The sequence below is a fragment of the Microbacterium mitrae genome (assembly GCF_008017445.1).
GTDB classification, from domain to species: Bacteria; Actinomycetota; Actinomycetes; order Actinomycetales; family Microbacteriaceae; genus Microbacterium; species Microbacterium mitrae.
Genome location: NZ_VRSW01000001.1, coordinates 1,201,900 through 1,432,585, shown reverse-complemented (window position 1 = coordinate 1,432,585; position 230,686 = coordinate 1,201,900). Strand labels below are relative to the sequence as shown.

Annotated in this window: 191 protein-coding genes, 1 tRNA gene, 1 pseudogene and 1 riboswitch (2 of these 194 running past the window's edge); of the genes and pseudogenes, 127 read left to right on the top strand and 66 right to left on the bottom strand. The window is 64.6% G+C overall.

Features of this window, described 5'->3' with window-relative positions:
* Window positions 1–800 carry the 3' portion of a quinone oxidoreductase family protein gene (locus FVP60_RS06525; protein ID WP_147825398.1) on the top strand. It extends 145 nt beyond the left edge of the window, so 800 of the gene's 945 nt are visible here — the last part of the coding sequence; its start codon lies off the left edge, out of view; its stop codon occupies window positions 798–800.
* A 58-nt stretch (window positions 801–858) separates the two neighbouring features.
* On the top strand, window positions 859–1,596 hold the full coding sequence (locus tag FVP60_RS06520; protein ID WP_147825397.1) for an SDR family oxidoreductase: 738 nt from the start codon (window positions 859–861) through the stop codon (window positions 1,594–1,596).
* 14 nt (window positions 1,597–1,610) lie between these two features.
* On the opposite strand, the gene FVP60_RS06515 is transcribed toward FVP60_RS06520, so the two are convergent.
* Window positions 1,611–3,377 (bottom strand): alpha/beta fold hydrolase, encoded by a 1,767-nt coding sequence (locus tag FVP60_RS06515; protein ID WP_147825396.1) that lies wholly within the window; start codon window positions 3,375–3,377, stop codon window positions 1,611–1,613.
* Window positions 3,378–3,554: 177 nt separating this feature from the next.
* Between FVP60_RS06515 and FVP60_RS06510 the strand changes: the two genes are divergently transcribed.
* The 4 genes from FVP60_RS06510 to ppsA all read left to right on the top strand — a co-directional run bounded on the left by FVP60_RS06510 (window position 3,555) and on the right by ppsA (window position 8,915).
* A complete protein-coding gene (locus FVP60_RS06510) occupies window positions 3,555–4,022 on the top strand; it encodes an Lrp/AsnC family transcriptional regulator (protein ID WP_147825395.1) in 468 nt (155 codons plus the stop codon).
* A 59-nt stretch (window positions 4,023–4,081) separates the two neighbouring features.
* On the top strand, window positions 4,082–5,479 hold the full coding sequence (locus tag FVP60_RS06505) for an NAD(P)/FAD-dependent oxidoreductase (RefSeq protein WP_147825394.1): 1,398 nt from the start codon (window positions 4,082–4,084) through the stop codon (window positions 5,477–5,479).
* Between the two features lie 131 nt (window positions 5,480–5,610).
* On the top strand, window positions 5,611–6,474 hold the full coding sequence (locus FVP60_RS06500) for a pyruvate, water dikinase regulatory protein (RefSeq protein ID WP_147825393.1): 864 nt from the start codon (window positions 5,611–5,613) through the stop codon (window positions 6,472–6,474).
* A gap of 56 nt (window positions 6,475–6,530) precedes the next feature.
* A complete protein-coding gene (gene ppsA / locus FVP60_RS06495) occupies window positions 6,531–8,915 on the top strand; it encodes a phosphoenolpyruvate synthase (protein WP_147825392.1) in 2,385 nt (794 codons plus the stop codon).
* A 57-nt stretch (window positions 8,916–8,972) separates the two neighbouring features.
* Here the strand turns inward: ppsA and FVP60_RS06490 are convergent, their stop codons facing one another.
* Together FVP60_RS06490 and FVP60_RS06485 are read right to left on the bottom strand one after the other, a co-directional pair.
* Window positions 8,973–10,088, bottom strand: coding sequence for a fatty acid desaturase family protein (locus FVP60_RS06490; RefSeq protein ID WP_147825391.1), 1,116 nt, complete (start codon window positions 10,086–10,088; stop codon window positions 8,973–8,975).
* 192 nt (window positions 10,089–10,280) lie between these two features.
* Entirely contained in the window at window positions 10,281–11,747 is a 1,467-nt protein-coding gene (locus FVP60_RS06485; RefSeq protein ID WP_147825390.1) for an alanine/glycine:cation symporter family protein, read from the bottom strand.
* 194 nt (window positions 11,748–11,941) lie between these two features.
* Here FVP60_RS06485 and FVP60_RS06480 point away from each other — a divergent pair, with 194 nt between their 5' ends.
* Entirely contained in the window at window positions 11,942–13,396 is a 1,455-nt protein-coding gene (locus tag FVP60_RS06480) for an alanine/glycine:cation symporter family protein (RefSeq protein ID WP_147825389.1), read from the top strand.
* A 72-nt stretch (window positions 13,397–13,468) separates the two neighbouring features.
* The gene (locus tag FVP60_RS06475) at window positions 13,469–14,008 is read left to right on the top strand and encodes a YaeQ family protein (protein ID WP_147825536.1); all 540 of its coding nucleotides are present in this window, start codon (window positions 13,469–13,471) and stop codon (window positions 14,006–14,008) included.
* 126 nt (window positions 14,009–14,134) lie between these two features.
* Here the strand turns inward: FVP60_RS06475 and FVP60_RS06470 are convergent, their stop codons facing one another.
* Entirely contained in the window at window positions 14,135–14,719 is a 585-nt protein-coding gene (locus FVP60_RS06470; RefSeq protein WP_187240582.1) for a DUF4352 domain-containing protein, read from the bottom strand.
* Between the two features lie 159 nt (window positions 14,720–14,878).
* On the opposite strand from FVP60_RS06470, the gene FVP60_RS06465 reads away from it, so the two are divergent.
* The 7 genes from FVP60_RS06465 (at window position 14,879) to FVP60_RS06435 (ending at window position 23,597) form a co-directional block, all read left to right on the top strand.
* Window positions 14,879–16,141: a sensor histidine kinase gene (locus tag FVP60_RS06465; RefSeq protein WP_147825387.1), complete on the top strand. Its 1,263-nt coding sequence runs from the start codon at window positions 14,879–14,881 to the stop codon at window positions 16,139–16,141.
* Window positions 16,134–16,787 carry a response regulator gene (locus FVP60_RS06460; protein ID WP_147825386.1) on the top strand — a complete coding sequence of 218 codons (654 nt, stop codon included), beginning with the start codon at window positions 16,134–16,136 and terminating at the stop codon, window positions 16,785–16,787. The genes FVP60_RS06465 and FVP60_RS06460 overlap by 8 nt, the downstream gene beginning before the upstream one ends.
* A gap of 161 nt (window positions 16,788–16,948) precedes the next feature.
* A complete protein-coding gene (locus FVP60_RS06455) occupies window positions 16,949–17,563 on the top strand; it encodes a TetR/AcrR family transcriptional regulator (RefSeq protein WP_147825385.1) in 615 nt (204 codons plus the stop codon).
* 92 nt (window positions 17,564–17,655) lie between these two features.
* A complete protein-coding gene (locus FVP60_RS06450) occupies window positions 17,656–18,048 on the top strand; it encodes a CrcB family protein (RefSeq protein ID WP_147825384.1) in 393 nt (130 codons plus the stop codon).
* A 4-nt stretch (window positions 18,049–18,052) separates the two neighbouring features.
* On the top strand, window positions 18,053–18,424 hold the full coding sequence (locus tag FVP60_RS06445; protein WP_147825383.1) for a fluoride efflux transporter FluC: 372 nt from the start codon (window positions 18,053–18,055) through the stop codon (window positions 18,422–18,424).
* Between the two features lie 90 nt (window positions 18,425–18,514).
* A complete protein-coding gene (locus FVP60_RS06440; RefSeq protein WP_147825382.1) occupies window positions 18,515–21,865 on the top strand; it encodes an efflux RND transporter permease subunit in 3,351 nt (1,116 codons plus the stop codon).
* Window positions 21,866–22,031: 166 nt separating this feature from the next.
* On the top strand, window positions 22,032–23,597 hold the full coding sequence (locus tag FVP60_RS06435) for a DUF222 domain-containing protein (protein WP_147825381.1): 1,566 nt from the start codon (window positions 22,032–22,034) through the stop codon (window positions 23,595–23,597).
* Between the two features lie 13 nt (window positions 23,598–23,610).
* Here the strand turns inward: FVP60_RS06435 and FVP60_RS06430 are convergent, their stop codons facing one another.
* Window positions 23,611–24,441: an AraC family transcriptional regulator gene (locus FVP60_RS06430; RefSeq protein ID WP_147825380.1), complete on the bottom strand. Its 831-nt coding sequence runs from the start codon at window positions 24,439–24,441 to the stop codon at window positions 23,611–23,613.
* A gap of 369 nt (window positions 24,442–24,810) precedes the next feature.
* On the opposite strand from FVP60_RS06430, the gene FVP60_RS06425 reads away from it, so the two are divergent.
* The gene (locus FVP60_RS06425) at window positions 24,811–25,302 is read left to right on the top strand and encodes a VOC family protein (protein WP_246132507.1); all 492 of its coding nucleotides are present in this window, start codon (window positions 24,811–24,813) and stop codon (window positions 25,300–25,302) included.
* A gap of 69 nt (window positions 25,303–25,371) precedes the next feature.
* On the opposite strand, the gene FVP60_RS06420 is transcribed toward FVP60_RS06425, so the two are convergent.
* Together FVP60_RS06420 and FVP60_RS06415 are read right to left on the bottom strand one after the other, a co-directional pair.
* On the bottom strand, window positions 25,372–26,295 hold the full coding sequence (locus FVP60_RS06420) for an aldose 1-epimerase family protein (RefSeq protein ID WP_246132473.1): 924 nt from the start codon (window positions 26,293–26,295) through the stop codon (window positions 25,372–25,374).
* Window positions 26,296–26,412: 117 nt separating this feature from the next.
* The gene (locus tag FVP60_RS06415) at window positions 26,413–26,997 is read right to left on the bottom strand and encodes a putative antibiotic biosynthesis monooxygenase (RefSeq protein WP_147825378.1); all 585 of its coding nucleotides are present in this window, start codon (window positions 26,995–26,997) and stop codon (window positions 26,413–26,415) included.
* A gap of 91 nt (window positions 26,998–27,088) precedes the next feature.
* On the opposite strand from FVP60_RS06415, the gene FVP60_RS06410 reads away from it, so the two are divergent.
* Both FVP60_RS06410 and FVP60_RS06405 read left to right on the top strand, forming a co-directional pair.
* Window positions 27,089–27,991, top strand: a complete 903-nt coding sequence (locus FVP60_RS06410) for a hypothetical protein (protein WP_147825377.1) — start codon at window positions 27,089–27,091, stop codon at window positions 27,989–27,991.
* Window positions 27,992–28,439: 448 nt separating this feature from the next.
* On the top strand, window positions 28,440–30,731 hold the full coding sequence (locus FVP60_RS06405) for a DEAD/DEAH box helicase (RefSeq protein WP_147825376.1): 2,292 nt from the start codon (window positions 28,440–28,442) through the stop codon (window positions 30,729–30,731).
* A gap of 236 nt (window positions 30,732–30,967) precedes the next feature.
* On the opposite strand, the gene FVP60_RS06400 is transcribed toward FVP60_RS06405, so the two are convergent.
* Together FVP60_RS06400 and FVP60_RS06395 are read right to left on the bottom strand one after the other, a co-directional pair.
* Window positions 30,968–32,248, bottom strand: a complete 1,281-nt coding sequence (locus FVP60_RS06400; RefSeq protein ID WP_147825375.1) for an Rv2578c family radical SAM protein — start codon at window positions 32,246–32,248, stop codon at window positions 30,968–30,970.
* Window positions 32,249–32,326: 78 nt separating this feature from the next.
* Window positions 32,327–33,256 carry a quinone oxidoreductase family protein gene (locus FVP60_RS06395; RefSeq protein WP_147825374.1) on the bottom strand — a complete coding sequence of 310 codons (930 nt, stop codon included), beginning with the start codon at window positions 33,254–33,256 and terminating at the stop codon, window positions 32,327–32,329.
* A 98-nt stretch (window positions 33,257–33,354) separates the two neighbouring features.
* Here FVP60_RS06395 and FVP60_RS06390 point away from each other — a divergent pair, with 98 nt between their 5' ends.
* The gene (locus FVP60_RS06390) at window positions 33,355–34,293 is read left to right on the top strand and encodes a M15 family metallopeptidase (protein ID WP_147825373.1); all 939 of its coding nucleotides are present in this window, start codon (window positions 33,355–33,357) and stop codon (window positions 34,291–34,293) included.
* Between the two features lie 157 nt (window positions 34,294–34,450).
* Here the strand turns inward: FVP60_RS06390 and FVP60_RS06385 are convergent, their stop codons facing one another.
* From FVP60_RS06385 to FVP60_RS06370, 4 genes are all read right to left on the bottom strand, one after another.
* A complete protein-coding gene (locus FVP60_RS06385; protein WP_147825372.1) occupies window positions 34,451–35,611 on the bottom strand; it encodes an acyl-CoA dehydrogenase family protein in 1,161 nt (386 codons plus the stop codon).
* A gap of 229 nt (window positions 35,612–35,840) precedes the next feature.
* The gene (locus FVP60_RS06380) at window positions 35,841–36,674 is read right to left on the bottom strand and encodes an energy-coupling factor transporter transmembrane component T family protein (RefSeq protein ID WP_147825371.1); all 834 of its coding nucleotides are present in this window, start codon (window positions 36,672–36,674) and stop codon (window positions 35,841–35,843) included.
* Complete coding sequence (locus tag FVP60_RS06375; RefSeq protein WP_342779443.1) at window positions 36,671–38,341, bottom strand: ABC transporter ATP-binding protein; 1,671 nt, start codon at window positions 38,339–38,341, stop codon at window positions 36,671–36,673. The genes FVP60_RS06380 and FVP60_RS06375 overlap by 4 nt, the downstream gene beginning before the upstream one ends.
* Window positions 38,342–38,509: 168 nt before the next feature.
* Complete coding sequence (locus FVP60_RS06370; protein WP_147825369.1) at window positions 38,510–39,058, bottom strand: ECF transporter S component; 549 nt, start codon at window positions 39,056–39,058, stop codon at window positions 38,510–38,512.
* 132 nt (window positions 39,059–39,190) lie between these two features.
* Between FVP60_RS06370 and FVP60_RS06365 the strand changes: the two genes are divergently transcribed.
* Window positions 39,191–42,739: a S8 family serine peptidase gene (locus FVP60_RS06365; protein WP_187240581.1), complete on the top strand. Its 3,549-nt coding sequence runs from the start codon at window positions 39,191–39,193 to the stop codon at window positions 42,737–42,739.
* A 93-nt stretch (window positions 42,740–42,832) separates the two neighbouring features.
* On the opposite strand, the gene FVP60_RS06360 is transcribed toward FVP60_RS06365, so the two are convergent.
* The 11 genes from FVP60_RS06360 to FVP60_RS06310 form a co-directional block, all read right to left on the bottom strand.
* Entirely contained in the window at window positions 42,833–43,837 is a 1,005-nt protein-coding gene (locus FVP60_RS06360) for a pirin family protein (protein WP_147825367.1), read from the bottom strand.
* 14 nt (window positions 43,838–43,851) lie between these two features.
* Entirely contained in the window at window positions 43,852–44,163 is a 312-nt protein-coding gene (locus tag FVP60_RS06355; RefSeq protein WP_147825366.1) for a GNAT family N-acetyltransferase, read from the bottom strand.
* Between the two features lie 104 nt (window positions 44,164–44,267).
* Window positions 44,268–46,328 (bottom strand): acyl-CoA dehydrogenase family protein, encoded by a 2,061-nt coding sequence (locus tag FVP60_RS06350; protein ID WP_147825365.1) that lies wholly within the window; start codon window positions 46,326–46,328, stop codon window positions 44,268–44,270.
* A gap of 228 nt (window positions 46,329–46,556) precedes the next feature.
* Complete coding sequence (gene recQ, locus FVP60_RS06345) at window positions 46,557–48,596, bottom strand: DNA helicase RecQ (RefSeq protein ID WP_222705892.1); 2,040 nt, start codon at window positions 48,594–48,596, stop codon at window positions 46,557–46,559.
* Window positions 48,597–48,606: 10 nt separating this feature from the next.
* Entirely contained in the window at window positions 48,607–50,070 is a 1,464-nt protein-coding gene (locus FVP60_RS06340; protein WP_147825364.1) for a sodium/solute symporter, read from the bottom strand.
* Entirely contained in the window at window positions 50,067–50,414 is a 348-nt protein-coding gene (locus tag FVP60_RS06335; RefSeq protein WP_147825363.1) for a heavy metal transporter, read from the bottom strand. Before FVP60_RS06335 ends, FVP60_RS06340 begins: the two co-directional genes overlap by 4 nt.
* A 1-nt stretch (window position 50,415) precedes the next feature.
* Window positions 50,416–51,126 (bottom strand): LytR/AlgR family response regulator transcription factor, encoded by a 711-nt coding sequence (locus FVP60_RS06330; RefSeq protein WP_147825362.1) that lies wholly within the window; start codon window positions 51,124–51,126, stop codon window positions 50,416–50,418.
* 86 nt (window positions 51,127–51,212) lie between these two features.
* Window positions 51,213–52,292 (bottom strand): DNA glycosylase AlkZ-like family protein, encoded by a 1,080-nt coding sequence (locus FVP60_RS06325; RefSeq protein ID WP_147825361.1) that lies wholly within the window; start codon window positions 52,290–52,292, stop codon window positions 51,213–51,215.
* A 118-nt stretch (window positions 52,293–52,410) separates the two neighbouring features.
* Window positions 52,411–53,583: a sensor histidine kinase gene (locus tag FVP60_RS06320; protein WP_147825360.1), complete on the bottom strand. Its 1,173-nt coding sequence runs from the start codon at window positions 53,581–53,583 to the stop codon at window positions 52,411–52,413.
* 857 nt (window positions 53,584–54,440) lie between these two features.
* Complete coding sequence (locus tag FVP60_RS06315) at window positions 54,441–54,635, bottom strand: YbdD/YjiX family protein (protein WP_147825359.1); 195 nt, start codon at window positions 54,633–54,635, stop codon at window positions 54,441–54,443.
* Window position 54,636: 1 nt separating this feature from the next.
* Window positions 54,637–56,916, bottom strand: a complete 2,280-nt coding sequence (locus tag FVP60_RS06310) for a carbon starvation CstA family protein (RefSeq protein WP_187240580.1) — start codon at window positions 56,914–56,916, stop codon at window positions 54,637–54,639.
* Window positions 56,917–57,141: 225 nt separating this feature from the next.
* Between FVP60_RS06310 and FVP60_RS06305 the strand changes: the two genes are divergently transcribed.
* A complete protein-coding gene (locus FVP60_RS06305) occupies window positions 57,142–57,723 on the top strand; it encodes a DNA-3-methyladenine glycosylase I (RefSeq protein WP_147825358.1) in 582 nt (193 codons plus the stop codon).
* Window positions 57,724–57,822: 99 nt separating this feature from the next.
* On the opposite strand, the gene FVP60_RS06300 is transcribed toward FVP60_RS06305, so the two are convergent.
* Window positions 57,823–58,263 (bottom strand): recombinase family protein, encoded by a 441-nt coding sequence (locus FVP60_RS06300; RefSeq protein WP_147825357.1) that lies wholly within the window; start codon window positions 58,261–58,263, stop codon window positions 57,823–57,825.
* Window positions 58,264–58,374: 111 nt separating this feature from the next.
* Window positions 58,375–60,117: a cation:proton antiporter gene (locus tag FVP60_RS06295; RefSeq protein ID WP_147825356.1), complete on the bottom strand. Its 1,743-nt coding sequence runs from the start codon at window positions 60,115–60,117 to the stop codon at window positions 58,375–58,377.
* 104 nt (window positions 60,118–60,221) lie between these two features.
* Here FVP60_RS06295 and ypfJ point away from each other — a divergent pair, with 104 nt between their 5' ends.
* Entirely contained in the window at window positions 60,222–61,106 is an 885-nt protein-coding gene (gene ypfJ / locus FVP60_RS06290; protein ID WP_147825355.1) for a KPN_02809 family neutral zinc metallopeptidase, read from the top strand.
* Between the two features lie 39 nt (window positions 61,107–61,145).
* Window positions 61,146–62,120 (top strand): prolyl aminopeptidase, encoded by a 975-nt coding sequence (gene pip / locus FVP60_RS06285; RefSeq protein ID WP_147825354.1) that lies wholly within the window; start codon window positions 61,146–61,148, stop codon window positions 62,118–62,120.
* Window positions 62,121–62,182: 62 nt separating this feature from the next.
* Here the strand turns inward: pip and FVP60_RS06280 are convergent, their stop codons facing one another.
* From FVP60_RS06280 to FVP60_RS06270, 3 genes are read right to left on the bottom strand one after another with little or no spacing between them, the layout of a single operon-like run.
* Window positions 62,183–63,976 (bottom strand): aldehyde dehydrogenase family protein, encoded by a 1,794-nt coding sequence (locus FVP60_RS06280; RefSeq protein ID WP_147825353.1) that lies wholly within the window; start codon window positions 63,974–63,976, stop codon window positions 62,183–62,185.
* A gap of 20 nt (window positions 63,977–63,996) precedes the next feature.
* Window positions 63,997–65,379 (bottom strand): MFS transporter, encoded by a 1,383-nt coding sequence (locus FVP60_RS06275; protein WP_147825352.1) that lies wholly within the window; start codon window positions 65,377–65,379, stop codon window positions 63,997–63,999.
* Between the two features lie 35 nt (window positions 65,380–65,414).
* Window positions 65,415–65,678, bottom strand: a complete 264-nt coding sequence (locus FVP60_RS06270) for a glutaredoxin family protein (protein WP_147825351.1) — start codon at window positions 65,676–65,678, stop codon at window positions 65,415–65,417.
* Between the two features lie 251 nt (window positions 65,679–65,929).
* Here FVP60_RS06270 and FVP60_RS13000 point away from each other — a divergent pair, with 251 nt between their 5' ends.
* Window positions 65,930–67,501, top strand: a complete 1,572-nt coding sequence (locus FVP60_RS13000; protein ID WP_187240579.1) for a hypothetical protein — start codon at window positions 65,930–65,932, stop codon at window positions 67,499–67,501.
* A gap of 11 nt (window positions 67,502–67,512) precedes the next feature.
* Window positions 67,513–68,634: a glycosyltransferase gene (locus FVP60_RS06260; RefSeq protein WP_147825350.1), complete on the top strand. Its 1,122-nt coding sequence runs from the start codon at window positions 67,513–67,515 to the stop codon at window positions 68,632–68,634.
* Window positions 68,635–68,645: 11 nt separating this feature from the next.
* Here the strand turns inward: FVP60_RS06260 and ald are convergent, their stop codons facing one another.
* A complete protein-coding gene (gene ald, locus FVP60_RS06255; RefSeq protein ID WP_147825349.1) occupies window positions 68,646–69,731 on the bottom strand; it encodes an alanine dehydrogenase in 1,086 nt (361 codons plus the stop codon).
* Window positions 69,732–69,913: 182 nt separating this feature from the next.
* On the opposite strand from ald, the gene FVP60_RS06250 reads away from it, so the two are divergent.
* The 4 genes from FVP60_RS06250 (at window position 69,914) to FVP60_RS06235 (ending at window position 76,004) form a co-directional block, all read left to right on the top strand.
* A complete protein-coding gene (locus FVP60_RS06250; RefSeq protein ID WP_147825348.1) occupies window positions 69,914–70,390 on the top strand; it encodes an Lrp/AsnC family transcriptional regulator in 477 nt (158 codons plus the stop codon).
* A 139-nt stretch (window positions 70,391–70,529) separates the two neighbouring features.
* Window positions 70,530–72,257, top strand: coding sequence for an ABC transporter ATP-binding protein (locus FVP60_RS06245; RefSeq protein ID WP_147825347.1), 1,728 nt, complete (start codon window positions 70,530–70,532; stop codon window positions 72,255–72,257).
* Complete coding sequence (locus tag FVP60_RS06240; RefSeq protein WP_147825346.1) at window positions 72,254–74,395, top strand: ABC transporter ATP-binding protein; 2,142 nt, start codon at window positions 72,254–72,256, stop codon at window positions 74,393–74,395. The genes FVP60_RS06245 and FVP60_RS06240 overlap by 4 nt, the downstream gene beginning before the upstream one ends.
* Before the next feature lie 181 nt (window positions 74,396–74,576).
* Window positions 74,577–76,004 carry a serine hydrolase domain-containing protein gene (locus FVP60_RS06235; protein ID WP_147825345.1) on the top strand — a complete coding sequence of 476 codons (1,428 nt, stop codon included), beginning with the start codon at window positions 74,577–74,579 and terminating at the stop codon, window positions 76,002–76,004.
* A 223-nt stretch (window positions 76,005–76,227) separates the two neighbouring features.
* On the opposite strand, the gene FVP60_RS06230 is transcribed toward FVP60_RS06235, so the two are convergent.
* Window positions 76,228–77,586 carry a D-alanyl-D-alanine carboxypeptidase family protein gene (locus tag FVP60_RS06230; RefSeq protein WP_147825344.1) on the bottom strand — a complete coding sequence of 453 codons (1,359 nt, stop codon included), beginning with the start codon at window positions 77,584–77,586 and terminating at the stop codon, window positions 76,228–76,230.
* Between the two features lie 51 nt (window positions 77,587–77,637).
* A riboswitch (TPP riboswitch) is annotated at window positions 77,638–77,748 on the top strand.
* Between FVP60_RS06230 and FVP60_RS06225 the strand changes: the two genes are divergently transcribed.
* The 3 genes from FVP60_RS06225 (at window position 77,740) to FVP60_RS06215 (ending at window position 80,599) form a co-directional block, all read left to right on the top strand.
* Window positions 77,740–78,369 carry an ECF transporter S component gene (locus FVP60_RS06225; RefSeq protein WP_147825343.1) on the top strand — a complete coding sequence of 210 codons (630 nt, stop codon included), beginning with the start codon at window positions 77,740–77,742 and terminating at the stop codon, window positions 78,367–78,369. Its footprint overlaps the riboswitch before it by 9 nt.
* Entirely contained in the window at window positions 78,369–79,799 is a 1,431-nt protein-coding gene (locus FVP60_RS06220; protein ID WP_147825342.1) for an ABC transporter ATP-binding protein, read from the top strand. The genes FVP60_RS06225 and FVP60_RS06220 overlap by 1 nt, the downstream gene beginning before the upstream one ends.
* A gap of 8 nt (window positions 79,800–79,807) precedes the next feature.
* Window positions 79,808–80,599 (top strand): energy-coupling factor transporter transmembrane component T family protein, encoded by a 792-nt coding sequence (locus tag FVP60_RS06215; RefSeq protein WP_246132472.1) that lies wholly within the window; start codon window positions 79,808–79,810, stop codon window positions 80,597–80,599.
* Window positions 80,600–80,648: 49 nt separating this feature from the next.
* Here FVP60_RS06215 and FVP60_RS06210 read toward each other — a convergent pair whose 3' ends face one another.
* Window positions 80,649–81,386, bottom strand: a complete 738-nt coding sequence (locus FVP60_RS06210; RefSeq protein ID WP_147825340.1) for an aminoglycoside 3'-phosphotransferase — start codon at window positions 81,384–81,386, stop codon at window positions 80,649–80,651.
* Window positions 81,383–81,736, bottom strand: coding sequence for a DUF488 domain-containing protein (locus FVP60_RS06205; RefSeq protein ID WP_187240578.1), 354 nt, complete (start codon window positions 81,734–81,736; stop codon window positions 81,383–81,385). Before FVP60_RS06205 ends, FVP60_RS06210 begins: the two co-directional genes overlap by 4 nt.
* A 282-nt stretch (window positions 81,737–82,018) precedes the next feature.
* Between FVP60_RS06205 and FVP60_RS06200 the strand changes: the two genes are divergently transcribed.
* The 14 genes from FVP60_RS06200 (at window position 82,019) to FVP60_RS06135 (ending at window position 97,987) form a co-directional block, all read left to right on the top strand.
* Window positions 82,019–82,774: an SDR family NAD(P)-dependent oxidoreductase gene (locus FVP60_RS06200; protein WP_147825339.1), complete on the top strand. Its 756-nt coding sequence runs from the start codon at window positions 82,019–82,021 to the stop codon at window positions 82,772–82,774.
* On the top strand, window positions 82,771–83,547 hold the full coding sequence (locus tag FVP60_RS06195) for an enoyl-CoA hydratase/isomerase family protein (RefSeq protein ID WP_147825338.1): 777 nt from the start codon (window positions 82,771–82,773) through the stop codon (window positions 83,545–83,547). The genes FVP60_RS06200 and FVP60_RS06195 overlap by 4 nt, the downstream gene beginning before the upstream one ends.
* Window positions 83,547–84,377 (top strand): SDR family oxidoreductase, encoded by an 831-nt coding sequence (locus FVP60_RS06190; RefSeq protein ID WP_147825337.1) that lies wholly within the window; start codon window positions 83,547–83,549, stop codon window positions 84,375–84,377. Before FVP60_RS06195 ends, FVP60_RS06190 begins: the two co-directional genes overlap by 1 nt.
* 242 nt (window positions 84,378–84,619) lie before the next feature.
* Window positions 84,620–85,903, top strand: a complete 1,284-nt coding sequence (locus tag FVP60_RS06185) for an HNH endonuclease signature motif containing protein (RefSeq protein ID WP_147825336.1) — start codon at window positions 84,620–84,622, stop codon at window positions 85,901–85,903.
* A gap of 183 nt (window positions 85,904–86,086) precedes the next feature.
* Window positions 86,087–86,905, top strand: coding sequence for an ammonia-dependent NAD(+) synthetase (gene nadE / locus FVP60_RS06180; RefSeq protein ID WP_147825335.1), 819 nt, complete (start codon window positions 86,087–86,089; stop codon window positions 86,903–86,905).
* Window positions 86,906–87,130: 225 nt separating this feature from the next.
* Window positions 87,131–87,664, top strand: coding sequence for a hypothetical protein (locus FVP60_RS06175; RefSeq protein WP_147825334.1), 534 nt, complete (start codon window positions 87,131–87,133; stop codon window positions 87,662–87,664).
* 91 nt (window positions 87,665–87,755) lie between these two features.
* Window positions 87,756–88,979, top strand: coding sequence for a dual-specificity RNA methyltransferase RlmN (gene rlmN, locus FVP60_RS06170; RefSeq protein ID WP_147825333.1), 1,224 nt, complete (start codon window positions 87,756–87,758; stop codon window positions 88,977–88,979).
* A gap of 253 nt (window positions 88,980–89,232) precedes the next feature.
* Window positions 89,233–90,837, top strand: coding sequence for a DUF4407 domain-containing protein (locus FVP60_RS06165; RefSeq protein ID WP_147825332.1), 1,605 nt, complete (start codon window positions 89,233–89,235; stop codon window positions 90,835–90,837).
* A gap of 126 nt (window positions 90,838–90,963) precedes the next feature.
* Entirely contained in the window at window positions 90,964–92,553 is a 1,590-nt protein-coding gene (locus FVP60_RS06160) for an MFS transporter (RefSeq protein ID WP_342779442.1), read from the top strand.
* 46 nt (window positions 92,554–92,599) lie between these two features.
* Window positions 92,600–93,556, top strand: a complete 957-nt coding sequence (locus FVP60_RS06155) for an EamA family transporter (RefSeq protein WP_246132471.1) — start codon at window positions 92,600–92,602, stop codon at window positions 93,554–93,556.
* A gap of 107 nt (window positions 93,557–93,663) precedes the next feature.
* Window positions 93,664–94,341 (top strand): GntR family transcriptional regulator, encoded by a 678-nt coding sequence (locus tag FVP60_RS06150; RefSeq protein WP_147825331.1) that lies wholly within the window; start codon window positions 93,664–93,666, stop codon window positions 94,339–94,341.
* 9 nt (window positions 94,342–94,350) lie between these two features.
* Window positions 94,351–95,874: an MmgE/PrpD family protein gene (locus FVP60_RS06145; RefSeq protein ID WP_147825330.1), complete on the top strand. Its 1,524-nt coding sequence runs from the start codon at window positions 94,351–94,353 to the stop codon at window positions 95,872–95,874.
* A gap of 14 nt (window positions 95,875–95,888) precedes the next feature.
* Window positions 95,889–96,788, top strand: a complete 900-nt coding sequence (prpB, locus tag FVP60_RS06140; protein WP_147825329.1) for a methylisocitrate lyase — start codon at window positions 95,889–95,891, stop codon at window positions 96,786–96,788.
* Window positions 96,789–96,805: 17 nt separating this feature from the next.
* The gene (locus FVP60_RS06135; RefSeq protein WP_147825328.1) at window positions 96,806–97,987 is read left to right on the top strand and encodes a bifunctional 2-methylcitrate synthase/citrate synthase; all 1,182 of its coding nucleotides are present in this window, start codon (window positions 96,806–96,808) and stop codon (window positions 97,985–97,987) included.
* A 67-nt stretch (window positions 97,988–98,054) separates the two neighbouring features.
* Here FVP60_RS06135 and FVP60_RS06130 read toward each other — a convergent pair whose 3' ends face one another.
* The 3 genes from FVP60_RS06130 to FVP60_RS06120 all read right to left on the bottom strand — a co-directional run bounded on the left by FVP60_RS06130 (window position 98,055) and on the right by FVP60_RS06120 (window position 104,787).
* Window positions 98,055–101,510: a choice-of-anchor I family protein gene (locus FVP60_RS06130; RefSeq protein ID WP_147825327.1), complete on the bottom strand. Its 3,456-nt coding sequence runs from the start codon at window positions 101,508–101,510 to the stop codon at window positions 98,055–98,057.
* 183 nt (window positions 101,511–101,693) lie between these two features.
* Window positions 101,694–104,111 (bottom strand): aminopeptidase N, encoded by a 2,418-nt coding sequence (gene pepN, locus FVP60_RS06125; protein ID WP_147825326.1) that lies wholly within the window; start codon window positions 104,109–104,111, stop codon window positions 101,694–101,696.
* Window positions 104,112–104,148: 37 nt separating this feature from the next.
* Window positions 104,149–104,787, bottom strand: coding sequence for a hypothetical protein (locus tag FVP60_RS06120; protein WP_147825325.1), 639 nt, complete (start codon window positions 104,785–104,787; stop codon window positions 104,149–104,151).
* Between the two features lie 154 nt (window positions 104,788–104,941).
* Between FVP60_RS06120 and FVP60_RS06115 the strand changes: the two genes are divergently transcribed.
* From FVP60_RS06115 to FVP60_RS06100, 4 genes are read left to right on the top strand one after another with little or no spacing between them, the layout of a single operon-like run.
* Window positions 104,942–106,441: a CoA-acylating methylmalonate-semialdehyde dehydrogenase gene (locus tag FVP60_RS06115; RefSeq protein WP_147825324.1), complete on the top strand. Its 1,500-nt coding sequence runs from the start codon at window positions 104,942–104,944 to the stop codon at window positions 106,439–106,441.
* 7 nt (window positions 106,442–106,448) lie between these two features.
* Complete coding sequence (locus FVP60_RS06110; RefSeq protein WP_147825323.1) at window positions 106,449–107,600, top strand: acyl-CoA dehydrogenase family protein; 1,152 nt, start codon at window positions 106,449–106,451, stop codon at window positions 107,598–107,600.
* Window positions 107,601–107,628: 28 nt separating this feature from the next.
* Window positions 107,629–108,525 (top strand): 3-hydroxyisobutyrate dehydrogenase, encoded by an 897-nt coding sequence (gene mmsB / locus FVP60_RS06105; RefSeq protein WP_147825322.1) that lies wholly within the window; start codon window positions 107,629–107,631, stop codon window positions 108,523–108,525.
* A gap of 33 nt (window positions 108,526–108,558) precedes the next feature.
* Complete coding sequence (locus FVP60_RS06100; RefSeq protein ID WP_147825321.1) at window positions 108,559–109,335, top strand: enoyl-CoA hydratase-related protein; 777 nt, start codon at window positions 108,559–108,561, stop codon at window positions 109,333–109,335.
* Window positions 109,336–109,350: 15 nt separating this feature from the next.
* Here the strand turns inward: FVP60_RS06100 and FVP60_RS06095 are convergent, their stop codons facing one another.
* Window positions 109,351–109,890, bottom strand: coding sequence for a MarR family winged helix-turn-helix transcriptional regulator (locus FVP60_RS06095; RefSeq protein ID WP_147825320.1), 540 nt, complete (start codon window positions 109,888–109,890; stop codon window positions 109,351–109,353).
* Between the two features lie 194 nt (window positions 109,891–110,084).
* Between FVP60_RS06095 and FVP60_RS06090 the strand changes: the two genes are divergently transcribed.
* Genes FVP60_RS06090 through FVP60_RS06080 form a run of 3 tightly spaced genes read left to right on the top strand, consistent with a single transcriptional unit; the run spans window position 110,085 to window position 113,685 of the window.
* Entirely contained in the window at window positions 110,085–110,861 is a 777-nt protein-coding gene (locus tag FVP60_RS06090) for an electron transfer flavoprotein subunit beta/FixA family protein (protein ID WP_147825319.1), read from the top strand.
* A gap of 11 nt (window positions 110,862–110,872) precedes the next feature.
* Window positions 110,873–111,847: an electron transfer flavoprotein subunit alpha/FixB family protein gene (locus FVP60_RS06085; protein WP_147825318.1), complete on the top strand. Its 975-nt coding sequence runs from the start codon at window positions 110,873–110,875 to the stop codon at window positions 111,845–111,847.
* 2 nt (window positions 111,848–111,849) lie between these two features.
* Window positions 111,850–113,685 carry a cytochrome b/b6 domain-containing protein gene (locus tag FVP60_RS06080; RefSeq protein ID WP_147825317.1) on the top strand — a complete coding sequence of 612 codons (1,836 nt, stop codon included), beginning with the start codon at window positions 111,850–111,852 and terminating at the stop codon, window positions 113,683–113,685.
* Here the strand turns inward: FVP60_RS06080 and cofE are convergent.
* The gene (gene cofE / locus FVP60_RS06075) at window positions 113,682–114,449 is read right to left on the bottom strand and encodes a coenzyme F420-0:L-glutamate ligase (protein ID WP_147825316.1); all 768 of its coding nucleotides are present in this window, start codon (window positions 114,447–114,449) and stop codon (window positions 113,682–113,684) included. The genes FVP60_RS06080 and cofE overlap by 4 nt on opposite strands.
* The gene (locus FVP60_RS06070) at window positions 114,449–114,955 is read right to left on the bottom strand and encodes a GNAT family N-acetyltransferase (RefSeq protein WP_147825315.1); all 507 of its coding nucleotides are present in this window, start codon (window positions 114,953–114,955) and stop codon (window positions 114,449–114,451) included. Before FVP60_RS06070 ends, cofE begins: the two co-directional genes overlap by 1 nt.
* A 99-nt stretch (window positions 114,956–115,054) precedes the next feature.
* Between FVP60_RS06070 and FVP60_RS06065 the strand changes: the two genes are divergently transcribed.
* On the top strand, window positions 115,055–115,618 hold the full coding sequence (locus FVP60_RS06065) for an acyl-CoA thioesterase (protein ID WP_147825314.1): 564 nt from the start codon (window positions 115,055–115,057) through the stop codon (window positions 115,616–115,618).
* Window positions 115,619–115,648: 30 nt separating this feature from the next.
* On the opposite strand, the gene FVP60_RS06060 is transcribed toward FVP60_RS06065, so the two are convergent.
* On the bottom strand, window positions 115,649–118,189 hold the full coding sequence (locus FVP60_RS06060; RefSeq protein ID WP_147825313.1) for a helix-turn-helix transcriptional regulator: 2,541 nt from the start codon (window positions 118,187–118,189) through the stop codon (window positions 115,649–115,651).
* A 158-nt stretch (window positions 118,190–118,347) separates the two neighbouring features.
* On the opposite strand from FVP60_RS06060, the gene FVP60_RS06055 reads away from it, so the two are divergent.
* From FVP60_RS06055 to FVP60_RS06025, 7 genes are all read left to right on the top strand, one after another.
* Window positions 118,348–121,893 (top strand): proline dehydrogenase family protein, encoded by a 3,546-nt coding sequence (locus FVP60_RS06055; protein WP_147825312.1) that lies wholly within the window; start codon window positions 118,348–118,350, stop codon window positions 121,891–121,893.
* A 289-nt stretch (window positions 121,894–122,182) separates the two neighbouring features.
* The gene (locus FVP60_RS06050) at window positions 122,183–122,653 is read left to right on the top strand and encodes a hypothetical protein (RefSeq protein WP_147825311.1); all 471 of its coding nucleotides are present in this window, start codon (window positions 122,183–122,185) and stop codon (window positions 122,651–122,653) included.
* Window positions 122,653–122,862 (top strand): helix-turn-helix transcriptional regulator, encoded by a 210-nt coding sequence (locus FVP60_RS06045; RefSeq protein ID WP_147825310.1) that lies wholly within the window; start codon window positions 122,653–122,655, stop codon window positions 122,860–122,862. The genes FVP60_RS06050 and FVP60_RS06045 overlap by 1 nt, the downstream gene beginning before the upstream one ends.
* 2 nt (window positions 122,863–122,864) lie before the next feature.
* Complete coding sequence (locus FVP60_RS06040) at window positions 122,865–123,905, top strand: NAD(P)-dependent alcohol dehydrogenase (RefSeq protein ID WP_147825309.1); 1,041 nt, start codon at window positions 122,865–122,867, stop codon at window positions 123,903–123,905.
* 126 nt (window positions 123,906–124,031) lie between these two features.
* Entirely contained in the window at window positions 124,032–124,871 is an 840-nt protein-coding gene (gene ddaH, locus FVP60_RS06035) for a dimethylargininase (protein WP_147825308.1), read from the top strand.
* Window positions 124,868–126,070, top strand: a complete 1,203-nt coding sequence (gene rocD, locus FVP60_RS06030) for an ornithine--oxo-acid transaminase (protein WP_147825307.1) — start codon at window positions 124,868–124,870, stop codon at window positions 126,068–126,070. Before ddaH ends, rocD begins: the two co-directional genes overlap by 4 nt.
* Window positions 126,071–126,079: 9 nt before the next feature.
* Window positions 126,080–127,252, top strand: coding sequence for a trans-sulfuration enzyme family protein (locus FVP60_RS06025; protein ID WP_147825306.1), 1,173 nt, complete (start codon window positions 126,080–126,082; stop codon window positions 127,250–127,252).
* Between the two features lie 478 nt (window positions 127,253–127,730).
* Here FVP60_RS06025 and FVP60_RS06020 read toward each other — a convergent pair whose 3' ends face one another.
* A complete protein-coding gene (locus FVP60_RS06020; RefSeq protein ID WP_147825305.1) occupies window positions 127,731–128,225 on the bottom strand; it encodes a GNAT family N-acetyltransferase in 495 nt (164 codons plus the stop codon).
* 83 nt (window positions 128,226–128,308) lie between these two features.
* On the opposite strand from FVP60_RS06020, the gene FVP60_RS06015 reads away from it, so the two are divergent.
* The 4 genes from FVP60_RS06015 (at window position 128,309) to FVP60_RS06000 (ending at window position 132,626) form a co-directional block, all read left to right on the top strand.
* Window positions 128,309–129,964, top strand: a complete 1,656-nt coding sequence (locus FVP60_RS06015; RefSeq protein WP_147825304.1) for a circularly permuted type 2 ATP-grasp protein — start codon at window positions 128,309–128,311, stop codon at window positions 129,962–129,964.
* A complete protein-coding gene (locus FVP60_RS06010) occupies window positions 129,958–130,890 on the top strand; it encodes an alpha-E domain-containing protein (protein WP_147825303.1) in 933 nt (310 codons plus the stop codon). Before FVP60_RS06015 ends, FVP60_RS06010 begins: the two co-directional genes overlap by 7 nt.
* Entirely contained in the window at window positions 130,887–131,732 is an 846-nt protein-coding gene (locus tag FVP60_RS06005; protein WP_147825302.1) for a transglutaminase family protein, read from the top strand. Before FVP60_RS06010 ends, FVP60_RS06005 begins: the two co-directional genes overlap by 4 nt.
* Window positions 131,733–131,801: 69 nt before the next feature.
* Complete coding sequence (locus FVP60_RS06000; RefSeq protein ID WP_147825301.1) at window positions 131,802–132,626, top strand: GDSL-type esterase/lipase family protein; 825 nt, start codon at window positions 131,802–131,804, stop codon at window positions 132,624–132,626.
* A 12-nt stretch (window positions 132,627–132,638) separates the two neighbouring features.
* On the opposite strand, the gene FVP60_RS05995 is transcribed toward FVP60_RS06000, so the two are convergent.
* Together FVP60_RS05995 and FVP60_RS05990 are read right to left on the bottom strand one after the other, a co-directional pair.
* Complete coding sequence (locus tag FVP60_RS05995; RefSeq protein WP_147825300.1) at window positions 132,639–133,964, bottom strand: MFS transporter; 1,326 nt, start codon at window positions 133,962–133,964, stop codon at window positions 132,639–132,641.
* Between the two features lie 5 nt (window positions 133,965–133,969).
* Entirely contained in the window at window positions 133,970–134,416 is a 447-nt protein-coding gene (locus FVP60_RS05990; RefSeq protein WP_246132470.1) for a MarR family winged helix-turn-helix transcriptional regulator, read from the bottom strand.
* Between the two features lie 144 nt (window positions 134,417–134,560).
* On the opposite strand from FVP60_RS05990, the gene FVP60_RS05985 reads away from it, so the two are divergent.
* The 10 genes from FVP60_RS05985 to lplAB all read left to right on the top strand — a co-directional run bounded on the left by FVP60_RS05985 (window position 134,561) and on the right by lplAB (window position 147,146).
* Window positions 134,561–135,748 (top strand): ROK family transcriptional regulator, encoded by a 1,188-nt coding sequence (locus FVP60_RS05985; RefSeq protein ID WP_147825299.1) that lies wholly within the window; start codon window positions 134,561–134,563, stop codon window positions 135,746–135,748.
* Window positions 135,749–135,809: 61 nt separating this feature from the next.
* A complete protein-coding gene (locus tag FVP60_RS05980; protein ID WP_281289109.1) occupies window positions 135,810–137,297 on the top strand; it encodes a M81 family metallopeptidase in 1,488 nt (495 codons plus the stop codon).
* A gap of 260 nt (window positions 137,298–137,557) precedes the next feature.
* Window positions 137,558–139,372, top strand: a complete 1,815-nt coding sequence (locus FVP60_RS05975; RefSeq protein ID WP_246132469.1) for a peptide ABC transporter substrate-binding protein — start codon at window positions 137,558–137,560, stop codon at window positions 139,370–139,372.
* A gap of 26 nt (window positions 139,373–139,398) precedes the next feature.
* Window positions 139,399–140,406 (top strand): ABC transporter permease, encoded by a 1,008-nt coding sequence (locus tag FVP60_RS05970; RefSeq protein WP_147825297.1) that lies wholly within the window; start codon window positions 139,399–139,401, stop codon window positions 140,404–140,406.
* Window positions 140,403–141,284 (top strand): ABC transporter permease, encoded by an 882-nt coding sequence (locus FVP60_RS05965; RefSeq protein ID WP_147825296.1) that lies wholly within the window; start codon window positions 140,403–140,405, stop codon window positions 141,282–141,284. The genes FVP60_RS05970 and FVP60_RS05965 overlap by 4 nt, the downstream gene beginning before the upstream one ends.
* Before the next feature lie 5 nt (window positions 141,285–141,289).
* Window positions 141,290–142,957 (top strand): ABC transporter ATP-binding protein, encoded by a 1,668-nt coding sequence (locus FVP60_RS05960; RefSeq protein WP_147825295.1) that lies wholly within the window; start codon window positions 141,290–141,292, stop codon window positions 142,955–142,957.
* Window positions 142,954–143,694 carry a copper homeostasis protein CutC gene (locus FVP60_RS05955; RefSeq protein ID WP_147825294.1) on the top strand — a complete coding sequence of 247 codons (741 nt, stop codon included), beginning with the start codon at window positions 142,954–142,956 and terminating at the stop codon, window positions 143,692–143,694. Before FVP60_RS05960 ends, FVP60_RS05955 begins: the two co-directional genes overlap by 4 nt.
* Window positions 143,691–144,614: an ROK family protein gene (locus tag FVP60_RS05950; RefSeq protein WP_147825293.1), complete on the top strand. Its 924-nt coding sequence runs from the start codon at window positions 143,691–143,693 to the stop codon at window positions 144,612–144,614. The genes FVP60_RS05955 and FVP60_RS05950 overlap by 4 nt, the downstream gene beginning before the upstream one ends.
* Before the next feature lie 608 nt (window positions 144,615–145,222).
* On the top strand, window positions 145,223–146,074 hold the full coding sequence (locus FVP60_RS05945) for an alpha/beta hydrolase (protein ID WP_147825292.1): 852 nt from the start codon (window positions 145,223–145,225) through the stop codon (window positions 146,072–146,074).
* Window positions 146,075–146,096: 22 nt separating this feature from the next.
* The gene (gene lplAB / locus FVP60_RS05940) at window positions 146,097–147,146 is read left to right on the top strand and encodes a lipoate-protein ligase LplAB (RefSeq protein ID WP_147825291.1); all 1,050 of its coding nucleotides are present in this window, start codon (window positions 146,097–146,099) and stop codon (window positions 147,144–147,146) included.
* 105 nt (window positions 147,147–147,251) lie between these two features.
* Here the strand turns inward: lplAB and pgm are convergent, their stop codons facing one another.
* The gene (gene pgm, locus FVP60_RS05935) at window positions 147,252–148,895 is read right to left on the bottom strand and encodes a phosphoglucomutase (alpha-D-glucose-1,6-bisphosphate-dependent) (RefSeq protein ID WP_147825290.1); all 1,644 of its coding nucleotides are present in this window, start codon (window positions 148,893–148,895) and stop codon (window positions 147,252–147,254) included.
* Window positions 148,896–148,985: 90 nt separating this feature from the next.
* Here pgm and pheA point away from each other — a divergent pair, with 90 nt between their 5' ends.
* Together pheA and FVP60_RS05925 are read left to right on the top strand one after the other, a co-directional pair.
* A complete protein-coding gene (gene pheA / locus FVP60_RS05930; RefSeq protein WP_147825289.1) occupies window positions 148,986–149,942 on the top strand; it encodes a prephenate dehydratase in 957 nt (318 codons plus the stop codon).
* Window positions 149,943–149,954: 12 nt separating this feature from the next.
* Window positions 149,955–151,652 (top strand): helix-turn-helix transcriptional regulator, encoded by a 1,698-nt coding sequence (locus FVP60_RS05925; protein WP_222705891.1) that lies wholly within the window; start codon window positions 149,955–149,957, stop codon window positions 151,650–151,652.
* A gap of 288 nt (window positions 151,653–151,940) precedes the next feature.
* Here FVP60_RS05925 and FVP60_RS05920 read toward each other — a convergent pair whose 3' ends face one another.
* Window positions 151,941–152,978, bottom strand: a complete 1,038-nt coding sequence (locus tag FVP60_RS05920) for an LLM class flavin-dependent oxidoreductase (protein ID WP_147825288.1) — start codon at window positions 152,976–152,978, stop codon at window positions 151,941–151,943.
* Window positions 152,979–153,155: 177 nt separating this feature from the next.
* Here FVP60_RS05920 and FVP60_RS05915 point away from each other — a divergent pair, with 177 nt between their 5' ends.
* The 4 genes from FVP60_RS05915 (at window position 153,156) to FVP60_RS05900 (ending at window position 157,755) form a co-directional block, all read left to right on the top strand.
* Window positions 153,156–155,687 carry an ATP-dependent Clp protease ATP-binding subunit gene (locus tag FVP60_RS05915; protein ID WP_147825287.1) on the top strand — a complete coding sequence of 844 codons (2,532 nt, stop codon included), beginning with the start codon at window positions 153,156–153,158 and terminating at the stop codon, window positions 155,685–155,687.
* A 79-nt stretch (window positions 155,688–155,766) separates the two neighbouring features.
* Window positions 155,767–156,270, top strand: coding sequence for an amino-acid N-acetyltransferase (locus tag FVP60_RS05910; RefSeq protein ID WP_147825286.1), 504 nt, complete (start codon window positions 155,767–155,769; stop codon window positions 156,268–156,270).
* Window positions 156,271–156,397: 127 nt separating this feature from the next.
* Complete coding sequence (locus FVP60_RS05905; RefSeq protein ID WP_187240577.1) at window positions 156,398–157,093, top strand: hypothetical protein; 696 nt, start codon at window positions 156,398–156,400, stop codon at window positions 157,091–157,093.
* A gap of 266 nt (window positions 157,094–157,359) precedes the next feature.
* Entirely contained in the window at window positions 157,360–157,755 is a 396-nt protein-coding gene (locus FVP60_RS05900) for an SseB family protein (protein ID WP_147825285.1), read from the top strand.
* 161 nt (window positions 157,756–157,916) lie between these two features.
* Here the strand turns inward: FVP60_RS05900 and radA are convergent, their stop codons facing one another.
* Window positions 157,917–159,281 carry a DNA repair protein RadA gene (gene radA / locus FVP60_RS05895; protein WP_147825284.1) on the bottom strand — a complete coding sequence of 455 codons (1,365 nt, stop codon included), beginning with the start codon at window positions 159,279–159,281 and terminating at the stop codon, window positions 157,917–157,919.
* A gap of 148 nt (window positions 159,282–159,429) precedes the next feature.
* Here radA and FVP60_RS05890 point away from each other — a divergent pair, with 148 nt between their 5' ends.
* From FVP60_RS05890 to FVP60_RS05860, 7 genes are all read left to right on the top strand, one after another.
* Entirely contained in the window at window positions 159,430–160,500 is a 1,071-nt protein-coding gene (locus FVP60_RS05890) for an alpha/beta hydrolase (protein WP_147825283.1), read from the top strand.
* A 33-nt stretch (window positions 160,501–160,533) separates the two neighbouring features.
* Window positions 160,534–161,598: a hypothetical protein gene (locus tag FVP60_RS05885; protein WP_147825282.1), complete on the top strand. Its 1,065-nt coding sequence runs from the start codon at window positions 160,534–160,536 to the stop codon at window positions 161,596–161,598.
* Between the two features lie 222 nt (window positions 161,599–161,820).
* On the top strand, window positions 161,821–162,816 hold the full coding sequence (locus FVP60_RS05880) for a siderophore ABC transporter substrate-binding protein (RefSeq protein ID WP_246132468.1): 996 nt from the start codon (window positions 161,821–161,823) through the stop codon (window positions 162,814–162,816).
* A 93-nt stretch (window positions 162,817–162,909) separates the two neighbouring features.
* Window positions 162,910–163,854, top strand: coding sequence for an ABC transporter permease (locus FVP60_RS05875; protein ID WP_147825280.1), 945 nt, complete (start codon window positions 162,910–162,912; stop codon window positions 163,852–163,854).
* A complete protein-coding gene (locus FVP60_RS05870) occupies window positions 163,847–164,869 on the top strand; it encodes an iron chelate uptake ABC transporter family permease subunit (RefSeq protein ID WP_246132467.1) in 1,023 nt (340 codons plus the stop codon). Before FVP60_RS05875 ends, FVP60_RS05870 begins: the two co-directional genes overlap by 8 nt.
* A complete protein-coding gene (locus tag FVP60_RS05865) occupies window positions 164,866–165,624 on the top strand; it encodes an iron ABC transporter ATP-binding protein (RefSeq protein WP_147825279.1) in 759 nt (252 codons plus the stop codon). The genes FVP60_RS05870 and FVP60_RS05865 overlap by 4 nt, the downstream gene beginning before the upstream one ends.
* Window positions 165,625–165,734: 110 nt before the next feature.
* A tRNA-Ser gene (locus FVP60_RS05860) sits at window positions 165,735–165,824 on the top strand.
* 65 nt (window positions 165,825–165,889) lie between these two features.
* On the opposite strand, the gene FVP60_RS05855 is transcribed toward FVP60_RS05860, so the two are convergent.
* Both FVP60_RS05855 and FVP60_RS05850 read right to left on the bottom strand, forming a co-directional pair.
* The gene (locus FVP60_RS05855; protein ID WP_147825278.1) at window positions 165,890–167,044 is read right to left on the bottom strand and encodes a tyrosine-type recombinase/integrase; all 1,155 of its coding nucleotides are present in this window, start codon (window positions 167,042–167,044) and stop codon (window positions 165,890–165,892) included.
* Window positions 167,037–167,573, bottom strand: coding sequence for a helix-turn-helix domain-containing protein (locus FVP60_RS05850; RefSeq protein ID WP_147825277.1), 537 nt, complete (start codon window positions 167,571–167,573; stop codon window positions 167,037–167,039). Before FVP60_RS05850 ends, FVP60_RS05855 begins: the two co-directional genes overlap by 8 nt.
* A gap of 82 nt (window positions 167,574–167,655) precedes the next feature.
* Between FVP60_RS05850 and FVP60_RS05845 the strand changes: the two genes are divergently transcribed.
* From FVP60_RS05845 to FVP60_RS05805, 9 genes are all read left to right on the top strand, one after another.
* A complete protein-coding gene (locus FVP60_RS05845) occupies window positions 167,656–167,889 on the top strand; it encodes a helix-turn-helix transcriptional regulator (protein ID WP_246132504.1) in 234 nt (77 codons plus the stop codon).
* Window positions 167,890–167,891: 2 nt separating this feature from the next.
* On the top strand, window positions 167,892–168,974 hold the full coding sequence (locus tag FVP60_RS05840; RefSeq protein WP_147825276.1) for a hypothetical protein: 1,083 nt from the start codon (window positions 167,892–167,894) through the stop codon (window positions 168,972–168,974).
* Between the two features lie 10 nt (window positions 168,975–168,984).
* A complete protein-coding gene (locus FVP60_RS05835) occupies window positions 168,985–169,728 on the top strand; it encodes a hypothetical protein (RefSeq protein ID WP_147825275.1) in 744 nt (247 codons plus the stop codon).
* A gap of 367 nt (window positions 169,729–170,095) precedes the next feature.
* A complete protein-coding gene (locus tag FVP60_RS13340) occupies window positions 170,096–170,284 on the top strand; it encodes a WhiB family transcriptional regulator (protein ID WP_147825274.1) in 189 nt (62 codons plus the stop codon).
* A 7-nt stretch (window positions 170,285–170,291) separates the two neighbouring features.
* A complete protein-coding gene (locus tag FVP60_RS05825) occupies window positions 170,292–171,071 on the top strand; it encodes a hypothetical protein (protein ID WP_147825273.1) in 780 nt (259 codons plus the stop codon).
* Between the two features lie 12 nt (window positions 171,072–171,083).
* On the top strand, window positions 171,084–171,335 hold the full coding sequence (locus FVP60_RS05820) for a hypothetical protein (protein ID WP_147825272.1): 252 nt from the start codon (window positions 171,084–171,086) through the stop codon (window positions 171,333–171,335).
* On the top strand, window positions 171,335–171,664 hold the full coding sequence (locus tag FVP60_RS05815; RefSeq protein ID WP_147825271.1) for a hypothetical protein: 330 nt from the start codon (window positions 171,335–171,337) through the stop codon (window positions 171,662–171,664). The genes FVP60_RS05820 and FVP60_RS05815 overlap by 1 nt, the downstream gene beginning before the upstream one ends.
* A gap of 444 nt (window positions 171,665–172,108) precedes the next feature.
* Entirely contained in the window at window positions 172,109–173,290 is a 1,182-nt protein-coding gene (locus FVP60_RS05810) for a phage major capsid protein (protein WP_147825270.1), read from the top strand.
* Between the two features lie 897 nt (window positions 173,291–174,187).
* Window positions 174,188–174,469 (top strand): hypothetical protein, encoded by a 282-nt coding sequence (locus FVP60_RS05805; RefSeq protein WP_147825269.1) that lies wholly within the window; start codon window positions 174,188–174,190, stop codon window positions 174,467–174,469.
* 43 nt (window positions 174,470–174,512) lie between these two features.
* On the opposite strand, the gene FVP60_RS05800 is transcribed toward FVP60_RS05805, so the two are convergent.
* Together FVP60_RS05800 and FVP60_RS05795 are read right to left on the bottom strand one after the other, a co-directional pair.
* Window positions 174,513–174,887, bottom strand: a complete 375-nt coding sequence (locus FVP60_RS05800; protein ID WP_147825268.1) for a nuclear transport factor 2 family protein — start codon at window positions 174,885–174,887, stop codon at window positions 174,513–174,515.
* A gap of 149 nt (window positions 174,888–175,036) precedes the next feature.
* Window positions 175,037–175,534 (bottom strand): winged helix-turn-helix transcriptional regulator, encoded by a 498-nt coding sequence (locus FVP60_RS05795; protein ID WP_147825267.1) that lies wholly within the window; start codon window positions 175,532–175,534, stop codon window positions 175,037–175,039.
* Window positions 175,535–175,596: 62 nt separating this feature from the next.
* Between FVP60_RS05795 and FVP60_RS05790 the strand changes: the two genes are divergently transcribed.
* The 17 genes from FVP60_RS05790 to FVP60_RS05715 all read left to right on the top strand — a co-directional run bounded on the left by FVP60_RS05790 (window position 175,597) and on the right by FVP60_RS05715 (window position 193,210).
* Window positions 175,597–176,922, top strand: a complete 1,326-nt coding sequence (locus FVP60_RS05790; RefSeq protein ID WP_147825266.1) for an MFS transporter — start codon at window positions 175,597–175,599, stop codon at window positions 176,920–176,922.
* 78 nt (window positions 176,923–177,000) lie between these two features.
* Window positions 177,001–177,345, top strand: a complete 345-nt coding sequence (locus FVP60_RS13335; protein ID WP_425463444.1) for a hypothetical protein — start codon at window positions 177,001–177,003, stop codon at window positions 177,343–177,345.
* 112 nt (window positions 177,346–177,457) lie between these two features.
* Window positions 177,458–177,661 (top strand): dihydrofolate reductase family protein, encoded by a 204-nt coding sequence (locus FVP60_RS13330; protein ID WP_425463443.1) that lies wholly within the window; start codon window positions 177,458–177,460, stop codon window positions 177,659–177,661.
* A 116-nt stretch (window positions 177,662–177,777) separates the two neighbouring features.
* Window positions 177,778–178,443, top strand: a complete 666-nt coding sequence (locus FVP60_RS05780; RefSeq protein WP_147825265.1) for a GntR family transcriptional regulator — start codon at window positions 177,778–177,780, stop codon at window positions 178,441–178,443.
* A gap of 70 nt (window positions 178,444–178,513) precedes the next feature.
* On the top strand, window positions 178,514–179,674 hold the full coding sequence (locus FVP60_RS05775) for an NAD(P)/FAD-dependent oxidoreductase (protein ID WP_147825264.1): 1,161 nt from the start codon (window positions 178,514–178,516) through the stop codon (window positions 179,672–179,674).
* On the top strand, window positions 179,671–179,916 hold the full coding sequence (locus FVP60_RS05770) for a (2Fe-2S)-binding protein (protein WP_147825263.1): 246 nt from the start codon (window positions 179,671–179,673) through the stop codon (window positions 179,914–179,916). Before FVP60_RS05775 ends, FVP60_RS05770 begins: the two co-directional genes overlap by 4 nt.
* On the top strand, window positions 179,913–181,289 hold the full coding sequence (locus FVP60_RS05765; RefSeq protein WP_147825262.1) for an FAD-dependent oxidoreductase: 1,377 nt from the start codon (window positions 179,913–179,915) through the stop codon (window positions 181,287–181,289). Before FVP60_RS05770 ends, FVP60_RS05765 begins: the two co-directional genes overlap by 4 nt.
* Complete coding sequence (locus FVP60_RS05760; RefSeq protein ID WP_147825261.1) at window positions 181,282–182,217, top strand: dihydrodipicolinate synthase family protein; 936 nt, start codon at window positions 181,282–181,284, stop codon at window positions 182,215–182,217. The genes FVP60_RS05765 and FVP60_RS05760 overlap by 8 nt, the downstream gene beginning before the upstream one ends.
* Window positions 182,214–183,215, top strand: coding sequence for a proline racemase family protein (locus FVP60_RS05755; RefSeq protein ID WP_147825260.1), 1,002 nt, complete (start codon window positions 182,214–182,216; stop codon window positions 183,213–183,215). The genes FVP60_RS05760 and FVP60_RS05755 overlap by 4 nt, the downstream gene beginning before the upstream one ends.
* Window positions 183,216–183,244: 29 nt before the next feature.
* Window positions 183,245–184,714: an aldehyde dehydrogenase (NADP(+)) gene (locus FVP60_RS05750; protein ID WP_147825259.1), complete on the top strand. Its 1,470-nt coding sequence runs from the start codon at window positions 183,245–183,247 to the stop codon at window positions 184,712–184,714.
* 147 nt (window positions 184,715–184,861) lie between these two features.
* The gene (locus tag FVP60_RS05745; RefSeq protein ID WP_147825258.1) at window positions 184,862–186,616 is read left to right on the top strand and encodes an ABC transporter substrate-binding protein; all 1,755 of its coding nucleotides are present in this window, start codon (window positions 184,862–184,864) and stop codon (window positions 186,614–186,616) included.
* Window positions 186,617–186,621: 5 nt separating this feature from the next.
* The gene (locus FVP60_RS05740; protein ID WP_147825257.1) at window positions 186,622–187,575 is read left to right on the top strand and encodes an ABC transporter permease; all 954 of its coding nucleotides are present in this window, start codon (window positions 186,622–186,624) and stop codon (window positions 187,573–187,575) included.
* Window positions 187,572–188,573 (top strand): ABC transporter permease, encoded by a 1,002-nt coding sequence (locus FVP60_RS05735; protein WP_246132466.1) that lies wholly within the window; start codon window positions 187,572–187,574, stop codon window positions 188,571–188,573. The genes FVP60_RS05740 and FVP60_RS05735 overlap by 4 nt, the downstream gene beginning before the upstream one ends.
* Complete coding sequence (locus FVP60_RS05730; protein ID WP_147825256.1) at window positions 188,570–189,466, top strand: ABC transporter ATP-binding protein; 897 nt, start codon at window positions 188,570–188,572, stop codon at window positions 189,464–189,466. The genes FVP60_RS05735 and FVP60_RS05730 overlap by 4 nt, the downstream gene beginning before the upstream one ends.
* A complete protein-coding gene (locus FVP60_RS05725) occupies window positions 189,463–190,275 on the top strand; it encodes an ATP-binding cassette domain-containing protein (protein WP_147825255.1) in 813 nt (270 codons plus the stop codon). Before FVP60_RS05730 ends, FVP60_RS05725 begins: the two co-directional genes overlap by 4 nt.
* Entirely contained in the window at window positions 190,272–191,975 is a 1,704-nt protein-coding gene (locus FVP60_RS05720) for a DUF885 domain-containing protein (RefSeq protein ID WP_147825254.1), read from the top strand. The genes FVP60_RS05725 and FVP60_RS05720 overlap by 4 nt, the downstream gene beginning before the upstream one ends.
* Window positions 191,939–193,210 (top strand): metal-dependent hydrolase family protein, encoded by a 1,272-nt coding sequence (locus FVP60_RS05715; protein ID WP_147825253.1) that lies wholly within the window; start codon window positions 191,939–191,941, stop codon window positions 193,208–193,210. Before FVP60_RS05720 ends, FVP60_RS05715 begins: the two co-directional genes overlap by 37 nt.
* 77 nt (window positions 193,211–193,287) lie before the next feature.
* Here the strand turns inward: FVP60_RS05715 and FVP60_RS05710 are convergent, their stop codons facing one another.
* From FVP60_RS05710 to FVP60_RS05700, 3 genes are read right to left on the bottom strand one after another with little or no spacing between them, the layout of a single operon-like run.
* A complete protein-coding gene (locus tag FVP60_RS05710) occupies window positions 193,288–194,469 on the bottom strand; it encodes a metal-dependent hydrolase family protein (RefSeq protein ID WP_147825252.1) in 1,182 nt (393 codons plus the stop codon).
* Window positions 194,470–194,478: 9 nt separating this feature from the next.
* Window positions 194,479–195,462, bottom strand: coding sequence for a proline racemase family protein (locus tag FVP60_RS05705; protein ID WP_147825251.1), 984 nt, complete (start codon window positions 195,460–195,462; stop codon window positions 194,479–194,481).
* 34 nt (window positions 195,463–195,496) lie between these two features.
* Complete coding sequence (locus FVP60_RS05700; protein ID WP_187240575.1) at window positions 195,497–196,426, bottom strand: ornithine cyclodeaminase family protein; 930 nt, start codon at window positions 196,424–196,426, stop codon at window positions 195,497–195,499.
* Window positions 196,427–196,491: 65 nt separating this feature from the next.
* Between FVP60_RS05700 and FVP60_RS05695 the strand changes: the two genes are divergently transcribed.
* From FVP60_RS05695 to FVP60_RS05685, 4 genes and pseudogenes are all read left to right on the top strand, one after another.
* Complete coding sequence (locus FVP60_RS05695; RefSeq protein ID WP_246132465.1) at window positions 196,492–197,934, top strand: aminopeptidase P family protein; 1,443 nt, start codon at window positions 196,492–196,494, stop codon at window positions 197,932–197,934.
* Window positions 197,935–198,060: 126 nt separating this feature from the next.
* Window positions 198,061–198,414, top strand: a pseudogene (locus FVP60_RS13310) (agmatine deiminase family protein); the annotation flags it as partial.
* A 17-nt stretch (window positions 198,415–198,431) separates the two neighbouring features.
* Window positions 198,432–199,205 (top strand): agmatine deiminase family protein, encoded by a 774-nt coding sequence (locus FVP60_RS05690; protein WP_246132503.1) that lies wholly within the window; start codon window positions 198,432–198,434, stop codon window positions 199,203–199,205.
* A 3-nt stretch (window positions 199,206–199,208) separates the two neighbouring features.
* Window positions 199,209–200,057 carry a DUF4436 family protein gene (locus FVP60_RS05685; RefSeq protein WP_147825249.1) on the top strand — a complete coding sequence of 283 codons (849 nt, stop codon included), beginning with the start codon at window positions 199,209–199,211 and terminating at the stop codon, window positions 200,055–200,057.
* Window positions 200,058–200,063: 6 nt separating this feature from the next.
* On the opposite strand, the gene FVP60_RS05680 is transcribed toward FVP60_RS05685, so the two are convergent.
* Window positions 200,064–200,813 carry an SDR family oxidoreductase gene (locus tag FVP60_RS05680; RefSeq protein ID WP_147825248.1) on the bottom strand — a complete coding sequence of 250 codons (750 nt, stop codon included), beginning with the start codon at window positions 200,811–200,813 and terminating at the stop codon, window positions 200,064–200,066.
* 214 nt (window positions 200,814–201,027) lie between these two features.
* Between FVP60_RS05680 and FVP60_RS05675 the strand changes: the two genes are divergently transcribed.
* Together FVP60_RS05675 and FVP60_RS05670 are read left to right on the top strand one after the other, a co-directional pair.
* Entirely contained in the window at window positions 201,028–202,635 is a 1,608-nt protein-coding gene (locus FVP60_RS05675) for a sodium-dependent transporter (protein WP_147825247.1), read from the top strand.
* On the top strand, window positions 202,632–202,766 hold the full coding sequence (locus tag FVP60_RS05670) for a methionine/alanine import family NSS transporter small subunit (protein WP_147825246.1): 135 nt from the start codon (window positions 202,632–202,634) through the stop codon (window positions 202,764–202,766). Before FVP60_RS05675 ends, FVP60_RS05670 begins: the two co-directional genes overlap by 4 nt.
* 571 nt (window positions 202,767–203,337) lie before the next feature.
* Here FVP60_RS05670 and FVP60_RS05665 read toward each other — a convergent pair.
* The gene (locus FVP60_RS05665) at window positions 203,338–204,633 is read right to left on the bottom strand and encodes a malic enzyme-like NAD(P)-binding protein (RefSeq protein WP_147825521.1); all 1,296 of its coding nucleotides are present in this window, start codon (window positions 204,631–204,633) and stop codon (window positions 203,338–203,340) included.
* A gap of 290 nt (window positions 204,634–204,923) precedes the next feature.
* Window positions 204,924–205,832, bottom strand: a complete 909-nt coding sequence (locus FVP60_RS05660) for a LysR family transcriptional regulator (protein WP_147825245.1) — start codon at window positions 205,830–205,832, stop codon at window positions 204,924–204,926.
* A 122-nt stretch (window positions 205,833–205,954) separates the two neighbouring features.
* Here FVP60_RS05660 and FVP60_RS05655 point away from each other — a divergent pair, with 122 nt between their 5' ends.
* A complete protein-coding gene (locus FVP60_RS05655) occupies window positions 205,955–209,410 on the top strand; it encodes a proline dehydrogenase family protein (protein ID WP_147825244.1) in 3,456 nt (1,151 codons plus the stop codon).
* 53 nt (window positions 209,411–209,463) lie between these two features.
* Here FVP60_RS05655 and FVP60_RS05650 read toward each other — a convergent pair whose 3' ends face one another.
* Complete coding sequence (locus FVP60_RS05650) at window positions 209,464–209,847, bottom strand: DUF3054 domain-containing protein (protein ID WP_147825243.1); 384 nt, start codon at window positions 209,845–209,847, stop codon at window positions 209,464–209,466.
* Window positions 209,848–210,090: 243 nt separating this feature from the next.
* On the opposite strand from FVP60_RS05650, the gene FVP60_RS05645 reads away from it, so the two are divergent.
* The 3 genes from FVP60_RS05645 (at window position 210,091) to FVP60_RS05635 (ending at window position 213,966) form a co-directional block, all read left to right on the top strand.
* Complete coding sequence (locus FVP60_RS05645) at window positions 210,091–211,176, top strand: AraC family transcriptional regulator (RefSeq protein ID WP_187240574.1); 1,086 nt, start codon at window positions 210,091–210,093, stop codon at window positions 211,174–211,176.
* Between the two features lie 308 nt (window positions 211,177–211,484).
* Window positions 211,485–212,831 (top strand): NADP-specific glutamate dehydrogenase, encoded by a 1,347-nt coding sequence (gdhA, locus tag FVP60_RS05640; RefSeq protein WP_147825241.1) that lies wholly within the window; start codon window positions 211,485–211,487, stop codon window positions 212,829–212,831.
* A 223-nt stretch (window positions 212,832–213,054) separates the two neighbouring features.
* Window positions 213,055–213,966: an intradiol ring-cleavage dioxygenase gene (locus tag FVP60_RS05635; RefSeq protein ID WP_147825240.1), complete on the top strand. Its 912-nt coding sequence runs from the start codon at window positions 213,055–213,057 to the stop codon at window positions 213,964–213,966.
* Between the two features lie 505 nt (window positions 213,967–214,471).
* Here the strand turns inward: FVP60_RS05635 and purU are convergent.
* Window positions 214,472–215,326: a formyltetrahydrofolate deformylase gene (purU, locus tag FVP60_RS05630; protein WP_246132464.1), complete on the bottom strand. Its 855-nt coding sequence runs from the start codon at window positions 215,324–215,326 to the stop codon at window positions 214,472–214,474.
* An 84-nt stretch (window positions 215,327–215,410) separates the two neighbouring features.
* Between purU and FVP60_RS05625 the strand changes: the two genes are divergently transcribed.
* Window positions 215,411–215,902, top strand: a complete 492-nt coding sequence (locus FVP60_RS05625; RefSeq protein WP_246132463.1) for a glutaminase — start codon at window positions 215,411–215,413, stop codon at window positions 215,900–215,902.
* A 35-nt stretch (window positions 215,903–215,937) separates the two neighbouring features.
* Here the strand turns inward: FVP60_RS05625 and FVP60_RS05620 are convergent, their stop codons facing one another.
* The 6 genes from FVP60_RS05620 to FVP60_RS05595 all read right to left on the bottom strand — a co-directional run bounded on the left by FVP60_RS05620 (window position 215,938) and on the right by FVP60_RS05595 (window position 226,402).
* Window positions 215,938–216,795, bottom strand: coding sequence for a LysR family substrate-binding domain-containing protein (locus tag FVP60_RS05620; protein WP_147825238.1), 858 nt, complete (start codon window positions 216,793–216,795; stop codon window positions 215,938–215,940).
* 450 nt (window positions 216,796–217,245) lie between these two features.
* Entirely contained in the window at window positions 217,246–217,653 is a 408-nt protein-coding gene (locus FVP60_RS05615) for a transferase (protein WP_147825237.1), read from the bottom strand.
* Window positions 217,654–217,761: 108 nt separating this feature from the next.
* Window positions 217,762–218,535 carry a DNA-formamidopyrimidine glycosylase family protein gene (locus tag FVP60_RS05610; RefSeq protein ID WP_147825236.1) on the bottom strand — a complete coding sequence of 258 codons (774 nt, stop codon included), beginning with the start codon at window positions 218,533–218,535 and terminating at the stop codon, window positions 217,762–217,764.
* Window positions 218,528–223,327, bottom strand: a complete 4,800-nt coding sequence (locus FVP60_RS05605) for an Lhr family ATP-dependent helicase (RefSeq protein ID WP_147825235.1) — start codon at window positions 223,325–223,327, stop codon at window positions 218,528–218,530. The genes FVP60_RS05610 and FVP60_RS05605 overlap by 8 nt, the downstream gene beginning before the upstream one ends.
* Before the next feature lie 281 nt (window positions 223,328–223,608).
* Window positions 223,609–225,210: an ABC-F family ATP-binding cassette domain-containing protein gene (locus tag FVP60_RS05600; protein ID WP_147825234.1), complete on the bottom strand. Its 1,602-nt coding sequence runs from the start codon at window positions 225,208–225,210 to the stop codon at window positions 223,609–223,611.
* A 415-nt stretch (window positions 225,211–225,625) separates the two neighbouring features.
* Window positions 225,626–226,402 (bottom strand): alpha/beta hydrolase, encoded by a 777-nt coding sequence (locus FVP60_RS05595; protein WP_147825233.1) that lies wholly within the window; start codon window positions 226,400–226,402, stop codon window positions 225,626–225,628.
* A 622-nt stretch (window positions 226,403–227,024) separates the two neighbouring features.
* Between FVP60_RS05595 and FVP60_RS05590 the strand changes: the two genes are divergently transcribed.
* Window positions 227,025–228,038, top strand: a complete 1,014-nt coding sequence (locus FVP60_RS05590; protein WP_147825232.1) for an NAD-dependent epimerase/dehydratase family protein — start codon at window positions 227,025–227,027, stop codon at window positions 228,036–228,038.
* Between the two features lie 129 nt (window positions 228,039–228,167).
* Window positions 228,168–228,791 (top strand): NUDIX hydrolase family protein, encoded by a 624-nt coding sequence (locus FVP60_RS05585; protein ID WP_147825231.1) that lies wholly within the window; start codon window positions 228,168–228,170, stop codon window positions 228,789–228,791.
* A gap of 833 nt (window positions 228,792–229,624) precedes the next feature.
* Here the strand turns inward: FVP60_RS05585 and FVP60_RS05580 are convergent.
* Together FVP60_RS05580 and FVP60_RS05575 are read right to left on the bottom strand one after the other, a co-directional pair.
* Complete coding sequence (locus FVP60_RS05580; protein WP_147825230.1) at window positions 229,625–230,578, bottom strand: ATP-binding cassette domain-containing protein; 954 nt, start codon at window positions 230,576–230,578, stop codon at window positions 229,625–229,627.
* On the bottom strand, window positions 230,571–230,686 hold the 3' end of the coding sequence (locus FVP60_RS05575) for an ABC transporter ATP-binding protein (RefSeq protein ID WP_147825229.1). Its footprint extends 751 nt past the window's final position; 116 of the gene's 867 nt are visible here — the last part of the coding sequence; its start codon lies off the right edge, out of view; the stop codon is at window positions 230,571–230,573. The genes FVP60_RS05580 and FVP60_RS05575 overlap by 8 nt, the downstream gene beginning before the upstream one ends.

The following is a 230,686-nucleotide window of genomic DNA, read 5'->3' as shown; positions in this document are numbered from 1 at the left end:
CCCAACGTGCGACCGACTTTCCGGTGGACATTGGCTACGAGATCGCCGGAACCATCACAGCCATTGGCCCGGAGACGGAGATCGCCTCAGGGGGTGGCGTCGTTGGTGATGCCGTGCTCGCCTTTCGGGTCTCCGGCGGCTACGCCTCGGTTGTGACGGTTCCCGCCGAAACTGTGTTTGCGCGGCCAGAAGCGCTCGGAGTGCTTGAGGCGGCCAATCTTCTTCTGGTTGGCGCGACCGCTGCCGACATGTTGCGGGTGGCGAGCGTGCAGGCGGGCGAGACCGTGGTCTTCTTCGGTGCCTCTGGCGCCGTCGGTGCGCTGTTCTTGCAGATTGCACGCTCGCGTTCCATTCGCGTGATCGGCGTGTGCGGCGTGGGCCGCGGCTCAGAAGTCACCCGATTCGGCGGGGTCGCCGTCGAGCGCGGCGAAGGTCTGGCCGAGCGCATTGCGCTCGCGGCGGGCGAGCCGATCGCCGCGGTGTTTGACGCGTCGGGGCGCGACGACGATCTCGCCGTCACCAACGCAATCGCCGGAGACCACTCACGCCTGGTGACGATCGTAGGCACCGCCGCGGCACGCGACGCCGGTTTTCAAGCGATTGGCGGCAATCAGGCAGAAAGCGCCGCCTGTCGCGACAGCGTGCGCGGCGAGCTCGTCGACCTGGCGGGCGCTGGCGACTTGGTGGTTCCGGTGTCGGAGACGTTCTTGCTGCGCCAAGCGGTCGAGGCGCTCGAACTGGTGATGGCCGGCCGCGCCGGAGGCAAGGTCGCGCTCGTGCCAGACTCCAACGACGTGTGATCGCCAGCGACCCGCGGCGCCCGGTAGCGTCGAAGGGAACAATGGAGGCACCGTGAGCATGACCAGCTTGAGTCCAGAAACGCGCACCGCAATCGCGGCATCGACGGAACCCGTCGTGCTGGTGACCGGGGCATCCAGCGGCATTGGCGCGGCGACGGTTATCGACCTCGCCGCCGATCACCTGGTGATCGCAGTCGCTCGCAATGCCGAGCGGCTGGAACAGGTGGTCGCGGCCTCGCGCCCAGGAGCGGTGATCGCGGTCGCCGTTGATCTCACCGACTTCGCCGCCGTGGCCGAAGCCGTGGCCGACCTGCCGCGCTTGGACGCGCTGGTCAACAACGCCGCTGTGATGTTCCGCACCTCGGGCGCCACCCTCACCCCCGAGCAGTTTCGCGACATGCTTGACCTCAACGTGGTCGCGCCGGCCAATCTCACTCGATTGCTGTTGCCCCTGCTCACAACAGCGCGCGGAACCATCGTTTTTACGGGTTCCGGCGCCTCCCGCAACCCCGTGCCACACCACATCGCCTACGCGTCATCGAAGTATGCGCTGCAGGGCTACACCGACAGCCTGCGGCTGGAACTTGCCGGCGACGGCGTGCGCGTCACCACCGTAGCCCCGGGCCCAACGGCCACGGTCGGCGCCTATCGGATGGACGGACTCCCCGACGACAGCGCGGCTGGCGACCGCCTTGACCCTGCGACCGTTGCGCGCTCCATTCGTCACGCCATCGATGCGCCCGCCGACACGCAACTCACCGAGTTGTGGGTACGCCCGCGCGTTGAGCGCCGCTAACAGGTGGAGCGCCGCTAACAGGTGGTCTTTGCCGGCAGCTGCAAGAAGCGATTGCCCGTCCATGACAGCAACGAGGGCAAGAATTCGCTGTTGCCGTAGAGCATGCTGATGTGGTCGGCGTCGGGGATGGTGCGATAGGCGAGGGGTGTCTTTGTGGCGCACAGCGAGGCAACATAGCCGCTTTGCACGCTGGGTTTGATGAGCGGATCGGCGCTGCCCGCCACGATCAGCAACGGAATCTCCTGGCTCGGCTGCGGAATGTTTTCGCGCAGCCGCTCGCCGAGTGGCCCGGTTCGGGGGTCGATTCGAAACAGCGACGGATCGGCCAGCCGCGTCGCAACGACCAGCGCACTGCGCCAGCTACCGGGCCCATCCAAACAACGCGAGGGAATGTCGCGGGCGGCGCTGATGGTTCCGGGTCGCAAATAGTCGGCCATTTGAATGTCGTCATAGTGCTGCTCGTAGGCGTGCAACACAAATGACGCGAACACCATGCCCCCGGTCACCGAGTCCATCGTGCTGACCAGCGACGTGAGATCGCTCACCGGGCTGATCGCCGCCACGCCGCGAACATCGAGTTGCGGCGCATACTCCGCGGCAATCGACGAGGCCCACAGCGCGGCATGCCCGCCCTGCGAGTGCCCCCACAGCACCGTGGTGCGGCTGATGCGCAGTTCGATGATGGAGTAGGCGGCGCGCGTGGCGTCAAGCACGGCGCGGCCGCTGTCTTCGCCGATCAGGTAGGGGTGCTCGCCCGCGGTGCCGAGGCCCACATAGTCCGGCGCGATGAGCGCCCAGCCGTTCTTGATGATGTGGCGCGCCGCGAACATTCCGCCCGAACGAAACGGATCAGGCTGCAGCGACGGTGCGCACGGGCGCGTGATGCCGGTGGTGGAGTGCGCCCACGTGACAGACGGATGCGTTTCATCATCGTCCGGCGAAATGGCAATCGCACTCGCGACGTCAATGGTTCCGTCGCTCGCCTGCGTCGTATAGAGAAAGCGGAACCCCACGGCGCCGCCGGGGATCCCCTCGGTTATCGGCTCGTACTGAATGAGGCGGCCCGGCTCGTCGGGCACATTACGAGGCGCCGCGTAGAAGGTATCGGTCACGGTGACGGGGCCCGTTTGTACGACGGTGATACCGACGGCAAGCACGGCCGCCGACACCGTGACGAGCGCAACGATCGAGCGGCCAAAGCGGCGCCAACCGGTGCGGCGCTTTCGCTCCTTTTCGCGGCGATTGCGCGGAAGGGCGCGCCACCCGGCATCGATGCCGGTGATGACGAGCCACGCTCCGAAAACGACGGAGAGCACGACCAGGGAGATGTCGCGCCAAAAGAACGCGACAACGCCAAACAGAATGGTCGCCACCGCGATGGTGATCGAGGCGATCTTCTCGTCAAGCGCTTCGTCAGAGCGCACGGCGCGATAGATGCGATACGCGCCAACCGCGACGAGTCCGATACCGACGAGCACCGTCAACGCCAGCACCGTCAGCCACTGCGCTTGCAGCACGATGATGCCAACGGTGATCCACGCCGTTGCGGTGATGAGTCGCCACCGCACGCTTGCGGGGGTATGCCACAGCGCCAGCACGCCCTCGGTGATGGCGCCAACGCCAATCACCATGGCGAGCACGTCGAGCGACAGGGTTGGGCGACCAATGATCAGCACGCCCGCAACGATGGCGACGGCGGCGATCGCGACGCGAACCTGCCATGGCAGTTTCGCGAGCGCTTGCGCGATAAGCGCCTCTCGCAGTGCAATCTTCTCCGGCATAGTTTTCCCTCCCCCATTCCACACCACATCTCGCCGCCGTGCGCCGAGGTTTACGGCGCGGATTGGTCAACGAAATTTGGCGCGCCATGCTTGGTGATGCTCGTTTTTCGTTGTGAGGTGCACAAAGAGCAACGAATATCGTTGCGGATTGACGGAACCATGTGCTGAAATAGTGGAATGACAGATTCGCCGCGCCCCCCACTGCTCGATGACGTGTCGAAACGCATCATCGAGTTGTTGCAGGAAGACGGCCGTCGCGCCTACGCCGACATCGGCCGCGCCGTCGGGTTGAGCGAGGCCGCAACGCGCCAGCGGGTGCAGCGCCTGCAGGAGACCGGCGTGCTGCAGATTGTCGCGGTGACCGACCCGACCCAGCTCGGCTTTCATCGCATGGCGATGATCGGTATTCGCGTCACCGGTGACCCGCGCCTCATCGCCGAGCAACTCAGTGCCCTCGATGCGCTGGCGTATGTCGTGGTGACGCTCGGAACGTTCGACATCATCGCCGAGGCCGTGTGTGAGGGTGATGCCGATTTGGTTGACCTCATCGCCACACGTATTCGCGCGATTGATGGGGTCGTTCACACCGAATGCCTGACCTACGCCGGCCTATACAAAGACAAATACAACTGGGGAACGCGCTAACGCGCGCCTCACCCACCCCACCCACCAACGAAACTCGCCATAACGCAACGGAGCACGACATGGTCGCCACAGTTTTTGAACGCAACCCCACCGCAGAAAGCGTCGTACGGCACTCGCTCGCCACCACGAAGCAGAGCGTCTTTTGGCTCGACGATGTTCAGCGCCCCCAGTACGAGACGTTGCGCGGAAACCACACCACCGACCTCGTGATTGTCGGCGGCGGCTACGCCGGGCTATGGAGCGCCGTGCGCGCAAAGGAGCGCGAGCCCCAGCGCCGCGTCATTGTGCTGGAAGCCTCGCGCATCGGATGGGCAGCCTCCGGCCGCAACGGCGGGTTCTGCGAGGCCAGCCTCACGCACGGCTACGACAACGGCATGAGCCGCTGGCCAGACGAAATGCCGGAACTCGTGCGGCTGGGTGTGCAAAACCTCGATGAGATGCAAAACACCGTGGCGCGATACGACATGGCGGTCGACTGGGAGCGCACCGGCTCTCTCAATGTCGCCATTGAGCCACACCAGGTGGAGTGGCTCGCCGAAGAGGAGGGGTTCTTAGACCGTGACGCCGTACAGGCGCAGGTTGCCTCACCCACCTACCTCGCCGGAGCGTGGGATCGCGACGGGGTCGCCATGATTCACCCCGCCAAGATGGCGGTGGAGCTCGCGCGCGTCGCCACGGACCTCGGCGTTCAGATCTTCGAGCACAGCCTGGTGAAGTCCATCTCCGGAACCGGCACGCAAACGGTCACCACAGCCGATGGTTCCGTCGAGGCGCAGCAGGTCATTCTGGCGACCAACGCCTTTCCGTCGCTCCTCAAGCGCAACCGGCTGATGACGGTTCCGGTTTACGACTACGTGTTGATGACCGAGCCGCTGACCACCGAGCAGCTCGCGGCGATCGGCTGGTCAAACCGCCAGGGGTTGAGCGATCTGGCGAACCAGTTTCACTACTACCGGCTGAGCGCCGATAACCGTATTCTGTTTGGCGGCTACGACGCGATTTATCACTTCGGTGGCAAGATTCGCGCCGAGTATGAGAACCGCCCCGAGACGTTCGCGAAGCTGGCCTCGCACTTTTTCACCACCTTTCCGCAGCTCGAGGGCCTGCAGTTCACCCACAAATGGGCGGGTGCGATCGACTCGTCGAGTCGATTCTGCGCCTTCTTCGGCACGGCGCGTCAGGGGCGCATCGCCTACGCCACGGGCTTCACGGGGCTCGGTGTTGGCGCGACGCGCTTTGCTGCCGATGTCATGCTCGACAAGCTCGCCGGAGACAAGACCGAGCGCACCGAGAACGCCATGGTTCGCACCAAGCCGGTGCCGTTTCCGCCGGAGCCGGCCGCGGCGATGGGCGTCAACCTGGTGCGCGCGGCCATGAATCAGGCCGATCACAACCAGGGCAAGCGCAACCTCTTTCTCAAGGCGCTGGACGCGGTGGGCATGGGGTTTGATTCCTGACGCCCATCGAGCGGAACCACGCACTTGCGGTTTCAGTAAATAGTGCGGTTTTTGAGGCGCGATTTGGTCAGATGAACGTTTGATCCTTCCTTACGGTGGAACTAAAGCTCCACGCACGAGGGATATTGCGCATGACGGCAGAGCTGCCGAAGACACCACCCACAGCCACACTGGCGAGCGGTGATGCCGCGACGCGGTCGGTGTACTTCGTCTCTGACAGCACCGGAATCACGGCCGAAACGCTCGGCAACGCGCTGCTTGCAAACTTTCCCGGTACCCGCTTTCGGCGTCAAACGGTTCCGTTCGTCAGCACCGTTTCGGGCGCGAAAAAGATTCTCACCTCGCTCACCCGCAGTCGTGAGGCGGGGGAGAACCCACTGATCTTCACCACGGTGAAGTCGGCCGATGTGCTCGCGGTGCTGCACGCGTCAGACTTTGAAACCATCGACCTGCTGGGCGGTCACCTGCGCGAGCTGGAGCTGGCGCTCGGAACCACGGCCTCCGTGCAGCCGGGCTCCTTCCACGGCCTCGGTGATGCCGAACGCTACTTCGCGCGCATGCGGGCCGTTGAATACGCGATCGAGCACGACGATGCGCAGAGCTTTCGCGCGCTCGATCAAGCCGACGTCATCATCATCGCGCCATCGCGGTGCGGCAAAACCCCCACCACGATGTACCTCGCCCTGCAGTACGGGCTGTTGGTGGCAAACTACCCGCTCACCGACGACGACTTTCCCACCGAGGCGCTGCCGCCGACCGTCGCGCCGTACGCGAAGAAGTGCTTTGGCCTGACCACCACGCCGCTGCGGTTGAGCCAGGTGCGCCACGAGCGCCGACCCGACTCGGTCTACGCCTCGCTCGCCCAGTGCACGCTGGAGCTGCGTCGTGCCGAAGATTTGTACCGCCGCAACCGGGTTCCGTTCTTGAACTCTTCAACGAAATCGGTTGAAGAGATGTCCGCCGTCATCATGCAATCCATGCGATTGCGGGCCTAGTGCGCCACAAGCGCACGGCTGCATCGCATCAACCCGCTCAACAGGGAGTATCTCCAATGACCAACGTCTTGTGGTTCAACGAACTCGGAATGAACGACGTCGCCCAGGTAGGCGGCAAGAATGCCTCCCTCGGTGAGATGGTGTCGAACCTGGCTGGCGCTGGCGTGAGCGTGCCGCGCGGTTTCGCGACAACGGCCGACGCCTATCGGTCGTTCTTGGTACACGACGGGCTTGTCGACCGCATTCGCGCCGCCGTTGAAGCACTTGATGTTGCCGACGTTGCTGAGCTTGCCCGCGTTGGTGCCACCGTGCGCGAGTGGATCGAGACGCAGGAGTTGCCCGCCGACCTTGAAGCCGACATTCGCGCGGCCTACCAGGAGCTCGTTGAGACCGATCCGCAGCCGGAGGCGGTCTCGTGGGCGGTGCGCTCCAGCGCGACCGCGGAAGACCTGCCCGACGCGTCGTTTGCCGGACAGCAAGAGACGTTCTTGAACATCAGCGGCATCGACAACATCTTGGCCGCCGTTCGTAGCGTCTTCGCCTCGCTCTACAACGACCGCGCGATCGCCTACCGCGTGCACCACGGCTTTGACCACCACGAGGTTGCCCTCTCGGTGGGCGTGCAGCGCATGGTGCGCTCTGACATTGGCGCCTCCGGTGTGATGTTCACCGTCGACACCGAGTCTGGCTTTGACGACGCCGTGTTCGTCACCAGCTCTTACGGCCTCGGTGAGGCCGTGGTGCAGGGTGCCGTCAACCCCGACGAGTTCTACGTTTACAAGCCGGCCCTGCGGGCAGGACGCCCCGCCATACTCAAGCGCTCCGTGGGTGAAAAGGCCATCAAGATGGTCTACACCGACGCGAAGCAGGCTGGCGCGAGCACGGTGTTCACCGATGTTGAAGCCGACGAGCGGCCGCTGCTTTCTATCACCGACGCTGAGGTTTTGGACCTTGCCCGTCAGGCCCTCATCATTCAAGACCACTACGGCCGCCCGATGGATATCGAGTGGGGTCGCGACGGGCTCGACGGCAAGCTCTACATTTTGCAGGCCCGCCCCGAAACCGTCGTCTCTCGTGAAGACGGCAATGTCACCCGACGCTTCGTGCTTGAGGGCCAGAGCGAGGTGCTCTCCACCGGGCGTGCGATCGGGCAGAAGATTGGCGCCGGTGAGGTGAGCGTGCTCACCTCAATCGATCAGATGGCGTCGTTCCGTGCCGGCGACGTTCTGGTTGCCGACATGACCGACCCCGACTGGGAGCCGATCATGAAGCTTGCCGCCGCGATCATCACCAACCGCGGCGGTCGCACCTGCCACGCCGCGATCATCGCGCGCGAACTGGGCATTCCGGCCGTCGTCGGCACGGGCGATGCCACCGCGCAGTTGGCTGCGGGCCAGCCCGTGACGGTTTCATGTGCCGAGGGCGACACGGGCTTTGTCTACGACGGCATCTTGCCGTTCGAGGAGATTGTCACCCGTCTCGATGACATGCCGGAGGCGCCGACCAAGATCATGATGAACGTCGGAACCCCGGATCAGGCGTTCTCGTTCTCTAAGATCCCCAACCGCGGCGTCGGCCTCGCGCGACTCGAATTCATCATCAACCGCCAGATCGGAATTCACCCGCGAGCGCTGCTCGAACTCGACACGCTTGATGACGAGTTGCAGGAAGAGATCAACGAGCGCATCGCGGCCTACGCCTCGCCGCGCGACTACTTCGTGCAGCGCGTCGCCGAGGGCGTCTCGATGATTGCGGCAGCGTTCGCGCCGGAGAAGGTGATCGTACGTCTCAGCGACTTCAAGTCAAACGAATACGCCAACCTGCTCGGCGGCGACCGGTACGAGCCCCACGAGGAAAACCCGATGCTCGGCTACCGTGGCGCCTCGCGATACATTTCCGAAGACTTCCGTGCGTGCTTTGACATGGAGTGCGAAGCCATCCGCTACGTACGAAACGAAATGGGTCTCACCAACGTTGAGATCATGGTTCCGTTCGTGCGGACCCTCGGCGAAGCGCAGGCGGTCACCGAGTTGCTCGCCGCGAATGGCCTGAGCCGTGGCGAGAACGGACTGCGCGTCATCATGATGTGCGAACTGCCCTCCAACGCCGTGCTCGCCGACGAGTTCTTGGAGTACTTCGACGGCTTCTCCATTGGTTCCAACGACATGACCCAGCTCACCCTCGGCCTTGACCGCGACTCGGGGCTCGTTGCCGCCACGTTTGATGAGCGCGATCCGGCTGTGCTCAAGATGCTGACCATGGCTATTGAGGCCTGCCGCCGCGCGGGCAAGTACGTCGGCATCTGCGGGCAGGGCCCGAGCGATCACCCTGACCTCGCCGATTGGCTGGTGGAGCAGGGCATTGAGTCAATGTCGCTGAACCCCGACACGGTCGTTGAGACCTGGTTGCGTCTCGCGCAGCTCGCGCCCGCTGTTCGATAACGCGCCGCTAAGAGCCGGCACCCGCAGCAATGCTGGTGCCGGCTCTTGCAATACCCGCTAGCGGTATCGTGCCGCGACGGGGCAGTCGAAGGGGTCGCGTGCGGCCAAGCCCACATCGTTGAGGTAGGCGATCACGCGGGCGTATGACTGCAGCAGCGTGGTCTCGGTATACGGAACGCCCTCGGTGCGGCAGAACGCCTTCACAATCGTGCGCGTCTGCGACAGGTAGGGGCGCGCCATCGACGGAAAGAGGTGGTGCTCGATCTGGTAGTTGAGTCCACCCATGAGCCACGTCGCCCACCATCCGCCTCGAATATTGCGTGAGGTGCGCACCTGCTTCGAGAAGAAGTCCAGGCGTGCGTCGGGCGCGATGATCGGCATGCCCTTGTGGTTGGGCGCAAAGACCGCGCCCATGTAAACGCCGAACACGGCGAGCATGACGCCGACGAAGGCGAACGCCTTGCCCAACGGCAAGAACAGGAAGATCGGACCAAACACCAGCACCGAGCGCACGGCGAGCAGGCTGATTTCCGTCCACCGCCCCGCAATCGGTGCACGCCTGGCCAGGTGGCGCACACTGTGCACGTGAAGGTTGAGCCCCTCAAGGGTCAGCAGCGGAAAGAACAGCCATCCCTGCTTGCGGGTGATCAGGCGCCGAAGCCCGGTCGCGGTGCGCGCGTCATCTTCGAGAAACGAGATCGTGTCGAGCGCGATATCGGGGTCTTTGCCCGCACGATTGGGGTTGGCGTGGTGCCTGGTGTGCTTCGAATCCCACCACGCATAGCTCATGCCGACAATGGCGATGAGCACGCGCGCAAGGCGGTCGTTGGCGGGGCCTGCGGTCAGGATTTGCCGGTGCGCCGCCTCGTGCGCCAGGAAGGCGACCTGCGTGAAGAGAATGCCGAGGGCCGCTGCGGGGAGCAGTTGGAACCAGCTGTCGCCGATGAGCACGGCACCGGTGATCGTCGCGGCAAAGCCGACGGCGATCGCTGCGGCAACTAGCACGTAAAACCACGGCGTGCGGCGCAGGAGTCCGCCTTCGCGGATCATCGCGGCAAGCACGGTGTAGCTGCGGGTGAGGGGAGGGAAGTCGCCTTCACGGGCGTAGGTTTGGCGAACGGGGCCGAGGGTTGGTGCCAGATCGGCAACGGTGGGGGAGATGATCGACGTCATTCCTATTGGCCGAGAGCGGGGGCAATCGGGATGAGCAACGATCGGGCGCCGTCGCTAGTGTCAATCTACGCTCCCCCACATGCCGCACCACGTATGTATCCGGCCCCTCGCGTACCGGCGCGCTGCCTGGTTCCGCCCCGCAACGACGGTGCCGAGACCCCGTGGGGCCCCGGCACCGGTCGTCATGTGCTGCTACGACGTGAGGTTCTTCTCGTGGTAGCGCCACTCATGCCAACCGGGCTGGCCCTTCATGAACGCGTCGACCTGCGCGGTCGTCGCCACCAGCTTCGGGTCGTTCTTCATATAGAACTTCGTCTCGCGCACGATCAGGCCAGACAGAATAATGAGACCGATCAGGTTTGGCAGCGCCATCAGGCCGTTCATCACGTCGGAGAATGCCCACACCGCGCCGAGCGGCGTCGTGCAACCGACGAAGACCACGAGCGAGAAGAACACGCGGAACGGAACCACAACGCGGCGCCCGAACAGCTTCTCAATATTGCGCTCGCCGTAGTACGACCAACCCAAAATGGTGGAGAACGCGAACATCGCCAGCGCAATCGTGACCACCCAGTGGCCCCACTCGCCGGGCAGGCCGTGGGTAAACGCCTCACCCGTCATCAGCGATGCCGGAATCTGCTCGCCGTTATCGTCGACGAACGCGTAGGCGCCGGTGGTGACAATCACGAGACCGGTCATCGTGACCACGATGATGGTGTCGATAAACGTCTGCGTCATCGAGACGAGACCCTGGCGCACCGGGTGGCTGGTCTGGGCGGCGGCTGCCGCGATGGCGGCGGAGCCCATGCCCGACTCGTTCGAGAAGATACCGCGAGCGACACCGTACTGAATCGCGATGATGAGAACGGAACCAGTGAAGCCGCCGACGGCGGCACTGCCGGTGAAAGCATCGGCAAAGATGAGTCCGAGTGCGGCGGGAACGTCAACGATGTTAGCGATCAGAATGTAGAGCGCACCCAGCACGTAGAACACGATCATCACGGGCACGAAGCCGGCCGTCACGCGGCCGATCGACTTGATGCCGCCAACGAGCACGAGCATCGCGAAGATCGTGAGTGCGACGCCGGTGACCCACGTCGGGATCGTGAAGCTGCGCTCCAGGTTTGCCGCGATCGAGTTGCCCTGGGTCATGTTGCCAATGCCGAAGCAGGCGAGCACGGTGAAGATCGCGAACGAGGTCGCCAGAATCTTGCCGAGCGGCCCCTTGATGCCACGTTCCAGATACATCTGTGGCCCACCGTTTTGCTCACCAGCGGAGTCTTTGGAGCGGTAGCGCACGCCGAGAAACGCTTCTGCGTACTTCGAGGCCATGCCGAGTAGGCCGGTGACCCACATCCAGAACAGGGCGCCGGGGCCACCGATGCCGATGGCGGTTGCCACACCAACGATGTTTCCGGTTCCGACGGTGGCGGCGAGCGCCGTCGTCAGCGCCTGAAACTGCGAGATATCGCCGTCAGAGCCCTCGTCTTTGCGGCGCAGGAGGCCGAGGCGCAGGCCCGCGCCTAACTTCAAAAACTGGATGCCGCCGAGACGGATCGTGAGATAGAGGCCGGTGCCCAGCAGCAGCGGAATGAGGAGCCACGGCCCCCAAATAAAGCTGCTGATGGTGTTGAGAACAGACTCGATGGTCTCTGCCACGGTGTTCCTCGTTTCTGCCGGTGCCACGTCAATGTGTGCACGCGTTTCAGGCGAATAGTGTTTGACGATTCTAGGGAAACTCACATTTCGGTCGCGCGGCGACACCAGCTTCGTGAGAGAAACTTCACGTTGTTCTTTTGCCTGATGGCAAGAAAGTCCTCCGAGAAATGGCTGATCGCCGCGATACTGGGGGGATGGAAGAGCTGAACACCTTTGTGGCAGATGCCGGCGACAACCTCTGGACGTGGATCGTGTTGCCCGTGCTCGCCTTGCTTGGCCTGTACTTCACTTCGCGCTCCGGAGTCGTGCAGTTCCGCATGATCCCCGAGATGTTTCGCACCCTGACCGATAAGACGCCGTTGGATGAGAACGGCCGCAAGCAGTCGGTTTCGGCCTTCCAGGCGTTCACGATTTCGGCGGCTTCCCGCGTTGGCGTTGGCAATATCGCCGGAGTCGGAACCGCGATTGCGTTGGCGGGGCCTGGCGCCATTTTCTGGATGTGGACGATGGCCTTCATCGGCGGCGCCTCCAGCTTCATTGAGTCAACGCTGGGTCAGGCCTACAAGGTTCGCGACAAAGACGGCTTCCGTGGTGGCCCGGCGTATTACATGCAGTACGGGCTCGGCCAGCGCTGGATGGGCATCCTGTTCGCCGTGATCCTCATCCTGTGCTTCCCGTTTGCGTTTAGCTCGCTACAGGCCAACACGATCACCGCGACCTTCTCGGCCACCACCGGCGGCGGCGAGTGGCTGCCCTCGGCGGTTGGCGCGGTGCTCGCCATTCTCACCGCGCTCGTTATCTTCGGCGGCGTGCGTCGCATTGCCTCGGTGACCCAGGCCGTGGTTCCGCTGATGGCCCTCGGCTATCTGCTGCTGGGGCTCGTCGTTGTCGGCATGAACATCGATCGCATTCCTGACGTGTTTGCGGCGATCTACACCGAGGCATTCGGCTTCGGCGAGATGGCGGCGGGTGCGCTCGGCTACATCATCATGACGGGCGTCAAGCGCGGCATGTTCTCGAACGAGGCGGGCCTCGGCTCCGCCCCGAACGCCGGAGCATCGGCGGCCGTCACCCACCCGGTGAAGCAGGGTCTGGTGCAGACGCTGGGCGTGTACTTTGACACGTTCTTGGTGTGCTCCATCACGGCCTTCATCATTCTGGTTGCCACCCCTGACCTCGCCGGCGCCGAAAAGGGCATCGTGCTGACGCAGAACGCTCTCACCTCGACCCTCGGCTCGTGGTCAAACATTGCCCTAACCGTCATCATCTTCTTGCTGGCGTTCAGCTCGATCTTGGGCAACTACTACTACGGCGAAAGCAACATCGAGTTCATCTCCAGCAACCCCACCGTGCTCACCGCCTACCGCAGCCTCGCGGTCGTGGCGATTCTGGTTGGTTCCATCGCCTCCGCAGACCTGGTGTGGAGCACGGCAGACGGCATCATGGGTCTCATGGCGCTCGTCAACCTGATCGCTATTGGTCTGCTCTCGCCCGTTGCGTTCCGCCTGCTGAAGGACTACTCCGCCCAGCGCCGCGCCGGCAAGGATCCGGTGTTCACTCGCTCCCTGATGCCCGATCTCACCGGCATCAGTTGCTGGGAGAGTGAGCAGTCGGTGACCGGAACCATCCGGGTCGTCACGAAGCCGTAGCGCCAGTACAGCGCCAGCGCCGCGCCCGTACAGCGCCAGCGCCGCGCCAGCCGCCGACTAAGCTCAATGCTTATGGCGGCTGGTGCGACAATCTACAACTTCACGGTGCAATTGGCCGACCTTGACCGGTCGGTCTACGAGGAGTTGACGCTGCGGGTTGCGCAGCACCCCTCCGAAACCGACGCGTACATGCTGACGCGCGTGCTCGCATACTGCCTCGAATATGAAGAGGGCATCGACTTTACGTCTGGCATCGCATCGGTGGACGAGCCGGCCATCCTGGTCAAAGACCTCACCGGTCGCGTGCTGGCGTGGATCGAAGTCGGCGCGCCCGACGCATCGCGGTTGCACTTCGGCAGCAAGCTCGCCGACCGCACCACGCTCTACACGCACCGGGATCCGGCAAAGGTCATCACGGCGTGGGCGGGCAAACCCATTCACCAGGCCGACAAGATCATGATCCACAGCTTTGATCGCGGCTTCATTGACGACGCCGTCGCAGGGCTGGAACGCCGCAACACGATGACCGTGTCGGTGACCGAGGGTCAGCTTTATCTCGACCTCAACGGCAACAACTACGCCACCGCAATCCACGAGACCCCAGCCGCGTAACTGGTTCCGCGGGTTGCTGGTTCCGCGGGATCTCGCGGGTTTGCTGGTTCCGTTTCTCCAGGCCAAAAATTGGGCCCCGCTGCGTCGCGCCCCCAGCGCGGCCGCAGCAGGGCCCAATTTTCTCGCCTACTTGAGGGCGATGAGCTCGCCGTCATCGGCGAACATGTTGTCTTTCACCATCAGAAATTCGGCGACGGTGCCCGCCGGAACATCAAACACCACGGGGCCGGCCATGGTGTTGCCGGGGTTGATGCCCAGCGCCCACGTCGCAGCCGAGTCTAGGTAGATCGAGGCCATCGAGTCGGCGTCGTACTGCTTGCCTTCGACATCGACCAGCGTGACGTAACTGTCGAAGAACGTCTCTGACTTGTTGCCGATGTTCTTCACCGACAGGTCAACCTGCAAGAAGACGCCCTGCGCGGTGTGCGAGAGCGGCTCTTCGCCGATCGTTGCGCCGAGTTCGGCTGATCCGGTGACGGTGAATTCAAACTCACCAACCGTGAGAGGGGTGTTAAGGCCCGGAACCTCGGGCTCAGCCGGCGGCGCGGGCTCGGCTGAGGTGGCGTCGTCGGGGGCAGTGCTGGCCTCGGCAGGCTGAGTCGCCGTGATCGGGTCGGAGTCGGCCTCGCTGGTGGTCGGCGCGGAGCACCCGGCGAGCGTGATGGTGAGGGCGACGGCTGCGACTGCTGCGGTGAGTGCGGAACGGTTCATGTGAGATTCCTTTGGTCTGGGATGTGATGTATCCATCTCAGCCAGTCACCCCACAGCCCCAACACGACCGATCGCCCACTCTTGTCGATACGAAAGGTGGGGTCGCCGAGCGACGAAAGGGGGTGAGGCGTCGTCGGTGGCCGGCTCTACCATCAAGACATGACCTTTGCTGACGTGCTGCCTTCGCCCGCGGCGAAGCGCCCATGGTGGCGCGTTCCGCGTGAGGCGCTCGTGCTGATCGCGTGCGCGCTGGCCGTCATGTCGGTGGCGGGCAAGTATTCGACAACGGGTGCCAGCACCGACGACGCGTTTGCGCCCTTCGGCTTCTTCGCGGCATTCCCGATGCTCGCGGTGGTGGCACTGTTGTGGTGGCGTCGGCGATGGCCGGTGCCCGTCACCATGGTGGCGATCATCGCGACGCTCATTTTTCCCACCACCCCGTTCGTCGCGCTGACCGCCCTGGCAACCGCCACCGCCGTCACCGTCGGGCGCACCCGTTGGCTTCTCATCGCCGGAGCCTTTGTGGCGACCGTGGTCTCGCTGCTGTGGGACGTGTTTTCCACGTCATCTCTCCTCGCCGCCTTCGTCGACGACGCGCCTGTTGGTTCCGCAGCCCGCCTCGGGCTGGTGCCGTTTGTTCCGCTGATCGCGGCGCTGCTGGTTCTTCCGTTTGCCGGTGCCGGATTCTTGCGGCAATACCGCAACGAACGGGATGAAGCGCGGGCCGGAACCGCGGCTGCGGCACGCAATGTCGCGGTGCTGCACGATGAGGTCGCCCGCGAGCATGAGCGTCAGGAGATCGCTCGCGAGCTGCACGACACGCTGGCAGCGCGCCTGAGCGCGGTTTCGCTTCACGCCGGGGCTTTTGAATTGGCGGCATCCCAGGCGGGTGATCACGCGCTCGCGGCGGCCCGGCGGGTTCGGGAGGCCGCGCAAGGCTCCCTCGACGAACTGCGCGCGGTGGTCGACGTGCTGAAGAACCCGACGGCGACGCGGCGAGGCACGGGGCTGAGCGATCTGGCCGGGCTGATCGATCGCGTCACCGCCGACGGCGCCGACGTGCGCGCACAGGTGATGGTGACCGACCCCGCATCGTGTGGCGATGACATTTCGCACGCGCTCTATCGCATCCTGCAAGAATCCATTTCAAACGCCCGCCGTCACGCCGGCGGCGCGGCGATCCGCGTTGACGTGCGCGGCGGCCCACAAACCGGCGTCAGTGCCACGATCAGCAACGAGGTTCCGCCCGGCTCTCGCCCCAGCTCCATCGGCGGCGGCAATGGGCTGGTTGGCATGCAGGAGCGCGCGGCCGCGGCGGGCGGCTCATTTCAGGCGGGTCAAACCGTCGACGGAGCGTTTCGGGTAGCCGTCTGGTTGCCGTGGCAGCGTCAGATGCCGCCGATATCATCGAACGGTGACTGACCCGATCCGCGTATTGATTGTGGATGACGACGCGTTTGCGCGATCCGGCATGGAGATGCTGATTTCGAGCGCCCCCGATCTGGTGGTGGTGGCGACGTGCTCGAACGGCGCGCAGGTCGCCGGCGCGATCCGCGAGCAGTACCCCGACGTTGTGCTGTGCGATGTGCGAATGCCCGGGATGGATGGCATCGCCGTCGTCGAGGCGCTGCGTGGCAGCGGGCCCGCGTTCTTGATGATGACGGCGATGGACGACAACGGAACGGTGCTGCGTGCCATCGAGGCGGGCGCCGCGGGTTTCTTACTGAAGGACGATGACCCGATCAGTATCGTCAACGCCGTGCGCAGCGTTGCGGCGGGAGATACCCCCATGTCGGCTCGCTCGGCACGCCATTTGGTGTCGTGGGTGCGAGACGACCCGCAGGCGGCTCGTCGTCGCGATGCACAAGCACGGGTCGAACAGCTCGCGCCGCGCGAACGTGAAATGGCGATTGCGGTGGCAACCGGGGCCTCAGATGCGGAGATCGCGCGCCAGGTGCTGGTGGCTGAAAGCACCGTGAAGTCAACGCTCGCAACGGTGCGGGCGAAGCTGGGCGCACGGACGCGGGTTGACCTTGCGGTGACCGTCGTTCGGGCCGGCCTGGTGTGATTTTCGGCGCAGCCTGGTGTGATTACGGAACGTGCTTCACGAGGGGGCGCACAACTACGGAGCCCCATGGCCGGACATACGGAGATATTGGATGCGAGCCAATCTTGTGACGTAACCTTATCCCCCTAAGGGGAACGACTTTTCACACATAAGGGGGCATCATGGTCGGGCTACGCGAGCGGAAAAAGCGCGCCACAGAACAAGCAATTGAAGGGGCCGCCGTTGACATCGCGTTCAACGAGGGCATCGATGCGGTGACAGTCGACCGGGTTTGTGACATAGCGATGGTGTCTCGCAGCACCTTCTTTAACTACTACACATCCCGCGAGCAGGCGATCTTCGGGCGCCCGCTGGAGTTTGACCGCGAGCGCACCACGCCAATCCTGGAGGAGAACGGCAGCGACCTCGTCGTCGCCGCCGCCGAAATCGTGATCGACGCCGTGCGCGGTGACGCCGATGATCCGATTACCAAGCGCCGCTTGCAACTCTTTTTGCGCGAGCCTGGAACCACGACTCGAATCTCATGGGCAAGCCCGCAGAGCCGTGAGCGGCTGGAAGAGGTGCTCACCGAATGGCTCGATGAGCACCCCGACCTGGCAGCACTCACCGACGGTGACCACGCCACCGAGGCGCGCATGATTGTTGGGCTCGCCGTCGTGCTTGGTGACGAGCTCATGCGACACATTCGCGAATCCAAGGGCGAAATTACGATTGACCCCGAACAATTCCGCGCAGCCGCCGCCCAACTTGCGCAGGTGGCCGCATCAGCGGTGTAACGACGACGCTGTGAGGGTGGTGCCGTGGCGTGCGCGCTACGTGGTTCCGTCGTCGCTCGCGATGCGATGGTTCCGCGCGCTAGCGTAGCGATATGACCACTGCGGCGCCGCGCATTCATGCCAGCGATATCGCGCTGGTGTTCGTCGGCGGCACGATCGGGACCGCCGCGCGGCTCGCCGTCACGCTGTGGCTGGGCGCCGGTGCGGGGCTTGCCGTCGTGAACATTGCCGGCGCGTTCCTGTTGGGGGTGCTGACCGCGGTGCTGACGCGCTCGGCGAGCGAGCGCAATCGACGAGCGAACCTGCTTCTGGGCACGGGTGCGCTCGGCGGATTCACCACCTATTCCGCACTCGCGGTGGCTGGCGCCGACCTTGCGTGGCTCCTCTTCGCAGCGCTGATTGCCCTGGCCGGTGTGATTGCGGCGGCGCTTGGCTTCGCTCTCGGCGGCGGGTTCGGCGGCGCACAGAAGCGGGGCGGGAGCTAGCGACATGGAGATCGGAACCTTTGTTGCCGCCAGCATTGCCGGGGGCGTTGGTGCGGTGTTGCGCTGGGTGGTGGATGTCGTCATCACGCGACGCACGCGGTCGAGCTTTCCGTTGGGGGTCTGGATCGTCAACGTCTCTGGCTCATTCGTGCTGGGAATCGTGGTGGCGCTGCTGGCGGCCGACCCGCTCGGCGCCGTGATTGGGGCGGGGCTACTCGGCGGGTACACCACCTTCTCGACCGTTGCGGTCACGTCTGTCACGCTGACGCGAGCGGGTGAGTGGCGCACCGCCGCCGTGAACGTTGTGGGAACGTTTTCGGCCTGCGTTCTGGCCGCCGCTGTCGGTGTTGCGGCCGGTGGCGCACTTTTCGGCTGAATACTCCGGGAACGCTCCCAGACACGGGGTGAACGCCACGTGGAATACTAAGCATCGACTGTTTTCGTCACCTCTAACGCAAGGCTTCCCGTGTTCAAACTTGCTGTTCTTAGCCTGAAAAACCGCGCGCTCATTGCCCTGATTACCATCGTGGCCGCGATTTTTGGTTCCCTCGCTCTGGTCAACCTCAAACAGGAGCTCATTCCGTCGATTGAGTTTCCTGCGCTGATGGTGATCACGACCTACCCCGGCGCGTCGCCCGAGGTCGTGAATACCGATGTCTCAACGCCCATTGAGTCGGCGATTCAGGCCGTTCCTGGGTTGGAGACCACCACGGCAACGAGCACGACCAACGCCAGCGTTGTGCAGGCATCGTTTGCGTACGGCACCGACCTTGGCACCGCCGAGCAGAAGATGACGCAGGCGATCAACCGCATTTCATCGCAGCTGCCGGAGTCGGTTGACCCGCAGGTGTTGCTGCTGTCGATTGATGACCTCCCCGCCGTGCAACTCGCGGTCTCTGGGGGCGACGCGCAGACGATTCAGACGCGCCTGGAAAACATCGTGGTTCCGGAGCTAGAAAAGATCGACGGCGTGAACCAGGCGTCGATTCTCGGCGCAACTACGCAGCGCATCGTGATTACCCCGGATCAGGCCAAACTCGCCGCCGCCGGGTTCTCACAGCAGGCGATCTCTGACGCGCTCGAGCAAAACGGCGTGCTCTTTCCCGGTGGTTCCGTCACCGAGGGAGACAAGACCCTGACGGTGCAGACCGGAACCAAGGTGACCTCTGTTGACGACATCGCGGCACTGCCGCTGGTCGCGACCAGCGCCGACCAGCTGATGGCGGGTGCGCAGACGATTAACGACGTGGCAACCGTGGAATTGGCCGCGGCGGATGCGACGTCGATTTCTCGCGTCAACGGTGAAGAGGCGCTGACGATCTCGATCACGAAGCTCGGCACGGCGAACACGGTTGAAGTCTCGCGCGCGATCGCCGAACTTCTGCCCGAGCTGGAATCGCAGCTCGATGGCGGCGAAATTACGGTGATCTTCGATCAGGCCCCCTATATTGAGCAGTCGATTGAGGCGCTCGCACAGGAGGGTCTGCTCGGTCTCGGTTTTGCCGTGCTGGTGATTCTGATCTTCTTGCTGTCGTTCCGCGCCACGATTGTGACGGCAATCTCCATCCCCACCAGCGTGCTCATTACGCTGCTGGGTTTGCAGGCGATGGAGTACTCGCTCAACATTCTGACGCTCGGCGCGCTGACCATGGCCATCGGTCGCGTGGTCGATGACTCCATCGTGGTGATTGAGAACATCAAGCGCCACTACGTCGGCGGCGCCGACAAGATGGCATCGATCGTGCTTGCCGTGCGCGAGGTGGCTGGCGCCATCACGGCGTCGACCATCACAACGGTCGCGGTGTTCTTGCCGATCGCGCTGGTGGGCGACATGACCGGTGAGCTGTTCCGTCCGTTCGCGATGACGGTGACCATCGCCATGCTGTCCAGCCTTCTCGTGGCCCTCACCATTGTTCCGGTGCTCGCGTACTGGTTCATGAAGCCGGGCAAGGAGCTTCACGACGCCGACGGCAACGTCATCGACCCGGAGAGCCCCGACGCCCCGCCGTCGCGACTGCAGAAGGCGTATCTGCCGATTCTGAAGTGGACCGTCAAGCATTCGGCGGTCACGCTGATCGTCTCGCTACTGGTGCTGGGCGGCACGCTGTTTTCAGCACAGTTCATGAAGACCAACTTCTTGGGTGACTCCGGCCAAAACACCATGACGGTGCAGCAGGAGATGCCGCCGGCCTCGAGCCTTGCCGTCAAGGATGCCGCCGCTGCTGAAGTTGAGGCGGTGCTGCGCGATATCGAGGGTGTCGAGACGGTGCTTGCCTCCGTCGGCTCCAGTGGTTCCGCTCTGCAGGATGCCTTCAGCGGTGGTTCCGCGGGCGCAACGTTTTCGATCACGCTGTCGGATGACGCCGATATCGAGCAGGTGCGTGCCGACATTCAGTCGCGCACCGCCGAGCTCTCCGACGCCGGAAAGGTGACGATCGCGGCCGCCGCATCGCTCGGCTCGAGTGACATTGCGATCGAGGTGACCGCTCCTGACTCCGCAACGCTGGAGGAGGCGACCGCCGCCGTACAGGAGAAAATGACCGGCCTCGCCAGCGTCGAGCAGGTCACCAGCAACCTGGCCTCCGCGCAGCCGTACATCGCGGTGGAGGTTGACCGCGACAAGGCGGCCGCCGTCGGGCTGAGCGAGGTTGTCGTCGGCGGCATGGTGAATGCCGCGATGCAGCCGCAGAACGCCGGAACCATTGAGATGAACGACACGTCGGTGACGGTGGTTATTGCCGCAGCGAACCCGCCGATGACGATTGCGGAACTCGCCGAAATGCAGATTCCCTCGGCGCTGGGTCTGACGCGTCTGGGCGATATCGCGACGGTCGAACAGACCGATGGGCCGGCATCGATCACGACGCAGAACGGACAGCGCACGGCGACCGTCTCGGTAACCCCGCAGGGCGATGACCTGTCGGCCACCAGCGTCGCGGTAAACGGTGCGCTGGCCGACGTTGAGCTGCCGCAGGGTGCGAGCGCGAGCCTCGGCGGTGTCGTGACCCAGCAGAACGACGCGTTCACGCAGCTGGGCCTGGCGATGCTCGCCGCGATCTTGATCGTCTATGTCGTGATGGTGGCGACATTCAAGTCGCTGCGCCAGCCCCTGCTGCTGCTGATCTCGGTGCCATTTGCCGCCACGGGTGCGATCCTCCTGCAGATCATTTCGCAGGTTCCGCTCGGGGTTCCGTCGTTGATCGGTGTGCTGATGCTGATCGGAATTGTCGTGACAAACGCGATCGTGCTGGTCGACCTGGTCAACCAGTACCGCAACCGTGGGCTGTCGACGTATGACGCGACGATCGCCGGATCATCAATGCGTCTGCGCCCAATTCTGATGACGGCACTCGCCACGATCTTCGCCCTCGTGCCGATGGCGCTGGGTATCACCGGGCACGGCGGGTTTATCAGTCAGCCGCTCGCGATTGTGGTGATCGGCGGCCTGGTGTCATCCACCGTACTGACGCTGATTGTGCTGCCGACGCTGTACAACCTCGTTGAGGGAGCGAAGGAACGTCGCCAGGCCAAGCGGGCTGGCGGGTCTGGGGCTTCTGGTTCGGGAGCTGGGTCTGGGGGTGATGGTGGGCCTGGATCTGGGTCTGCGGGGCCGCGACGAACGGGCAGTATTCCGGTTGTTTCTGATGTTTCTGGCGCTTCTGATTCGGGTGCTTCTGGTGCTTCGGGTTCGGGGGTCGGGGCTGATGGTGACGACGGTAGCGGCGCGGACGGTGCTGACGGCGCGGATGGCGCGTCCGCCGCGCTGACCGGGGCGGATGGAGCTGTGCCGCCAACGCGACGCTCGCGTCGTTCGTAGACCACGTCTTGCGGCGCATCGGGGGAACTCCTCGGTGCGCCGCTCTGGCGTTATGGGGGTTGTATTGAGTCGCCGCGGTGCCGCACTTCAGGGCCTCGAAGATATCTTCCATGAAAGTTCTCTCACATTAGTAGATATGTTCGGTAAATCATGACAACATAAACCCATGACCACCGAACCGCCACCGCCTGAACCTGCTGAAGGTTCCGCCGCTGGCTCCGCACCGGGCCAGGCGCGAGGTGATGGCGGTCGGGGGTCGCATGAAAGTTCTGCGGTCTCGCCGGCCGCGTCGTCCGAGCTCGCGAGCAGCGGCGCTAAAGGCGACGGGTTCGCATTCGCGCTCGAGTCATTGCGCGAAATCCAAGCGGCAAAGTCCGGGCTTGACGCGATGGAGACGGCGCTGTTTGCGGCGGTCTTCGAGTACGCCGATCTGCGTTCGAAGGAGTCGCCGACGCCGATTGCCGAGCGCGACATGATTCTGCGTTCGGCTTGTGCGGAGATCGGTGCGGTGCTGCGACTGAGTGATCGCACGATTCAGCGCCGCATCTCCGAAGCGTACACCGTCTATACCGGCTTTCCGCAGACGTTCGAATCACTGCGCACGGGCGAGATCACGTCGCGTCACGTGCAGGAGATCGTTAAGGCGAGTGATGGGCTTCCTGTCGAGGTCCGTAGCGAGTACGAGGTCGCGGCGCTGGAGCGAGCGGCGATCTCGACTCCCGCACGACTTGCGGCCGTGTTGCCCAGCGTGGCGAATCAGATCCACGCCCGAAGCCTCAGCGAGCGCCACCAAGCCGCCCGCAGACATCGCTCTGTCATCGTGCGCGACGTTGAAGATGGCATGGCCGAACTCGTCGCCCTGCTCCCTGCCGTGCTCGCACATGGCATCCATGACCGCCTCACTGCGATGGCGGTCAGTGTCGAAAAGTCCGACCCTGACGACGAGCGCTGTCGAGATGAGATTCGCGCGGATATCTTCGCGGATATCGCACTCTCCGGCGCCCCGCTGGCGCATGGTGACGCACTTTCTGCGATTCGCGCAAACGTTCAGGTTACGATTCCCGTCACGACACTGGTTGCGGCCTCAAGCTCAGGCGCTGACCTTGTGGGCGTTGGGCCGATGGATGCCGAGACCGCGCGAAGACTTGCGGGTGGGGAGCCTGGCTGGGATCGCGTAATGACGCACCCGGTGTCGGGTGCAGTGCTTGCCGTTGATCGATATCGGCCGGGCGAAGATTTGCGGCGACGATTACGGGTTCGTGATGAGCACTGTCGGTTTCCGGGGTGCCGTCAGCCGGCGCATCGGTGCGACATTGACCACAGCGTCGCCGCGGTCGATGGAGGCAAGACACATCTCGACAATCTGGCTTTGCTTTGCAAGAGTCACCACACGATGAAGCACGCTGCGCGCTGGCAGATTACGCACCGCCCGCATGGAGTGCTCGTGTGGACGAGCCCGGAAGGCAACACCTACGTCGATACGCCAACGCCGGTCCTTCGGTTCTATCCCACGGGTGACGCGGCGAGCGGCGGTGTCGCGCACGAAAACACCAACTCTGAAACCGACGGTCTCGGGAATGGGAGCGCGCGTGGCTCCGTCGGCGGGGATCGCGATGCGGGACTGACTATCCCGCGCAGTTCAACGCCGACCTCTCAAGTGAGGCCCGACCTAACTTCGGATTCGAAGTCACCGACGGATTCGCATTCGCCGACGGATCCGTCCCCGCCTTAACGTTCCGATGCGACTAGCGACTGGATTTTCGGTAGGTTGTCGGCGCCATTCCCAACACCAAGGTGAAATCTCGGGTGAGATGAGCGTGGTCAGCATAGCCGAGCTCGTTGGCAAGCGCCGCGAGGTCGAGGGTTGGATCGCATCGCACTCGATCGGCCGCCTCCTGCAGACGTCGACGCCGAATCATGGCTGCCGGCGGCAAGCCGACGTACCGATGTGCGATGCGTTGTAGCGTCCGGCTCGACACTGCAAGCCGCTCAGCGGCCTCAGCGACTGAATGCGCGAAGTCATCGCCCATGAAGATCTCGGTGAGTCCGTTCGCATGCAGGTCGGCGGCTGGCGGAGATCCGACTCTGGTCAACAACCACGCCGAGAATTTCGCCACCGCGTGGTCTCGCCGAGCTTGATCCGCGGCAACGAGGTTGCTGACAGCGGCGGTAGTGGCGTGGTCATGGTCGAACTCCGGAACCATCGCCGCAGCGATCGCCACGTGCAAATCGGGTGCGTCCATGACGAGCTCGGTATCGACAAGCCCTGCGGGTGCATCAACGAACGCCGCAACCGCTGCGGGGCGCAGCAGCGCACCAACAGCCCACCCATGGCCGCGAAGCTCCCGATGTGATGCGCGAGTCGTCGCGCCCGCCAATGTCACCTGCGTTGGGTCGACCACCAGATTGAGTGCCGGGTACGCGACGATGTCCTGCCGAGACGATTCGTCCGGTGGTAGCTGCCACTGCGGAATCCAGAACCATGTCACCAGATGCGCAACCTCGGGCGGAGGAGCCAACCGATGAAAGGACGGCAGCCGCGACGGATACAGCACTCCGCGAGACGACTCCAACATGCACCCAGCGTAGGCGTCGGAAACCCTGACCCGCAGCAGACATCGGTTGGCAGCCCTGACCCGCGGCAGGCGTCGGGTGGCACCCCCGACCCGCGGCAGGCGTCGGGTGGCAGCTCCGGCCCGCAGTAGGCGTCGGGAGACAGCGGCTCCGGAGCGTGCATCCGCGACCCGACTCCGCAATGCACATCGCGGTACCCCTCCGTGAGCCCGGCCACGCAGTATCCACCATCTCGGCACCCAGCCCGCTTCCCCGGTCCGTCGGTCAACGTGACGCGATTATTCAAGCGCAGGCGCGTCGCAGCGAAGTAGCGTTACCGCATGAGCACTCCCGAAGAACCCACCACCACCCCAGGCGAAGCCCAACCCACCATGGGCGTCACGGGCGTGCACACCACCAACGGCCGTCCCCACGGCGCGAGTTCCCTGACGCCGTTCCTCGCGATCCGCAACGCGCGAGAAGCGATCGCGTTCTACCGCGACGTGTTTGGCGCCCGCATCGTCGATGTCACCGAGTTCGACGGCGTCGTCGTGCACGCCGACCTCGCATTTGATGACGGGCACCTTCAGATCGGCGAGCCGCAGCCCGACTATCACTTGGTTCCGATGTCCGAGGGTGACGATGACTGCTACTCCATGGGAATCTACGTCCCCAACGTAGACGACGTCGTCGACGCGGCCACGGCAGCCGGAGCCACCGTACGCGAAGCGCCGAGCAACTTCGTATCGGGCGACAGATTCGCCAGTATCCGTGACCCGTTCGGTGTGCGCTGGTCGGTCATGAGCCGAGTTGAAGACATCTCAGAGGAGGAGAGTGCCCGTCGCGTCGCCGAATGGGCGGCATCAATGGGCGGCAACGCCTAGCGCCGCAACAGCAAGCGAGCAGCAGAGCGGTCATCGAGCGGCCAGCAAAGCGATCCGCAAAGCGAATGCCTAGCGATCCCCGCCCGAGTACGAAATGCCCCACTGAGCCTGCCAGGCTTCCTCGGGCGCAAGCCAGCGCAAACCCTCCCCAGAATTGAACGCATTCGCCGGCGCCGTCATGGGTTCCACCGCGATCGCCACGGCGCGGTCCGCGTACGGTCGCTGGGTGTAGAGCTGAACAAAGTCGAAGCTCTCGTCTTGCCACAGCGAAACGGTGCGGCCAGCGCCGTCGCGTAGCGTGTGCACGGCGTGCCCTGCCGCATTGCGACGCAGCTCCGTATAGGCGGTATCCAACTCCAATTCGGCCAACGTTTGACCGTCGCGCAGGTCGTTCGCCGCTGTCACGCCCGCGCGTCCGACCGGAACCAGCGCGTCGTCAACCACGAAATACGTGGTTCCACTCGACGTCACCGTGATGTCGTCCGCCGGCGCATCCCCAATCACGAGGTACGGGTGTGTACCGATCGCCACGGGCGCGGCCGCATCGCCCACATTGCGGATCGCGTGCGTCACGACGATGCCATCCGCAACAAGCGCATAGGTCACCGCAGTCTGCAGATGAAACGGATACCCGGTCTGCGGGTAAACATCGGCGCGCAACGTCACCGATTCGGGGCCATCGGCGACGTCATATGCCGTGAATCGCAGCAGTCCGTGGCTCGCATTGCCGCGTGCGGGCTCAGAGATCGCGAGTCGCTGCGTACTTGAGGCGAGTTCCCACTCGCCGTGGCGAACGCGGTTGGGCCACGGAACCATCACAATGCCAGAGGCGGACGGCGCCGGCACGCCGGCAGGGTATGACGGAACCACGTCGACGCCGTCGACGGTGAGGTGGCGCAGGGCTGCGCCGACCTGCGCGATTTGCGCAGTCACTACGCGCCCGTCGCGCTCGGTGCGGAGAAAAATCTGACGACCTGTGGGATCAAGGCTCACAGAATAATCGTAGATCCGGCACGACGTCCTCACCGACCGTGGGTCACAACACCCTCACCGACCGTGGGTCCCGACGCCCCCACCGAGACGCCCCACTGGTTCCGCCCAGCTTCCCGCCTATCGCTGCAGCCATGGGCGCAGCATGCGCGTCACCCACGGAAGCACCCAGTACGCCATGATCGGCGTGAGAACGAGCGTCGAGATCAGCACACGCAGTGGCAGCGGGAATGTCTCGAAGCCGGGAATGAAGCCAAACAGCCACGAGAACAGCAGGTTCATGGGGAAGAAGCCGAGCCAAATGCTGATGGCCTGCTTCCAGCGTGGCGGGGCCGGCGGAATGATCTGCTGAATCGGGCCGGTTGCGGGGTCAGCCAGCGCGAGGCCCAGCGGGGCGTCAAACCATCCCTCGATTCCGGTGCGTCGTTCGGTGCGTACCTCTTTGGCGAACGCGCGGCCGGAGTCAAGCCACCAGTTGCGTTGCGGGGATTCCTCCCAGGCCTCCAGGGTGGAGATGTCGGTGAAGCGGTAGAGCATGTACCAGAGCTCGCTCTCGACGCCAGCGCGAACCCAGCCAGAACCTAAGAACCCGTCGAATCCAGCAGCCAGGTCAACGCCTGCTTGCATCCAACTTGTTGCCTCGATCGTTCGGGTGGGATCGATCTGGCGCTCGATCGCGACGGTAATCGGATCAGCATGTGCCATACGTCTATTCCACACTGCTCAGATGACGGAATGATTACGAAACCCTGCGTCACAGCGCGGTGGTGGCGATTGGCGTGCCTAGGCTGTGCGAATGCGAGCTTCGACGAAGAGCCGAATGAGTGCGGTCGCCCTCGGCGTCGCTGGCGCCAGCGTGGGGCTCTTGCCCTGGTGGATCACCGGGGCGCGGTTGCCGCTGCAGAATCTCTGGGGCACCGACTCGCTCGATATGCCGTTTGCGCTGGTTCCGTTCAGCCAGTATTACGTGCATGCCGTCGCCGCCATGTTCATCGTCGGTGGTGGATTGGCGGGCCTGATCGCGGCGTTCGCTCCGGCGATACGTGCGCGGCGCTGGTGGGTCGTGCTCGGTGGGAGTGCGGTGCAGCTCATCGCCGTTTTGCAGTCCTCCGTTGTCACCCTGCTCGGGCTACGAGGCGACACCGAGTCACAACTGTACTTCGGGGTCATCCTGCTCATGCTGGTGCTCTCGCTCCTCGCGGCCTTCGCCACGTGCGCGCTATGTAGCGTGGCCTCTGGCGCGGAGCTGGCCCGAACCGGTTGGGCGTCGCCGGCGTGGCTGATCGGTGTCGCCATGTTCGCGATCTTTCTCGGCGTCTGGTTGATGCAATGGCCTATGGTGCTTGCGCCGAATGGCGATCATTATGCCTTCGGCATCGTCGTCAGTTGGCTATCGCCGATCCTTGTGGGCCTTGCGATTGTTGCCGTCGGCGTGCACACTATCGGGCGTATCGCCGCCGCGATCGCGGCGCTGTTGCTGCTGTGGATCGTGCCGGCAGCGCTCACCGCAACCGGTGCCGTACTCGGATCGAGAGTCATGCTCAACGACTGGCGGAGCGCCCCCGAGTACGCGCTCATGGTGTTCCGGGAGGCGCTCTTCATGGTCGACTTCTCGCTGCGTGCGGTGATCATCGCCGCTGTGGTGGCCGTGATCGGTCTGGCGTTGCGATACGTATTGCGTGGTCGCGCGGGGCGGTAACCCGGCGCGCCACGATGAGTAGCGCGGCCGTGCGGAACCGCGGGGTGCGGAACCGCGGGGTGTGGAACCAAGTGCACGGGGCCAGGAGGTAGCACCCGCCGACTGCGCCGCCAGCATGGCCCCCGCCAACGGCGCCGCCAGCGCTGGCGCCAGCGCGCCCGCCAGCTGCGCGGTTCCCACCACGCCCGCCAGCTGCGTGGTTCCACGCGCGCTTCTGCGTGGTTCCCGGTGCACGGTTCTCTCTCAGGGGCATGTCCGTTAGACTGGGGTGTCGGCATTGAGGCAACCGCGTCTGCGGAAAGTCTTTTGTGTGAGCCTCAGGGGCCGATGATGTGCACCGATCGGTGTGCTGAACATCACAGGAATGGCCCCGGCCGACGATAGTCCGGGTTACTCGCGTGTGCGCGAGCGCTGTTTTCGTGCGACAACTCAAGGACTACGTAACTTCATGCCGAAGAACCACAAATCGGGCGGCTCACGCGCGCCCAAGAACTTTGACCCGCGCTACTCGGAGCGGAAGAAGTCGACCAAGCAGGGTATCGGCCGCTCGCACCGCGGCTACCAGGCTCCCGCCGAGACGGAAGCGCCCGCAAAGGCGCGCTGGTCGGCCGAAGATCGCGCCGGTCGCGACCACGCACGCGGAGTTCAGGATCGTGCTGCCGGTCGCCCCGCACGCGACGCTTCATCGCGCTTCGACCGCCACGAGCGTGGCGACATGCGCGACCGCGGCGAGCGGAACGACCGCGCTGACCGCAACGACCGTTTCGCTGGTGCTGGCCGCCCGGATCGTGGCGACCGTAACGATCGCTTCGATCGCAATGAGCGTCCGCGTTTCAACCGTGATGACCGTTTCAACCGCGATGACCGCCCCCGTCAGGACCGTGGCGAGCGTGACTTCGGTCGCGGTGGCCGTCCGGCCCGCGATGGCGACCGCCCCCGCTTTGACCGCGAGCGTCCGGTGTTCCGCGACGGCCCGCGTTCGCGATTCCAGAACGATGACCGCGCTCCCCGCGACGGTGAGCGCCGTTTCAACCGTGACGACCGCCCGGCCTATAACCGTGACGACCGCGGTGCAAACGGTCGCGACAGCCGTCCGGCGTTCAACCGCGATGAGCGTGCGCCGCGCGATGGCGAGCGTCGTTTCAACCGTGACGACCGCCCCAGCTACAACCGTGACGACCGCGGTGCCCGCGCGGAGCGCGGCTCGCGCGATGGTGAGCGTCGCTTCGAGCGCAGCGATCGCCCGGCTTTCAACCGCAACGACCGTGCGCCGCGTGACGGCGAGCGTCCGCGCTACGACCGCGCCGAGCGTCCTTCGTTCCGCGACGAGCGTCCGGCTCGTGCCGAGCGCCCCTCGTTCCGCGATGACCGCCCGACTCGTGTCGAGCGTCCTGCTCGCGCAGAGCGTCCGGCACTCAACCGTGACGACCGCCCCCGCGGCGACCGCTCCGACTGGAACAAGAACGACACGAAGAAGTCGTTCGAAGATCACGAAGACGTCGTTCTCGAGCGCCTCGAGGCGCAGGCAGTGTCGGCAGATGACGTCGCCGAAACCACGTTTAGCGCGCTCGGCTTGGGCGACAACATCGTGCGCGCCCTGAGCGAGCTCGGCGCCGCGAGCCCGTTCCCGATTCAGGCTGCAACGATCCCCGACATTCTTGCGGGTCGCGACACCCTGGGCCGTGGCCGCACCGGTTCCGGCAAGACCATCGCCTTCGGCGCACCCCTCGTCGAGGCGCTGCTGCGCTCGCGGGCGGGCATCAAGCGGGAGTTCGGACGCAAGCCGTCTGCCATCATCCTCGCGCCGACTCGCGAACTCGCGCTGCAGATCGACCGCACCGTGCAGCCGATTGCACGAAGCGTCGGACTCTTCACCACGCAGATCTACGGTGGCGTTCCGCAGGGCCGCCAGGTGGGCGCGCTGCAGAAGGGCGTCGACATCATCATCGGTACCCCCGGCCGCATCGAAGACCTCATCCAGCAGCGCAAGCTTGACCTTTCTGAGGTGAAGTTCGCCGTTCTCGACGAGGCTGACCACATGTGCGAACTCGGCTTCCTTGAGCCGGTGCAGCGCATTCTGCGCCAGACGCATGAGGGCAGCCAGAAGCTGCTGTTCTCCGCCACGCTGGACGCGGAGGTCGAGGCACTGGTTAACGAGTTCCTCGTGAACCCGGCGGTATACGAAGTCGCTGGTGAAGACCAAGACTCCGGAACCATTGAGCACCGCGTCTTGGTTGTTGAGCACCGCGAAAAAGCCGACATCCTCACGTCGCTCGTCGACCGCGAGGGCAAGACGTTGGTCTTCACCCGCACCCGTGCCTACGCCGAAATGCTCACCGAGCAGTTCGAAGACGCCGGAATCCCGGCCGTTGCACTGCACGGCGACCTGAACCAGGCCAAGCGCACGCGCAACCTGCAGCGCATGACCTCGGGTCGCGTTGACGTGCTCGTCGCTACCGACGTTGCCGCGCGCGGCATCCACGTCGATGACATTGACCTCGTAGTTCAGGCCGACGCGCCTGACGAGTACAAGACGTACATGCACCGCTCCGGCCGCACCGGTCGTGCGGGCAACAGCGGTCGTGTCGTCACGCTGATCCCGCGTCAGCGTCGCCGCCGCATGACCGAACTCCTCGACCGCGCCGAAATCGAAGCACCCTTCGACGAGGCCCGCGCCGGCGATGACGTGATCGAAGAGATCGCCGGTCGCACGCTGACCCTCGAAGAGATCACCGCGTAATCTGATCAGCGCGTAGTCAATTCGCGCAACGGCCCGTTCAGACTCGTCTGGACGGGCCGTTCGCGCACGTGCCACCAAATGCGAACGGGTGGACGTACCCCAACCGACGCACGCCCCCGACGCGCGAGAAACGCGGACAAGCAGGGCTCGACAAGCGCTCTAATGCTCGACAAGCGCTCCAAGCAGTGGACCGCACGTCTTAGTCTCTCCGGATTAGACGCGTCTTAGTCTCCGGGTTAGAACAGCATCGACGGCCCCTGAGGTTGCGGCAGCAATCGTCCCGTCTTGCGCACCGGAGTCATGCCACTTCGACTCGACGCACGCCCCATGCCTGTTCGCGATCCCGCAGCTGCCGCGCCGATATCTCCTCCCGAGCCTGCGCCGACATCGCCTGCCGCGCCTGCACCACCGCCTCCCGCGCCTGCACCTGCCGACCCTGATCCCGCAACGCCCGTGCCATCCGCCGCCCCAAACTCAAGCGGCATCATCCCCCGCGCAGCCCCCGTCGCGGCGTTGGCGGCAGAACCCTGCCGCGCCGGTCGGACGCCGTAGTCGTCATCCTCAAACGCGGCCAGCCCGTGTGCGCGTATGAGGGGCCGAATGCGCCGACCCAACCATTGTCGGTACGCCTTCGGGGCGGCAGCCGTCATGCCGGGGTAAAGCCCGAGGTATGACGAGACCAGGTCAGGATGCTCGCGCTGCAACCACTGCATGAACCACGGCTTAACGCCGGGGCGCAAATGCAGTGCGCCCCACGTGACACCGCTCGCGCCCGCCGCTTTGATCTGGGCGAGGGCGTCATCCAGCGAATCCATCGAGTCGGTGAGATGCGGCATGATCGGCATGAGAAAGACCCGCACCCGAAAACCCGCCTCGACCGCCGCTCGCACCGTCGCCAACCGCGCCGCCGCCGTCGGTGTGCCGGGTTCGATGCTGTGCTGTAGTCGCTCGTCAAACACCGCAATCGACATCGCGATGGATACCGGAACCTCGCGCGCGGCATCGACCAACAGCGGAAGGTCCCGCCGCAGGAGGGTGCCCTTGGTCAAAATGGCCAGCGGGGTGCCGCTGGCTGCCAGCGCATCAATGATGCCGGGCATGAGGCCGTAACGGCCTTCTGCCCGCTGATACGGGTCGGTGTTCGTGCCGAGGTGAACGCGTTCGCGCCCCCACGAAGCGCGCGAAACCTCACGCTTGGTGACCTCGGCAATGTTCACCTTGACGACGACTTGATTGGCGAAATCTTCACCCGCATTTAGTTCGAGATACTCATGCGTGCCGCGAGCGAAGCAGTACACGCAGCCATGGGAGCAGCCTCGGTAGGGATTAATTGTCCAGTCGAACATCATGCGAGACGACGACGGCACGCGATTGAGCGCCGACCGCGCCAGTACCTCGTGAAAGGTGACGCTGGCAAACTCGGGCGTTGTCACTGAGCGCACAAAGCCGCTCAGTTGTTCCATACCGGGGAGGGCGTCGTCGTCGACGGCGCCGAGTTGTTGACCGTTCCATCGCATGGTTCCATAGAACACAGTTACGAAAGAATTGTCAATAACTCTAGAACAAAGAATCGAAAATTGGCGATACGGCGGAGGCTACGAGACGTGCAGCACGACCTTGCCCTGGGGATGTCCGGTCTCCAGCAATTCAAACGCGGCGACAACATCGGCGAGTTCGAACGAACGCGCCACTTCGTAGACGATCGCCCCCGTCGCGATATCGGCGGCAAGAGACGCGAGCATCGTCACATCGCGCGACGTTGTTGTCGTCGAGATGGCTCCGAATCGTTCGGCAACCTCGTCGCCAGCAATCGTCACCATCGCGCGCGCATTCACGTGCACCGCCGCGGCGAGCGTCTCCTCGCCGACAGTGTCGTACACCGCGGCTAGGGTGTCGTCACCCAGAGCGGAGGCCAGACGTGAACCCAATCCATCGCCGTATTCGATCGGTTCCACACCCAGCGCGCGCGCGCGATCAAAATTGCGGGCGCTCACGGTGCCGAGCACACGAAGCCCCTGCCTCACACCCCATTGCGCAACGAGCGAGCCGACCATTCCCGTCGCGCCCGACACCAGAATCGTGCCGGAAGCTGGCAACGCGAGCGCGTGCACGAGCGCATTCGCCGCAAACGCTGGCGTCGCCAGCGAACCCGCCTTCTCAAACGACAGCCCCTGCGGTACGCGCACCATATTTACCGCGCGCACCACCACAAACTGGCGCATGGTGTTCACTCCCCAACCGAACACCGCATCGCCAACCTGCACAGCGGTTCCGTCTGCATAGACGGCGCCCGCGCCCACAGCCGACACCACGCCTGCGACGTCGCCGCCGATTCCGCGCGGAAAGTCCGCATTTCGCGGCGAACGCCCCGAAAGCACCTTCGCGTCGTAGGGGTTGATTCCGACGTCCCGCACCTCAAGGAGCACTCGTTCGTCGCCCGGAACCGGGGTGGGAACCTCGGCGAGGTGAAGAACAGTGGGGGCGCCGACCTCGTCGTAGAGCACGGCTTTCTGCAGAGACGTCATGCATTGATCATGTCATCGTCAAACGTCGCACGGAATGGGTACGCTGGCATGTACCCTGTGTCACCCGAAGACGCACGGCGTGATCTTGAAATAACGAAATGCATTCCGTACTCCCCGCTGCCCGCCACCATGCGCGATCACGTCGCGCATTCATTGTGGTGGCCGCCGTCGGGCTTGCGGCCGCCATTTTCGGCATCGCGATCGGCATGGCCGCCCGCCCGACTGCTGCGCAAGATGTGTCGACACAGTCGCCACCCAAGCCGACGAGTGTCGTGAGCCTCCCGGTTCCGCAGCTCACCGCGGTCCCCGCCACCGCCTTCGTTTGCTCGCTGCCGTCAATGACCGAAGCGCTGGCAACCGCCAATGTTTCGAGCGTGATTTCGGCGGCCGGAGGGGTGGAGCAGTTCCGGCGCGCCGTGGTGCTCGGAACCCACAAGTGCCTCCTGCCCGACGACCCCGCGAGCGTATGGTTTGTGGTCAACAAGGCCCGGCCCTTCCCTGACACCACCTGGTGGCCGACCGATCTCACTCAACCCGTCACCCGACCCGCCGGCTCGCCACAGTTGCGGGCGGAGGCTGCGGCCGCATTCGACGCCATGGTCATCGCCGCGCAAAACGAGGGCGCAGGGGCGATTGGGCTTAATAGCGGGTTCCGCTCGTACGCCACGCAGGCGGCCTCCTACGAATCACAGGTCGACGCCGCAGGCCAGACTGAGGCCGACCATCAGAGCGCCCGCCCCGGCCACAGCGAACACCAGACCGGCCTGACGGCTGACGTCGTCCCGTGCGACACGAGTTGCGGAACCCTGGATGACTTCGGTGCATCAGCGCAGGGTGCCTGGGTGGCGGAGAACGCGTGGCGCTTCGGCTGGATCACCCGCTACGAAGAGGGCTCCACGGGCATCACCGGCTACACCGCAGAGCCCTGGCATCTGCGCTACATCGGCGTCGAACTGGCAACGCTCTATCACGAGGGCGGCTACCGCACCCTCGAAGAGTTCTTCGGTCTCCCCGCCGCCCCCGACTACGTCGGCTGAGCCGGAACCACGGAACCCCGGAACCCCTGGAACCCCGGAACCCCTGGAACCCCGGAACACCGGGTGCCGCGTAGCGAGCGGAACCACGGAGGCCCGGAACCAGAAACGCCGAAGCGGGCCCGGCCATCGGCCGAACCCGCTTCGGTCTTGGAACGAATTAGCTCTTTGCGAGCTGGCGTCCAACGATCTCGCGCATGATCTCGTTGGTTCCGCCGTAGATGCGGTGCACACGAGCGTCAAGGAAGGCGCGGGCGATGTTGTACTCGGTGATGTAGCCATAGCCACCGTGTAGCTGTACGCCCTGGTCGAGAACTTCCCACTCGCGCTCGGTTGCCCAGATCTTCACCTTGGCGGCCTCTTCTGCGGTGAGCTTCTGCTCGCCGTAGAGCTCGATAGCGCGGTCAACATAGGCCCACAGCGACTCAACGGTGATCTGCATGTCGGCGAGGCGGAACATGGTGTTCTGGAAGCCAACGATGGGCTGGCCGAAGGCCTCACGGCTCTTGGTGTACTCCAAAGTCCAGAGGAATCCGGCCTCGGCAGCAGCAGCGGCGGCGACACCGATCGAGAGGCGCTCCAGCGGCAGGTTGCGCATCAGCTGCACGAAGCCGTGACCCTCAGCGCCACCGATCAGGTTCTCTTCCGGAACGAACACGTCAGAGAACGAGAGCTCCGCGGTGTCGTGACCGTGAAAGCCCATCTTGTTGAGCTTCTTGCCGTGGTCAAAGCCCTCCATGCCGTTCTCGATGAGAATCAGCGAGAACGCGTCGGGGCGGTTGCCCTCACCCGTCTTCACAAACGTGACGACGACGTCGGCGGTGGCGCCCGAGGAGATGAACGTCTTAGCGCCATTGACGATGTAGCCGCCGTCAACCTTCTTCGCCGTCGTCTTGATGCCACGCAGGTCGCTACCAGCGCCGGGTTCGGTCATGGCAAGTGCGCCAATGATTTCACCCGTCGCCATGCCTGGCAGCCACTTCTGCTTCTGTGCATCGGTGCCGAAGTGCGCGAGATACGGCACGGCCAGGTCATCTTGAATGCCGAAGGCGCCGGCGAGTGAGCCGAGGCCTGCGCGAATCGTCTCTTCGTTCACGATGGTGCGGAACCGGTAGTCCTGCAGCATGCCGGCGCCGCCGAACTCTTCCGGCACCGACAGGCCGATGATGCCAGACTCGCCAGCGGCGAGCATGGTCTCGCGGTCGACCTCGCCGTTCGCCTCCCAGCGCTCGCGTGCCTCATTGGTTCCGAAGCGCTTGACGAATTCCTTCACGACGTCGCGGAACGCCTCGTGGTCTTCATCGAAAATCTTGCGGTCCATCCCAGATCCTTCCTGAAAAGCTGCAGCGGCGTCAGCGCCGCATGCCGAAATTCTACGGCGATCGGAGGTCGAAAGACAGGGCTATGTGGAATCCCGTGTCAAACTCTGTGAAACTCAGTGCCACCGTTTGTAGGGTCGCGCAACGACTGTCAGGTGCCGTTCAGAACCACGCGCCGCAGAGCGCCAGAACCATGCGCGCCGGAGCGCCAGAACCACGCGCGCCCGAGCGTCAAGACCACGGGTAGCAGAGCGCGAAGATCGCGACGGTGACGGCAAGCGAGATGCCGACAAACCAGAAGTCGCGAGCACGCAACGGAACCTCGTGGCGCTCGGTACGCGTCGCATGCGCTCCGAAGGCGCGCGAGTCCATGGCCAGCGCCACCCGTTCCGCGTGCCGAATCGCGCCCGCCATGAGGGGCAAGATGTAGCCCCACCCGCGGGCGAGAGCAACGAAGGGCCCCCGTCCGCCGTGGCGGCCGCGCACCCGATGCGCGGAGCGAATGATCGACAGTTCGTGCTTGAATCGCGGCACGAAACGGTATGCGGCAAGCGCCGTGTAGCCGATGCGATACGGCAGCTTGAGGTACTGCACCGCAGTGCGCACCAGATCCGGCCCTGCGGTCGTGACGCCGGCGATGAGGGAGACCGCGATGATGGCCGCCAATCGCAGTGCGGCGGCGAATCCCTGCTCAATCGCACCGGTTGTCACCACAATCGAGCCCAGCGAGAACACCGTGGAGCCGCCCACGGCCGTGGCGTCCATCCACAGCGTCAGCCCGGCGCCGGTCACCAGGACCGCGAGCGGAAATGCCACGAATAGCGTGAGCGCGAGGGCGCGCGTCATGCGGGCTCCGGTAAGCAGCACGAGATATGACAGCACCAAGAAGGCGAGCGGGGTGTCAAGGTCGCGCACAAACAGCAGGGCCAGCGCCGGAACCACGGGCGCGGCGAGCTTGGCGAGTGGATTGATGTGGTGCAGATAGCGCCATCGAGGAGCGGGGCGCGAGGTCTGAAATGCGTCGAGAGAGCCCGTCGAGTAGGCGGTCGGGGCAGGAGCCGTCATGCGCTCGCTCCGGAACCCACGAGGTCAGAAATGCGCCACACATCGGCGTAGTCGGCGCGCGACTGCATGGCGCGCTGCACGGGAGGCACGCGCAACCCGCCAGCCACCAGGGCCTGCGGATTCGCCCACACCTCTCGCGTGGTTCCGCTCGCCAACACCCGGCCACCGGACAGCGCAATGGTGTGCGTCGAATAGTCGGCGACCAGCTGCATGTCGTGCGTGACGACGACAATCGTGGTTCCGTCGTCTTGCAGTTCGCGCAGCAGATCAAGCAGCTCGTGCGCCCGCGCGCGATCCTGACCGAAGGTGGGCTCATCAAGCGCGAGAATTCGGGCCCCGGAGAGCAGGGCGGTTCCCACCGACAGGCGGCGCTTTTGCCCGCCAGAGAGCAAGAACGGGTGCATTTCGGCCTTGTCGGCAAGGCCGAACCGCTCGAGCATGGCGTTGGTGCGCTCGCGAACCTCGGCCTCGGGGCGCTTGCGGGCACGAAGTTCATACGCGAGCTCGTCAAACACCGTCGAGGTCATGAACTGGTGCTCGGGGTTTTGAAACACAAAACCGATGCGGTCGGCGATCAGACGCGCGCGAGCCTTCGCCGGGTCGATACCCGCGATCGATACGACATGCTTCGGCGGGCGCATCACGCCGCACATCAGCTGCAGCAGCGTGGTCTTGCCTGCGCCATTCGCGCCGACAATCGCTGTGAATGACCCTTCGACGACGTCGAGCGAAACGTCCGAGAGTACGTCGCGCCCGCCGCGCTCAAACGTGAGGTGGCTGATGCTCGCGACGAGCGGGGCAGTGGAACCAGGGATGCTCGTGTTGAGGGCACCCCCGACGCGCGCCGGGAGGGCTGATGCGAATTCGGCGGCCGTGAGTGGCAGCGGGTCAACGTCAATGCCGTGCGATCGCAACGCGAGAGCGGCCAGTGTCGCCTCCGGCAGCCACACCCCCAACTCATTAAGTTCATGCGCCCTTCGGCGCAGCACCTGCTCCGTGGTTCCGTCGTGCGCGACGCGGCCATCGGCGTCGAGCACGAGCACCCGATTGACAAAGCCCATCGCGGCGTCGAGGTTGTGTTCGACGAGCACAATCGCCTGCTCGCCGTCGGCGACCAGCTCGGCGAGAGCGGCGTAAACCTCGTCGATGCCCTGCGGATCAAGGTTGGCGGTGGGCTCGTCCAGCACGAGAACCTTTGACCCCATGGCCAGCGCACAGGCGATGGCGAGGCGCTGGCGTCCGCCGCCTGAAAGCTCGTCGGGGTTCGCGCGGCGCCGATCCCACAGCCCCACCTTGCGCAAGGCGCTCTCAACGCGGGTGTGAATTTCCGGCACGGCCAGCAGCAGGTTTTCCAGCCCAAAGGCGACCTCGTCGTACACCGATCCGGTGACCAGCTGCGCGTCAGGATCCTGAAAAACCATTGCAACGTGGGGCGAAAGTTGCGCGGGTCCCGCCGTCGGCGCGGTCAGGCCGTCGATTTCGACGGTGCCCGAGATTTTTGCCGGGATGTCATGCGGAATCAGCCCGTTGAGGGCAAGGGTCAGCGTTGACTTGCCGGCGCCACTGGGCCCCAGGATCAGCAAAACGTCGCCGCGGAAGATGTCGAAGCTCACGTCGTTCGGCGCGGGCGCCGGATTTCCGGTGTGCGTGATCGACAAGTTTCGCACGCGCATCAGGGGCGCAGGTATCGCGGAATCGTCGGGCACAGGCATCTCGGGAAGAAAAGGAAGGGGACCCTTACACGCTAGTCGCCCCACATGTGAGCCGCCACCACAGCCCGCCTAAATAAATAGGTATGCCGAGTGCCTCGAGAAGCGCGCGGCACCTCGTCGCGTCTAGCTCAGGGTGCGAGCCAACCCCGCCTTGCGCATGGAACGGCCGATGAGGATGCCGACATACGTCCACAGCATCGCGCCAGCGACATAGACGCCCACCGACAGGAGGGCGAGCGGCACGCCAAACTTGTTGATGCCGATGCCGAGGCCGGCGGTAAGTCCCAGCAGCAGGCCAAGAATGGCGCCGCCGGTCAGCATGTATTTTGTGGTCCATTTGCGGTAGCGGCCGATCGCGGTCCAGCCCTCTTGAACGCCGCCCATGATCACCACGGCACCGAGATAGCTCAGGAACCATTGCGGGCTGAGGGGGAGGGCGACGAGCGCGGCCAGCAAATGGGTGATGAGTGCCACCCACGGCGCTCGCAGCATTTCTTGCGCGACAATGCCCGGAAGCAGGTGCATGCTCAGCACCAAGCCATACAGAATCGGCATACTCGCAACTACCGGAATTGTCAGGTATCCCGCAAATGCCGAAATAATTCCAGTGCCAACGGCAATGGCAGCGCAGATCAGCAAAATGCGTGTTGAGAGCGGGGATCGGGTGGTCACTTTGCCAGTCTACCGATCAATAGATTCATGAGATATCTCTCATCACCCCTTATGAATTAGCTGATAAAAAGCTAGGTTGGTCGGCGGACTGGCTTTTCGGCTTGATCTGTTGTGCTTCGAAGGAGAATGTCTATGGAAGGTCGTTTCGGCCTTAAGGCGGGGGCTGTCGTCACATTCGCGGCTCTCATAGCCTGTACATCCGCAGCAACAACCAGCTTCGCGGCGGAGCCGACGGAGGTGAGTATCCCGACGCCGCAGAATCTCGAAGATGGTCGTTACATCGTTCTTCTTGACGACGCACCTGCCGCCACCTACGAAGGTGGCGAAGCAGGCCTCACGGCAACCAAGCCGGCCGAGGGCGACAAGCTTGACGCGACGACCGACGCTGTCGTTGAGTACTCGTCACACCTTGAGAACCTTCAGGACGAAGTCGCCGCAGAAGTTGGCGCCACCCCTGACGCGAATCTCACCATCACGTTGAACGCCTTCACGGCGAACCTCACGGCATCGCAGGCAAAGCAGCTTGCGGCCACGAATGGTGTGTCTGCTGTCGTTCCGGATGAGATTCTGCACCCCACGGCTGTGCCGTCGACCGAATTCCTCGGTCTTGAGGGCGATAACGGTGTCTGGGAGACGTACGCGGGAGGCCCAGAGGGCGCTGGGGAAGGCGTCGTTGTGGGTGTCATTGACACCGGTATCGCGCCGGAGAACCCCTCCTTCGCCGGTGAGCCACTGGGCACGACGTCCGGTGCTACCCCGTACCTTGAGGGCAACACGGTCGTGTTCAACAAGGCTGACGGTGGCCAGTTCCGCTCTGACCGCGTCACCGGTGACCAGTGGAACCTAAACGACTACTCTACGAAGCTCATCGCTGCGCACTACTTCAGCGCGGGCGCTGCCGCTTCTGGCTTTGACTTCCAGTGGGACATCCTGTCGCCGCGTGACGGCGCCGGTCACGGCTCCCACACGGCAAGCACCGCGGCTGGTAACTACAACGTCGAGACGACGGTGAGCGGCCTCGACTTCGGCCCGATCTCTGGTGTTGCTCCGGCAGCCAAGATCGCCTCTTACAAGACCTGCTACGAGGGTCAGGACCCGGCTGTCACCACCGACGACATCTGTGCCGGCTCTGACCTTCTCGCCGCAATCGACAGGGCAACGAAGGATGGCGTTGACGTCATCAACTTCTCCATCGGTGGCGGCGCCGCAACGACGGTGTGGGATGCGCTTGACCAGGCATTCTTCAACGCAGCAACCGCTGGTATCTTCGTTTCGGCTTCGGCTGGTAACTCGGGCCCCGACTACGTCACCGCTGACCACGCATCGCCGTGGTACACCACGGTGGCAGCATCGACCATCCCGACCTACGAGGGAACCGTTGTTGGCGAGGGCTTCGAAGCTCCCGGCGCTACCGTTTCGGTTCCGCAGGGCGGCGAGGTTACGGGCGACGCAATCTACGCTGGCGATGTCGCAGCATCGGGTGCCACGGCAGCCAACGCGGCACTCTGCTTGCCGAACACGCTTGACGCCTCGCTGGTAGCGGGCAAGATCGTGGTCTGTGACCGCGGAAGCAACGCGCGCGTTGACAAGAGCGCGAACGTTCAGGCGGCCGGTGGCATCGGTATGGTGCTGGTCAATGTTGGTCCGGGCTCGCTCGACACTGACATGCACTCCGTACCTACCGTGCACATCGCTGACACGTACCGCGCCGACCTGCTGGCAACGATCACCGAGACTCCGGAGATCACGCTGCTGCCGCAGAACATCACCGACTTCGTGACTCCGGTTCCGCAGATCGCGGGCTTCTCGAGCCGTGGCCCGATGATGGCTGATGGTAGCGACATTCTGAAGCCAGACATTGCCGCACCCGGTGTCAACATCCTTGCCGCTGTCAACAACGTTGAAGACGCAGCACCGCAGTGGGGCCTGATGTCGGGTACCTCGATGGCAGCACCGCACATTGCCGGTCTTGCCGCGCTGTACCTCGGCGAGCGCCCGCAGGCAACGCCGGGTGAGATCAAGTCGGCTCTCATGACGACGGCGTACGACACCGTCGACAGCGAAGATGCATCCAACCCCGACCCGTTTGCACAGGGTGCAGGTCAGGTTGACGCAAAGCTCTACTTCAACGCGGGTCTGCTGTATCTGAACGGCCCTGCTGACTGGGCTGCGTACCTTGAGGGCAAGGGTCTGTACGAGTTCGACGGCGTTGAGCCGATCGACGGTAGCGACCTCAACCTGGCTTCGATCTCGATCGGAAGCCTTGCCGGACCGCAGACCGTGACGCGTACCGTTACGGCTCAGACGGCTGGAACGTACGAGGCAACGATCGACGTACCCGGTGTGACCACGGTCGTTGAACCGTCGAGCATCACGCTCGCAGCGGGTGAGTCGGCAACGTTCACGGTTTCGTTCGAGAACGCAACGGCACCCACCGAGCAGTGGGCAACGGGCTTCCTCACGTGGAGCAGCGACACCATCGACGTTCGTTCGCCGATCGCTGTCTTCCCGACCGCCGCTGACGCGCCCCTCGAGCTTTACGGCGAGGGCGTTGAGGGTGTTATCGACTACTCGATCACTCCTGGTTACGACGGTGAACTTCCGCTGAACCTGTCGGGCCTGACCCCGTACGTTCTGCACGAAGACACGGACAACCCGGTTCCCGGTCACTCGGGTAACCAGGACTCCGGTGACGCGGATGGCGAGATCGGCTTCATCCTCGAGGTTCAGGAGGGCGCAGAGCTCGCCCGCATTGATCTCGACTCCTCGGACGACGCTGGTAGCGACCTTGACCTCACGGTCTACCACCTGGTGAGCCCAACCTCTTACGACAAGAAGTATGACGCTCAGACGGGCTCGGCTGACGAGCAGGTCACCATCCACGCGCCCGCCGCGGGCACGTACTTCATCCTCGTCGACATGTACTCGGTTTCCGGACCGATGACGTGGGACCTCACCACCGCTGTTGTTGACGGTGCTGCCGACGGCGCCCTGACCGCGACGCCGAACCCGGTTGCCGCAACCAAGGGTGTCTCGACGCCGGTATCGCTGAGCTGGGCTGGCCTGGAGAACGACCAGCGTTACCTCGGTTACGTACAGTACGGCGACTCCGCTGTCAGCACAATCGTGACGGTTGACGCTGGTGCCGCGGCTCCGGCAAACACCGCCGCTCCCGTGCTCTCCGGCTCGGGTGTTGCGGGCGAGACCCTCACGGTCACGCCGGGCGAGTGGGACCAGGATGGTCTGACCTTCAAGTACGAGTGGCTGAAGAACGGCGAAGCCATCGCCGTTGCCGACGCCCCCGCCGGTGTCAACGCCGTGGTTCCGCCTGATGCAACAGACAGCAGCACGTACACGCCGACCGCAGCAGACGTGGGCGCAACCATCTCGGTTCGCGTTTACGCCAGCGCTGAGGGCAACCCCAACGCGGGAACGGCAGACTCGAACGGAATCGTCATCACGGCGGCTCCGACGACGAGCCCGACGCCGACGGTTGACCCGACCGACCCGACCAACCCGACTGTCGCGCCGACCACGGCTCCGACGACGCCGGGTGCAGGCGGACTCCCGGTCACGGGTGCCCCCGACGCAACGCTTCCGTTGCTCGTCGGATTCCTGATCGTGGCCCTGGGTGGTGCAGCGTTCGTCATCGGACGCAAGCGCCGCGCACACGCTGAGTAATCCATAACAAAGCATCCCCCGGCTGGAACCTTCCAGCCGGGGGATGCTTGTTTATGCGGGTCGAGCGTAACGCCCAAGCGCAAGCGCAAGCTGTTAGGTCAGATCGCGGTACACGCGCTTACGTGGCGTCAGGCGCACATTCGGCAGCGGCGGCGCGGGAATCCACTCGTCGCCATGGCCGACAACGTGACCGAATCGGGCACTGCGTGCCGCCCAGTCTTCTTGCGCCTGCGCGATTTCTTCATGGCTGCGACCGACAAAGTTCCACCACATCACGAGGTCTGCCTCAAACGGCTCGCCACCGATGAGAAACACCACAGTTTCGTGCTCCGCGGTGATCATCACGCTGGTGCGATGAATGCCCAGGTACAGCAATTGTTCCGGAGCAAGATCCGTTTCGGGGTTCGCTGCCACGGTCGCCGCCCCTTCAACCACGAGCACCGCATGCTCCCAGTCGGCAAGAAGCGGAACCTCGACGCTGTGTCCGGCGGGAATGGTGATCTCCGCGCCGACGAGGGGTGTGTAGACGGTGGCGGGGGATTTCACGCCAGCGAGTTCACCCAGCACCACGGTCGCCGCGACGGTCGTATCTGCGCCCGTCGCATTGTTGTGTGCCTTCAGCGGGGCCGTTGGCAGGTCGATGATCTGCTCAAAGGCGGGGTCGCCCCACCGCCTGCTGTCTGGCAGCGCTATCCAAAACTGCAGGGCGTCAAGGTCGATCGGGGCGTCGGTGATGGAGTATTCCGAGTGCGAAATCCCCACCCCGGCCGTCATCAGATTGAGCGCGCCGCGCGTGATGTTGACGTCGTTGCCGATGCTGTCGCGATGACGAATCTCCCCGGCGTATGGCCAGGTCACGGTCTGCAATCCAATGTGCGGGTGCGGTTCCACGCGCATCATGGTGCGCTGTGGGCCGAAGCGATCCAGAAAGCACCAGGCGCCGACGGTCGGCAACGGCCGCTGCGGCAGCGCGCGATGCACGCTCATGCCGCGGATGCCGCCGAGTGGAACCTCGCGAGCGTCGTAGAGTTCGACGCGTGGCCCGGCGCACTTCTCGGCTGGCTCGCTGGGCTGAACCTCCGCGTCGAGGCGAGTCATTCTTGCCCGCGAGGTCAACAAACGGTCAGGCCGGGAACGTCGTGCGTGCGCAGGTACTTTGCGACGAACGGGCACACCGGAACCACGGTCTCGCCACGCGCGGCCGCATCGGCCATTGCGTCGGCCACGAGGGTGGAGCCGAGCCCTCGGCCACCAAAGGCCGGGTCAATTTCGGTGTGCGGGAAGATAAAGACGCCATCGCGTTCTTTGAACTCCGTGTAGCCGGCAACCTCATCGCCAACGAGAATCTCGTAGCGACCGGCCGCGTCATTGCGACGAACCGTCACCGGTTCGCCTTCGTTCGTGGTGGTGAATTCGTCCGTCATGGTGCCTCCTCGTACAGGTGTGACCCCATCGTGCCACGCCAACAACGGCTTCGGGCCCGTCACCGCACAATTGGCGGCAACGGGCCCGAACAACGCGTCGAAAGCTAATTGGCGTTCTTCAGCGCCTTTTCGTCGATCGGCATCTCACCCGAGGCGCGCAGCGCGTCGTAGTAGGCGCGAGCCTCCTGCTGGCGCTCGGCTTCAATTCCGCTGGAGATCGGTGCCCGCAGGTGGTCTTGCTCATAACCGAACGCGTCGACGAGGTCGAGGGCGTGCGGACGCAAGCGCACCAGCAGTCGCTGAATGTAGCGAGAAACGGAACCAGCGCGCTGCGCAGAGAGGCGGCCGTTGATGAGGTACCACGAGAGGTGCTTTTCAATCAGTCCCAGGCCAAACAGGTCGCGTAGCCACGTCAGCACCTCTTTGGTTCCGTCGTCCGTCACCCGCAGCACGGCGTCGGTGAACGCCTCCCACTGCAACAGCTCGCCGTGGGCGCGCGCCGCGTCAATGAGATCGACCTGAACCTCGTTGAACAGCGCGGCAGCATCGGCGGGGGCCATCTTGCTGGCCGGGCGCAGACGCATAGCCACGTCGGCCACCATGCTCTGCACTCGATCGCTCAGCAGGTCGTGCTGCTGGTCGGCGCGCAGGCCATTCTCAACCGAACGGGCGGTGGAGCCGAGGTCGGCGACCGTCTGACCGAGCGCACGCAGGCCCGCGCCGTGAAACACGCGATCCGCCGCCTGACCAACGGCGAACGCTGCAAGCTGCGCGGCATCCTTACCCTTGAACTGGTTGGCGTAGTCCTTCAGCAGGCGCTTGCCAACGAGCTGCAACAGAATGTTGTTGTCGCCCTCGAACGTGGCGTACACGTCGAGGTCTTGGCGGAGGCCAACGAAGCGGTTCGCGAACATGAAGCCCGAACCACCGCACGCTTCGCGCGCCTCTTGCAGCGTGTCGAGGCCATGCCAGGTCGACAGCGGCTTAAGCGCGGCGGCCAGCGTTTCCAGATCTTCACGATCGTCGTCGCTGCCAGCCTTGCCGCTGAACACGGCGTCAAACTTCACCAGAATCTCGTCGTGCGCGATGATCGACGCGTACGTCGTCGCCAGGCGCGTCAGCAGACGGTGCTGGTGCTTGCCGTAGTCCATCAGCACGACCTCATCGGTTCCGGCGCCCTGGTCAAACTGACGGCGCTGTGTGCCGTAGACAATCGCGATGTTGAGAGCCATGGCCGCGGCCCACGACGATGCGCCGTCGAGCGACACTCGGCCCTGCACGAGCGCGCCGAGCATCGTGAAGAAGCGGCGCCCGGGGCTGGCAATGGGGGAGGTGTAAGAACCATCGGCGGCGACATCGCCGTATTTGTTGAGTAGGTTGGTGCGCGGAACACGCACGTTCGTGAAGTGCAAGCGCCCGTTGTCGATGCCGTTCAGGCCACCCTTGAGGCCATCATCTTCACCGCCGACGCCCTCAAGGAAGTTGCCGTTCTCATCGCGGATCGGCACGTAGAAGCAGTGCACGCCGTGGTTTACGCCGTTCGTGATGAGCTGGGCGAACACGGTCGCGGCGATACCGTGCAGGGCGGCGTTGCCGAGATAATCCTTCCAAGCGCCGCGGAACGGCGTGTGAATGACAAACTCTTCGGTCTCCGGGTCATACGTCGCCGTGGTTCCAACCGCCGCAACGTCAGAGCCGTGACCGATTTCGGTCATCGCGAACGCGCCAGGAATCGACAGGTCAAGTACGCCGGGCAACCACTTGTTGTGGTGCTCTTCGGTGCCGAGGTGCAAAATCGCCGAGCCAAACAGGCCCCACTGCACGCCAGCCTTGATCTGCATGCTGGGGTCGCCCGTGAGCAACTCTTCGAAGGCGGCGATGCTGCCGCCGTGGTTGTCTTCGCCGCCAAACGCGACGGGGTAGGCGCGCGCGATGGCGTTGTTTTCTACCAGCAGGTGCAGCTGGCTCAATACGCGCTCGCGGTGCTCATCCATGCCGAGGCCGTCAACGCGCCAGAACGCCGGGTCTTTCATGAGGGCACGCGCGGTGCGACGCTCTGCCGCCCACGTTCCCATCAGGATGTCGGTAACCGCGGGCACATCAATGCGCGGCTCGTCGCCGGGGTGCGCGGCACCGGTGGCCGTGGTGACTTCAGAATTCGTCATGACTCTCCTAGGCATTACACGGGGATGAGTACGACCGTAGATGAGCCACAATGAAGCATCCAACCGTTTAGAGGTCATCCACAACGAGTCGGGGCGCCCGGGCGTGCCTCGGTTGTGCCCGCCCCACACCGCTTAGGCGCGCAGGCCACGGAACGGTCAGGGCGGCACGTTTCGTCTCGCCGCGCTCGCTCAACGGGCCGGGCTGCGGGGCAAACCCGCCCGTGGGTGTCAGGCGGTGGCGGCGATGACGGCCAGCACGCCCTCGCCGTACGACTCTTTCTTCTTCGCGCCGATGCCGGTGATCGCATCCAACGCCGCCATGGTCGAGGGGCGAACATCAGCCAGCGCGCGCAGCGTGGCGTCGCCAAACACGATGTACGCGGGCACCCCCTGCTCGCGCGCCTGCTCGGCGCGCCAAGCACGCAGCGCCTCGAAGAGGTCGCGGTCGCCGTCGGCGACACTTTCGCTCGCGCGGGCCTTGCGAACGCCGGAACCAGAGGTGCGGCCCAAAACATCCTTGCGCAGCAGCACGGTGCGTTCACCGCGCAACACCGCGCCGCTCGCCTCGGTAATGCCGAGAGTTCCGTACTCCCCCTGCGACGCAATGAGATCTTGGGCGAGGAGCTGGCGCACGACGCTTCGCCAATCGGCGTCGGTGAGATCGGCGCCCAGCCCGTAGGTGGAGAGCTCGGTGTGACGCTGCCCGCGAATGCGCTCGGTCGAAGCGCCACGCAAAATGTCGATCAGGTGGCCAGCACCGAACGACTGATTGCGCTCTCGCTTCAGCCTCACAATCGTCGACAGCAGTTTTTGCGCGGCAATGGTTCCGTCAAACGTCTCCGGCTGCTCCAGGCACGTGTCACAGTTGCCGCAGGGCGCGGACTCCTCGCCAAAATAGCCGAGCAGGTTCTGCCTGCGGCACTGCACGGTTTCGCACAGCGCAAGCATGGCGTCGAGGTGCTGCTGTTGGCGCTGCTTGTGGGCACGGTCGCCGTCGCCCTGATCAATCAGGCGGCGCTGCTGCACCACATCTCCCAGCCCGTAGGCCATCCACGCGATCGCGGGCTCACCGTCGCGGCCCGCGCGCCCCGTCTCCTGGTAGTAGCCCTCCACAGATTTCGGCAGGTCAATGTGGGCAACAAAGCGCACGTCGGGCTTGTCGATGCCCATGCCAAACGCGATGGTTGCCACCATCACCACGCCGTCTTCGCGCAAGAATCGCGACTGGTGGCGCGCACGCACGTCGGCGGGCAACCCGGCGTGATACGCGAGCGCGTCGATTCCCTGCGCACGCAAATGCTCGGCCGTTTGTTCCACCTGTTTGCGGCTCAGCGCGTAGACGATGCCGACGACGCCCTCCGGCTGTGAGCGAATAAACGACACCAGCTGCTTGCGCGCGTCGGTTTTGGCGGCGATCCGGTACTGAATGTTGGGGCGGTCAAAGCTGCAGACGAAGTGGGCGGCCGCCGCCAGGTGCAGCCGCTCGGTGATTTCGGCGTGCGTCGCCCGGGTGGCGGTGGCGGTCAATGCCATGCGCGGAACCCCGGGGAACGTTTCGCCCAGATCGCCCAGGGCGAGGTAGTCGGGGCGGAAGTCGTGGCCCCACTGCGAGACACAGTGTGCCTCATCGATCGCGATAACGCTCAGCGTTCCTTGTGCGATGAGGGCGCGGGTCGCGGGATTGGAAAGGCGCTCCGGCGCAACGTAGAGAAGGTCGAGTTCGCCCGCGAGGTATGCGCGTTCGGTGGCGGCGCGCTGCGCGGCTGACTGCGTGGAGTTGAGGTACGCGGCCTTGACACCGTTGGCGAGGAGCGCGTCGACCTGGTCATGCATCAGCGCGATGAGAGGCGAGACGACGAGTCCGGTGCCCTCTCTGACGAGCGCCGGAACCTGGTAGCACACCGACTTGCCGCCGCCGGTCGGCATGAGCACGATGGCATCGCCGCCAGCGACGACCTGGTCGATCGCTGCCGCCTGATCGCCGCGAAATGCGTCGTAGCCGTAGACCGCGCGCAACGCCTCCAGCGGCGTCGCGTATTGCGAAGGGCGCACACCTCGCGCCTGAGGTGCGGCGGGTGGGGCGGCGTAGTCGGCGCGCGGCGGCGGGTAGCCGCCAGCAAAGTCGAGTTCGCCGGGCGGCTCGGCGTACGGGTCGAACGGCACGTCGTCATACGGGTCGTATCCGGGCTCATCAGACGGATCAAACGGCACGTCTGCGTAGGGGTCGGCCGCGCCGCGAGGGGAGGAGAAGGATCCGGAAGTTGCCACCTGCTCGAGTCTACCGAGCAGGACTTTCCGGAAGGTGCAATCGCGCCAAGAACTGTGGAGTACCGGCGGGGGCGCCCCGCTTGTCAAGGAGCGAAACCACAATCACGGTCGCGGTCGTCAGCGGAATCGTCCACGCCGCCGGCTGGGCCAACACTGCCGCCAGCCACGCGCTCTCAAAGCCCACCGCGGTTCCGATCATCGCCACGGCACACGCAATCGCCCCGACAATCATGCCCACCGTCGCGCCGCGTGCCGTCATGCGCGGCCACCACACGCCCAACACCATGACGGGGGTGAGGCTCGATGCGGCGAAGACAAAGACCTGTCCGACGCTGGAGACGAGCCCGGAGGGCACGGTGAGAAAAGAGAAGGCGAGCGGAACCAGGGCGCAGATGACGGCGGAGAGACGGAACGAGCGCACCGATCCGGTGAACAGGTCTTGGCTCACCACTCCGGCGAGTGATACCACCAATCCCGAGGAGGTGGCAAGAAACGCGGCGAACGCGCCGGCGACGATGAGGGCGGTGAGTAGGTCGCCCCACACGCCGCCGATGACGCGCGAGGGAAGTTCCAGCACCACGGTGTCGGCAAGGCCGGGTTGGGCAAGGTCTGGTGCGGCAATTCGGGCAATCAACCCCATGGTGGAGGACACCGCATAAAACACGCCGACCAGCACGATCACAATGACCGTCGCACGCCGAGCCGACAGCCCATCGGGGCTGGTGTAAAACCGCACCAGCACGTGCGGCAGTCCGATGGTTCCCAGCAGCAACGCCAACATCAGCGAGGTTGTGGCGTAGAGGTCGGCGCCGCCGGGGCCACGTTCAGCGGGAAAGATGAGGTGCGGGTCGATGGTTTGCACATGGTCGCTCAGCGCGACAAACAAGAACACCACCGGAACGGCGAGGGCGGTGAGTTTAAGCCAGTACTGAAATGCCTGAACCGCGGTCACGGCACGCATGCCGCCGGCCGCGACCACGCCGCCCACCACCACGGCAACGAGCACCGCGCCGACCCATAGCGGCAACCCCGCGACCACCTGCAGCGTGATCGCCGCGCCGTGCAATTGCGGCACGATGTACAGCCAGCCGATGATGAGCACGACCGCCGAAGTTACGCGCCGTGCCGTTCGAGACTGGGTGCGGGCCTGAATGAAATCGGGAATCGTGTAGGCGCCGCTCCGTCGTAGCGGTGCGCCCACAAACAGCAGCACCAACAGGTAGCCGGCGGCGTACCCGATCGGAAACCAGAAGCCCTCGGAACCAGAGAGCAGCACGAGTCCGGCAAGACCCAGAAAGGTGCCAGCGGAGAGGTATTCGCCGCTGATCGCGGAGGCGTTCCACACCGGCCGCACCGACCGGGAGGCGACGTAGAAGTCGCTCGTGGTGCGGGAGATGCGCAGACCGTACGCGCCGAGAACAATGGTTGCCAATACGAGGCCGGCAACGGCACCCAACACCAGTGGCGTGTTCACTCGTCACCCTCGCGGAGCGCGCGGTAGCGATTCTCGTTTCGGGTGGCGCTGCGCGCATAGATGATGGCGAACAACACGATGATCGGGTAGTAGCCGTAGGCATGCAGCAGCCACGGCAGCGGCACGTGCGCAATCACAATGTCGTTGAGGGATGGCACCGCAAACAGCACCAGGGTCAGTGCGCCGGCCGTCAGCAGAAACCCGCCCAAACACACCAGCGCCAACCGCAATTGCGCGCGCACCAACCCGCGCGCGTACAGTGGCTCCGAACTGAGCGGGCGGCGAATCGGGGCGGTGACGGTCGCGGGCGACGCCGTCACTCGCACGCGAGATTTAGCTGACATTTCAGGCCCGAAGCAGGCGCTCGCGCACCGTCGCGGTGAGGCGGCGAGACACCGGCAGCTCAATTTCGGCGAGCGTAACGGTGGGGGCGTTTCCGGAGAGGTGAACGCTCATCACCGCGTCACGATGCACCAGATACGAGCGGTGAATACGCACGAAACCGGCCGAATACCACCGCTCCTCCAGCTCCGAGATGGGGGTGCGAATGAGGTGGCCGCCACTCGAAGTCCACAGTCGCGAGTAGTCGCCCTGCGCGTGCACCCAGCGCACATCGGTGCGGCGAATGAGGCGGGTTTCGGAACCAACGGTGACGGGAATCTTCTCATCACTGACGGCGGGGGCGCCGGCAAGATTCGCGTCGATCGCTCGGCCCAGCGCCACCGCTAGGCGTTCCAAGCGGACGGGCTTGAGGAGGTAATCAACCGCGGCGACGTCGAAGGCGTCAACGGCCCGTGAGTCGTCTGCGGTGACAAAGATCACGGCGGGGCGCTGCTGAAACTGCTGCAGGGCACGGGCAAGATCCAAGCCGCCGAGCCCCGGCATGTGAATGTCGAGAAACACCACGGCGACCGAAACCTCGCTCAGAATTCGCAGCGCATCGGCCCCTGACGAAGCGCGATAAATCTCACCGATACGCGCGTCCGCGCGCAACAGCGCGGTGAGCTCGTCCAGCGCTGGTGCCTCATCATCGGCGATCAGAATGTCGACTGTCATGTCTTCGTTTCGTCTTTTGCGCGCCTTCGCGCACCCCTTCAGGGTACTCGGAACCCACACTCGCGCGCTTCGTGGTTCCGGTTCACCTATTCGAGCCCGCGCACCTCGGCGCCCAACCAGTCGGCGAGTTCAGAAATCTCGTGCCGCACCATGTCGTGCTCCTCCGGCTCCCAGGCGTCGAGCTCATGAACCGCCGTGACCACCAGCGTGCCGTCGGCCGCGCGATGCTCGGCATCGAGCAGGCCGGCGAAGCGATCCCCGATCAGAATGGGGTGGGCAAAGTAGCCGTAGCGGCGCTCCGCCTTGGGCTTGAACTGTTCCAACACGTAGCTGAAGCCAAACAGCTCCTGTAGCCGCGGCCGGTCAAACAACATGCCGTCGTAGGGATTGAGAATAGCCACTCGCCCGCCGGGGTCGGTGTCAAGTGCAGTCACTGCTTCGGGGTCAACGCGAAACTTCCACGAGCTCCCCGCTACGGTCGCCTCTTCGCCGGCCACGCCAACACCACTCCAGCGCGACTTGGCGCGCGCGATGCCAAGCGCTCGAAGCCGGCGTTCGGCAAGCGCGCTCGCAGCATCCGCTTCGGTGAGCTCGGTTTGCTGTGGGTAGACCCGTTCGGCAAGATCCCACACCTTGGTTCTGCCCTCGCGACGTACGACGGCAACCTCGCCCGCCCGCTGCAACACCTCCAGCATGCGCGGCACCTGGTTAGGCCCGTACCAGCCAGACTCCGAGCGATGCGCCACCGCGGCGGTATCCGGGATGCCGGCGGCGGGCAGTGGCCCCTCCGCGGCGAGGCGCGCGATGATGTCGCGATGAAAGGCGGCGTTTGCCTCCACCCACGCACGCGTTGAGGCGTGGAGCTTGTCAATGCGCATCTGCGGCTTCATCATCGGCAACACCGACACCGGTCGAAAGGCGCCGTCGAATTCGAACAGCAGGCGATCCATTTCGGTGGCCTTGCGCAGTTGTGCTGGCTCGTACGACCAGCCGATGCGTGAAAACAGAATCGTGTGTTCTGCCGGCGCGATGACCTTGGTCGGATCGATCTTGATCGCGGTGAGTTGCTCGGCTACCTCGACCACATCGCCGGGACGTTGCGCGTCAAGGAGCTGCGCGCGCAACGCAATACGACGCGCGTCTTCGGCAGAGAGGTGTACGGTCACGGCGACACTCTACGCCGCACGGTTACTGCGGGTCACGCGTTGGTAGGCTGCGGGGCGCGCGTTGGTGGGCTGCTGGGTGCGTGTGGAACCAGGGGTGCGGGTGGAACCTGGGATGTTGTTACGGCGCTTCGTGATCCGGCTGCGACTTCGGCACCCGAACTCGCACCATGGTTCCGGCGCCCTCATCGGTTTCAATCACCAGCCCCGCCTCATCGCCGTACAGCTGCCGCAAACGGCGGTCAACGTTGCGCAGGCCGACATGATCGCTCGTGGCGCTCGCCTCCAACAACGCTTGGGCGCGGTCGGGTGCCATGCCGACACCGTTGTCTTCGACCGTGATCTCGGTGTGCGTGCCGTCGTCGACGCTCGCGATCGTGACGAGTCCGCCGTCGATTCCGGGTTCCAGACCGTGTTTGACTGCGTTTTCTACCAGGGGCTGCAGGCTGAGGTAGGGGATCACCGTGGTGAGCGTTTCGGGTGAAATGCGCAGGCGCACGCCGAGGCGGTCGCCAAAGCGGGCGCGTTCAATCTCGAGATACGAGTGGATCGCCTGCAACTCCTCGGCGAGCGTCGTGAACTCACCGTGCCGACGAAACGAGTAGCGCGTGAAATCGGCGAAGGTGAGAACGAGCTCGCGAGCGCGGGCCGGATCTGTCGTGGTGAATGACGCAATCGCGGTGAGCGCGTTGTAGATAAAGTGCGGGCTAATCTGCGCGCGAAGCGCCCGCAACTCTGCCTCGGCCAGCGCCGTGCGCGAGGCATCAAGCTCGCCCAGCTGCAGTTGGGAGGACGCCCACTGCGCCACCTCGCCGGTTGCGCGCACGAGCGGCGCTCGCAGCGGACTGGCAAACGCGATCACCACGCCCCACACGTCGGTGTCGACGATGATCGGAGCGCCAACAGCCTCCCACCCGTGCGGCGAAGCCTCCTGTTTGGGAAAGACCTGGCGGGTGCGAGCGTCACCGACGGTGGCCGCGATGCTGCGTGCAGCCGCCTCCAACTCGGGGTGCGATGGTTCCATCGCGACGGAACCATCGGTGCCGACGAGCGCAAGCGCTTGCGCGCCGAGCATCGTGCGCATGTGGCGGGCGGCACGATGGCGGTCGGCCGAGGCGCCACCGCGCAGATCGCGGGCGGCGCGCGCCGCGAGGTGAAGCGTGCGATACGCGGCGCGCTCGGCGTCACTGCCAAGATCGCGCGCGCCGTGAGCGAGGCGACGAACGCCGAGCACGGCGAGAACGATCGCCGCACCCGCAAGCGCGCCGATCGCGAAAATCACGGCATCAGGCACGATCCGAGCCTACGACCAGCGGCCATTTCCCGCCGCCGACAGACGCGTTTTCGAGCTCGACGCGTTCTCCGCGGCCCGCCGGCGCATGGTTCCGTTCCGCGCAGGCGCGTGGTTCCGTGCCCGCGACGCGTTTTCTGCGCCCCGCGCCTTCCCAAATGTCGGAGCGGGCATGGCGACACGCCGGAGGGGGCGCCCCGTGGGGTGCCTCGGGCGCCACGGGTCCGACATTTGGGAACGCGGAAGCACGGAACCCCGGCACCGGAAACACGGAACCCCGGCGCCAGAACCACGGCACCGGAACCGCGGAACCACGGCACCGGGTGAAACGTCTGTGGGGCGCCGTGGTTCCGTGCCGCGCAGGCGCGTGGTTCCGTGCCCGCGACGCGCTTTCTGCGCCCCGCGCCTTCCCAAATGTCGGAGCGGGCATGGCGACACGCCGGTGGGGGTGCGCCGTGGGGTGCCTCGGGCGCCGCGGGTCCGACATTTGGGAACGCGGAACCACGGCGCCGGGTGGAACGTCGGTGGGGCGCATGGTTCCGTGCTGCGCCGGCGCGGGGTTCCGTGCCCGCGACGCGTTTTCGAGGCTCCGCGCCTTCCCAAATGTCGGAGCGAGCACAGCGACACGCCGGTGGGGGTGCGCCGTGGGGTGCCTCGGGCGCCGCGGTTCCGACATTTGGCAACGCGGAACCGCGGAAACGGAACCACGGCGCGGAACCACGGCGCGGAATCATGGCGCCGGAACCACGGCGCCGGCACCGGAACCACGGCGCCGCGGCACCGCGGCGCCGGGTGAAACGACGGTGGGGCGCGAACTGTTGGATCGTGCCCCACCGACGTTTCTGTCTCGCCAGTCCGTGTTAGCAGCAGCGCGGCTCTGCGGCCTGGTCGGCGTAGCGCCTCTTCCAGAACTCGCGTTCGGTCAGCTCCGGCTCACCCGGGTGGGTGGCGCGGTGATGCTCGACGTAGGTTGCGTAAGCGCTGTCACCCATGAGGTTGGTGATGTACCAGCGCACGCTCCGAAACGCGCTGCCGACTGCCTGCGAGACGGTCATGTTAGTGCCCGCCCTGTGATGGCTTGAGCTCGGGAGGAAGGGCTTCCCACTCCTTCTCGAGCGCGCGCTCAGACGGCGTCGCGATGAAGCCTGCCGGTGCGTAGCGGCGCGAGGCAACGGGCGGATCTTCCATGTTTTCTCCGCCACCGTTGCGAATCGCTCGCACCGTGGTGATGACGGCCATCACAATCACGATGATCGCGAGAATCACGAAGATCACCGACAGCACGCCCTGCACGAGCGTGTTGCGCACAACGGCTTCCATCGCTTCAACCGACTTCGCGGTTCCGAATTCTGTCTTGCCTTCGGCCAGCGCGTTGCTGAACGCCGCGTTGTTGGCGAAGTATCCGACCGCCGGGGTGGGCGAGAAGATCTTGTAGGCCGACGCGGTGATCGTGACAACGGCAGTGAAGGCGAGCGGAACCGCGATGATCCACAGCCAGCGGAAGTAGCTCTTGCCACGCTTAGCGACAATCGCGAGCACGACGGCAAGCGCGATCGCGGCAAGCAACTGGTTGGCGATACCGAACAGCGGGAAGAACGTGTTGATGCCGCCCAGCGGGTCGGTGACGCCGAGCATCAAGATCAAGCCCCAACCGGCCACCATGATGCCCGTGCAGATCCAGACGCCGGGGCGCCACGAGACGTCCTTGAACTTCGGAACCACGGTGCCGATGGAGTCCTGCAGCATGAAACGAGCAACGCGCGTTCCGGCGTCGACGGCGGTGAGAATGAACAGCGCCTCGAACATGATGGCGAAGTGGTACCAGAAGCCCATCATCGCGGTGCCGCCGAGCCACTGTTGCATGATGTGTGCGAGTCCGAGGGCGAGCGTCGGGGCGCCACCGGTGCGCGAGACAATGCTCTCTTCTCCCACGTTTTCGGCGGTCGTGGTGAGCATCTCCGGCGTCAGGTTCACGCCCGTCAGGCCCAACGAATTAACCCACGCAACGGCGCCTTCAACGGTTCCGCCCGTCGCTGCCGCCGACGAGTTCATGGCGTAGTAGATGCCCTGGTCGATGGAGATTGCGGCGACCAGCGCCATGATCGCGACGAACGATTCCATCAGCATGCCGCCGTAACCGATAAAGCGCGTCTGGCGCTCCTTCTCGACCAGCTTTGGCGTGGTTCCAGAGGAGATCAGGGCGTGGAACCCGGAGAGAGCACCACACGCGATCGTCACGAACAAGAACGGGAACAGCGGGCCGGAGAAGACCGGGCCGGTCTCGCCGCTCGCAAACTGCGAGAACGCCGGAACCGTGATTTCGGGGCGCACGATGATGATGGCGCCGGCCAGCAGCACGATGACGCCGATCTTCATGAACGTTGACAGGTAGTCACGCGGAGCCAGCAACAACCACACCGGCAGGATGGCGGCGATGAAGCCGTAGACGATGATGCCGATTGCGATGGCTTCTTTAGGCAGGTGGAACATTGCGTAGCCCCACTCGGTGGAGGCAACCCAGCCGCCGGCAACAATCGCACCGATCAGCAGCACGAAGCCGATGATAGAGATTTCGGTGATCTTGCCCGGGCGCAGGTAGCGCAGGTACAGGCCCATGAAGATAGCGATCGGGATGGTCATCGACACCGAGAAGACACCCCAGGGGCTTTCGCCGAGTGCGTTGACGACGACGAGCGCGAGGATGGCGACGATGATGATCATGATCAGCAGGGACGCAATGATGGCGGCGGTGCCACCGATCTTGCCGAGTTCGTCACGCGCCATTTGGCCGATCGTGCGGCCGCCGCGGCGCATCGAGAAGAACAGTACAACGTAGTCCTGCACGGCGCCCGCGAGCACGACGCCGACGATGATCCAGATCGTTCCGGGCAGATAGCCCATCTGTGCGGCCAGAATCGGACCGACGAGGGGACCAGCGCCGGCAATCGCAGCGAAGTGGTGGCCATACAGCACGCGGCGGTCGGTCGGAACGTAGTCACGGCCGTCTTGCTTGTATTCGGCAGGGGTGGCGCGCTTGTCATCGGGGCGCGTGATGTAACGCTCGATGACCTTCGAGTAGAAGCGGTAAGCGATGAGATAGGTGGCAACGGCCGCAAACACAAACCAGATGGCGTTGACCGTCTCGCCGCGCACAATCGCCAGCATCACCCACGCGACACCACCCAGCAGGGCGATGGCAATCCAGATCGCGATCTTCAGCGGCGTCCACTTGGTGTCTTTGGCGTCTTGCTCGGCAGTGAGCGACGTCGGCGGCAGAGCGGGGTCGGAGGTGATCTCCCTCTCCTCCTGCGCTCGATTGGCGGTTGGGCTGGTCACGGGGCATTCCTCTCTACACGCGTCGTTGCGGAATCTCCCCAGGGTACGGTTGCTCACAGCCCGCTCTCAGGTGCGAGGGATGGGTGGAAATTGCGCGCGACAAGCGGTAGGTATCGTGCGACGAACGGCGGATCAGCGGGGTTCGGCTTGGTCACCGCGGCGGAACCAGGATGTGCGGTGTGGACGAAGGCGGAGAGCGTCTGCGGTGCGAGATACGCTGACGCCATGACTATCGCTGGGGTTGTGACCGGAGCCGATGAGCGTGCGCGTTGCGGTTGGGTAGGAGCCGACGCCGAGTATCAGCGGTATCACGATGAGGAGTGGGGAACGCCCCTGCATGGCGACCGGGCACTGTACGAGAAGATGAGCCTGGAGGGGTTTCAGGCGGGGCTGAGCTGGATCACCATTCTGCGCAAGCGCCCCGCGTTTCGCGAGGCCTTCGCTGGGTTTGATCCGGCCGTCGTCGCGGAATTCACCGACGCCGACGTTGAGCGATTGATGAACGACGCTGGCATCGTTCGCAATCGATTGAAGATTCACGCCGCGATCAGCAATGCTCAGCTCGTGCTGGAGATGGCGCCGGGCGAGCTCGACGCGTTGATGTGGTCGTTCGCGCCAGCCCCACGCGATGCGGCGCTGGCAACGCTCGCCGAGGTTCCGGCCGTCACTCCCGAGTCTGAGGCCATGTCAAAGACGCTGCGAAAGCGGGGGTTTCGTTTTGTGGGTGCCACCACGATGTACGCGCTCATGCAGTCCAGCGGCATGGTCGATGACCACGTAGCGGGATGCTGGCGCGCCCTCGCCTAATTTCCCCATTTACTCCTCGACGCTTGCGGCGATAGAGGTGATGCGTCGGGTGGTCGCTGCGCGAGAAATGCTCCGCGAAGTGGAGGCTTGCCTTCGGGGCTAGCGCACGGCGGGTTCGAGGTGGCGGGCGCCGTGCGAGAGCACCTTGACGACGATGCCGCGTTTTCGTAGTTCGGCCAGGGTGCGACGCTCTTCATCGGTATCGCGACCGAGCGCGTGCAGGCTCGCAATTACCAGTACGTCGCCCGGAACCAGGGTGGCGAAGAAGCGCGCGAGTCGCCCCTCCCATGACTCCAGAATTTCGGGGGCCGGGTGACGGAAGCCCTCGATGGGCACGCCGAAGCGAGCGAGGTCATCGCGTTGCTGCACAACGGAGGGCATGTTGTCGCGGGAGACAACGAGACCCACGAGGCGGGAGTCTGCCGGGCGTGCGCGCCACCAGTCGCCGTCTTGCTGCATCTCGACGAAGCATTTGGGGCACTCGGCCGCGGTGTGCGCAATCGGCACCGGGCTGGTTGCTGCGTCATCAGCGTTGCTCATGGTTCCTCCGCTCCTATTCTGCCTGACATCGGCCCCGCCCGACACGTGATCGCCCGACACGTGACTGCTCGATGGGCGACCGCCCGACTCGTGAGCACCCACGATCGAGCGTCAGTCGGAGTACACCCGACGGTGAAGGCCCAGCTCTTCGGAGTCGAGGGCCTCCATCATGGCGCGAAGGGTGGCCGTGGAATACCGACCGTCACGACGAAGCTGGGTGAGGCGGTGACGTTCCGCATCGATCATCGCCAGGCGCAGCTTCAGCATTTCTGTGGTGCGGGCGCTGCGATCCGGGTCGGGAGCTGCCGACCACCGATCGCGCGCCTTCGCCACAATCGCGGGGTCAAACGGGGAGCCGTCGGGCTGGCGCAGATTGGGAGATTGGAGGGCTGCAAGAGCTGCAGCATGCAGTTGGGCTTGCACATCCTCCATTTCATCCACGCCTGATTCGTTTTCGCGCGACCCACCCAGCCCGAGCTTCTTCACGACGAACGACAGCGTTCCACCCTGAATGAGTAGCGTGCCGACGGCCACCAGAATTGCGATCAGCACGAGCAGGGAGCGCTGCGGGGTGCCGGCCGGAAGCGTTTGCGCTGCCGCCAGTGTCACCGCTCCGCGCATTCCGGCCCACACCAATACGACCCCCTCGCGCCAGGCCAGCGGGCGCGTCTCGTAGTAGGTGGCGTCGGCGAGCCGGGTGTTGATATGGCGCGTCCATCGGGCGGCGTCGCGCTCGGGATTGCGTCGATCATGCCCAAACTTGCGACCCATTCTGCGTTGCTTTTCGGCGGGCGGAGCCTCGGCCCACGACGTTCTGTACTCCTCCAGCAACGGGCGAATCGTGGCCGAACGCCGGGAACGGCGCGAGAGAAACCACAACAGCGGCGCCACGTACGCCGAGCGCACCAGCAGCACGATGAGGCACGCGCCGCCCGCAACGATCGCCGCATGACCGAGGCCGGTGCTGCTGGCGTTGGTGTCTTCGATGATGGCGCGAACTTCCAGCCCCATAATCAAGAACACCGCGCCCTCGAGCAGCAGTTCAATCGTGCGCCAGTTGACGTGGTCGCTGAGGCGCTGCTCGGCGGTGAAGTGTCGCGCCGAGCCCTGTCCGGTGACGATGCCGGCGACCACCGCGGCAACCAGCCCCGATCCGTGCAACTCTTCAGATGGAATGTACGCGAGGTACGGAACCACAAAGCTGAGCGCGGTTGCGGCTGCGGTGGACGGAACCCACGCACGCACCCGCAGGTTGATCCAACCCACCACGAGGCCGATCACCACGGCGATAAATACCGCCCAGGAGAAGTCGCCGACGCTGTCCCAGAAGCTGAAGGCGCCGGCCGTGGCGGCAATCGCGGTGCGCAGCAGTACGAGCGCCGTCGCGTCGTTGAACAGGCTCTCGCCCTCGAGCACGGTGACGACCCGGGGTGAAATGCCGAGCTTCTTCACGATGGAGGTCGCGACCGCATCGGTCGGCGAAAGGATGGCACCCAGCGCAATGCCCAGCGCGAGCGAGACGCCCGGAATCACGAGCGAGAAGAAGAAGCCCAACACGACCGAGGTGATAACCACCAACAGCACCGAAAAGCCGCCGATGGCGCCGAAGTCACGGCGGAACTCCATCGCGGGCAGCGACACCGCCGCGGCATAAAGCAGGGGCGGCAGAATGCCGATGAGAATGACGGAGGCATCAAGACGAATATCGGGAATGAACGGCAGAAAGCTGATTGCCACACCGACGGCCGTGAGAATCAACGGACCCGCAACCCCCACCTTGGGGGCGAGCGCGGTGACGGTGGCGATGATGATCACGCCAATCACAAATACCAGCGCGATTTCGATGGGTTCCATGGCACTCCTCACCAGCCTCGGCCGATGGTTCCGCCTCCGCCGAGTGGGGCTCTACTCTAGCGGTCACTACTGGGGGAGGCGATGCAATCGCGGTACCGTTAGGCATGACGTTTAACCCAGACGCGGACATCAGCAATCACCGCGTGCGCAAGTCGGGCCGCGGAGCCAAGGTCGCCGGCGGCGCGGTCGGCGTCGGCGGCATCATCGCGCTGATCTTGGCGCTGGTCACGGGCGGCGATTTCTCGCAGCTCCTGCCGATGCTCGGCGGCAGTGACACCCAAGAGCAGGCGGAACCATCGGGCGGCACGGGCCTGGAGAAGTGTCAGACAGGTGAAGATGCGAACACCGACGACGACTGCCGCCTCGCGGGTGCCACGCTGGTGCTGGACAGCTTTTGGGAACAGAACGTCTCGGGCTATTCCGCACCAGAGATGGTGATTGTCGAGGGGTCGACCTCGACTCCGTGCGGCACCGCCTCGAACGCGGCCGGCCCGTTCTACTGCCCCTCAAACCAGACGGTCTACATTGACCCCACGTTCTGGCAGCTGATGCGCGACCAGTTTGGCGCGAGCGCAGGCAACCTGGCGCAGATCTACGTGCTCGCTCACGAATGGGGCCACCACGTGCAGTACATCAAGGGCGTCATGCGCGATCACCCCAACAATGGTTCCGGCCCAGACTCCAACGGCGTGCGCACCGAACTGCAGGCCGACTGCTACGCAGGCGCGTGGGTCGCGCACGCATCGGAGCAGAAGGACGATAACGGCCAGACCTATATGAAGGCGCCCACCGAGGCTGAACTTGTCGATGCGCTGAACGCTGCCAGCGCCGTCGGCGATGACAATATTCAGAAGCAATCCGGCGGCTTCGTGAACCCGGAGAGCTGGACTCATGGTTCCAGTGAACAGCGCCAGCGCTGGTTCGCGACGGGCTACCAGTATGGCGTTGGCGCGTGCAACACCTTTGATGTGAGCGGCGCAGACCTGTAACGAGTGCAGAAGTGTAACTAGTGTGGTGTTGGGGGAATAATGAACAGCACAACTCTTGACGACGATCTGTATCCGAGCATTGAGCCGTATGAAACCGGCATGTTGCTCGTTGGTGATGGCCACCGGATGTATTGGGAACAGAGCGGAAATCCCGAGGGCAAGCCCGTGCTGTTCGTGCACGGGGGGCCGGGTTCTGGAACCTCGCCATGGCAGCGCCGGTTCTTTGACCCGGAGAAATACCGCATCATTCTGTTCGATCAGCGCGGCTGCGGAAAATCGACCCCGCATGCGAGCGAACCGGGCGCCGACCTGCGCTTCAACACCACGTGGCATCTGGTCGCCGATATGGAGCTGCTGCGCAAGAACCTCGGCATCAGTCAGTGGCAGGTGTTTGGCGGTTCGTGGGGCTCGGGCCTCGCGCTGGCGTATGCCGAAACGCATCCAGCCGCGGTGAGTGAGCTGGTGCTGCGCGGAATCTTTACGCTACGACCCCATGAGCTTGAGTGGTTTTATGAGGGCGGTGCCGCGGCAATCTTCCCGGATCTGTGGCAGAAATACGTCGCCGAGATTCCGGTGCTGGAGCGCAATAACTTCATCGCCGCGTACCGCCGTCGCCTGAACGACCCCGACCCCGCCGTGCACACCCCGGCGGCAATTGCGTGGAGCACGTGGGAGGGCGCGACGACCACCCTGCACCTCGATGCGGATCACGTTGCCGAGATGGAAGTCGCCGACCGCGCCGTCGCGTTCGCGCGAATCGAGAACCATTTCTTCTCGCACGGCGGCTGGTTTAGCGACAATCAACTCATTGCCGACGTGGAGCGCATTCGACACATTCCCACGGTCATCGTGCAGGGGCGCTACGACATGTGCACTCCGATGATGACCGCGTGGGATCTGCACCAAGCACTGCCAGAAGCGGAGTTCATTGTGGTTGCCGACGCCGGGCACGCCGCGACGGAACCAGGGATTCGCCGCGCGCTGCGTGCGGCTACCGACGCCTTCGCCGGGTAGCGCGCACGCGCCCGCTAGGCGCGCGCGTCGCGAGCCGCAGGTTCCCCGGTCAGCGCACCGCGCTAGGAGCGGAGCGCCGCGCCCAGCGTCTTGGCTAGGCGCGCCAGGTTCCGATCAATCATGAACCGCGTGAACCCCTCCGAGACTTCGGCGGAGGTGCGTGAAGTCACGAACCACGGCGGCTTGGGCAGAATCGAGAAGCGTCCGCGGCCGACCGACCGCGGGAATGGGCGGAACGGCCCGCGCAGCACCGAGCGCTCGACGTCGTCGAGCAGGAGCGCGTTGTGAACGATGCCGATGCCGCTGCCGACGTCTTCGAGCGTGTGGCCGGGAAAAGCGCCCCATGAGAGCGTCGGTGCCACAAACGAGAAGCCGGTCCACCCGTTGATGGCGATGTTGCCGTAGTGCAGGTCGGCGACGGCGCGCTCAAACCCGTCGCCCAGCTCCGCCTCGGTCACCGGATCAATCAGAATATTGGCGCCGAGGGTGCCAGCGAGCCGCTCATTCGCATACGCGACCGCGCCATCAACAAACTGCTGACCGGTTCCGTCGACCTCGACGATGCCCAGTACCGGTGCGAAGAACTCGGTGGTCTCCAGCGTCGCGGCATCGTCGGTGCCATCAATTTCGACGAGCAGGCGGGGCCCGTATTGCTCGGCGTCGGGGTAGGCCTCACGCGCGATCGCGAGTTTGGTATCACTGTTGGGGTACCACACGGGTCGCTGTGGCGCCTTGGCGTACGCGCGGCGCAGCGCCGCGAGAAAGTCGTCTTTTTGCTTCCAATCGGGCGAGATGATGACAACCTGGCCCGAAATGCAGATGTGGCCGCTGTTTTGTAGCCGCATGGTGACGACGTGCTCGGCCTGATAGTCAAGATCGGCCTGCGTCCACGGCCCCGGAACCACGATGATGGGGGCGACGCCGCCGAGTTCGCCGGTGATGGGGGTGGTGAGTTGCGGCTTGCCGGTCTGCTTGCGCTTTTGGCCGGCGGCGCCCGGGCCCCACACGATCGTGTCAAACGTCACAGCGGAGCCGGTGATGTGAATGTGCGAGAACCCCGGGTGGGCGGTGAGGTACGCGCCGACGTCGCCGGCACCGGTGACGATGCGCACGAAGCCGGGCTCGATGAGCGGCTGTAGCGCCTTACGGAACACCGTCAGCAGGCTGTCTTGCGTGGGGTTGAGTTTGAGCAGCGCCACCCGGTTGAAGGCAATCAGCTCGTAGAGCACGTCGAGAATCGGAATAGACGTGACGTTGCCCGCGCCGAGCACGAGGCCCACGCCGCCACCCGCTGTGGGATTGAGCTGCGCGAGCCCGGCGCGACGGCGTGCCTGATCGGCCGTGACGCCCGGCTTCAGCCAGACCTCACCGGTGAAGCCGTTCAGCAGCAGCGCGTCTGTTTTTGTCGCGGGGTACGCCTGCACGGCGACCTGCCCGGTGGGCGCGAGGGAGGTGCGCACGTTCTTGAGCGGGCTCTCGCCGGCGGCGATCGCATCGAGCGACGAGATCAACGCGTCGATTCCCGCGAGCGTTGCATAGGGCCCGGCGAGCCATTCTTCGCCCCGCAGCGGGTGCTGTTCGTCGAGACCCTTCGAGGCCGCGGCTGTGCGCGCCCATTCCGCCGCATTTTTGGCGACGGCTTCGCGCACGTGACCAAGAACAGTGGCGCGTTGTGCCACGGTCAGCGTCGACCAGATCTTCGATCCCATCTCCAGCGACGCGATGTCGGCGTCGAGCGCGTCACGAATCTCCGGGGCGATCGCCGACGCCGTTTTCGAGGCACGCGCCTTCGCGGTGGGGGTCTTCGTGGCGGGCTTTTTCGCGGCCGGCTTCTTCGGCTGGGCGGGCGTGCTCATCGCGATCTCCTTCTTTGGCCTCACTCTACGGCGGCGACCTGATCGATGTCTTTGCGCGTCAGACGGTAGCGCGCGAGCGGAACCAGGCTGAGGGCTGCGAGGGCGGCCGGAACCACCGAGAAGCTGATGACGACGCCGACGATCGCCGAGGCTGGTTGCGTCACGGATTGCCCCGCCACCGACGGCACGTACTGGGTGATCGCGAGAATCGTGGTGAGCGCGGTCGCGCTGAGGGCGAATCCAATCGTTTCACCCGCCGTCCAGATGCCGCTAAATGCACCGGCACCCTTGGTTCCGGTCGTGCGCTCATCGTGGCTCATCACGTCGGGCAGCATGGCCATCGGTAGCGACTGCATGCCGGCGTAGGCGATGCCGGCGAGGCCGACGGGAACGTACATCCAGTTGCCTGGCAGCCACAGCGCGATGGAGATCGCGAGCGCCGCGACGACAAATAGGATTGTCGCGAATCGGAACGCCGCCTGCTTGTCGGTGCGTCGCGCGATCGCACGCCATACCGGTGCCGCAAACAGCGCGGGGGCGATGAGGGCGACGAAGAGCAGGGTCACGGCGTCTTCGCTTTTCATGACCCAGGTGGCAACGTATTGGGCGCCGGCGAGCATGAGACCCGTGGCAAGTGCCTGCAGGAAGAAGGTCAGCAGCAGCACCCGGAACGGCTGGCTCCGGCGCAGCGCGCGAATGCCCTGCGCGTAGTGCTCCCAAATGTTGAGCCGCGGCGGTGCGATGTCGGTCAGCGGGGCGCTGTGCGGGGCGGTGCGCGTCGCGACCCACATGCCGAGACCAATAATCGCGCCGGCAACGATGCCCATCAGGAGGTACCCGGTGACCGGATCGCCCGTTAGCTTGCGAAGCATCGGTCCGCCCGCGCCGAACAGCAAGATGGCAAAGGTCAGCACCATGACCCGCCACGTCAGCAGTCGAGTGCGCTCGTCGTAGCTGTCGGTGAGCTCGGCTGGCAGGGCGAGATACGGAACCTGAAACAGGCTGAATGCGGTGGCGGCGCCGGTAAACGCGACGAGCACCCAGATGGTTCCGACCACCGTTCCCCACGCAGGCGGCGCCGCAAAGGTCAGCGCGAACAGCACCGGCAGGGCAATCGCGCCGAGCTTCATAAAGCCAATGCGCGTTCCGTAGCGCAGGCGCTGCCGATCAGACAGCGCCCCAATCAGCGGGTCGATCACCACATCCCACAGCTTGGCGATGGTGATGATCAAGCCGGCGGTCGCCGCAGCGATACCCAGATTGTCGGTCAGGTAATACGCCAACACCAGGCCGGGCAGGGTCGCGAAACCACCGGTTCCGATCGAGCCGATAGCGTAGCGGGCGATCGTGTCCGCGGAGAGTCGGGAGTCGGGTGATGGGGGCGCCGGAGCGTCGTTGCTCATCGCGCCAGCATAGGGCACGCCAACGACACCGGGGTCTAGATCAGGTTGAGCGCGCGCAGCTTCTGCTCGACGTCGTCGTTCGACGGCTCAACATGGTGGGTGGCGTCGGGGTACACAACCACCGGAATGTTCATGCGACCCGAAATCTCGCGCGCCACCTCTGCAGCGGCAGGCTCTGCCTCCAGGTCAACGTAGGTGTACGCGATGCCGAGGCCGTCGAGCTGCTTCTTGGTGCGGCGGCAGTCGCCGCACCATTCGGCGCCGAACATCGTGATGGTGTCTGCTGCGGGGGTCGTCATGACACCAGATTAACCCGGAACCACGGGGCAGGGGCCGAATCTGGGTGCTGTGAGGCGGGGCATGCCCGAGGTGGTGCGAGCTTCGCGCTCGCGGTGATCAGGGTGTGCGCAGGCGTGGGGCACGGTGGCTTTCAGCGACGTCGCACGTGCGCCCTCTATGCTCGTATTGCGCTCTCGCTCACTCGAACGCGAAGCGAACAACGACCTTTTCACCGGCCGCGCCACCCACGCATCGCCGGCAGGGAGCACTCATGACCGACGACCCTACGCGCGAGGGCGACACCGGCGACACCACGCCCACGGCCAAGCCCGCCCAGGCAAAGAAGCCGGCGCCCGCCAAGAAGCCCGCCGCGGCCACGGCGGCTGCCGCGAAGGCTACTGAGACGAAGCCGGCTGCGGCAAAGACTGCCGGAACCAGGGCCGCCGCGACGAAGGCCGCTGAGGCGAACGCGACTGCTGATGCCCCGAAGTCGACGGCGAAAGCCAGTGTCGCAAAGGCTTCGCCGACGAAGTCGACCGCCGCGAAGCCGACGGCCGCGAAGACGGCTACTGCGAAGTCCGCTGCAGCGACCAACCCGGCGACCGCGAAGCCGGCTGCCGGGACGAAGCCCGCTGCCGGGACGAAGCCCGCTGCCGCGAAGACCGCCGCCGCGAAGCCGGGCGTTGCCAAGACGACCGTGACGAAAGCGTCGCCAGATAAGGCGTCGGCGGCCACACCGAAGCCGACTGCGGCCACACCGAAGACTGCGGCCAAACCGAAGTCGACTACGAAGATTGCTGCCTCGACGACCGACGAGGCCCAGGCAGACGCCGAACCGCTGGCGGAGCCAGCATCGACGGTTGCCGCGCAGGCAGAACCAAGTGGGTCAGACGTTGCAGCCGACCCCAAGCCCGAGCCCACGGCGGTCGCGCGAACCGAACCGAGTGCGTCGGACATCGAGCCCGAGCCGGAGCCCGAGCCCGAGCCGGACCCCACACCCGAGCCGGAGCCCGAGCCCACACCCGACCCAACACCCGACCCCACACTCGAATCCGACCCCACACCCGAAGCCGACCCCACGTCAGCCGCGCCTGCGGCACCCGACGTACAGTGGGCGCCCCGAACGACGACGCGAAAGAAGCCGAGTTGGCGCACCGCCCTCGGCGTCAGTGCTGCCTTTCTCGTCACGGCGTTGCTGCTCTCGGCCGGAGTCGTCTGGTGGTACGCCCTGCAGGGGGTCACTCTGCCCATTTTCGCTGGCGTGCAGCCCTCGGCCAGCGCCTCAAGCGCGCCCATCACACCCGAGCCGACGCCAGAGGAGCCGCTGACCGGAACCATCGACGAGTCCGCGCCAGTGGCGGTCGGGCCCGAAGGATCGGTTGCACTCAACGAGGTGGCCTACACCGCGAACGGCAATTTCTTCACGATCACCGGTCTGCAACGCGTCGATGCGCAGTCAGCCGCTGATGGTTCCGCTCTGGGATCCATGTTGCAGGTCACCATCGCCTATTCAAACATCTCGGCCGACGACGCCGACCTGATGACCCCCGTCGTCACCGTGACCACGGGCGCCGAGCGCGCCCCGGCACAGCAGGTCGATGCCCTTGGTTCGTCGCCGTTTGCCGCCTGGGTGGGAGCAGGAACCGTGGCGCAGGCCAGCTATGTGTTTAATGTTGATGACGCGCAGCAGGCCGATATCTCGGTTACGGTTACATACGGCGCGGGCGAAACTGTCACGTTCTGGGGAGACGCGAATCTGTTCGGCAACGGGCAAGCGGTCGCCGCAGTAGGCGCCGGTGCATCCACCGATGTGCCAGCGTCATCCACCGAGGTAGAGGAATAGCCGAAGACTTCATGTCAGAAGCCACCCCTGCGGCATCGTTTGCCGCGAGCATCATCGTCCCGACGTATAACGAAGAGGGCAATGTTGCTGAACTCATTTCGCGCGTCTCGACGGCGCTCGCAGGCGTGCATGCCGAACTGATCATCGTCGACGACAGCAACGATGAAACCCCGGTGATCGCGCGGGCGCTGGGCGAGACCGCCGCCATTGACGTCACCGTTATTCACCGCGACGTTGCCGAAGGTGGCCTAGGCGGCGCCGTTGTCGCTGGCATTCGCGCGGCGCGTAGCAACGTATGCGTTGTGATGGACGGCGATCTGCAGCACCCACCGGAGAAGATTCCGCAGCTTCTGGCTCGGTTTGCGCAGGGCGACGCCGACGTCGTGGTGGCGTCTCGCTACACCGGAGGCGGAACCGCCAATGGGCTGAGTGATCAGGTGCGCGTTGCCGTCTCGCGGCTGTCGACCATGGTCACGAAAGCCATGTTCCCGGTGCGGCTGCGCGAGTGCTCCGACCCGATGACCGGGTTCTTTCTGGTGGACAAGACCGCGGTCGATTGGGAGAGCCTGAAGCCGCGCGGTTTCAAGATCTTGCTGGAGATGCTTGCCCGTCAGCCTCTCCGGGTTGCCGAAATTCCGTTTGACTTTCAGGCCCGTCACGCCGGCGAATCCAAGGCATCGTTCACCCAGGGGATTCGATTCTTGACCCAGCTCACGCAACTGCGCTTCGGCCGCATGTCGGTCTTCGCGCTGATCGGCGCGCTCGGCGCCGTCGCCAACGTGCTGATCATGGCGGTGCTGACGGGATGGTCGGTGCCCTATGTGCTCGCCGCCATCGTGGCGAGTGTGGTGACCATCATCGGCAACTTCTTGCTCATCGAGCTGTTCGTGTTCCGCGATATGAAGGCTGCGGCCGGGCCGATGTGGATGCGCTTCGCCAAATCGTTCACCTTTAACGCCGTCGAGGCCGTGGTGCGAATCGCGGCGCTCTACGTCGTGGTTGAAACCTGGCACGTGTCGAGTGTGCTGGCGACCGCCGTGCTCCTCGCGATCGCCTTCATCGTGCGCTATGTGTTCCACTCCCTGGTGGTATACAAACCCCGTCGCGACGGTGATGTCGCGACGGGGTTGTAAGCAACGCTGCGTTAGCCGGCGAAAGCCGCCGCTACAGCGTCGTTTGTGATGGTTCCGCCCTGCGTGTTCAAGCCCTTCGCGAGTGCGGGGTCTTCGGCAGCGGCGCGCGCCCAACCCTTGTTTGCAATGGCTGAGACATACGGCAGTGTCGCGTTCGTCAACGCGCGCGTTGACGTCTCCGGAACAGCACCGGGCATGTTTGCGACGCAGTAGTAGAGCGAGTTGTGCACCGCGAAGGTCGGCTCATCGTGCGTGGTCGGGTGTGAGCCCTCGAAGCATCCACCCTGGTCGATCGCGATGTCGACGAGCACCGAGCCCTCCTTCATCGTGCTCACCATGTCGAGCGTGACGAGCTTCGGGGCCGAAGCGCCCGGAATGAGCACCGAGCCGATGACGAGGTCGGCCTTAGAAACCTGCTCGCCGATTTCCCACCGGTTTGAGACACGGGTTTGGATCTCGCCGTTGAAGCGACGCTCCAGGTCGCGCAAGCGAGGCAGTGAAACATCGATGACCGTCACGTCTGCGCCCATGCCGAGCGCGGTTGCCGCGGCGTGCTCACCAGCGACGCCGCCGCCGATGATGACGACCTTGGCCTTCGGGGTGCCGGGAATGCCGCCCATGATGATGCCGCGGCCACCAGCCGGGCGCATCAGCGTGTGAGCGCCGACGGCAATGGAGAGGCGTCCTGCCACCTCGCTCATTGGGCTGAGCAGGGGCAGCGAGCGGTCGGCGAGTTGCACCGTCTCATACGCGATTGCTGTGGTCTTGGCATCAAGCAGCGCTTGGGTGAGCGGGCGGTCTGCCGCGAGGTGAAGGTAGGTGAACAGCGTGAGATCTTCGCGGAGGTGGCGGTACTCGCTGGCGATCGGCTCCTTCACCTTGAGCAGCAGCTCGGCCTCGCCCCATGCGGCATCAGCGTCCGGAACAATCGTTGCGCCGGCCGCGACGAAATCGGCGTCGCTCAACCGGGAGCCAACACCGGCACCCTTTTCCACAAAGACCTGATGACCGCGGTCAACGAGCATGTCGACGCCTGCCGGGGTGATGGCGACACGGTTCTCGTTGTTCTTGATCTCGGCGGGGACTGCGACCTTCATGAGGTACTCCTTCGACGCTGATTGGGTACGTGCTGTGCAGATAGGTATGCGTGCAACGGTTTGACTCGGTGCGCACTAGAATCGCAGAAAGTTCGGGATAAACATGAAAAGGATGAAGAACATTCTCTCCATGCTCAGAAATCGGCTCTCAGACTGCACAACCGACCGATTGGGTGCTCATCATGACGAATGATCTTCGGCTCGATGAGGCCGACTCGCACATTCTCGCGCTGTTGTCGCGCGACGGTCGGATGACGAACGCCGAGCTGGCCGCCGCCGTCGGCGTCGCGCCCTCGACAATGCACGCGCGCGTGAAATCACTGATTGAGCGCGGCGTGATCACCGGCTTTCATGCCAGCATCGACCAGGCTCGACTCGGCAAGGGACTGCAAGCCATGGTGGGTGTGACGCTGCGAGCCGGATCGCGTCAGGAGAGCATCTTGGCGTTCAGCCAGGCGATTCGGCGACTGCCGCAGGTCATTCAGGTGTTCTTTGTCGGCGGAACCGACGACTTTCTGGTGCACATTGCCGTGGAGTCATCGGCCGACGTGCGCACCTTTGTGGTCGAGCATCTCTCCGCTCAACAGACGGTCGCCTCCACCCGCACCAGCATCATCTTCGACTATCACCGAAACGCCGTCGCCGCGGAGTTTGAGTAGGGACGAGCTCGAATAAGAACATTCGGTTCGGGAACAAATCATCCGGCTGGCCGTTGCAACTGGGCGGGGCGAGCCGTAATGTATCTCCTTGCCCCTTTTTGCCCACCGGCAGAAAAGGCAATCCTGAATCGGAGATATTTTGCTGGGAAAACTCCTCATCAGGTACATGAAACCGTACCGGGGCTGGCTCATTGCCGTGCTCGTCTTTCAAGCTGCCGCGGTCATGGCTTCGCTGTACCTTCCGAACCTGAACGCCGACATCATTAACGAGGGTGTCGCCAAGGGTGACACCAACTACATCTGGACGCGCGGCGGATTCATGCTCGCCATCGCGTTCGGTCAGATTGTCGCCTCCATCATCGCCACCTTCTTTGCCGCCCGCGCAGCGATGTCTGCCGGTCGCGATATTCGAGGAGATGTCTACACCCGAGTCAGCGATTTCTCTGAACGCGAGATTTCACACTTCGGTGCTGGCTCCCTCATCACCCGCAACACGAACGATGTGCAGCAGGTGCAGATGCTGGCGATGATGGGTGCCACCATGCTGGTGCAGGCACCGCTGATGGCGATCGGCGGCATCATCATGGCGCTGCGTCAAGACATTGGGCTGTCATGGCTCATTGCCGTAGCCGTACCCGTGCTGCTGATCTTCGCCCTCTTCATCATCAGCCGCATGGTTCCGGCGTTCCGCCAATACCAGGCGAAGCTTGACGCGGTGAACCTGGTGCTGCGCGAGCAGCTCACCGGTGTGCGTGTTGTGCGCGCGTTTGTGCGTGAGCGCATTGAGGAAGAGCGCTTCCGCGAGGCGAACGACGGCATTCAGCGCATTGGTCGCTGGATCGGTTCGCTGTTTGTGGTGCTCTTTCCGGTCGCGATGCTGGTGCTCAACGTGACCATCGTTGGCGTGGTGTGGTTTGGCGGTATCGAGGTCAACAACGGCAACACCAGCTTCGGCACGATCTTCGCCTTCATGCAGTACATCGGCCTGATTCTGATGGGCGTGCTGATGGCGAGCTTCATGACGATGATGATTCCGCGCGCCGCCGTCTCTGCCGACCGCATTGGCGAGGTGCTCGACCACGAATCCACGCTGGCTGCTCCCACGAACCCCGTCATGGAGTTCCCGGAGCGGGGCGTCGTGCGTTTCGAAGACGTCACCTTCCAGTACCCGGGCGCCGAGGCTCCCGTGGTTCACAATGTGTCGTTCGAGGCGCGTGCCGGCGAAACCGTCGCAATTGTTGGTTCCACTGGTGCCGGCAAAACGACGATCGTTTCCCTCATCCCGCGTCTGTTCGACGTCACGAGCGGCCGCGTTATGGTGGGCGGCGTCGACGTTCGCGAGGCAGACCAGGAGAGCCTGTGGGCGCAGATTGGTCTGGTTCCGCAGAAGTCGTTCTTGTTCAGCGGAACCATCGCCTCCAATCTGCGATTCGGTCGCCAAGACGCGACCGATGATGAGCTGTGGCGTGCGCTGGAGATTGCGCAGGGTAAGGACTTCGTCTCCGAGATGCCCGACGGGCTGGAGTCATCCATTGCACAGGGCGGAACCAATGTGTCGGGTGGCCAGCGACAGCGCCTCGCGATTGCGCGTGCGCTGGTGCGTCAGCCGGAGATCTTGATCTTCGACGACTCGTTCTCGGCGCTCGATGTGACGACCGACGCGAAGCTGCGCCAGGCGCTGTGGAGCGAACTGCCCGAGGTCACCAAGATCGTCGTCGCGCAGCGCGTCTCGACGATTACCGAAGCCGACCGCATCATCGTGCTCGAGGACGGCCAAATTGTTGGTTCCGGCACGCACGCTGAACTGTCGGCCACGAACGAGACGTACCGCGAAATCGTTGAATCGCAGCTGGGGGTGGACGCATGAGCGACGCGACAAAAACCCTGACCGACGAAGAGATTGCGGCGGCAGAAGAGGCAGAAAACGCCAAGCAGATGGAACTCGCCATGCAGTCGGGCGAGTGGGCACAGGGCGGTAAGCCCAAGAACTTCTGGCCCAGCTTCAAGCGCATGATTGGCGTGCTCGCGCCGTACAAGTGGGCCTTCATCTTTGTGTCGCTGCTTGGCGCGCTGGGTGTTGTGCTCTCGGTGTGGGCGCCGACGGTGCTGGGCAATGCGACCAACGTGGTGTTCGAAGGCTTCTTGAACACTCAGCTGGGATCGCAAGTGCCGGCCGGAACCACGCAGGATCAGTTTGTTGAGATGCTGCGCGCGGCCGGTCAAGCCGAGTTCGCGAACACCATCGCGAAGATGAGCGACTTCAACCCGGGCGCGGGCATCGACTTCACGAAGCTCCGCGAAACCATCGTGTTCGTGATGGCGCTGTACGTGTTCTCGGCCATTCTCGGCTGGGTGCAGGGCTATGTCGTCAATATCGTGATGGTGAAGGCGATGTTCCGTCTGCGCGCGCAGATTGAGGAGAAGATCAACCGTCTGCCGCTGTCGTACTTCGACAAGGTGCAGCGCGGCCAGCTCATCTCCCGCGTCACCAACGACGTCGATAACATCACCCAAACCATGCAGCAGGCGCTCTCCAGCGCCATCACCTCGATCCTCACGGTCGTCGGTGTGCTGGTGATGATGTTCTCGATTTCGTGGCTGCTGGCGCTGGTTGCCCTGGTTTCGCTCCCGCTCATGGCGGTGGTGTTCGGCATCATCGGACCCCGCTCGCAGAAGGCCTTCAAGTCGCAGTGGGGCAAGGTTGGTGCACTGAATGCTCGCGTTGAGGAGTCTTTCTCCGGCCACGCGCTGGTAAAGGTCTTCGGCCGCGAGAAGGCTCAGATCGCGGCCTTCCAGGAGGAGAACGAAGAGCTCTACCAGGCCAGCTTCAAGGCGCAGTTCCTCTCCGGCATCATGATGCCTGCGATGACGTTCATCGGTAGCCTCACCTACGTCGGTATCGCCGTCGTCGGTGCGCTTCAGGTTGCCGCAGGCAACCTGAACATCGGTAACGTGCAGTCGTTCCTGCAGTATGAACAGATGTTCACGCAGCCGCTGTCGCAGCTGGGTGGCATGGCAACGGTCGTGCAGTCAGGTACCGCATCGGCCGAGCGGGTGTTCGAATTGCTCGACGCTGAGGAGCAGGAGGCAGATGCTGCCGACGCTCCGGCGCTTGTCGAGGGCCCCGGCGTGATCGAGTTTGAGAACGTTGCTTTCTCATACACGCCCGATCGCCCGCTGATCAAGGATCTGTCTTTCCGGGTGGAGCCGGGCCAGACGGTCGCCATTGTCGGGCCGACGGGTGCGGGCAAGACCACGCTGGTCAACCTGCTGATGCGCTTTTACGAGCTCGACGGCGGGCGAATCCTGCTTGACGGTCAAGACATCGGCGCGCTTACGCGCGACGATGTGCGCTCGCGCACCGGCATGGTGCTGCAAGACCCGTGGCTGTTCTCCGGAACCATCCGAGACAACATCCGTTACGGGCGCGAGTCGGCGACCGACGTTGAGATCATCGAGGCTGCTGTCGCGACACGTGTCGACAAGTTCGTGCACTCGCTGCCGGATGGCTACGACACGGTGCTTGACGAAGACGCGTCGAACGTCTCGGCCGGTGAGCGTCAGCTCATCACGATCGCGCGAGCCTTTGTGGCGCAGCCGACCGTGCTGATTCTGGATGAGGCCACGAGCTCGGTTGACACTCGCACCGAGCTGTTGCTGCAGCACGCGATGGCGGCGCTTCGCGAAGGACGCACGTCATTTGTGATCGCTCACCGTCTCTCCACGATTCGCGACGCCGACCTCATCCTCGTGATGGAATCGGGCGACATCGTCGAAAAGGGAAACCACGAGACGCTCATCGCGCAGAAGGGTGCCTACTGGCGCCTGTACCAGTCGCAGTTTGAGCAGGCGGTCGACATTGAGACCGCGGCGGAGCAGATCGCCCAGTCGGCCAACCCGACCGAGAGCGTCGAGATCGTCGTTGACGCGGCGGTTACGGCTGACACGGTGGATCAGGTTGACGTGGACTCCGCGGCCGAACCAGCCCCTGGTTCCGGCGCCTAACGGCCTCGCATGAAACGTCCCGCTCGGAGCATTCCGGGCGGGACGTTTCACGTGGAACAGCCGCGCTCGTTGCGCGAGCGTGGCGAGTTGAAGCGAGCTGTGCCTCGACTGCGTGTGCACTGGCTGCGCGTGCCTCGGCTGCCCGTTCGCACCCCGGTCGTGCATGTGATTTGCTAATCCCATGACCCGCACTGATGACGCCGTTGTCGCCGTTCTCCCCCGACTGGAACCATTTCTTCGAGAGTGGATCGACACTCAGCGGGTGATGTCGGGTGTGCCTGCCGTGCAGGTTGCGGTGCGACGCGGGCCCGAGCTGCTATTCAGCTACGCCTCCGGGGTTGCAGACACCGCGACGCGGGAGCCCGTCACGACGGGTCACGCGTTTCGTATCGCCTCGCACTCCAAGACCTTCACCGCGACACTGATTATGCAGCTGGTCGAACGCGGTGAGCTGAGCCTGGATGCCACCGTGGCATCTCTCGTGCCCGAGCTTGCCAATGCGCCCGTCGCTTCACGCACGGTGCGCGCGCTGCTCGGCCACCAGGCGGGCGTTGAGCGTGATGGCACCGACGCCAACTGGTGGCAGCGCAAGAGCCTATTCCCCAATCGGAATGAACTGATCGCCGAGCTGCAGCATGACAGCGTCTATGCCGCTAATGAGCACTTCCACTACTCGAATCTGGCCTACAGCCTGCTCGGTCTCATCATTGAATCCGTCACGTCGCGCGACTTCAACGATGTGGCGCTTGACGTGGTTCCGGTGCTGAGTGAATACATGGGCGATGCCGCAACGATCGGGCCCGATTCGGGTGTCGGGGCAGACGTCGCCATTGTGTCTGGGCACGTCGCGCCGCTCGGCTATTGGCGCGACGGGGAGGCCGAGGCGGTGCCGCCGGTGGTCGCGCCCGTCGATACCCGCGCGCAGGCGGCAGCGACGGGTTTCTGGGCGAATGCAGAGACGATTTCGGCGTGGGTCAGTGCGCACGCCCTCGGCACTGGACTCTTTCTGAGCGATGATGCCAAGCGACTTATGCAGCGCAAGGAATCTACGATCACCAAGAACGGATTGACGCGCTTCTACGGTCTCGGTTGGATTCAGCGTGCGATCGGCAAGCGGCACGTGATCGGGCACTCGGGCGGCTTCCCCGGTCACATCACGCAGACCTGGGGCGACCCGAAGACCGGGTTGGCGGTGAGCGTGCTCACCAACCGCATCGACGGCAAGGCGAGCGACTGGGCCACCGCGATCATTCGTTTGCTCGACGCGGCCGCGCACGAGGTGGCGAGGTCAGATGGTGACGATGTCGCCGATGTCTACGGAACCTTCTGGGCGCTGTGGGGCGCAACCAGTGTGGTTCCGCTGCCTGGCGTGACGCTGCAGCTCTCGCCTGCGGCCGTTGACCCCGCCGGCGCGATGACCGTGATGCACGCTAACAACGATGGCGCGCTGCGTGCCGTGCCAGAAGACGGCTTCGCCGACGCGGGCGAGGTCATGCGCGTCGAGCGCGACGGCGATGGCATCGCGTCCATCACCGTGACGGGAATCACCAGCTGGCGACCCGACCTGTTCGCCGAGCAGCGCGACACCCTGCTGCGCGGCGCCCTCTAGCGAGGCTGGGCCCCTGGCCTGGGTCAGGGCTGATACGGGGGAGCAGGAGAATAACGCCGGAGAAGGAGATTTCGCCGATATTGTCCGTCTCTCGGCGTAATCTCCTGCTCTCGCGTTGCGCGAAGCCGGAACCGCGGGGCTGGAACCTCGGGAACCACAGGCACCAGAATCACAGACACGGACACCAGAATCACAGACACGGCACCGGAACCACGGGGTGCCGCTAGACGAGGCCCCAGAGTTCGAGGGGGTGGGTGAGACGCCACCAGGCGGAGGGGCCGTGCAATTCGCTGGCGAGTTCAACGTCGGTGATGCGCTCATTGAGCGGGCCGGTCACGGTGAGGGAGCCGGCGTTGCCGCCCTTGTTCCAGTCTTCGCCTAGTTCGAGCGTTGATTCGGTGGTTCCGCCGGCGCCGTTCCACAGCAGCAGGGTGGAGTCGGTGGCCGTTCGCAGCTCTGCCTGCACGCCCCACACCGTTGCGACGTTGCCGACCGGCGTGCCGGCGGGTACGGCGTTGATGGGGGCGAGGGCGACTTCGAGGTCGGCCAGCAGCCGGCGCGTCTCGGCGTCTCGGGTTTCGGGGTCGAACTGGTTGATCACCGATGCCGTCAGCCGCACCGTGGTTCCGTCAATCACCACGTCTTTCGCGGTCAGCAGGTTGAAGCCTTCGAGCGAGCCGGTCTTGACTCCGATGACTCCGGGGTCGGCGAGCAGGTTGTTCGTGTTGGTCACCGGCTCGACGTTGCCGGGAATCTCTGCCACGGGGGTTGCGACAATTTCGGCGAATACCGGGTGCTGGAGGGCTACCTCCGCGAGGCGGGAGAGGGAACCAGGTACAGCGGAGTTCGCCGGGTTGATTCCGGTGGGCTCGACCACCGTGATTCCGGTGATGCCGTTGCGGTTCAGCCACTCCATAGCCGCAGCGGCATATTCTTCATCGCTGCTCCAGATCTGCTCGGCGAGGAAGTCAGTGTAGTTGCCAGCCGACCCCATCAAGATGCCCTGAAGCAGTTGGTATTCGGTGAGCGTGCCGTCGACCGGAACGTCGAGAGCCGACTCGTTGTTGCGCAGATAGTCCCAGTAGAGATTACTGTCGGCCTGCGTGAAGTAATACTCGGGGCCCTGCTCGCCGGGGTTCAGCGGCAGCGCCTCCAGAATCACCATGGCGGTGATCACCTTGGTGATGCTGGCCATCGACTCCTGCTCGAAGGTGCTTGAGATGCTTCCCATGCCTTGAACGCCAACGCCCGCGGCGCCTTCGATCGGCCACGAGGGGAGTGCTGGCGCCGCCGCGGTGACGGTAACCGGGGTTTTGGTGACGTTGGGCGCGAGGTTCGTGAGCGGAAAAAATAGTGTCGCGGCCACGTAGCTCGCGCCGAGGCCCACCAGGATGGCGGCCGGAACCAATACGCGGCTGATACCGCGCTTCAGCGGCTTCTCGGGAAGGAGATCCAGTGAATCCGGCTCGGGAAAGCTCTGCGTGTGGCGACTCGTCAGCCACTCAGCCGTCACCCACGGCAGCACCGGCTTCTCGGTGGTCGAGCGCTGTTCGGGCGCATCAGGATCGGCGAGTTGAGTCACTCGCCCAACTTACCGCGTCGGGCTGTGAATCTCCGTTCGTGGTTATACTCAGTTCAAACCCACGGGAGTCCGGTGCGTGCCGGGCTGAGAGGAAGCGAAAACGCTTCGACCGTCGAACCTGATCTGGATCATGCCAGCGAAGGAAGGAATCAAATGACTTCGTCTGCCCTTTTGTCTACCGAAGACCGCGTTCTCACCGCATCCGTTTGGAAGTGGCGAGTCGTTGACATCGTGATGGCGAGCATTATCGCCGTTGCGTGCGCGGTGCTCTTCATCGTCTGGAACTTTGCGTATGAGGTTCCGTCTGGCCTGCTCAAGCCGCTGCTTCCGGGCCTTCAGGGTCTGCTGGCCGGCCCCTGGCTGATCGCCGGCGTGCTCGCTGGGCTCATCGTGCGAAAGCCCGGTGCCGCCCTGTTTGCCGAGATGGTGGCGGCGTCGATTTCGGCGCTGGCAGGCAACCAGTGGCAGGCACTCACCCTGGTTTCCGGACTCGTTCAGGGCCTTGGTGCCGAGCTCGTCTTCCTCATCGTGCTGTACCGCGTCTACAAGCTGCCGATTGCGGTGCTCGCGGGCGCCGGCGCGGGCCTTGCGGGCGGAATCTTGGACCGCTTCCTCTGGTACGGCGCGCTCGATAACGCCTTCGCCGCGACCTACATCACCTGCACGACCATCTCCGGCGCCGTCATCGCGGGCCTTGGTTCCTGGTTCATCATGAAGGGTCTCGCGAAGGCCGGAGCGCTAAGTCGATTCGCCGCGGGGCGCGAGGTTTCCAAGCGCGTCTGATGGCCGTTCGTCTCGAAACGCGAGCGTGGGGTTGGCGGTACTCGACCCGCCAAAAGTGGGCGGTCGCCGACGCCACGTTCGTGATTGAGCCCGGCGAGCGGGTGCTGTTGTTGGGAGCGAGTGGCTCCGGCAAATCGACGCTGCTGCATGCGTTTGCCGGGGTGCTCGCCGACGATGAGGGCGAGTCGCGCGGAACCATGACCGTTGATGGCGCGCCGGTTGCGTCTCAGCGGGGCCGGGTGGGGCTCGTGCTGCAAGACCCTGATACGCAGGCCGTGCTGTCGCGGGTGGGCGACGATGTCGCTTTCGGCATGGAAAACCTGGGCGTGCCGCGCGATGAGATGTTGCCTCGCGTTGAGATGGCGCTGGATGCGGTGGGGCTCGACGTCGACCATGACCGTTCGACGGCCGCCCTCTCGGGTGGCCAGAAGCAGCGCCTCGCGCTGGCCGGGGTGCTCGCCATGCAGCCGGGCGCGATTCTGCTCGATGAGCCGACGGCGAATCTTGACCCCGCGGGCGTGCGCGAGGTGCGCGAGGCAACGCTGCGCACCGTCGAGCGCACGGGCGCAACGCTCGTCATTGTGGAGCATCGCACCGAGGTGTGGCTTGACATTGTGACCCGCGTGATCGTGCTCGGGCCAGAGGGCGTTGTTGCCGATGGTGCCCCGTATTCGGTGTTGCAGGAGCGCGGCGCTGAGCTTGCCGCCGCGGGCGTGTGGGTTCCTCATCACCCACCGATCACGCCGCCGCCGCCCGCTTCAAACTCCGGTGGTGTGTTGCTTGAGGCCACCGAGCTCGAGGTGGCGCGTGTGAAAAAGAACCCCGTCGCCGGGCCGTTTGACCTCGCAGTGCACGCCGGTGAGGTGATCGGAATTGTCGGCCCGAATGGCGCTGGCAAATCAACCCTCGGCCTCACGCTCGCTGGCCTCATTCCCGCTCATGCTGGTTCCGTTCGCGCCAGCGAAGAACTCGCAGGCTTGCCTCAGCGCGATCCGTTTCGGTGGACGTCGCGACAGTTGCTGACGCGCATCGGAACCGTGCTGCAAGAACCGGAGCATCAGCTCATTGCGCGCACGGTGCGCGACGAGATTGCGGTGGGCCCGCGGGCGTTGGGGATGGGCGCCGACGAGGTCGATGCGCGCGTTGAGGAGCTGCTGGTGCGGTTGCGGCTCGCGCATGTGGCGGCGGCAAACCCGTACACCCTGTCGGGCGGGGAGCAGCGCCGGCTCACGGTGGGCGCGATGCTGGCGACCCGGCCGCGGGTGCTCGTGCTTGATGAGCCGACGTTTGGCCAGGATGCCGTGACGTGGTCTGAGTTGGTGGCTCTCATGGCCGAGCTTCGTGATGCCGGTCACGCGTTGGTGGTCGTCACGCATGACGAAGTGGTGCCGAGGGCGCTTCACGCGCGACAGTTTGCGGTGGGCGTATGAAGGCCGGGGTGTTGGATTCGCCGCGCACGCGCAGTGGCCCGATCGTGTCGCGCAGTGCGCTCGCGAAGCTGGGTGGCGCGCTGGCACTGTCGGTGCCGCTCGTGCTGACGGTCGACCTCGTCTCGGCGAGCGTTGGGCTGGTGCTCGGCCTGGCGATCATCCTGCTGTCGGGGCTCACGCCGCGGGAGTTCTTCTTCCGCACTCTCCCGATTTGGGTGGCGGCACCCTCGGTTTTCATCACGGTGTCGCTCTATGGCGTCGCGAGCGGTGCGATTCTGTTCGAATGGGGCGTGATGCGGGTTTCTGAGGGGTCACTTCACCTCGCTGCGGCGTCTGCGCTGCGCCTGCTTGCGGTGGGATTGCCCTCGATTGCGATGTTCGCCACGATCGATCCGACTGATTTGGCAGACGGGCTCATTCAGAAGCTGCACCTCTCCCCGCGTTTTGTGATGGGCGCGCTCGCGGCGATGCGCCTTCTCGGGCTGCTTGCCAACGACGCGCGCTCGCTCGCGCTTGCTCGGCGCGCTCGCGGTGTTGCCGACCACGGGCGCATTCGCCGATTCTTTGGTTCCGCCTTCGCCCTGTTTGTGCTGGCGATTCGCCGCGGAACCACGCTGTCGACCGCCATGGAGGCGCGCGGCTTCGGGGTGCCAGGGGTGCGCCGCAGCTACGCCCGAATCGCGCCGTTTGACCGGCGAGACGCGATGTTGATTGTCGTGTGCGGGCTGATCTCAGGCGTAGCCATTGGGGTCGCCGTGGCAACCGGCGCCTGGAATTTCGTGTTCGCCATCGCTGCGTAGGCGGGCGGTTCGGGGGTTGCGTGGGGCTCCGGGACGGATCGCGGCGCGGTTACGTCGCGTTCCACAGGTCGCGGTAGTAGGCGAGTCGATCGCGGTCAGGTTCAACGCCATACGCCTCGATGAGGAGGTCTTCGTAGCCGGGACCGTAGTTCCACTCCGTGCTCATGCTCGCGACGGCAATATCTGACCAACGATCGCCCAGGCCGAGGGCGCCGAAGTCGACATGCGCGATCGGATTGCCAGCGTCGTCGAGCAACGTATTGGGCGCGCAGGCGTCGCCGTGGCAGACAACGAGCACGTCGTCCGATGGTGGGGTGCGCAGGCGATCCGGCACCGTGAGCCCACGCGCCTCTGCTCCGGCGATTCGACTGTACGGATCCCACAACCACGCACACTCGCTCACCGGAAGCGCGTCGTGTAGCCGCCGCAATCCGCGCCCAATCGCTGTCACCGCCGTTCGTGGTTCCGCGATCCAGCGAGGATCAACGGCCGAGGCTCCATCGATCGCCTCAGTGACCAGCCATTCGTGGGTGTGATCGGCACCGACTTGCACGACGACGGGCACCCGCAGGTACTGGTTCGCCCAGCTCAGCCGCTCGGCTTCGTCGAACATCGACACTTCAGCGTTGTGTGGGCCGTACTTGATGTAGCGCGTGGTTCCGTCGGCGCGTTGTGCGCGAAATGTGAAGCCGCCGATTTCATTGGCCCACACGGGTGTGAGCGTTGCGCCTTCGGCGAGCGCGAGCACGGTGGCGCCAATCGGAACGTCGCCCGTTGGGATACTCATTCGCTGAGTACCTCCATGAGTACCCGCACATGGTTGTGCACGGTGTCGTGCGATGCGTACACCAGCGTCACGATCGCGTGAGGCGCCAGGGTCTCGCGCAGCTGCGCAACGGCCGGTGCGCTCTCATGTTCGAGCTGGTGACGATACTCGACCGCGTACTTGTTCCATTCGTCAGCGCTCGCGGCGTGCCAGGCCTTGCGCAGTTCGGTGCTGGGCGTGACGTCTTTTGCCCACAGGTCAATCGCGGCACGCTCCTTGGAGACTCCGCGCGGCCATAACCGATCGACGAGCACCCGAAATCCGTCGGTCGGTTCTGCCGGGTCATACACGCGCTTGAGGAGCAGTTGCATGCGCCCACTCAACCACTTTTGTGGCTGCGGCGGCAGACGCCTCCGCTGATGGTTCCGGAATCGTGGCGCGCGATGTGCTGTCACGTATCAACAGCGATGGAGCGCACAATTCTGCCGCGCATGTGATGTTTCGACATCTCGAGATGCCGCCGAGCCTCAGTGCCGCGTAGGCTGACACTCGGTGTCGCTCCTCGCAGGAGCCTCGCCAGGTGCCCGCCCCATTTCACGCGGGCGCGCCCGCCAAAGCTGCGGGTGCAGGATTGAACAGTTCGAAGGAGAGCTATGGATATCGCAGGCGCAAGTGCGCTGGTGACTGGTGGGGCCAGTGGCCTCGGACTGGCAACGGCCAAGCGACTGACGGCAGCGGGTGCTGTCGTGACCATTGTCGACCTGGAGTCGTCTCCCGGTGCCGAAGTAGCCCAGTCGCTGGGCGGATACTTCGTGGCAGCCGATGTCACCAACCCGGATCAGGTCGCACACGCGGTCGCCGAGGCGGCAAAGCACGGCCAGCTGCGGGTTGTGGTGAACTGCGCCGGCATCGCGCCGCCAGCCAAGGTGTTGGACCGCGAGGGCAACCCCGGCGCGCTCGCCGACTTCGCGAAAGTCATTCAGATCAACCTCATCGGAACCTACAACGTGCTGTCGCAGGCGGCCGCGGTGATGGCCAAGAACACCGGAACGGACGACCGCGGCGTCATCGTTAACACTGCATCGGTTGCCGCCTTTGACGGCCAGATCGGCCAGCCCGCCTACGCCGCTTCCAAGGGTGGCGTGGCAGCAATGACCCTGCCCGTCGCGCGCGAACTCGCCCGCTACGGCATTCGGGTGTGCACCATTGCCCCCGGCATCATGGAGACCCCGATGCTCGCCGGCCTCCCGCAGCCGGCACAGGATTCGCTCGGCCAGCAGGTTCCGTATCCCGCCCGCCTCGGCAGGCCCGACGAATTCGCGGCGCTCGTCGCGCACATCGTCGACAACGGCTACCTCAATGGCGAAACCATTCGTCTCGATGGCGCAATTCGAATGGCACCAAAATGAGCGAATCCCCCATTCTGCTGTCGATTTCTGACGGGCTGGCGCGGATCACGCTGAACCGCCCCGCTCGCATGAACGCGTTCGAACAGTCCATGGCTCACGCCTGGGCCGATGCGACGATCGAGGCAACATCACGCGACGACGTTCATGCGATCCTCATTGACGCCGCCGGTCCGTCGTTCTGCGCCGGTGGCGACGTGCTCGCGATGGCACACGGCATGAGCGACTTCACGATTGAAGAACTCGCCCACACCATCAACTCGGGCATTCTCGCCCTCGTGCAGTCGTCGGTTCCGGTCGTCGCCGCGGCGCACGGAACCACGGCTGGCGGCGGACTCGGAATCTTGCTCGCCAGCGACTACGCGGTTGTCGGAGAAGACTCCAAGATCGGAAGCCTCTACGCCAACGTCGGCCTCACCCCTGACCTTTCGGTCACGGCGAGCTTGGCGAAGGCTGTCGGGGAGCGGCGGGCGCTCCAGCTCGTGCTGTCTGACCGGATGCTCTCCGCGCAGCAGGCGCTGGATTGGGGGCTCGTGGCTGAGGTTGTTGCTGGCGACGACGTCATCAGCCGCGCCGAAGAGGTCGCACAATCGTGGTTGGCCGGCGCTTCCGGCGCTTATGGCCAGGCAAAACGACTGATCCGCTCGCAGCCGTCCCGTACCTTCGCCGATCAGCTCGCCGAAGAAGCCCGTTCCATTGATGCCGCACTGCGAACGCCTGAAGCTCAGGCTCGCGTGCGGGCGTTCGCTGACCGCTCTGCACGAAAGGCACCGTAATGTCACTCGCCGGAAAAACCATCCTCATGTCAGGCGGTAGCCGCGGCATCGGCCTCGCGATCGCGCTTCGTGCGGCCGCCGATGGCGCCAACATTGCGCTCCTCGCCAAGACTGACACCCCGCACCCCTCCCTCGAAGGCACGATCTACACGGCCGCCGAGGCCATCACCGCCGCGGGCGGCAACGCCCTGCCGATCGTCGGCGACGTGCGCAACGACGATGACATCACTCACGCCGTGCTGAAAACACGCGGCGAGTTTGGTGCCATTGACATCGTCGTGAACAACGCGAGCGTTATTGATCTGACGGGTTCGGCAGACATCGCCGCGAAGAAGTACGACCTGATGCAAGACGTCAACGTGCGCGGAACCTTCATGCTGTCGCGCGCCGCGATTCCGATTCTGCGTGAGGCCAGCAACCCGCACATTCTCTCCCTGTCACCGCCGCTGAACGTCACGCCCAAGTGGCTTGGCGCTCACACCGCGTACACGATGGCGAAATATGGCATGACGATGGCAACCCTCGGCATGGCCGCCGAGTTCGCCGGTGAAGGAATCGCCGCTAACACGCTGTGGCCGCGCACCACCATCGCCACCGCTGCCGTGCAGAACCTGCTGGGCGGCGACAAGGTGATGGCTGCGTCACGCACCCCCGAGATCTACGCCGACGCCGCCTACGCGGTGCTCAACCGCTCGTCACGCGAGGCCACCGGCAACACCTACATCGTCGAAGACGTGCTGGCAGAGGAGGGCATCACCGACTTCTCGGGATACGCCGCCGTGCCCGGCACCCCCGACAACCGCCTGTTCCCCGACATCTTCTTGGATTAGTCGGGTAGAACGCGATCTCACGGGGAGTTGGCGACTCCCGTACATCGGTTGCGGCGCGAAACGGTCAGTGGCTACCCCTCTAGGGGTCAGCCGCTGGCCGTTTCGCTTTTTGCGCGCCTTCCTCGTCGCGCTTCTTGCCTCTGCATCATTCCTTTCCCTTGCTTTCGGTGCCTCGAAAATTTGTTCTATGAGAATAGCGTTAATCTAGTACAAATCTACGAAAATTGTGCAAGAATGGTTCCATGACCATCGACAACATCAATGACTCGCCGGCTGATCCGGTCGGTGCGTTCTTGTTTGCGGTCGACGCGCTGCGTGAGATTCAGTCAGCTATGGCTGGCCTCGCGGCGATGGAGGTGTCGCTGTACGCTGCGGTGTTCGCACAAGCGGAGCAGTTGACGGCGTCTATGTCGTCGCCAATCACCGATCGCGAGATGGCACTTCGCACCGCCAGTGCAGAGATTGGCGCGGCTTTGCGGGTCAGCGATCGCACTGTGCAGCGCCGCATGTCGCAGGCGTGGGACGTAACGCACGGGTTCCCACAGACTTTCGAGGCCCTGCGCGCCGGGCGCATCACACCGTCGCACGTCAATGTGATCCTGAGGGCGAGCGATGGCGTGCCCCCAGGCGAGGCCCGCGACGCCTACGAAACGATCGCGATTGAGCGCGCTGTAGAAACACCTCCCGGCCGGCTCGCCGCAATCTTGCCCGCCGTCGCGGCGCAAGTTCACGACGCGGGAGTGAACGAGCGGCATCAGCGCGCACGACGCGAGCGGCGAGTTGAAGTGCACGATCTTCCAGACGGCATGGCCGAACTGCTCGCAGTACTGCCGGCCGTCATCGCACACGGCATGTTTGACCGCCTCACGTCCATGGCTAAAGCGGTGGAGGGGGTCGAGGTGGGCGATGAGCGCTGTCGCGATGAGATCCGCGCCGACGTGCTGGGTGACCTCGTGCTCGGCGGGGGCCCGATTGCATCCGGCGACGGTCTCGCGGCCATTCATGCGCATGTTCAGGTCATGGTTCCGGTGCTGACGGCCGCGGGAGTATCCGAGCGGGGAGCAGAACTCGTCGGATCAGGGCCCGTCGACGCCGGAACCGCGCGGCGGCTGCTCGGGGCGGCATCCGGGTGGGATCGCGTCATGACGCATCCTGTCACTGGCGCGGCGCTCGCGGTTGACCGGTATCGGCCCGGCAAAGACCTGCGCCGCGCGCTGCGAGTGCGTGACGAGCATTGTCGATTTCCCGGGTGCCGCCAGCCAGCCCACCGGTGCGACGCTGACCATAGTCATGCCGCCGCAGACGGTGGTCAGACTCACCTCGACAACCTGGCGTTACTCTGTCGTAGGCATCACGTCATGAAGCATGTCGCAGCGTGGGTGATCACGCATCTCGGCAACGGTGTGCTGCAATGGACCAGCCCTACCGGGCGCAGCTACGTCGACACTCCGACGCCAACGCTGCGGTTCGTTCCCTCCGGCCTTGACCCCGGAAGCGATGACGGTCTCGACCCCGGCGAGCCGTGATGGCTTCGCCCCCGTGAGCCGTGACGATCTCGCCCCCGGGAACCGTGGCGAAGGTTCCACCCGCACGCTGACGGCTGCCGGCTGACGGCTGTGGGTGAGGCGGCGCACCAAAATACGCGGTGGGGCGGCGTGACTGCGGGGCATACTGGGAGGGCGAGATCAGTATGAAACAAGGAGAGTGACGTGACCCTTCAGCAGGAAATCATCGATGCCCTTGGAGTGCAGCCGACGATCGACCCGGTTTCGGAGATTGAACGCCGCACCGAGTTTCTCGCGGAGTATTTGCGGGTATCCGGCGCGAAGGGGTTCGTGCTGGGAATTTCGGGCGGTCAAGACTCCACGTTGGCTGGCCGGCTCGCCCAGTTGGCCGTCGAACGGCGTCGCGCCGAAGGGGGCGAAGCGCAGTTCATCGCGGTTCGCCTGCCCTACAACGTGCAGAAGGACGAGGCTGACGCGCAGGCGGCGCTCGACTTCATCCGCGCCGACCGTGAGCTGACGGTGAACATCGCGGCCGGAGTTCAGGGCATCGAGGCCGGCATCGAAGAATCTGGCGATGAGATCAGCGACTTCCAGCGGGGCAACATCAAGGCGCGTGCTCGCATGGTCGTGCAGTTTGCGATCGCCGGTCAGCATGGCCTCGTCGTCATCGGAACTGACCACGCCGCCGAGGCTGTCACCGGCTTCTACACAAAATTTGGTGACGGTGCCGCCGACATCTTGCCGCTCGCCGGGCTCAACAAGCGTCAGGGTCGTTCCCTTCTCCTCGAGCTCAACGCACCCGACCGCCTGGCCTACAAGGAGCCCACTGCGGACTTGCTCGACGGCACCCCCGGCCGCCCCGACGAAGACGAGCTCGGCATCACATACGTCGACATCGACACGTACCTCGAAGGCGGAACCATTGCGCCGCAGGCAGCGCAGCGGATCGAAGCTAAATACCTCGGCTCGCAACACAAGCGTCACCTGCCGGTGACGCCCGACGACACCTGGTGGCGCCGCTAGCCGACGACGGAGCCTGCGGGTACCCCACCGCCCAGCCCATCGGTGGTTCCGCCGATGCTATTCCCCTACCCAAACACGCGCGTTTTCCACCGATTCTTCCTTCGAATCCGAAGCAAGGAATCTCCCTTCGGTAACGGTCCACGCAGACCCGTGAAACTCAGGGTTCGCACAACCGTGCGCGAGTACTGTTAAAGGTTGAAAACATACGAAACCGAAGGGAATTTCATGAAGCGTCGTGTTTCTGGCATTCTGACCCTCGCCGCCACCGCGGCACTCCTCACCGGCTGCGCCACCACTGCGGCAACCGATGCCAAGGAAACCTCTGCTCCGAAGGAGACCGTGGCCATCGCCACCTCGTCCTTCGACGCACCCGTAGCATTCACCGAGTCGTTCGGAACCGACGACCTCTCGATGCAGGTATGGTCTGCGGTCGTCGCTGACGAGACCGTGATCGGCACGCTGGGCGAGCCGGAGGCCGGCAACGTGTGGGTAAGCACCACCACCGCCACCAAGTCGACCTCGACCGACCTCGTCGATACCGACGTCGCGCCGGTGCTGCGCTCGACCTCTGACGAGACCGTCGCCTACGAGGCCGTGTCGCCGCGCGAGAACGAAATTCCGCTGGCAACCGCCAACCAGTCGTACTCCTTCCAGTGGGCCTTCCAGGTTCCCGAAGACAAGGCTGTCGCTGAAGACCTCGTGATCTGCCTCAACGACGCTGAAGGTGCTGAGCTCGGCTGCTCGGCAATCATCAAGTAGTCACACTCACGCAGACGGGGTGGGCGGAGCGATCCGCCCACCCCTTCGCGCTCCCATCGTCTATACATCACTCAACCCGTACGCTGGAACCATGAACTCTGAGATGACGCCCGTGCGCCAGGTCCGCCCCCGCACCGAGGGATGGTCGCAGAAGAAAGACGCCGAAGGGCGTCCGATGCTCCAATTCGCGAGCCCTAAGCGAGGCAAGCCGCCCGTTCACTGGGCAGATTTGACTCCGGAACAACGGATCGAGCGAGTCAAAGAGCTGGGGCTTCCGGGGTTCCGCGCCAAGCAGCTCAACACCCACTACTTCACGCACTACACCTCGGATCCGGCGCATATGACCGACCTTCCGGCCGAAAACCGCGAAGAGCTCGTCGCCGGCCTCATGCCGCCGCTGCTCACCGAAGTGCGGCGTCTTGAAACGGACAATGGCGACACGATCAAGTTTTTGTGGCGCCTGCATGACGGCGCTCTCGTCGAGTCGGTGCTGATGCGCTACGTCGGTCGCATCACCCTGTGCATCTCATCGCAGGCCGGCTGCGGCATGAACTGCCCGTTCTGCGCCACCGGCCAGGCGGGGCTCACCCGCAACATGTCGGCGGCTGAAATCATCGACCAGGTGGTGCGTGCCAACCGCGCCATCGCCAACGGTGAGCTCGGCGGCAAGCGCCGCGACGATCACTCAGAAGAGCGCGTCTCCAACATCGTTTTCATGGGCATGGGTGAACCCCTCGCCAACTACAACCGCGTGATGCAGGCTGTTCGCACCTTCGTTGGCAAGCAGCCAGAAGGTCTCGGCATGAGCGCCCGCGGCATCACGGTCTCCACCGTCGGCCTGGTTCCGGCGATCAAGAAGCTTGCAGAAGAAGACATCCCCGTCACGTTCGCGCTGTCACTGCACGCGCCAGATGACGTGCTGCGCGATGAGTTGATTCCGGTCAACTCCCGCTGGAAGGTCGACGAGGCGCTCGATGCCGCCCGCGCCTACTTCGATGCAACCGGTCGCCGTGTGTCGATCGAGTACGCGCTCATCAAAGACATGAACGACCACGCATGGCGCGCCGACCTGCTGGCGCAGAAGCTCAACGAGCGCGGCCGCGGCTGGGTGCACGTCAACCCGATTCCGCTCAACCCGACGCCTGGTTCCGTCTGGACCTCAAGCGAAAAAGACGTGCAGAACGAGTTTGTTCGCCGCCTCAACGACGCCGGCATTCCCACGACCATTCGTGACACTCGCGGCAAAGAAATCGACGGAGCATGCGGCCAGCTGGTCGCGACCGAAGAAGACAAGGTCGCCGCCGACGCGCTTTAGGCACCGGAACCACGGAACGTGCGGAACGCGCGGAATGCGCGGAGCGTGCGGAACCACGCGGAGGACTCTAGTCTGTGCCAGGCACGCGTCGAGCCATGCCGAGGCGGTAAACCACATCGTCTCTTTGGTGGATAATTCGACGCTATCCGGGCTTTCGTGGGAGCGTCAAGCATAGGGTCTGCATGGCTGCGACTCGGTCAGCACCCAGGCCGCTTGCACCTCTCGCACAGCCGTGTCTTCGTAGTCTGGAGGGATGTCCTATTCCGAACACCGGCCCGGACGATTTGGTTCCGATGGCCAAATTGAGTTCGATGTGACCAACCCGAAACCCGAAGAACCCCTCTACATCCAAGACATTCGCGACGCCGAGCGTCGTGAAGCTGACGGCGTCGACACCTACTACGCTGACGGCCCCACCGACCCATTCGGTCGCATCCGCGACTCCGAAGGCGTGAGCGAGCCCGAAGGCGTGAGCGAGCCGGAAGACGTGAGTGATCCGGAAGACGTGAGTGAACCCGAGACCCCAGAGTCGCAGCTAGAGGCCCACGACACAGAGCCGGAACTCCCGGAGCCGCAACCAGTCGCCGCTTTCGAGGCGGAACCCGTGGTTCCGTCCCGTCGTAGTGAGCGCCCGCGCAAGGTGCGCCGGCCGATGCGCCGCATGGCGATTCTCGGCGGTGCTGACGGCTATGTGCTCGATCAGGTTCCGACCGAGACCAGCCGCTTTGTGCAGATGTTCTTCGTCATTCTCGGCACGGCGGTGCTCTCGGGCGTCTCGATGCTGTTTGCGCTGACGACCGGCGTGAAGGCTGCGGTCTGGTTGGCGATTCCGCTTGCGATCGTGTGGACGCTGATCATCTTTAACCTTGACCGGTTCTTGACGTCGACCATGAAGTCGTCGACCAAGATCGGCAAGCTCATTGCGCTCGCGCTGCCGCGTGTCATCATGGCGGCCATCATTGGTGTCGTGGTGGCCGAGCCGCTCGTGCTACAGATCTTCGCGAACGACATTGAGCGCGAGGTCAACGCCACCAACATTGTGCAGGCGCAGGGCGACCAGGAGGCTGTCGCGACGGGCCCCGAGAAGCAGGCGCTTGACGCTGCCACCCTCCGCCTGAGCGAACTCGAAAACCAGGCAGCGACCGGTTTGGTCGCCGGAACCACGACAGATTCTGCGACGCTCACCGCCGCGCAGGCGAAAATCGACGGCATCACGACGCAAATGACGACGCAGCAGGGCGTTATTGATCAGGCGCGGGCGATCTATCAGTGTGAGCTGACCGGCGTTGGCGCAGGCGAAGTCGAAGGCTGCACCGGAGTTTCTGGCGAGGGCGCGAGCTCTGACGCCGCGAAGTCGCAGCTCGATGAGGCTCAGGCCACGTACGACGCGCTGGCTGCTGACCTTCGCGTTGCGAACGAAGAACTGACGACGGCGCAGGAGTCCAGCGCTGGCGCCACCAGCGTGAACGAAGAGCGCAACCGTGAGGCCGCGAAGGAACAGCTGCCGACGGCCCAGGCGACGTACGATGCCGCGCTTGCGGCCTACAACGAGCGGACGAACGCGGTGGCTTCTGGCAACGCGGGTGCGAGCGGGCTGTTGAGCCAGATCACCGCGCTCAACAGCCTCTCCGAGAAAGAGCCGACCCTAGGCTTTGCGCACTGGATGATTGCTGCCCTCTTCTTCATGATCGAACTGTTGCCGGTTCTTGTGAAGGTGCTCACCAGCCACGGTCAGCCATCGCTGTATGAAGAGACCGCGAAGGCTCGTCGCCAGGTGGAAGAGGATCGGGTGCGCGCCAACGCGTTCCGCGATCGCGCAGATATCGCCACCGGAACCATGGCGCCGCTGGCAACATAAGGTGCGCGCCAGGTGCGCGCCGCGGTGTCGGCTTTGCGCACGTAGGTATGCGTAAAAGGGGGTCGCTACGGCGGCCCCCTTTTCGATGTCGGAGGCCCCGAGTACTGTGCGTCGTGGAGGGTCACGATGACAGAACACGAGGTCACCGCGTCGGCGGCTGACGACAGCACCGCGCTCGCGCCTGATAGCGGCGCGCTCGTGCCCGCCGATGGCACCGCATCCCCAACGGGTGCCAGCGCGCCGCTCGCGCCGCTCACCAGTGCGATGCGGGCGCGCATGCGCAGTTTCTACGCGGTGCTCATCAACACCGCACTCGCCAATGTCACCTCGAGCTACCTGTGGTTTGCGCTCACGTTTTGGGTTTATCTCGAAACCAAGTCGCTTCTCGCCTCTGGCATCATCGGCGGCGCCTACATGTTGCTCGTCGCCGCGTTTGGCATGGTGTTCGGTGCCATCGTCGATCACCTCCGCAAGAAGGCGGCCATGATTTTGTCGAGCGTGACCACGCTCGCAACCTATGGAGTCGCTGCCGTGATGTTCGCGCTGCTGCCAGAGTCGACGTTGCTCGACTGGCGTGGCGGCTGGTTCTGGATATTCGTGATCATCATTCTGATCGGCAGTGTGGTGGAGAACATGCGCAATATTGCGTTGTCCACCACCGTCACCCTCCTGGTTCCGTCTGACCGGCGCGATCGGGCCAACGGGCTGGTCGGCACCATCAGCGGCATTGGCTTCTTGGTGACAAGCGTGTTCTCCGGGCTTTCGGTGGGCCTGTTGGGCATGGGTCCCACGATCACGATCGCAGTGGTCGCTACGGGTCTGGCGCTGGTGCATCTGCTGCTGATCTCGATTCCGGAACCACACAAGGTGCGGAGCGAGAGTGGGCGGGTAGACTTCCGCGGCGCGATTCCGGTGATCATGGCGGTGCCTGGGCTCTTGGCGCTGCTGCTGTTTACGACCTTCAACAACCTCGTTGGCGGCGTTTTCATGACGCTGATGGACCCGTATGGCCTCACTCTCTTCCCCGTCGAGGTCTGGGGCATCGTGCTTGGTGTCACGAGCATCGGGTTCATCATCGGTGGTGGGCTCGTCGCCAAGTTTGGGCTGGGCAAGAACCCGCTGCGCACCCTGCTATTGGTCAACGTTGGTGTCGCGGTGCTGGGTATGACGTTTACCGCGCGCGAGTGGGCGTGGTTGTACGTGCTCGGACTCTTGATCTTCATGACGCTGATGCCTGCGGCAGAGGCGGCCGAGCAAACCATCTTGCAGCGGGTCATTCCGTACGAAAAGCAGGGCAGGGTGTTCGGGTTCGCAATGACGGTCGAAGTCTCGGCCGCGCCCATCACAGCGTTCTTGATCGGCCCGATCGCCGAGTTCATCATCGTGCCGTACATGAATAGCGACGCCGGGCGTGACACCTGGGGTTGGCTGCTCGGTGAGGGTGAGGCCCGTGGCATGGCGCTGGTGTTCGTCATCGCCAGCGTCATCATGCTGATCGCCGTGCTGTTGGCCTTTGCCTCTCGGCCCTACCGGCAATTGTCTAAGGCGTACGCCGATGCTCCGCCGCCCGACCCGTCAGCAGGCGATGACGACTCGAGTGGGGATGACGGCGAGCGAAGCGGCGGCGGCGACGGCGAGCCGAGCAGTCAGGCCGGCGAGCAGAGCGGTGTGCCCGGGGAAGGGGTGCCAGGAGACTCGGTGCGTGAGGTGCTGTGATGCGTGGTGTCGATGAAGCGGGTGAGGTTCGCGATAGCGTCGGGACGTGACTGGCCCCATTCTGTTACCCTCGCCAACGCCGAAGAAGAATCACACGCGGCTGGGGCTCATTCTTGCGATCGCGACGGCGTTGAGCTTCGGAACCTCGGGTGCGCTCGCGAAGGGATTCATCGACGCGGGATGGACGCCCGGTTCGGTCGTGCTCGCCCGCATTTGGATCGCCGCCATCGCGCTGGCCATTCCGACGCTGATCGCGATGCGTGGCCGGTGGGGCGTACTGCGCAAAGCGTGGCCAATCGTGCTGTTGTACGGCACTCTGGCTGTCGCCGCGACCCAGCTGTTTTACTTTCAGGCCGTCGTCACGATTGACGTCGGCATCGCACTGCTCATTGAATACACCGCACCCGTCGCGGTGGTCATCTGGGTGTGGGTGCGCTCTCGCGTGCGACCCTCCGGCGCCACCTTCATTGGGGCGGCGATCGCGCTGCTCGGCCTGGCCGTCATGCTCAACGTGTTCAGCGGCGTGAGCGCCGATCCCGCCGGCGTGCTCTGGGCGTTCGGCGCCATGATTGGCGCCGCCGCGTACTTCATCCTGTCGGCGCGACAAGACATTGGTGTGCCGCCCATTGCGCTCGCCGGGTTCGGGCTTTTCGTCGGTGGCACCGTGCTCGGCATTGCTGGCGCTTTCGGTATTCTGCCGCTTCACGCGTCCACCGATCCGGTCACGTACGCATTTGGTTCCGTGCCGTTCTGGATTCCGCTGCTCGCACTGGGGCTCGTCTCCGCGGCAATCGCCTACGTGCTCGGAATTGTGTCGACCCGCATGCTCGGCTCGCGACTCGCCTCGTTTGTGGCGCTGAGCGAAGTGGTGGCAGCGGTGCTTTACGGTTGGCTGCTCGTCGGCCAGGTGCCGGGATTCATGGAGATCATCGGCGGCGCACTCATTCTCGTCGGCGTCATCATCGTCAAGCTCGGCGAACGCGAGGTCGACGCGCTCGCGTAGCGGAACCCGGCGGTCGCACGCCCTTTGTATACGCTAAGCCCCGGTTGAGGTTCCAAAGGTTGCCTTGATGGGTTTTGTGTATACAATAGCTTTCACAAGGAGGTGCCATGCGGGCGAGTGATCGTGCATATGTGACGCTTCTCGGTGAGATTCAATCGGGAGCGCTGCCGCCGGGCACCGTGCTGGGTGAGGTCGAACAGGCCGCACGCCTGGGCGTTAGTCGCACTCCGTTGCGAGAGGCCATCGGCCGCCTTGCCGCAGACGGGCTCGTTGCCCAACAATCGCCGCGCGTCACCGTGGTGACCGACGTTGATACCGACGACATTCGCGAGCTGTTTGAAGTGCGTCGCGCGCTGGAAGAAACCGCCGCACGCCTCGCCGCCGAGCGGGGCGACCGCGCCACCTTTGCGGCACTGGCGACAGCCTTCGAACGCACCGACATCGACGGCGACGAAGGCCTTGATGACTATTACGCCGTCATTGCTCGATTTGATGAGCGCCTCGACGCGGCCGTTCGCAACGACTACCTCACCGCGGCGCTGCGCACCGTGCGCACCCACCTGGTTCGTGTGCGGCGACTCGCCCGCGACAACCCGGCGCGGCTCACGCAGTCCATTGCGGAGCACCGCCTCATTGCTTCGGCAATCGCCGCGGGCGATGCCGACCTCGCAGCACACGCGACCCACGTGCACCTGCACAATGCCCTGACCAACATTTTGGCGGCGCTGCCGGAGACCACTTCGGCGGCGAGCCCCGCAACACCCACGAGCAACCTCCACGAGTAAGGACAACACATGACTGTTCAGCACCACGTGCGCGTTTACAAGAGCGCAGAAGACCTCCCCCGCGAAGAGCAACTGGCCTTCAAGATCGCCCAGGTTGCCGCTGATCCGGTTGAGGTCGACGCTGACGTCATCGACATGATCATCAACCGCGTGATCGATAACGCTTCCGTCGCCGCGGCGTCGCTGACCCGGGCCCCCATCGTGTCGGCTCGCGCTCAAGCGCTTGACCACCCGGTCTCACGCGGCGGCGCTGGCGCGAGCATCTTCGGCCTTGACGAAGAGCGCACCAGCCCCGAGTGGGCCGCATGGGCAAACGGCGTTGCCGTTCGTGAGCTCGACTACCACGACACCTTCCTCGCCGCCGAATACTCGCACCCCGGCGACAACATTCCGCCGATCCTCGCGGTCGCGCAGCACGTTGGCAAGGACGGAAACGCGCTAGTGCGCGGCATCGCCACCGGCTACGAAATTCAGATGGACCTGGTGCGCGGCATCAGCCTCCACAAGCACAAGATCGACCACGTCGCACACATCGGCCCGTCGGCTGCTGCCGGCATCGGCACGCTCCTCGGACTCGACGCCGAAACCATCTACCAGGCCGTGAGCCAGGGCCTGCACACCACCACCGCAACGCGTCAGTCGCGCAAGGGTGAGATCTCCACGTGGAAGGCGCACGCCCCCGCGTTCGCCGGCAAGATGGCCGTCGAAGCCGTTGACCGTGCGATGCGCGGCCAGACCTCGCCGAGCCCCATTTACGAAGGCGAAGACGGAGTCATCGCCTGGATGCTTGACGGCCCCGACGCCTCCTACCTGGTTCCGCTGCCCGCCCCGGGCGAAACCAAGCGCGCCATTCTCGACTCGTACACCAAGGAGCACTCGGCCGAGTACCAGGCTCAGGCGTGGATTGACCTGGCCCGCAAGCTCGGCAACGAGAACCCCGCGCTGCGCGACCCGGCAAACATCGCCTCGATCGTGCTGCACACCAGCCACCACACGCACTACGTGATCGGCTCGGGCGCGAACGACCCGCAGAAGTATGACCCCAACGCCTCGCGCGAGACGCTGGATCACTCGATTCCGTACATCTTCGCGGTTGCGCTGCAGGATGGCGCGTGGCACCACGTTGACTCGTACGCGCCGGAACGCGCGGGTCGCGCTGACACCGTCGAGCTGTGGAACAAGATCACCACGGCAGAAGACGCCGAGTGGACGCGTCGCTACCACTCAGAAGACCCCGACGAGAAGGCTTTCGGCGGTCGCGTTGAGATCACCCTGACCGACGGTTCGACCGTGGTCGATGAGATTGCTGTTGCCGATGCGCACCCGCTCGGTGCTCGTCCGTTCGCGCGCGCCGACTACATTCGCAAGTTCCGTACTCTCGCCGAGCCCGTGCTCGAAGAGGCCGAGATCGAACGCTTCCTTGACCTGGCGCAGCGTCTGCCCGAGCTTTCCGTCGACGAGGTGCGCGAGCTCAACATCATCGCAAAGCCCGGTCTGCTCGACGGCATCGAGTCGCCGCGCGGCCTGTTCTAAGCCGGAGAGAGCACATGCTGTACTCACAAGTCACCGCGGCCGAAAAGCGCCGCCTGTTTCGCGAGCGGTTGAACACCGGCGAACTCCTGCGGTTTCCCGGGGCGTTCAACCCGCTGTCTGCCCGCCTCATCGAGCAAAAGGGTTTCGAGGGTGTTTACATCTCGGGAGCCGTGCTCTCGGCCGACCTTGGCCTGCCCGACATCGGGCTGACCACGCTCACCGAGGTTGCCGGTCGCGGCAAGCAGATCGCTCGCATGACCGACCTGCCGACCCTGATCGATGCCGACACCGGGTTTGGCGAGCCGATGAACGTCGCCCGCACGGTTCAAGAGATGGAAGACGCCGGGCTTTCCGGCATGCACATCGAAGACCAGATCAACCCCAAGCGGTGCGGTCACCTCGATGGCAAGTCCGTCGTCGATGAGAGCACCGCGCTCAAGCGCATTCGCGCCGCCGTTGACGCGCGTCGTGACGAGAACTTTCTCATCATGGCGCGTACCGACATCGCGGCGGTCGATGGGCTGCAGGCGGCGATCGACCGGGCCAAGGCGCTCGTCGACGCCGGCGCTGACGCGATCTTCCCGGAGGCCATGCACAGCCTCGAGCACTTCGAAGCCGTCGTGAACGCGGTCGATGTTCCGGTGCTCGCCAACATGACCGAGTTTGGCAAGAGCGAACTGTTCTCGGCTCAGCAATTGGCTGATGTCGGCATTCGCATCGCCATCTGGCCGGTCTCGATGCTGCGCATTTCGATGGGTGCAACCGGTCGCGCTCTTGACGAACTCAACACGGCCGGCCATTTGACCGGCAAACTGGACGAGATGCAGCACCGCGCTGATCTCTACGACCTCATCGACTATGAGGCCTATAACCACTTCGACACCAGCGTGTTCAACTTCCGGGTTGAGCGGTAAGCCAGAAGGAGTAACTCATGACGGAAGTCGACATTAAGAAGGGCCTCGCGGGCGTCGTCGTTGACGTCACCGCCATCTCGAAGGTCAACCCCGAGACCAACAGCCTGCTGTATCGCGGATACCCCGTGCAAGAGCTGGCCGCGACGCAGCCCTTCGAGGCGGTCGCGCACCTGCTGTGGACGGGCAACCTGCCCACCGCCGCCGAGCTCGCAGAGCTCCGCGCCACCGAGCGTCAGCACCGTGCGCTTTCGCCCGAGGTGAAGGCCGCGATCGACATTCTGCCGACCACCGCACACCCGATGGATGAGGTGCGCACCGCGGTCAGCGTAATCGGCGCGCTCGATGCCACGGGCGATGTGATGGACGCAGCCGGAACCCCGGAAGAGAACCAGGAGCGCGCCATTCGGTTGTGGGCGCAGTTGCCGGCGATTGTTGCCTACGGCCAGCGTCGCCGCCGTGGCGAAGAGCTCATCGCACCGCGCGATGACCTGGACTACTCGGCAAACTTTCTCTGGATGACCTTCGGTGAAGAGCAGCACGAGATCGTCGTTGATGCCTTCAACCGCTCCATGACGCTGTATGCAGAGCACTCGTTCAACGCCTCAACATTCACGTCTCGCGTGATCGCGTCGACCCTGAGCGACCTGTACTCGGCGGTCACCGGAGCCATCGGCGCCCTCAAGGGGCCGCTGCACGGTGGCGCCAATGAGGCCGTGCTACACATCTTCGACGCCATCGGTTCGGCCGAGAACGTGACGCCGTGGCTGGATGAGGCGCTCGGCGCCAAGCGCAAGATCATGGGCTTCGGCCACCGCGTCTACAAGCGCGGCGACTCGCGCGTGCCGACGATGAAGGCCGCGCTTGACACCCTCGTTACGCACTACGACCGTCCCGAGGTTGCCGCACTCTACGACGCGCTGGAGAGCGAGTTTGTCGCGCGCAAGGGCATCTACCCGAACCTGGACTACCCGTCGGGCCCGGCTTACAACCTGATGGGCTTTGACACGCTCACCTTCACGCCGCTGTTTGTCGCCGCGCGCGTAACCGGTTGGACCGCACACATCATGGAGCAGCTGGCCTCAAACGCGCTGATTCGCCCGCTCTCGGAGTACGTCGGCCCCGCCGAGCGTCACATCGACGGCTACGTCGCAACCGATGCCGAGCTCGAAGCCGCCAGCCGCGAGGCCGAAGCCGAGTAGGCGGAACCAGAAGCACAGAATCGGGGTCGCCCTCCATCGCGGAGGGTGACCCCGATTTGTTTGTCTGCTACTGGGTGCGCGTGCCGCGGCGGCGGAGCGCCGAAAGCACGAGGCCGCCAGCGAGCAGCACGGCAGCGCCCAGCGCCAGTGCATACGGCGCCTCGGCACCCGTCACGGCCAGCTCGTTTCCGCCGCCGCTGGTTCCGGAACCAGCACCCGCGCTGCCCTCAGCACCACCGGTTCCGCCACCCTCACCCGGCTCGCCCTCGCCTTCGCCCTCGCCTTCGCCTTCGCCCGGCTCGCCGGTCGCGAGAATGGCGCGGCCAAGCGGCGCCGGATCGACGACCGGATGTGCGGCAAAATACGCGACCGTCAGGCCGAGATCCGCCTGACCGGTATCGACGCGGTCGGTGCCCTGCGCAAAGGTGACGAAGTTATCGCCGCCGCTCGCGAGGAAGGAGTTGGCCGCCACGGTGTAGCGCGCCGCCGGGTCAATCGGTGTGCCGTTCAGCGACATCGACAGAATGTGCTCGCCGCGCGGCGCGTCGTCAACGTAGGTGTAGCTGAAGCCTTCTGACACTCCGAGATGCAGCTTGGGGCGGGAGGCGCCGTCTGGCTGCCACTGCTCTTCGAGCACGCTCTTGATCTGCGCACCGGTGAGGGTCAGCGTGACGATGGTGTTCGCAAACGGCTGCACGCTCGCCACATCGCGGTAGGTGACGGAACCATCGGTGCCGTAGCGCAGGTCGGCGCGCAGTCCGCCGGGATTCATGAACGCGATATCCGCCGTGGGTACGGCAGCAGCGGGCGTCGCGCGTGCCGCCGCGGCCTCCGCGCTCTGACCAGACGCTGCCCACAGTGTGACATCGGCGATGAGGTTGCCCATGGCCGATTCCACCCCGCGATCGGAACCATTGGTTCCGCCGCGCAGAATATCCGCGCTGATCGCGCCGACCGTGACACTGCCCTTGTCCGCCGCGACGGCCGCGGCCTCGGCGACGATCGCCGCGACCTCTTCGTCGGCCGGGTAGAGGGCGGCGCCGTCGGCGGTGAGCGGCACGAGGTCACCCGAAATTGCGACGAGCTGCTTCGATTCAGAATCGACGGTCATCGAAATCTGCCCGAGCGTGGTGCCGTACTGGTGTGCCTGAATCACCGGGCGCGCGTTACCCGCAGGGTCGTTGACCTCACAGGCGTACGCCTGATGGGTGTGGCCAGAAATGATCGCGTCAATATCGCTCGATGCTCCGGCGACGAGCGCCCCGTACGTCGTGCTGGCGTCGGTGAGGTCAGCACAGCTTGAGGTTGCCTGGCCGTTGTGGGTGAGCAGCACGATGACGTCGGCGGCGCCCGCGGCGGTCAACTCTGTGGCCACCCGGTTGGCGGCCTCCAGCTCATCACCAAACGTGACATCGGCGATGCCCTCGGCCGAAACCATGGCCGCTGTCTCTGCCGTCACCGTTCCGATAAACGCGACGCGCACGCCGTCGACCGTCTGAATGCTGTACTCGTCAAGCGCGGGCTCGCCCGTGGCGCGGTCGTAGACGTTCGCGCCGAGCGCATACTGCGAGCCGCCGAAGCGCGGAACCACGCGGTCGGTGAGGTCAGCCATTCCGGCGTCGAACTCATGGTTGCCGACGGCCGAGGCATCGAGTCCTGCAGCCACGAGGGCGTCAATCGTGGGGTTGTCGCTGTCGATGAACGACGTAAACGTGGAGGCGCCGATGTTGTCGCCGGCGGAGACAAACAGGGTGTTCGGGTTTTCCGCAGTCAGCGTCGAGACGGCGCCGGCCAGCACCGCGGCGCCGGGCTCGCCGCCACCAAGGTTGGCCTCGATGCGGCCGTGAAAGTCGTTCACGTTCAGAATCTGCACCTCGGTGAGTCCGTCATCAATCGCAAACAATGTCGTGGTTCCGCTCACCTCATTGGCGACCGCCAACATCGGCTCGCCGGTGGGGGAGGCATCGGCGGGAATGAAGGTCACGCCTTCGGCGCCCAGGTCCCCGGCAGACGACAGATCCGCTTCGGCATCGGCCGCGAAGTCGCGATTGTTGACGTAGGTAACGAAGGTCGCGTCGGTCGGGGTCGTGATGTCGTAGACGACGACGCCGCCAACCCGCTCCAGCCCGACAAACGCGTAGGTGCGGCCATCGATCGCGCCGACGGCCACGCTTTCCGGCTCGGGGCCTTTGTCGTCGCTGCGGCCCTCGGCGTTGGCCTCGGTATGGTTGGAATTCACGAACGCGCCCAGCGCGTCAAACGTGATTTGCTCAAACGCGGCGCCCGAATCGAACACCAGCGTGCCGTCGGTGGTGAAAATCGAGAACGAGCGGCCACCAAACGCGTATAGCTCGTCGTAGCATCCGGCGTCGGCGTTGAAGCCGAGTTCGCGGGTCACGTTGAGCCGCCCGAGTTCTGCGTTTCCGGTGAGCGAAGCGAAGTTCTCGCACACCGGGCCGTAGCCATCATCGGCGAGGTCTTTGACGCGGGAAGGCTCGGCGTAGTCGCCCCATTCCCGCGCGTCGCCCTCGTTGGCGGTCACCAGGTACGTGGTTCCGTTGGCCTGGTACGACGCGATGCCGTCAGGCATGTAGACGCCAAACAGGTTCTCGTAGGTGCGCTGCGTGAACGCGCCGTCTTTGTCGGAGGGGTCGAGCGCGTTGGCGTCGAGGGCGTGATCCTTGAACCCGAGCGGGGTGATCGCGGTGACGGTGGCGGTAGCCAGGTCAACCGTGGCAATCGCGTTGGCCTCTTGCACTGAAACGTACGCCGTGGCGCCGTCGATCGTGACGTATTCGGGCTCCAGGTTGCGGCTCACCGGGTAGTCGGCCTCCGGAGTCGGTCCGAAAACGCGCACACCGGCGGGCAGATTGTCGCCCTCAAAAGCGTGAAAGTCTGCGATGCGCACGTCGCTCTGCGCGGGAGACGCAACCGTGGCAGGCAATGCCACCACGGCGACGGAACCTTCGGGGTCGGTGGCGAAGTCGTCGGCCGGCTCTCCCTCGTTGGCAACCACAGCCGTGGTTCCATCTGCCGACAGCGCCACCATATCGGGCAGCGCGCCCACGGTCACCGAGCCGAGGATCACGGGCTCATCGGCATTCGCATCGAAGAACACCAGGGTGCCCGGGTCGGTCTTCACCGGCGCCTCAAACGCAATAACGCCGAGGCCATCGTCACGCACCGCAACCGAGTTCGCGACGCCGGTGCCGGCGACGGCGAACAGTTGCGTCATGGCGGCCGGATCGCTCGCATCAAGCACCGAGACGGAACCAGCCTGCGCGTTAACGACAAAGAGGCGGCTGTTGTAGGCGGCGACGATTTCGGCGGCAGATTCGTCGAAGACGCCGGTCTCGAATGTGCCGAGCGGCTTCAGCGTGAAGCGCGCGTCGGGGGTGGATACCTCGATGGGGTCGGCAACGATGGCGGCGGTAGCGGGCGACGGCGCGGCGAGCGCCAGCGTGCACGCCACGGCCGCGACCGCGACGGAACCGGCTGAGCGCCGGAAGGATCGCGAAAGCATGAGTGTTCCTGATCGGTTGGAGATTCACGGCATGCGGGAGCGCATGCGCAGGACTCTTCCACCGTCATCGCCGCGGGTGACGGCCGTGTGAACGGGCCGCAAACGCCGGGGTAATGCCGTGCGAGCAGGTGTTGCGCGTGAGGTGCGGGTGGTGTTCGGCTGCGCTGATGCAGGTGTCGCGCGTTACGCGGTCGCGGCGCGCATGTGCTCCAGATCATCGAGGTGATCGTTGAAGCCACGCAGCGCGACCGTGGGAACATCGGTCTGCACCACGGCGCGCAGCTCAGCCACGAGGGCTTCGCCACCGTCGGGTAGAGCGATCGCGGGCAGTGCCCGCCCGATCAACTGCCCCATGGCTTGGCCCTGAGTGCGCGCGAAGGCGGCGAACTCCCGCGGTGCGCGCTCTGCGTACTCGGCAACCAGCTCGCCCTGCTCGATGCCCCAGAAGCCTTCGGCGACGGCGCTGAATTCACGGTTGGAGAGGGTTCCGCTCACCAGGCGCTCCCAGGCCGCAGCCTTCGCGGCGGCCGTGGGAAGAGCTGCGGTCGATCGCAGAGCCGCGTGCGCGCCGGCGGTCGTGCGGTCGCGCTCAGCCTCTGCCGCGATAACGGTGGAGTCGCCGAGCTCAGCCAGACGCGTCACGTACATCCAGCGCACGGCAGGATCCTCCGCGGCGGCCAGCCGTTGCTTCAGTTCGACCGGGTCGCTACCGGCGTGCGCGAAAATTCGCTCAGCGGCGGCGTGCAGGTGCGTTTTCGGTGAGGCCAGCACCAGGCGTGCAAGCTCCGCGAGCAGGTCGAGGTGCGCGCCGACGGTCTCGACCGTGCTGTGCGTTGCCGCCATTCGCAGCGCCAAGCCGATGGCGCCCTCGAAGACGGTGGCATCGTCTTCGTCGATCAACTGGGTGCGGGCGAGCGTGATGAGGCTCGTCGTTGACCGCGTGCCGCGCTGCACTCCGGCAACGGCCGTTGCCCACAACAGGCCGCGAGTGAGCGGGCGCTCGATGCGGCTCAGCGCGGCATCCAGTGTTGCCTGCGAGGCGGCGTCAAGCTCAAGCGCCGCGTAGGTTTCGTCGAGCGCGTTCGGCAGAACCGCGAGCCCCGCGAACGCCTCCAAACGAACCGGCTCGTCGGCGAGGTCAACGACCTCTTCGCGGGCAACGGAACCATCGGGTGCAAAGCCGGTGACGGTGAAGCGGTGGGGGCGGGTTCCGTTTCGCGTGAGCACCGGAACCTCGCCGTCGCGAGAGACGGTAATGGTGTCAAAGCCGGTGGTACGCAGCCATGCCGTCGCCCACGAGCGCACATCGCGGTCGGTAGCGGCATCGAGGGCATCGAGAAAGTCGGCGAGGGTCGCGGTTGCGAACGGGTGCGCCGAGAGGTGCGCGTTCACGCCGCGAATGAAGTCGTCTTCGCCGAGCCAGGTGACCAGTTGGCGCAGCACCGCATTGCCCTTGGCATAGGTGATCATGTCGAAGTTGGCGAATGCCGTATCAACGTCGACGAGGTTTTCTGCGTCTTCCGCGATGGGGTGAGTGGAGCGGCGGGAGTCGGCGGAGTAGGCACTGAGTTTGCGACCAAGAGCTGCGGCCGTCCACGTGTCGGTTCCGGTCGCGCGACCAGAAACTTCGTATCCCATGTAGTCGGCGAACGACTCATTGAGCCAGGTGTCTTCCCACCACGCCATGGTGACGAGGTCGCCAAACCACATGTGCGCCATCTCATGCGCGATGACCGAGCTCATGGCGTGGCGCTGCATGGCGGTGGGTTCACCCGGCGTCAGCAGCTCGTCGCGAAACGCGACGCAACCCGGAAACTCCATCGCCCCCCAGTTCAGGCCCGGCGTAAACACCTGCTGGTAGTCGGCGAACGGGTAGGGCTCGTCAAACGTCGTCGTGTAGTGCGCAAAAGCACGCGAGGTCACGAACTTGAGGCTCTCAAACTCGCGCTCCAGCGCCGCCGCCTGCGAGGCGCGTGCGTGCCAACCGAAGGGCAGCGAGCCGCTCGGCGCCAAGGCGTACGGTTCATCCCACGTCTTGGAGACGAAGGGGCCGCCGCAGACGAAGAAGATGTACGTCGAGAAGCGGGGCGTCTTCGCGAAAAACCAGGTGTCGCCCTCGCGGCGATCGAACAGCCCGTTAGCCAGGACCGTCCAGTGACTGGGGGCGGTGACCGATACGGTGAAGGAGGTCTTGATATCGGGCTGGTCAAAGGATGGAATCACTCGCTGCGCGATATCCATCGCGGTGAAGCCGCTGACGTAGCGTTCGTCGTCTGCGGGGTCAATCACGACCGTCATGCCGTCACCATCGGTGACGTAGGGCATGCGAGCGCGCACGGTCACCGTGTTCTGCGCCGCCAACCCCGTCAACGTGATGCGGCGCCCGTCGTATGCCCACGTGGTTCCGTCTGCCGTCTGCACCGTGAGCTCGGTGGCATCGGTCAGCTCCAAGAAGCTGGTCGCGCCCGGCGTCGAGCACGCAAACGTGATGGTGGTGACGAGGTCGTAGCGATCGGTCGAGGTGAGATCGAGGTGAACGACGGTGTCGACCTCAGAGATCAGAGCGGAACGGGTGCGGGCATCGGCAAGCGTGAGTGACACACCTCACACCGTACCCTTTGGCGCGCTGTCGTTGGCGCTAGGTGCGTGCGTTGCGAACGCGACGCACAATCGCGGTCACCACGATCAGTCCGACGATGCCCGCCAGCACGCCGATCACGGCGGAGGCAGGAATGGGCGGGCCGATACGCGATTCATCGGCGGCGTCGGGGGAGGCGGAACCAGGGAGCGCCGTTTCAGATTCGGTCGTTGCGGGCGGCGTCGGTTCTGTCGTCGCCGGTTGTTCTGTCGTCTCGGCGGGAGGTGCGGTGCCGGCAAGCACGGTGATGGGAATCACAATCGGGGCGAACTCGTCTGTGCCAATGGTGAGGTTGTGAACGCCCACCGGAAAATCTGCCGGAATCGTCACCGCGAAACCGGTGTCGCCATAGCGGTCTGCGGCCGGAATGTCGGGCACGACGATGGCGCCGTCGCCGAGGTTCGCGGTGATGATGCGGCCGGTGCGAAGGTCAGAAACAGTGACCTGCAGGGTTTCGCCCTGCGTGATTTCACCCGTTCCGAAGTACACCTCGGCCCATTCGTACGTCTCCATCGGAACCGCGGCGGCCGCCGGCGTGCTGGCGCTCGCGGCGGGGGCAACGAACGGAGCAACCAGCAGCGCCATCACGAGCGCAAGCAGCGCCCACAGGGAGCGCCGGGAGGTCAGGGTGCGAGGCATGAGGACTTTCTGTCGGGCTCATTGGCGGGCCCGTCGCTAACCAGAATGCCAGACGCGGCTCAGCGGAGGTAGCGGTGGCGAGGGTATTCCTTTTAGTAGGACATCCATGTAATCTGAGCAGTGTGCCAACGAGGGCACAGACAGGGGTGTCACATTGGTACGTCAAATCCCGCACTTTGTAGGCGGAAAGCGCACTGAAGGAACATCGGGGCGTTTCTCCGATGTTTTCGATCCGTCGACCGGTGAGGTGCAGGCGCAGGTCGCCTTGGCAAGCACCGCCGAAGTCTCGGCCGTGATCGAAAACGCGCAGCAGGCGCAGCTGAAATGGGCGGCAACCAACCCCCAGGTGCGCGCCCGCGTGATGATGAAGTTCGTCGAACTCATCGCACGTGACCGCGACGAACTCGCCCGCCTGCTCTCCAGCGAGCACGGCAAGACCGTTGACGACGCCAAGGGCGACATTCAGCGCGGTGTTGAGGTTATCGAGTTCTGCATCGGTGCCCCGCACCTGCTCAAGGGCGAATACACGGTCGGTGCCGGCACCGGCATTGACGTCTACTCAATGCGACAGGCGCTCGGCGTTGTTGCGGCGATCACCCCGTTCAACTTCCCCGCGATGATTCCGCTGTGGAAGGTTGGCCCCGCGCTCGCGTGTGGCAACGCCGTCATCCTGAAGCCCTCAGAACGCGACCCCTCGGTTCCGATTCGTATCGCAGAACTCTTTCAAGAAGCGGGCCTGCCCGACGGCGTACTTAACGTCGTCAACGGCGACAAGGAGGCCGTCGACGCGCTGCTGAACGATGACCGCATTCAGGCGGTCGGCTTCGTCGGTTCCACGCCCATCGCGCAGTACATTTACTCGACCGCGACGGCCAACGGCAAGCGCGCGCAGTGCTTTGGTGGCGCCAAGAACCACATGATCGTGATGCCAGATGCCGACCTTGACCAGGTCGCCGACGCACTGATCGGTGCCGGCTACGGCTCCGCCGGCGAGCGCTGCATGGCGATCTCCGTTGCTGTTCCGGTGGGAGACGAGACCGCAAACGCGCTGTCGGCCAAGCTGGCAGAACGCGTCGCCCACCTGAAGATCGGCCCGGCGCTCGCCGAGGGGATGGACTACGGCCCCCTCATCACGCGCGAGGCCGTTGACCGGGTCAGCGGTTACATCCAGCAGGGAATCGATGAGGGTGCAACGCTGCTCGCAGACGGCCGTGGCTACGTGGTTGAGGGCTACGAGAATGGCTTCTACCTCGGCCCGACGCTGTTTGACAACGTCACCACCGACATGACGATCTACCGCGAAGAGGTCTTCGGCCCGGTGCTCGTCATCGCCCGCGCCCACACCTACGAAGAGGCGCTGGCCATGGCCACCGACCACGAGTACGGCAACGGCGTCGCGATCTTCACCCGTGACGGCGACACCGCCCGCGACTTCACGACGCGCGTGCAGGTCGGCATGGTCGGCGTCAACGTGCCGATTCCGGTGCCCATCGCGTATCACACGTTCGGTGGCTGGAAGAAGAGTGGCTTCGGTGACCTCAACCAGCACGGCCCCGACTCGTTCCGCTTCTACACCAGGACCAAGACGATCACGAGTCGTTGGCCGTCAGGCATCAAAGAAGGTGCCAGCTTCGTCATTCCCACGATGAATTGAGAACTCCATGAGCATGACCACCACGACTGAAGAAGAACTCTCCGCGATTCTTGACGCGGTTCGCGACTTCGCCGCCTCCGAGATGGCGCCTTACGCCGCCGAATGGGACGAACACGGAACCTTCCCCCGCGACACCCTGCAGCGTGCGGGTGAGCTGGGGCTGGGTGGCATCTACGTGGCAGAAGACGTCGGGGGTGCGGCCCTCAGCCGCTCCAACGCCGCCGCGATCTTCGAGTCGCTCGCGTACGCCGACCCGACCATCACCGCCTACATGACCATTCACAACATGGTCGGCTGGATGATCGACACGTTCGGCACCGAAGAGCAGCGCCAGACGTGGCTGCCCGGCCTCACGGCGATGGACATGTTCGGCGCATATTGCCTGACGGAACCAGGGGCTGGCTCCGATGCCGCCGCGATCACGACGTCGGCGATTCGCTCCGGCGACGAGTACGTTCTGACCGGTGTGAAGCAGTTCATTTCTGGCGCCGGCGAGGCCGGGGTTTACGTTGTCATGGCGCGCACCGGCGAGCCGGGCGCTCGCGGCATCACCGCATTCTTGGTTCCGGGTGACTCCAATGGGCTGTCGTTCGGCGCGAACGAGAAGAAGATGGGCTGGAAGGCGCAGCCGACCCGCCAGGTGATTCTCGACGAGGTTCGGGTGCCTACGGCCAACGTGCTGGGCGAGGTGGGTGGCGGTTTCAAGATCGCCATGCGCGCACTCAACGGCGGGCGCATCAACATTGCCGCCTGCTCGCTGGGTGGGGCAGCCTGGGCCCTCGACAAGGCCGCCGCCTACGTCAAGGAGCGCTTCACGTTCGGTGAGCCGCTCGCGGCCCGCTCGACGGTGCAGTTCACGCTCGCCGACATGGCGACGGAGCTGCGCGCCGCCCGCGCCCTGGTGCGTGAGGCAGCACGCAGCATTGACGAAGGTTCCGCCGACGCGGCAATGCTCTGCGCCATGGCGAAGCGCTTTGCGACCGACGCGGGCTTCAAGGTTGCCAACGATGCCCTGCAACTGCACGGCGGCTACGGCTACCTCGCCGACTACGGCATCGAAAAGATCGTGCGCGACCTGCGCGTACACCAGATCTTGGAGGGCACGAACGAGATCATGCGCGTCATCATCGGTCGCGAAGTTCTCGAGGGCAAGCGCTAACGCGCAAGCGGAACCAAGGAGGACGAGCATGACGAACATTGCATTTCTCGGGTTGGGTCACATGGGGCTTCCCATGGCAATCAACCTGCACAAGGCGGGCCACTCCATTGCCGGCTTCGACGTGGTTCCGGCCGCTATCGATGCGGCGCGAGCTGCCGGCCTTTCGGTCGCCGACACCGCGGTCGACGCGGTGATCGGAGCCGAGGTCGTCATCACGATGCTTCCGAGCGGCAAGCACGTGATCGATGCCTACGCGGGCGATAACGGGCTGCTGGCGAACGCCGCGCCCAACACGCTGTTCATTGACTGCTCGACGATTTCGGTGCTGGAGGCGCGCGAGGCGCACGACCTGGCAGCGGCCGCCGGCCATCGGAGCCTGGACGCACCCGTCTCTGGCGGCGTTGTTGGCGCCGAGAACGGAACCCTCGCGTTCATGATCGGTGGCGCAGACGACGTCGTGGCATCGGCCCGCGAACTCTTTGAAATCATGGGATCGCGCATTGTGCACTGCGGCGGCGATGGCCTCGGCCAGGCCGCGAAGGTGTGCAACAACATGATCCTCGCGATCAGCCAGATCGCCGTTTCGGAAGCCTTCGTCCTGGGCGAGCGCCTGGGGCTCACGCACAATGCGCTGTTCGATGTTGCCGCGCACGCGTCAGGGCAGTGCTGGGCGCTCACCACCAACTGCCCGGTTCCCGGTCCGGTTCCCACCAGCCCCGCCAACCGCGAGTACCAGCCCGGCTTCGCCGGCGCGCTCATGGCGAAAGACCTCGGGCTGGCGCTGGCCGCCATTGAAGCGACCGGCGTTGATGCGCAACTCGGGCGTCACGCGCAGCAGATGTACGCGGACTTTGCCGCAGGTATCGGCGCAAACCAGGACTTCTCTGGCATCATCAACACCATTCGGGCGTCTTCTGGCGCGTGAGATCGCGTGACGTTTCACGCAAGAGAGGCGAGCATGATTGATTTTGAAACCATCCTGGTTGACACCCGTGGCCGCGTTGGCTGGATCACGCTGAACCGCCCCGAGGCGCTGAACGCGCTGAACGCGCAGACCATGCACGACGTGGTGATCGCCGCGGAACAGTTTGATGCGGATCCAGGCATTGGCGCCATCGTAATCACCGGTGCCGGACGAGCCTTCGCCGCGGGTGCTGACATCAAAGAGATGGAAGACCGCACTGGCCTTGACATGCGCCTGGGCAACTACTTTGCCGAGTGGGGGCGCCTGGTTGCCGTGCGCAAGCCCGTCATCGCCGCGGTGAACGGTTTTGCCCTCGGTGGCGGCTGTGAGCTGGCGATGATGTGTGACATTATCTTGGCCGCAGACACCGCCAAGTTTGGTCAGCCGGAGATTAACCTCGGCGTCATTCCCGGCATGGGTGGCTCGCAGCGACTGGCGCGCGCAATCGGAGCCTACAAGGCCGCCGAGCTCGTGCTGACTGGTCGCATGATCGATGCTGCGGAGGCAGATCGTGCCGGACTCGTCTCGCGCGTTGTGCCTGCTGATGCGTTGCTCGATGAGGCGCAGGCTATGGGCGACACCATCGCCGCAAAGTCGCTACCCAGCGTGCTGGCCGCGAAGGAGCTCATTCGCACCTCGCTCGAATCGCCGCTCGCGGAGGGGTTGCGTCACGAGGCCGCGCTGTTTGCTTCGCTGTTCGACACTCGTGACCAGAAAGAGGGCATGGCCGCGTTCCGCGAAAAGCGCCAACCAGCCTTCGAAAACCGCTAGAAACCGGAGTGTGGGTCAGTCGGGTTCGCGGGTGGATTCGGGGTCGTTGACGAAATCGCCAGCACCCTCGCGGAACCGTGCGACGATCGCCACCAGAGCGGTGGTGTCGGCATGATTCATGCCGACACGTTCAAAGACCTCGGTGTTGAGCGAGACGGTCGCGTCTTCGACGACGGCGCGACCGCTCTCGGTCAGCAGCAGCAGCGCGGCGCGACCGTCAGAGGGGTGCTTGACTCGTTCGATGTAGCCGTCTTTCACGAGACGTTCTACCGTGTTGGTCACGCTCGTGGGGTGCACCTGCAGGCGATCGATCGCGCTGGCAAGGGGCAGTCGCCCGGCACGCGTGAAGGCCAACATGCGCAACATCTCGTACCGCGCGAAGGTCAGCTTGTGTGGTTTCAGGGCCGCATCGACACTGGCCTGCATGAGCTGCTGGGCGCGCATCACGCTCGTCACGGCAGTCATTCCGGCGGCGGCGTCATCCCAGCCATGCACGTGCCACTGCCGACGCGCCTCAGCGATCGGATCAACACGAAGCGGATTCTGCCCTGCCATGCGCCAACGCTATCGGTTTTGCGCCGTTTTCTCCGCCGAATCGAAGCGTGTTACGTTTGGCCTAATGTTTGCTTGGTTGTGCGGAATGTATACATAGGCGCCCGCCTGATGGCTTATCAATGCGATAGCCCACAGCGAATGGGTACATTGAAATGGCGTCTATTAGACTCGCGACGAACGAGGAGGAGCTATCGATGAAGATCATCGTCCTGGTCAAGGAAGTCCCTGACACCTATGGTGACCGCAAGCTGAATCTAGAAACCGGTCTCGCTGATCGTGGTGCAAGCGAGGCGGTGCTCGACGAGATCGGCGAGCGCGCGCTTGAGGTTGCTCTCTCCTACGCAGACGCGAACGCCGGCACCGATGTTGTCGTGCTGTCGATGTCGCACGACGGTGCAGCCGCAACGATCCGCAAGGGTCTCGCGATGGGTGCCGCCAGCGCCGTGCAGATCGCCGACGAGAAGCTGCTCGGCGCCGACCTGCGCCTGACCGCTCAGGTGCTCGCCGCCGCGATTGAGAAGACCGGCTACGACCTCGTCATCGCCGGAAACTCCTCCACGGACGGCTCCGGCGGCATGGTTCCGGCGATGATCGCAGAGCTGCTCGGCGTCGTTTCAGCCACCGGCCTCAGCACGGTAGAAATCACCGACGGTGCGGTCACCGGCACGCGCCCGATCGATGGCGGCTCGCAGACCATCACCGCGACCCTCCCGGCCGTCATCTCGATCTCCGAGGCGCTTCCCGACGCACGTTTTCCCAACTTCAAGGGCATCATGGCGGCTAAGAAGAAGCCGTTTGAGACGCTGTCGCTGGCAGATCTCGCGATCGACGCCGATGACCTTTCGCAGGCGCACTCCATCATGCTGACGGTCGCCGAGCGCCCGCCGCGTGAGGCCGGCGTCAAGATCGTGGACGAGGGCGACGCAGGCGAAAAGCTTGCCGAATTCCTGATCCAGAACCGACTGGTGTGAGGACGAGAGTAATGACGAACTACCCCGCAGACTCCATTCTTGTCGTTCTTGAAACGACGACCGCAGGCGCCCTCACCCCGGCTGCGGCCGGTCTTCTCGGTGCCGCCTCCGGCGTCGGAACCCCGGTAGCGCTGATCGTGAACGGTTCCGCTGAAGCCGCAGCCGAGGCGGCACGACTCGGTGCCGCGCACGTGTTGGTGACCGAAGGTTCCGATGCGCAGACGCTTAACCTCCCCGCCGTTGATGCTGTTGCCGCAGCCGTTGCCGCTGTTCAGCCTGACGCCGTGCTGCTGTCGCACTCCATTGATGGCCGCGATATCGCTGGCCGTCTCGCCGTGCGTGCGAACGCCGCGCTGGCGGTTGACGCGGTCGGTGTCGCGCGCGACGGTGAGGGCGTGATCGCCGAGCACTCGGTCTATGGCGGCGCCTTCAACTCGACCTCGGCTGCCACGTTCGGCCCGCTGGTCGTCACGATTCGCCAGGGCTCGATCGACGCACGCGCAACCGAGCAGCCGCTGGCTTCTGAAACCCTCATGGTTGCCGCATCGGGCAAGCCCGCCGCCACGATCAACTCGGTTCAGGAAGAGGTTGTGGAATCCTCCCGCCCCGAACTGCGCGGCGCGGCCAAGGTTGTCTCCGGTGGCCGCGGCCTCGGATCGCAAGAGAAGTTCGTGCTGGTCGAACAGTTGGCTGACGCTCTGGGAGCCGCGATTGGCGCCTCCCGCGCCGCCGTCGATGCCGGCTACATTCCGCAGTCGCACCAGGTCGGCCAGACCGGCGTTTCGGTTTCGCCCCAACTGTACGTGGCGCTGGGCATTTCCGGCGCGATCCAGCACCGCGCCGGCATGCAGACCGCCAAGACCATCGTCGCGATCAACAAGGACGGCGAGGCTCCGATCTTCGACATCGCCGACTTCGGCGTTGTCGGTGACCTCTTCACCGTGGTTCCGCAGTTGATCACCGCGCTCGAGGCCCGGAAGAAGTAGGCATGGCGACCTATAGCCGTTCGATCAGACGCGGCTTGCCCCGCGTGGCCGGCGGAGACGCGTGGCCTGCGGGCGGCGTCGCCCCCGACGGCGGCGACCTCCCCGCCGAGCCCGCTGCCGATTCGATGCCACCCGCTGTCGAGGTGGTTGAGGCAACGACTGCGGTTGCGGAACCAGTGGCTGTCGTCGCGGCGGAAGTAAGCGCCGGTGAGGTGGCTGATGCCGCGCCCGTCGCGTCTGTAGCGCCTGAGGCCGCAGAGGCGCCGGCTGGTGCGGACTCTGCTTCTGATTCTGCTGCTTCTGCTGCTACGGGGGGTGCGGCGCTGCGCCGCGGACTCCCGCGCACACCCGGTGGCGAACCCTGGCCGCCCGCCGGCGCTACCACTGGGGCTGCTGTCGCCTCCGCCGCTTCGGCTGTGGCCGCGCCTGCCGTGGCACCGCCCGTCGCCGCGCCTGCCGCCGCGGCTGCACCCGTAACTCCGGCCGCCCCCGACGCACAGGCTCCCGCCCCACAGGCCCCCAACGCACAGGCTTCGGCCGCGCAACCGGCAGCTGCCCCGCCCGCATCGCTGGGGCAGGTTGCCGGCGAAGCCGTCGCCCTGCGCCGCGGACTCCCGCGCGTTGCCGGCGGCGACGGCTGGCCACCCGCTGGCTCCGTTGCGCGCCCCGCGGTGGCCGCGCCCGCCCAGGCGCCGGTCGACGCAGCCGCACCCGTAGCGGCAAACGTAGCCGCAGCAACAACGGAGGCTGCCTCAGGCGCCGCTGGCGTGGTTCCGCCCGCCGCTGCACCCGCAGCCACCGCCGTCGCACCCGCACCCCCGGCGCCCGCTACGGCGAAGGGCTACGACGTCAGCACGCCGCTGCCGTTTAAGCCGACGGTTTTTGCTGGCAAGTACGCCGAGGTTCCGGTGGTGAAGCGCGAAAAGCGTCGCTACGGCAAGTTCACGGCCGGCCAGTGGTTCGGCGTTCTGGTGCTCTCGGGCGCCGTTTTGCTGGGTGCCGCTGCCATGGCTGTCATCGCCGTGCGCCTGCTGCTGAGCCTGCCGTTCATGCAGGACTTCCTCACCACCTACCCCGGCGAGTACGACCTGCCGGAAGGCTCGAAGCCGGGCTTCCCGGCGTGGGCGCAGTGGCAGCACTACTTCAACATGTTCCTGATGCTGTTGATCATCCGCAGCGGATGGCGGGTTCGTACCGATCGCCGCCCGAGCGCGTTCTGGACGCCCAAACGCTCCACCGACGGCCGCGGCAAGATCAGCCTGACGCTGTGGCTTCACCAGTCGCTTGACCTGCTGTGGGTTATCAACGGTCTGGTATTTGTGGTGCTGCTGTTTGTGAGCGGTCACTGGGTGCGCATTGTGCCGACCAGTTGGGAAGTGTTCCCCAACGCGCTCTCCGCGATCTTGCAGTACGTCTCGCTGGATTGGCCCACCGAGCACGGCTGGGTCAACTACAACAGCATTCAGCAGCTGATGTACTTCGTCGTCGTGTTTATTGCGGCGCCGGTGGCGATCATCACGGGTCTGCGCATGAGCAACCTGTGGCCGAAGAAGGCAGAAAAGCTGAACAAGGCCTACCCGGTAGAGGTGGCGCGTGCGCTTCACCTGCCGACGATGCTGTTCTTCGTGCTGTTCATCATCATCCACGTGTTCCTGGTGTTCGCCACCGGTGCGCTGCGCAACCTCAACCACATGTTCGGCGGAACCGACGAGGTCAGCTGGACGGGATTCTGGCTGTTCTTCGCCGGACTCTGCGTGATGGTGGGTGCAGCGATCGCTGCTCGTCCGCTCGTGATCGCACCGATCGCGAAGCTGTTCGGAAAGGTCAGCGCCCGCTAAGCGTCGCCGGAAGCTGCTTTGAGGCCTGCGTCGAATCCTTCGGCGTAGGCCTCAGCACTTCCGGTGTGAAACATGTCACGCTCCGGCGGGCGCACGATGGAGCGCGCTCCGGGCAGATCGAGCGAGCCCACCAGGTCGGCGCGGCCGCGCACAATGGCGACGGGCTTGCGCGAGGTCTTGCCTTTCACCAGGTCGGTGGCGCTCGCCAGTTCGTCGGCAACGCACGGCATGGTCACCACAAGGGGGCGGCCCTCGGCGTCGACGGAACCACGCAGGTCGTCAAAAACGTGCACTCCGGCTGCGCCGATGGCCTGGTCGGTTTGCCCCTCGCGCCAGGCGCGACCCAGAGTGTCGGTGATGATGACGCCGAGCGGCACACCCAGGCGTTCACGCAACGATGCTGCCAGCCGCCGCGCAGAGGCGTCCGGGTCTTCGGGAAGCAGCAGGATGGTTCCGTCTGGCGTATTGCTGGCATCAACCCCGGCTGCGGCCGCGATAATGCCCAGCCGGCTCTGCACAATGCGCGTGGTGTGACCCGTCTCGGAGGTGCGAGTGGCAACCACGCGCACGGTCTCCTCGGTGATGGCGGCCTCGCGGTCGTTCGCCACCCGCGTGCGACCCTCTGCTTTTGACACGATCTTGCTGGTGACGACCACGATGTCGCCCGCCTGCAGTGGCTGATCCAAAGCAGAAATGACAACATCGGCGAGATCGACGCCCTGCGTAATCTCACCGATGTTATCGAGTGCCCAAATCTGGAGCATTAGCGAACCAGGCGCACCTCGGTCAGGCTCTCGCCCAAGAAGGGCTCGGTGTGCTTGGCGCCATCGGCGACGAAGCCGTTGCGCTGGTAGAACCGGTGGGCGCGAGGGTTGTCCTCGGCGACCCACAGGTAGAGCGGTTGTCCTTCTGGGACGACCGCGTTGAACAGTTGCTGTCCGATTCCCGTGCCGTGATACGCGTCGAGGAGGTAGATAAAGTACAGCTCACGTTCGCGCGGGGCATCTTCGTCCCGCGCAGGACCTGAGCCGGCAAAACCGACAACTTCTCCGTCAACGAGCGCGGCGTACTGAACGTATTCGGGGCCCTGAGAGGCCCACGAGGTCCAGAGTTCCGCGAGGCGCCGTGGAGATACCTTCTCCAGTGCGGCGGTGCTAATCAGGTGATCGTACGTCTCGTGCCATGTGGTCGCGTGGACACGCCCAATAGCCTCGGCGTCGCTGACACGGACGGGACGAACAACGACATTGGTCTGCAGTTCGGCTTCCATGGCCAGACTCTAAACCGCGCAGTGCCAGAACGTGAAATCGGTGGAGACTCACACACAGCGATTCGCGTCGTCTCGCGGAGTGCGAGTAGCATCACCGGCGTGAACGTGATGTGGCGAACGCTGTTGTCAATCCTCTTCGCGCGCCGTCGTGTGCGCCGCAACGGGCTGGTTCCGCCGCGAACCGTCACGCGCATTCGCCTCACCACCCTGCCCACCGATATCGACATCTTGCGGCACATGAACAACGGCCGCTATCTCTCGCTGTTTGATCTTGGCCGCTGGGATCTGCTGGTGCGAACCGGCGTCGCCGACGTGATGAAACAGCAGAACTGGTATGCCGTGGTGTCGGCCGAAACCATTACGTTTCGCAAGTCCCTGCAGCTGTGGCAGCGCTTTACCGTCGAGTCGCGCCTGTTGGGGCACGACGATCGCGCGATCTACATGGAGCACCGCGCCGTGGTGAAGGGTGAAATCTACGCGAAGGTGATCGTGCGTGCCCGCATGTTGAAGCGTGGCGGCGGAACCGTCAGTCACGAAGAGCTGTTTGCGGCGGTTGGTAAGCCCGACATGATTCCTGACATCGCCGACTGGGTACACGAGTGGGCGGTGGCGTCGTCGTTGCCGTCGCCGCGCCAAGATGCGCCCAGCGTGTGGGAAGACTAACGCCCGACGGTATCGGGTACGGGCGCTGAGCTAGTCGCTCAGTCCGGGGGCTGAGCCGTGCGCTGAGCCGGGGGCTGAGTCGGGCGCTGAGTCGGGCGCTGAGTCGGAACCACGTGCTGGCGGTGCATCGAGGTCGTCGCGCACCGCGGAGAGCTTGTGAAGCGCGCGATACAGGTGACTTTCGACGGTGCGCACCGAGAGAAACAGCACCTCGGCGATCTGCTTATTGCGCATTCCCTGCGCCGCCAACTGCGTGACTTCGCGCTCGCGGGGAGTCAACGCACTCTGCGTTGCGGCGACCGAGCGCATTTCAGACTGCAGCAGACGCTGCCCGGCCTTGACCTGCTTTGACCAGGTCGGGTCATCGGCGGTGATGAGGGCGAGATCGCGATTGACCACGCGGGCGCACTCCCAGGCGTGGTTCGCGACGAACGCCTCCAGCGCGCGCACCAGGACGGCCGGTTCATTGCGCGCCATTCCCACCACGTGATCACGCACGGCGCCGAGCACGGAGTCTTTCGGGAGCGAGAGTTCCGCGATCGCGGTGACATCGCCCTCGAGGGCTTCTTTGCGCACGGTGAGCGAAAGGTACGCCTCGCCGATGACGCGAAACGGGGTTCCGCTGACCTCATAGGTGCCCCACACCCGCGCCAAGCCCTCCGGCCCACGCACCGCGAGCGTGCTGAGGAGTCGGGCAGACGTCAGCGCGTGATCCATAAACACCCCGCTGACCAGGTGCATGGGCGGCCTGGCCGGTTCGCCACCAAACCGGCTCAGCACCCAGGCGCTCAGGTCATTGGGCGAGAGTCGACTCAGAAACCGCATGGTTCCGCTGGTGTTGGTCTCATCGCGGGCGACAGACAGCCGCGTCAGCGCCATGCGAATGAGTGCCGGGTGGTCATCGGCGAGGGCCGCAGCGTGCGTGCGATCATCGATGCAATCGAGCAGCGCGCTCGGTGCGGGCGCGCCGAGGGAGGCGAGCATCAGGGCACTCATCATCAGCGCGTCGTCGAGACTTCTGCGCGCCAGATCGTGGTGGAGTCCTGACGGGGAGTTAGCCAGCGTGATGTTGAGAATGCGATTGACGAATCGCTCGACGCGAGGGCCGTCGGCGGCGAGGCTGCCGGTGGCACCGAGGATGATGAGGGCGCGAACGCGGGTGGCATCATGAGCGCCCTGCGGCAGCAGCACATCGGTGGCCAGGTCGTTCGCGCGTTGCAGGTCTTGTTCCTGCAGTGCGCCCGCAGCGCGAAGTACGGTGCGCAATGCCGCAACCATCGCCGGATCGGGCCCGGATGCACCCGGAGTGTCAGAGAGATCGAGCGCCCACCGCGTTGCCGCGGTGTCGCGCGTGAGTGGCAGCGACAAGCACTGCAACCAGGGTGCCGCCACTTCGTAGGCCTCGGGCGGGAAAGCGTCGGATCGCAGATCGGCCGAGAGCGCGTCGAGATCTTCGTCGGTGCCGCGGGCGATGCTGTGCAGCACCGTGACCTGCTCCCACCCCGGCTGCGCCATGAGCTGACGGGCAGCGAACGCCGCGCGGTCGATAGCGCCCACTCGTCGCAGCAGCCACATCGTGACGAACAGCAGGCGTGAGCGATCGACCCACGGAACATGCGAAAAGCGATCGGGATGCTCACGAAGCATGGTGGCGACGATGAGAATCTCGGGCTCGGCACAGTGCGTGCCCAGGGCGAGCGACTCGATCACATCGGTGGCGATGAGCACGGCGGCGTCGTCGAGCTGACTGGGAGTCGCCAGTCGGAGGGCAAGGCTCATGGCCTGATTGAGAACGACGGTATCGTCCAGCCGGTCGGCGATCGAGGTTTCGGTCAGCAGGTCAAGCGCGTGCGCATCAACAAACCGGCGCAGCCGTCGACGACTGACGCCGGGAAGCGTTGCGACAAGACGCGCCACCGGTAGCAGCGCCGCGGGAATTTCCGTCATCGCTTCGTTCGCAATCATGCGGGTGCGTCGCCCAAAGACCGCGACAGAAGCCTCTTCGGACTCGGCGTAGTCATGCACGATCGCGCGCAACAACGGCGTGCTGCCACCGCAGATTGCGACGATCCAGTTCACCTCAATCGGCGCGAGCGACACCTCGTGCTGTTGACAGGCTTGAGCCACGATTTCTCGCGATTGCGCCGCAGTAATGGGTTCGAGCACGAGCTCAACGGCGTGAACAGCACGGAGGCGCTGGGCGAGGGCGGGCATGGGGCTCACCAAATCGGAGGCCGGAGCGGCCAGCACGACGGTTGCGCCCCGCTGGGTCATCAATGCGGTGCACCACTGCTCAATTTCTGGTGTCAGCAGGGTCTGGTCAATAACCACGATGCTTCCCGGCGACACGGAGGCGGTGACGGGCTCTGAGGCGGCGGTATCAATAACCGGCAGCCCGTCGGCCCGCAGAGCGGAGACAACGTCGGCAACGATGCCCCGCCGATCACGCAGAACATCGCCTGCAACGATGACGTGGCGGCGCGATTTCACCGTCTCGCAGGCGCCGTCAATCACGGCCTGCCTGCCGTGGGTTACCCCCGGTGGAGCCCCAATTTCGTCCTCAACCACCATATTTTCTTCCAGCCCCCCGAAGCGAAGAAGAACAACGAACGATACTTCTCGTTCTGTCGTTAGTGTAAGCACTCCTGCCCCGCTTGCGGTGCACCCTGGTTCCGGGTTTCTTCGGGGTGGTGACGCGCGGCGGTGTGGCGGCAATCTAGGCTCGATTCATGGCGGAAGTTGCCCCGACAGACATCACGATGGCGCGAAATCGTGCTGTTGAGCGCGCTACGACGTGGATTCAGGCGAGTGCGCCAGATGAAGACGCCAAGTCGCCCACGCGGTTGCGAGCGTTCTTGTCTGACGCTGCGGGTCGCACGTTTGCCCTCGGCGCGGTCGATTCTGTGCTGCGCCCCGATAGCCTGGCGGCCGCAGCCGGCCACTTTCACCGCATTGCGCCGACGGTTCCGGAGGCGTTGCCCTGGTACATTCGCTCGGCCGTTCGCGCCAGCGGCGCCATGGCTCCGGTGTTACCCAGCCCCGTGGTTCCGGCGGTGCGATCCGCGATGCGCAGCCTCATCGCCGACATCACGTGCGACTCGCGCCCCAAGAAGATCGCGGCCGCCATTGCCGCCGCGACCGCAACGGGCGCGCGCCTGGAACTTGCCGTCGCCGCCAGCACCGCGCGGAGCGAGGCCGAGGCCACAGCCCACCGTCAGCGCATCATCGCCCTGCTGGAGCGTGACGACGTCACCGCAGTGACCTACCGTCTCGGCCACGCCGTGCATATCGAAAACCCGTGGGATTTCGCCGAGCTCGTGGCCGCCGCAGTCGACGCCGTCACCGAGCTGTATGTTGCCGCCGCTGCCGCCGACACGAGGCTATTGCTCGACGTACGCGAGCTTCGCGAACTGGATCTGGCGATCGCGGTGTTTACCGATGTGTTGGAGGGCGCCGGAACCACGGTGAACGCGGGCATGAGTGTTCCGGCTGCGCTCGCGGACAGTCATGATGCGGTGCGGCAATTGGCGGCGTGGGCAAGGGAGCGCGACGCGGAAGCGCCCATCACGATTCGCCTGACCGATAGCGCCGGCTCTGGCGCCGAACGTGACGAAAACACTCTCAACGGGTGGCCGCAGCCGGCGCTGGCTGGCAGGGTCGATATTTTGGCCGCGCAGGTGCGTGGGCTTGAAGCGCTGATCGCGGCAGAAAATGCGGCGGCGGTACGCGTCAGCATTGCCACTCATGATCCGTTCGTGCTCGCCTACGCTGTGGAACGATCCGGCGACGCGGGGGTTGATGTTGAACTGGTGATGGACGCCGGCTTCACACCCGAATGGGAGCGCGCCGTTCACGGCGACATTGCGGTGACCGTGTCGAGCCTGGCCCTGAACCCCCGAGAGCTGGAGGCGAACGTCGACGCGATTGCCGAGCGTCTGACGGCGGCGGCACTCGTGATCGACGATGTCGCACGAGTGACGGCGGCAGACCTTCCCGGCCATGCGGCCGAAATCACCCGCCGCGCACAGACCGATCCGCCGCTCTCGCGCCGCACCCTTGACCGTTCCGCAGAAATTGGCGACATCGCGCCCGGAGCTCTCCTGCGCCCCATCGCCACCGACTCGGTTGATCTCACCCAGGCAGTCATGGGCATCGCTCACACTGCGCAGTCCAACCACACCAGCGCCCTCGATACCGGAGTCGACGACCTGCTGTTTGGTGGCACACCCTTTGTCGAGACCGCGGTGTTCTCCGAGCGCGAGACGGGCGAGACTGCCTACGGTGCCGCGGGGTTCCGCAACGCGCAGGTCACCGATCCGTCGCTTGCGGCCAACCGTGAGTGGGCGCGAGCAACCCAAGAGGTCACCGCGAGCGACGAGGCGGCGCCCGAGACCTGGCCGACGTCTGCCGACGCCGTGGTGATGATTCGGCACGGGCACGGCGAGTGGGAGGCGCTCGCGGCGGCCGAGCGTGCGCTTGTGCTGGAGCGAGCAGCCCACCATCTCGAAGCGCGCCGTAGTGACCTGATCGTTGCCGCCCGGCCGTTGGGGGTCGCGTTTGCTGACGCTGACCGTGATGTCACGACTGCCGTCGACTTTGCGCGGTATTACGCCGCCACCGTTCGCGAACTTGACGCCGTATCCGGGGCCATTTTTGTCGCCCCCGGCATCACCGTCGTTGCCGGTAGCGACGCCGACCTCATTGCCTCCGCCGCCGAGGGTGCTCTCGCGACACTGGCGGCCGGAGGCGCCGCGATTCTCGTGGCTCGTCCTCACGAGCAGCGAGTGATCGCGCTGCTCGCCGACGCACTGTGGCAGGCCGGTGTTCCGCGCGATGCGCTCTGCGTTGCTGGCGGAACCGCGCAGCAAGCTGCCGCCGAGGCGAGCGTCGACAGCGTGCTGATGAGTGGTTCCGCTGCCGACGTCGAAGCCGTCGTGCACAATCAGGCAGAGTTCGCCGTGAACGCGCGGGTGCTCGGGCGCAACACGATGATCGTGGCGGCCTCCGCCGATGTCGATGAGGCGGCTGCCGCCCTGGTGTCGAGCGCCTTCTCGCGTGACGGCGCTGCGTTCGAGTCGGTCAGTATCGCGATCCTCTCTGGTGCCATCGCGCGTTCCGACCGCCTCGCCACCGCGCTCATCGAACTGACCTCAGCCTGGGGCCAGCGGGCCGAGCGGCAGGCACAGGCGCGAATCGATCGCGGCGAGCCTCGCCACATCGCGCTCGACGAGGCCGCGCTATGGGCGCTCACCACGCTGGAGCCCGGGCAGCGCTGGCTGGTGCAGCCGCGCGAGTTGGCAGACGGAACCTACACACCAGGAATCCGGGTCGGCGTCGAGGCTGGGTCGCGCTTTGCGAGCGAGCATTTCGCCGCCCCGGTGCTGGGAATTCTGCATGCCGGTGGGGTGGGCGCCGCGACGACGATGGCCAATGCGCTCTCGACTGGAGCCGTTGCCGCGCTCATGACCACCGACGTGAGCGACGCCGAGTACTGGCTTCGTCGCGCCGAGGCAGGTTCGCTTCACATTGGGCGCGCCACGATTGACCCGGTCGTGCAGCGGCAACCGTCCGGCGGTTGGCATGGCGCCGCCGTCGGGCCGGCTGCGAAGGCCGGCGGACCCAACCGCCTGGCGACACTCGGCACGTGGCGGCCAACGACGGGCCGCGCAGCCAGCGGAACCCTGCACCTGCGCGGCCTAGACTCGCGCGTCACCGCGCTCATTGAGGCAGCCCAGCCCGACCTTGACTTCGACGATTTCGACTGGGTTCGCCGCGCGGCGCTCTCCGACGCCATGGCGTGGGATCGGGAGTTCGGCCATATTCGCGATGTCACCCGTCTCGGCATCGAGCGCAACCTGTTCCGGTACCGCCCCGCGACGGTTGCGATCCGTGCCGGCGTCGGCACACCGGTGCGCGTGGTGGTGCGTCTGGTGATCGCGGCAGTGCGGTCACAGGCCGACTTCACACTCAGCACCGCAGAAGGGCTGCCCATGGGTCTGCGCCGTGCACTCGGCGAGGCAGAAATCACGCTTTTTGTTGAAACCGACACCGAGTTTGCGCAGCGCGTCGTCGCGGGCCAGATTCCGCGGGTGCGTCTCACGGGAGCCGACGCGGCCGATACCGCAGCCAGCATTCGAGCCGCATCTGTGGTTCCGGTCGCCACCTTCGCCCAGCAGGCAACCACCGTGGGTCGCGTCGAACTGCTGGCCTACCTGCGTGAACAAACCGTGAGCATCGGCGGCCGATCCGTCGCCGCCTTCTCCGGCATCATCTAAATTCCCCGCGCCCGTCCTCGAACTTCGCCACCCCATCCTGTTCTGCACGATGAGAATCCTGTTGTGCACGACGGGAATCCTGTTGTGCACGATGAGAGGCGCACAACGGGCCCAAATGGCGGCGTGTCGGGCCGAATGGTGAATTTCATCGTGCAGAACAGGAATTCAATCGTGCATAACAGGACGTTGCTCATGCACGACAAGGCGGGCGCCGTCGGCGCGCGGGACAAGCAACGCCGGCGCATGTAAAAGATTGTTGACATGCGAGCGCGGGCGGCGTAGCTTGAGGATGTCAAGTTTTCTTTACATGCGGGAGGTTGCTGTGGGCTATCAAGAACGCACGATCTGGGTGCAGGTGCTGACCACGCTGGTCGCGCTCGGCGTGTACATTCCGTGGACGATTGCTGCCGGAACCACCGAGGGTGGCGAATGGTTGTGGCGCATGATGTGGGTGATCGGCGGCAGCGTCGCGCTGAGCGTCACCGCCTCTACCGTATGGAACATGGCGGCTGGCATCACGCGCGCCGACGCAAAACCTGACGAGCGCGACATCCGCATCAGCCACGCCTCGGAGCGGGTCGGCACCGCGTTTCTGGTGATCGCGGGCCTTGTGGCCATCGTGTTGTGTGCCCAAGCCGTATCCCCGTTTTGGATCGCGCACACCATCGCCGCCGGCTTCGCGCTGTCATCACTCGTTGGCGGCCTCGCAGCGCTCGGCATGTACCACGAAGGCATACCGACGTGGGCGGAGGTGCGCTAGTGGTCAAACCCACCCAGGTCACCAATAACATTCGAGCTCTGCGCGGCGAGCTCACCCAGGCAGAACTCGCCCGCCAGTTGGGCGTCACACGGCAAACCATTATCGCCATCGAACAGGGCAAATATTCACCAACACTCGAGCTGGCCTTTCGGCTCGCACGTGTGCTCGGCGCCCCACTCGATGAGGTCTTTCAATACCCAGAGGAGTGAAAATGCGTGCATGGACTCAAGACACGTACGGCAATGCCAGCGTGCTGACGCTGGCCGAGGTGGCGCCTCCGCAACCGAAAGCCGATGAGGTCTTAATCGCGCCGGTCGCGGTGGGAGTTAATAACGGCGACACGCGAGTGATGCGCGGCGAACCCCTGCTGGTGCGGCTGTTTTTCGGGCTGAATCGCCCCGCGGTCGCGACCCGCGGAATGGATGTTGCCGGAACCATTGAGACAGCCGGCAATGGCTTCGCCGTTGGCGACCGCGTGCTCGCCGAGACGGCAGGTGGTGGGTTTGCCGAACTGGTATCCGTTGCGCACTCCCGCGTGGTGCGCGTGCCCGAGAACGTGGCCCTTCACACGGCCGCGGCACTTCCGGTGGCGGCATCGACCGCGTTCGCGGCGCTCGAAGCCGCAGGCGTCACGGATGAAGCGGCCAGCGGGCGCCGCGTGCTGGTGCTCGGCGCTTCTGGCGGCGTTGCCAGCTACGCCATCGCGCTCGCGCTGAGCCGCGGCGCCCACGTCACGGCGGTGTGTCGAGAATCCGCCGTCGAAACGGTGCGCTCGTGGGGAGCACAAGACGTCCGGGCTCGCGACAGCCACCCCCGGGCTCGCGACAGCCGTGACGCCCTCGCCTGCGCCGCCAATGACCCCCTCGCCCCCGGTGAGCGGTTCGATGCCATTATCGACATCGCCGGTGACCGCACCCTCACCGAGCTACGCTCCCGCCTAACAAAAGGCGGACGGGCGGCACTCGTCTCGGGAGAGGGGTCGCGGTTTTTCGGCCCGGTCGGCCGCATTCTGCGCAGCGTCTTTCTCTCTCGTCGCTCGGCCCGCCTGGTTCTGGTCGCACAAAAATCCAATCAGGCCGTGCTGACCGAACTCATCACCCTCGTCGCTGACGGCACCCTGGTTCCGCGCATCACCCGCACCGTCGACTTTGCCGAGGTTCCGTCGGCGCTCGCGGCGGTCGCTCGCGGCGAGGTCATTGGCAAGAGTGTGGTGAGTGTGAGAGCGGAACCTGCGCAAAAAGACACAAAATGAGGTTTCGTAACCGCGCATTGTGATGAAAGAATAGGCTTCGGCGTGCTCGGATCGATGGTGTCATAACGCTCCGCCGAGCCTGTGGACAGCGTCCGCCACCTTTACCGACAAGGGAGCAGAGCGTCCATGACTACGCGTACCCAACAGATCCGTCACTACCTGATGTGCAAGCCCAGCCACTTCACCGTGAGCTACACCATCAACCCGTGGATGGAGCCGGCCAACCCCACCGACACCGCCAAGGCTGTCGAGCAGTGGCAGAAGCTGTACGACCTGTACGTCGAGCTGGGTCACACCGTTGAGCTGGTCGAGCCGGGCGAGGGCTTGCCCGACATGGTCTACACCGCTAACGGCGGATTCCTCATTGACGGCACCGCCTACGCACCGAAGTTCCGCTTCACCGAGCGCGCTGGCGAAGAGCCCCTCTTTATCGACTGGTTCCGCGAGAACGGCTACCACGTCGTCGTGCCGCAGGAGACCAACGAGGGTGAAGGTGACTTCCTGCTCGCGGGCGATGTCATTCTTGCCGGCACCGGGTTCCGCTCCACCGGCGAAAGCCACCGTGAGGTTGGCGAAGTTTTCGGCAAGCCGGTCGTTTCGCTGACGCTCGTTGACCCGCGTTTCTACCACCTCGACACCGCGCTCGCGATTCTTGACCCGGTCGTTGAGCCCGGCGCCGAGGTCGGCGTTGCCTACCTGCCCAGCGCATTTGACGAGGAGAGCCAGAAGACGCTCGCCACGCTCTTCCCCAACGCGATTCACGTCTCTGACGAAGACGGCGCCGTCTTCGGGCTGAACAGCGCCTCCGACGGCAAGAACGTCATCATCTCCCCGCGTGCGGTCGGCTTCAAGAAGCAGCTCGAAGAGCGCGGCTACAACGCGATCACGGTTGACCTGTCTGAGCTGCTGCTCGGCGGCGGCGGCATCAAGTGCTGCACGCTCGAACTGCGAGGTGCATCCGCATGACCGAACACATGACTGACGAGGCGAGCCTCGACAAGAACCTCGCGCACAACTACCACCCGCTGCCCGTCGTGATTTCTTCGGGCGAAGGCTCGTGGGTCACCGACACCGATGGCAAGCGCTACCTTGACCTGCTGTCGGCCTACTCGGCGCTCAACTTTGGGCACGGCCACCCGGCGATCCTGCAGGCAGCGCATGAGCAGCTTGACCGCCTCACGCTGACCAGCCGCGCCTTCAACAACGATGTGCTTGGTCCGTTCGCGACGGCACTTGCCGAGCTCTGCGGCAAAGACATGGTGTTGCCGATGAACACCGGCGCCGAGGCTGTCGAGAGCGGCATCAAGGTTGCCCGCGCCTGGGGTTACCGCGTCAAGGGTGTGCCGGCCGGTGCCGCGCAGATCATTGTCGCCGGCGGCAACTTCCACGGCCGCACCACCACGATCGTCAGCTTCAGCGACGACGAGTCGGCGCGCGACGGCTTCGGCCCGTTCACGCCCGGCTTTGTGACGGTTCCGTACGGCGATGCCGAGGCCATCGAGGCAGCGATCACCCCCAACACGGTAGCCGTGCTGATCGAGCCCATTCAGGGTGAGGCTGGCGTACTGATTCCGCCTACGGGTTACCTTCGGGCGGTGCGTGAGGTCACCGCCAAGCACAACGTGCTGTTCATTGCTGACGAAATTCAGTCGGGTCTGGCGCGCGTCGGAACCACGTTTGCCTGCGACCGTGAGGGCGTGGTTCCGGATGTCTACCTGCTGGGCAAGGCGCTCGGCGGTGGCGTCATGCCGGTGTCGGCTGTGGTCGCCAACAGCGACATTCTCGGCGTCATTCAGCCGGGCGAGCATGGTTCCACTTTCGGTGGCAACCCGCTCGCCGCCGCCGTCGGCCACCGCGTGGTCGACATGCTCGCGACCGGTGAATTTCAGGAGCGCGCGATGAAGCTCGGTGCGCACCTGCAGCAGATTCTTGAGCCGCTGATCGGTCATGGTGTCACCGAAGTTCGTGTCGCCGGGCTCTGGGCTGGCATCGATATCGACCCGTCGTACGGAACCGGTCGTGAGATCTCGGAGAAGCTGATGGCTCGCGGTGTGCTGGTGAAAGACACTCACGGTCAGACGATCCGCATGGCGCCGCCGATTGTGGTGCGCGCGACCGAGCTGGACTGGGCTGTCGAGCAGCTGCGTCTCGTTTTGGCGGTGTAGACAAGAGTTATGACGAATCGCAACGAAGAGATCGACACGCTGGCGGTGCACGCCGGCCGTGACGATCTGGTGGCTCTCGGAACCCACGCCCTCCCCATTGACCTGTCGAGCACGAACCCGCTGCCCGACATCGAGCGCGGCGGTGACTCGTACGAGGCGCTGGCAACCGGCGGGCACCCAGACCCCGCTGGCGGCTTTGTCTACCAGCGCCTGTGGAACCCAACGGTTGCCCGATTCGAGCAGGCACTGGCCGCGCTTGAACACGGTGAAGCCGCCGTGGCCTTCGGCTCCGGCATGGCAGCGACAACGGCCGCCATTTTGGCGATGGCCGCCGACGGCAAGCGTCACGTCGTTGCGGTTCGTCCGCTCTACGGCGGCACCGACCACCTCCTCGGAACCGGGCTGCTCGGCACCCAGGTTACGTTTGCCGAGGCGCACGAAGTGGCCGAAGCCATTCGCCCTGACACCGGTCTCGTGGTCATCGAGAGCCCGGCCAACCCCACGCTCGAACTGGTTGACATTCGTGCCGTGGCGGACGCCGCAGGAGATGTTCCGCTGCTGGTTGACAACACGTTTGCCACCCCGGTGCTGCAAAACCCGCTCGACCTGGGCGCGGCGATGAGCCTGCACAGCGCGACCAAGTACATCGGTGGTCACGGCGACGTGATCGGCGGCGTGATTGCGTGCTCGGAGGAGATTGCGGTCAAGCTGCGCTCCACCCGCGCCATCACCGGTGCGCTCATGCACCCGCTCGGCGCGTACCTGTGCCACCGCGGACTGCAGACGCTGCCGCTGCGCATGCGCGCACAGCAGGCATCGGCCATCGAGCTGGCCGACTGGCTGGCTGAGCAGTCCGCCGTCAAGGCCGTGCACTTCCCCGGTCGAGGAGATGCCGCGAGCCCGCTGATCGGCACGCAAATGCGTGGACCCGGCGCGATGATCGCGATCGAGCTGGCGGGCGGTTACGCGGCAGCGTCGACCGTTGCCGCGGCCGTGCGTCTGTTCACGCACGCGGTGTCGCTCGGCGGCGTTGATTCGTTGATTCAGCACCCGGCGGCGCTGACGCACCGACCGGTTCCGCCCGAGGCGCGCCCCGCGGCCGACGTGCTGCGCCTCTCGGTCGGGCTGGAGGCGGTCGACGACCTCAAGGCCGACCTCGCGCAGGCCTTCGCCCAGGCGTAAGGCGGGCGTAGCGCTGGCGTGGTTAGGGCGTTGCGCTGGCGTGATCAGGGCGTCGATCTTTGCGGCCCCGCTCATTGAGCGGGGCCGCAAAGCGTTTGTCGCAGCGGCGCTTCGCGGCATTGAGCGAGTGGCGCAGTCGCCCGTTGATGCCCGCGCACTCGTCTCCCGTCGGAAATGTTGCCCTACGAACCCCGACACGCCGCGAAGCTTTCCCTCTGCTCCCATGACTTCCGACGCGCGGCGACAATCGTGGTTCCGTGATCCAGAGTCTGTGCATGATCGCTTCGCGTTCCGCAGGGTGCTGAGCCTCGATTTCCTTGCCGCGCGTCGGAACCTCTGTGACGCGTGAGGCAAAAGCTCGGCGTGTCTCCGCAAGTTGAGTCACATCTCCGACGTGCGGCAAGGCAGCGGGACGGAACTGCGGGGTGCGGGAGTGGGGCGGAACCGCGGGCGCGAAACTCCCGGGGCGCGAAGCGCGCTAAACCCGTTTGAGCATTTCGAGTTCGCGGCCACCGGGGTCAAGCGGATACGGAACCCACTGGCCCGTCTCGATAAAACCGCGCTTCTCGTATGCGGCAATCGCGCGGCGGTTGTCTTCGTGCACGCCCAGCCGCAACGTGGTTCCGCGCTGCGCCGCCCATTGTTCGACCTGTGTCAGCATCGCGTCCAGCACGCCTTGTCGCCCGCGCGCTCGCGGCGTGACGTACACGCCAACGAGCATGGGGCCGTGATGGCGGTCGATGATGCCGCCCATGGTTCCAATCCAGCGACCGGAACCATCGATCGCGGCGATGCGCAGGCTACCGTCGAGAGCGGGGCGTGCGGCGCGTACCTGCCAGGTGGCGTCTGGTTCGGCGAGGGCCGAGTCGAGCGTTTCGAGGTAGGCGATGGGGGTGTCGCGCAGCATTTCGAGGCGTAGCGCCTTGACTTCGCGCCAGTCGGCTTCGACCACGGCGCGCACCGTGAATTCCATCTGTTCAGCGTATGGTGCCCGCGAGCGAACGGCACCCTGCGCGTGTAACGAGTTCGAAACCCCACACACGTTAGGCTCCCTCTATGGCAGATCTGTTTGACGGGTACAACACGGTCACCCCGCGCACCACTGTGGCTGGTGTGCCGGCGTTTGACGAGATGTTTGAGAACGGTGATACCGCCAAACCGCGCGCGCCGTACGCCGAGCTGCATCGCACCCTCGCCGAGATGACCCAAGATGACCTGCGCGGGCGCACCGACGCGCTCGCCAAGTCGTATTTGGCGCAGGGCGTCACCTTTGACTTCGCCGGTGAGGAGCGCCCGTTTCCGATTGACGCGGTGCCGCGCATCATTCAGTACAACGAGTGGTCGCGGATTGAAATGGGTATCAAGCAGCGCGTTAAGGCCCTGGAGGCGTTTCTTGACGACGTCTACGGCCGCCAAAACGCGGTGCGCGACGGCGTGATCCCTGCCCGCCTGATTGCGTCGAGCCAATACTTCTACCGCCAGGCGGCGGGCATTCCCACCAGCAACGGCGTGCGCATTCACGTCTCCGGCATCGACCTGATTCGCGACGAAAACGGCGAAATGCGCGTGCTCGAAGACAACGTTCGTGTGCCGAGCGGCGTGAGCTACGTCATCTCCAACCGTCGTGTGATGGCCCAGACCCTGCCCGAGCTGTTTGTCTCGATGCGGATTCGCCCGGTTGGTGACTACCCGCACAAACTGCTCGCCTCGCTGCGCGCCGCGGCCCCACACGGGGTCGATGACCCCAACGTTGTGGTGCTGACGCCGGGCGTGTACAACTCGGCCTACTTCGAGCACACCCTGCTCGCCCGCCTGATGGGCGTGGAGTTGGTGGAGGGGCGGGACCTGTTCTGTGTTGGCGGCAAGGTCTTCATGCGCACCACCCGCGGCCCGCGCCGTGTCGACGTGATTTACCGCCGCGTCGACGACGACTTTCTTGACCCACTGCAGTTTCGCGCCGACTCGATGCTTGGTTCCCCCGGCATCTTGCTGGCAGCGCGCCTCGGCAACGTCACCATTGCCAACGCGGTGGGCAACGGCGTCGCCGACGACAAGCTGGTCTACACCTACGTTCCCGACCTCATCCGCTACTACCTCGGCGAAGAGCCGCTGCTGAAGAACGTCGACACCTGGCGGCTGGAAGACCCGAATGCGCTCGAAGAGGTGCTTGACCGGCTCGACGAACTTGTCGTCAAGCCCGTCGATGGTTCCGGCGGCAAGGGTCTCGTTGTCGGCCCCGACGCCTCCAAAAAGGAGCTCGACGACCTGCGCACTCGCCTCATCGCTGACCCGCGTGGCTGGATCGCGCAACCCGTCGTGATGCTGTCGACCATTCCCACCCTGGTCGAAGATGGCGTGCGCCCCCGCCACGCCGACCTCCGCCCGTTCGCCGTCAACGATGGCGAAGACGTGTGGGTACTGCCCGGCGGCCTCACCCGCGTGGCGCTGCCCGAGGGGCGCCTTGTGGTGAACTCCAGCCAGGGCGGCGGGTCAAAAGACACCTGGATCACCGGCGGCAAGGCGCCGACGGCCACGGAGTACCACTCCGAAGAGTCCATCGCCTCGCTCGTGCAGGACCAGGCCTCGGTTCCGACCTCCGAGGCGGTTATGTACGACGACCAACAGGAGCCGATGCACTCGCCGCAAGACGATGAGTCACCGCTCGCCGAACAACACGAGCAGCAGCAACAGATGGGTGGTGCAACATGCTGAGCCGCATTGCCGAGAGCCTGTTCTGGATTGGGCGTTACATCGAGCGCGCCGACGGCACCGCCCGCATTCTCGACGTGCACCTGCAGTTGCTGCTGGAAGACCCGTGGATCGACGAACCGACCGCCTGCCGCTCGCTGCTGGGCGTGATGGGTTCTGCCCCCGCCGACCCGACCGTCGTCGTCACGCGCCGCGATGTGCTTGCCACGCTCGCCATCGACCGCACCGTGCCGTCCAGCATCGCGTACGCGCTCAACGCCGCACGTGAAAACGCCCGCCGTGCGCGCGAGATTGTCTCCACCGACCTCTGGGAGATTCTCAACACCACCAACGCCGGCATGCCCAAGCGCCTCTACAACGACCGCGCCCACGACTTCTTCCAGTGGGTGCGTGAGCGCTCCGCGCTGGCGATCGGAACCGTTGACTCGTCTACCAGCCGCGATGAGGCTTGGCAGTTCTTTACGCTGGGTCGCGCCATTGAGCGCACCGACATGACCGCGCGCCTGCTGGCGACCCGCTCGCTGACCGAAGAGTCCGGCCCCAGCTGGACCACGATTCTGCGATCCTGCGGCGCGTACGAAGCCTACGTTCGTACCTACCGTGGCATGCCGTCGAGCCGTAACGCGGCGGAGTTCTTGCTGCTCGATCGCCTGTTCCCGCGTTCCATCATCTACTCCATCTCCACGGCGGAGAACTGCATGATCGAGATCGACCCGGGGCGCGACCGAGTGGGTCACTCCAACAGCGTGTTGCGCGCCCTCGGCCGCATGCGCAACGACCTGGAATACAGCCCCATCTCCGAGATTCTGGCTGAACTACCCGAACACATGGAACGCGTACAAGCGGTGACGCGCGAGGCATCGAATGCCATCAAGCAACGCTTCTTTCCCACGCAAGCCGAGCCGAGCTGGATCGGAGAGAACTCATGAAGCGCCTTCGCATCGAACACACCACGGGGTTTCGCTATCCCACCGACGCGACCGCCTCGTACAACGAGGCGCGCATGATGCCCATCACCACCGACTCGCAGTTTGTGTTGACCAGCTCACTCGACATTCAGCCGAACACCTCGGTCAACCAGTACGTTGACTACTTCGGCACGCGGGTGGCGTCGTTTGATGTGCTCTCGCCTCACAGCGAACTCAACATCACGGCGCGCAGCCTCGTCGAGGTGCGAGAGCGCCCGCTGGAACACCCAGAGCTCACGTGGGATGAACTGGCGCAAGACGCCGAGCGGTCGGTTGACACCGTGGAGAAGCTGGTGCAGACGCACCGCACCGACCCCCACGAAGACGTGCGGGTGCTTGCCCGCACGATCGCCGACAAGTACGACAACCCCTCTGAGGCGGCGCACGCGATCTGTGTGGCCGTTGGCGATGCGGTGGAGTACATGTCAGGCGTCACGGGCGTGCTGACCACGGCCGCTGAGGCGTGGGAAGCCCGCAAGGGTGTCTGCCAAGACATGGCGCACATTTCAATTGGCGCGCTGCGATCGGTGGGCATTCCCGCCCGCTACGTCTCTGGCTACCTGCACCCCAAACCCAATGCTGAGGTGGGGGAGCCGGTCAAGGGCGAGTCTCACGCGTGGGTGGAGTGGTACGCCAACGGGTGGCGCGGGTTTGACCCGACAAACAACATTGAGATTGGCGACCGCCACGTGCTCGTTGGCCGCGGCCGCGACTACAACGATGTTCCGCCGTTGCGTGGTGTTTTTGCCGGGCCCTCTAAGTCGCAGCTGTTCGTCACGGTGATGATCACGCGCGAGGCGTAGCGCCCAGAATCCCGGAACATTCGCGGGTTGTCGCCGGGAATGTAACGCTTTTCGTGTTGTCATGGAACCATGTCGACATCGGCACTCCATGCGCCTCGCCGCCACGCGACTCGTCGTCGCGCCCGGCGTCGGATTGTGGTGCGCTGGGTGGCCGTGATTCTGGCAACCGCACTGTCGGCAGTCGCGGGATACGGCGTCGCTTACGCCGTCGATCACCTGGGTGAAACCACGCCTCGTGGCATGTATTTTGCGCTGCCGGAGCGGCCCGTCTGTACGCCGGAACCACTGCCGAGGGTACTGATTTCGGGTAGTTCCACCATGCAAGAGTGGGCGAGCTCGGCGGGAGACTTGGCCCCCATGAACACCGTCAATATCGGTGTCGGTGCGACAACCATGCGTGATCAGCTGCTGTACCTTGAGCCGATCGTGACAAAGTTTGACCCCGACGCCATTGTGATGTTTGCCGGGGCAAACGATCTTGCCGTTGCAGGCAACGGCAATGCCGACCGGGTGATCGAGATGGTCAAGGAGTACGTGGCCACCACCGAGAAGCTGCTGCCAGACACGGTCATCTACTTTGTGTCGATCAATACCGCGCCATCGCGTGCAGGCAATGCGCCCGGAATCGACAAGGTCAACGCCGCGATCGCGCAGGCCGCCACCACCGACGGCACCTTGCGCTACATCGAGACCAATGCGGCACTGCTGGGCGCCGACGGCAAACCCGACAGCACCAAGTTTCAGAGCGACGCCCTGCACCTGAACGAATCTGGCTACGCGATCTTCGGAAAGATCATCGAGGAGCGCCTCGTTGCCGACGGCTTTGCCGAGTCGGACTGCGTCTTTCCCGACGGAACCATTGACCCAGATCCAGCCCAGGTTACGTCTGAGTAGGGCCGGGTTGCGCTAGAGCTCGGAACCTTTGCGGTCGAGGCGGATGGGGGTGGTTGCGGCCACCTCATCGCTGAACTCGGCGGGGGCGATGACCGAGATCGGGCGCGTCTGGTCGATCGTGAGGCGGAAGCGCCGCTCTTCATCGCGGTGCAAACGGCCAGACATGATGAGCCAGGTGAGGCCGATTCCGAAGGCGAGGAGGCCAGCGCCGGCGCCAACGTTAATGGCGGCGCGGGGGCCAAACTGGTCGGCAACCCAGCCAACGATCGGCGCGCCAATCGGGGTTCCGCCCATGATCACGGCCATGTAGAGCGCGAGCACGCGGCCACGCAACGCCGGGTCGGTAGTGGTCTGCACGTAGCCGTTCGCCGTGGTCATGATGGTCACCACGCAGAAGCCCACTGCGGTCAACGAGATCGCATAGCTCCAGTAGCCGGGCATGACGGCAGACAACGCCATGGCGAGGGCAAAGAAGCCGGCGCCAATAATGACCACGCGGATGCGCGCGCGGTCGCGGCGCGCGGCGAGGAGCGCGCCGGCGAGTGAGCCGATCGCCAGAATGGAGCTCAGCAGGCCGAAGCCGTCTGCCTCTTTGCCGAACTCGAGCGCCATGGTCGAGGCGTAGATCGGAAAGTTCATGCCGAAGGCGCCGATCAAGAACACCATCGCGAAGGTGACGACGAGGTCGCTTCGACCGGCGACATAGCGGAAGCCGTCGGCCAGGCGGCCGCCGCCGGCGTTCTTCACGCGCGGAACCAGGTCGTCCATGCGAATCAGCAGCAGCGCAATGATCATGGCCATGAAGGTTGTGGCGTTGATCAAGAAGACCAATCCGTTACCGACGGCAACCACGACGATGCCGGCAGCGGCGGGGCCGAGCATGCGGGCAGCGTTAAAGGAGGCGGCGTTCAACGCCACCGCGTTGGAGGCGTTCTCACGAGATACGAGATCGGAGACGAACGCTTGGCGAGCCGGGTTATCAAAGGCGGCAACGGTTCCGGTCACCAGCGCGAAGCCGAACATCATCGGCAACGTCGCGAGGTCAAAAATCAGCAGCACACCCATCGAGGCGCCCAGTAGCGCGAGCAGTGACTGCGTGAGGATGAGCAGGTTGCGGCGGTTGAAGCGGTCGGCCACCCACCCGGTGATGCTCACCAACAGCAACGGCGGGCCAAACTGCAGCGCCATGGTGATACCCATTGCGGTGGCGTCGTTATCGGTCAGCTCGGTCAACACAACCCAGCTGATCGCGGTCGCCTGCATCCACGCGCCAACGTTCGAGACGAGGGCGCCGATAAACCACACCCGGTAGTTGAACGACGAAAACGAACGGAACATCGCGCTCATCGGTCGGCAAGCTTTCTCATGATGGGGGCGGCGTGCAGCAGAATGTCGCGCTCCTCTTCGGTGAGTTCGTTGAAGCCGTCATCGAGCCAGGCGTCGCGCTTGCGGACCGTGTCGGTGACAACGGCGCGGCCGGCCTCGGTGAGGGAGATGTTGACCTTGCGACGGTCGGCCTCATCGACGGTGCGCGTCACCCAGCCAGACTCTTCGAGGCCGTTGACCGTGCGGTTCATGGAGGGGGCAGAGATGCGGTCGCGTTCGGCGAGCTCGCTCAGTGTGTGATCGCCATACATGCTCAACACGGCGAGCACATTGAACTGTGCATCACTCATGGAGTCGATCGCGCGGTGGGCGCGCAGGCGGCGGGCGAGACGAAACGTTGCCATGCGGATTCGAGCCGCAGGCGTCGCATTCTCGGGGATTGGAGCGGTCGCAGCATTCGTCATCAGAATAGTTAGCTTAGCTCATTAGTCTTGCTAAGTAAATCCCGTCGGCAAAGACCGGGGAAATCGTCGACGAGATCAGGCCGCGCGCCTCCAGTTCTTTCGAAATGCCACTATGTTGGTACGAAGCCGAAGAAAGGGGGAGGCATGACTGTTTCGTCAAACGCCAGCGCGGGGGAGCTTTTTCGTCTCGTGCAGTCCGGCCACGCCTCATCACGTGCCGATTTGGCACGGTTGACTGGCCTGTCAGCCTCCACCGTCACCATGCGCGTCGATGAACTGATGGCGCATGGATATGTCGAAGAGGCAGGCATTGGCCCCTCCAAAGGTGGCCGACGCCCACGCGTGCTTGCCGTCAAGGATACGGACACCGTGGTCGCAGCGGCAGACCTGGGCGAAAATCATGTCGTCGTCGTGCTGATGAACCGCCGCGGCGAGATTGTGGCCGAGGCCAATCGCCCGATGAGCCTGCTCGCCGGCCCTCGCGCCGTGATTTCTGACACATGGGGCATCGCGCAAGAGCTGGCCGCAACCATGCAGCCGGCGGTGCGCATTGAGGGTGTCGCGATGAGCGTGCCCGGCCCGGTTGACTCTCGCGACGGACGCCTGATGGCCCCGATGCGCATGCCCGGATGGAACGGCGTGGTGGTTTCGCACTTGCTGAGCGAAGTCTCTGGTGTGCCAACCGTCGTCGAAAACGACGCCAACGCGATGGCTGTCGGTGAGTGCATGGAGCGCGGACCAAGCGTTCGCGACCTCGTGTTTGTGAAAGCCGGCAGTGGCATCGGTTGCGGCATTGTTGCCGGCGGCCACCTTCACCGCGGTTTTCGCGGCGTCGCCGGAGACATTAGCCACGTGGCCATTGCGGGTGCACCGCCGGTGATCTGCTCATGCGGGCGCGCCGGCTGCCTGGATGTTGTCGCCTCCGGAACCGCGATTGTCGACGCGCTGCGTGAAAGCGGCGTCGAGGTGGAGACTCTCGACGATGTGCTTGCACTGGCCGATAACGCGCACCCGCGCGCGACGGGGCTGCTTCGCGAAGCAGGCCAGCGCGTCGGCGAAGTGTTGGCCACCATCATCAACTTCTTCAATCCGCAGGTGCTGGCGATGGGTGGGCGCCTGTCGACCGCCGAGTCGTTTATCGCCGGAGTTCGCCAGGCGATCTACACACTGTGTCTGCCGATGTCGACCGATCAGCTCGAAATCAGTGTCTCTGCCGCCGGCCCGCTTGCCGGCGCTCGCGGGGTTGGTTGGGCGCTGCTTCGCCAACTGCTGGCACCCAACCGTATCGACCAGGTGATCCGAGGCGAAGACGCAGTTTCTTCGATTTTGTAGTAAGTCAAAGAAAAACCTCCGAATGTTGGAGGAAGTGGCTTTTCGCGCCTATGCTCAAGGTGTGACGACAACGAAGCCCCGCATCGCGATCGCCGGAATGGCCATCGAATCTTCCACGTTCTCCCCGCACCGCGCTGGCGCCCGTGATTTCCAGCGCTTCGAGGGCGAAGAGCTCATCAATCGCTACACCTCGCTGCGCGAAGGTTCGGCTCGAGACGCGGCGGAGTGGTTGCCGGTCTACTACGCCCGCTCCATCCCCGGCGGCGCCGTATTGCGCGAGGTCTACGACGACGTCAAGACGCGCATTCTCGACGGCCTGCGCGAACTCGTCGCGGGCGACGGCATCGACGGGCTGTTCTTCGACATTCACGGTGCCATGAGCGTCGTCGGTCTCGATGACGCCGAGGGTGACCTCATCAGCGCGATCCGCGACGTCATCGGCAACGATGTCGTCGTCTCCGCATCGATGGATCTGCACGGCAACGTCTCGCGCCCGCTCATCGAGCAGGCCGACATCATCACGTGCTACCGCCTTGCACCCCACGAAGACACGGCCGAGACGCGCGACCGCGCCATCAAGAATCTGCTTGACGCGCTCACCAGTGGCGTGGTTCCGCGCCGCGCCTACGTGCCGGTGCCGATTCTGCTGCCCGGGGAGAAGACCTCCACCCGCGTTGAGCCGGCTAAGAGCCTGTACGCGCGCATTGATGAGATCGAGACCCGTGACGGCATTGTGGACGCCGCGATCTGGATCGGATACGCGTGGGCCGATGAGCCGCGCTGTCACGGCGTCGTGGTGGTCACCGGAACCGATGATGCGGCCATTGCATCGGCTGCGGAAGAGTTGGCGGCTGAGTTCTGGCGGGTACGCGACGAGTTCGAGTTTGTGGGCCCTCCCGGAACGCTGGATGAGGGCGTCGCCGCCGGTCTTGCCTCACCGACCATCCCGTATTTCATCAGTGACTCGGGGGATAACCCGGGCGCGGGTGGAACGGGGGACGTGACGTGGACCCTCGCGCAGCTGCTGCAGAAGCCAGAGCTCACGGCCGACGATTCGCCCACCGTGCTGGTCGGCTCGATCTTTGACAAGGGGGCGCTCGACTTTCTGCGCACGCAGCAGGTGGGCTCTACCGTCACGGTCGAGGCTGGTGCGCGCGTTGACAGCGGCCCGCACGGCCCCGTCACAATCACGGGCGAGCTGGTCTCGCTCACCGAAGGCGACCCAGATGCCGGCGGTATCGCGGTGATCCGCGTTGGCGGCATTCACGCGATTGTCACGGAGTTCCGCAAGGCATATCACGCGATCGAAGACTTCACCTCGATCGGGCTTGACCCGTTTACGGCGCAAATCGTGGTGACCAAGATCGGCTACCTGGAGCCGACGCTGTACGACGCGCAGCGAGGCTGGACGCTTGCTCTCACGCCCGGCGGCGTTGACCAAGACCTGGAGCGCCTTGGCCATCACCGCATTCAGCGGCCCATGTTCCCATTCGACTCATTCGATCACACGCCTGACCTGTCGGCGGAGATCTTCGGCTCGCAGGCCTAAGGTCTTCGCCCCACTGCCCGGTGGGTACCAAGCTCGACTGATTCCACACATACTTCGGTCGATTGACAACGCCCCTGCTGCGCACTCGCGCGACAGGGGTGTTGTCTATGCCCTTGAGTGCGTTACTTGCTCCAATAATCAAGAAAGTTAGTTACAGAAACGAAACATCTACGACTGTTTCCTGCAACTTACTTCGTGCATGATGAAAAGTGCATCGAGAATTTTACTAACCACTCGATCGCACTAAACAAGGAGGTTTGATGCGCACGGCAGTGATGCGACGTTTCGTCGCTCCCCTGAGCATGATCGCCGCTGCAACGCTCGTTTTCGCTGGATGCACCTCGTCTAGCGACAACGCGGGTGGCAACGGATCAACCGAGAAGGACTCGGTTAGCTACGCACTCCCCGCAGGTACCGGCCCGAACTGGATCCTGCCCATCTCAAGCCCGGACACCATGGCGACGCACAACGGCGCTATCCAGGCGACGATGTACCCCCGCCTGTTTGCCTTCAACGGCGTCAGCGGAACCATGGGCCTGGACCAGAAGGCATCGGCAGCTGAGAGCTACGAGTTCTCCGCAGACAACCTCTCGCTGACGATCAAGCTTGCTGACCTCGACTGGTCAGATGGCGTGCCTGTCACCTCGCGCGACGTCGAGTTCTGGTACAACCTGATGCGCTTCAACTCGGAGAAGGCCGGCGGTTACTCCGCAGGCAACATCCCCGACAACATCACGAAGTTTGAGACGGTCGACGACAAGACGTTCACGCTGACGTTCGACGCCGTTTACAACCCTGACTTCATGCTGGCCAACCAGCTGAGCCTCATCGACATCATGCCCGCGCACGCGTGGAACAAGACGAGCGACGACGGCAAGGTCGGCGACTTCGACCGCGAAGAAGCCACCGCTATCGAAGTCTTTGACTACCTGTTCGCCGAGGCGAAAGACATGAAGACCTACGCAACCAACCCGCTGTGGCAGGTTGTTGCTGGCCCCTACAAGGTGGAGAGCTGGTCTGACTCCGGCGAGGTCGTGCTGACGGCCAACGACAAGTACACCGGCACCGATGTTCCGTCGATCAAGACCGTGACCTTCGTTCCGTTCACCTCTGCAGACGCCGAGGTCAACGCGGTTCGCGCCGGTGACGTCGACTACGGCTACATCACCGCCGCTGACCTCACCAACGAGGCGCAGTTCGCAGACCTGGGTTACCGCGTTGAGCCGTGGGCCGGTTGGTCGATCACCTACATGCCGTACAACTTCGCAAACCCGGAGATGGGCCCGGTCTACAAGCAGCTCTACGTGCGTCAGGCACTGCAGCACGCCGTTGACCAGGAGACCATCTCTGACGTTGTGTGGCACGGCGCTGCTAAGCCCGGCTACGGCCCGATTCCGCAGGAGCCGGACTCGGACTACATCTCCGACGAGCAGAAGAACAACCCGTACCCGTTCGACCTCGACACCGCCGCCAAGCTCTTCGCCGACAACGGTTGGACCGCGGGCGCAGACGGCACGCTTGAGTGCACGAACGCCGGAACCGGTGCCGGCCAGTGCGGTGAAGGTATCGCCGCAGGCAAGAAGATGGAAATCGTCGTCACCACGCAGAACGGCTCGCAGGAGACCGACAACATGATGGCTGAAATTCAGTCGTCGCTGGCCAAGATCGGCGTCACCATGACGATCGACGCCCGCCCGCTGGACGCGGTTCTCACCGAGGCGCAGACGTGCAAGACCGGTGAGGGTTCCTGCACCTGGGAGCTCGTCTTCTTCGGTACGGCTGGCTCGTGGTACTTCCCGGCTTACCCGACGGGTGAGCGCGTGTTCGCTAAGGAAACGAAGTGGAACGCCGGACAGTACGACAACCCGGCTGCTGAAGAGATCATCAGCCAGATGACCGTCTCGACCGACACGTCGATCGCTCAGGAGTACTCCAAGCTGCTGGCAGAAGACCTGCCGGTGATGTGGATGCCGAACCCGGTTTACCAGGTCTCGGTCATCAAGAACGGCCTCGACGTTGCAACGCAAGACCCGGGTGCTGAGTTCTACCCGCAGCGTTGGTCGTGGACGAAGTAATAACCCGCAAGTAAGGCAATAAAAGCATGGTTACAGCAGCGCGAAGCGCGGTGAAACAGACCTCGAGTGCGGCCAGATTCTGGCTGTTCCTCGCACGGCGAGTCCCGCAAGGACTGATCGTCATTTTGATTGTGACGCTCATCGTCTTCGCGTTGCTGCACCTTGCCATGCCTCAAGGCCCGGCACAGGGCGTTCTGGGTATGTCTGCCTCCCAGGAGCAAATTGACGCGTTCAACAAAGCGAACGGCTACGACCTCCCGGTATGGCAGCAGTACCTGAACTTTCTCGGGCAGCTCGCAGTCGGTGACCTGGGCGATTCGTTCAAACTGAATCGCCCGGTCTCCGATGCGATCGGCCAGCGCCTGCCCAAGACCCTGGTGCTCGCGCTGATCTCCATGGTGGTTGCGCTCATCATCGCCATTCCGATGGGCATCTACCAGGCCACCCGTCGCGGCAAGATCGGCGACTACATCCTGACCGCGATCAATTTCTTGATCTACTCGACGCCGTCATTCTTCCTCGGGCTCGTGCTGGTGATTGTCTTCGCGCAAACCTTCAAACTGGTTCCGGCTCTCGCCCCGCAGGGCGACACCGTCGCCGAAGTGCTGAGCGAGCCGGCCAAACTGGTGCTGCCGGTGGCAACGGCCGCGCTCGGCATTATTGCGACGCTCTCGCGTTATATGCGCTCGTCGACCATCGACAATCTGACCGAAGACTACGTTCGCACCGCTCGTGCGAAGGGAACCCCGATGCCGGTGGTGGTGCGCCGCCACGTCGTGCGCAACTCGCTGACCAGCGTGATCGCCATGCTCGGCTACTACCTGCCCGTCATGTTCGGCGGCATGATCGTGGTCGAATCGCTCTTTAACTATCCGGGTATGGGCCTGCTGTTCTGGACCAGCGCGCAGAACTCCGACTACCCCGTTCTCATCGGTTGCATCCTCGTGATCGCGCTGGCAACCGTGATTGGTTCGCTTCTTGCCGACATCGCGCAGGCGCTGCTGAACCCCCGCACGCGAGGAGAACTGGCATGACCACCACTCAGGCCACCGTGACGATCGACAAGGCGCAGACGCCGTGGCGTCGCGGCATGCGCCGGTTCGTCCGCAACAAGCTGGCAATGATCGGCGTTGCCATCATCGTCTTCTTCCTGCTGTTCTGCTTCGTCGGCCCGCTGTTCTGGCAGACCGATCAGGTGCACACCGACCTGAAGAGCGCGATGCTTCCCCCGGGGAGTCCCGGACACCCGCTCGGAACCAATGACCTCGGCTACGACGTGCTGGGTCGGCTCATGCAGGGCGGTCAGATCTCGATTCTGATCGGGCTCGCGGCCGGTGTGCTGGCGACCGGAATCGGCACGCTGTGGGGCGCCATTGCCGGCTATGTCGGCGGCGGCGTTGATGCCGTCATGATGCGCGTCGTTGACGCCGGAATTGCGATTCCCGCCACCTTCCTGCTGCTGATTCTCTCCACGATCCTGCAGCCGTCTGTTGGCCTGATGATTCTCGTGATTGGCCTGGTCTCGTGGCTAGTGCCGGCGCGTTTGGTGCGTGCCGAGTCGATTTCGCTCAAATCGCGTGAGTACGTGATGGCGATCCGCGCCATGGGCGGAACGCACGCCCGCGCCGTCATCAAGCACATTGTTCCGAACACCGTCGGCACGATCGTGGTCAACGCGACCTTCCAGGTGGCAGACGCCATTCTGCTTGTTGCCTACGTCTCCTTCCTCGGAATGGGCCTGCAGGCGCCGGCTACCGACTGGGGAGCCATGCTCACCGGCGGCATGACCTACACCTACTCCGGTGCCTGGTGGTTGATCTTCCCCGCCGGTATCTGCATTGTCCTCACCGTTGTCGCCTTCAACGCGATCGGTGACGGCCTGCGTGACTTCTTCGATGTGAAGGGACACTAACGGTGATGTCTGTTAGCACCCAGCCGCTGCTGAGCCTGCGCGATCTCGCGGTCACCTTCTCCACCGAGCAGGGCCCGGTTGAAGCCGTCAAGGGCATCAACCTCGACGTCAACCCCGGTGAGGTCGTCGCGGTCGTCGGCGAGTCTGGTTCTGGCAAGTCGGTGACCGCGATGGCGATTCTGTCGCTGTTGCCGTCAACGGCCACCCGTACCGGCGAGATCATCATGAACGGTCGCGATCTGACCACGCTCACCGAAAAAGAGTTGAACTCGGTGCGCGGCGCGGAGATCTCGATGGTGTTCCAGGAGCCGATGACGGCCCTGAACCCCACGATGCGTATCGGCGATCAGATCGCCGAAGCCCTGCTCAATCACCGCAAGATCAGCAAAAAGGACGCCGCGGCGAAGGCTGTTGAACTGCTTGCTCGCGTGGGCATTCCCGACCCCGAGCGGCGCGCCAGCGGCTTTCCGCATGAGCTCTCCGGCGGCCAACGCCAGCGAGTCGTGATTGCGATCGCGCTGGCGTGCGAGCCGAGCCTGATCATCGCCGATGAGCCCACCACGGCACTGGATGTCACGGTGCAGGCCGAGATCTTGGACCTCATCCGCAGCCTGGCTGACGAGAGCGGCACGGCCTTCTTGCTGGTCACCCACAACATGGGCGTGGTGGCCGACATTGCCGACCGCGTCGCGGTGATGTTCCGTGGTGACATGGTGGAGATCGGAACCACCAAGCAGGTGCTGAAGATGCCGGAGGCGCCGTACACGCAAAAGCTGCTTTCCGCGGTTCCGCGTCTGCCTGAGGCCCGGGGCCTCGGCATGACGCCGCCGCCGGCCAGCGACATCGCGGTGATGGAGCTGATCGACGCCAGCGTGATCTACCGCAAGGGTGGCACCTCGTTCGCCGCGCTCGACAATGTTTCGGTGCAGATCGCTCCGGGCGAGATTTTGGGCCTGGTGGGTGAATCGGGCTCGGGCAAGTCAACGCTCGGGCGCTCGGCACTGGGCCTTACCCCGCTGTCGTCGGGTGAGATGCGCCTGTTTGGTGAAACCGTTGGCAAGGGTGGTCTGCGTGGGCGCGGCGAGCGCCGCATGCGCGGCCGCATCGGAACCATCTTTCAAGACCCTGGTTCCAGTCTTGATCCGCGAACGACGGTCGGCGAAGCGATCGCCGAGCCGCTCATCATTCATCGCTCCGACCGCCCGATGAGTTCGAAAGATCGCGCGGCGCGGGTTCGCGAGTTGCTTGAGGCTGTTGAGTTGCCCGCCAACTACGCGCACCGTTTTCCGCACGAGCTCTCCGGTGGCCAGCGTCAGCGCATCGGTCTGGCGCGCGCGATCGCGCTGGAGCCGGAGCTGATTGTTGCCGACGAGCCCACCTCGGCGCTCGATGTTTCGGTGCAGGCCGCGGTGCTTGAGGTGTTGAAGAAGCTGCAGGAGAAGATGAACTTCGCCTGCCTGTTTATCAGCCACGACCTCGCCGTTGTGCACGAAATTTCGCACCGCGTCGCGGTGATGTACGCCGGCCAGATCGTCGAAATCGGAACCACGGACGACGTGCTTCTTGACCCGCAGCACCCGTACTCCAAGAAGCTGTTGAGCTCGGTTCCGGTTCCTGACCCCACCGTGCAGCACGCTCGCCGCCTGGAGCGGCTGACGCGGAGCGTCGCGTGAGTGCACAGCTGGAGCTGATCGCTTCAGACGCCGACGCGGTGCGGGTTGCCATCAGCATTGGTGCCAGCCGAGTGGAGCTTTGCTCGGCGCTTGCCCTCGGCGGGCTGACGGCGTCGGGCGGAACCATCGCAGACGTTGTGCAGGCCGCGGCGGGCGAGGTTGAAGTGCACGCGCTGATTCGATCGCGTGCCGGCGGGTTTCGCTACGACGATGACGAAATTCGCGTGATGACGCGCGATATCGAGCTGGCGGTTGCCGCCGGGGTTGATGGTGTGGTCGTCGGCGCGCTCGGCGATGACGGACTGTTTGATGAGCGTGCCATGCGGGGCTTCGTCGCGGCGGCTGGTGGCAAATCTGTTGCCGCACACCGTGCCATTGATGTTGCCGCCGAGCGTTCACGCGCACTCGAACAGCTCATCGATTTGGGTGTTGTGCGGGTACTGACCTCCGGCGGTGCGGTGACGGCGCTTGAAGGCGCTGCGGCCCTCGAAGCCATGGTCGCGCAGGCGGCGGGTCGCATCGACATCATGGCCGGTAGCGGTATTTCGACCGCCACGGTCGCCGATGTTGTGGCCACCGGCGTGCGTGCGGTGCACTTTTCGGCGAAACGCCTCGTACCCGATTCCACCGGCATCAGCATGGGCGCGGCAAGCCGCGAGGGGCTCGGCCCGTACGAAAAGGTCGATGCAGACGAAGCTCGCCGCATTGCAGCGATTGTGACCGGTGGTATTCAGTGACAACGCGTAACGTGCTCGGCCTCGATGTCGGGGGCTCGAGCATCAAGTATCAATTGGCGAGCGTTGCCGCCGATGGGCTCCCTGTTGTTGTGCAACAAGACACGCTGCCGACTCCGGAGAGCGACCCGATTGCAGCGTTTGCCGCGATCGCGCGCCAACTCGCCGGTGACGACCTGGCCGGAGTGGTCATCGCCATTCCCGGCCTCGTCGACAGCGACAGCGGCACCGTGCTGCGTTCGGTCAACCTGCCTCACCTTGATGGATTGCGACTGGGCCCGCTCCTCGGCGACTTGCTCGAGGTTCCGGTTGACGTCGTCAACGACGGCCGCGCCGCCGCCATCGCCGAAGCGCGGTGGGGTGCAGGAGACGGCCACCACGACGTGTTCACCCTGGCGTTGGGCACCGGGATTGCCGGCTGTCACGTGGTCGGCGGTGAGGTTGCGGCCGGTGCGCACGGCATCGCAGGCGAACTGGGACACATCGTTGTTGATCCGCACGGCGAGCTGTGCGGATGCGGTCAGCATGGTTGCCTAGAGACGGTGATCGGCGCGCCGGCGCTGCGCCGTGCCTGGCGTGCGGCCGGCGGCGAGGGATCGCCGCGCGACCTGCTCGGCGCCTACGAAAACGGCGACGTCCGTGCCCTGCCCATCGTTGAGCGCGCGGGCAATGCGCTGGGCGATGCGCTGCTGACGCTGCTGGCGCTGGTCGATCCGGGTTGCATCGTGATTGGTGGCGGACTTGCCAGCTCGCCGCATCGCCTGGTGCAACTCGCGGTCACGCGGGTCGACGAGAAGGCGACGTTCCACGTGGTTCCGCCCATCGTCTCGGCAGAGCTGGGTCGCTGGGCCGGCGCCGTCGGTTGCATCGGCATCGCCGTCGACCGGCTCACCCGCGCGGTGCACGCCTCAGCCGCGCGATAAAAGTGCGGTGAGCACGCGGTGAGCGTGCCGACCCCGCGGTGAGCGTGCGATGAGCACGTCAACCGTGCTCACCCATGCGGTGAGCGCCTCAACCGCGCGTTGAGCGTGCGTTGAGCACGTCAAGTGCGCCGTGAGTGCGCGTAGCGATTCGAAATATTCCGCGTCGTGGTTCCAACTCACCCCCATCTCTTTTGCGACGTCGGAAGTGTCGCCGCATGAGACGAGACACGCCGAGATTTTGCCTCACCAGTCACAAAGGTTCCGACGAGGGACAACGGAACCAGGTGCCAGCGTCAGCAGGCGCGCGCCGCACAATTCAGGAGACCCACTAACGCCGCCCCGTTCATGAGACCAGCCGGCGCCGGCCATCGAGACTTCGAATGTGGCCGGAGGTCGGAAGGCATGGGGCCAAAGTGACGACTGCGCGGCGCGTCGGGGTACATTGCGCGACATCTCCGACACGCGACAAACCCGACATGCGACCCGTCTGCCGTCGTCACCCAAACAGAGCAACGCCGGTCTGCCGCCGGCACCCAAACAGTGCAACGCCCGTCTGTCGCCGGCAGCGGAACATGGCAAGAGGAGCATGCACCCGTAGACTCGCGTGCATGGCTGAATTCATCGACGCCCACGGGGTCGCGATCGTTTACGACGTGCATGAAGCTCAGGGCGAACCGCGCGGTGTCGTGCAACTGGCGCACGGTCTTGGCGAGCATGCCGGCAGATACGGTGCGCTGATCGCCGCACTTACCGAGGCGGGCTACCGGATCTACGCCGATGACCACCGCGGTCACGGTCGCACCGGAATGAAGCAGCACGGCGGCGACGCGACGAAGCTGGGAAAGCTCGGCCCCGGCGGCTTGCGCGCAACCCGCGCCGCGATGTGGCAGTTCAGCGAATTGATTCGCGCAGAAAACCCCGAGTTGCCGCTCGTTTTGATCGGCCACTCGTGGGGCTCGTTCCTCTCGCAGTGGCTGCTCAACCACCATGCCGACGCGTACGACGCGGTCGTGCTCAGTGGTTCCGCTCTGCTCTCGCCCACCACCCTCAGCCCCCTGCCACTGAACCGTGCCTTCGAGGGCCCACAGGCGACGGGCCTGGAGTGGCTGGCGACCGAAGAGGGCGTGTGGGGCGAGTTTCGCGCCGACCCGCTCACCACCGAGCAGCCGCTACTCAAGCTTTTTGGCCTGGCCGACGCGATGCGCCTGTATGAGCTGCCTGCCAAGCATCTGCCCCGCAACGTGCCGGTGCTGCTGATGGTTGGTTCCGAAGACCCGGTAGGCGGGCCGGTCAGCGTGCACAAGCTGGCGAAGGCGTACCGCGAGCGCTCCGGCCTCACCGATGTGACGACGGTGGTCTACCCCGGCGATCGGCACGAAATCTTCAACGAGAAGGATCAGGAGAAGGTGCGCGCCGATCTTCTGGCGTGGCTCGATCACCGGATTCCGCCCGCCGCATAGCCGCCAGCAGTAGGCTGGATTTATGCACGGAGAGTATAAAGTCCCAGGCGGAAAACTCGTCGTCGTTGACTTCGAGGTCGAAGACGGCGCGATTGCAAACTTCCATCTCGCCGGCGACTTCTTTCTCGAGCCCGATTCGGCGTTGCTCGACATCAACGCGGCGGTCAACGGCCTGAGCGAGTCCACCGACGCCTCGGGAATCGCCGCCGCCGTGCGAGCGGCACTCCCCGAGGGTGCCCAATTGCTCGGTTTCACGCCGGAGGCGGTCGGAACCGCGGTGCGGCGAGCGCTGGTGACGGCGCCCGGGTGGAAAGACTTCACGTGGGAGGTCGTGCACGATGGGGCCGTCTCGCCCCGCATGAACCTCGCGCTGGATGAGGTACTCACCGGCCGCGTCGGTGATGGCCGCCGTCAGCCCACGCTGCGCATTTGGGAGTGGAACGAGTCGGCCGTCGTTATTGGGTCGTTCCAGTCGTTGCGCAATGAGGTTGACCCGGAGGGCGCCGCACGCCACGCTTTTGACGTGGTGCGCCGCATCTCGGGCGGAGGCGCCATGATGATGGGCGCCGGGCAGATCATCACCTATTCGCTGTACGTGCCGGCCGAACTCGTCTCAGGCATGACGTTTGCCGATTCGTATGCGTTCTTGGATGACTGGGTGTTGCAGGGGCTGCGGGCGCTGGGCATTGAGGCGACCTATCAGCCGCTCAACGACATCGCGAGCCCCAAGGGCAAGATCGGCGGCGCGGCTCAAAAGCGTCTCGCCAACGGCGGCGTGCTGCACCACGCGACCCTCAGCTACGACATGGACGGTCAGATGATGACCGAAGTGTTGCGTATTGGCCGCGAGAAGCTGTCAGACAAGGGAACCACCTCGGCGGCGAAGCGCGTTGACCCGCTACGGTCACAGACGGGCATGAGCCGCGACGACATCATCACCGCGCTGATTTCGACCTTCACGTCGCTCACCGGCGCGAAACAGGGTCACATCACCGAAGACGAGTACGCCGAAGCCGAGGCCCTGGTCGAATCGAAGTTCTCGACCGAAGCCTGGCTCAAGCGCGTGCCGTAGCCGCGGGGCGTTTCGTCTCGCTACGCTCGCTCAACGGGCGGGGCGCCGGGCGGACGTTGAGCGAGGCCGCCTAGCGACCGAGTCGAAACGTGGTGAACGCGTGGATCAAGCGCCGGCCAGGGCGGCGGCGACGACGGCTCGCGCCTGCTCCTGCACCTCGGCGAGGTGTTCGGGGCCACGCAGCGACTCGGCGTAAAGCTTGTAGACGTCTTCGGTACCCGACGGGCGAGCGGCAAACCAGGCGTTCGCGGTCTGAACCTTGAGCCCGCCAATCGCCGCACCATTGCCGGGAGCGTGCGAGAGCTTGGCGGTGATCGGCTCACCGGCAAGCTCGGTGGCGGCAACCGCGTCGGGGGAGAGCTGCGCGAGCACCTTCTTCTGCGCGGGGGTCGCGGGGGCGTCAACGCGCTGGTAGGCGCTCGAACCGAAGCGCGCTTCCAGCTCGGCGTACAGCTGCGATGGCGTCTTCTTCGTCACCGCGATGATTTCAGCCGCCAGCAGGCACAGCAGAATGCCGTCTTTGTCGGTTGTCCAGACGGAACCATCGGCGCGCAAGAACGAGGCGCCGGCAGATTCTTCGCCACCGAAGGCGACGGAACCATCGAGCAGCCCGGGCACGAACCACTTGAAGCCGACCGGAACCTCCCACAGGCGCCGGCCCAGAGCCTCTGCCACCTTGTCGATGATCATGCTCGACACCAGCGTCTTACCGATGGCGGCATCAGCGCGCCAGTTGGGCCGGTGCGTGTAGAGGTATTCGATCGCGACGGCGAGGTAGTGGTTGGGGTTCATCAGCCCGGCGTCGGGCGTGACGATGCCGTGGCGGTCGGCGTCAGCATCGTTGCCGGTGAGCACGTCAAACTCGTCGCGGCGCGCCACCAGCGCGGCCATGGCGGAGGGGGAGGACGGATCCATGCGAATCTTTTCGTCCCAGTCCAGCGTCATGAATGCCCACGTCGGGTCAACATCGGGGTTGACGACCGTGATGTCGACGCCGTGAACCTCGGCGATGTATGACCAGTAGTCAACGCTTGCGCCACCCAGTGGGTCGGCGCCCATGCGCACGCCGGCGGTGCGAATGGCGTCGAGGTCGATGATGGTGGCGAGATCACGCACGTAGGCGTCACGGAAGTCGTAAGACCCGGTGGCGTCGGCCGTGAAATCAGCCGTGCGCACCCGCTTCACCTCGGCGAGACCGCCCTCGATGAGCGCGTTGGCGCGGTCGGCGATCCAACCGGTGGCATCGGTGTCGGCAGGCCCACCGTGCGGCGGGTTGTACTTGAAGCCGCCGTCGGCCGGCGGGTTGTGGGAGGGCGTCACCACAATGCCGTCCGCACGCGTCGGGTCATCGGCGGCCTTGCCAGCGTTGTACGTCAGAATCGCGTGGCTGAGCGCGGGCGTCGGCACATACGATTCGCGAGAATCTTGCAACATCGTGACACCGTTGCCGACGAGCACCTCAACGGCGGTGCGCTCGGCCGGCAGGCTCAGCGCATGCGTGTCACGGCCGATGAACAGCGGGCCGGTGATGCCCTGTGCGGCGCGGTAGTCCACGATCGCCTGCGTCGTGGCGAGGATATGAGCCTCGTTAAACGAAGCCGTCAGCGACGATCCGCGGTGCCCACTGGTTCCGAATGCCACCCGCTGCGTGGCGACCGTGGGGTCGGGTGAAACGTCGTAGTACGCCGCAATCAGGGCGTCAACATCGATGAGATCGGAGGGCTGTGCCAGCTGTCCTGCGCGCGTCATGTAGACAGTCTGCCCCTCATGTGCCGCGCGCGCACCTCAAGATGACATTTATCGTGCGAATGCACCGGCAATTCTCACTAGGCTGAACGCATGTCTGCTGCCCCTGAGCCTCGTCGTCGCGTTTACAGCTACCTCGGGCCCGCCGGAACCTTTACGGAGGCGGCGCTGCAGCAGGTTCCGGCGGCAAAGGGGCAGATTTGGCGCCCCGTGCACAACGCCGGTGAGGCGTTTGCCGACGTGATCGAGGGGCGCAGCGACGCGGCCATGATCGCGATTGAAAACTCCATCGAGGGTGGCGTCTCCACCACTCAAGACGCGTTGGCTACCCTCCCCGGGCTTCGCATCGTGGGCGAGTACCTGGTTCCGGTCAACTTCGTGCTGGTTGCCGCCCCCGGAACCACGATGGCTGATGTGAAGACGATCGCTGCGCACCCGGTCGCCTATGCGCAGTGCCACCGCTGGCTGGGTGAGCACTTGCCGAGTCACCAGCACGTACCTGCCGCAAGCAATGTGGCCAGCGCGATCGGGGTGCTCGATGGCACGCTGCCGGCGCAGGCAGCGATTGCCCCACCGGGAATTATCCTGCATCACGACCTGCAGGTGCTGGCCAGCGACATCGGCGATAACACCAACGCCGTCACCCGCTTCGTGCTCGTTACCCGCACCACCCAGCCGACGCCACGCACCGGGGCAGACAAAACCTCGATCATCGCCGAGTTGCCCAACGATCGCCCCGGAGCGCTGTTGGCGCTTTTGGAGCAGTTCTCGGCCCGTGGCATTAACCTCAGCCTGATCGAGTCTCGCCCCATTGGTGACGCGCTCGGGCGCTACCGCTTTGTGATCGACGCTGACGGCCACATTGACGATGCACGCATGGCTGAGGCCCTGATGGGTTTGCGCCGCTTCAGCCCCCGCGTGGTCTTCTTGGGGTCATATCCCCGCGCCGACCAACTCATCGTGCAGTATCACGATGAGTTCTCCGACCATGTCTTTAGTGAGGCTCGTGAGTGGCTCGACGCGCTCGTGCGCGGGGACGCTGTCGAGTAAGACCGGTACGCGATGCAACAGCCCCGAGATGACATCGACAACGCAGGCGGAGCCGCGACGCCGCTGTCTATCTCTCAGCAAAAGCAGGAGCGCGACTCCCACGCGCAGCGCTATATCGCCACCCTCATCGGGTTGCTGAAAACCGGCGACCTTGACGGCGCCGAACGTGCGCTTCGGCGCATCGCCTTTTCCGAACTGATGGTGAATGCAGCCGCGCTGCACGACGCGCTGCGCTCGTTGCCGATGACCACCCCGATCGGCGCGTTGGCCTCGACCGAGCGCCCAGCGCTGTTGCTCGCCCTTGCTTTTGCGCGGCGTGAGTCAACCGGGCGACTCGACGCCATGGTTCCGCTGCTGGTCTCGGCGGCAGCAGTATTGCGCAAGAGCTCCGCGTCATCTCCCGCGCAACGCGCGCGCGACCTGTCGCTCGCGGCGCTGTGCCTGATGCTCGCGCAACACAGCACCGACTGCATCGACATGGCCAGGCGCGGCGCCGATCTCGTGCGCGCGTTTACGATCACCTCAGACGATGATGCGGCGACGCTGGTGGGCGTTGCCGCGGTCGATCTTGCGCTGGCATTTTTTCTCAACGACCGCGTCGCCGAAGCCGCCAGTATGTGGCGGTGGGTGCGCGAACACACGGTCGACCCGCGCCTGCCGCGACTCATGCAGGCCGACTGGGGAACCTCTGTGGTGGGGCTCGTTGTCGGTGACCGCACCATGGTGTCGCCGCTCGCCGCGGCAACCATCGAGATGCCGCTCATGGATCGCGAAAAAGACATCCCAACGCGCGATCCGTGGTGGTTGATGGTGGCAACGGCTCGCACCTGGGCGGCGATTGATCGCGGCGATTTTTCCGGCGCGCTCGTCATGTCACAGTGCGCGGTTTCGGCAACACCCACCCCCGCCGTGACCGGCCCACTCGCGCTGGCGTATTGCGCAGCGCTGCTGCTGAACGGACGCACCAGCAGTGCGCTCACCTTTGTTGACGAACAGTTGGCGCTACTGCCGCCAGACGGCATGGGCAGCACCGGCCCGCGCCTTGCCGCGGTAGGCATGACCGCCTCCGCGATCGCGGGAGATTCGGCGCGACTCGCGCATTTCAGCACGATGGTGCGGCCGTACCCGGGGCTTCACCGGCTGGCTTCGGCGTTTGCGGCCATGGTGACGGGCGACCCGCACGCCGCGATCAACGCGCTCGCCGAGTACAACGACGACATCTTCGGGCCGCGCTGGCGCGCGCTGTACTGGACGCTTTTCACCGCTGTTCACGCACGAGCCGGCCACCGCGCGATGGCGGTCGAGGGTCTGCGGAACCTCGTTCCGCTGATCGAGCGGCAGCGGCTGGGTGCGTGGCTGATGCTGATTCCGCAACCCGAGCTTGACGCGGTGCGCGGCATTGCCGCCGACAGCGACTTTGATTTTGTGCTGCAGCTGTTGCCCGCGCACGCCGGCATCTCCGTGGTTCCGGTGGTCACCTTCACCACCCGCGAGGAAGAGATTCTTCGCCTCATTGGGCAGGGATTCACCAATACGCAGATCGCGAATGCGCTGTTTATCTCGCCCAACACCGTCAAATTTCACGTCGCTAAGTTGCTGAAGCGACTCGGGGTTTCGTCTCGTGAAGAGGCAGCCGAATTGGGCGTTCCGCGGCTGAACCGAGCGCCGCGTGAAGACACGAAGCGCGAGGCCGGCACGCCCGATTATTAAGACCGGGTAGTCAGGGTGGGTAGTTTCTTTTCACCTGTAACGGAGCGTCTGATTCGCGTGGTGTGATTAATGCACAAATCGCGCGGTGAGTGCTCTCCCGAAAGCTCCCGCGTCGAGCCGGTTCTGTCCCTGGGCTGGCCGGACTGATTCAGTCCAATCCCGATTGCCCTCCCTGGCGTCGGGGCGATCGACCCGCATCAATCCCCCTCCTGATGCGGGTCGATCACTTCTTTGTACGGTCATCAGCTTCCTGGCGCTGTTGCGAGCGCCGTTGCCTGAGCGCCGGCGCTACGCGTTCGCGATGAGGCGCAGCGTCTGCTCGCGGCCGAACGATGAGGCTCGGTCTTCGTTGGCGTAGGCTCCCGCCACCGGAACCACCATGATTTCGTCGACACCGTGCTGCGCCGCGAACGACGTGAGTTCTGCGCGCACCGACTCGCCGGTTCCGACAACCCAATTGCGTCGCACGCCCGCAATCAGCTCTTGCTCTTGCGCCGTCACCGTGGCGAGCGCCGCCTGGGACTCTTCAACCGTTTCGAGCGGGGTGAGCGGCTGGTTGAGTCGCAACTTGGTGAAGATGCGCATTTGCGGAAGGGCGCGCTGCTCGGCCTCTTCAAGCGTCGGGGAGGCGACCACGTTGGTGGTGAGGAAGGTGCGGGGTGCCTCAAGCGTTGCCGAGGGCTGGAACTGCGAGCGGTACAGATCGAGCGCGCGCTCCAAGCCCTGACCGGAGAAGTGGTTGGCGAAAACGTACGGCAGGCCAAACTGTGCGGCAAGCATGGCCGAGTAGTCGCTCGATCCCAGCAGCCAAATATGCGGAGTCGAGGTGGCATGCGGCGTCGCGTGCACCGCGTACTCGCCGCCCGTCGTGAAGCGCATCGTGGCGCCCTCGGCGCTCATGATCGCGGCAATGTCGGCGACGTGCTGCGGAAAGCGGTCGACATCGCTGGTCGCACCCGATTGACGCAACAGGTGGGTGACGACGGGGTCGCTGCCGGGTGCGCGACCAATGCCGAGATCAATGCGACCGGGCGCCATGGCCTCCAGCGTTGCGAACTGCTCAGCAACGATGAGCGGAGCATGGTTGGGCAGCATGACGCCGCCGGAACCAACACGAATGCGCTGGGTGCGAGCGGCGGCCGCGGCAATCAGCACGGCGGGCGACGTCGAGGCGACCGCCGGCATGTTGTGGTGTTCGGCAAACCAATAGCGCTCGAAACCCAACTCGTCGGCGAGGGCGGCCAACGCCATAGATGACGCGACCGCTTCGGCAGAAGTTTGGCCGGTGCGCACAGAAACAAGATCGAGGACTGAATAGGTAACCATCATTTGAGGCAACGCCCGACGGCGGGCGAAGATTCCCGATCCGTTAGCCGACGGCCTCCCGATCTGGTTGGCGAAGATTCCCGATCCGTTAGCCGACGGCGAACACGGGCATAACCCGGCCCCCTGGTGGTTACCCTCGACATAAGGCGTATTCCGTTAACGCCCCGAGGAGTGAAGATGTTCGAGAGATTCACCGACCGTGCCCGTCGTGTCGTTGTGCTCGCCCAAGAAGAGGCGAAGATGCTCAACCACAACTACATCGGCACCGAACACATCCTGCTCGGCCTGATCCACGAGGGAGAGGGCGTCGCAGCCAAGGCGCTGGAGTCGCTCGGCATCTCGCTCGATGCAGTCCGTGAGCAGGTACAAGACATTATTGGCCGTGGGCAGCAGCAGCCGACCGGGCACATCCCGTTCACGCCGCGCGCCAAGAAGGTGCTGGAGCTTTCGCTACGCGAGGCTCTGCAGCTCGGCCACAACTACATTGGCACCGAGCACATTCTGCTCGGCCTCATCCGTGAGGGTGAGGGTGTTGCCGCGCAGGTGCTGGTTAAGCTCGGCGCCGACCTGAACAAGGTGCGTCAGCAGGTTATTCAGTTGCTCAGCGGTTACCAGGGCAAGGAGCCCGTCGGTGTCGCCGCTGGTGCTGAGCAGCAGCAGTCGGCCCCGCAGGGTGGTTCCGCTGTGCTTGACCAGTTTGGTCGCAACCTGACCCAGGCCGCGCGCGACAACAAGCTCGACCCGGTCATCGGGCGCGAGAAAGAGATCGAGCGCGTGATGCAGATTCTGTCGCGCCGTTCGAAGAACAACCCCGTGCTGATCGGTGAGCCCGGCGTCGGCAAGACTGCCGTCGTCGAGGGCCTCGCGCAGGCGATCGTCAAGGGTGAGGTTCCGGAGACGCTGAAAGACAAGCAGGTTTACTCGCTTGACCTCGGCTCGCTCATCGCTGGTTCCCGCTACCGCGGTGACTTCGAAGAGCGCCTGAAGAAGGTCACCAAGGAGATCCGCACCCGCGGCGACATCATCGTCTTCATCGACGAGATTCACTCGCTGGTTGGTGCCGGTGCTGCCGAGGGCGCGATTGACGCGGCCTCGATCCTGAAGCCGCTGCTTGCTCGCGGTGAGCTGCAGACGATTGGTGCCACCACGCTTGACGAGTACCGCAAGCACTTCGAGAAGGATGCGGCCCTTGAGCGTCGCTTCCAGCCGATCCAGGTTGCCGAGCCGTCGATTCCGCACGCCATCAACATTTTGAAGGGCCTGCGCGACCGCTACGAGGCGCACCACAAGGTGCAGATCACCGACGGTGCCATCGTTGCCGCGGCCAACCTGGCCGACCGCTACGTTGCCGACCGCTTCTTGCCAGACAAGGCCATCGACCTGATCGATGAGGCTGGCGCACGCCTGCGCCTGTCGATTCTGTCGTCGCCGCCGGAACTGCGTGAGTTTGACGAGAAGATCGCCAAGGTTCGCGAAGACAAAGAGAAGGCAAGCGAAGAGCAAGACTTCGAAAAGGCCGCGTCTCTCCGCGACGAGGAGAAGAGCCTGCTTGCAGAGCGCCTTCGCCTTGAGAAGCAGTGGCGCTCGGGCGACGTTGCGTCGCACGCCGTCGTTGATGAGGGTCTGATCGCCGAGGTGTTGGCCCAGGCCACCGGTATTCCGGTGTTCAAGCTCACCGAAGAGGAGTCCTCGCGTCTTGTCTTCATGGAGAAGGCACTGCACCAGCGCGTTATCGGTCAGGACGAGGCGATCGCAGCTCTGTCGCGCACGATTCGTCGTCAGCGTGCGGGCCTGAAAGACCCGAAGCGCCCCAGCGGATCGTTCATCTTCGCCGGCCCGACCGGTGTCGGAAAGACCGAGCTTGCCAAGGCTCTCGCGGAGTTCTTGTTTGACGACGAGGGCGCCCTGATCTCGCTTGACATGAGCGAGTTCAGCGAGAAGCACACCGTTTCGCGCCTGTTTGGTGCCCCTCCCGGATTCGTTGGATTCGAAGAGGGCGGCCAGCTGACCGAGAAGGTGCGTCGCAAGCCGTTCTCCGTCGTGCTGTTTGACGAGATCGAGAAGGCTCACCCCGACATCTTCAACTCGCTGTTGCAGATTCTGGAAGAAGGTCGTCTGACCGATGGTCAGGGTCGCGTAATCGACTTCAAGAACACCGTCATCATCATGACGACCAACCTCGGTTCGCAGGCTATCGCCGGCGCTCCCGTTGGGTTCCAGGTCGAAGGCAACTCGCAGACCACCTACGAGCGCATGAAGGGCAAGGTCGACGAAGAGCTCAAGCGCAACTTCAAGCCCGAGTTCCTCAACCGTGTGGACGACGTCATTGTCTTCCCGCAGCTGTCGAAGGAAGAGTTGCGTCAGATCGTTGACCTGTTCACGAAGCGACTGTCGGAGCGGTTGCTTGACCGCGACATGACGGTGTCGATGACCGACGCCGCCAAGGACCGCCTCATCGAGATCGGTTACGACCCGGCTCTCGGTGCGCGACCGCTGCGTCGCGCGATGCAGCGTGAGGTCGAAGACCAGCTCTCCGAGCGAATCCTGCACGGCCAGCTGCACTCGGGTGACCACATCGAGGTTGACTTCGCTGACGGGGCGTTTGCGTTCGAAACCGGCCCTCGAGGTGAGCGTGTCGCCCTGGCGGCGACCGCAACCCCTGCGATTTCGGCCACGCCGGACATCATCGCCGGCGGCGAGATTTCGTAACGCGAAATTCACAGAACGGGCTCGACTTCGGTCGGGCCCGTTCTGCGTTTGTGGGGCGGCAGCGTTCTAAGCTTGAGCCGTGACCGAAATCCTCGTCCGCCCCGCCCGTACCGCTGACGTCAAGGGCATTCGCGACCTGCTCGAGCCGATGGTGGAACAGCGCGTGCTGCTGGGCAAGGAGCTCGTTGCGCTCTACGAGTCGGTGCAGGAATTTGTGGTGGCGGAGGCCGACGGTCAACTGATCGGTTGCGGTGCACTTCACGTGATGTGGAAGAGTCTGGGCGAAATTCGCACCCTCATGGTCCACGCCGACTGGGCTCGTCGCGGCGTGGGTAGCGTCCTCGTCGACGCGCTCGAGGTGCGCGCCCGCGAACTCGGACTCAAGCGGCTGTTTTGCCTCACTTTTGAAGTTCCGTTCTTCACCCGTCACGGCTTCGAGCCGATCGGTGAAAAGCAGGTCGTCAGCGACGAGATTTACGCGCAGTTGCTGCGCAGCCCCGACACCGGTGTCGCCGAGTTTTTGGAGCTCGCGCACGTCAAGCCCAACACCCTGGGCAACACGCGCATGCTCAAGACGCTGTAGGCGCCCGCGGGTGCCATGGGCTCGGTGGGCGTTGTGAGCGTGACGATAGCCTGCGCTCAACATGAGAACTCGCCGCACTCCGCGTGCTGATCCCGGATTGCGCGTGTGAGGTCGTACGCTGTGGGTGATGTCAACTCCCACTCAGCGCCGTCATTCGCCCGCGGTCTACCGCCGGCGGCGCGTTGTGGTGTTCGGCGGACTCGCCGTCATCATCCTGGCCATCGCGCTGCTGATCTGGCAGCCGTGGAACGCGTCATCCACCCCCGCCAAGCCATCGTCGAGCACCTCGCCGAGCGCGAGCGCCACGCCGTCGGCTGACGCGGGGGAGACGGGCGACGGAACCACGGAGGGCGAGGTCGCGCCCAGCGACGTGCCGGTCGAAGAGTTGCCAACCGAGCAGCCCGAGGCCGAGGTGGTCGCGTGCGGTCCGCAGGATGTGCGCGTCGATGCCTCCACAGACAAGGCCGAATACGGTGCCGATGAGCTGCCGCAGCTCACACTGTCGCTCACCAACCTGACCGATCGCGACTGCACCATTGACGTCGGCACGGCCGTGCAGACCTTCACGATCACCAGCGGCAACGACGTATGGTGGCGCTCCACCGATTGCCAGGCCAACCCCACCACGCAAATCGTGACGCTCGGCGCCGGCCAGACGGCCGCCAGCCAGACGCCGCTGGTGTGGGACCGAACGCGGTCGTCGGTGTCAACCTGCGCAGACGAAACCCGGCCACGCGCGGGCGGCGGCGGAGCGTCGTACCACCTCGCCGTGACGATCGGTTCGTTCGAGTCACAGGGTAGCGCCCAGTTCATGCTCTACTGACGGCGTAGCCGTGCTGGGCTGGCGCTGAAAAAGTTGCGGGCCAGCATTGGGCGTTGAACTATGCAGTGCGCGCCAGGAGCGGTAGTCTGTCAGTGGCTACCGACGTATCGCAGACACGGTGAGCTGCCTCTGCAGAGTCATTACGAGCGATCCCCCCAACTCTCGTAATGATTACCCGGTCTTCCGGTGAGCCATGGCCCCTTCTGAATGTTCATCCCCCGTGAACATTTTGAGGGGGCCTCCCTTTTGCTCGGTACGCTGGAGATATGGCATCTTCGCGTTCATCCCGCAAGCAGGAGTTTCGGTCTGAGGCGCTCGCGCAGGCGTTGGAAAAGCAAGACATGGCCGCTGTGGCACTTGCCCTGCGCAACGGCAACACCGTCTTGCCGCTGATGAAGCCCGCCGCGAAAGACAACCCGTTGGATCGCGGCGAGGTCTGGACCTACCGCGACGCCGACGGCAATGTGGCGCTGCTGGTGTTTAGCGATGCGAAGAATAAGCCGGCAAACCTTCCGCCCGGCGTAGCGCTGTACTCGCCGCTGTGGCTGAAAGACTTTCTCACCCGCTACCGCGATGTGATCACGACCGTGTTCTTCGACATCGCCGGCCCCCACCCGATGCAGGCCGATCCCGCCGATATTCTCGCCGCGCTCGAAATCTAGCGCCGCGCTCGGAATCTAGCGCCGTGCTCGGAATCTAGCGCCGCGCGGGGTGGCCGCGGGCAATCGGCCGAGCCGTGCCTGATCTCGAAACTGGGGTGACGGCGGCCGTTGCGGTCAGGTTACCGAGTCGTGCGTCGATCTCAGAGGTGGGTGTGTGTGGCTCAGAACTGGGGTGCCTGCGGTTCGGAACCGCGGGTGCGGGTGCGCAGGTCTGAGAGTGCTCCGCGCAGGGTCTTGGATCGTTCGTCGAGCAGATGCTCGTATCCGAGCCGCTTGCCCTCGGCCCGGCGTTGTGACACCTGAGTGACCGGCCGGATTTCTCCCGCCAGGCTCAGCTCGCCGATGGCCGCCAGGTCAGACGGAACCGCGGTGTTGAGCACTGAGCCTGCCACCGCGATCGCGATGGCAAGATCGGCCGCCGGCTCCGTGAAGCGCACGCCACCGACGGTAGAAACGTAGACATCGAACGATGAGGTGCGGATTCCGGCGCGACGCTCAAGCACGGCGAGCACCATCGCAACACGTGCGGCATCAACACCGTGCACGATGCGACGTGGCGCGGGTCCGGTGCTTGCGACAGTCAGGGCCTGCACCTCCACCGGCAGCGCGCGGCGACCCTCCAGCGCAATCGCGACGCAGGTTCCGGGTTCGGGAAGGCCCCGCGAGAGAAACAGCGACGACGGATCGGTGACCTCGATAATGCCGGATCCGCTCATTTCGAAGCAGCCGACATCATCGGTGGGGCCGAACCGGTTCTTGAGCGCGCGGATAAACCGCAGCGAGGTTTGCCTGTCACCCTCGAACTGGCACACCACATCGACGAGGTGCTCCAACAGGCGAGGGCCGGCTACCTGACCGTCTTTGGTGACATGGCCAACGATGATGATCGGCAGCCCGCGCTCTTTGGCCACCCGAACCAGGGTGGCCGCAACCTCTCGCACCTGACTGGGATGACCGGCCGCGCCCTCAGACATGGCGGAAGACACCGTTTGAATCGAGTCAACAATGACGAGCTCGGGTTGCACGTCGTCGATGTGCCCGAGAATCGCGGCGAGGTCGGTCTCGCTCGCCAAGAACAGCTCATCGTGAAGTGCTCCGGTGCGCTCTGCCCGCAATCGCACCTGGGCGGGTGATTCTTCACCACTCGCGTACAGCACGCGCCGACCGGCGCGCGCTGACTGCGCAGCCACCTCGAGCAGCAGCGTTGACTTGCCGACGCCGGGCTCGCCGGAGAGCAGAATTGCCGCGCCGGGCACGATGCCGCCGCCCAACACGCGGTCGAACTCGCCAACACCGCTCGTGCGGCGCGGCGACTCGGTCGTGTCGATCTGGGTGATGGGCTTGGCTGCTCGCCCGGCCGATGGCGCCAATGCCGATACGCGTGGCTTGGCGATTCCGGTGTCGATGCCGAGCTCGACGACCGTGCCCCACTGCTGGCATTCGCCGCAGCGGCCTGCCCATTTGAGGGTCGTCCACCCGCACTCTGTGCATTTGAAGGAGACCTCTGTGGTTCGTCGGCTTGCCATGGTTCCAGGCTAGGTGGTGCCTCCGACATTGCCGACACGCCCGCCTGTGCACACGCCGCGGCGTGCACGGTGTCTGAGGCGTGCGCTACTGTCGTGCCCAGAAGACGGCACGCATAGACGGGTGCTGCGAACGGGCTCAAGGGGGAGTATGACGCTGAGCGAAAGCGTGATGCGAGGTGCGGCTCGCGCGCTGGGGGCGCTACCGGTTCCGGTCATGCGGCTTCTCGCCGGGCGGCCGCGGGTGGTCGACGGCAACCAGCTCTTTCCCGAAGTGCAGGCTGCGTTGCGCATGATCGACGCGATGCCGAGCAGTGCGTTTGAAGACCTTGCCCTGCCGCAGGCGCGCGCACAGATCGACATGCAGGCTCGCATCTTCGGGCGCAAAATTGACATCGATGTGGTGCGCGATCTGGTGGTTCCGACGCGCGACGGCTCCGTTGCAGTGCGCGTCTACCAGCACCGGCCAACCGACCGCCTTCTCGGCGCGGTCACCTACTTTCACGGCGGTGGCTGGGTGGTCGGCAGCCTCGAATCGGCCGATGCGGTCTGCCGCTTTATCGCCCGCTATCTTCGCGTCGTCGTGGTATCGGTTGATTACCGGCGCGCGCCGGAACACCCGTACCCGGCCGCGGTTCATGATGCGATCGACGCCTACCGCTGGGTGCGTGGCCAATCCGACTGGGGAGAGGTTGTGGCCGTCGCAGGCGACAGCGCGGGCGGAAACATTGCTGCGGCCGTCGCGCTGCTTACCCGTGACGACAATCCGCCCGATGCGCAGTTGCTGTTCTACCCGATCACCGATGTCACGACCGAGCACCCGAGTTACGCAACCTTCGCCGAGGGCTACATCCTCACGCGCCGGCAAATGCGTTGGTACCGCGACCACTATGTTCCCAACCCCGCTCAGCGCGCTGATCCGGGTGTCTCCCCGCTGCTCGCAGACCTGCGCGATGGTTCCGGCATCGCTCCAGCTCACATCGCGGTCGCCGGATTCGACGTGCTGCGCGACGAGGGCATCGCATACGCCGAGGCTTTGCAGGCGGCCGGCGTTCCGACCACACTGCAGGTGGTCACCGGCAACATTCACGCCTTCACCAATGTGACCGGGGTGGGCCAGACAAGCAAGGCGGCGCTAGCCGAGGCCGTCAAGCATCTCGGTCATCTTTTGCAACAAGCCCGCCGTCAACGCGAGCGCGCTGAGACAACGAGAACCCGCTAGCTCAGCGCGGATCCCACGCAGAAAGAGCGATTCATGTCACAACCTCAGGGTGCCCTGCTTGTTGGCTCGGTTAACTATCCCGACGCACAGACCACGTTTCGCACGGCCGCGACTGTGCTCGCGGGTTACCTCAAGCGCATCCCTGACGGCGAGGTCGGCAAGCGCTTTCATTGGATCATGTTTCAGCCTGATGTGCTTGGTCAGGCAGAGGGCATCGAGCGCATTGGCGCCGAGCCGATTCCGATGCCTGCGGGCCTTGACGCCCGTCCGTTGCGTCTCGCAGACGGCGTGGATGCTGCTGCCATCGAGCTTCCGCCGCTCGGTTACGCCGAGGCGGCAATCGATTCGTACGCCGAGTTCGTGAAGCTGCGCGACGAGGGCGTGATTGCCGCCGGAACACGCTTTCAGGTTTCGCTGCCGACGCCGCTCGCGGTGATCAGCTCGTTCTTCTTTGGCGATGACCGCGCCGCAGTTGACGCCGTCTACACCGCGGCAATTCTTCGCGAGGTGGCACAGATCGCCGCGGCGATTCCCGCTGCTGACCTGGCGATTCAGTGGGATGTCGCGAGCGAAATGGGAATTATCGAGCGGGCCGCCGGCTATGGCGCGCCGATGGAGGCATGGTGGCCGGGCGACCCCTTCGACGGGCTGGTTGAGCGCCTCGCCGCGTTGATCGATGCCATTCCTGACGGTGTCGAGGCTGGTCTGCACCTTTGCTACGGCGACGTTGCCGAAACCCATTTCATCGAACCGACCGACACCGCGCAGCTGGTTCGTTTTGCGAATGCCGTGACCGCTGCGGCGCACCGCGAGCTGACGTGGGTGCACCTCCCGGTGCCGATCGAGCGCGACGACGACGCGTACTTCGCGCCGCTCGCCGACCTGCAGTTGGGGGAGGGCACCGAGCTGTACCTGGGGTTGGTGCACCGCCAGGATGGCGTTGACGGAACCACGAGGCGCATCGAGGCTGCGCGCCCGTTTGCGCCGGAGTTCGGTGTGGCAACGGAATGCGGAATCGGGCGCGCGCCAGCCGATGCGACAGCCGGATTGTTGGCGATTCACGCCGACGTGGCCGCGCCGTGGTCCGATAACCGATAACAATTTTCGGGAGTTTTGCTCCTGATTTACGCCCGGGCGTGCCGCCGTGACTTTCGTGGCGCGTCCGGGCTTTTTCTTTGCGCGCGCGGTGATGGTTCCGTCTTCTCCCATCCAGAGGAATCGCGACAAATCATCAGATGAAGTTTGCAAGTCAGGTAAGGCTTACCTATGTTGGAAGGGCGGCACTCGCCGCGAATCCCACCAGATGACTGGAGCTTCCTCGTGTCTGTACGCCCTTCGATCCGTCGCGCATCCGTGTTCGGTGTCGCCGTTGCCTCGCTCGCTCTGCTTGCCGGTTGCGCATCGACCCCCGCCGCTGAACCCGAAAAGACGGAGACCGAGGCTCCCGCAGCCACCGAAGTCACCATCACCGACAACCACGGTGAGATGACCGTTCCGGTCAACCCCGAGGTCGTTGTCGCACTCGACAACACCGTGATGCAGACGCTCTCCGACTGGGACATCAAGCTTGCTGCCGCCCCCAAGGGCGTCATGGGAACGGTGTGGCCGGAGTACACCGACAACGAAGACGTGCTCGACATCGGCAACCACCGCGAGCCCAACCTGGAAAACGTTGTCGCGGCTGCTCCCGAGCTGATCATCGGTGGCTACCGTTTCGCCAGCCACTACGACGCGCTGAAGGCCATTCAGCCGCTGACGATTGAAACCTCGCCGCGCGAGGGCAAAGACCACATCTCTGAGCTGGTGCGCCAGACCGAGATTCTCGGTCAGGTATTCGGCCGCGAAGACGACGCAGCGGCGCTGGTCGAGGCCCTGGAAACCGCCGTCTCCGACGCCAAGACGAACTACGACGGAACCGCGACGGTTGCCGGCCTCATCACCTCCGGCGGCAAGATCAACTACGCGGCTCCCGGTGACGGCCGCGGCGTTGGCTCGCTGTTCACCACCCTTGACCTGGTTCCGGCCATCGAATCCGAGGGCTCGACCGACCACACGGGTGACGAAATTTCGGTGGAGGCCATCGCCGCTGCCAACCCCGAGTGGCTGATCGTGCTTGACCGCGACGGTGCCTTCCAGGAAGACGGCTACATTGCCGCCAAGGAGCTCATCGAAGGTTCTGAGGCGCTGAAGAACGTGCCGGCCGTGCAGAAGGGCCAGATCGTTTACCTGGACGCGAACTTCTACCTCACCGAGGGTATCCAGGCGTACACCGGTCTGTACGCAGACGTCGCCGAAGCTTTCGCGAGCGCGAAGTAAGACTGACGCGCCGGCCGGGTAGCTCTCTCTGCCCGGCCGGCGCCTCATTCCGTCATGAGCACAACACTTTCTTCCCCTCCGACGCGCCTGCGCATGCCTACGTGGTTGCCCATGACGCTCGGAGTTTTCGGCGTATTGGCGCTCGCCTGGCTCTCCCTGAACGTCGGCGCGTACGACCTATCCAAGGATGAGTTCGGCAATGAGCTGATGTTCATCACCCGGGTTCCACGCACGCTGTCACTCATTCTCGCCGCGTGCGCCATGAGCGTTGCCGGTTTGATGATGCAGCTACTCACGCAGAACCGCTTCGTTGAGCCGACGACGATCGGAACCACGGAGTGGGCATCGCTCGGATTGCTCATCATCACGATCATCGCGCCGCAGATCGGCATTCCCGGTCGCATGTTCGTCGCGAGCATCTTCGCCTTCATCGGCACCATGATCTTCCTCGCGGTGCTGCGGCGAATTAGCCTGCGCTCCTCGCTCATTGTTCCGCTCGTTGGCATGATGCTCGGCGCCGTGATCTCCGCGCTCACCGCGTACATTGCCGCATCAACCAACCTGCTGCAAATGCTCGGCACCTGGTTCATGGGCTCGTTCAGCGCCGTGGTGCGCGGCCGCTACGAATCGGTGTGGATTGTCGCGATCGTCGTGGTGATCGTGTGGATTGCCGCCGACCGCTTCACCGTTGCCGGCCTCGGAAAAGATGTCGCGACCTCCGTCGGCCTCTCGTATGAGCGCGTGGTCTTCATCGGAACCGCTCTGGTGGCGATTGCCTCCGGCGTGACCACCGTGGTCGTCGGCTTCTTGCCGTTTCTTGGCCTCGTGGTTCCGAATCTCGTGTCGATGGTGCGCGGTGACAACCTGCGCTCCAATATCGCGTGGGTGTGTATCACCGGGTCTGCGCTGATTTTGGTGTGCGACATTGTCGGGCGCCTGATTCGCTTTCCGTTTGAGATTCCGGTGTCGATGATCTTGGGCATGCTTGGCTCGGTCGTCTTCATCGCGATGCTGTTGAGGATGCGTCGTCGTGGCTGATGTTGTGATGAAGACCGCGCCGCGGGTGCGACCGGCGTTGGATGCCGAAACGCGAAGCTGGGCCAAGCGGATCACCGTGCTTGCGGTGGTGGCCGTCGTGGTCACGGTGCTGGTGCTCACATGGAACATCGCCGTGGAACCATTTAGCGCCGGGTTCTACAAGATCGTGGAGATGCGCCTGACGACGGTGGTCACCATTATCTTGGTGGCCTCATGCCAGGCGGTGGCCGTTGTGCTGTTTCACACCGCGACCGGAAACCGCATTCTGACGCCGTCGATCATGGGGTTTGAATCGCTGTACGTAGTGATTCAGACCGCGATGGTGTTCTTCTTTGGGGTTGAGACGCTGTCGGCGACGGATGGCGTCGGCAAGGTGCTGGTGCAGAGCGCGATCATGGTCGCCTTTGCGACGGTGCTGTACGGCTGGCTGTTTGGCGGCAAATTCGGCAACCTGCACATCACGCTGCTGGTGGGTTTGGTGCTCGGAACCGCCTTTGGAACGCTCTCTGCGTTTATGCAGCGCATGCTGGTTCCGGCCGATTTCGACATTCTCTCGGCGCGACTGTTTGGCAGCATCGCCAACTCCAACCCGGAGTATTTGCCGGTTGGTTATGTGGTGCTCGCGGCTGCGCTGTTCTTTGTGTTTGGCAAACGGCACCGGTTGGATGTGCTGGCGCTCGGGCGTGAGACCTCGATCAACCTGGGGCTTTCGTACAAGCGCGAGGTGCTGACCACGCTGATTCTGGTGGCCGTGCTGATCTCGATTTCGACCTCGCTGGTGGGGCCGATGACGTTCTTCGGGTTTATCGTGGCGACGCTCGCGTATCAGTTGGCGGGCTCGCAGCAGCACCGGCACATTCTGCCGTTCGCGATGCTGCTGGGCGTTGTGACGCTGCTCGGCTCGTACTTTGTGTTGCACCACATTTTCCGGGCCGCGGGCCTGGTGACCGTGATTATCGAATTTATCGGCGGCATCGTGTTCGTCGTTCTGTTGTTGCGAAAGGGATCGCTGTGATTCGCTTCACCGACGTCGCTAAGTCCTTCGGTGACCAGCAGGTGCTGGGACCGATTGAGCTCGATATTCCTGCCGGCGGGGTGACGGCACTCGTTGGACCGAACGGCGCTGGCAAATCAACCCTGCTGACGATTGCCGGCCGCCTCGCCGACGCGAGCCATGGTTCCGTCACCGTCGGGGGACTGGATGTGGCGAAAACGCCGAGCAAGAAGCTGGCGACCGTGCTGTCGATCTTGCGGCAGGAGAACCACTTCATCACGCGCCTCACGGTGCGCCAGCTGGTCGGGTTTGGGCGGTTTCCGTACTCGCAGGGCCGGATCACCGCCGACGACAACATTGCGATTGATCGGGCGCTGGAGTTTTTGAATCTTGAGTCGCTGCAGAACCGGTTTGTCGATGAGCTGTCGGGTGGCCAGCGCCAGCGCGCGTATGTGGCTATGGTGCTCGCGCAAGACACCGACTACGTGCTGCTCGATGAGCCACTGAACAACCTCGACATGAAGCATGCCGTCGCCATGATGGGTCAGCTGCGTCGTGCCGCCGACGAGCTGGGCAAGACGATCATCATCGTGCTGCACGATATCAATTTCGCCGCCGCGTACGCCGACCGCATCGTCGCGCTCGCGGGCGGCGAGGTGAGCCACGTCGGCACGCCAGACGAGATCATGCAGCCCGAGGTGCTGGAAGAGATTTTCGGAACCCCGATGCAGGTGCTGCGCGACGGCGAGTACCCCGTGGCGGTCTACTTTCGGTGATCTAAGGCGGGCGGTTTCGTGGTTCCGCCTGGGGGGCGCGACGCGCCCGGGGGTGCCGGCCGTGGGCGCTCGGTTTTGAGTGAGGCCCGGAGTGTCGTAAGCTAGTCCGCGGTGACGTGTCCGAGCGGCCGAAGGTGCAACACTCGAAATGTTGTGTAGGTTCACCCCTACCGTGGGTTCAAATCCCACCGTCACCGCCACCACGAAGGCCCCGCCTCTCCTAGAAAACACTGGGAAGTCGGGGCCTTCGTCATTCCCGGAATCATCACCGTGGCAACAAAGTGGCAACAACCGCTGTACGCCTAGCCTGATCGAGCGCATGCGCGACGCCGTCTAGATCATCGTCAAAGAGATCCGCGTAGGTGTCGAGCGTCATGCTCGCGGAGGCATGCCCCAGCATGCGTTGCACGGCCTTCACGTTTGCGCCCGAGCTGATCGCGAGACTCGCGGCGGTGTGTCGCAGATCATGCGGTGTCACGCGCGGCATGAGCGTCGGCGCTTCATCTCCTCGAGCCTTCGCCGCGGCCGCCGCTTTCGCCTCCGCCTCAAGGACTCGCTTCACCGCTGCGGAGAACCATCCGTCGCGGGAGTTCGGTAGACGCATGTGCGTTAGCCCGTCACCAAACACGAGATCGTCGCGGCTCTTTCCCTCGCAGAGCTTCGCGATCTGCAGCGCTAGGAACGCGGGATATGGCACGGAGCGCGTTTCATGGGTCTTTGGTGTGCCGACGTGCACGACCGCGCCGACCATGACGGCGTTCTCTTCGACGTTCACGCGCCGTCTGAGAGCGTCGACGTGCTTGACCCGCAGCGCGGTCGCTTCGCCCCATCTGAGGCCGGTGTAGGCCAGGAAGAGCACGAGCGTGGGGTGTGCTGAGGTTTCAGCGAGGGTCGCGACTTGCTGGTGTGTGAGGTAGGGCTTCGATTTCGGAACCTTGCGGGGGAGCGTGACACCTCTCGCGACGTTCCGGCTGATGCGTCGATCGTTCACCGCGACGTCGAGAACGGCCGCGAGGACACCGTACGCACGCAACACGGTTGTGGCTGACTTCTCGCGTGCTAGATCAGACACCCAATCTTGCACCTCGGAGTGCTTCACGGAGCCGATGCGACGTGCTCCCCAGCGCGGCTGTACGTGCGTCTCCCACGCGCTTTTGATGGATCGGTAGCTCGATGCCTTCATGACCGGCTCGCGAGCCTTGAGCCATCCTGCAGCGATCGTCTCGATGGGCTCGCGTGCGTCGGTGGGGTTGACGTAGTCGCCCTTTGATTTGCCGATCTCGACTTCAGCTAGGCGCAGCTCAGCGTCACGGCGCCGAGTGAATCCGCGTTCCTGGGTTTGGGTGTTGTCGGGGCGTCGGTAGATGATCCGGTAAAACTTCTTGCCGGCCTTCGTCTCGTACGCGTAGATGCTACCCATCGTTGAGAGCCTCGAGCCGTTTCACGGCGAGCGCCAATTGATCTTCGAGTTTTCGCACGCGGTCGCTGGCAAGCTTGCGAGCTGCACCGTTCTTGGCGGTCGCTTCGAACTGTTCCCATTCTTCTATCTCAGCCATTGCGCGATCAGCGGCTTGGCTCCAGTAGTCGAGTCTTTCATCCGTGCTGAGCCCCGTTTCGTTGCGCGCCCAGGCCAGAACCTCGGCGGTTGTTACGCCCGGTGGGACTCCGGTACCTGCGGGAGTGTTTTCGCTCTCGCGGGTGAGTAACTCGAATGGCGAAACGCCCAGGGCGACTGCGAGTGCGAATAGATCATCGACCGTTACCCTGCGAGCTCCCGCTTCGATTCGGCGGAGTGCCAATACGGGTAACGGCCATCCGAGTTCTTCGAGTCGATTTGAAAGCGCCACATAGCTGAGGCCTTGCGCGTTGCGTTGTCTCGCGATTTGAGCGGCTGCATGCCGACCGGTTGCGCCGAGGTTCAGCGATTTGAAGCTTTCATTAGCTGCCATGCCGAGATTCTAGTGAATCAAAATGATTATTTTCTAGTTCATATTGACTTTGGCGCAGATGCTCGCTCTAATAGTGATCAAGATGATTTGTACAACAGTCAAAATGATCGGAAGCGGAATGGAAAAGTATTTGACCCCCGACCAGGTGTGTGACCTGATTCCAGGAATGACACGGGGTGGACTTGCACAGCTGCGTTTCACCGGCAAGGGGCCGGTATATCTGAAACCAACTGCGCGCAAGGTTGTGTATCGCGAGAGCGACGTGATCGCCTGGCTGGAAGCGTCCGAGCGCACGAGCACGGCAGAGGCGGTCTGACCGTGCTGCAGACGCAGAGCCAAGCTGAGGCTGTTGAGCGTTGGCGAATGCCGTCAGGAAGCATCGCATCGATCAACCTGACCGACCCGCCCGCCGCCGTCGAATACGCCCGCGACATGCTGCGGGAAGCCGGAGCGTTCCGCATCGACTACGACACGCCCGTACAGGCATTCGCGGGCAACGAGCACGACGAAGTACGTGCTCGGCGTGCTGGACAGCAGAACGCCCCGGATGCCGTTGCACCGGCCCGGGGCGAGGACCAGAACACCAACACCTACGAAGGAGAACCGATCATGTCCAACGCTACACGCTCCCCCGAGCCGACCTCCACTGTCGACGTGTCCGCACTGTGGTCCGGCCAGCCCATCGACCAACTCACCGTCGGCGAGCTCGCCGAGGCCGCACGCGAGGCAGGAATGCTTCCAACTGAGTTCCTCGCGCTGGCAGTCCCCGAGACCGAACTCGACGTCGTAGATTACACCGGTGACGTAACCCAAGAAGAAGCCGACTGGGCGAACCAGAATCTCATGCACCGCGAGATCCGCTTCGTGCAGTCCGAGACACCTGTGGAATTAGTGACCGACTCTGCAGGGCGACTCTGGCGCCGCGCATTTACGATCACGTCGTACACGACAGACGAAGGCGAAGACTGCTTCCTCGTGCGCGTGCTCAGCGGTGCAAAAGACGTCGACCTCGAAGATGCCGAAAAGGTTCTACGCGACGCGCGGAGGGGGCATTTCCTCCGTGCAGGGTGGCGCGTGATTGACAACGATGAAGCCGGCAACGCTCGCCACACGTACCGCACATACCGCCTGTACCGGCCCAGCATTGAGCACGAGTTCAATGCGGTGCTTTGTGACGTGCAGAAGTGCCACCGAGACTGGCACGCGACCGACGGCAAGCACGTCCTCGACGAGATCCTTCAAGACCATTACACGATCCGAATCCAGCAATCGATCGATGGCTCAGACGCGACTCTCTCGCTCGACGTGTTCGACGAGCTCGACGGCGTTCAGACAGATCGTCTACTGAACGATCTGCTGTGGGCGCGCGGCGAGTGCGACAAGATCAACGGCGCGCGCTGAAGGAGTTGGAGTGATGATGGGAGCAGGACTTGCTAAAGCCGCATACTCGGTGGCTTATACTCAGGGGCTGCGTGAGCATGCCCCAGTGCGTGTGTATGTGTTCATGGCGTTGACAGCGTTGGACAACGATGCGAATCCAACCTATTTCGCCGGGCGCGCCTCATTGGCAGAGTCTCTAGCCATCGTGCCGGGCACGACAAGCGCGATTCGCGCCGTTGACCGTGCGGTCGGCGTGCTCGCCAATTACGGGCTGATCTCGACGCTCGCAAAGAGTGCACCAGGTCGCCATTCTCGGTACGCGATCCTGGATGGCGAGGGTAACCCTCTGCGGCCGAAATCTCCGGCTGCGATGGATACCGCTAGTCGTGGTGTTAATGATCACGGTTCGGATACCGCTCGCCGTGGTCTGACCGGCGATGGACGCATACCGCTGAACGGTCGAATGCATACCGGTTTCGGTGCGGAACACACACCGCTGAGCGGTGCCCTGAGGAAGAAGGAGGATAAAGAGGAGGAGGGACGCGCGAGCGCGACCCCCACCCGATCCTGTCGAATCCACTCCACCTGGGAGCATTCGAAGCCCTGTCGAGCATGTGCGAATGATCGTCGAGCCGCAGAGGCTGCGCCCGATCCTCGCCGAGATTCCACTATGAGTCCTCGCGTCCTTGATTGCGGCACCGGCAACCACCGCCGGTTGAACGACGGCACCTGCATGATCTGCGAGAACACCGACCCACTCTGGGAGGTTGCGTGAGCCACGTCAGCGAAGCGTACGCGGATCTCGGCGGCGGACTCAGCGCAGCACAAGACGCATCGCACCAAGGGTCCCCCAATTCCGCATACCCCGAGGCTCAGCCTTCGTCGGCGCCATCCGGCGTCTGCGTCTCGCACCTGTTCAATCCGGTATCCGGCTGGTGCGGTTGTGGTCTGCGCGATGACGGGAAAGTTGCCGAGGGCTCGCCAGCCTGGCGCGCGAAGGTGGACGCGAAGCTGTGACCGACCTGCGACCTCCCCAAGTCCTCCGCTCCCGCCTCCAGGGTCTGAGTAGTGCAACCGTTCGCGAGGGCGTGCTACGCCTCACACGTGAAAGCCCTCGAGAGTGGGCCGCGCTGCAGACCGCGATGACCCGGCACCGCGCTGCGTGCGCGAACGACTTACGATTCACCGCCGAGGATCCGCCGAACTCACACAACGCGAACCAGATGCGCCTGACCTGCAACACATGCCCAATCCGCGACCCATGCGAGGCCTTCGCCGTCGCCGCTCAACCAACAGCCGGCTTCTGGGCTGGCACCCAAGCAACACCGTGAGGAACTCATGACCGACCGAGCCTGCATCAACGGATGCATCATCCCCGCGCAGCACTTCGCCGCCTGCCCCGACTACGGAACACAAGACGCGACCTGCCAAGGATGCGTACCTGCCAGCGCCGCTGACGGCATCCTGATCTGCCACCGATGCCGCGGCCGGCTCACGCGCGCTCTCGAAGCTATCCCAGCACTCCTCAGCCATCTCCGAGAGCTCACCGACACGCACAGCGTCCGAACCCTCAAGGACACGCGGCGTAGCGTCGAGCAAGGCACGCTCGCCCCGGTCGACGTCGACATTCTCGACGCGATGCGTGACCTAGAAATGATCATCGGACTCACCCTCCATGGACAGAACCCCACCGCACCGGAGATCCTCACCCGTGCGCGCGAACTCGTGTGGGGGATCATCGCGCAGCTCCCAGAAATCGCGAATGACCACGCCGCGCTCACCGAATGGTGGAACCTCACCGTTGCGGCAACGGTTCCGGATCACCCTGGCTTCTGGACCGTGAACCGCGTCCGGAACAGATGGCCACTCGTTGACCGTCGCCGGCACGCGGGCCGCGAATGCGTCGTATGCGATCTCAAGTACGTCGTGATCGTCCCACCGTCGCGCGGAGGCGCGCCCACTTGGTACCAGTGCACAAACTGCCACTGGGAACGCAATGACCTCGACGAAGACGGGCTCTACGCGGCGGTATACGGGCCGTACAACGAGAGGGAGCCACTCGTTAGCACCGGAATAGAGCTGGACTCGCAACGATGGCGAAGGACAACAACGAATTGAAAGCAGGAAACGATGAGGGCAATTGATCAGGCTCGCGCGTCACAACTAGTAGCAGCGCAGGTCACTGGCGATACCGAGATGTTCGCGGCGGCGGTGCAGGCAATGTTCGATGACGATTATGGGTTTGGGGAGATGGGCGCAACGATCAACGTGCTGCAGGTGCTGAGCAAAGATCTCGCCGGCATCCTTGTCGATGTTCATGGCGATGACGCGGCTTCGTTCGTACGTGCCGTGCTGGCGCGTCAGCTCGCGGAGGTGGCGTAGTGATCGAGCAGCCGCGGCGCGGTGACGGCGAGGATGCTTGGCGTCGTTACGCTGGAGAGCTCCGTCGAACGCTTGGTGACCTGAAGCAAAGAATTGATGACGTGCGGACAGTCGAAATGCGTGCGCATACTGCTGAGGCGCGGTTAAAGGGTGCTCGTTCTCGCGCTGATCGCTGGAAGGCTAACTTCGAGTCGTTGCTGTTCGCGAAACGACGGGATGGGCGCATACTTGACCGCATCGAGCGGCTGCTGCGGAATGGTGATCTACCCGGGGCTATCGATCTCATGACGGAGCGCAGGCGAGCCATCCAAGAGGCGGGCGAGCAGTGAGCGAGTGGCGCGTGATCGATGATGGCAAGGGTGCGGCGGCCACGCGGCGTCCGCCGCGCCGACTCCGGGACGGGTCAGGGTTCCTCGCCGCTGCAGACGAGATTGCGTGGCTTCGCGGCGAACGTCCGACACCTGAGATAGAGTCATCTCAGCGAGTTGAAGGCGCTGTAGCCAATTCGTCCGGGCCGGGCCAAGAACGTCAGATCGAAGAGCCCCAGACGGACGAATGGTGAGGATCAGCGACTACGGACAAGGCGACGAAGAGCTTAGCGGCCAAGTCGACGAGGATCCGGTCGGATGCGAGCAGCGCAGGGCCAGGGTTGAACCCGCTTCCCGTGTGATCACGGTAGAGGCCACATACACACCTTCCGCCCGGCGATCCACAACTCATCGCGCCAAACGCGGCTTCGGTTGCTGGCGCACCCCCCTGAGAGGAGTCCCATCGTGGACTACAAAAGCATCATGGCGCGCGAGCTGAAGGCCGCGCGTGACATTTCACTAAAGTACGGTGAACGCGACATTGTTGGAGACGACCTCGTCGCAGTCAATAATCACCTGAAGGCGTACAAGGAAGCCAAGGCGGCATCCGAGCGTGGTGACGCTGAAAAGCTGCGCGCGAGTCAGGAACTCATCGACAACCTTGCCGCGATCGGTTTCGATACCGGCCTCAACGTGTCGACGCCGGCAAAGAGCGGGATCGCGCGGAAGCAGTCGGCACGTGGCCAGCGTTGGGCGGAGAAGGCTGTCAGCGGCGTGCAGGGCATGTCCTCACGCCTCGGAGTCGTTGACGGAGTGAAGGCGCTCGTCTCCGGATCTATCTCGGTTCCCGATCTCGTCGGAGAGCCAGTCGAGATCCTCGCAAAGCGCACCACGCTGCTCGATCTTGTTGGACGCGGCAAGCCCCAGGGCGAACGGGTAGGGAACGGGTTCCAATACATCCGACAGACGGCACGCACGAACAACGCGGCCGCTGTCCCCGATGGCGAAGCGAAACCGACGTCGGTCTACACGTTTGGTGAGGTCGATGACAAGTACCGCGTGTACGCGAACAAGACCGAAGATCTCCCGTATCGGTATCTCAACGACTATGAAGCGATCACGGACATCGTGCGCACCCAGCTCGCCGAAGACACCATGCAAGCGATCGAAGCGGACATGCTGTCAGGCGATGGAACTGGTGACGCTTTCACCGGCATCCTGAACACCTCCGGAATCCAGACGCAGGCATGGAGCACGGACCTGCTGCGCACTCTGTCGAACGCGAAGCACAAGTTCGTCGCGCAGGAGCTGCCTTTCACCGGCTGGGTGCTCAACCCGGACGACCTGCAGAGCCTCGAGCTGATGCGCGAAGGCGGCGCCACTGGCCCATTCCTGTTCCCGTCCCGCGCGGCGATCGAGGACTTCCTTGGTGCGTCGGTCGTCACGAGCGTTGGGATGCCGGCAGGAACCGCGGTGGTCGGAGATTGGGACCAGGCAGAGATCATCCCGATCGGCGACGACGAACTCATCGTCGACGCAGGAAAGCGCACGACCGACAACACGTTCCTGTTCATGTTCGAGGGCCGCTACGGCTTCCGCGTAAGCAAGCCGGTCGCGTTCGTGGCGGTCACGCTCACAGAAGCGTAACCACGTCCACAGGCATACCAGGGGGGTGGCTCCATGACACGGGTCATCCCCCTCGCCTATGCCGGACCAACTCAACGGCAACCCCAACCCTGACCCAGGGGCAGGCCTCGCCACGCCAGACAGAACGCATCGACGTAACCTCCACGCCAACATCCCCAACCGCTCCAAGCCCCCGACATCACTCGCAACGCCGAGACATTCACCACCCGCGCTACCGCGCTACCGACACACGACCTCCTCAAAGTCATCCGCATCGCTGCCGGAACACCACAAGCAGGGGTAGGGCGTCCAAATCTCTACGACCTGCCGCAGAGGAGACTTCTCCGGCAGTGATCTATCTCCCCCCGAGGTTTGGGGAGGGGGTCGCGCGCGCGAGGGCATGCGGCACACAAGGGTGTCGAGAGACGCTACCCCATTGGTGGTCGCGGCCCGACGGGTGAGGATCAGTCCATACCGGGTGGGGTGCGCAACTTTGCGTACCCTTCGAATCGCCAGCGGAGCTCTCACCGTGGCAACGAGGTGGCAACAACCCGAGAGATTATCGTGATCTCCAAATGACCTCGAAGATTGAAAAAGCCCGTTTTTCTGCGGAAGGAGGTTACTCCTCGCGGCATCCCGCGGGTGGCATTCGGGTTCAAATCCCACCGTCACCGCCAGAGAAACCCCCTGAGAAATCAGGGGGTTTTCGCTTTGCCCTGAGGCCCGTCCCCCTGCCCGGGGTGTGTGCTGCTGGTCCGGCTAATCGGCCGCATTTTGCAGGCGGAACATCATATTGTCGTCGGTTTTTGTTCCGGAACACGGGTGTGCTGCAAAAAGCGACGACAAAATGGCGCGGCCGGGGGCGGAACCACGGAGCACGAGTTGAGGGGGTGAGTAGCCTCGGGCTAACGTCGGGGGATGACATCGCGAAGACGCAGAATCATCGGCTGGGGTATCGGCATCGCGGCGGTCGTTGTGGGAGCCGTCGTCTTCGTGATCGGGAGGGACCGGCCTGCCGAGTTTTCTTGGTACGCCTACCAGCCGATCGCGAACGACGTTTACTTGCCCGATCCGGCGGGCTTTTACGTGTCACCGGCCTCGGCGATTGGGGCGCTCATCGTCGTGCTGGGACTTATGGCGCTGGCATTTCTTGCCGGGGGTTGGGTGCGGGGGCGGAACCACGCCAAGACCCCGACATGAGCCCCGAGTCGTCTCGCAGCCGCACACTGGACGCGAGACATCGTCAGGAGGTTGGCGGTCGGGTGCCTTCTGGGGCCTGCTGGTCGAGGTCTGTCCACACCTCGGTGAGGCTGGAGATGCGCCCGTCGGTCATGCGGGCAAAACTGGCGCACGCGAACTGCGGCGCACCGTTGCTGCCGACATTTGAGACAAACGAACGGCAGGCGGCGTGCATGTCGGCGGCGACGAGCTCTTCAATGGTGAGGGTGTCAAAGTCGGGGTAGTCGGCATTGAAGGCGATCCACTCGTCTCGGCTGAATGACTCACCGGTGTGCACCAGATGGCACACAAAGTCATCGTGCAGGTATTGCGCCAGATCTTCCCAACGATGTTCGTTGATGGCCGTCATGAGTTCGCGCAGCGCGGTGCCAGCATCCATATGATGAGGCTAGATGGCGGCTCCGACATTGCCCAACCACGCGAAACCACGCGAAACCGCGCGCGCGAAACCACGAGCGACAACCAACCACGCAAAACCACGCGACCACGCAACCCACCCGCGCACGCAACGCGAACCCCCCAGCAAACTCAGCTGATGGTTCCGCTCGGCGCAAACGGCGGGCTCACTTCGCGCCATGGGCGGTCCCACACCAGTTCTTCGGCCGATAATCGAGCGCCGCACGCCGTGCACTGCTCGGCCGACTCGGTTTCGCCACCGCATCCGAGGTGAATCAGCGCCATGTGCGCGCCGCCTTCGGGCAGCGGGGTGTGGCGCTCGCCCCACGCCGCCAAATGTTGCAACGCGGGCAACAACTCCACGGCGGCCTCGGTCGCGCCGTAGCCGCGAAGCGCCCCACCAGATTCGCTCGGCTGTTCAACGCGTTCGAGCAGCCCGGCCTCGATCATGCTCGCGAGCCGCCGGCTCAAAACCGCCTCAGAAATGCCGAGATTCTCTCGCAGCGTGTCGAATCGACGCGGCCCATGCAGCACATCGCGCACGATCAGCAGTACCCACGGGTCGCCCAACACGTCGAGCGAACGCCGAATCGGGCAGAGTTCGCCAGACCAGTCCGATCGAAGAGCCATACCCATTTCCTCCCTGGTGTGCTTTCAAAGCATTCTAAAACTTCGTTAAAGAAAGTGGAACCATGGAACCGCCCCAGCAGACAACGCGCAGGCGGGTGCACCCGGCATGGTGGGTGGCCGCCGTCACCTTTGTCGCGTTGCTCGCCGCCGCAGGCTTTCGCGCCGCACCCGGCGCACTCATGGTTCCGCTGCATGAGGAATTCGGCTGGTCAACCAGCGTCATGTCGCTCGCCGTCAGCATCAACCTGCTGCTCTACGGCCTGACCGCGCCATTCGCCGCCGCGCTCATGGATCGCTTCGGCATTCGCCAGATCGTCGCGACCGCTCTCACCCTCGTCGCGCTCGGCGCGGGCGGCAGCGTGCTGATGACGGCATCGTGGCAACTGCTCGTGTTTTGGGGTGTGCTGATCGGGCTCGGCACCGGCTCGATGGCGCTCGTCTTCGCGGCGACCATCGCCAACCGTTGGTTTGTGCGCCGCAACGGGCTCGTGATGGGCGTGCTCACCGCGGGCGCGGCCACCGGGCAACTTATCTTCTTGCCGCCGGTCGCAGCGCTCGCCGAGTCGGGCGGCTGGCGCCAAGCGTCACTGGTGATTGCGGCGGCAGCCCTCATTGCGGTTCCGATCGTCTGGTTCGTGGTGCGGGACTACCCAGAAGAGCGCGGCGTGCTGCCCTATGGTGCCGACCCCGAAACTTACACCTCGCCCGCGCGCACCGCAGGAGGAGCCGCCCGCCGAGCCATCGAGGGGCTCACGTTCGCTGCCAAACACAAGGCGTTTTGGGCTCTCGCCATCGCTTTCGCCATCTGCGGCGCCACCACCAACGGGCTGATCGGCATCCACTTCATCCCCTCCGCCCACGACCACGGCATGCCGACAACCACCGCCGCAGGCCTCCTCGCCGTCGTCGGCATTTTCGACATCGCCGGAACCATCGCCTCCGGCTGGCTGACCGACAAATTCGACCCGCGCAAACTGCTCGTCGCGTACTACGCGTTCCGTGGCGCGGGGCTGTTGCTACTGCCGTGGCTGCTCGCCGACACCGTGCACCCCAGCATGATCCTGTTCATCGTGATCTACGGCCTCGACTGGGTCGCGACGGTGCCGCCGACGGCCGCGCTGTGCCGCGAAATATTCGGAGACCGCGGAACCATTGTGTTCGGTTGGGTGTTCGCCTCCCATCAGATTGGCGCGGCCCTGGCGGCGCTGGGCGCGGGCGTCATTCGTGACAATTTCGGCACCTACACCTACGCGTGGTGGGGCGGTGCAGCACTGTGTGTGATCGCGGCCGTGCTCTCGATCACGATTCGCCGCGAGCTGGTGTCGCAAAAGGTTCGGCGCCGCGCCGTTGTCACCGAGCCCGACGACGGCGTACCGCCCACCATGTAACGATCCGCGCTACCAACCCCTTTCGTACCCGGCGGCGGGTGACTAGTCTCAACGCACGGCACACAGTCAGGAGTTCTCATGTCACGCGTGCGCGTTCACAACTTCTCCATTTCGCTTGACGGCTTCGGCGTCGGCGACGATCAACGCCTTGACGCACCCTTCGGGCACGCCGGCATGCGCCTCGTGCAGTGGTCTTTCCCCACCCGCACGCAGCAGACCAACATGCATGGTTCCGGCACCGCCGAGGCGGCCGCAGGCTCCGCGGGTATCGACGAGGTGTTCGCAAGCCGGTGGGGTGCAGGCATTGGGCCGAGATCATGGGGCGCCACAAGTTCGCACCAAAATCGGAACCATGGCCGAATGAAGACTGGCGCGGCTGGTGGGGCGAAGACCCGCCATTTCATACCCCGGTCATCGTACTGACCCGCCACCCGCGCGCGCCACTCGTGATGGCAGGCGGCAACACCTTCTACTTCGTCGACGCCAGCCCCGCCGTCGACTCGAACAGGCCCGCACCCTCGCCGGCGGGCTCGACGTGCGCATCGGCGGCGGCGTGCAGACGATCCGCGAGTTTTTACAGGCCGACCTCATCGACGAAATGCACCTTGCCGTGGTTCCGATCATCCTCGGTCGGGGCGAGCGGTTGTGGGACGGCCTTGAGGGAATCGAAGAACGCTTCAACGTCGAGTCGGTCTCATCTCCCAGCGGCGTCACCCACCTGACCTTTTGGCGCCGCTAGGGTCGCTCGAGCTGTGGCACCATGCCAGGTGGCATGACCACGACACAGCGCTTCTGCCCAGCGGCGAGGTATGGGGATAGCATGTGGCACATGACGTGTGAAGCGAGGAGCGAGCGGTGAGTGGTTTCGCGACCGTGATTGCGCCGGCGGAGAGCCTGCGCGAACAGGTAGAAAGTCAACTCTCGGCGCGCATTGTGTCGGGCGAGATTCCTCCCGGGCAGGTGCTGACGGTTCCGACTCTGGCAACCGAATTTGGTGTCAGCGCGACGCCGGTGCGTGAGGCCATGCTCAACCTCGCCAGGCGGGGGTTTCTGAGCCCGCTGCGCAACCGCGGCTTTGTTGTCACCGATGTGACCGAAGATGAACTTCGCGAACTTGTTGCGGTACGTACCCTGCTGGAGGCGCCGCCCATGCGCGACGTGGCAGGCGCGCTCACCGATGACGTCGTGGTCGCGCTTCGCGAACTCGCCGGCAATATCGTGCAGGCCGCCGTCGAGAAGCGTTTTGCCGAGTACCTCGCCGCCGACACCGCGTTTCACCTGCGCGTTCTTGAGGTGACCGGCAACCGCAAGCTGCTCGAAGTCGTTGCCGAACTGCGACAGCAGACCCGCCTGGTCGGGCTCGCACATCTGGTTGAGGCTGAGACGCTGGTGCAGACCTCCATGGAACACGCAGAGCTGGTTGATCTGCTCGTTGCGGGCGACGGCGTGGCCGCCGAGGCCCTCATGCGCCGCCATATTCGTCACATCGGCGGCGTGTGGAGCGGTCGCGACGAAGACTAGCCACGAGTGGCTGGCTTTTCCGCACGGCATTGGGTAATATGTCACATGTCACACGCGGAGAAGGGTGGACATGCGGATAGTCATTATCGGCGCAGGCGCGATCGGCGCGGCATGCGCGCTTGAGCTCGCCGAGGCGGGCGCCGAGGTGATCGTGCTCGACCGCGTTGGCGTGGCTGGCGAAACCTCCAGTCGCTGTGAGGGCAATATCCTCGTGTCTGACAAGGCTCCCGGCCCCGAAGCGCTGCTGGCCATTGAGGCCAACCGCGCCTGGCGAGCTCTCGCCGAGCGCCTCGACGCCGACCGCGTTGCGGGCCAACCCGCCACAGAGTTCGAGGCGAAGGGTGGCATCGTGGTGGCTTTCGCCGGCGGCGCCGAAGCCCTCGAAACCTTCGCCGCAGCCCAGCGTGGCATCGGCATCACCTCCGAGGTGCTTGATGCCGCAGCCCTTCGCGCCGCAGAGCCGCACCTGGCCGATGACATCGCCTGCGGCGTGCACTATCCCGACGACGCGCAGGTGCAGCCGAGCCTGGCCACCCAAGCCATGCTCGCCAGGGCGCGCTATCTCGGCGCCGACTATCGCGTGACCGAGGTGATTGGCGGCATAGTCGACGGCTCCCGCGTTCGTGGCGTGCAAACGACCGACAGCCGCATCGAGGCCGACGCCGTGGTCAATTGTGCGGGCCCGTGGGCGGGCGAAGCCGCCGCCCTGTTTGGCGCCGCGCTCGACATCCGGCCGCGCCGCGGAACCATTCTGGTCACCGCGCCCATGCCGCAGCGCGTGTTTCACAAGGTTTACGACGCCGATTATGTCGGCGCCGTTGGCTCGGGGGATGCGAGCCTGCAAACTTCCACTGTCGTGGAGTCGACTCCCGGCGGAACCGTGCTCATTGGTTCCAGCCGCGAGCGCGTAGGCTTCTCCGAAGCAGGCACCCTGGTTCCGCTCGCCGAAATTGCCGCCAAGGCGACGCGCCTGTTTCCGTTCTTGCGTGACACGATGCTGCTGCGCACCTACTTCGGTTTTCGGCCGTACGCACCCGACCACGTGCCCGCGATCGGTCCAGACGCGCAGATCGCCGGACTCTTTCACGCCGCAGGCCATGAGGGCGCGGGCATTGGCCTCGCGCCGACCACGGCCGCCCTCATTTCGCACGCCATCCTGGGCACCGCGGCGCCGTTGGATCCGGCACCGTTCTTGCCCGCCCGCGCCAGCCTGCAGGGGGTGGCAGCGTGAGTGTTCGCATCGAGTTTGACGGCGAAAGCCTGAGCGGCCGCGACGGCCAGAGCATCGGTGGTGTGCTGTTCGCCAACGGGCATCAGACGTGGCGCACGAGCCAGGGCGAGCAGCGCGGCATCTTCTGCGGCATCGGCATTTGCCAGGACTGCGTGGTCACGGTCAATGGCGTTGAGGGTGTTCGCGCCTGCCAGCGCACCGCCTGCGACGGTGACGTGGTGGAGCGGGAGGTGCGCTCGTGACGCGCATCGTGGTTGTTGGCGCGGGCCCCGCTGGGCTTGCCGCGGCGGTCGCCGCATCGCGGGCGCGCGCCGACGTCGTGTTGGTGGATGAGGGCGAGCGCGTTGGCGGGCAATTCTGGCGGAACCATCCCCAGCTGACCGATCAGCGCTTGCAGCACCAGCGGGGCCGGTTTGCGGAGCTCACCGCGGCGCTTGCCGACGAGCGCACCGCCGTGCGGGTCATGTCTTCAACCAGCGTGTGGCGACTTGAGCCGGGTGCCCCGCTGCGGGTGCACACGTTGACCGGGCCGGCCGATGGCGCCGATCGCCGAGGCGAAACTCTGGAGGCCGACGCCATTGTGCTGGCCACCGGTGCGCACGACCGCGTCCTCCCCGTTCCGGGGTGGACGCTGCCGGGCGTGACCTCCGCCGGTGCGGTGCAGGCGCTCGCCAAGCGCGACGGCGTCGCGCTTGGCAGCCGAACCGTGGTCGCGGGTGCCGGGCCATTCTTACTGCCGGTAGCCCAAAGCGTCACGCTACTGGGTGGTTCCGTCGCCGAGGTCGTCGAAGCGACCGCGCTGCGCCCGCTTCTGGGCGGGTGGGCACGAAAGCCGTGGGAGCTCGTCGCAGCGATGGGTAAGGCGGGGGAGCTGGGCTCGTACGCTGCCACCCTCGTCAAGAACCGCGTGCCATATCGTCTCGGCAGCGCCGTGACACGCATTCATGGTTCCGGCAGCGTCGAAGCGGCCACCGTGCAGCGTATCGACGGCAATTGGCGCCCGATTGCCGGCACCGAGCGCACCGTCGAATGTGATGCGGTGGCGCTCGGTCACGGCTTCACGCCGCGCCTTGAAGCCGCCATTCAACTCGGATGCGACATCACCCCCGACCGCTTCGTGCTGGTTGACGACGACCAGCGCACCACCACGGCGGGTGTATTCGCGGCGGGGGAGATCACCGGAATCGGCGGTGCCGATGCCGCCCTTGCCGAGGGTGAAGTGGCCGGTCTGGCGGCCGCAGGAGTCGCTAGCACCGACCCTCGCATGCGCAAACCGCAGACAACCCGCAACCGAATGCACGCGTTTGCCGCGCGTCTGGCGACCCACGCCATCCGCCCCGGCTGGACAGCATGGCTCGACGACGACACCATCGTGTGCCGTTGCGAGGCAGCCACACGCGCCATGATCGCGGAGTATTCCGCCGTATCTGCTCGCGCCATGCGCCTGGCAACGCGCGCCGGGCTTGGCCCCTGCCAGGGACGCACCTGCGGACGCAGCATCGAAGACCTCACCGGCGCCCCGTCAGGGATTGACCGTCGACCCGTTCTGGCGTCGGTTCGCATTGGCGAACTGGCCGCACTGACACCCACACTGAAAGAGAGCAGCAATGACTGAAAAGACCATGGACCTCGGCGGCGTTGTTGTCGCTACCACCCTCGCGTTCAAAGAAGACGCGTCGGCACCCGCAGGCCTTGCCGTCGACTATGACAAGTTTGGCGAGCACGTCGACTTCTTGATGAGCAACGGCTGCCGCGGCGTCGGCCCCAACGGCTCGCTCGGCGAGTACTCCTCGCTAACGGATGACGAGCGCCGCAAGGTCATCCAGGTGGCTGTCGACGCCGTTGACGGTCGCGGTATCGTCGTCGCCGGCGTGCACGGCGTCGGTAGCCACCAGGCGCGCAAGTGGGCGGAAATCTCAAAGGAGGATGGCGCCGACGGCGTACTGCTGCTGCCGCCGACGCTCTACCGCGCCAATGAGTCAGAAGTCATCGCGCACTTCGCAGAGGTGGCCAAGGTCGGTCTGCCCATCATGGCCTACAACAACCCGTTCGACACCAAGGTTGATCTGACTCCGGCGCTCGTCGCAAAGCTGGCTGAAATTCCCGAGGTGGTCGCCATCAAGGAGTTCTCCGGCGACGTGCGTCGGGTTTACGAAATCAAGGAGCTCTGCGATATCGACGTCATCGCCGGCGCCGATGACGTGCTGTTTGAGCTCATGGTCAACGGTGCCGTTGGGTGGTTTGCCGGCTACCCCAACGCCTTCCCGCGCGAGGCCGTTGAACTCTACAACCTGTGCCGCGACGGTGAGTGGCACCAGGCGAAGGCGCTCTACGAGCAGCTGGTCGCCGTGTTCCGCTGGGACTCGCGCACCGAATTTGTGCAGGCGATCAAGCTCTCGATGGACATTTGCGGCAACTCCTACGGTGGCCCGACCCGCCCGCCGCGCGGCCCGCTGAGTGCTGAGCAGCACGCGCAGGTCACCGCCGACACCGAGCGAGCGCTCGCCGCGCTTGCCGCACGCCGCGAGGCCGTCGGCGCATGAGAGCGCGTCGCGTCATTCAGGCGGTCGACTCGCACACCGAGGGAATGCCAACGCGCGTCGTCACCGGCGGCGTTGGCGTGATTCCCGGTGCGACGATGAACGACCGCCGACTGTACGCGATGGAACACCTTGACGGGCTGCGCGGCTTTCTGATGAACGAGCCGCGCGGCCACGCGTCCATGTCAGGCGCGCTGCTGCAGCCTCCCGTGCGTGATGACGCCGACTGGGGTGTGGTGTTTATCGAGGCCTCCGGCTTCTTGCCCATGTGCGGGCACGGAACCATTGGCGTGGCCACGGTGCTGGTGGAGACCGGCATGGTGGAGGTGACGGAACCAATCACCGAGATTCGCTTGGATGTACCCGCCGGTCTCGTCGTAGCGCGCGTTGCCGTCGAAGACGGTCGAGCCGTCTCGGTCACGATCGAAAACGTGCCGAGCTTTGTCGACCGGCTCGATGCCCGCATCACCGTTGAGGGCATCGGCGAAATCACCTACTCGGTGGCGTTCGGCGGCAACTTCTACGCTCTCGTTGACCTCGACGAGGTGGGGCTGCCATTCGATCGCGCCCGGCAGGCAGACATCCTGGCGGCGGGGCTTTCGATCATGAACGCCATCAACGAGCAGGCGCCGCCCCAGCACCCGCTCATCGCCGGAACCAATCACGTACACCACGTCGAATTCATCGCTCCTGGTTCCGACGCCGTGCGCTCCCGCCACGCCATGGCCATCTACCCCGGCTGGTTTGATCGTTCGCCGTGCGGCACCGGAACCAGTGCCCGCATGGCAGAGCTGCATGCGCGTGGAGAGCTGGCGCTTGATACCCCCTTCGTCAATGAGTCCTTTATTGGCACCGAATTCACCGGGCGACTCATCGCCGAGACCACGGTCGGCGGGGCGCCGGCAGTGATTCCCACCATCACCGGGCGGGCCTGGATCACCGGGCTCGGCCAGTACCTGCTGAGCGACACCGACCCATTCCCTGAGGGCTTCGTCTTTTAACAGCGCGCTCACCCGCGCGCGGAGGAATCATGACTGACACCACTATCGAGACCGTGGCGGCTGCCGCCGCGTTGGCTGCCCGACCCTTCGCCAAGACCAATCCGCGCGATCGGGGGGCCGCGCTCGTCGCCGTCGCCGACGCGATCGATGCGGCGGCCGCTGAGCTCATCGCCATCGCGATGCGCGAGACCGGGCTCACCGAAGCCCGTCTCACGGGGGAGGTGCGGCGCACCTCGTGGCAGTTGCGACTGTTCGCCGATGTGATTGTCTCAGGCGCCTACCTCGACGCGCGTATTGATGACGCCGACCCCGACTATGTCATCGGTCCGCGCCCCGATGTGCGGCGAATGCTTGAGCCTGTCGGGCCAGTTCTCAATTTCGCCGCCTCCAACTTTCCGTTCGCGTTCTCGGTGGCCGGTGGCGACACCGCCGCGGCGCTCGCGGCAGGGTGCCCGGTCATCGTCAAGGCACACTCCGGGCACCTGGAGCTTTCGCGGGCAACGGCCGCCGTGGTGATTCAGGCGCTACGCGACGCCGGCATGCCTGAGGGTGTGTTCCAGCTCATTGAGGGTCAGCAAAACGGTGTTGCCATGCTGCAAGATGAGCGGATCCGGGCGGGCGCCTTCACCGGCTCAACGCACGTTGGTCGCCTTCTCGCCGATATTGCCGCGTCGCGCCCCGTTCCGATTCCCTTCTTCGGCGAGCTGGGCAGCGTCAATCCGGTCTACGCCACGTACGTCGATGACGCCCTGCTTGCGGGCTTCATTGGCTCGGTCTCGGGTTCTGCCGGTCAGCTGTGCACGAAGCCGGGCTTTCTCTTCGTGCCGGCCGGGTCAGATCTGACCGCGGCCACGGCCGCCGCCGAACTTGCCGAGCACCGTCTGCTCAATCCGGGCATTGGGCGTGCCTTTGCCGAGCGCCGCGCCGCCGTGCTCGGCGCCGGCGGTGTTGACGTTCTGGTCGAGGGTCGGGTGCGCGTCGACGATGACGGTCAGAGCTTTGCCACACCAACGCTCGTGGCCACGGATGTTGACGCGCTCCTGGCGCACCGCGACGAACTGCTTCACGAGTCGTTCGGGCCGCTATCTATCGTGGTGCGCTATTCCGACGCCGCAGAGCTTCCCGAACTGCACGCGGCGCTCTTTCCCGGCAACCTCACCTCCACGGTGCACGCGCGCGATACCGAGCTCGCGTCGGGTGCCCTCACCGACCTTATTGACGTGCTTGCGCAAACCAGCGGCCGGGTGCTGTTTGGCGGGTGGCCGACGGGAGTTTCGGTGACGCCCGCGATGCAACACGGCGGCCCGTACCCGGCAACGACGAGTGACGGAACCAGTGTCGGCACCGCGGCGATCACGCGGTTCTTGCGCGGAGTTTCGTATCAGGATGCGCCGCAGGCCGTGCTGCCTGAGCCGTTGCAAGACGCGAACCCGTGGGGCGTTCCGCAGACGCGCAGCGCCGCGGGTGGCTCGCGCACGTGGGGCTCGTCTTCGCACTAACCAACCCGGAGTGGTGGTTGACGAGCACCGCTGTCACTTCTAGACTGCTGTGTGACATATCACATGCCGCATTGTACCAACCGAGCGTTGTCAGCCATCTGAGCGTTCGGCTTTGAAAGACCTCAACGACGAGGAAAGGGACCTGCTGTGAACCGAACAAGAAAGACCCTGCTGGCGGCGAGTGCTGCCGCCCTCCTGGTGCTCACCGGATGTGGCGCCGGCGACACCGGAAACACCACCGGCGGCGGCAACGCCACGGCCGGTGCGGGCGCCATGGTTGACGACCTCGGCTTTGCCGTCTACACCGGCGACCCCGTCAAGGGCGGCACCGTCATCGTGCTGAGCCCCACGGATTTCTCCCACCTCGACCCAGCCATGGGCAATGACGGTGGCGTGAACAACTTCTACCAACTCATCTACCGCCAGCTCACCACTTACAAGTTCGAGCCCGGCATGGCCTCGCCCGAGGTTGTCGGCGACCTGGCAACCGATGCGGGAACGCCCAATGAAGACTTCACCGAGTGGACCTTCACGCTGAAAGACGGCATCAAGTACCAAGACGGAACCGAGATTGTCGCCGCTGATATCAAGTACGCCCTGGAGCGTTCGATGGATCAAGCGCTGCGCGTTGGTAGCGACTTTCACATTCAGTACATCAAGGGCGCCAAAGACTACGAGGGCATTTACAAAGACCCTGCCGGTCTGGAATCCATCACCGTGAACGGTGACAAGGAGATCACCTTCACCCTCGAGCAGCCCCTGGCGAGCTTCTCCGAAGTTGCCGCCATGCAGATGTTCACGCCGTTCCCCAAAGACCAAATCGCCACGACGACGCAGTTGGACGAGATGCCCATCGCATCGGGTCCCTACCAGGTCGACTCGTACACGCGTGGTTCCAAGCTGGAGCTGGTGCGCAACGAAGAGTGGGATCCGGCAACCGACGAGGTGCGCATGGCGTACCCTGACGGCTTCGAGTTTCAGCTCGGACTCGACCAGAACACCATCGACCAGCGCCTGCTTGCCGGCCAGGGTGATGACAAGAACGCCATCTCGTCGTCGTCGCTGCTCGCAGCGAACGTCGCCAAGTTGCAGGCCGCCGACATCAAGGCTCGCACCGTGCGTGACATCCCCAACTGCACGACGTACATGACGATGAACACCACAGAGGCGCCGTTCGACAAGCTCGAGGTGCGTCAGGCCGTGAACTATGCGGTCGACAAGCAGAGCGTCATCACCGCGACCGGCGGTCCGGCCATGGCGAGTGTTGCCACCGACATGCTGCTGCCGTCGATTCCTGGTTGGGAAGACTTCGACACCTACCCCAGCACCGACCACAAGGGCGATGTTGCCAAGGCGAAGGAGCTTCTTGCCGAGGCCGGTTACGCCGACGGCTTCGAGGTGACGATGGATGTGCGCGCACTGCCGAAGTGGCAGGCGCAGGCAGAGTCCGTGCAGGCATCGCTTGCCAAGGTGGGCATTGACGTCAAGCTCAACATCATTGACGCCTCGACCTACTACGAGGTCATCTACACCCCCACCCAGGCCAACCCCATCGCCATCACCGGATGGTGCGGTTCGTGGCTGAACGGTGACGGCTTCTTGTCGCCGCTGTTCTCGGGCAACCGCATCTACGAAACGGGTAACTACAACAACTCGCAGCTCAACGACCCGAGCATCACCGAGCGCCTCGATGCAGCAAGCGTGATGACCGATCCCGAAGCGCAGCAGGCGGAGTACGTTGCCATCGACAAGGCCATCATGGACCTCGCGCCCGTTGTGCCGCTGGTGCGTGACACGCCCCTGCAGATGACGGGCTCCAACGTTGGCGGCGCGTTCTCCAACCCGGCCCAGACTGGCTACATCTACTACGCCAACCTTGGTCTCAAAGAGGTCGGCGAGTAAACATCGTGGCTGCTCTGAACCTCCCAACACGGCTTGAGGGTCAGGGGCCTGCGGAACCGCGGCGAGCACCAAAGGTGTTCGCCCGGTTCCGCCGGGCCGTGGCATCGACGCCGGCAACCATCGCCAGCGCCACCTTTCTGGTGCTGTTGATTCTCGCCGCGATCTTTGCCCCTCTGATCACCGGATGGATCGGCGTTGACCCGTACACGTTCAACGAAGATCTGATCGATCCCATGTTGGGAGGTTTGCCGATCGGCCCCCTCGGTGGCATCAGCGCCGAGCACCCCTTCGGCGTCGAGCCGCTCAACGGTCGCGACCTCTTTGCACGCGTGCTCTTCGGTGCGCGAACATCCCTTCTCATCGCGGCTATCGCGACGATCCTCACCGCGACGATTGGTGTGCTACTGGGCGTGCTGGCCGGGTACTTCGGCCGCACGACCGACATGGTGATCTCCCGCATCACCGACTTCATCATGGCGTTTCCGGCGCTCATCTTCATGATCGCGATTCTCTCGGCCGTGCCCGAGGTCAACCGCATGGTCATGCTGATCATCGTGCTCAGCGTTTTCGGCTGGCCGGCCATCTCCCGCGTCGTTCGCGGGCAGGTCATGTCGGTCAAGAACCGCGAGTTTGTTGAAGCCGCCCGCGCCTCTGGCGCCTCACGTGGTTCCATCATCTTTCGCGAGGTGCTGCCCAACGTCTCAGGAACCATCATCGTGATGGTGACGCTGATGATTCCGAGTTTTATTGCGACAGAAGCCGGGCTGAGCTTTCTCGGTGTCGGCGTTCGGCCCCCCGAGCCCTCGTGGGGTCAGATGATCTTCTCCGCGGTTCCGTGGTTCTCCACCTCACCCATGTTCTTCATCATCCCCGGCACTTTCCTGACCCTCACGGTGCTGTCCTGCATGATCATCGGCGATGAACTCGAGCGACAGCTCGGAAAGACGGTGGCATCGTGAACCTGTGGTATCTCCTGCGCCGCATCGGCTTTGCGGTGCTCACCCTCGCCGTCGTCTGCTTCTTCACCTTTGCGATCTTCTTCTGGCTGTCGCCGGACCCTGCGACTCTGATTTGCGGCCAGACGTGCACGCCCGACCGCATTGCCGCGATTCGTGAGCAACTGGGCGTTGACCGCCCGTTTATCGAACAGTTCGTCACGTTTGTCTCCGGGCTCTTCGTCGGTCGCACCATGCAGAGTGGCACGAGCGTTATCGAGTGCGCCGCACCCTGCCTCGGGTACAGCTTTCAGACCGGCCAAGAGGTCAAGGTCATGATGCTTGACCGCTTCCCCACGTCGCTGACGCTGGCGATCGGCGCCTGTGTTCTGTGGCTGTTCTTCGGCGTTATCAGCGGCATCATTGCGGCGCTGCGCCAAGGCACCGCGATTGACTCCACCATTCGCATCGGGTCGCTGCTGGGCATCGCGCTGCCGAACTACTTCGTGGCGCTGCTTCTGCAGTTCATACTCGTAGTGCAGTTGAAGATTCTGCCGTTTCCGCAGAACGTCGGCTTCGCCGAAAACCCGGTGCTGTGGTTCCAATCGTTTCTCATGCCATGGATCGTGCTGGCGCTGATGTATGCCGCGATCTACACGCGCGTGACGCGGTCGAATGTGATCGACACCCTGAGCGAAAACTACGTGCGTACCGCGCGGGCGAAGGGTCTCCGTGAGCGCGTTGTGGTTGGCAAGCATGCGCTGCGTCCGGCGCTGACGCCGCTGGTCACCCTGGTCGGTATGGACTTTGCCGCCCTTCTCGGCGGCGCGCTCATCACCGAAACGGTGTTCGGTCTCAATGGCGTCGGCAAGATGGCGCGCGACGCCATCGCCACCAACGACCAGCCGGTCATCATGGGCTTCACCCTCGTCGCCGCGACGCTCGTCGTGGTCGCCAACCTCGTGGTCGACATTATTTACTCGCTGCTTGACCCGCGGGTACGAACGGGAGCGAACGCATGACCGAGAAGGTTGACACCACCGCGCCGCTGCTGAGCGTCACCGACCTGAGCATCAGCGTGCCGCAGAGCCGCAAACAGAGCGTTGAGGTCACGCACGGCGTGAGCTTTGACATTGAAAAGGGTGGAACCGTCGGCTTGGTTGGTGAGTCCGGGTCGGGCAAGTCGCTGACCTCGCTCGCCATCATGGGGCTGCTGCCGAAGGGGGCCACCACAACGGGGTCGGTCAGCTTTCGCGGCGGCGAACTGCTGGGTGCTCCCAACGCCGTGATGCGCAAGATTCGCGGGGCGGAGATCGCGATGATCTTTCAAGACCCGCTGTCGAGCCTGAACCCGTACTACACCGTCGGCAATCAGATCAGCGAGGCGTACCGCGCGCACAACAAGGCGAGCCGTGCCGAGGCCTACGAGCTGACCATTGGGGCGATGGAGCGGGTGGGTATTCCACGCGTGAAAGAGACCATCAACCAGTACCCCCACCAATTTTCCGGCGGCATGCGTCAGCGCATCATGATTGCGATGGCGCTCGTTTGTCGGCCATCGCTGGTGATCGCCGACGAGCCGACGACGGCGCTCGATGTGACGGTGCAAGCGCGCGTGCTCGACTTGATTCGCGAACTTCAGGATGAGACGGGCGCCGGGCTGCTGTTCATTACGCATGACCTGGCAGTGGTGAGCACGATGGCACGTGACGTCGTGGTGCTGCAAAACGGCAAGATTCAAGAGCAAGGCCCCACCCGCGACGTGTTCACCCGGCCGCAATCGGACTACACCCGCATGCTGCTCAAGGCCACGCCGCGCTTGGCAGACAGCCGGCTCTCGCCGACCACGACCACCAGTATTCCGGTTCCTGGTTCGCAAAGTAAGGATCCGTGGGAGGGGGCGAAGTTCTCATGACCGATGCATCAACACCCATTCTGCAGACACAGAATCTGCGCAAGGAGTTCACCGTTGGGCGTGGGCTGCACAAATCGCAATTTGTGGCGGTTGACGATGTTTCTGTGTCCGTCACTCGTGGTTCCACCCTCGCCGTTGTCGGCGAATCCGGATCGGGCAAGTCAACGCTTGCTCGCATGTGCGGCATGCTGCTGGAGCCCACCTCGGGTTCGGTGCAGCTCGCCGGTGAGTCGTTTACGGCGGCATCGTCGCCGGCCAGCATGCGCCAGTTTCGCAAAAACGTGCAGTTCGTTTTTCAAGACCCGTACTCGAGCCTGAACCCGCGGCACTCGGTTGAAGAGATCATCACGGCACCGCTGCGGTATCAGTCGCTTAATCCTGGTCGCGAGTTGCGCGGGTTTGCGCAAGACCTCATGGAGCGCGTGGGGCTGAACCCCAACCACGTTGACCGGTTGCCGTCACAGTTCTCCGGCGGTCAGGCGCAGCGCATTGGTATTGCCCGCGCCATCGCATGCCGGCCAGAACTCATCATTTGCGATGAGGCCGTCTCGGCCCTCGACGTTTCGGTGCAGGCTCAGGTGCTGCGATTGCTGGTTGATCTGCAACTGGACTATGGGCTCAGCTACATCTTCATCACTCACGACCTCTCGGTGGTGCGACTGGTCGCGACCGATATCGCCGTGATGCGCCGCGGCCGCATCGAAGAGCTCGGAACCGCGGAGCAGGTTCTCGATGACCCGCAGGCGGAGTACACCAGAGATCTCATTGCCGCAGCGCCGGAATTTCCGGCAGATTGGAATATGTCATGACATCGTCGGCCACTCAGGTAGAGGCGAAGACGACACCGGCAGACGAGCGCGTGCGTGCGCTTGCCGAAGCCGAGTGGGTGTGGCGCAAGAACGAGTTTGGCAATGCGATCAGTTGGATCGACGATGACGTCGCCGACCGGCTGCCCGCCGTCTCACCCGCCGCACAGCAGGCGCGCGCCGAACACTGGCACGCCCTGCGAGACGAGCTTGACGCGATTGCGCGAGACGAACTCTCGAGTGTTGGCCGGGCCGATCTCGACGTATTGGCGTACCAAACGCGCATCGGCTTAGATCAGATCAAACACCGGCAGTACGAGGCGCCGGCCAACTCTGATAGCTCGCCATGGAACGAGCTGATCGACGGCGCGCGGCGGGACTACCGCACGCTGGCGGAAGCCGACGCATACCTGGCGATGCTGGCCGATATTCCGCGGTACCTGGGCGAGATCATCAGCAATATGCGTGCGGGCCTCGCGCGTGGGTTTGGGCCGACGCGGATCACCATGATTGGCCGAGACGCGACGGCCCGCTCCGTCGCGAACGACGATGAGGGCAACGCGTTTCGCGGCATTTTCGCGACACTGCCAGAGCGATTGGGGGCGCAGGCGGTGGCCGAGCGGCGCGAGGCCGCGCAACGGATCGTCGACGAAGCGATCATCCCCGCGTATGCGGAATTGGCCGACTTTCTGACAGACGAATATCTGCCCGGCCTGCCGGAAGAGGTCTCCAGCGTCGCGCGGTATGGCGCGGAGTACTACGCCGATCAGCTTTACGAATTCACCACGACGACGCTCAGCGCCGAAGAGATTCATCAACGCGGGTTGGCGGCGGTCGCGGCCATCCTGGCCGAGATGCGCGAGATCTCGAATCGACTCGGGTACGGCGACGACCTCGCCGCGCTGTTCGCCTTCATGCGAACCGACCCGCAGTTCTACGCCAGCACACCACAGGAGCTGCTCAACGAAGCAGCCTGGCAGGCGAAGATGTTCGACGGCGTTGTCGATAAGTACTTTGGCGTGGTTCCGCGCTCCCGATTTCGCATTGAAGAGCCGCCCGCAGACCTCGCACCGTTCTACACCTTCGGCCGCGGGGGTCTCGGTCTTTACGTGCTCAACACCTATCCGCTCAACCAGCGGCCGCTGTACTCGCTGATGGCATTGACCCTGCATGAGGCGGCGCCCGGCCACGCTTTTCAGGTCGCGCACGCGGTAGAAAACGAGGGGCTGGCGGACTTTCGCAAGAAGTCGTACATCTCGGCGTTTGGCGAAGGGTGGGCACTGTACACCGAACGCCTTGGCGTAGAAATGGGTATGTACCGCACCGACTTTGAGTTGCTGGGCATGCTGTCATTTCAGATGTGGCGGGCGGTGCGCATGGTGATTGACCCGGGGCTTCACGCCCTGGGGTGGACGCGCGAGCAAGCCATCGCCTACCTGCGAGAGCACACCGCCATCGGTGAGCACGAGGTCGTGACCGAGGTTGATCGCTACATTGCCTGGCCTGGGCAGGCGCCCTCCTACGCGCTCGGACAAGCCGCTATCGAACAGTTGCGCCGTGCGGCAGAAGACGCACTCCAGGAGCGCTTCACCCCGGCCGCCTTTCACGATGCGGTGCTCGATCTCGGCAGTGTTCCGCTTGAGGTGCTGGAGCGCGAGATTCGCATGTGGATCACCGAGCAGGCAACGGCGGCGGCGCGATGAGCGAGCGGATCGTTGTTATTGAAGACGCCCTCGTTGTCGATGCGGAACGCCCCGCGGGGGAGCGGTTGACGGTTGAGATTCGTGGTGACCGAATTCACGATGTGCGCCAGCCCGGCGGCACGGTGCCGGAGGGCGCCGTCGTCATCGACGGGCGGGGTCATACCCTCATGCCGGGGCTGATTGACGCACACTTTCACGCCTACGCGTCGGAGTTTGATGTGTTTGGCATCGATTCGAGCCCCACCAGCTTTGTCGCGTTGCAGGCCAGCCGAAAGCTCGGCGATGCGTTGCGGCGCGGCTTCACCACGGTGCGTGACGTGGCCGGCGGCGACCGCGGGCTGCGCCGCGCCATCGAGCGCGGCGTGTTTGACGCACCCGACTACTTTTACACCGGGCCCGCGCTCAGCCAGACGGGTGGGCACGGCGACAACCATCACCCCGGGGTCGATTCGTGCGCGGAGCACCACCACATGGGCGTCGTCGTCGATGGGCCGATCGAGGTGCGCCGCACGATTCGCGCGTTCTTACGCGATGGCGCGCACGCCATCAAGGTGATGGCCTCTGGCGGGGTGGCCTCCCACTCCGACCCGCTGCACGTCTCGCAGTTTTCGCTCGAAGAACTCACCGCCGCCGTCGATGAGGCGACGCGCTTCGGAACCTATGTGACCGCCCACGCCTACACATCAGACGCCGTGCAGCGCGCGGTTGCCGCCGGTATAGCTGGCATCGAGCACGGCAACCTCATTGACGAAGAGACGATCGCCATGATGGCAGCCGCCGGCACCACCCTGGTTCCGACTCTCATCGCCTACGAGGCGATGGCGAGGCGCGGCGCGGCTGTTGGCATGTCGGAAGAGAATCGACGCAAGAACGCGGTGGTGCTGGAGAAGGGTCGTGAGGCCACACGCCTCGCCGCCGACAGCGGAGTGCGGGTGGGCTTTGGAACCGACCTCATGGGCGACCTCGACGACGAACAGCTCGCCGGCTTTCGCATTCACGTTGAGGTGCTCGGAACCGCGCGTGCGATCGTGTCTGCAACCGCGGTGAACGCCGACATCATGGGTCTCACCGACCGCGGCCGCATTGCTGTGGGACTGCGGGCAGACCTGGTGCTCTACCCGGGAAACGTGCTGCAAGACCCCGAAGTGATGTGGACAGAAGACGCCGAACGGCTGGTGCTTCTCGCCGGACGCGATGTGCTGAGCACGGCACCCGCTTACGCCCGCGCCGGGTGAAGCTCCTGGTGTCGAGTGGGGTTCGGGCCCGCTCGACACCAGGTCACGGCAGAGACCAAGTCACGGCTGACACCAGGTCACATCGGGATGCCGCCGCGAATCACGGCGACGCGCGCGCTCTGCTGCCACAGTGCCGATGGTTCCGTCAGTGGATTCGCCGACAGCACGACGGCATCACCGTACGCGCCAGCGCCGAGGTGGCCGAGCGCCACATCGCCGATGAGCTCGGCGTTTACGGTGGTCATCGACTGCAGGGTGGCCGCGGCGCCGCTGGCCTCGACCTGGAGGCGCACCCCCGCGAGCTGATCGTCTTCAAGATCGCCCATCAGGTCGCTACCAAACCCAACTCGCACTCCGGCTTCGTGTGCCAATTGCACGGCACGCTGGCCCAGCGACAGCACCTCGGCGTTCTTGGCGAGCGAGATGGCATTGAGGCCAATCTCGGCGCCGCGGCGATCCATTGCGTCGTACGCGGCGAGAGTCGGAACCAAGAATGCGTCGGCCGCCGCCATGAGCGCCGCCGTTTCAGCATCGATGAGGTTGCCGTGTTCGATAGAACGCACGCCGGCTGCAATCGCATGTTGCACAGCCTCCGACGAGTACGCGTGAGCGCACACGTAGCTGCCGCGGCGGCTCGCCTCATCGACAACGGCGCGCAACTCTTCTTGCGAATACTGCGGAACGCGGATCGGGTCGGTGAGGGAGAAAACGCCGCCCGAAGCCATCACTTTGATGGCGTGCGCGCCGGTGCGTAGCCGCTCCCGCACGGCAAGGCGCAGCGCGTCAACGCCGTCAACAACCTCACACATGTGGCCGTGCGAGAAGCAGACGTCGACGTGCGCGGCGCGCGGGTCGCCGTGGCCGCCGGTCTGGCTGAGCGCGGGGCCGGTGAAGTGGTATCGGGGTGAGGCAAACAGGTCGCGATCAATCGCCTGGGCGAGACCGATATCGCCGCCGGCAACATCGCGCACGGTGGTGAAGCCACGAGCCAGCGCCTTGGAGAGGCGGGTCGCGCCGTTGAGGGCCGCGTAGCTCAGCGGCCCCCGTTCGTTTTCAAACCCGTCCATGCTGGTGGCGTAGGCGTGAAAGTGCGCATCAATCAGCCCGGGAATGATCCACTGGCCGCTCGCGTCGAGCACCGGGCTCGCCGTGACCGGGGCATCGGCGACGGAACCATCGACAATAAAGAGGTCGCGCCGGTTAAAGGCGGTGCCGTCCCAGACGTGAGCGCCGGTGATGGTGAGAGAGGCGGTTCGCATGTCGTCCTTTCAACGCAGGCTAAAGCCGGTGGCGAGCGGGTCGCCGTCATCGAGTGCGAATGTTGACGCGCCTACCCGGTACGCGGTTCCGCTCACTTCGGGAATGACCCCGTCGGCCGTGCGCTCAGCGATTCGCGCGATGAAGCGCGTGCCAATAATCGAGTCGTGGGTGAGGAGCTCATCATCGGCCAGTGCGCCCGTTGCCGCCAGCAGTGCAACGCGTGCCGCGGTTCCGGAACCACAGGGACTGCGGTCCACTTCGCCGTCTGCGAAGACGGTGACGTTTCGCTGATGCGGCCCGGTTGTGGTGCGGCCGAGATCATCGAACAGGATCGTGCCGTACACGCCGGAGAGGCGATCGTCGGCGAGTTGGGCTGCCGGGTGGTCATTGAGCGCCCACTTGATCTCGCGGCCAATCGCGATGAGCTCGGCCGTGTGCTGCGGCGTCACCTGCAGGCCAACGGCTTCTGCCGCCAACGTCGCGTAGACCGCGCCGCCAAAGACCAGGTCGACCATAACCTCACCGCGCGAGGTGGGAACCACAATGCCGCGCTCCAGCACGCGAGACTCGACATTGCGAAAGACGATTTCCTCGATCTTGCCGCCGTGCATCCGCACACGCGCCTGCACGCGCCCACTCGGAACGTCAATGGTGACGACCGTCTCACCGTCGGGGTCTGCGGCGACCAAGCCGGTGCGCACCGCCCACGCCCCCAGCGCAATGGTTCCGTGGCCGCATGCGGTCGAGAAGCCATCTTTGTGCCAGAACAGCACGCCGAAGTCGGCGCCGTCGTCATCGGGCGGAGTGATGAATCCGCCGTACATGTCGTCGTGACCGCGGGGCTCTAGGCACAAGAAGCGGCGCACCTCGTTTGCCTCACCGTGCATCGCCTCGACCCGGCGTTCGGCAACGGTCGTGCCATGTGTGGGAACGTGTCGCACGATACGAAACGGCTCTCCGGCCGTGTGCCAGTCTTCTGTGCTCCATTGCATGACGGCTCTTCTTTCTCAGGTTTCGAGTGTGCTGCTAGATCGCAAGTCGGGCAACGACGAGGTCTTGCCATCCCATGCCGCAGGTCTTGACCACGCGCGGGCGGTCGGTCGCCGCGCGCGCGACGCCGGTGAAGAGTTCACTCATGGTCACCGCATCCGCCGCTGCCATGGTTCCGGCGGCGACCGCACGAATCACATCGCCGGCCTCGGTGGCGGCGACGCGTCGACTCTCGACAACGACCTGCGAGCGGCCAAGAAGCTGCGGATCAAGCTCAGCTTTTTCGGGCTCGTGAGAGCCAATGGCGACGACGGTTGCGTCGTCTCGCACCAGCTCTGCGGCGAACAGTGGATCAGTGGCGGAGGTGGCGCACACGATGAGGTCGGCCCGGCGCACGTCATCGATCGTGCCCGGCACGATGTCTGCGGCGGGCGCGTACTGTTCTGCCGCGCGCACGGCGTCGCCGACTCGGCCAGCATCGCGCCCGATAAACCGCACCGTGCGCAGCTGTCTGATGGCCTGCATGGCTTCGACATGGCGCACGGCTTGCGGGCCGGTTCCGAAGATCACGAGATCGCCGGCATCGCTACTCGCCAGGAGGTCAACGGGGGCGGCAGACACCGCGGGGGTCCGCAGGCTCGTGAGCGCCGTACCGTCGATGATCGCCGTGGGCGTCAGTGTCTCGGCGTCGACCAAGATATACAGGGCTTGAATACGCTCGCGGCCACGCGCCGGGTTGCTGGGTGCCACCGTCGCAAATTTTTGGCCGACGGAACCATCGAGTGCCGCGGGCATGAGCAGGAGTTGGCCGTTGGTTACGTCTTGAATGCTGCGCGGCAGGTCATTTTCTGGGTCGAAACCACCGCGGAGAGCATCACCGATGGCGGTGATGGCGGCGCGCATGCTCACGCGGCCCGTGAGTTGTGCGCCATCGACGAGGATGAGATCGGTGATGACATCTGGCATAGACGCCATGTTAGTGGGTGGTGTGTAATATGTCACGTATTGCAATGGTGCTGTGAGAGGAAGTCATGTCTGGTCATCACGAGACCCCGGTTTCATCAATGCCGTCACCGGCCGAGCGCGATCTGCGCATGCCGAAACTGACTCTGTCTCCCGGGTTCATTCGCTCGATGCAGACCGGCTGGGGCGAAGCGGATCGCACGCCCATGGTTCCGGCGGGCGCGGCTGCTGCGGCTGCCGCACATCGCGCGCGACTGTCTGCCGCGTTTGTCGGGCAACGCCTCGCGGTGGCATCGGGTCGTGCCCCGATGCGTGTGAATGACTGTGCCTACGATTTTCGCGCCGACAGTGACTTCTTGTGGCTCGTCGGTGCGGGCATTGAAGACGCCGTGCTCGTGCTTGACCCCGTTGCGGGTGGGCACGACGCGACGCTCTACTTTCCCGCTCCCTTCCGACCGGGCGATGACGGCTTTTGGAGCGCGCCGCTTCGCGGCGAGCTGTGGGTGGGCCCGATGCCCGGATTCGCGGAATACGCCGACGCCCTCGCCATCACCACCCGGCCGATCGATGAGCTTCGCCTTGACGCCGCAACGCTGATCGCGGGCACGCCCACTCACACCGGGCCCGCGGCCGAACCCTTCGCGGGCCTCGGCCTCGCCCCCGGGCTGCGACGCGTGCTTGGCGAACTGCGCATGATCAAAGACGCGTGGGAGATCGACGAACTGGCTTCAGCCGTCTCGGCAACCGTCGACGGCTTCGCGGCGACCGTTGCCGAGGTTCCGTCTGCCGTGCGCTTTGGCGGCGAACGCTGGCTGCAAGGAACCTTTGACCGCCACGCGCGCACGGTGGGCAACGGCCCCGGGTACACCACGATCGTTGGCTCGGGCGCGCACGCGCCGATTCTGCACTGGGTGCGGGCCGACGGAGACGTTGACCCGGAGGCGCTGCTGTTGCTTGATATGGGTGTGGAACGGTGCTCCGGCTACACCGCAGACGTCACGCGCACCTTTCCTGCCTCGGGATCGTTCACCTCGGTGCAGCGCCAGGTGCACGACCTCGTGGAGCGCTCGCACCGCGCGGGCCTTGCCGCCGTCGGGCCGGGGCGAGAGTGGAGCGACTTTCACGTGGCGTCCATGGAGGTACTCGCCCAGGGACTGCACGATTGGGGTCTTCTCGATGTTTCTGTCGACGAGGCGCTCTCGGCAGACGGCCAGCAGCACCGCCGCTACTTGGTGTGCGGTGTGGGGCATCATCTCGGCCTCGATGTGCATGACTGCTCCACCTCAAGCTACGCGGCCTACCAGGGTGCTCGAATGCAGCCCGGCATGGTGCTCACGGTCGAGCCTGGGCTCTACTTTCACTCGTTTGACCTCTCGATTCCGCCCGAGCTTCGTGGCATCGGCGTGCGCCTCGAAGACGACCTGCTGGTGACCGAAACCGGTTCACAGCTGCTGTCAGCCGACCTACCGATCGATGCCAGCGGCATCGAGGAGTGGATGCGCGGGCTCTGAGGCGCGCCGCAACCGCACCCGTGCCCGGTGCGCCCGGGTGCTCGGCGCGCCACGGCTCGGCGATGGTGTTGGGGGGGGGCGTGCTGCCCGTAGTGTGTGAAATCACTGATACCGAAGGGTGCACGCATGGGTGACTTCTCGATCTCGCGGCGGAGCTTGCTGACGCTGGCCGGCGTTGGCCTGTTGGGCGCCAGCGTCGCCGGATGCGCACCGACCTCGTCAGGCAATCGGCCAACCTCGGGTGGGGAGAACACGATGACCGGAACCAGGAGATTGGGCGCGGAGTGGGAGAGCCACGAGCTCACCATCATGTCGTGGCCGACCGCACGCATCTGGGGTGATGATTTGCCCTACGTGCGCGAAGACATCGCGAACCTCGCGGCGACCATCGCCGAATTTGAGGCCGTGATTCTGATGGCATCGCCCGGCGACGAAAAAGATGCCGAGTACCAGGCAGGCAAGAACGTCGAAGTGATCACCATGCCGGTCGATGACCTCTGGGCGCGCGACACGGTTCCGGTGTTCGTCGAAGGCGCAGACGGCGTGACCGGCGTCGATTCAACTTCAACGGCTGGGGCGACAAGCAGGAGCACGCGAACGACGCGCTCGTCGGGGCGGCGCTGCTCGAAGAGTTGGGCATTCCGCGGTTGAAAGCGAACCTGGTAGCCGAAGGCGGTTCGCTAGAAACCGATGGACTCGGCACCCTGCTGGTCACCGAAAGCTCGATCGTGAACGACAACCGCAACCCGGGGCTGTCGCGCGATGAAATCGAGGCGCGGCTGATGGAACTGCTGGGCATGAAGAAGGTCATCTGGTTCGACGGCGTGTACGGCGAAGACATCACCGACGCGCACATTGACTCGCTGGTGCGTTTTGTGGCGCCCGGCGTTGTGCTGCTTGATGTGCCGGGGCCGGGAGCGCCAGACGACGTATGGGCGCGCTCCAGCGCCCAGGCGCGCGACGTGCTCGATGAGGCCATCGACGCGAATGGTGAACCCTTCGAAGTCATCGAGCTGCCGCAGCCGGACTTCTCGCTCATCCGCGGTGAGGGTGACGATTTCCTCGCGTCGTACGTCAACTTCTATGTTGCCAACGGCGCGGTCTTCGTTCCGGAGTTTGGTGACAAGGCGGCAGACCGCGAGGCGCAAAACATTTTGGCCGAGCAGTTTCCGGATCGGGAGATTGTTCCGGTGGCTATCGACACCATCGCCTCGGGCGGCGGTGGCATTCACTGTGCGACGCACGACCTGCCTGGCACGCCTGAGGACTGACGCATGACAACAACCGCGAATCGTCGCCCTTGGATTGTCGGCGCGGCGATCGCCATCGTCGCCATCGCGATGATCGTCGTTGTCGCCGTGTGGTCGCAGTCCAGCGGAGGCGCCAAGGTCGTTGATGTCGGATCGACCGCCTCGGCCGACCGTGTCGATATTGAAGCCACCGTGATTCGCGTTGATGCCGCCAGTGGCGAGCTCACCCTGCGGCTGCTGGTCATTCCGCGCGGCAGCCTCACCACCGAGGCCGGGCTTTCTCCCGGCGAAGACCTCGAGATTCTCACCTCCGCCGCCGTCAAGACCGACCCGTTCTTTCCCGCGGGCGAGCGCATTCCCACGGTTGACGTTGCCGTCGTGCTGGGCGGCACCGGCATTACCGCGTACCCCTTCGATCGGCACACGGCGCCCATCGAACTCACCGCGCGCTATGGCGGACGCACCGTTGACGTTCACCTCACGCTCACCAACCGTGACGCGCTGTTCTCCGCCTCGGCCGAAGCCTTCAGCGAGTCGCAGACCGCGATCGTCGATCTTGAACTTCGCCGCTCTGGCAGTGTGCTCACCTTCGCCATCTTCATGATTGCTGCGATGTGGGCACTCGCCATTGCGGTCGCCACCGGCGCCTGGTTCGTGGTCTCCCGCCGCCGCGGTTTGGTGTGGCCCGCGCTCGGCTGGATGGCAGCGACCCTGTTCGCCATCGCAGGTTTTCGCAATGCCGCGCCCGGCTCCCCGCCCATCGGCTCGTTGATCGACTATTTGGCCTTCTTCTGGGCAGAAGCCGTCATCGCAGTGTGCGTGTTTACCGTGGTGACGGTCGGCGTCAGCGTCGAACGCACCCGCGAAGAGTAGCCACTCTCAGGGGTGGGTCGGCTGTTCGGCGAGCCACTCATCGAACGTCACCGTGGTTTGCAGAGCCGCATCGGTGCCGCGCAGATCGCCGGACGCGAGATTGGCGCCATACCGGCCGGGCAGACGCACCTCGATCGCGCGGCGGCGTTCGCCCCGGTGCGCGAGGTACTTGCGCGCCAGATCTACCAGCACCTCATCGCGCGGGCCGACCAGGTCGCGTGACCGACCGGTGGGCGCCGAATCGGCAACTTCGAGAAGGTGCACGGCAACGTCGTGCGCGGCGACGGGGCGCATGAGGGTGCGCGGAACCAGGGCGAAGGGGCCGTTGCTTCCCGCCAGAATCTGCGCGGCGAATTCGTGAAACTGTGCGGCGCGGGCGATCGTGTGTGGCACCGGGGAGGCTTCAACGAGGCGCTCCTGCTCGAGCTTGCCTGCGTAATACGACGCGTCGGCGTTATCGATCCCGACGATGGACAGTGCGACATGGTGGCCGACGCCGGTGCGTTGCGCCGACGCCAACAAATTGCTGGTTGCCGTCCCGAAAAACGCGCGTGCCTTCTTGGCCGATAGCGTCATGGTGTTGGTCACATCGATCACGGCATCTGCGCCTGCCAGCGCCGCATCCAGTCCCTCACCGGTGAGCACGTTGGCTCCGGTGCTGCGCGCGAGCGGCGCCATGTCATATCCGCGCTCCCGACCGGCCGCAACGATCAGCTGCCCAATGGTTCCGGTGCCTCCGGCGACCACAATCTTCATGACAGGCTCCGTGCCGTGGCGCGGCGGCCGGCGACCAGCCACCACCCCATGTCGTAGCCGCTGGGAATGAGCGGCTTTACTGCTTCTGGCATGGAGTCTTCCTTTGTCGTGAGGCCTGCCGATAGTGTGCCACGGCACCTCGGGGCGAGCCAACGACCGACCGCTGGGCGCGGGAGTCTCGATTACCGGTGGCTGCTCGGGTAGGGTCACTGACATGGCCAAAGCAAAGACGCAGCCCAACCGTCGTGAGGCGTTCGGATCCCGAAACGTCTTCATCCTTGCCGCGATCGGCTCCGCCGTCGGCCTCGGAAACATTTGGCGTTTTCCGTACGTCGCCTATGAGGGCGGTGGCGGTGCGTTTCTGATTCCGTACCTCTGCGCGCTACTCACCGCCGGAATCCCGCTCCTCTTTCTCGACTACGCCATCGGCCACCGCTACCGCGGTTCCGCGCCGCTCGCGTTTCGTCGTATGCATCGGGCAGCGGAACCACTGGGCTGGTGGCAGGTACTCATTTGCGTCGTGATTTCGGTGTACTACGCCGTCATCGTGGCGTGGTCGGTGATGTACACCTGGTTCTCCGCCCAACTCAGCTGGGGTGCTGGCAACGAGCAGGACTTCTTCTTCTCCGACTTCTTACAGATGGGGGACCCGAAGGAAGGCATCTCCACCACCTTCGTGCCGCAGGTCGGGGTTCCGCTCGTCATCGTGTGGATCGTGGTGATTGGCATCATGATTCTGGGCGTCAAGCGCGGTATTGGCGCGGCGAACATGATCCTCATGCCGCTGCTGACCGTGATGTTTCTCATCCTGGTGGTGCAGGCGCTGTTCTTGCCCGGCGCGCTCGACGGCCTGAACGCGTTCTTCGAGCCCAACTGGGAGGCCCTGCGAGACCCGGGCGTCTGGGCTAGCGCCTACGGACACATCTTCTTCTCACTGTCGGTGGCCTTCGGCATCATGGTGACGTACTCGTCATACCTCAAGCGCAAGACCGACCTCACGGGCTCTGGCCTGGTCGTGGCCTTCGCGAACTCGTCGTTCGAAATTCTTGCGGGTATCGGTGTCTTCGCCGCTCTCGGCTTCATGGCCCAGGCGGCTGGAACCCAAGTTGCAGATGTTGCCACCTCCGGCATCGGGCTCGCCTTTATTGCCTTCCCGACGATCGTTTCGCAAGCGGCAGGAGGCAGCATCATCGGGGTGCTGTTCTTCGGGGCGCTGGTCTTTGCCGGCATCACCTCGATGATCTCGATTCTTGAAGTGATCGTCTCCGCCCTGCAAGACAAGCTCGGCTGGAGCCGAATCAGCACCACGCTCGTGGTGACGATTCCGCTGGCGATCATCTCGATGGCGCTGTTCTCCACGACGAGTGCGCTGGTCGTGCTCGACACCACAGATGCGTTTGTGAATGCGTTTGGCATCATGGCGGTGGCCTTCGTCACCGTGATCGTGGTGTCGTGGGTGCTCTTCAAGCTCCCGGTTTTGCAGGAGCACCTCAACCGTCGCTCCAGCTTCCGCATTGGCATCCTCTGGCGCCTCCTGGTGGCTGTCGTGGTTCCGATCGTGCTCGGCTACCTGCTGTTCAGCGAATTCCAGAAGAAGCTGACGGAACCATATGAGGGCTACCCGGTATGGCTGCTGGGCATCTTCGGCTGGGGAATGGTTGCGCTGCTGGTGGTCGGTGGCATTCTGCTGTCGCTGCTGCCGTGGAGCGCGAAGTCGCACGCGAAAGACGACCCAGGGTACGACGAATTCCTCGCGGTAGAGGCGTATGAACCCGACCCAGAAACCGGGTCGGTGCGCGTTCAGAAGGGACCGAAGCGATGAGCACTGAAGCGACCATCATGATGATCGTTGCCATGGTTACCGTCTGGGGCGGGCTCGCGGCCGGCATCGTGAACCTCGCACGTCACCCCGAGGTAGAAGACAACGAACCGATGCCGCCGGTGGAACTGTAACCTCGGTTCGTTGCGAGGCACCCGGATGCCCGGATGCCCGGATGCCCGGATGCCTCGCAACTTGGCGTCGATGCCGGAGGGTTGGGTGGCCCGGGGGCTCGGTCGCGTCCACAGGGCAGCGAATGGAAACGGTACCCCGCCCCCGCCCGCCCAATGGTTCCGCCCGCAGTGGTTCCGCTCGTGCCCCCGCGCAAACGGTGCCCCGCCCCCGCAGCCCGCGCAGTGGTTCCGCCCGCTCCGTGGTTCCGCCCCCGCCTTGCGTCACGTCGGAGATGTTGCCGCTCGACACCCGAAACGCCGGGGAAGCGCCTCATTCGTCACAGAGGTTCCGACAAACGACAAACGGAACCACTGAGTTGTGTTTCGAAGACCAGGCGAAGATTCGGGTCGGTCGTTCTCCGGCGCCAGGCGCTGCCGCCTCAAGCCGCGACCGTGAGTGTTGTCTGAGGTCGGGAAGGGTGGGACTGGTGTGACGAATCCGCGGCGTGGCGGGGAACAGCGGACAACATCTCCGACGTGCGCCGCACGACTCGTCTCGGGCGCGGCGTGTTCTCGCTGAACGGGCCGGCCGCTAGCCGAAGGGGATGTCGTCCGTCGAGGCGAGCGGGTAGTGGGCGGGGTAGGGCCGCAACGCCACACCGCAGTCAACGGCGGCGCGAGCGACGGCGGCGGAGATGGTTCCGAGCAATCGCGGGTCAACGGGCTTGGGCAGGATGTAGTCGGGCCCAAAGGTGAAGTGCTCGCCCTCATACGCGGCCTCCACCTCGGCGGGAACAGGCTGGCGAGCGAGGTCGCGAAGCGCCAACACCGCGGCAACCTTCATCTCTTCGGTAATCGCCGTGGCCCGCACATCGAGCGCGCCGCGGAAGATGAACGGAAACCCCAACACGTTATTGACCTGATTGGGAAAATCGCTGCGACCGGTCGCGATGATGACGTCTGACCGCACGGCCTTGGCCACGTGCGGCAAGATCTCTGGGTCAGGGTTAGCCATGGCAAACACGATCGGACGCTCGGCCATGGAGCGCAGCATGTCTTCGCTCAGCACGCCAGGGCCAGAAACGCCGAGGAAGATGTCGGCGCCAGCAATGGCGTCGGCAAGCGTGCGGTGCTCGGTGGTGCGGGCAAACTCCCGCTTGAACGTATTGAGGTCGGTGCGGTCAGCATGCACCACGCCGCAGCTGTCGACCAGCGTGAGGTTTTCGGCGGGAAAGCCGACGGCGCGCAGCAGGCGGAAGGTCGCGATACCGGCGGCGCCGGCCCCGGCACACACGATGCGCACCTCCGCCATGTCTTTGCCCTGGATCTCAATCGCGTTCAGCAGTCCCGCAACCGCGATCACCGCGGTTCCGTGCTGGTCATCGTGAAACACCGGAATGTTGCACCGCTCGATGAGACGGCGCTCAATCTCGAAACAGTCGGGTGCGGCGATGTCTTCGAGGTTGATGCCGCCAAACGTTGGTGAGATCGCGGCGATCGCGTCAACGAACTTGTCGATGTCGCGCTCCTCCGTCTCAATGTCAATCGCGTCGACACCGGCGAAGTGGCGAAACAGCAACGCCTTGCCCTCCATCACGGGCTTGCTGGCGAGCCCGCCCAGCGCACCCAAACCCAGAATCGCGGTTCCGTTGCTGATCACCGCCACCAGGTTGCCCTTGTTCGTGTAGCGATACGCATCGTCAAGATCGGCGGCAATAGCGCGCACCGGGGCGGCGACACCGGGGCTGTACGCGAGGGTCAGATCGCGGGCGTTCTCCGCGGGCTTGGTGAGCGTGACGGCCAGCTTTCCCGGTCGCGGGTGCTCGTGGTAGGCGAGAGCGTCGATCGTCAGCTGCTCGGCGGGGGTGGTGGTGCGAATGGGATCCATGATGGTCACGTCGGTTCCTTACGGCAAGGCGAGAACGCCAGAAATACGCCGCATGCTGCGGCAACGAAGGAGTCGAACCGGCGGCAGATACTCCGTCAGGTTCACCGACGAGAAGAGTGAGCCTCATCGGCAGGTGCGTGATCAGATCGACCGTGCACCGAGCCAGCGCTGTTGAGCGCGTGAGAATCACCATAGGCAACGAATCGCGCAATGCGGCGCGATTTTCTGGCTCTGTTGAGAGAAGTTCTGCCGTGCCGTCACAAACGCGAAAGAACCGCGTTTTTTGCGCCTCAGGCTGCCGGTACGTGTTCGCGTGCGACCGCTTCGAGCGTTTCGCGCAGGGCGACGATGGCACCGCGACCGGCGCTCGACTCGCGCGTCGAGGTGAAAATCGTGCGCCGAGGCTGATCTGGCAGGTCGATCAACGTACAACTGGGGCTTTCGCCCGCCCACTGCAGATCGGGAATGAAGGCCACCGCGTTGCCCGAGCGGATCAGGCGAATCTGCGCCTGTAGGTCGGCGGTTTGATAGCGCACGTCAGGTTCGAACCCGGCACTCCGGCAAGCCTGCTCGGCAAAGTGGCGAGAGGCGGCACCGCGAGGTTCCATGACCCACGGAACCAGGGCGGCGTCGGCGAGCGATGAGATCGGGTCGAAGGTGCTCGCGCCGGGCGGCACGGCCAGACGAATCGCGTCGCGCAGAAGTTCTCGTCGATCCAGCCCCGGATACCAGGCGGCGGCGTGAACCGGATACTGTTCGGCGACCACGAGATCGAAGTCGCGGGCCCACGTGTCGGCGAGCGCGGTCTCGGGCTCGTGCTGCGTCATCTCGACGCGCACCTCCGGATGCGTTTGGTGCATGCGAGTGAGGGTGGTGGGCAGGAGTGCGAGCATGGCCGACTGGAACACCGCCATGCGCACGGTGCCGGAGATGGTCGTCAGCGACGCCGAGAGATCGGCCTCCGCCCGCTCCAGCGTGTCGAGCAGCTCATCGGTGTGGCGTGCCAAAATCTCGGCCTGCGGCGTGAGCTGCACGCGGCGACCGACCCTGCGCAATAGCTCCACACCGGTCTCCTGCTCCAGCAAACTGAGCTGCTGTGACACGGCCGACGGGGTGAAGTTCAGCGCCTCGGCCGCAGCCGCAATGGTTCCGCGTACCTGCACTTCACGCAGCAACCGCAATCGTCGAACATCGAGCATGGTGACCTCCTCGCCATTCTTAATGGTAGCTAATCATTACTCGTTAGCTTTCGTCGCTTTTGCTTATGCGTCGGGGTGTTCATAATCAAGATGACGTACTTCTGCCATAACCAAGGAATGCCATGACAGCCGTTGCCGCACAGGCGCAATCCGGATCAGCCGGACTCACCACTACCGAGCGCGACGCGCTCGCGAACGAGGCCATCGCGCTCGTTCATCGTTGGCTTGAAACGGCCGCGTCGATTCCGCCTGACGTTTCTGGTCAGCGCCTGGCCGGCGTGCTGAAAGACCCCAACGGCCTCGACTTCACCGTGGGGTTTGTTGACGGCGTTGTGCGCCCAGAAGACCTCAAGGTTGCCGCCCACAACCTGCGTCGCGTCGCGCCCCAGGTTCCGGCGTTCCTTCCCTGGCCGCTGCGCGCCGCCGTGCGCCTCGGCGGCATCGCTGCGCCCATCATGCCCGGCGTCGTGGTTCCGATCGCCCGCAAGGTGCTGCGCAACATGGTCGGCCACCTCATCGTTGATGCCACCGACGCCAAGCTCGGCGCGGCCATCTCGCACATCAAGAAGCCCGGCATTCGCCTCAACATGAACCTGCTCGGCGAGGCTGTGCTTGGTAGCAAAGAGGCAAGCCGCCGCCTGGACGGAACCATTGCTCTCGTTGAGCGCGCCGACGTTGACTATGTGTCAATTAAGGTGTCATCGACCGTGAGCCCGCACTCGCCGTGGGCGTTTGAAGAAGACGTTGACCACGTTGTCGCGAGCCTCACGCCGCTGTTCGAGCGCGCAGCCGCCGCCAGCCCGGCGAAGTTCATCAACCTCGACATGGAGGAGTACAAAGACCTCGACCTCACGATCGCGGTCTTCACCAAGCTTCTCGACAAGCCGGAGTTTCACAACCTTGAGGCCGGCATCGTGCTGCAGGCCTACCTGCCTGACGCTCTCGCGGCGATGATTCGCCTGCAGGAGTGGGCGGCCGTTCGTCGCGCCAACGGTGGTGCCGCGATCAAGGTGCGCGTCGTCAAGGGTGCCAACCTCCCGATGGAGCACGTTGACGCATCGCTGCACGGCTGGCCCGTCGCGACGTGGCACACCAAGCAAGACTCAGACACCAACTACAAGCGCGTGCTGGAGTACTCGCTTGACCCCGAGCGCATCCAGAACGTCAAGATCGGCGTTGCCGGCCACAACCTCTTTGACATTGCGTTCTCGTGGCTGCTGGCGAAGCAGCGCGACGTGACGGGCGGCATCGACATCGAAATGCTGCTCGGCATGGCACAGAGCCAGGCCGAGGCCGTCAAGCGTGACGTGGGCGAACTGTTGCTCTACACCCCGGTGGTGCACCCGCAGGAGTTCGACGTTGCCATCGCATACCTGATTCGCCGCCTCGAAGAGGGCGCCAGCTCCGACAACTTCATGTCGGCCGTGTTCGAACTGAGCGAAAGCGCCGAGCTGTTTGAGCGCGAGAAGCAGCGCTTCCTCGCCTCTCTCGCAGACCTGGACACCACGGTTCCGGGCGCGCACCGCGTGCAAGACCGCACCCAGGCGGCCTCCCCGGCAGCGACTGACCACTTCGAGAACACCCCAGACACCGACCCCGCCGTCGCCGCAAACCGCGGCTGGGGTCGCGAGATTCTGGCGAAGTCGGAGACCTCGGCCCTCGGCCAGGCAACGGTTGACGCTTCGGTCATCGCGACCGAGGGTGAGCTCGACACCGTGATCGATAGCACCGTGGCTGCCGGAACCTCGTGGGGCACCATGAGCGGCGCGGAACGCGCCGCGATTCTGCACCGCGCTGGCGACGCCCTCGAAGCGCGCCGCGCCGACCTCATGGAGGTCTCCGCCGCCGAGACCGGAAAGACGCTTGACCAGTCTGACCCGGAGATCTCAGAAGCGATCGACTTCGCGCACTATTACGCCGAACTCGCCAAGGAGCTCGACGACGTTGACGGCGCCACCTACGCGCCCGTCAAGCTCACCGTCGTGGTTCCGCCGTGGAACTTCCCGGTCGCCATTCCCGCAGGCTCGACGCTCGCCGCGCTCGCGGCAGGCTCGCCCGTCATCATCAAGCCCTCCCGTCAGGCTCGTCGCTCTGGTGCGGTCATGGTGGAGGCGCTGTGGGAGGCTGGCGTGCCGCGCGATGTGCTGTCGTTCGTGCAGCTGGCCGACAACGCTCTCGGTGAGCGCATGATCTCGCACCCGTCGGTGGAGCGCGTGATCCTCACCGGCGGCTACGAGACGGCCGAACTGTTCCGCTCGTTCCGCAAAGACCTGCCGCTTCTTGCCGAGACCAGTGGCAAGAATGCCATCATCGTCACGCCGAGTGCTGACCTTGACCTCGCGGTGAAGGACGTCGTGGCATCGGCCTTCGGCCACGCGGGTCAGAAGTGCTCCGCCGCTTCGCTCGTCGTGCTCGTTGGTTCCGTCGCCACGTCGCAGCGGTTCCGCAACCAGCTTCTCGACGCCGTCAGCTCACTTGCCGTTGGCTACCCGGCCGACGCGACCACGCAGATGGGCCCGATCATCGAGCCCGCTCGCGGCAAGCTGAAGAACGCGCTCACGTCGATTGAGTCGGGTCAGACCTGGTTGATTGAGCCGCGTCAGCTTGACGACAGTGGCAAGCTGTGGAGCCCGGGCGTGCGCGATGGCGTGCAGCGCGGTAGCGAGTATCACCGCGTCGAATACTTCGGCCCGATTCTCGGCATCATGACCGCGAAGACGCTCGACGAGGCCATCGCCATCGTCAACGACATCGACTACGGCCTCACCTCTGGTTTGCACTCGCTGGATGCTGGCGAAATCAACCAGTGGCTCACCCACATTGAAGCAGGCAACCTCTACGTCAACCGCGGAACGACGGGTGCGATCGTGCAGCGTCAGCCGTTTGGTGGCTGGAAGAAGTCGGCCGTCGGCGCTGGCACCAAGGCCGGTGGTCCGAACTACCTCATTGGCCTCGGAACCTGGACGCCTGCCGAAGCTCGCATTGCACCGGCATCGACGATCACTCCGCTCGAAGACGCGTTCGGTGGCACCCCCGCCGAGCGCGCCATGCTCGCGCGCGCCTTTGCTAGCGACGCTCAGGCGTGGGCGGCCGAGTTTGGTGCGGCCACTGACCGCTCCGGCCTGAGCGCCGAGCGCAACGTGTTCCGCTACCGCCCGCGTCACGCACACGTTCGCCTCTCCGAGGGGCAGCCGCTCGTCTCGCTGATTCGCGTGTTGGGTGCTGCGAAGCGTGCGGGCGCGACCGTCACCGTCTCCAGCGCCGTCGCGGTTCCGCGTCACGTGGCGCAGGCCGCTGGGCATCTCGTTGGCGATGTCACGGTTGAAAGTGACGAGGCCTTCGCCGCTCGCGTTGGCGCTCTGGGGCACGACCGTTTCGGCACGCGGATTCGTCTGATCGGTGGAACCACCGAGCTGGTGGCCGAGGCAACGAACGGATCGCCTGATGTTGCGATCTACGCGGGTGCCGTCACCGAGGCCGGCCGCATCGAGCTGCTGCCGTTCGTGCAGGAGCAGGCCGTGTCGGTCACGGCTCACCGCTTCGGAACGCCGAACCACCTCACCGACGGCTTCTTGTAAGCCGCAGATAAAACCGGCCCAGCGCTCGCGCGCTGGGCCGGTTTTCTGTTGGGCTAAGCCCGGCGTTTGGTGGCGAGCGTCGCCACCAAACGCCACCCGAGCAGAAACACCGCCAGCGTGATCGTGGCGACGATGATGAAGGGCACGGCGGCTGTGTCGCCGCTGAGCACGCGAATACCCAGCCCGCCCGCTGCGGTCACGAGCCACACCACGACGCCGGTGGGCACCAGCGCCGTCGGGCGGCGCCAGCCGAATGACACCAGCCACGCGATCGCAAGAGCGACAACAAAGGGCCACGCCGTGGTGATGAGTCCAACGCCGAATGGCGTGGTGTCGTGAGACGCGCGACCGATGGCGGCGAACGCGACCACCAGAGCAAAGTCGACGAGAAACGACAGCATCGCGGTCTTCGCGGCGGGGCGTGAGGGCGTGGTCATGGTTCCATTGTCTCAAGTCGATCCCGGGGCTCGCGCGGCCCGCATCATCAGATGTTTCGGGTGCTGGATCCGATGTGGAACCGTCCCACAAATGTCGATTATCGGGGTAGGCTCAGGGGAAATGAATCTTGGGGGGTTCATCAAACACTCTTTGCGCGCACCCGAAACTGCGTGAGGCATCGTTTAGTGGCCCTCGCGGCGACGTCGACGGCGTTGCTACAGCACCAATGGGAGAGGTGTGGCATGAGTTTCACGGGGGAGACACCGGCAGCGGATCACTCGGCAGCCGGCGACCTGTTCGCGATGGCCGACGTCATGCTGTGGGGAGACGGCGCGGCGGCTACCGAAATGCGCATCTGGCGAGGGCGTCGGCTCACGCTCTATCGGCACCGCGGTGAGGGGCTCAGCCTTCGTCGCGACAACCACCACCTGAGCGACGAGTTTTCTTCTAACCTCGCACTCGGATTCATGCACGACGGGGCGATGACCTCGGCAAGCGACGGGGAGACGGTGACGCAGCGCCCGGGCGATGTCTCGTCGTTTCGCATGGACCGGCCGCTCGAGGCACGGATGGAGTCGGGGTCATACCTGACGTATGTGCATGTCCCGCTTCGCTTCTTGGAGTCTCGTGGCATCGACACTCGCCAACTCAACGCACAGGGGTGGCCGGCTTGCGCGATGTGTCACGCCATCATCGACCTGGCGACTCGCATTTTCGACGAGGCAACTGACGAAGAGGCGCTCGTTCTGGAGACCGGAATCGCCGAGATTCTCGTCGGTGTGCTGGCGTTGCACGACTCCGATCCGCACGCCGAAGACGTAACGCAAAAGACTCGACTGCGCGCGACGCAGCTCATCGAAGAGAACTACACCGACGTCGATCTCGACGCCGACCGAATTGCGGCCGCGCTTGGAATTTCGCGGCGCTATTTGTACGGATTGTTCGAAGGTCGTGGCGCATCCATCGCCACCATGATTCGTGACCGCCGCGCCGCCCACGCGGAGTGGTTGTTGGTCAACGAGCCATCATTTTCGATTCGACGCATCGCGTACCTGTCGGGCTTTGGCAGTGAAGACCGCCTATTCCGCACGTTCAAACAGATCACGGGGGAGTCGCCGTCCTCCTACCGCCGGCGCCACACCACCTACGATGTCGCCGCGCAGGTCCGCGAAAGCGGGTATGCCAACACATTGCCCGTTGCTCAGTCGCCCGTGTTGCCGGCGGCTCAGCCGGCAGCTCAGACGGCAGCGGTCCCGATGGCTCAGACGGCCGCGGAGCCGATGGCTCATGTCATGAGCGCTGATCCATCGTTCAGTTTCGGGCCCTAGTTACCAGGGCCCCTCAGTCCCGGGGAGCCGTAGTCCCCGGGGAGCGGTCGCGTCACAGCGCGGTCGCTGCCCGGAGCGGATATGTCGCGGTCGCGAGGGGTATGCTCAGAGAACTGCGGCCTCACCGGTGATGCCTTGGCACTGATGCGTTTCGTGCATGGTCGACCCCGGTCGGCGCGAGCGCAGCAGCTGTGTGCGAGGGAGTGATCCTCCTCTCGCTACGAGGCCGCGAACTGCTCCGGCACTCCTGGAGCCCCTCCCCATGTCTGCAAGCGTGAGTGCTTGCACCGAGTTGGATTGCAGTTTCTATGTCGCCTGTGCACGATCGCCTTGTTTCGATCTACGACGAAGTCGTGGCGCGAAACCCCGGCGAAGCAGAGTTTCACCAAGCCGTTCGTGAGGTCTTTGAAAGCCTCGCTCCCGTCATTCAGAAGCGCCCGGAGTACACCGAATCTGCGATTCTGCAGCGCATTTGCGAACCGGAACGCCAGATCATCTTCCGGGTGCCGTGGACGGACGACAACAACCGCGTGCAACTGAATCGCGGGTTCCGCGTGGAATTCAACTCGGCACTTGGACCCTTTAAGGGCGGCCTGCGCTTTCACCCCTCGGTGTACCTCGGCATCATCAAGTTCTTGGGCTTCGAGCAGATCTTCAAGAACGCGCTCACCGGCATGCCCATCGGCGGCGGCAAGGGCGGCTCTGACTTTGACCCCAAGGGGCGTAGCGACCACGAGGTCATGCGTTTCTGCCAGTCCTTCATGACCGAGCTGTACCGCCACATCGGCGAGTACACCGACGTTCCTGCCGGTGACATTGGTGTGGGTGGGCGAGAAATTGGCTACATGTTTGGCCAGTACAAGCGCATCACCAACCGCTACGAATCGGGCGTGCTGACCGGCAAGGGCATCGGATGGGGCGGCTCGCTCGTGCGCACCGAGGCCACGGGCTACGGAACCGTGTACTTCGTTCGCGAGATGCTGAAGGCCTCAAACGACTCGTTCGAAGGCAAGCGCGTGGTTGTCTCGGGCTCCGGCAACGTGGCGATCTACGCGGTTGAGAAGGTGCACCAGCTGGGCGGCACGGTAGTGGCAATGAGCGACTCGTCCGGCTACATCGTCGACGAGAACGGCATTGACCTGGATCTCGTGAAGAACATCAAGGAGGTGCGTCGCGGGCGCATCGACGAGTACGCCGCCGAGCGCGACGCGACGTTTGTCGCAAACGGGTCGATCTGGGATGTGCCGTGCGATATCGCGCTGCCGTGTGCCACGCAAAACGAACTCGATGAGACCGCCGCCATCACCCTGGTCAAGAACGGCTGCATCATCGTTGCCGAGGGTGCCAACATGCCGTGCACTCCCGAGGCGACGCGCGTTTTCGTGGACGACCCCACCCTGCGGTTTGCACCCGGCAAGGCCGTGAACGCCGGTGGCGTCGCGACGAGCGCGCTGGAAATGCAGCAGAATGCGTCACGCGATTCGTGGAGCTTCGAATTCACCGACCAGCGCCTCGCCGCCATCATGAAAGACATCCACGACAGCTGCCTCACTACCGCCGATGAGTATGGCGCGCCTGGTAGCTACAGCACCGGCGCCAACATCGCCGGCTTCTTGCGCGTGGCCGATGCAATGAGCGCGATGGGCGTCGTTTAGCGGCTCACGGGCTGGCGACTGAGATGCAAAACGGCGGCGCGAGAGGTGACTCTCGGCCGCCGTTTTTTCGTGCGCTCGCCGTCTTCGTGGTTCCGACGCCTCCCGCTTCGTGGTTCCGGCGCCCGCCGCTTTCATTACCGTCTGTACGCGTTTCATGTCGCGGGCATAGCGCAAACATAGCCTGCGGGTATGTGATGGAGTCCTCTCTCGGAAGGACGACGCCATGTCGCAACCAGAAACCCACGATGAACGGTGGTTAAATGCCGACGGAACCGTGATGGATGAAGACCATCGCGGGCTGGTCTACGACGTGCAAACGTTGATCAACCGGCGCCGAGCGCTGGGCTTGTTTGGCGGCGTCGCCCTCACGAGTCTGCTCGCGGCCTGCACGCCGCAGGCAAATTCGTCCTCGCCCATCGCGACGACAACGCCATCGCCGAGCGCAACGTCAACGCCGAGCGCTTCGGCAACTCCAACGGCTTCGGCGACGCCGAGCGCGGCGGCGACGCCAATGACGGAGATTCCCGACGAGACCGGCGGGCCATACCCTGCCGACAACTCCAACGGCGTCAACATTCTCGATGATTCCGGCATTGTGCGTAGCGACATTCGCTCCAGCTTCGGGAGCTCCACGACCACCGCACAGGGGGTTCCGTTGCAGTTCTCCCTCACGATCCGTGAGGCCGCAACCGGCAACGCGATCGCAGGCGCCGGCGTCTACGCCTGGCATTGCGATGCTGCGGGCAACTACTCGCTGTATTCGAGCGGCGTCGAAAACGAGAACTATCTGCGCGGCGTGCAAGAGACCGATGCGTCGGGCACCGTGACATTCACGTCGATCTTTCCCGCATGCTATTCGGGACGCTGGCCGCATATTCACTTTGAGGTATATGCCGACGTGGCAACGGCGGTCGCCGCCGGGCCGATCCTCAAGACCAGTCAACTCGCGTTGCCGAAGGAAGCCTGCGACGCGGTATACGCCACATCGGGTTACGAAAGCAGCGTGCGTAACCTCAGCCAGGTGAGCCTCGCCAGCGACAACGTGTTCGGCGATGACGGCGGCATTTTCCAGATCGCCACTATCACCGGTGATCCCACGAGCGGATACACCGCAGCCCTCGCCGTCGGCATCTAACCACGCGCCCGCAGGGGTAGTCCGCGGGCGGAACCACCTGGTTCCGCCCGCGCGCCGCGCTCGTGGTTCCGCGGGGTGCGCGAGCACGCGAGAGCAGGAGATTACGCCGGGGGAAGGAGAATGTGCGTGAAATCTCCGGCTGTCAGCGTAATCTCCTTCTGCCGTGTCGCGTCGGAACCACGTGGTTCCGCGGGGTGCGGGGTGACGAATCACGTGGTTCCGCTGGGTGCGCGGTGACGAACCACGCGGTTCCGCGGGGTGCGCGAGCACGCGAGAGCAGGAGATTACGCCGGGAGAAGGAGATTATGCGTGAAATCTCCGGCTGTCAGCGTGATCTCCGAATCTCGCGTTGCAAGTAGGCTGAGTGGCGAGACCAGGGATCGGAACCACGAAGCCCGCAATACCTGTTGCCGGCCGTCGCGTCGGGATCACGTAATCCGTCGTGACGCGCTCCTGGCCGGCGGAACCATACAATCCGTTGCGTGCGGGTTGCTGGCTGTTGGGGTTACAGAATGACCGTGGAGCGGCCATGCACGATGACGCGGTCTTCGGCATGCCAGCGCACGGCGCGGGCCAGCACGAGGCGCTCGACATCTTGACCGCGGCGCTGCAGTTCGAGGGCAGATTCGGCGTGCGTGACGCGGGTGACGTCTTGCTCGATGATCGGGCCCTCATCGAGGTCGGCGGTCGCGTAGTGCGCGGTCGCGCCGATCAGTTTCACGCCACGCTCCTTGGCGCGGGCGTAGGGGTTCGCTCCGATGAACGCGGGCAAGAAGGAGTGGTGAATGTTGATCACCGGGGCGCCGACCTTCTGAATGAAGTCGTCGGAGAGAATCTGCATATAGCGCGCGAGCACCACCAGGTCGACGGCGCCGGCCAACAGGTCGAGCTGCTTTGCCTCCATCGCGGCCTTGTCGGTGGACGGAATGTGCACGAACGGAACCCCGAAGTTCGCCACCGACTGCTCAAGTGCCGTGTGGTTGGAGACCACGCACACGATGTCGATGTCGAGATCGCCACGCTGCACGCGCCACAGCAGGTCGAGCAGGCAGTGGTCGTACTGCGACACAAAAATGGCCACGCGCTTGCGCTGCGAGGCATCGTGCAGTGACCATTCCATGCCGAACGGCGCCGCAAGCTCGGCAATCATTTGCTCGATCTCGGGGCGGCGTTCGCCAAATCCCTCGATGTGAAACACCGTGCGCTGAAAGAACTTGCCGCCCTCGGCGTCGGTCGAGTGCTGGTCAAGCGAAATGATGTTCGCGCCCACCCGCGCCATCAGTCCCGCCACCGCCGCGACGATACCCGGCTGGTCATCACAGGTGATCAGCAGGCGGGCGGTGTCGGTCGAATCAGTCATCGTGCTCCTTTTCCGGTTCATTCTTCCCCCTGCGGGCTAAACTTCCGAATCGTGAGCCGGTGTGTGACGGGCTAGCCTAATTCTGTGACTGCCGCATCTGGTTCCGCTGACGCGCTCTTTAGCGAGGTGCGCGCGCAGCTGGCCGCAATGCCCACCGAGCTGATTGGCGAGTATCGCCCGGCCAAGCGTGTCATCGGTATCACGCGCGCGCCGCGCATTGTCGCCGTGGGCGAAGCATGGCATCTCGGCGCGCTGCTGGTTACTGCCGATGCGGTGCTCGCGACCGGCGATGTTGCGCGGTCGTTGGAACCATCGCGCAAGGGATACACCGCGATTTCGGCACGCGAGCGCGATGAGTTGCGCTTCGCCGCGTATCGCGGCGGGGTGCCGGAGGGGCGCGCGATTCACTACAACTGGACGCCGATTGACTTCAGCGCGCTGGCGAGCGGTGGAACCTCGGGGCCGATTGTTGCGCAAGGCGGCGAGTTGAAGATTCGGTGGTCTGCTGCCGGCGGCCTAGCGCCGTTGGATAGCTACGTGCGGGAGCGGATCGAGCTGGCGCGCGGGCTTATGTGAGTCGGCTCTGGGGCGCGGTGGCAGAGCGTGACGCGCTAGCCGCGGGATGATTGCGCCGTGCGGCCGCGCACGATGCCAATAAACGCCTGAACCTCGGCGGAGTCGTTGGCGCGCTCCCAGGCGAGGGCAACCTGCGTCGGCTCGGCGCCGACGATCGGGCGGAACGTTACGTCTTTGCGGCGATGCGCGCGGGCAATCGACATGGGCACGATAACAACGCCGACGCCTGTCGCGACGGTCTGGATCGCGTCTTCGGTGGTTTCTGGGGCCGCAAATTTCGGCTCGACCGCGCCGGCAATCGAGCCGAAGTTGGTCACGTCGTCGCGCGGAACAATCACGACCTCGCCCGCGAAATCGGCGAGCGTAAGCTCGGCTGCCGCTTCGAGAGCACTGTCGACACTCACCACCGCGCCAACAACCTCCTCGTACAGCGCGATGACGTGCAGGTCGTCGTGAGAGAACGGTTCGCGCACGATTGCGAGGTCGATCCCCCCAGCGAGCAACGCTTCGCGCGCCGCTGCGGAGTCGGTTGGCACGAGTTCGAGCTCAATGTCGGGGTACCGCTCGCGCCACACCGCGATCCATTTACCCGGAGTCGCGCCGGCGACTACGCCGAGTCGGAACGGGCCGGGCTTCTCGGCGACCGGTGAATCAAACACCACAGTGGTGCCGCGTGCGTTCTTACCCGCGCCGGACTTTCCCGCGCCTGACGTGCCTGCTCCCTTGGTTCCGCTCTTGCCGGCTTGCCCTCGCGCGGCGGAGGCCTTCGCTCCCCGCGCTGCTCCCTTGCCTGCCGTACCTTTGCCGACTGCGCCCTTGCCCGCTGCGCCCTTTGCGTGCGACAACGGCCGCTTTCCGGACTTTCCCGCCGGACCCCGTCGCGCAGAACTCATATCCCCAGGGTATCCCGCCCCCGTTCGCCCCGCGCAACCGCCCGGCTCAAGCCAGTCTTGTTCTCCTCTGCGACTGCAGCCTGGTTCCGCCCGCCCGAACTCCTGGTTCCGCCCGCCTGAAATCCTGTTCTGCACGACCGCAATCCTGTTCTGCACGACCAAAACGCCGAAAACAGGCAACACGCCGGAGTTTTGTCCTGCACACCCGGTTTGCTCGTGCATAACAGGGTTTCTTGCGGAACTGGGGCGCCCAGCACGGAACCACGGGTGCGCGGGACAACCACGGCGCAGCGGGATTCAGGGCGGCGAGCGAGGGGCGGAACCACGTGGAACCACGCAAACGCACGTGAAACTGGTGCAACAGAACACCGCCGGGCAACAAAAATCCCCGAGCGCCGTGCTGAGGATCAGCGGCGCTCGGGGAAGGGCTTCGGGGGCGGGGCTTGCGCGCTATGCGGCGAGCCAGAGCCCCTTGCGGTCGGTCGAGATGCGCATGCCGGGGTGCACGATTTCGTCGTCGCCGATGCGGGCGCCGCGGGCGATGCTTGCGCCTTCGCCGACGGTGGTGCGCACGCCGATGCGTGCTCCCTGACCGATGACGGCGCCGTGCCCGATGTGTGCGTGCGCGTCAATGACGGCACCGGGGCCGACCTGTGCGTCGCGTTCAATCCAGGCGCCTCGCGCAATGTGCGCGCCAGCAGCAACGTGAGCGTGCGGCTCAATATAGGCGCCCGCTTCAACGATGGCGTCGGCGTCAACCTTTGCGCCGTGCGCGATGAGTCCGCGCCCGTTGACATGCTTGCGGTATCGAAGGATCTGACCCTTGTCATCTTCGATATCGATGTAGTTCTTTCCCACGTTTTCCTCCAACCGAGAGGGGTGTACTGGAATCAACGGCGGTATGTCGATTTTCATTCCATCGCATACACGCATTCGGCACTCTCCCAGCCAGCGCCTGTGATCAGGCTATTTCTGGCAGCGCGGGCACCAAAAGACGTTGCGAAGCTTGGTGGCATCGGCGCCGAGCTGGTCGGTGAGTAGCGGCGTTGAGCATCGTCGACACCGTTCGCGCTCGCGGCCGAACACCCAGGTGGCCCGTCCGGGGCGCGAGTCTCCCGTGAACACGCGGCCGCGCCGCGGCAAGTTCGCCCGCATCATGCGCTCGCCGGTGGCGACAAGACGCACAGCCTCGTCAACGGTCACCGTGCGGTGCGGGTCAATTCCGGCGACGAACAGCATCTCGTTCACATATTCATTGCCGAATCCCGCCACATTTCGCTGGTCGAGGAGCGCGACATGCACCGGACGCTCATCGGCGGCAACCGCGGTGGCCGCCGTCACTTCGTCCCAGTCTGCGGCGAGCGGGTCGGGGCCGAGATGCCCGATCAGTTCGTGTTCGCGCTCGGTTGGCACCACGGTGACACCGGCGAGATCAAAGCCGACCGTTTGCACGTCTGCGCTTCCGACGACGGCGCGTGCCTGAAACGCGGGCCGCCGCCACGAGGTTCCGCGCTTGTAGACGTGCCACGATCCCTCCATGCGGAGGTGGCTGTGAAGGGTGAAGTCACCGATGTGGTGCAGAATGTGCTTGCCGCGCGGAACCACGTCAGAGACGGTGAGACCGGTGAGATCGATGGTGGCGGCGCCAGGCACCCGCAGATCAAACTCGGTAATCGTCGCTCCCATCAGCACCTCGGCCAGGTGGTGCGCGGTGCGGTAGACGGTGTCGCCCTCAGGCACCGGGAGCGGCCTTTCGAAAGGTGAGGCCCTTGGTGGACTCCACAAAGCCCGCATCGCGAAGCGCGCGACCGACCGGCGACGTGTACACAAACTCGCCGTTCACCTGCTCGATGGTGAGGGTTTCGAGGCGCCGCGACCGCGAAGTCTGCACCAGGTTGGTCGTCGCTGCTCGCAGCACGCTTTCGTCAGCACTAAACGCGAGCGCGGTTCGTCCGCCGCGCTCTAGATACAGCACGAGCTGACCGTCAACGAGCGTCACAATGCCGCCGGCCTTTCGCCCGGGTCGGTGCTTCACGCCGTCAAGTGCTGGCCACGGCAGCGCAGCACCATAGGCGTTGGCCGGATCGGTGGCGGCAAGGGTGACCGCCGTGAGCGGTGGCGGGTCGGCGAGCGCCGAAAACTGGCGGAGCCGGTCGATCGTCGTGCTGGTCGCAAACTGCGCTGCGCCGAGCTTTTCAATGAAGTACCCGCGTCGACAGTGCCCGGCGGTTTCGAACGTCGCGAGCGTGCGGTACACCTGCGCGAAACCGCCGGGAACTTGCTCGCTCTGCACCGGCCCGCGGGTGACAACGCCATAGCGGTCGAGTAGAAGCGACGCCGTCGCGGCAACGCGGGGGGCTGACTCCTCTGCCACCTCGGGAAGCAGCGACCATCGTCCGCCCAGCGCTGGCGGGCGCGGCGGGGCGACGCTCGTGCGGGTCGCGGAACCACGGTACAGGCGTGCTCGCGGCGCCTTGCGAGCGACGCGGTGGGCCTGGCTACCGCCCCCAATGAGGGTACGTAGCGGTGCAAAGGTGTCGTTCGTGACCCGAGAAGACCACACCAACTCCCACAATGCATCGATCACCGACTGCTCATTTTCGGCGTCGGATAGCACCTGTAGTTGCGAGGCGAAGTAGGCGCCGCCGGCACCAAGAATGTTGACGAGGCGCTGAGCCAGGCTACCTTCGGCGATTTCTCCTTCGGGTGGCGTCAGCGTCAGCGGTGCGGAGTCGGCAAGGTGCAAGCTCACCCAACCATCACGGCCGGGCAGCGCGCCGACCCCAGCCCACATGACTTCGCCGGTCGCGGTCAGCTCGTCAAGCATCGCCGGCGAGTAATTATGAACGCGCGAGGGCAGGATGAGCGACTCCCACGCGCTGGCCGGGATAGGAACCCCCGCCAGCTGGTCGATCGCGGCGACCACGCCGTCAATGCCCTCAAGCGGTCGCGTGAGATGCTGCCAGTCGGGCAAGAATCGTGCGTACGCCTCAGGGGCAACCGGTTCGACGGCTCCGCGAAGCGCGGCAAGCGAACGCAATCGTAGCCGCCGCAGCACATCGCTATCGCACCATTCGGCCTCGTCCCCGCGCCCTTCTGGCAAGAAGAAACCGCTCTGCACACGCCCCGCCGACTCCAACCGTTGCAGCGTATGCCGCACGATCGCGACACCGATGCCGAGCCAAGCCGCGATCCGTTCGGCGGTGAACGGGCCGTGCGTGCGGGCGAAGCGTGCAACGAGATCGCCCAACGGGTCGGCGAGCGGTTCGAGAAAAGCGACCGGAACCCCCACCGGGAGGGCAACGCCAAGGGCGTCGCGGAGGCGCCCGGCATCTTCGATCGCGGCAAACCGCTCTTCGCCCGCGATGGTCACGACGATGGCGCGACGGGAATCAACCAGCGCGGTTGCAAACGCCGCCGCCTCGCCGACCGAGGCATGCGCGGCGGAACCGTCTTCGTCGCCCGACGGGGTGGTTGCGGGCGTCGCCAGGTGCTCGGAGGCTGGCGCTGACACCTGCTCCGAGCCCTGCCGCAAGCCGTCCTCTGACACTTGCTGCGAGCGCCGCTCCGACTCCTGCTCCGATCCCTGCAGGCGGAGCGCGAGTTGCTCGCTCGTCATCGGGCCGAGCACACGCAACAGGTCTGCGACGCCCTCCACGCCACGGGCGCGGCGGTCTGCGGTCAGGCGTTGCTGTTCGGCCTCGAACTGCAACAACACATCGGGGTCGAGAAGCTGGCGCATCTCGACCTTGCCGAGCAGCTCGCCGAGAAGCGTGGGGTCAACGCTGAGCGCGGCCGCCCGGCGCTCGGCGAGAGGCGAGTCGCCCTCGTACATGAACTCGCCGACGTACCCAAACAGCAGATCTTTGGCAAAAGGTGATGCTTGGGCGGGCTCGACCTCGACGAGCCGAATTTGCCGCTCGGCTATGTGTCTGGTGATGCGCAGCAGTGCGGGCAGATCGTAGACGTCTTGCAGCACTTCGCGCAGCGTCTCGAGGATGATCGGAAACGTGGGGTGGTTGCGTGCCACCTCCAGGAGCTGTGCGGAACGCTGTCGTTGCTGCCACAGCGGCGTGCGTTTGTGCGGGTTCACGCGCGGCATGAGCAGGGCGCGGGCGGCGCACTCGCGAAACCGCGCGGCGAAGAGCGCAGAGCCGCCGACCTCTTCGGTGACGAGTTGCTCGATTTCATCCGCGTCAAACACGAACAGGTCGGCACCAGGCGGCTCGCTGATGGCGTCGGGAATGCGCACAATGATGCCGTCATCGCTGGCAACGGCCGCGCCGTCAACCCCGAGACGTTCGCGGATGCGTGCGCCGATGGCCAGTGCCCACGGTGCGTGAACGGAACGGCCATAGGGTGAGTGCAAGATCAGGCGCCAGTCGCCGACATCATCTTTGCCGCGCTCAACGGTGAGGGTCTTGTCGGTGGGGAGGGTTCCGGTGGCTTCGCGTTGCTCGGTGAGGTAGGCGAGTAGGTTGTCGCGCGCCTTCGCATCAAGACCTGCTTCGATCAGCCTCGCCTCCGCCTTCTCACGCGGTGCCGAAATTAGCGCACGACTCATCGCGCCGAGGGCTTCGCCGAGTTCGGCGGGCCGGCCCAACCCGTCACCATGCCAGAACGGAAGTCGCCCCGGTTGGCCGAACGCGGGCACAACATTCACGCGGTCGTGCGTGATTTCGACGATGCGCCATGAGGTGGTGCCGAGCGTAAAGACATCGTTCACGCGCGACTCATAGACCATCTCTTCGTCAAGCTCGCCGACGCGCGCGCCGCGCGATTCGCCGGCGACGAAGACGCCAAACAGCCCGCGGTCGGGAATGGTGCCACCGCTGGTGACAGCCAACCGCTGTGCTCCCGGGCGCCCTGTGATGGTTCCGGCATCACGATCCCACACGACGCGCGGGCGTAGCTCGGCGAATTCGTCGCTCGGGTACCGCCCGGCGAGCAGGTCAAGGGTGGCCTCGAACGCCGAGCGGGGGAGGTTGCGAAACGGTGCAGAACGTTTGACGGTCTCAAACCAGTCTTCGACGTGGAGGGCGTCAAGCGCGGAGGCGGCGACCGTCTGCTGAGCCAGAATATCGAGTGGATTTTGCGGGATCGCGATCGCCTCGATCTGCCCGTTGAGCATGCGTTCGGTGACGATCGCGGTGTGAAGCACGTCAGCCCGATGCTTGGGGAAGAGCGCGGCACGGCTAATCTCTCCCACCTGGTGCCCGGCTCGACCAACGCGCTGCAGACCGCTGGCCGCCGACGGCGGAGCCTCCACCTGAATCACCAGATCAACCGCACCCATATCGATGCCGAGCTCAAGGCTGGAGGTAGCCACCACGCAACGCAGCAGGCCGCTCTTCAGCTCTTCTTCGACGAGCGAGCGTTGCTCTTTTGAAACGGAACCATGATGTGCTTTCGCGAGCACCGGGGCGACGCCGGCGCTAATGCCAGATTGCGCGACCATGTCAGGAATCTTCGTTTTTGCACCCGCGGCGGCACTGGTTCCGCGGCCGGTAGCACCCGATGTAGCGCCTGCCGCGCCCTCGAATGGCGTCGATTCTTCTGACGCGAGGGGAGAGCCGTCGGGCCCGAGTCCGAGCCGGTCGGCGTAGATTTCGTTGAGGCGGCCGGTGAGGCGCTCGGCGAGGCGCCGGGAGTTGGCGAACACGATCGTCGAGGTGTTGGCGACGATTCTGTCGACGATGGCCTCTTCGACGTGCGGCCAGACCGACCCGGTGACCTCGGTGAGCACGGGGCCATCGGCGTCATACCAGTCAGCACCCTCGGTCTCGGGCACCGGCGGGTTGGTCATGTCGTCGATAGGCACAACCACGTTGAGATCGAACGTCTTTGACGCCTTCGGCGCGACGATGTCGACGGGTGCCGAGCCGCCGAGAAAACGCGCAACCTCGTCGATCGGACGAACAGTCGCAGACAGCCCAATGCGCTGCGCCGGTTTGTCGAGCAGATTGTCGAGGCGCTCGAGGCTGACCGCGAGATGCGCGCCACGCTTGGTCGCCGCGACCGCGTGCACCTCGTCGATGATGACGGTATGCACGCCCTTGAGGGTTTCGGCCGCGCGACTGGTGAGCATAAGGTACAGCGACTCGGGCGTCGTGATGAGAATGTCGGGCGGATTGCGCACCATCTTGGTGCGCTCATTCGACGGGGTGTCTCCGGATCGAACGCCCACCGTCACCACCGGGGGCTCGGTTCCGAGTCGGCGGGCGGCATGCGAAATACCGATCAGCGGGGAGCGCAGATTTCTCTCAACGTCAACGCCCAGCGCCTTCAGCGGCGAGATATAGAGCACGCTGGTGCGCTGCGGGCCGTCGGGCCGAGGCTCGTGAAACACCCGGTCGATTGACCACAGAAACGCCGACAGCGTCTTGCCCGAGCCCGTTGGGGCCACCACGAGCGCATTCTTGCCGCGCGAAATCGCCTCCCACGCCCCAATCTGCGCGGTCGTCGGCTTCGTGAACGCACCCTGAAACCATTCGCGCGTCGCGGCGCCGAATCGTTCCAAAATCTCGCTCATCTGACCATTCTTATCCCTGCCACCGACATTGGGGTCGCTTCCTGGTTCCGCCCGCGGCAGAACGCAGCGGCTGTACCCCGACCGCGACCGTTCTGCACGCACGGGTGTGACTGGTGTTGATGAAGTGACGGGTGTGGCGAAATCTGCGTGCACACCGTTTTCAATCGTGCAGAACGGTCGTGGAACCATGGCCGGGTGCGGAACCAGGGCACCGCGTGGAACCATGGCCGGGTGCGGAACCAGGGTGCAGTGCCGAGGTTCCGCGACGCCTGCGCGCGCCTCTACACCTGGGTGAGGGTGCCGTCGAGCTCCAGCGTGAGTCCGATGCCAAGGCGATCAAGGGAGGCCTGATCGTGGCTGACCACCACGATCGCGCCGCGGTAGGCCGAGAGCGCGTCGACAAGCTGGTTCACCGTGTCGATGTCGAGGTTGTTTGTCGGCTCATCCAACACGAGCAATTGCGGCGCAGGCTCGGCGAACAGGAGTGACGCCAGCGCCACCCGAAATCGTTCGCCACCCGACAGCGTCGACACCGGTCGCGTCATCGCGTCACCTCGGATCAAGAATCGAGCCAGGCGATTGCGCAGCTCACGATCCTCGATCTGCGGCGCGGCGGCGCGCACATTCTGCTCCGCCGACAACGCATCGTCCAGCCCATCCGCACTCTGGCGCAGATACCGCACCCGGTCGGTGTGAAGCATCGTGCTGATGTCAACCGCAGCATCCCCACCCGAGGCAGCTGATGGTTCCGAGCCGACGAGCCGTTCCAACAGCGTGGATTTTCCGGCGCCGTTGCGCCCGACCAGGGCGACGCGCTCGGGGCCTTGGATGATCCATTCGCGTTCGCCGTCGCCGAGTGTTGCGATGCGGCGGCTTGCCGAAACGTCCGGGTCGGGCAGATCGATGCGAATCGAATCGTCATCGCGAAGGCGCCGTTCGGCGACATCGTGCGCGGCGCGGGCGGCGCTCTCCTTCTCGCGGGCGTCGACGCGAAGCTTGCCGGCAGAAACCTGGGCTTGCATGCGTCGGCCGTGCGCCACGATGGGGGGCAGTCGCTTCTCTCGCTCGGCCTTTGCGGCGCTGCGGTCACGGCCGGCAAGCTTCGCTTCGGCTTCGATGCGCACGCGCTTTTCGCGTTTCACCACGGCTTTTGCGGCGCGTTCCGCCTGTTGAGCCGACTCTTGTTCTTGATCAAGCCATGCCCGAAACTCGGAGTACGGCCCACCAAATACGGTGAGTTGGTTGTCGTAAAGCTCGGCCGTTTCGTCCATGAGTTCAAGCAGCCCGGTGTCGTGGCTGGTGATGATGAGCGTGCCCGGCCACGATGAAATGAGCCCATACAACCGCTCGCGCGCGACGCGGTCGAGGTTGTTGGTTGGCTCATCGAGCAGCACAATGTCGGCACCGCTCAAGCGCAGACCGGAGATTGCCGCGAGCATGGTTTCGCCACCGGAGAGCGCGCCGACGTTGCGGTCGAGCGCGTCGGGCGGCAGGCCAATGTCGGCGAGCGCAGCGTGGGCACGCGCCTCGATATCCCAGTCGTCGCCAATCGTGTCGAAATGCGACGGATCAACGTCACCGCCTTCGATTGCGCGAACGGCGCGCAACACATCGCCGATGCCGAGCAGGTCAGCCACCGCAAGATCTGCCTTTGCGGTGACGCGTTGCGCCAACATGGCGACCCTGCCGGCCGGGCGAACCTGGCCCGCGGTGGGGGTCAGCTGCCCCGCGATCAACCGCAACAGCGTCGACTTTCCGGAGCCGTTGCGGCCAATCAGTCCGGTGCGCGCGGAGCTGAAGCTGCCCGAAATGGAGTCGAGTGCGATCTGGCCATCTGGCCAGACAAAAGAGAGGTCGTCGATGACGACAGCAGGGTTAAACATGAGGCCTCCGTCTCTGCGGCGTCTCTTGGACGCCGCGGGTTTGTCATGCGCGGGCGCACCAAACCCCAAGGCCGGTGACACACGCGCGAGGGAGCGCTGCGTCATCACCAACATTCCGCCCGTTTGGGCGGCTGTGCGGCTCAAATGCGAGGCGTGCGAAGCAGGCCATCAAGCATTCGAAGCCACCGAAGTGGATCGACAATCAGCGCTTATGCGCGGGCGTCGATAATTGTCACTTCATTCCAATGTTCTGGGACAGGACTCATTTATCGTAACGCCGGCACCGCAGAAATGCGAATCCCGGGCGTGTCGCGGGGTGCTCGTGTGTATACGTCTGGCGGGGGTCAGCTCGACTGTGCGTTGCCAACAACAACTTGTCCGCGCATTGCCTATCTGTGCTCAGCTCGACTTCGGTTTACCCCTCCTCGTCTCGCCCGTCCGTGCTCTGCCCGTCCGTACTCTGCCCGTCCGTACTCTGCCCGTCCGTACTTTGCCCGTCTGCGCTTGGTCCGTCTGGGGATTGCACATCTGTGGCGGCAGGTTGGCGGAGGTCTTCGAGACACTTGCGTAGAAAGACGCCCACATCGACAATCTCGTCTTGCGAGACGGCGTGACCGAGCCCGGTGTACACGCGCCCGGAGAGCTCGACGACGCCGGGCAACCAGGCTGTTGTGTGCTCAATGAGTTGCGGGAAGATCACTGTGTCATTGGTTCCGCGCCCCCAGAAAACGGGTGGACGCCGCGCGGCAAGCTCAGCGTCGGTGGGGAGTTCACCACCAGCCGCGTAGCCGGACAGATTGACGGCAAAGGCGAATCGTTGCGGACGCAGCCGGAGCGCTTGAATCGCGACAGCCGCCCCCTGCGAGAATCCCAGTAGCCCCACATCGCCGATTTCTTGCGTGTCCAGCCAAGCCAACAGTGCCTCGGCGCCCGCCGTGACGCTCTCGCCAGTGCGCGCATTCAACCCCTCGATCGGGTACCACGAGTAGCCGGGCGCGGGCCACGGCGGTGCCAGCGGAGCTCGTACGGCGACATACACGAACTCGTCTGGCAGCAGCGGCACGAGGCTGAAAAGGTCACGTTCGTCACTTCCGTAGCCGTGAAGCAACACCACAACGGGGCGGCCGTCTCGGGCGTCCGCGGGCGCAGACCACAACACCGAATCAACGTCGATGGGATCAGAATTCGACATGGCCCCATCCTGCCACCCACCTCCGACACTCCAGCCGGCGCCCGTGGTTCCACTCCTTTCTGTGACCAAATGTCGGAGCCTTCGTGCCAACACGCCGCATGGCACCGCTCCCACCGCCTTCCGGGTCGCATTTCTCCGACATTTGGCAACGGTTGAGACGGAACCATGAGGCGGGCCGGAAAATAGGCCGCGGAACCAGAACACCCGTCACAAGTGACCCCGGAACTCTGGAACGCCGGAATTCCGGAACTCCGTAATCCCGGAACTCCGGAACCCCACACCAGTCGAAAGACCCGCACTGCGTACCTCCGACACTCCCGTCGGCGCCCGTGGTTCCGCTCTTTTCTGTGACCAAATGTCGGAGCCTTCGTGCCAACACGCCGCATGGCACCGCTCCCACCGCCTTCCGGGTCGCACTTCTCCGACATTTGGCAACTGTTGAGACGGGACCATGAGGCCGGCCGGAACCAAGATGCCGGGTCAAAACCACGGCGCGCCCCGAAACCACGGCGCGCGCCGAAACCACGACACCGCCCGAAACCCCGAAACGGGCCGGACGAAGCACACCCCCGCAATCCGCAACACGGTAGCCGTGACCGCTGGGGCGTGACAGGCTGGCGGCATGAAGATTCTCGTGCTCGGTGGTACTGGCTGGGTTAGCTCGCACGTGGCGCGTATCGCGCTGGAGGCCGGGCACGCTGTGACGTGCTTGACGCGTTCGGCGGGGGTGCCCAACGGGGCACGATCGGTGCGGGCTGATCGCGACGCCGATGACGCTTACGTTGCTGTCGCGGGTGAGCAGTGGGACGCCGTGATCGACGTCGCGCGTGAGCCCGGTCATGTTCGCCGTGCCACGCAGGCTCTCGCCGAGTCGGCGAATCGCTACATTCTGGTGTCGACCATCAGCGTTTACGCCAACCACGCGCAGCGCGATGCCGACGAGACGGCCGATCGCCTACCCCCGCTTGAAGCCGACGTGATGGCATCGATGGCCGACTACGGCTCGGCAAAGGTTGCGGCAGAAGACGCCGTTGTGGCCGCGTTTGGCCCGGATCGTTTCGTCATCGCTCGTCCCGGTCTCATCGGTGGCCCTGGTGATGCCACGGGTCGCACCACTTACTGGCCATGGCGCTTTGCGCACCCCGTCGACGCGACGCACATCGTGGTTCCGGACGCCCTCGACCTCACGTGCGCCGTGATCGACGCCCGCGATCTTGCTGCGTGGCTGGTGTATTGCGCGAGCGCGGAGATCAGCGGAACCTTCGATGTGCTGGGCGAACAGCTCACGTTGCGCGACCACCTGGCGATTGCGCGAGAGGCCGGTGTTGCCGAGGGCGGTGCGGGAGTCGATGAACCGCGAATCTTGCCGATGCCTGCCGCATTCTTGCTTGAACACGGCGTCGCCGAATGGGCGGGCGATAATTCGTTGCCGCTGTGGATTGCCGACGAAAGCATGGGAGCGATGAGCGCCCGCAGTGCGAAATTGGCCGCGGCGAACGGGCTTCGATTGCGACCCCTTGCCGACACGCTGCGCGATGGCATGTGGTGGCGCGGCAACAACGGCGGCGGCGCGGGGCTGAGCGATGCGGGCGAGCGCGAGGTTATCGCGGCATGGCGCGCGCAGCCGGACGGCTGACGATACACGCGGAACATCGGTGGGCGGGCCGGCGCGCGCTCGACGTCGTGATCGCGACGACGCAGTCGCTGACGTTCGCCGTTGGCCGAAACTCTCGGCAATCGGCGGCCCGTCGGGTATACAAGAGACATGGCAGTGCGCACCCCGGATCCAGACCCGAGCGAGCCGAACGACGAGACCCCGCGTGATCCACTCGCCGGTCTCGGGCTCAACAACGAATTTCACGCGCCCGGCGCAAATCCCGGTTGGCTGAGCGAGGTTGAACTTGCCGAGGCTCGCCGCCACCTGCCGATTCTTTACGTTGAGGCGATTCCCGTGCGGCAAGACGGTACCGGGGCGGTCACCGAAGTTGGCATTTTGCTGCGCGCCACCCCGATGGGTGAGATGACTCGCACGATCGTTTCTGGCCGCGTTCGTTACGGCGAGACCGTACGCGATGCGCTGTTTCGTCACGTCGAAAACGACCTCGGCCCGATGGCGTTTCCGCTTCTGCCACCCCAGCCGGCACCCTTCACGGTGGCCGAATACTTCCCGCTGCCAGGCGTCAGCGCGTATCACGATGACCGCCAGCACGCCGTTTCGCTCGCCTTCGTGGTTCCGGTCACCGGAACCTGCGAGCCGCGTCAAGACGCACTCGAAGTCACTTGGATGACGCCGGAAGAAGCATCGTCCGAGACCCTCAGCGCCGAAATGGAAGGCGGGCGCGGCACCCTTGTGCGCCTCGCCCTCGCCAGCGTCGGCGCCCTCCGCTAGCTCGCGAAGAACGACCACCGTCGCGGCGGTGCCGACCCAGGCGGCTTCACCACGGCGCGCGCTGCGGGTGCGTGGTTCCGGTGTTCTGTAGCCAAATGTCGGAGTCTTTGGGGTGACACGCCGGGTGGCACCGCTCCCGTGGGCTGTTTCGGTCAGGTTCTCCGACATTTGGGCGCGGCGTGGCGGCGGAGTGCCGGTGCGGCGGGTGGAACCTCGGTGCCGGTGAGCGGCGCGCGCGGACGTTGCGTGGTTCCGGTCTTCTGTTGCCAAGTGACGGAGTCTTTGGGGCGACGCGCCGGGTGGCACCGCTCACAAGGCGTGTTTTGGTGAAGTTCTCCGACATTTGGGTGCGGCGTGGCGGCGGAGTGCCGGTGCGGCGGGTGGAACCTCGGTGCCGGTGAGCGGCGCGCCCTGTGGCTTCGTGGTTCCGTTTTCTGTTGCCAAATGTCGGAGTGCTTGGGGTGACACGCCGGGTGGCACCGCTCCCGAGGGCTGTTTCGGTCAGGTTCTCCGACATTTCGGTGCGGCGTGGCGGCGGAGTGCCGGTGCGGCGGGTGGAACCTCGGTGCCGGGACGGGGTCTCGGTGCGGGGACGGGGTCTCGGTGCATCAGGCGGAACCTCGGCGCGGCGACCAGCGCGCGCGGATGCTTCGTGGTTCCGATGTTTCCCGTTGCCAAATGTCGGAGCGTTTGGAGCGACACGCCGGGTGGTACCGCTCCCATGGGCTGCTCCGGTGAAGGTCTCCGACATTTGGGCGCGGCTTGTCACAATGGCGAAACAACGATGGCCGAACCGCAGTGCGGCGACCGGAACGACGGTGCCGGTGTGCGAACTACCCCTCGCGCACCCAGTGGCCCGGGAGAACCTCGACCAAACGGGAGTCGGCCGGAATCTCCAGGGGCGACCGCACCGACGCACCAAAGTGCGCCAGTCGCTCGCGCGCAATTGCTGGTTCCGGAACCAGTACGGCGTCGAGAAGGCGCTGCGTGTATGGGTGCTTGGGCTCGGCGAACAGGGCGGGCGTTGGGCCGAGCTCAACGATCTGGCCGCGATACATTACGGCCGTGCGCGTTGCGATTTCTCGGACGACCGACAGATCGTGCGAGATAAACAGGTACGTGAGGCCGAGGTCTCGCTGCAGCTCTTGCAGCAACTCGGTCACCTGCGCCTGGATCGACATGTCTAGCGCCGAGACCGGCTCGTCGCACACGATGAAGCGGGGGCGAACCACGATGGCGCGCGCGATCGCGATGCGCTGACGCTGTCCGCCGGAGAACGAGCGGGGCAGACGCTCCGCCTGCGTCTCTGAAATGCCGACTCGATCGAGTGCCTCCAGCGCGCGGGCGCGCATGTCGGTGTGATCGGTGAGCACCTCCAGAGGCTCCATCACCTGCTGCAGCGCGGTGCGCCGCGGATTCAGCGACGAGTACGGGTCTTGAAAGATGATCTGCATGTCACGCTGGTGCCCACGCAACTCGCGATGCCCGAGGCCCGTCATGATGGTTCCGTCAAACGCGACAGTGCCGCTCGACGGTGTCTCCAGCCCCAAAATGCAGCGGCCAAGCGTCGACTTGCCGCTGCCCGATTCGCCGACGACGCCCAGGGTCTCGCCGGCGGCGATTTCTAGCGAAACATCGCGCACCGCCGTCACGATGGACTTGCGTCCGCGCTCGCGCACGACAAACTCTTTCGAGAGATCAACCGTTGAAATCAGCGGCGGAGGCACCGAAGTCGAGACCGGGCCAACAACCGGGCCAATCACAGAATCAACACCCGAATCAGACATCCCGCACCTCCTCATCGGAACCCGCCGAAAACTCATCGGAACCCGCGGAAAACGCATCCGAACCCGCGGAAAGTTCGGTCTCGAGCCCGTCAACATGCGGAATCGAAG

Bases quoted from the DNA above. Each gene is read 5' to 3' on its own strand.
- FVP60_RS05945 (WP_147825292.1), top strand. From the start codon at position 145,223: ATGGCTGAATTCATCGACGCCCACGGGGTCGCGATCGTTTACGACGTG.
- FVP60_RS05885 (WP_147825282.1), top strand. From the start codon at position 160,534: ATGTCACAACCTCAGGGTGCCCTGCTTGTTGGCTCGGTTAACTATCCC.
- FVP60_RS06445 (WP_147825383.1), top strand. From the start codon at position 18,053: ATGGAGATCGGAACCTTTGTTGCCGCCAGCATTGCCGGGGGCGTTGGT.
- FVP60_RS05750 (WP_147825259.1), top strand. From the start codon at position 183,245: ATGACTGACACCACTATCGAGACCGTGGCGGCTGCCGCCGCGTTGGCT.
- radA (WP_147825284.1), bottom strand. From the start codon at position 159,281: ATGGCAAGCCGACGAACCACAGAGGTCTCCTTCAAATGCACAGAGTGC.
- FVP60_RS05655 (WP_147825244.1), top strand. From the start codon at position 205,955: ATGACAGCCGTTGCCGCACAGGCGCAATCCGGATCAGCCGGACTCACC.
- FVP60_RS05605 (WP_147825235.1), bottom strand. From the start codon at position 223,327: ATGAGCGAGATTTTGGAACGATTCGGCGCCGCGACGCGCGAATGGTTT.
- FVP60_RS05775 (WP_147825264.1), top strand. From the start codon at position 178,514: ATGCGGATAGTCATTATCGGCGCAGGCGCGATCGGCGCGGCATGCGCG.
- pgm (WP_147825290.1), bottom strand. From the start codon at position 148,895: ATGACGCGCGCAGGACAGCTGGCACAGCCCTCCGATCTCATCGATGTT.
- FVP60_RS05755 (WP_147825260.1), top strand. From the start codon at position 182,214: ATGAGAGCGCGTCGCGTCATTCAGGCGGTCGACTCGCACACCGAGGGA.
- FVP60_RS13340 (WP_147825274.1), top strand. From the start codon at position 170,096: ATGACCCGGCACCGCGCTGCGTGCGCGAACGACTTACGATTCACCGCC.
- FVP60_RS06110 (WP_147825323.1), top strand. From the start codon at position 106,449: ATGAGCATGACCACCACGACTGAAGAAGAACTCTCCGCGATTCTTGAC.
- FVP60_RS05905 (WP_187240577.1), top strand. From the start codon at position 156,398: ATGTCAACTCCCACTCAGCGCCGTCATTCGCCCGCGGTCTACCGCCGG.
- FVP60_RS05845 (WP_246132504.1), top strand. From the start codon at position 167,656: ATGATTTGTACAACAGTCAAAATGATCGGAAGCGGAATGGAAAAGTAT.
- FVP60_RS06050 (WP_147825311.1), top strand. From the start codon at position 122,183: ATGTCAAGTTTTCTTTACATGCGGGAGGTTGCTGTGGGCTATCAAGAA.
- FVP60_RS05800 (WP_147825268.1), bottom strand. From the start codon at position 174,887: ATGGATGCTGGCACCGCGCTGCGCGAACTCATGACGGCCATCAACGAA.
- FVP60_RS05595 (WP_147825233.1), bottom strand. From the start codon at position 226,402: ATGTCGAATTCTGATCCCATCGACGTTGATTCGGTGTTGTGGTCTGCG.
- FVP60_RS05585 (WP_147825231.1), top strand. From the start codon at position 228,168: ATGGCAGTGCGCACCCCGGATCCAGACCCGAGCGAGCCGAACGACGAG.
- FVP60_RS06505 (WP_147825394.1), top strand. From the start codon at position 4,082: ATGGTCGCCACAGTTTTTGAACGCAACCCCACCGCAGAAAGCGTCGTA.
- FVP60_RS05680 (WP_147825248.1), bottom strand. From the start codon at position 200,813: ATGAAGATTGTGGTCGCCGGAGGCACCGGAACCATTGGGCAGCTGATC.
- FVP60_RS06350 (WP_147825365.1), bottom strand. From the start codon at position 46,328: ATGACGAATTCTGAAGTCACCACGGCCACCGGTGCCGCGCACCCCGGC.
- FVP60_RS06015 (WP_147825304.1), top strand. From the start codon at position 128,309: ATGGCAGATCTGTTTGACGGGTACAACACGGTCACCCCGCGCACCACT.
- FVP60_RS06360 (WP_147825367.1), bottom strand. From the start codon at position 43,837: ATGACTCGCCTCGACGCGGAGGTTCAGCCCAGCGAGCCAGCCGAGAAG.
- FVP60_RS06390 (WP_147825373.1), top strand. From the start codon at position 33,355: ATGCATTCCGTACTCCCCGCTGCCCGCCACCATGCGCGATCACGTCGC.
- FVP60_RS05960 (WP_147825295.1), top strand. From the start codon at position 141,290: ATGTCTGTTAGCACCCAGCCGCTGCTGAGCCTGCGCGATCTCGCGGTC.
- FVP60_RS05900 (WP_147825285.1), top strand. From the start codon at position 157,360: ATGGCATCTTCGCGTTCATCCCGCAAGCAGGAGTTTCGGTCTGAGGCG.
- FVP60_RS06240 (WP_147825346.1), top strand. From the start codon at position 72,254: ATGAGCGACGCGACAAAAACCCTGACCGACGAAGAGATTGCGGCGGCA.
- FVP60_RS13335 (WP_425463444.1), top strand. From the start codon at position 177,001: ATGTCACGCGTGCGCGTTCACAACTTCTCCATTTCGCTTGACGGCTTC.
- FVP60_RS06295 (WP_147825356.1), bottom strand. From the start codon at position 60,117: ATGGAACCCATCGAAATCGCGCTGGTATTTGTGATTGGCGTGATCATC.
- FVP60_RS06275 (WP_147825352.1), bottom strand. From the start codon at position 65,379: ATGAGCAACGACGCTCCGGCGCCCCCATCACCCGACTCCCGACTCTCC.
- ddaH (WP_147825308.1), top strand. From the start codon at position 124,032: ATGACTACGCGTACCCAACAGATCCGTCACTACCTGATGTGCAAGCCC.
- FVP60_RS05985 (WP_147825299.1), top strand. From the start codon at position 134,561: ATGACTGTTTCGTCAAACGCCAGCGCGGGGGAGCTTTTTCGTCTCGTG.
- FVP60_RS06435 (WP_147825381.1), top strand. From the start codon at position 22,032: ATGACCACCGAACCGCCACCGCCTGAACCTGCTGAAGGTTCCGCCGCT.
- FVP60_RS05760 (WP_147825261.1), top strand. From the start codon at position 181,282: ATGACTGAAAAGACCATGGACCTCGGCGGCGTTGTTGTCGCTACCACC.
- FVP60_RS06150 (WP_147825331.1), top strand. From the start codon at position 93,664: ATGCGGGCGAGTGATCGTGCATATGTGACGCTTCTCGGTGAGATTCAA.
- FVP60_RS06355 (WP_147825366.1), bottom strand. From the start codon at position 44,163: ATGACGGACGAATTCACCACCACGAACGAAGGCGAACCGGTGACGGTT.
- FVP60_RS06270 (WP_147825351.1), bottom strand. From the start codon at position 65,678: ATGACGACCCCCGCAGCAGACACCATCACGATGTTCGGCGCCGAATGG.
- FVP60_RS05805 (WP_147825269.1), top strand. From the start codon at position 174,188: ATGACATCGCGAAGACGCAGAATCATCGGCTGGGGTATCGGCATCGCG.
- prpB (WP_147825329.1), top strand. From the start codon at position 95,889: ATGCTGTACTCACAAGTCACCGCGGCCGAAAAGCGCCGCCTGTTTCGC.
- FVP60_RS06335 (WP_147825363.1), bottom strand. From the start codon at position 50,414: ATGTCAGCTAAATCTCGCGTGCGAGTGACGGCGTCGCCCGCGACCGTC.
- FVP60_RS06160 (WP_342779442.1), top strand. From the start codon at position 90,964: ATGACAGAACACGAGGTCACCGCGTCGGCGGCTGACGACAGCACCGCG.
- FVP60_RS05795 (WP_147825267.1), bottom strand. From the start codon at position 175,534: ATGGCTCTTCGATCGGACTGGTCTGGCGAACTCTGCCCGATTCGGCGT.
- FVP60_RS05915 (WP_147825287.1), top strand. From the start codon at position 153,156: ATGTTCGAGAGATTCACCGACCGTGCCCGTCGTGTCGTTGTGCTCGCC.
- FVP60_RS06520 (WP_147825397.1), top strand. From the start codon at position 859: ATGACCAGCTTGAGTCCAGAAACGCGCACCGCAATCGCGGCATCGACG.
- FVP60_RS05725 (WP_147825255.1), top strand. From the start codon at position 189,463: ATGACCGATGCATCAACACCCATTCTGCAGACACAGAATCTGCGCAAG.
- FVP60_RS06020 (WP_147825305.1), bottom strand. From the start codon at position 128,225: ATGGAATTCACGGTGCGCGCCGTGGTCGAAGCCGACTGGCGCGAAGTC.
- rlmN (WP_147825333.1), top strand. From the start codon at position 87,756: ATGAACTCTGAGATGACGCCCGTGCGCCAGGTCCGCCCCCGCACCGAG.
- FVP60_RS05590 (WP_147825232.1), top strand. From the start codon at position 227,025: ATGAAGATTCTCGTGCTCGGTGGTACTGGCTGGGTTAGCTCGCACGTG.
- FVP60_RS05695 (WP_246132465.1), top strand. From the start codon at position 196,492: ATGTCTGGTCATCACGAGACCCCGGTTTCATCAATGCCGTCACCGGCC.
- FVP60_RS05790 (WP_147825266.1), top strand. From the start codon at position 175,597: ATGGAACCGCCCCAGCAGACAACGCGCAGGCGGGTGCACCCGGCATGG.
- FVP60_RS06470 (WP_187240582.1), bottom strand. From the start codon at position 14,719: ATGAACCGTTCCGCACTCACCGCAGCAGTCGCAGCCGTCGCCCTCACC.
- FVP60_RS05685 (WP_147825249.1), top strand. From the start codon at position 199,209: ATGACAACAACCGCGAATCGTCGCCCTTGGATTGTCGGCGCGGCGATC.
- FVP60_RS05650 (WP_147825243.1), bottom strand. From the start codon at position 209,847: ATGACCACGCCCTCACGCCCCGCCGCGAAGACCGCGATGCTGTCGTTT.
- FVP60_RS06315 (WP_147825359.1), bottom strand. From the start codon at position 54,635: ATGACCGTCTCGCAGGCAGTCGGCAGCGCGTTTCGGAGCGTGCGCTGG.
- FVP60_RS06475 (WP_147825536.1), top strand. From the start codon at position 13,469: ATGGCGGCTGGTGCGACAATCTACAACTTCACGGTGCAATTGGCCGAC.
- FVP60_RS05925 (WP_222705891.1), top strand. From the start codon at position 149,955: ATGCAACAGCCCCGAGATGACATCGACAACGCAGGCGGAGCCGCGACG.
- FVP60_RS06205 (WP_187240578.1), bottom strand. From the start codon at position 81,736: ATGCAACTGCTCCTCAAGCGCGTGTATGACCCGGCAGAACCGACCGAC.
- FVP60_RS06055 (WP_147825312.1), top strand. From the start codon at position 118,348: ATGGCGGAAGTTGCCCCGACAGACATCACGATGGCGCGAAATCGTGCT.
- FVP60_RS06135 (WP_147825328.1), top strand. From the start codon at position 96,806: ATGACGGAAGTCGACATTAAGAAGGGCCTCGCGGGCGTCGTCGTTGAC.
- FVP60_RS06430 (WP_147825380.1), bottom strand. From the start codon at position 24,441: ATGTTGGAGTCGTCTCGCGGAGTGCTGTATCCGTCGCGGCTGCCGTCC.
- FVP60_RS05965 (WP_147825296.1), top strand. From the start codon at position 140,403: ATGACCACCACTCAGGCCACCGTGACGATCGACAAGGCGCAGACGCCG.
- FVP60_RS06415 (WP_147825378.1), bottom strand. From the start codon at position 26,997: ATGGCACATGCTGATCCGATTACCGTCGCGATCGAGCGCCAGATCGAT.
- FVP60_RS06000 (WP_147825301.1), top strand. From the start codon at position 131,802: ATGTCGACATCGGCACTCCATGCGCCTCGCCGCCACGCGACTCGTCGT.
- FVP60_RS05970 (WP_147825297.1), top strand. From the start codon at position 139,399: ATGGTTACAGCAGCGCGAAGCGCGGTGAAACAGACCTCGAGTGCGGCC.
- FVP60_RS06190 (WP_147825337.1), top strand. From the start codon at position 83,547: ATGTCACTCGCCGGAAAAACCATCCTCATGTCAGGCGGTAGCCGCGGC.
- FVP60_RS06515 (WP_147825396.1), bottom strand. From the start codon at position 3,377: ATGCCGGAGAAGATTGCACTGCGAGAGGCGCTTATCGCGCAAGCGCTC.
- FVP60_RS05825 (WP_147825273.1), top strand. From the start codon at position 170,292: ATGACCGACCGAGCCTGCATCAACGGATGCATCATCCCCGCGCAGCAC.
- FVP60_RS06010 (WP_147825303.1), top strand. From the start codon at position 129,958: ATGCTGAGCCGCATTGCCGAGAGCCTGTTCTGGATTGGGCGTTACATC.
- FVP60_RS05890 (WP_147825283.1), top strand. From the start codon at position 159,430: ATGACGCTGAGCGAAAGCGTGATGCGAGGTGCGGCTCGCGCGCTGGGG.
- FVP60_RS06490 (WP_147825391.1), bottom strand. From the start codon at position 10,088: ATGACGTCGATCATCTCCCCCACCGTTGCCGATCTGGCACCAACCCTC.
- FVP60_RS06080 (WP_147825317.1), top strand. From the start codon at position 111,850: ATGGCGACCTATAGCCGTTCGATCAGACGCGGCTTGCCCCGCGTGGCC.
- FVP60_RS06380 (WP_147825371.1), bottom strand. From the start codon at position 36,674: ATGACGGCTCCTGCCCCGACCGCCTACTCGACGGGCTCTCTCGACGCA.
- FVP60_RS06480 (WP_147825389.1), top strand. From the start codon at position 11,942: ATGGAAGAGCTGAACACCTTTGTGGCAGATGCCGGCGACAACCTCTGG.
- FVP60_RS06130 (WP_147825327.1), bottom strand. From the start codon at position 101,510: ATGCTTTCGCGATCCTTCCGGCGCTCAGCCGGTTCCGTCGCGGTCGCG.
- FVP60_RS06455 (WP_147825385.1), top strand. From the start codon at position 16,949: ATGGTCGGGCTACGCGAGCGGAAAAAGCGCGCCACAGAACAAGCAATT.
- ppsA (WP_147825392.1), top strand. From the start codon at position 6,531: ATGACCAACGTCTTGTGGTTCAACGAACTCGGAATGAACGACGTCGCC.
- FVP60_RS05620 (WP_147825238.1), bottom strand. From the start codon at position 216,795: ATGAGTTCTGCGCGACGGGGTCCGGCGGGAAAGTCCGGAAAGCGGCCG.
- cofE (WP_147825316.1), bottom strand. From the start codon at position 114,449: ATGCTCCAGATTTGGGCACTCGATAACATCGGTGAGATTACGCAGGGC.
- FVP60_RS05995 (WP_147825300.1), bottom strand. From the start codon at position 133,964: ATGTTCCGTTCGTTTTCGTCGTTCAACTACCGGGTGTGGTTTATCGGC.
- FVP60_RS06090 (WP_147825319.1), top strand. From the start codon at position 110,085: ATGAAGATCATCGTCCTGGTCAAGGAAGTCCCTGACACCTATGGTGAC.
- FVP60_RS06300 (WP_147825357.1), bottom strand. From the start codon at position 58,263: ATGAGCAACGCTGATGACGCAGCAACCAGCCCGGTGCCGATTGCGCAC.
- FVP60_RS06040 (WP_147825309.1), top strand. From the start codon at position 122,865: ATGCGTGCATGGACTCAAGACACGTACGGCAATGCCAGCGTGCTGACG.
- FVP60_RS06185 (WP_147825336.1), top strand. From the start codon at position 84,620: ATGACCATCGACAACATCAATGACTCGCCGGCTGATCCGGTCGGTGCG.
- FVP60_RS06260 (WP_147825350.1), top strand. From the start codon at position 67,513: ATGTCAGAAGCCACCCCTGCGGCATCGTTTGCCGCGAGCATCATCGTC.
- FVP60_RS06365 (WP_187240581.1), top strand. From the start codon at position 39,191: ATGGAAGGTCGTTTCGGCCTTAAGGCGGGGGCTGTCGTCACATTCGCG.
- FVP60_RS06330 (WP_147825362.1), bottom strand. From the start codon at position 51,126: ATGACAGTCGACATTCTGATCGCCGATGATGAGGCACCAGCGCTGGAC.
- lplAB (WP_147825291.1), top strand. From the start codon at position 146,097: ATGCACGGAGAGTATAAAGTCCCAGGCGGAAAACTCGTCGTCGTTGAC.
- FVP60_RS06450 (WP_147825384.1), top strand. From the start codon at position 17,656: ATGACCACTGCGGCGCCGCGCATTCATGCCAGCGATATCGCGCTGGTG.
- FVP60_RS06410 (WP_147825377.1), top strand. From the start codon at position 27,089: ATGCGAGCTTCGACGAAGAGCCGAATGAGTGCGGTCGCCCTCGGCGTC.
- FVP60_RS06210 (WP_147825340.1), bottom strand. From the start codon at position 81,386: ATGAGTATCCCAACGGGCGACGTTCCGATTGGCGCCACCGTGCTCGCG.
- FVP60_RS05665 (WP_147825521.1), bottom strand. From the start codon at position 204,633: ATGGATCCCATTCGCACCACCACCCCCGCCGAGCAGCTGACGATCGAC.
- FVP60_RS06305 (WP_147825358.1), top strand. From the start codon at position 57,142: ATGACTATCGCTGGGGTTGTGACCGGAGCCGATGAGCGTGCGCGTTGC.
- FVP60_RS06060 (WP_147825313.1), bottom strand. From the start codon at position 118,189: ATGGTGGTTGAGGACGAAATTGGGGCTCCACCGGGGGTAACCCACGGC.
- FVP60_RS05855 (WP_147825278.1), bottom strand. From the start codon at position 167,044: ATGGGTAGCATCTACGCGTACGAGACGAAGGCCGGCAAGAAGTTTTAC.
- FVP60_RS05820 (WP_147825272.1), top strand. From the start codon at position 171,084: ATGAGGGCAATTGATCAGGCTCGCGCGTCACAACTAGTAGCAGCGCAG.
- FVP60_RS05660 (WP_147825245.1), bottom strand. From the start codon at position 205,832: ATGCTCGATGTTCGACGATTGCGGTTGCTGCGTGAAGTGCAGGTACGC.
- FVP60_RS06100 (WP_147825321.1), top strand. From the start codon at position 108,559: ATGATTGATTTTGAAACCATCCTGGTTGACACCCGTGGCCGCGTTGGC.
- FVP60_RS05705 (WP_147825251.1), bottom strand. From the start codon at position 195,462: ATGCAATGGAGCACAGAAGACTGGCACACGGCCGGAGAGCCGTTTCGT.
- FVP60_RS05670 (WP_147825246.1), top strand. From the start codon at position 202,632: ATGAGCACTGAAGCGACCATCATGATGATCGTTGCCATGGTTACCGTC.
- pip (WP_147825354.1), top strand. From the start codon at position 61,146: ATGAACAGCACAACTCTTGACGACGATCTGTATCCGAGCATTGAGCCG.
- FVP60_RS06070 (WP_147825315.1), bottom strand. From the start codon at position 114,955: ATGGAAGCCGAACTGCAGACCAATGTCGTTGTTCGTCCCGTCCGTGTC.
- FVP60_RS06405 (WP_147825376.1), top strand. From the start codon at position 28,440: ATGCCGAAGAACCACAAATCGGGCGGCTCACGCGCGCCCAAGAACTTT.
- FVP60_RS05720 (WP_147825254.1), top strand. From the start codon at position 190,272: ATGACATCGTCGGCCACTCAGGTAGAGGCGAAGACGACACCGGCAGAC.
- ypfJ (WP_147825355.1), top strand. From the start codon at position 60,222: ATGACGTTTAACCCAGACGCGGACATCAGCAATCACCGCGTGCGCAAG.
- FVP60_RS05875 (WP_147825280.1), top strand. From the start codon at position 162,910: ATGCCTACGTGGTTGCCCATGACGCTCGGAGTTTTCGGCGTATTGGCG.
- FVP60_RS05675 (WP_147825247.1), top strand. From the start codon at position 201,028: ATGGCCAAAGCAAAGACGCAGCCCAACCGTCGTGAGGCGTTCGGATCC.
- FVP60_RS05645 (WP_187240574.1), top strand. From the start codon at position 210,091: ATGAGTTTCACGGGGGAGACACCGGCAGCGGATCACTCGGCAGCCGGC.
- FVP60_RS13000 (WP_187240579.1), top strand. From the start codon at position 65,930: ATGACCGACGACCCTACGCGCGAGGGCGACACCGGCGACACCACGCCC.
- FVP60_RS06500 (WP_147825393.1), top strand. From the start codon at position 5,611: ATGACGGCAGAGCTGCCGAAGACACCACCCACAGCCACACTGGCGAGC.
- FVP60_RS06085 (WP_147825318.1), top strand. From the start codon at position 110,873: ATGACGAACTACCCCGCAGACTCCATTCTTGTCGTTCTTGAAACGACG.
- FVP60_RS06280 (WP_147825353.1), bottom strand. From the start codon at position 63,976: ATGAGCACGCCCGCCCAGCCGAAGAAGCCGGCCGCGAAAAAGCCCGCC.
- FVP60_RS05850 (WP_147825277.1), bottom strand. From the start codon at position 167,573: ATGGCAGCTAATGAAAGCTTCAAATCGCTGAACCTCGGCGCAACCGGT.
- FVP60_RS05975 (WP_246132469.1), top strand. From the start codon at position 137,558: ATGCGCACGGCAGTGATGCGACGTTTCGTCGCTCCCCTGAGCATGATC.
- rocD (WP_147825307.1), top strand. From the start codon at position 124,868: ATGACCGAACACATGACTGACGAGGCGAGCCTCGACAAGAACCTCGCG.
- purU (WP_246132464.1), bottom strand. From the start codon at position 215,326: ATGACTGATTCGACCGACACCGCCCGCCTGCTGATCACCTGTGATGAC.
- pheA (WP_147825289.1), top strand. From the start codon at position 148,986: ATGTCTGCTGCCCCTGAGCCTCGTCGTCGCGTTTACAGCTACCTCGGG.
- FVP60_RS05700 (WP_187240575.1), bottom strand. From the start codon at position 196,426: ATGCCAGATGTCATCACCGATCTCATCCTCGTCGATGGCGCACAACTC.
- FVP60_RS06025 (WP_147825306.1), top strand. From the start codon at position 126,080: ATGACGAATCGCAACGAAGAGATCGACACGCTGGCGGTGCACGCCGGC.
- FVP60_RS06235 (WP_147825345.1), top strand. From the start codon at position 74,577: ATGACCCGCACTGATGACGCCGTTGTCGCCGTTCTCCCCCGACTGGAA.
- ald (WP_147825349.1), bottom strand. From the start codon at position 69,731: ATGAAGGTCGCAGTCCCCGCCGAGATCAAGAACAACGAGAACCGTGTC.
- FVP60_RS05730 (WP_147825256.1), top strand. From the start codon at position 188,570: ATGACCGAGAAGGTTGACACCACCGCGCCGCTGCTGAGCGTCACCGAC.
- FVP60_RS05990 (WP_246132470.1), bottom strand. From the start codon at position 134,416: ATGACGAATGCTGCGACCGCTCCAATCCCCGAGAATGCGACGCCTGCG.
- gdhA (WP_147825241.1), top strand. From the start codon at position 211,485: ATGTCGCCTGTGCACGATCGCCTTGTTTCGATCTACGACGAAGTCGTG.
- FVP60_RS06095 (WP_147825320.1), bottom strand. From the start codon at position 109,890: ATGGCAGGGCAGAATCCGCTTCGTGTTGATCCGATCGCTGAGGCGCGT.
- FVP60_RS06175 (WP_147825334.1), top strand. From the start codon at position 87,131: ATGAAGCGTCGTGTTTCTGGCATTCTGACCCTCGCCGCCACCGCGGCA.
- FVP60_RS06400 (WP_147825375.1), bottom strand. From the start codon at position 32,248: ATGCGATGGAACGGTCAACAACTCGGCGCCGTCGACGACGACGCCCTC.
- FVP60_RS06510 (WP_147825395.1), top strand. From the start codon at position 3,555: ATGACAGATTCGCCGCGCCCCCCACTGCTCGATGACGTGTCGAAACGC.
- FVP60_RS06465 (WP_147825387.1), top strand. From the start codon at position 14,879: ATGACCTTTGCTGACGTGCTGCCTTCGCCCGCGGCGAAGCGCCCATGG.
- mmsB (WP_147825322.1), top strand. From the start codon at position 107,629: ATGACGAACATTGCATTTCTCGGGTTGGGTCACATGGGGCTTCCCATG.
- FVP60_RS06250 (WP_147825348.1), top strand. From the start codon at position 69,914: ATGACGAATGATCTTCGGCTCGATGAGGCCGACTCGCACATTCTCGCG.
- FVP60_RS06220 (WP_147825342.1), top strand. From the start codon at position 78,369: ATGGCCGTTCGTCTCGAAACGCGAGCGTGGGGTTGGCGGTACTCGACC.
- FVP60_RS06200 (WP_147825339.1), top strand. From the start codon at position 82,019: ATGGATATCGCAGGCGCAAGTGCGCTGGTGACTGGTGGGGCCAGTGGC.
- FVP60_RS06165 (WP_147825332.1), top strand. From the start codon at position 89,233: ATGTCCTATTCCGAACACCGGCCCGGACGATTTGGTTCCGATGGCCAA.
- FVP60_RS06195 (WP_147825338.1), top strand. From the start codon at position 82,771: ATGAGCGAATCCCCCATTCTGCTGTCGATTTCTGACGGGCTGGCGCGG.
- FVP60_RS06005 (WP_147825302.1), top strand. From the start codon at position 130,887: ATGAAGCGCCTTCGCATCGAACACACCACGGGGTTTCGCTATCCCACC.
- FVP60_RS06120 (WP_147825325.1), bottom strand. From the start codon at position 104,787: ATGCCTCGCACCCTGACCTCCCGGCGCTCCCTGTGGGCGCTGCTTGCG.
- FVP60_RS05600 (WP_147825234.1), bottom strand. From the start codon at position 225,210: ATGTTTAACCCTGCTGTCGTCATCGACGACCTCTCTTTTGTCTGGCCA.
- FVP60_RS05580 (WP_147825230.1), bottom strand. From the start codon at position 230,578: ATGTCTGATTCGGGTGTTGATTCTGTGATTGGCCCGGTTGTTGGCCCG.
- FVP60_RS06145 (WP_147825330.1), top strand. From the start codon at position 94,351: ATGACTGTTCAGCACCACGTGCGCGTTTACAAGAGCGCAGAAGACCTC.
- FVP60_RS06395 (WP_147825374.1), bottom strand. From the start codon at position 33,256: ATGACGTCTCTGCAGAAAGCCGTGCTCTACGACGAGGTCGGCGCCCCC.
- FVP60_RS06225 (WP_147825343.1), top strand. From the start codon at position 77,740: ATGACTTCGTCTGCCCTTTTGTCTACCGAAGACCGCGTTCTCACCGCA.
- FVP60_RS05710 (WP_147825252.1), bottom strand. From the start codon at position 194,469: ATGCGAACCGCCTCTCTCACCATCACCGGCGCTCACGTCTGGGACGGC.
- FVP60_RS05920 (WP_147825288.1), bottom strand. From the start codon at position 152,978: ATGGTTACCTATTCAGTCCTCGATCTTGTTTCTGTGCGCACCGGCCAA.
- FVP60_RS06425 (WP_246132507.1), top strand. From the start codon at position 24,811: ATGGGCGTCACGGGCGTGCACACCACCAACGGCCGTCCCCACGGCGCG.
- FVP60_RS05635 (WP_147825240.1), top strand. From the start codon at position 213,055: ATGTCGCAACCAGAAACCCACGATGAACGGTGGTTAAATGCCGACGGA.
- FVP60_RS06385 (WP_147825372.1), bottom strand. From the start codon at position 35,611: ATGGACCGCAAGATTTTCGATGAAGACCACGAGGCGTTCCGCGACGTC.